A 227,543-nucleotide genomic window follows, 5' to 3' on the forward strand; every position below is an offset into this window, starting at 1 on the left:
AGGTGCGCTCCACGATGGACGTCCGGTTCGGCGCGCAGTACACACCCACCCGTGAGGGCACGTTCCGGATCAGCCTCAAGAGCCGCCGCCACGTCTCGTCGATCTACCACACGCCCATGCCGTACGCGATGTTCTTCAGCGGCGGCCAGGCCGTCCACTTCTCCCCGGACTTCGCCGCCCGCGGCTACCGCGGCGCCTCCCACGGCTGCGTGAACGTACGCGACAAGAACAAGATCGCCGCCCTGTTCCAGCAGGTCAGACTGGGCGACAAGGTGGTCATCTACAAGTAGCGGGCCCGATCAACCAACCCACCACGGCCCCAGCCATCAATGGAGCACCCCCCCCACCCACAGCAACCAGGTCCGCGAAAGCGGCGCCGGCTCAGGCGCAGGGGGGAGAGCGCGGGCAGGGCCGGGGGAACGTGCCCCGCCCGCGCCGGTGCGACGAGCCGTTGGTACGGGGGGAACCCCGGCTCGTGCGCGAGCCGATGACCAGTCGGCTTCACCACGTACTGCGCCGGGGGCCCGGAAAACGTCACACCCGCGTGACGCGGGGCGCTCCGGGGATGCGCAGTTCGCCGGGCGCGCCGGGGGTGGTGGTGACGGTGGCGGCGGGGTCGGTGGCGGTCCGGTGGGCGCCGGGGAACGGGAAGCCGAAGGACGGGCCGCGGCCGTGGCGGTCGTCGTCCTCGTCGTTGCCCCGGCCGCCCTTGCCGTGGCCCTGTCCGTGGCCGCCCTGGCCGTGGTCGCCGCGGCCGTGGCCGTCCTTGCCGTCGCCGTCGTGGCGTCCGCCCTCGTATGCGCCGTTCTTGCCGTGGGACAGGAACTGGCGGCAGAAGGCCTGCACCTTGTCCGGGCCGCCGGCGGCGCGCTCCAGGCGGCGCAGGGTGTCCTGGCCGAGGCCGGAGCCCTGGCGGGAGAGGTACGTACGGCAGAACGCGGTGCCGAGCCGGCGCTTCTCCTTGGCGTCCGGCTTGCGGTCGCGGTCGTCGTCGGAGCGGTTTCCGTCGTCGCCGGTCGGGTCCTGGCCGGGGGTGCTCTGTCCGGTCCGTCCCGGGGCGGGGGACTGGGTGCCGCCGCTGTCGCCGGCGTCGGTGGCCGGCGGCTCGGGCCGGTCGGTGCCGGGGGTGGCGTCCGGGACCGGTGAGGTGCCGCCGGTGGTGGTGTCCGTGCCGTCGGTCGTGGCCCCGCCGGGTGTCTCGGCGGCCGAGACGCTGGTGGCGGGGCCGGGGCCGGTTCCGCCGTGGAAGGGCGTGGGCAGCACGCCCACGCCGGCGGCCACGGCGACGCCGCCGAGCGCGCAGCCCGCCAGCGCCACCATGAATCCGCGCCTCAGCGGGCGTCCGAAGCGGGGGCGCGTGGCGGGTCCGGCGCCGCGCGGTGCCCGTACGGTGCCCAGCTCGGCCGTGCCGGCGCCACCGGCCGGGGCCGCGACGGGCGCGGCGGCATCGGCGCGCGCCTGCTCGTGGGAAGTCTCTGCGCGCGCCTGCCGGAAGGCGGCGACGGCGGCTTCCTCGCCGGGCAGCGCCGTGTCCGGGGCCGTGTTCCGGCCGGCCGCGGCGGCGGCGTTCAGCAGAGCGGTGAGTTCCGCGGCGCCGACGCCGTCCGGGGAACCGGCGGGTTCGCCGCGCAGCAGTCGCTCCGCGGCCTCCTCGTCGAGCCAGTCGTACCGGTCGTCGGCCATCACATGTCCTTCTGCGTTCGTGCGGCCGTTTCCGTCACACCCGGTACGTACGATTCCGCCGCGCCCTCACCCCGTGCGATGCCCTGTGCGGGCACCTCGCCCAGGGAACCTCCCAGGGGTCCGCCGCCCTTGCCCCGGCCGCCGCCGCGGCCGGACGCGGTGTCGCCGCCGTCCTCGCCGCCGTCGCCGAGCAGGTCGGCCAGCCGCCGCAGTCCGCGGTGCGCGGCGGTGCGTACCGCGCCGGGCCGTTTGCCCAGCACCCCGGCCGCGCTCTTCGCGTCCAGGCCCACCACCACCCGTAGCACGACGGCTTCGGCCTGGTCCTGCGGGAGCCGGGAGATGAGACGGAAGGTGCGGCCGGTGCCGAGGGCTTCCATGGCCTCGTCGGCGGTATCCGATGCGCCCGGTTTGTCGGCGAGTTCGGTTTCGTCGCCGCCGACCGCGGGGCGGCGGCCGCGCATCCGCAGGTGGTCCAGGGCCCGGTTGCGGGCTATCCGCGCGGCCCAGCCGCGGAAGCGGTCGGCGTCGCCGCTGAAGCGGGACAGGTCGCGGGTGATCTGGAGCCAGGCCTCGGAGGCGACGTCCTCGGCGTCAGCGTCTCCCACCAAGGTCCGTACATATCCGACAATCCGGGGATGCACGGCGCGGTAGACGGTACGGAACGCCGCCTCGTCTCCGTCCTGTGCCGCCTGTACGGCGACCGTCAGCCGGCCGTCGTCCGGCTGAATGTCGTCCCCTCGCACGGGTCCATCCTGTCGCACGCGGAAAGTCCGCCGCCCGGTCCTCGCTGATTCACTGTTCTCGGGGACCGCGGGTACTCCTGGTAACCCGTGTGTCCCCGCTGACGGTATCCCGACCCGCCCGCTCCCCGGGCATCCGGGCTGTTCCGGACCGTTCCGGCCTGCCGCTCCGCACCACCGGACGGGTACGCCCGGTGACCGCGCCGGGCGGCGCGGACCCGCACGCTACGGGCAGGGCACACCCCGCGTCCAGAGCCCGCCCGGCCGGCCGGGGCCCGGGCGCGCGGTACGGCGGCGGACCACGTGCACGGCACGGCCGGGGCCCGGGCGCGCGGTACGAACGGCACCGCGCCGCGCGCCCCCTGTGACGCTTTCGCGGCGCGCGGCGCTGTAGGGAACAGGGGCCCCTCACCGGGCTCCACTGGAACGACGGCCGGGGCCTCTCCTGTGGGGGGTGGCGGCCCCGGTCGTCCCCTCCCGCCGCAGCCGGCCTTGGCCGCTCAGACCTGGTTGGCCAGCTTCTTGAAGTCCTGCCAGGACAGGGCCGGCTCGCGGCGATCCCAGACCTTCTGCGCCAGCGCGCGCAGCGGCATCCGGATGCCGTCGGCGACCTGCTGCGGCGTCTGCTCATCGGCCAGGTCGCACCACACCGCGAAGCGCGCCCCCAGTACCCGGTCGGGCCCGGACGACGACTCCGGTACGGGCTCGGTGCCGCGCAGCACCCCGGGGGTCCACTGCCTGTAGATCCGCTCGCCGGTCGGATACGGCATGTTGTTGGGCTCGCCGAGGACGTAATAGAGGTACTCGTCGTTGAGGTTGATCACCTTGCGGTTCTCGCGCAGGTAGGCGCCCGGCTCGCGGGCGCCGATCTCCTTGCCCGTCCAGTAGGCGACGGTGCGGCCGGGGTCGGGCTCGACGTCCGTGTCCGGGAAGTAGCCGTCGTTCCACGCCTCGACATGCCGGGCACCGGCCGCGCGCACGGTCTTGTCCCGGTCGTTGAGCCAGCCGGTGGCCAGGTCCTCGATGGTGCCGCCGTCCCCGTACTTCTCCCGGGCGGCGCGGGCCAGCTGCGGATAGGTCTCGGCGGGCGACCGGTCGGCCAGCGCCCGGTACTCATCACCGCCGAGGTGCCAGTGCTTCCCGGGAAAGAGCGGGGCGAACTCGCGCAGCAGGTCGTCCACGATCGCGGCGGCCCCCGGCTGCGAGATGTCCATGGCGCCGCGCTCGGCGCGCCCGGCGGCGGTGCGCAGCTGGAGGTCCGGGTGGGCGCGCAGCACCGCGCCCAGGTGGCCGGGCGAGTCGATCTCCGGGATGACGGTGACGTGCAGCCCGCGGGCCACCTCGACCAGGTGGCGGACCTGGTCCTTGGTCAGGTGGTCCGCGGAGACGATCTCGGGGTGCTTCTCGCTCTCGATGCGGAAGGCCTGGTCGTCGGAGAAGTGCAGCTGGAGCTGGTTGAGCTTGAGGCCCGCCAGGTCGCGGATGCGGTCCTCGATCCACCCGGCGTCGAAGTGCTTGCGCGCGATGTCCAGCATGAAGCCGCGCTGGGCGCGGTCGGGGCGGTCCTCGACGGTGCCTTCGGGGACGCCGCCGGAGGTCCGTACGGACTGCAGGACGGTACGGGTGCCGTTGAAGATCCCGGCGTCGGTGGGGGCGGTGAGGGTCAGGCGGGTGCCGCGGGCGGTCAGGGTGTAGGCCTCGTCGGCGGTGTCGTACACGGGGGCGTTGTCGGCGCGTCCGGCCCCGTCGCCGGGCGACAGCTTCAGCTCGACGTCGCCCGGCCGTACGGTCTGCTTCCCCCAGACCGTCCGCAGGCCGCCCAGCTCCTGGGCGAACCGCTTGGCCTCGTCGGCGACCGGGCTCTTCTCGCCCGCGGGCACCACGACGCGGGCCTGCTTGGTGGGCCGCCAGCCGCGCCCCTCAGCAGCGCTGAACTTCTGTACGGCGGGCACGGTGCGCGGCGGTCCCTGCACCGGGTCCCAGGTGGGGGTGGGCGCGGCGGAGGGGGTACGGCCGCCGCTCCCGCTTCCCCGCGGAGTGCCGCCGTCCGAGCAGCCCGCGGCGGCCAGGGCGATGAGGGCGGCCGTCACCCCCGCCGTGATCGTCGCGGCCAGTTTTCCGGTCCTCATATACGCAAAACCTCCCTTTCCGGGGCGAAGGTATTGCCTGGTGACAGACGTAGCCGTCCACTACGCGCGCGGAATCTCTCTCATTCGGGTGAAATTCGCGCATCCGTCGGACAGCGATCGACAGACGTCGTTACGGTGTCGTCTCACCCGTTCACCCCTCCCGGAGCCCACGGCCCCGCGCGATCCGTCGCGGCCGCTCACTCCGGCCGCCCTGATCCGGCGTTCTCCGCCCCGAGGAGACCATGCAGCCCAGCGATACCCCGGCCGCCCCGCCGACACCGCTGCGCGCTCCCCGGCCCGCCACGCCCTCCCGGACGATCCCGCCGGCGCCGTCACCGCCGTCCGGCGCCACCGCCCGGCCCCGTACAGCCGGCCTGGCACGGCTGAACGCCGCGGCCACCGACGTCGCCGAGGCCGCCCTGCTGCGCTGCTGCGCCAGCCGCCGCTGGGCCCGCCGCCTGGCCGCGCACCGACCGTACCCCGACCTGGACGCCCTGCTGGCCGCAGCCGACGAGGCCGGCTACGACCTGACGCCGGACGACCTGGACGAGGCGCTGGCCGGGGAGTCCGTCTCGCCGCGCCCGCTGGTCGGCGCGCGCGGGCCGGGCACGCTCGCGGCACACACCGCGCTGCGCGCGGCACAGGCCGAGTACGAGCGCCGGTTCCGGCACGCCTTCGTCATCTGCCTGGACGGCTTCCGCGACACCGAAGTGCTGAACGCGGTGCTCACCGCGATCCACGACCGGCTCGGGAACGAGCCCGAGGAAGAGCGGGCCGTCACCGCCGACGAGCTGCGCCGGATCGTCCGCGGTCGGCTGGCCCACCTCGCGGCGTCCCGGGCCTGAGAGGCCCGGCCCCACGGCCCGCGGGACAGGGCCACCCGCCCCGAGAGGCCCGCTCCCGGGAAGACCCGCCCCTTACCCCGCTCCCCGCCTCCCGTACAGGGCCGGACCGCCCTCGTGCGATAGTCCGTACGTGCCTGTTTGATCACACCTGAGGACCCCGGCGGGAGGAACCGACAGTCCGTCGCTACGATGGCCGGGGCCGGTGGACCGTACCCGGCCGGGCCAGACCGACAGAGAAGCCGGCAGGCCCCAATCCCCGCTCCCGGAGGGTTTTTCCGTGCCGGCTGGAACGCTGTACCGCGGCCGGGAAGGCATGTGGTCCTGGGTGGCTCACCGAGTCACCGGCGTCCTCATTTTCTTCTTCCTGTTCGTGCACGTCCTCGACACCGCACTCGTCCGCGTCTCCCCCGAGGCCTATGACGACGTCGTTGCCACGTACAAGACGCCCCTCGTCAACGTGATGGAGTACGGCCTCGTCGCCGCCATCCTCTTCCACGCGCTCAACGGCCTCCGTGTGATCGCCGTGGACTTCTGGTCCAAGGGACCGAAGTACCAGAAGCAGCTGCTGTGGACCGTTGTCGGTGTGTGGGCCGTCCTGATGGCCGGCGCTTTCTACCCGGTGCTGCAGCACACGCTGCGCACCCTGTTCGGGAGCTGATGACGCGCGATGTCTGCTGAAACGACTCCTGCTGTGAACGACTCCGTGTCCCTGTACGACGTGGACAACCCGGCTCCCGTCATCGAGCCGCCCCGCAAGCGTACGAAGAAGACGCCCAAGACGACCCGTACGAACTTCGAGATGTACGGCTGGCTGTTCATGCGCCTGTCCGGCATCGTGCTGGTCGTCCTGGTCCTCGGCCACCTGCTGCTCCAGCTCGTGCTGGACGGCGGTGTCTCCAAGATCGGCTTCGCCTTCGTGGCGGGCCGCTGGGCCTCGCCGTTCTGGCAGGTCTGGGACCTGGTGATGCTGTGGCTGGCGATGCTGCACGGCGCCAACGGCCTGCGCACGGTCATCAACGACTACGCGCAGCGGGACAACACCCGCTTCTGGCTGAAGATGCTGCTGTACACCGCGACGGTGTTCACCGTCCTTCTGGGCACGCTGGTGATCTTCACCTTCGACCCGAACATCCGCTAGGCCACGGGGCTGAGGTAACCGACTCATGAAGATCCACAAGTACGACACGGTCATCGTCGGCGCCGGTGGCGCGGGCATGCGCGCGGCCATCGAGGCCACCAAGCGCAGCCGCACCGCGGTCCTGACGAAGCTGTACCCCACCCGCTCCCACACCGGCGCGGCCCAGGGCGGCATGGCCGCCGCCCTCGCCAACGTCGAGGAGGACAACTGGGAGTGGCACACCTTCGACACGATCAAGGGCGGCGACTACCTGGTCGACCAGGACGCCGCCGAGATCCTGGCGAAGGAGGCCATCGACTCGGTCCTGGACCTGGAGCGGATGGGCCTGCCGTTCAACCGCACCCCGGACGGCACCATCGACCAGCGCCGCTTCGGCGGCCACTCCCGCAATCACGGTGAGGCCCCGGTCCGCCGGTCCTGCTACGCCTCGGACCGCACCGGCCACATGATCCTCCAGACGCTGTACCAGAACTGCGTCAAGGAGGGCGTGGAGTTCTTCAACGAGTTCTACGTCCTGGACCTGCTGCTCAACGAGGTCGACGGGGTCAAGAAGTCGGCCGGCGTCGTCGCCTACGAGCTGGCGACCGGCGAGATCCACGTCTTCCAGGCGAAGGCCGTGATCTTCGCGTCCGGCGGCACCGGCAAGTTCTTCAAGGTGACCTCCAACGCGCACACCCTGACCGGTGACGGCCAGGCCGCCGCGTACCGGCGCGGGCTGCCGCTGGAGGACATGGAGTTCTTCCAGTTCCACCCGACCGGCATCTGGCGGATGGGCATCCTGCTGACGGAGGGCGCCCGCGGTGAGGGCGGCATCCTCCGCAACAAGGACGGCGAGCGCTTCATGGAGAAGTACGCGCCCGTCATGAAGGACCTGGCCTCGCGTGACGTCGTCTCGCGCTCCATCTACACGGAGATCCGCGAGGGCCGCGGCTGCGGTCCCGAGGGCGACCACGTCTACCTGGACCTGACCCACCTGCCGCCGGAGCAGCTGGACGCCAAGCTGCCGGACATCACCGAGTTCGCGCGGACCTACCTCGGCATCGAGCCCTACACGGACCCGATCCCGATCCAGCCGACCGCGCACTACGCGATGGGCGGCATCCCGACCAACGTCGAGGGCGAGGTGCTGGCCGACAACACCACCGTCGTGCCGGGCCTGTACGCCGCCGGCGAGGTCGCCTGCGTGTCCGTGCACGGCGCCAACCGCCTGGGCACCAACTCGCTGCTGGACATCAACGTCTTCGGCCGCCGGGCCGGCATCGCGGCGGCGGAGTACGCGGCCACCGCCGACTTCGTCGAGCTGCCGGAGGACCCGGCGAAGATGGTCCAGGAGCAGGTCGAGCGGCTGCGCTCCGCCACGGGCAACGAGCGGGTCACCGAGATCCGCAAGGAGCTCCAGGAGACCATGGACGCCAACGTGATGGTGTTCCGCACCGAGCAGACGATCAAGACCGCGGTCGAGAAGATCGGCGAGCTGCGCGAGCGCTACCTGAACGTGTCCATCCAGGACAAGGGCAAGCGGTTCAACACCGACCTGCTGGAGGCCGTCGAGCTGGGCAACCTGCTCGACCTGGCCGAGGTCATGGCCGTGTCCGCGCTGGCCCGCAAGGAGTCCCGCGGCGGTCACTACCGCGAGGACTACCCCAACCGCGACGACGTCAACTTCATGCGGCACACCATGGCGTACCGCGAGGTGGCGGCAGACGGCTCGGAGTCGATCCGCCTCGACTACAAGCCGGTCGTCCAGACCCGCTACCAGCCGATGGAGCGTAAGTACTGATGAGCACCTCCACCCTCGAAAAGCACTCCAAGGCCCTGGACGCGGCCGAGGACGGCGCCTCGCACACCATCACGATCACGCTGCGGATCCGCCGGTTCAACCCGGAGGTCTCCGAGGACGCCACCTGGCAGGACTTCCAGCTGGAGATGGACCCGAAGGAGCGCGTCCTGGACGCCCTCCACAAGGTCAAGTGGGAGCAGGACGGCACGCTGACCTTCCGGCGTTCCTGCGCACACGGCATCTGCGGCTCGGACGCCATGCGGATCAACGGCAAGAACCGCCTGGCGTGCAAGACGCTGCTGAAGGACATCAACCCGGAGAAGCCCATCACGGTCGAGGCCATCAAGGGCCTGACGGTCCTCAAGGACCTCGTGGTGGACATGGAGCCGTTCTTCCAGGCGTACCGGGACGTGATGCCGTTCCTGATCACCACCGGCAACGAGCCGACGCGCGAGCGCCTGCAGTCCGCCGAGGACCGCGAGCGCTTCGACGACACCACCAAGTGCATCCTGTGCGCCGCGTGCACGTCCTCGTGCCCGGTGTTCTGGAACGACGGCCAGTACTTCGGCCCGGCGGCGATCGTCAACGCGCACCGCTTCATCTTCGACAGCCGTGACGAGGGCGGCGAGCAGCGGCTCGAAATCCTCAACGACAAGGACGGCGTCTGGCGCTGCCGTACGACCTTCAACTGCACGGACGCCTGCCCGCGCGGCATCGAGGTCACCAAGGCGATCCAGGAGGTCAAGCGCGCGCTGATCACGCGTCGCTTCTGATCCCGGGCTCAGTCCCCGGAAGGCGCAGTCCCTAGAACCTGGTTCCGGTCAGTGACCCGAACCTGGTCTGGAAGCCGCGAAGGGCTCCGCTCCCGTACGTACGGAGGCGGAGCCCTTCGGCGTGTCCGGCCCCGGCCCGGCCGGACGCCCCCGCCACCCGTTCCGGCGCGGCCTCGGCGAGCGGCGCCGCGGGATACACCAGGACCGGCGGCAGCTCCGTATCCACGAAGGAGACCGGATGGGAGCAGAAGTACGACGGCACGAGCAGCAGGCCGCGCCCCTCCAGGTGCAGGTCCCCGTCGCGCGGATAGCCGACCTCCAGGACGGGCCGCCGCCAGCGCATCTCCGGCCCGAAGGTCCGCAGCATGGCCTCGGTGCCGTCCTGGCGCAGCGCGTGCAGCCGCAGCGTGCGGTCGGCCTCGACGCGCTGCCCGACCAGCGGCCAGGCGGGGCCGAGGGCGGTGTGGTGGTAAGTGCGCAGACTGCGGGCGAGGGTGCGCAGCGCGGCGGGTTCGCCGTCCGCGAGGGAGCGCATCCAGGAGGTCGGGGCGGCGTGCTGGCCGTGCCCCGGCCGGTGCGCCTGCCCGGCCAGCATCCCGATGTCGGTGCGCAGCCGGCGCCGGGGCGTCGTCATCACCGCTTCGAGGCCCGGCTCCACACCGGCCGAACCGGCCGCCGGTGTGAGGAAGTCCGGGAAGTAACCGCGCGGCGGTACGAGCGGCAGGAGCAGCCGCAGGGGCCCGGGCCCGTGCCGCGCGGCGTGCTGCCGCCAGGCGGCCAGGGCCGGTTCGGTCCGGCTCTCGCGCAGGCGGTGCAGGCTCAGCACGGTCTCCCACAGGGGGTCGGCCCCCTCGGCGATCCGCGTACGGTTCAGATCCTCCGGCGTGAAGTGCACACGTAACACAACAATCCCCCGATGCTGTGGCCGTCCCACCGTTCCCCCGAACGGCGGTGCACCCGAGGATCCGACCCGCGGGCCGCTTTCGCAAGCCGTACACGCCGCAGAGCCCGATTCCGTTCAATGAGAAATGAATGAGAGGACATTCGCGCAGGTCAGCGCGGCGCAGCCGGGCCGTCCCGGCGGGACCGCATCACGCCGAGCGCAACGCCATCGCCGCCAACGCCCGGTCCTGGTCCCGCCGTTGCCGCATGACGTGCGCGTACGTCGCCAACGCCTCGCGCCTGCGGGCCAGTTCGGCGATCTCCGCGTCCAGCTGCGCCATCTGCCGCTCGACCGCGGAGCAGGAACGGTCGCAGAAGACGAGCCCGGGGCCGCCCTGGGCACACGGCAGCAGCTCCCGGATGGCGTCGGTGCTCAGCCCGGTGGCGAGCAGTTCGCGGATCCGGCCGACGGTGGTCGGCGCATCGGGACCGTAGCGGCGGTAGCCGTTGGCGTCGCGGTCAGCGCGCAGCAGCCCCTGCTGCTCGTAGTAGCGCAACGACCGGGGGCTGACCCCCGTACGCTCGGCCAGCTCACCGATCCGCAGCGATCCCTTCGCTCCCTGGCCTCCGGCTCCCTGGGCCCCGGCTCCCTGGGCCCCCGCCCCCGCCCCCTCCGCTCCCGCCCGGACCACGCGCTCCCCCACCGACCGTGCCATCGGTGCCATAGGTGCCATAGGTGCCATCGACTGCCTCCCCTGAACGACCGGTCCCTCTAACCGGCGACTTGACCTTTACACCGGTGTCAGACGTCAACCTGATCCACATGACGCAGATTCCCGCGGCCGCACCGCGCCTTCCCGCCCTGTTCACCACCGTCACGCCCGCCGACCCCGGCACCGTTCCCGCCGCCCACGGCGTCCTGCTCGCCCACGGCGCGACCGGCAGCATCGCCGACAACTACGCGGGACTCGTCCCCGCCCTGGCGGCCACCGGCCACACCGTCGTCGCGCCCGACTACCCCGGCTCCGGCCGCACCCCGCGCGCCGACGGCCCCCTGGACCTCGATGCCCTCGCCGACGCCCTCGTGGCGGAGGCCGTCGCGGCGGGCGTCGATACATTCACCCTGATCGGCTTCTCCCTGGGTACGGCGGTGTCCGTACGGGCCGCCGCGCGCCACCCGGAGCGGGTCCGCGGCCTCGTCCTGACCGCCGGACTCGCCAGGCCCGACCACCGCGCGAACATCTGGCTCGACCTGTGGCTGCGTCTGCTGGACCGCGGCGACTATGTCGGCTTCGCCCAGGCCCGCGCCCTCAGCGGCCTCTCCCCCGAGGCCCTGAACGCGCTGCCGCCCGCCGAGCTGGCCGCCGCCCTCGACCCGGACCCGGCCCTCCCGCCGGCCGGTTCGGCCGAGCAGGCCGCGCTGGTCAAGGAGGTCGACACCACCGGCGACCTGGCCGGGATCGCCGTACCGACCCTGGTGATCGCGACCACACTGGACCAGCTGATCCACCCCTCCCACTCCCGCCACCTGGCCGAGCACATACCGGGAGCCGAATACGCGGAGATCGCGACCGGCCACGTGCCGATGGCCGAGCGGCCGGAGGAGTGGCAGGCCCTGATCCTGAAGTTCCTGGCCGAGCAGGCGCTCTAGGCGCGGCGTCCGGGCCGGCTCACCGACACGGCGCGGGTGGGGTGGGGCCCCAGGGCGGGCCGGGGACCGCATTAGGGTCGGTGCCGTGGACGATGCGACAAGGGCGGATACGGACGGAGCGCGGGGCGTGGCGAGCGAGGGTACGGGGGACGCGGCGGGCGGCGGCGCGGCCCGGGAGGTGGCGGATGCCCGTACCACTCCCACGGCGGACGCAGCCCAGGACGCGACGGAAGCCCGTACCGCTCCCACGGCTGCCCCCGCCCCGAACGCGAAGGACGCCCGAACCACCCCCACGACGGACCCCGCCCCGGACGTAGCGGATGACGGCACCACCCCCACGACGGACCCCGCCCACGACCGAGGCTCCCCGGCCTCCCGCGAGCGCACCTCCCAGGGCTCCCGCACCCGCACCCTGATCCTCGAAACCGCCCTCCGCCTCTTCCAGGAGCGCGGCTACGACAAGACCACGATGCGGGCCATCGCCCAGGAGGCCGGGGTCTCGGTCGGCAACGCGTACTACTACTTCGCCTCCAAGGAACACCTGATCCAGGGCTTCTACGACCGGATCGCCGCCGAGCACGCGGCAGCGGTGACGGACGTACTGGCACGGGAGCGCGACCTGGCCGGCCGGCTCCGCGGCGTGCTGCTCACCTGGCTCGACATCGCCGCCCCGTACCACCGTTTCGCCGCCCAGTTCTTCAAGAACGCCGCCGATCCGGACAGCCCGCTCAGCCCCTTCTCCGACGCCTCCGAGGGGCCGCGCGAGGCCGCCATCGCGCTGCACCGGCAGGTACTGGCCGGCGCGGACACCAAGGCCGACCCGGAACTGGCGGCAGCACTCCCCCGCTTGCTGTGGCTCCAGCAGATGGGCCTGGTCCTGTACTGGGTGCACGACCGCTCGGAGAACTGCGAACGCAGCCGCCGCCTGGTCGAACGGACCTCCCCGCTGGTAGCGCGCGCGGTGGCCGCCTCCCGGTTCCGGGTGCTGCGCCCGCTGGTACGCGAAGTCACCGACGTACTCAGCGAATTCGTCCTCCCGGCGGCAGCAGGCGCCGCGGCCCGCCCGGCCTCACGCACCCGCTCCGACCGGCCGGCCCCCGACCACGACTGACCTCGCGGGAAGCGGCTCACTCCCCCTCGAAGACCTTGTCCAGGAACGCGTCGAGATTCGCGACCATGCGCGCGATGCGGTCCTCCAGCGGCAAGGACTCCTCATGCCGCCCGGCCAGCTCCGACTTCTTCTTCCCGCGTACATAAAGCGAACACGCCAGATCGGCACAGATATACGTCCCGACCGTATTCCCCTGCCGCCCCAGCGGCCCGGCTTTCCGCGCGGCAAGCAGACTCACCCCGGACCCGGGATGCCCCGTCACACACAACGAGCACACCGTCGTCTTCGTAAAACTCCGCCGCACCCCCTGCGGCACCCGCAACGTCACCCCGACGACCCCACCGTCCCGGGGCGCCACCAGATAACTCCGGTCCGGCGCACCGGGGTCCCGCCAGCCGAGAAAGTCCAGGTCTTCCCACGGCAGGGTGGAAAGGTTCGCGGGGAGGTTGATTCGGCTTGCTTCGCCCTTTGAGCAGTTTACGAAGGAGGTGCGGATGTCTTTTTCTACGAGGGGGTCCATGACCTGGGAAACTAACAGCAGGTGCGGCTGGTCGTCGCACGATTTTTCCCGGGCCGGATGTGGCAGGCGTCAGCGCCAGGCCTGCGGCCCGGAGTTGCCACGGCGGCGCACGAGGACGATGACCATCACGACGAGCCCGATCAGCAGGAGGCCGCCCACCGCCATGCCTCCGTACTGCAGCAGCTTCTTTCCGCCGATCGGCGGGTTCGGGTCCTGCCCCTTTTCGGCACCCGCGACCACAGGCTCCTGCGGCGCCTTGCCCTGCGGCATGGGCAGCGGGCCGGCGGCGGGACCGGCGGGGATGTCGCGGGTGAGCGCGGCCAGCGGCTGGATGAAGCCGTAACCGTAGTGCTCGTCGGGCAGCTTGAGGTTCTTCGCCTTCACCGACTTGGCCAGGCCCGCCGTCTTGACCATGCGATTGGCGATCTGGCCGGGAGTGAGGTCAGGGTATTTTTCGAGCAGCAGGGCTGCTGTGGCGGAGGCGTAGGCGGTGGCCGCCGAGGTGCCGTCACCGGTGGTGTAACCCGAGTCGCTCTGGCCGTTGGGGTACGGAATCTTCACGCCGGGCGCCAGGACGTCGACCGACTTGTTGTAGTTGCCGCCCTCCCACGCCTTGCCGAACTCGTCCACGGCCCCGACCCCGATGGCACCGGGGCAGGCGGCCGGGATGCGCTCATCCGGCAGGGCATCGTTGCCGACACCGGCGAGGACGACGACACCCTTCTCGACCGCGTAGTGAACAGCCGCACACATGTCGGGGGTGTTGGGGTCCGCGACGAACGACATGTTGATCACCTTGGCGCCGTGATCCGCCGCGTAGCGGGTCGCCTCCGGAGTGCTCTTGTCCGCCGACAGCGGCAGGATCTTCGCGCCCGGTGCCAGCCCCTTGACGCCCTGGCTGCCGTCCGGGCCATGGCCGCGGCCCGCGATGAGCCCGGCCATTCCGGTGCCGTGGTCGCGGATGTCCGTACCCTGCGGTGCGGTCTCCTTGTCGCCCGCGGAGGGATTGGGGAAGTCCTTGCCGGGCAGGAGGGCTCCGGCCAGGTCCTGGTGGGTCGTGCGGAAGCCGGAGTCGATGACGGCGACGGTGACACCCTTACCGGTGGCCTGCTTCCAGATGCTCTGTACGTCGTACGCCTGAAACGGCCACAGCGCGCTCCGCGCCTGGTCCGCCGAAGCCGTACCCGCTGTGGTGAGGAGCAGCGCTCCGGTCAGCGCGGCACCGGCGGCCGCGCGCAGGGTTCGGGTGACCTTCATGCCTTGTTCCTCACTACTTCCGTTCAGGGCGGACAGTGGCCGGGAGGCAGCCGCTGGGCGGGGCGCCCACGGCCGGGTGAACGCCCACGATTTGCAGAAGTGCCCCGCACTGCGCGCGCGGGGCACTTCTTCGTACCACTTCATACAGCCGACGCCGACGGCACGTGCATCCCTACTCGATCACGCGAGGGGACACCTTGCGCTGCGAGGTCCACGTCTCCTCGTCCTCGACAAGGTAGTCGGGGCGCTCCTTCTTGGTGCGCTCCTTGTCCTTGCCGCGCTTGTTCGCCGCCGCGCCGCCCGGAGCGCCCATCGCCTGCGTTCCACCACGGCTGCGGTGCAGCCCGGCACCGCCCTGCTTGCCACCGGCCCCCGGGGTGCCCGGGGCTCCGACGACTCCGCCGGGCTTACGGGCCTGGGCACCACCGCGGCCGGCCGCGCCACCACGCCCCGCGCCGCTGCCCACGGCACCGGCTCCGCCGCCGGGCATACCGGGGCGTCCGGTGGCCGGCCCGCCGGACCGGTTGCCGCCCAGGACGCCGCCACGGCCGATGGGGCCCGAACGTGCGCTCCCGCCACCGGTGCCGCCCGTCTTGCCGTACGGCAGGGGCGCGATGAACCCGCCCGTCGGGCCACCGCCGCCCGGGCCACCGCCCGAACCGCCGCCGGGCAGGTTGCCGCCGCCTCCGCCGCCGGTGATGCCGGGGCCGACCGGGGCGACAGTGCCACCCTGGAGGCCGTCCAGGCCGGTGTGCACCGGCGCGTGTGACGGCTGGATGTTCACGCCGCCCCCGATGCCGTTGTACCCGCTGCCTCCCTTCGACCCGTGCGGGGTCACGGAAGTGGGCTTGGGCCGGGTGCCGCCGGGCACCGGCATGTTGACCGGCGGGACCTGCGGGTAGTTACCCGGCTCGGTCGGCCAGTCGTGGCCCGGGCCGGGCGGGTGCCCCGGCGGATCCATGACCTTCCCGGACTGCAGCCGGTAGTGGTTGGCCAGCTCCTCCATCACGATGACCGCCTCGACCTGGCGCTCCTTGCTCAGGGAGAGCTTGTCGCGGTTGGCCTCCAGCGCCATCCTGGCGTCCATCTTCGGGTTGGCCATGTCCCGGTGGAACTGGGAGTCGTCGCCCGAGGAGTTGAAGGCGCTCTCCACCTTGCCCGGGTCCTTGATCCCGGACATGGTCTTCTTGGCCTGGCGCAGGTTGTGCGCGATGCCGGCCTCCGGGCCCGAGGACCGCGTGCCGATCAGCATCGACTCGACGTTGCGGGCGTGCCCGTAGGTCCGGTCGATCTTCTTGAGCACCTCTGCCGCCTCACGCCGGAACGCGTCGGCGGCCTTGCCCTGCCAGTGGGCCGAAGCGTGCTCGACAGCGTCCATGAACGCCTTGCGGATGCCGCCGTGGCCGTCCTGGCCGCCCAGCCGGTCGGCGGACGCCCGCCAGTGGTCGCCGGAAGTCTCCAGCGCCTCCGGGCTGGCGTTTTCGATCATCGCGCGCAGCGCGTCGATCCCGTGGTGGTGGAAGTCCGACTTCGATACCGGAATGGGCTTGTAGTGCTCGAACTGCTTGAGATTCTCTTTCCGGTGCTTCTCGTCGATCTGCTTGGCGTACGCCTTGTTGCCCTCGGTGTCCATCGAGCCACCGGCCATGACCTTCCCCCTCGGTCGTCGTTCTGTTCGTTCTCGTGCTGCCGGGACCTCAGCCGTTCATCGACGTACGGGCTTCCTGCTCCCGGTCCTCGTACGCCCCACGGCTGCGCTCGGCCTTCTCGCCGAACTCCCGGATGAGGTCCTGGAGCGCGTCGACGACCTGCGTCATGTAGTGCTGCATCTTGTCGTGCGCCTGACCGAGTTCCGAAGCTTCGTTGAAATTGGAGCCGAAGGCAGACTTCGGAATATTCGTGCCGTATTTAACTTTCTGCCCCGGTTCGTCCATGTCGCCCTGCAAGCCCTTGAGCTTGCGCACGACGCTGTCCAGCTCGTGCAGATCGACCCGGTACTGCTCGCCCATCGAAGTCCTCCCCGTTACCCGCGCCACCCGCCGCACGAACCCGTCACGGCCGCCGCGAGGCAGTCCGGCCTGGGCACACAGGCAACGCAAAGAGTGTAAAAAATAGAGGCTCCAGAGGGTGGACCGCAAGATCAGAAGTCATGATTTGCCCGAATCTGCACCGAAATGTTCCCCAACTTTGCAGATGCGTCGGCGCAACACCCCCGGCGCACCCTCTCGGCACACCACAACTCATCCGTACAGCATGCCCGTTCGCGCCTCCCCGAAGCCGCCCCGGTCCCACGAGTTCCGCCACACCCTGACCGCACCAAGCATTACGCGGGATGAACGGTCGTGGAATTCCATCGTTCCGTCCTACCGAAAGGATTTCCCGGGCATTTCTTTACCCCGCCTCGGTTTCAACCCGGGCGTGCTGGCGGGTAGAGGTGAAGCGGGTCCGAGTGGCGGTGTGTTCGGGGTGGTGGAGTTGGGGGGCTACTGAGTCGGTGTGAGATTCCGCACTGGTGGTGCGGGCTGCGGGTCTTGTGGGGCGGGGTCAGGGGGTCGGGGTGGTGGTGGAGCCGCGGAGGGCGCGTACGCCTCGGAACCCGATGATGCCGATTGCCGTCCCCAAGAGAAAGGACGTCACCGCGAGCGCGAGATGGACCCAGAAGTATGCGGTCGGGTCACCCGCGTCGTCGAAGGCGAGGCCGCTCCCGTCCTTCCACAGGTTTTTGGCGAAAGTGATCCAGATGAACCAGCTCCATACCCCGAAGGCGAGCAGGAACCAGGAGACGGGGCGAGAGAGCTTCATGGAATCCAGTATGGGCAGCGGCTCCATCCGGCGGTCGGCCGGGGCACTCTTCCGTGGGGCGGTGTCCGGTTCGGCCGCGTCGACGGGTACGTTCACCGACGTGCCGACCACTTCTGCCGATCATCCGACCGCCGCGGCCCCCGGGAACACCGGGACCGTACGCCGCGCGCTCACCCGTACGACCGCCGCGCTGGCCGGCACCGCCGTGCTGCTGCCGCCGCTGCTGCTCGCCGCCCCGGCGCACGCGGACGAGAAGAAGAAAGACGCCAAGCCGCAGGCTCCGGCGCCGCCCGCCGAGATGTCGAAGGTCGGCGGCGACCGGCTGGGGCAGGCCGGTACGCAGGTGCAGCTCAAGCCGGGGGCGCCCAAGCTGCCGTCGGACCTCACGGCGCGTTCCTGGATCGTCTCGGACGCCGAGAGCGGCAAGGTGCTGGCCGCGCACAACGCGCACTGGCAGCTGCCGCCGGCCAGCACGCTGAAGATGCTGTTCGCCGACACGGTGCTGCCGAAGTTCCCCAAGGACCAGAAGTACACCGTCAAGCCGGCCGACCTGGCGGGCATGGGCGCGGGCAGCAGCCTGGTGGGGATAAAGGAGAACCTGACTTATACGGTCCATGACCTTTGGCTGGGGGTCTTCCTGCGTTCGGGGAACGACGCGGTGCACACCCTGTCCGCGATGAACGGCGGTACGGCCAAGACCGTGCAGGAGATGCAGAAGCAGGCCGAGGAGCTGAACGCGACGGACACCCATGTCGTGACGCCGGACGGCTACGACGCCCCGGGGCAGGTCTCCAGCGCGTACGACCTGACCCTGTTCGCCCGCGCGGGGCTGCAGAACGCGGACTTCCGGGAGTACTGCTCCACGGTGAGCGCGCAGTTCCCGGGCGAGGTCAAGGACGGCAAGCGCGGGTCGTTCGGCATCCAGAACACGAACCGGCTGCTCAGCGGGGATTACGACGTCAAGCCGTACCCGGGGATCGCGGGCGTGAAGAACGGCTCGACCACCAACGCGGGCTCCACCTTCACCGGAGTCGCCCAGCGTGGCGAGCGCAAGCTCCTCGTCACGGTCATGAACCCGGAGAAGAAGGAACACAACGAGGCGTACAAGGAGACGGCCAAGCTCTTCGACTGGGGCTTCGCGGCGGCCGACAAGGTCGAGCCGGTCGGCAGGCTGGTCGGGCCCAAGAGCGAGGAGGGCGACGCGCGGGCGGGCGGCAAGCTGAGCGGCGACAAGGCGCGGGCCGCGCTGGAGGACTCGTCCGGCGGCGCCGGCGGCGCGTGGACCGCGGCGGCGATCGCGGGCGGGCTGCTGGTGGTGCTGGGCGGCGTCGCGTTCCTGGTGCACCGGCGCTGGCCGCGGCGTAGCGCGCGGCAGTAGGCGACTGTGGGCGGCAGCAGGAGGCAGTAGGAGGAGGCCGCGGTCAGGAGCGGGTGGAAGGGGGTGGATGTACGGGTACGGGACGTACGCCCCCCGGACACCCGCTCATTCGGCCCGTACGGCCACTCGCCCGCCCCGCACGGCCACTCGCCCGGCCCGCACGGCCACTCCCGCGCCCCGTCCACCCACTACGACGCCGTGTACCTACTACGACGCCGTGCACCCGCTACGACGCCGTCGCCCCCGAGCCCCCCTGCCCCTTGGACCCCGAGGCCCCCTCGGCCCCTTTGCCCCCCTCAGCCCCTTTAGCCCCAGCCTTGCCCTCGGACCGCTTCCCCTCGTCCTCCCCCGTCGCGTCGCAGTCCAGCGACTTCGCCTCCGCCTCCGGGTCGCACCGCTGTGTCGCCGTCCACGCCGCGCAGAAAACGACCAGCTTCGCGGTGAAGTTGATCCACAGGAGCAGGGCGATCGGGGTGCCGAAGGCGCCGTACATGCTCTTCGCGGCGACGCCCTTGAGGTAGCCGCTGAGGAGGAGCTTGAGGAGTTCGAAGCCGATGGCGCCGATGAAGCCCGCGGTGACGACGGCGCGGCGGGGCGGGTGGACGCCGGGCAGCTTGGTCAGGACGTAGGCGAAGAGCAGGAAGTCGGCGAGTACGGCGATGCAGAAGCCGGCGGCGGACAGGAGGACGCTGCCGACGCCGCCCTCCGCGAGGCCGAGCGCGTCGGCCGCCTTGCCGACCGCGGCGGTGGCGAAGCCGGAGCAGGCCAGTGAGATCAGGGCGGTGCCGCCGAGGCCGAGGAGGAGGGCGACGTCCTTGAGCTTGGCGACGAAGATGTTGGTGTCCTCGTCCTCCTTCTCCCAGACGGCGCGCAGGCAGTCGCGGATGGAGTCGACCCAGCCGGCGCCGGTGAAGAGCAGGGCCACCGCGGCGATGACGCCGACGGTGGCGGCGTTCTCGACGAGGCCGCCGAGGTCGAGCTGGCCGGAGATGCCGGGGATCTGCTCGGCGATCTTCTTCTGGAGATCGTGCAGCTGCCGCTCGCTGAGCAGCGCGGCGCCGATCGCGGCGGCCACCGTCAGCAGCGGGAAGAGCGCCACGAAGCTGGTGAACGTGATCGCGGCGGCCAGCCGGGTCCAGTGCACGTGCCCCATGCGTTCATAGGCCCGCCAGAGGTGGGTCTTCATCAGCCAGGACACCACCGGGCCGATGACCGGCAGTTTGCTCAGCCAATCCATGGTTTCCCGCCTACCCTTCGTCAGCCTTCGACACCATCTGCACAGGTATGTCGCCCGCGTGGCGGAACACTAGCGTCCGGGTACCCCAGAAACGCAGGCACGTGGCCAGCGCCATGCCGACGCCCGCGCCCGAGACGGTGTCGGCCGTCACGGAGGTCAGGCCGAGCAGGTGGTGCGAGACGCCGAGGCAGGCCAGCTGGACGAGGGCGCCGGCGAGGTTCACGGCGAGGAAGACGGCGTAGCGGCGGATGCGTACGGGGGCGGGGGTGCGGGCGGCGCGCCCGGTGTACGGGGATGGTGCGGGGCGGGTACGGGCGCGGTAGGTGCCGAGGGCGTTTCCGGCGTACGCGACGGTGCAGCCCGCCAGGAAGGACAGCGACTTGGCGGTGAACGGGTCCGTTCCGGCCGGGCCGCGCAGCCATACGAAGAGGGCCAGGTCGGCCGCGTACGCGAAGGAGCCGGCGACCGCGAAGCCGAGCAGTTCGGGGGCGAGGGCGCGCAGACGGCGGGGCGGCGGCCGGTGCGGGCCACCGGGCGGGACGGGGCCACCGGGCGGGACGAGGCCGCCAGGCGGGGCAGGGCCACCGGGCGGGACGGGTCCGGCGGTCATCCGACGGGTCCGGGTCCGGCGGTCATCCGACGGGTCCGGGACCGTCGGCGCGCATCCGGTGACCGTCGGCGCGCGTCCGGTGGCCGTCGGCGCGCGTCCGGTGGCCGTCGGCGCGCGTCCGGTGACCGTCGGCCCTCGTCCGGTGGCCGTCGGCGGCGGTGCTCGCCCCGGTCATACGTCCCACACGTCTCATACGTCTCATACGTCCGCGACGGCCATCGCGTACAGCCCGGTCCACGCCAGCCCGATGACGGCCAGCGGGCGGTCCCGCAGCACGACGTCCTCCGGTGCGCCCGCGGTCCCCCGGTCGGCGAAGACCGCGTAGCGCAGGACGGCGAGGATGAACGGGATCATGGACAGCTGGCGCCAGGGGAGGACGCCGGCCGGGGTGCCGCCGCTCTCCAGGGCCCACAGGCAGTACGCGAGGACGGCGCCGCCGGCCGCCAGCTGCCATACGAAGCGCAGGTAGCCGTCGCTGTACTCGCGCAGCAGGGCCCGCGTCTCGCCCTTGTCCGTACGCTGCTCACGCGCCACCTGGAGCGCTTCGGAGTAGCGCTTGGCGGCGACCATGAACAGCGCGCCGAAGCCCGCGGTGATCAGGAACCAGCGGGACAGCGGGATGCCGAGCGCGGGCCCGCCGATCATGGCGCGCAGCAGGAAACCGGCGGTGACCACGACGAGGTCGACGACCAGGACGTTCTTCCAGCTGACGCAGTAGGCGAGCTGCATGAGGAGGTACGTGCCGAGCAGGGCGGCGGTGGCGGGGTTGCACAGCACGACGGCGGTGGCGGGGACCAGGGCGGCGAGCAGGGCGCCGACGGCGTAGGCGGCGGGCACGGGGACCTCGCCCGCGGCGACCGGGCGGCGGCACTTGTCGGGGTGCGCGCGGTCGGCCGCGGCGTCCCGGGCGTCGTTGACCAGGTAGACGGCGGACGCGGCGGCGGTGAAGAGGAGGAAGAGGAGCGGGAGTTGGCGCAGGGTCTGGTGGTGGAAGAGGTCGCCTGCCGCGGCCGGAGCGGCGGCCACCAGTACGTTCTTGACCCACTGGCGGGGGCGGGCGGTGCGCAGCAGGCCACGGGGCAGCCCGAGCGCCCGGGCCCGCGGTCCGGGCGGCGGAACGGTGGCCACTCCGGGGCCGGACGGCGTCTCCTCCAGGAGGGCGGTGCGCTCGGTCACGGCCGCTCCCCGCGAGCAGCGGTGGCCGAGGCGGCCTGGGCGCCGGGGAAGGAGTGCGGGCTCGCGGTACGTACGAGGGGGGCGCGGCCGGGCAGCAGGGGGCGCCGGCGGCGTACGACGCGCTTGAGGGCGACGCTCAGCAGGTGGGCGCCGCTGCTCAGGACTGTGCCGAGGAGCCGGGCGGGGCGCCGTGGCCGGTCGGCCGCGGCGCCCGCCGGCCCGGCGGCGAGCCAGAGCGCTCCGTGCTCGCCGCCGTGCGGGAGGGTGCGGGCGACGGCGGCCACCCGCGCGTCGGAACCACGGGCGCGCAGCGCGACGAGCAGGCAGTGATCCATCTCTTCCGGGGACAGCGGGGTCACCTCGATCCGGTATCGGGCCGGCCCGCCGGGCGGACCGCCCGCTTCGTACGGTCCGCCCGGCGCCTATCCCTCAAGCCCTTCGGGGCTCCGCTTCCGACCCTCCGGGGCCGGGCGCGCCGTGTCGCCGCGATTAGCCCATCCACCGCATTAATCACTCTTTTCGTGCGGAGGACGTGCAGGACGGGCGAGATCTCGGGCAATCCGCATATCTGCCGCATTACGGTCACTCCATGGCGTCGCCCACCGGCCCGGCCGGCTCCCGCACCACCTCCATCACCGGCTGGGGCCGCACCTCCCCCACCACCGCGCGACTGCTCCGCCCCGGCTCGTACGGCGAGGCCGTGGCGGCGGTGCGGACGTGCGGGGCGCGCGGCGGGATCGCCCGGGGGCTCGGGCGCGCGTACGGGGACGCGGCGCAGAACGCGGGGGGTGCCGTCTGGGACATGACCGGCCTGGACCGCATCCGCCGCGTCGACGCCGAGGCGGGTGTCGTGGAGTGCGAGGCGGGGGTCAGCCTGCACCGGCTGATGGAGGTGCTGCTGCCGCTGGGCTGGTTCGTGCCGGTGTCGCCGGGCACGCGGTACGTGACGGTCGGCGGCGCGGTCGGCGCGGACATCCACGGCAAGAACCACCACGTGGCGGGCTCCTTCACCCGGCACGTGCGGTCCTTCGAACTCCTCACGGCGGACGGCGCGGTGCGTACCGTGCGGCCCGGCACCGACCTATTCGACGCGACCGCCGGGGGCATGGGGCTGACCGGGGTGGTGCTCGCGGCGGCGGTCCGACTCGTCCCCGTGCAGACGTCGCTGATGACGGTCGACACCGAGCGCGCGGCGGACCTGGACGACCTGCTGGCGCGGCTGTCCGCCACCGATCACCGCTACCGCTACTCCGTCGCCTGGATCGACCTGCTGGCGCGCGGCGCGGCGACCGGCCGCGCGGTGCTGACCCGCGGCGACCACGCGCCGCTGGACGCCCTGCCCGCGCGCGCCCGCCGGGCCCCGCTGGCCTTCCGCCCCGGGCACCTGCCGCCCGCGCCGCGCGGCCTGCCGGAGGGGCTGCTCGGGCGGCGGTCGGTGGGCCTGTTCAACGCGTTCTGGTACCGCAGGGCGCCCCGTCGCCGGACCGGCGAGCTGCAACGGCTCTCCGCGTTCTTCCATCCGCTGGACGGGGTGCCGCACTGGAACCGGATCTACGGGCGCGGCGGCTTCGTGCAGTACCAGTTCGTGGTGGGCCACGGGCAGGAGGAGACGCTGCGGCGCGTCGTGGAACGGATCGCGGCGCGGGGCTGCCCGTCGTTCCTGGCGGTGCTGAAGCGGTTCGGCGCGGGCGGTTCCGGGTGGCTGTCGTTCCCGGCCGCGGGCTGGACGCTGGCCCTGGACATCCCGGCCGGGCTGCCCGGCCTCGGCGCCTTCCTGGACGAGCTGGACGAGGCGGTGGCGGCGGCGGGCGGCCGGGTCTACCTGGCCAAGGACGCCCGGCTGCGGCCGGAGCTGGTCGATGTCATGTACCCGCGTGCGCCGGAGTTCCGGGAGCTGCGGGGGCGGCTGGACCCCCGCGGAGTCTTCACGTCCGACCTCTCGCGCCGCCTCGCCCTGTGACCGGGCCCCGGCACGGCCCGGCCTCTTCGGAAAGGACCTCATGAAAGACGCCTTCGGCTCCCCCCAGTCCCTCCTGGTCCTCGGCGGCACCTCTGAGATCGCCCTAGCGACCGCCCGCCGCCTGATCGCCCGCCGCACCCGTACCGTCTGGCTGGCGGGCCGCCCCTCCCCCGCCCTGGAGGACGCGGCCGGGCGACTGCGCTCACTGGGCGCCGAGGTGCGTACGGTGCCCTTCGACGCGCTGGACACCGGCGGCCACGAGGAAGCCCTCGGCAAGGTCTTCGCCGAGGGCGACATCGACGTGGTGCTGCTGGCCTTCGGCGTGCTGGGCGATCAGGAGCGCGCCGAGGCGGAGCCGGCGGAAGCCGTACGGATCGCGGGGACCAACTACACCGGCGCCGTCTCGGCGGGCCTGGTCTGCGCCCGGTCGCTGCGCGTCCAAGGGCACGGTTCGCTGGTGGTGCTCTCGTCGGTCGCGGGCGAGCGGGCGCGGCGCTCGAACTTCGTCTACGGCTCCAGCAAGGCCGGGCTGGACGCGTTCGCGCAGGGGCTGGGGGACGCGCTGTACGGGACGGGCGTGCACGTCATGGTCGTACGGCCCGGGTTCGTACGGACGAAGATGACCGCCGGGCTGGCGGCGGCGCCGCTGGCCACGACGGCGGAGGCGGTCGCGGAGGCGGTGGAGGCGGGGCTGCGGCGGCGGAGCGAGGTGGTGTGGGTGCCGGGGGTGCTGCGGCCGGTGATGGCCCTACTGCGGCATATGCCACAGGCGATTTTCCGGAAGCTGCCGGTGTGACGGCCGCCGGTGCGGGAGCCGGCCGGAGCCCGCCCGCCCGCTAGCAGGTGGGCGTAGGCGGCCGCGACAGATCCGCCTGGTGCGGCACCCCGGCGGCGGGCGTCCCGAACGGGTACTCCCGCTCCAGCCGCCACACGCCGTCGGCGCCCTGCTCGTACAGCGCGAACCCGTCGATCGTCCAGGCGGCCTCGAAGTCCTTCAGCGCCACGAACGCCTGGTCCATGGCCTCTTCGGAGATGCCGTGCGCGACGGTCACATGCGGGTGGTACGGGAACTGCAGCTCGCGCGCGCACGGCCCGGACGCCGCGCGCACCCGCTCCTGGAGGACGGTGCACTCCGCCTCGCCCTCGGCCAGCTTGACGAAAACCACCGGGGACAACGGCCGGAAGCTGTCCGTGCCCTCCAGGCGCAGCCGGAACGGCGCGAAGCCCGCGGCGACCTCGGCGAGGTGCTCCTCGATGGCGGGCAGGTCCTCCGCGCGGGCCTCGGTGGGCGGCAGGAGGGTGATGTGCGTGGGGATGCCGTGTGCGTGCGGGTCGCCGAAGCCCGCACGCTGCTCCTGGAGGAAGCTGCCGTACGGCTCCGGGACCGCGATCGAAACGCCGAGCGTTACGGTCCCCACTGCGTTCTCCCTCCTGAAGCTGTCGTTGTCCCCGGATGCCAGTGTGCCGGGTGGCCCGTCCCCGCGGCGACCGTCCTCGGTCCCGCCGCACCCGGGTCCGAAGACCCTGGCGCGGGGGCGGCCGGGGCGCCGGGCCCCGGCCCGGCCGGTCAGTGCTTGGCGGGCAGGAACCCGATCCGGTCGTACGCCGAGGCCAGCGTCTCGGCGGCCACCGCGCGGGCCTTCTCGGCGCCCTTGGCCAGGATCGAGTCCAGCGTCTCGGGGTCGTCCAGATATTCCTGGGTACGGTCCCGGAACGGTGTGACGAACTCGACCATGATCTCCGCGAGGTCGGTCTTGAGGGCGCCGTACATCTTGCCCTCGTACTTCTTCTCCAGGTCGGCGATGGACTCGCCGGTGAGGGTGGAGTAGATCGTCAGCAGGTTGGAGACGCCCGGCTTGGCCTCGGCGTCGTAGCGGATCACCGTGTCGGTGTCGGTGACCGCGCTCTTGATCTTCTTGGCGGAGGCCTTGGGCTCGTCGAGCAGGTTGATGATCCCCTTCACCGACGACGCCGACTTGCTCATCTTGACCGCCGGGTCCTGGAGGTCGTAGACCTTGCCGGTCTCCTTGAGGATGTACGGCGCCGGGACGGTGAAGGTGTCGCCGTAGCGGCCGTTGAAACGCTCGGCCAGGTCCCGGGTCAGCTCGATGTGCTGGCGCTGGTCCTCGCCCACCGGGACCTGGTTGGCCTGGTAGAGCAGGATGTCGGCGATCTGCAGGATCGGGTACGTGAACAGGCCGACGCTGGTGCGGTCGGCGCCCTGCTTGGCGGACTTGTCCTTGAACTGCGTCATCCGGCTGGCCTCGCCGAAGCCGGTCAGGCAGTTCATGACCCAGGCGAGCTGGGCGTGCTCGGGGACGTGGCTCTGGACGAAGAGCGTGCAGCGCTCCGGGTCGAGACCGGCGGCCAGCAGCTGAGCGGCGGCGAGCCGGGTGTTCGCGCGGAGCGCCGTCGGGTCCTGCGGGACGGTGATCGCGTGCAGGTCCACCACCATGTAGAAGGCGTCGTGGGACTCCTGCAAGGCCACCCACTGGCGGACGGCGCCCAGGTAGTTGCCGAGGTGGAAGGAGCCTGCCGTGGGCTGAATCCCGGAGAGTACACGCGGACGATCGAGAGCCATGGCGCTCATTCTCTCAGGTCCGCGGACGGGGGCGGCGCGCGGCCGGGCAGCGGCGGGGGCACGGGGCGTACGGACGGGGGCACGGGCAGGGGTACGGGGGTGGCGGGGCCGGCGGACCGGGGCCGGCCGGCAGACTCCCGGCCCAGCCCGCCTCCCCGGCGCCCGCTCAGGACGCGTCGCCCACCAGCCCCGGCGCCGGGTAGGCGCTCATCAGCTCGGCGACCTCGGCGCGGATCGTGGTGAGCGCGTCCTCGTCGCCCGCGCCCGCGGCCGTGACGCCCCGGGTGATCCAGTCCGCGATCTGCGGCATGTGCTCGGTGCCCAGGCCGCGCGAGGTCAGCGACGGGGTGCCGATGCGGATGCCGGACGGGTCGAACGGCTTGCGGGGGTCGTACGGGACGGTGTTGTAGTTGACCACGATCCCGGCCCGGTCCAAGGCCTTCGCGGCGACCTTGCCGGGCACCTCCTTGGGCGTGAGGTCCATCAGGACCAGGTGGTTGTCCGTACCGCCGGAGACCAGGTCGAAGCCGCGGGCCAGCAGCTGTTCGGCGAGGGCCTTGGCGTTGGCGACGACGGCGTGCGCGTAGTCGCGGAAGGACGGCTGCGCGGCCTCGTGGAGGGCGACCGCGATGGCGGCGGTGGTGTGGTTGTGCGGGCCGCCCTGGAGGCCCGGGAAGACCGCCTTGTCCAGCGGCTTCGCGTACTGCTCGCGGGACATCAGCATGGCGCCGCGCGGGCCGCGCAGCGTCTTGTGGGTGGTGGTGGAGATGACGTCGGCGTGCGGTACGGGCGAGGGGTGGGCGCCGCCCGCGATCAGCCCGGCGATGTGCGCGATGTCCGCGACCAGCACGGCGTCCACCTCGCGGGCGATCTCCGCGAAGGCGGCGAAGTCGATGGTGCGCGGCACGGCCGTACCGCCGCAGAAGATCAGCTTCGGGCGCTCCTTGAGGGCGAGGTCGCGCACCTCGTCGAAGTCGATACGGGCGGTGTCGGCCCGTACGCCGTACTGGACGCCGCGGAACCACGTACCGGTGGCCGAGACGCCCCAGCCGTGGGTGAGGTGGCCACCCATCGGCAGCGACATGCCCATGACCGTGTCGCCGGGTTCGGCGAAGGCCAGGTAGACGGCGAGGTTGGCGGGCGAGCCCGAATACGGCTGGACGTTGGCGTGCTCGGTGCCGAAGACGGCCTTGGCGCGGTCGATCGCCAGCCGCTCGACAAGATCGATGTTCTGCTGGCCTTCGTAGTAGCGACGGCCCGCGTACCCCTCGCTGTACTTGTTCTGGAGGACCGTGCCGGTGGCTTCGAGCACCGCGGCGGACACGTAGTTCTCGGAGGGGATCAGGCGCAGCGTCTCGCCCTGGAGGCGTTCTTCGGCACCGACCAGGGCGGCCAGTTCGGGGTCGGCGGCGGCGAGGGCGGGGTGGGACAGGGGACGGCTCATGGGGTCCTCCGGGGCGATCGGTTTCGTACGGCTTTCCGGTCGTGCTCCCCGGGTGCCCAGGCAGGGCGGCACCTCGTGGTGGGCCGCCTTGCGGCGGCCGCGCACCGTTCCCCCGAGGTCACTTCCCCGTACGCCAGTCGCGATGCGCGGGGCCAGTCTAACGGGGGGTGTGCGGCGCAACCTTTCTTCGCATACCGTCCGGCCAACGGGATTTCTTCTCCCGGGATCGCCCGCATACCGAACGGAGTCAATGGTGACCCCTACGACGTCCACGGAACGCAACATCGCCGCCGCCGAGGCCCACGGCGCGCACAACTACCACCCGCTCCCCGTCGTCGTGGCCTCCGCCGAGGGGGCCTGGATGACGGACGTGGAGGGCAACCGCTACCTGGACATGCTCGCCGGGTATTCGGCGCTCAACTTCGGCCACGGCAACCGCCGGCTGATCGAGGCGGCCAAGGCGCAGCTGGAGCGGGTGACCCTCACCTCGCGCGCCTTCCACCACGACCGGTTCGCCGACTTCTGCGCGCGGCTCGCCGAGTTCTGCGGCATGGAGATGGTGCTGCCGATGAACACCGGCGCGGAGGCGGTCGAGACGGCGGTCAAGACCGCCCGCAAGTGGGGCTACCGGGTCAAGGGCGTCCCGGACGGCCGGGCGAAGATCATCGTGGTGGACAACAACTTCCACGGCCGCACGACCACGATCATCTCCTTCTCCACCGACCCGGAGGCGCGCGCCGACTACGGCCCGTACACCCCGGGTTTCGAGATCGTCCCGTACGGCGACCTGGCGGCGCTGGCGGACGCGGTGGACGAGGACACGGTCGCGGTGCTGCTCGAACCCATCCAGGGCGAGGCGGGCGTGCTGATGCCGCCGCCCGGATACCTGCCGGGCGTACGGGAGCTGACCCGCGAGCGCGGCGTGCTGTTCATCGCGGACGAGATCCAGTCCGGCCTGGGCCGCACCGGCGCCGACTTCGCCTGTGAGCACGAGGGCGTGGTGCCGGACATGTACGTGCTCGGCAAGGCGCTGGGCGGCGGCATCGTGCCGGTGTCGGCGGTGGTCTCCTCACGCGAGGTGCTGGGCGTGTTCCGGCCGGGTGAGCACGGCTCGACGTTCGGCGGCAATCCGCTGGCCTGCGCGGTGGCGCTGGAGGTCCTGGCGATGCTGCGCACCGGCGAGTACCAGCAGCGCGCCCGGGAGCTGGGCGAGCACCTCCACCACGAGCTGGGGCTGCTGACCGGCGGCGGCGCGGTGGACGCGGTGCGCGGGCGCGGTCTGTGGGCCGGGATCGACATCAACCCGGACCTGGGCACCGGCCGGGAGATCTCCGAACGGCTCATGGGGCGCGGCGTGCTGGTCAAGGACACCCACGGCAGCACCATCCGGCTGGCGCCCCCGCTGGTCATCAGCAAGGAGGACCTGGACTGGGGCCTGGACCAGCTGCGGGCGGTGCTGGGCGGGTGACCGTGGGGCGCTGCCCCTGCCAGGGGGCGCGCCTCACAGGATCACATGCGGCAGGAAGCGCGCGTACTCGTCCGTGACCAGCCCCGCCGACTCCCGGATGCCGAGCCCCGCCGCCTCGTCCTCGACGACCCACGCGCCGAGCACCACACGGTTGCCGTCGAAGTCGGGCAGCGGGGCCAACTCCTGGTAGCAGCACGGTTCGTCGCGTACGACGGGGGCCGCGCCCGCCCGGTGGACGGTGACACCGGCGCCCTCGCGGCCGAGCAGCGGCTTGGCCACGTAGCCGGGTCCGTCCGGTCCGTCCGCCAGTTCGCGCGGCCCGTCGAGGTAGGCGGGCAGCAGGTTCGGGTGGCCGGGGTACAGCTCCCAAAGGACGGCCAGCAGCGCCTTGTTGGAGAGCAGCATCTTCCAGGCCGGTTCGATCCACAGGGTGGTGCCGGTGCCGCCGCCGTTGTCGAGGGTGTCCAGGACGTGCGGGCCGAACTCGTCGGTGGCCAGCCACTCCCACGGATACAGCTTGAAGCAGGCCCGTATGAAGCGCAGCCGCTGGTCCACGAAGCGGCCGGAAAGACCGTCCCAGCCGATCTCCTCGACCGGTATCGCCACGGTCTCCAGACCCGCCTGCCGTGCCGTCTCCTCCAGGTAGGCGACGGTCATCAGGTCCTCGCCCAGCTCGTCGCCGGCCGAGTGCGCGAAGTGCACGGGTGCGCCCGGCGGCAGCAGCCCGGCCTGCTTGCGCCAGGCGTCGACCAGCCGCTCGTGCAGCGAGTTCCACTGGTCGGCGCCGGGAAAACGTTCCTCCATCCAGAACCACTGCGGGCCCGCCGCCTCGACCAGCGAGGTCGGCGTGTCGGCGTTGTACTCCAGCATCTTGGCCGGGCCGGTGCCGTCGTAGCGCAGGTCGAACCGCCCATACAGCGTGGGCAGTTCGGCGCGCCGGTGCCAGGACTCGGCGACCAGGTCCGCCAGCCGCGGGTCGTCGATGCCGAGGTCGGCGAAGCGCCGGTGCTCGACGATGTGCGCGGCCGCGGCCAGGCACATGCCGTGCAGCTCCTCGACGACCTCCTCCAGCGCCTCGACCTCGGGCAGCGTGAAGGAGTAGTACGCGCTCTCGTCCCAGTACGGGCGCAGCGAGTCGTCCGGGTAACGGGTCAGCGGGTAGATCAGGCCCTGCGCCTCGACGGTCTGCTGCCAGCCGGGGCGGGGCCGGGTGGTGTGCCGCTTCACGTGGCCGCCCCTCGGTGCGGGACCGTTCCCGTACGCCCCGCCGCCACCCGGGCCTCTTTCGCGCGCACCGCCGTCACCCGCCGCTGGAACCGGAGCAGCCGAAGCCGCCGCGGTTGACGGCCGTGCTGTGGCTGAAGGTGCCGGAGTCGGCGTACCGGCCGCTCACGTCGGAGCCGTAGTACCACTGGCCGTCGACCTTCTTCTGCCCGCGGCCGGCGGTGCCCTTGTCCCTGCCCGGGCCGGACGACGATCCGGTGCCGCCCGTACTGCCGGTCCCGCCCGACCCGCTCCCGCTCTTGCACGCCTTGGAGTCGATGACCCGGTACCCCTTGACGGCGTCGTAGCTGTTCCGGTCGACGCAGCGCTTGTCGGGCTCGGAGCCGCAGGAGGTCAGGGCCGCCGCGAGCGCGCCCATACTGCCCAGGACCACCGTGCTCGACCGCAGCCGCCGCCGGGCCTTCGTCTGTTCCGCCATCCCTGTTTTCCCCCGTACATCCGTGGCAACGGTTTTCAGCCAGCTCAGCCTAAAGGCCACGCCCCCGTGGCCCGCAACAGGCCCGTGACGGGGCGCCCGCCTACAGTCGTTGTGTGCTGATTGGGATGTTCTGCGCGCTCGGCTCGGCGATCTGCTTCGGTACGGCATCGGTCCTCCAGGCGGTGGCGGCACGCGCCACCGCGCCCGGGACCGGCTCGGGGTCCGGCGTGGACCCCAGACTGCTGCTGCGCGTCCTGCGGCAGTGGCGCTATCTGCTCGGCCTGGCCCTGGACGGCTGCGGCTTCCTCCTCGAACTGGTCGCGCTGCGCTCGCTGCCGATCTACGCGGTGGGCGCGGCCCTCGCCGCCAGCCTGGCCGTGACCGCGGTCGTCGCCGTACCGCTGCTGCGCGTCCGGCTCAGCCGTGCCGAGTGGACGGCCGTGGCGGTGGTCTGCGGCGGACTGGCCATGCTGGGGCTCGCCTCGGGCGCGGAGGGCAAGGGCACGGGCTCGACCGCGCTGCGCTTCGGTGTGCTGGCCGTCGCCCTGGCGATCCTGGCGTGCGGCGCGGCGGCCGGACGGCTGCCCGACCGGGCGCGGGCGGCGGCGCTGGGGCTCGGCGCCGGTTTCGGCTTCGGCGTGGTGGAGGTCGCCGTACGCCTGATCCCCGACCTGTCCCCCGGGCCCCTCCTCTCCAACCCCGCCACCTACGCCCTGCTCATCGGCGGCGGCGCGGCCTTCCTCCTGCTGACCTCGGCCCTCCAGCGCGGCTCGGTGACGGCCGCGACGGCGGGCATGGTCATCGGCGAGACGCTGGGCCCCGCACTGGTCGGCATCATCTGGCTCGGCGACCGCACCCGCCCCGGGCTGGCGCCACTGGGCATCGCCGGGTTCGCGCTGGCGGTACTGGGCGCGCTGGCCCTGGCGCGTTTCGGAGAGGCACCGGAAGTGCCGGGGGCGGCGCCCGGGGCTCTCGACGCAGCGGCGCAACCTGCCGCCAGCGGCCTACGGCACGGGCGGGAGCACCCGTAGCAGCGCTTCCAGAGCTCCCGCGAACGCGTGCTCCGGCGGCCTTCCGTACGCCACGACCAAGGCGTCACGCAGCGGCGCGCCGTCCGCCGCCGCGGGGTACGCGAAACTGCTCAGCCCTTCCAGGGCGAGGCCCTGCCAGCGGGCGGCCTGAACGACGGACTGCTCGGTACCGGGCGGCAATTCGAGGACGACGTGCAGGCCGGCCGCGATGCCGCTGACCCGGATGTGCGGCGCCTGCCCGGCCAGCGCGGTGACCAGCTGATCACGCCGCCGCCGGTACCGCAGCCGCATCCCGCGCACATGCCGGTCGTACGCGCCCGAGGTGAGGAATTCGGCGAGGGTCAGCTGTTCCAGCGCTGCGGTTTGCCACTCGCCCGTGCTCTTGAGGGCGAGGACCGGCTCCACGAGGTGGTCCGGCAGCGCCATCCAGGCCAGCCGCAGCGCCGGAGCGAGGCTCTTGCTCGCGGTGCCGAGATAGGCGACACGGTCGGGATCGAGTCCCTGGACGGCTCCCACAGGCTGCCGGTCGTACCTGAACTCGCCGTCGTAGTCGTCCTCCAGCACCAGCCCCCCGCCGGCGCGCGCCCAGTCGATGACGGCGGCCCGCCGGTCGGGGTGCAGCGGTACGCCCGTGGGGAACTGGTGCGCCGGGGTGAGGAGGGCGGCCCGTACGCCCGCCTGCTCGGCCAACCGCCCCGTGTCCGCGCCGTATTGGTCGACCGGCAACGGGACGGGGCGCAGTCCGGCGCGGGTCAGCACATCGCGGTGGAAGTGCAGGCCGTACGCCTCGGTGCCGATCTCACGCACGCCCGCGCCCCGCAGGGCACGCGCCAGCAGGCCGAGGCCCTGCATGAACCCGGTGCAGATCAGGATCCGGTCCGGATCGGTCCGTACGCCGCGGGCGCGGGCCAGGTAGTCGGCGAGCACGGTACGCAGCTCAGGGCGGCCGAGCGACGGTCCGTAACCGAACGCCTCGCTGGGCGCCGCGGTGATCGCGCGGCGCGCCGCGGCCAGCCACGCCGCACGCGGGAACGCGGAGACGTCCGGGGTGCCGGGCCGCAGGTCGTAGCGCGGACGGTCGGGCGCCCGGGCAGGGACGGCGCGCCGGGCAGGCGGCGCGGGCCGCAGCGGCTCGGCGCGCCGGGCGACCCGGGTGCCGGATCCCTGCCGCGCGCCGAGCCACCCCTCGGCGACCAGTTCGGCGTAGGCGTCGGCGACGGTGTTGCGGGCGATGCCGAGGTCCACCGCGAGCGAGCGCGAGGAGGGCAGCCGGGTGCCGGGGGCGAGCCGCCCGGTACGGACGGCCTCGCGCAGGGCGCGCATCAGGGAGGCGCGGACGCCCCCGCCGCCGGCGAGGTCGAGATGCAGGTCGCGACCGAAAGTGGCCCACGAATCGTCCATACGAATGGACCATACCCGTGCGCCAATGCGGGCGTAGCGTCGCAGCCATGACCACGAACGAAAACCCCGAGCAGGGACACCACCACCCGCGGATCGCCATCGCGCCCAACGCGCCCGAGGTCTACCGGGCCATGGTCGCGCTCGACGCGGCGGCCAAGAAGGGGCTGGACCCGGCGCTGGTCCACCTGGTGAAGATCCGTGCCTCGCAGATCAACCACTGCGCCTTCTGCATCGACATGCACATCAAGGAGGCCCGCAAGGACGGGGAGACGGAGGAGCGCGTCTACCTCCTCAACGCCTGGGAGGAGGCCGCCGGGCACTACACCGCCAAGGAGCAGGCCGCCCTCGCCCTCACCGAGGCCGTCACCGTCCTCACGGACGGCTTCGTGCCGGACGCGGTGTACGAGCGGGCCGCCGGCCAGTTCGAGGAGGCCGAGCTCGCCCAGCTCATCGCCCTGATCACCACCATCAACGCGTGGAACCGCTTCGGCGTGACCACCCGTATGACGCCGGGGCAGGCGTGATGACGACCGCCACCGACTCCGCCCGGCTCGCCTTCTACAAGCTCGCTCCGGGGGTCTACCAGCCCCTGCTGAACGCGCACATCGCCGCGAAGAAGGGCCTGGGCGACCCCGTCCTGGCCGAGCTGGTCCTGATCCGCGCCTCGCAGATCAACCACTGCGCGTTCTGCCTCGACATGCACGTCAAGGACGCGCGGAAGGCCGGGGTGTCCGAGGAGCGCATCCACCTCCTCAACGCCTGGGAGGAGGCCACCGGGCACTACACCGCCAAGGAACAGGCCGCCCTCGCCCTCACCGAGGCCGTCACCGTCCTGACGTGGGGGTCCCCCCGGCCGGAGGCTGGGGGAGGCTTCGTGCCGGACGCGGTGTACGAGCGCGCCGCCGCGCACTTCGACGAGCGCGAACTCGCCCACCTCATCGCCCTGATCACCACCATCAACATGTGGAACCGCATCAACGTCACGATCCGGCAGCCCATCGGAGGCGGCGCGTGACCGCCGCGGCCCTGCGCGCCCTGCACCACGGCCGGGCGGCGGACGATCCGCTCGTCCTGCCCGGTCCGTGGGACGCGGAGAGCGCGCGGATCTTCGCGGCGGCCGGGTTTCCGGCCCTGGCCACGCCGAGCGCGGGGGTGTCGGCGGCACTCGGGTACGCGGACGGCGGCACACCGCCGGACGAGATGTTCGCGGCGGTCGCCCGGATCGTACGGGCCGTGGACGTGCCGGTGACGGCGGATCTGGAGGCGGGCTACGGTCTGCCCGCGAAGGAACTGGTGGAGCGCATCGCCGCCACCGGGGCGGTGGGCTGCAACATCGAGGACAGCGATCACCACAGCGGGGCGCTCACGGATGCCGGGCGGCAGGCGGACCGGCTGGCGGCGATCCGGGCCGCGGCCGGGGACGGGCTGGTGCTCAACGCTCGTATCGATGTGTTCCTGCCCGGCAGGGGCGGTTCCGGTGGTGTGGACGGTTCCGGTGGTACGGGCGGTTCCGGCGGTACGGACGATTCCGGCGGTGCGGGCCTGGCGGCGCAGGTGGAGGAAGCGGTACGGCGCGGGCTGCGGTACGCCGACGCCGGAGCCGACTGCGTCTACCCGATCCTCGCGCCGCCGCGGGTCCTGCGGGAACTGGCGGACCGGATCGGGCTGCCGGTCAACGCCATCGCCGTACCGGGCGGCCCGTCCCCGCGTGAACTGGGCGCGGCGGGCGCGTCCCGGGTCACCTTCGGCGGCGGGCTGCACCGGCGGGCGATGGGGGCGGTGCAGGCATTGGCGGAGGAACTGCGTACGGGGTGAGGAGTCGCGTACGGGCCGAGGAGTCGCGTACGGGCCGAGGAGTCGCGTACGGGCCGAGGAGTCGCGTACGGGCTGACGGCCGGGCCGTGACGGCCCGGCCGGAATCACTTCCCTTCTTCCCGATCCGCGACGATCTTGGCCAGCGTCGCGGTGATGTCGGCCTCGGACGCCTCCTTGGTGATGCCGAGGCCGCTCAGCAGTCCCTCGCCGTCCTCCAGCTCCAGCAGCGCGAGCAGGATGTGCTCGGTGCCGACGTAGTTGTGGCCCAGGCGCAGCGCCTCGCGGAACGTGAGCTCCAGCGCCTTCTTGGCCTGCGCGTCGAACGGGATCAGCGCGGGCATCTCCCCGGCCGCGGCCGGCAGCGACTCGGTCACCCGCTGCCGGACGGCATCCAGCGTCACGCCCTGCGCCACGATCGCCCGCGCCGCGAGGCCGTCCGGCTCGGCCAGCAGGCCGAGCACCAGGTGGGCGGTGCCGATCTGGTTGTTGCCCGCGGCGTGGGCCTCGTTCTGCGAGGTCACCACCACGTTGCGGGCGCGTTCCGTGTAGCGGCCGAAGCCCTGGCTGGGGTCGAGGTCGGACGCCTCGCCGGGCGCCTTGGGGACGAACCGCTTCTGGGCCGCCTGCTTGGTGACGCCCATGCTCTTGCCGATGTCCGTCCAGGAGGCGCCGGAGCGGCGGGCCTGATCCACGAAATGGCCGATCAGGTGGTCGGCGACCTCGCCGAGGTGCTCGGCGGCGAGCACCGCGTCGGTGAGCTGGTCCAGCGCGTCCGTGTGGACCTTCTTGATGGCCTCGATCAGCTCGTCGAGGCGGACGGGGTGGGTACTGCGGGTGGGTTCGGTCATGCGTCAACCGTAAGTTGACGCCCGGTCCACCGTCAACCCCGAGTTGACGATCTAGCCTTTACTGGAGCAGTCGCTCTACTATTGTGGTGATGCGTACCGTCAACCCCGAAGAGCACGCCCGCAAACGGGCCCACATCCTCAGCGCCGCGGCCGAGGAGTTCGCCGCGCACGGCGTGGATGGCACGTCCACCGCCCGTATCTGCCGGGCCGCCGGGATCGGCTCCGGCACCCTCTTCCACTACTTCGCGACCAAACGCGACATCTTCCACGCGCTGTTCGGCGACGATGTGCCGCGCAACGCCGAAGCGTGCGCCCGCGCGCTCGCCGCGGACCGGCCGGACGACGGCCTCGACCTCCTGCTCGACCACCTGCTCGCCGACCTCGCCGACCCGCTGGTCCCGGGCCTCGCCGCCGCGGCCGTCTTCCAGGCCAACCGCGACGAGGAGTTCGCCAGGATGATCCATACGGACAACACGCAGATACGAGCCGCCCTCGCCACCCTGACCGAACGGCTCGCCACGGCGGGACGCCGGCTCGCCTTCCCTCCCGAACGGGTCGCCGGCTGGATCCAGAGCCTGATCGACGGCGCCTATCTCACGGCCGACGAACCCGGCTTCGACCCCGCGGCGCACGCCGCCGAGCTACGGCGGATCGTCGCCTGGCTGACCGGCCGGGAACGGACCGGCGCGGCCCCGCACCGTACCGGCGGGCCCGCCCCGTCCCACCCCTGACCTCACCCACCCCGCACCCGAGGGAGAACCGCCCCGATGCCCACCGACAACCCGCCCCCCAAGGCATCGTCACCGTCCAAGGTTCCGTCTTCGCCCGACCGGACCTCCGTCGGCCCCACCACCGGCGACCGCGCCGTGCTGTGGGCCGGTTTCCCCGTACTGGGAGCGGTGGTGGTGTGGCTGCTCAGCCGGGCGGCGGGCTGGGTGGCTTCACTGCCCTGGGCGCCGCTGCAAGGGCCGTTCAAGCTGGTCGCGTCCCTGCCCGAACCACAGGTGTCGATCGGGGCCGCGGTCGTCGGCGCGCTGCTGGGCCTGGCGATCGCGTTCTTCGCCGAGCTGGAGTACGTGACCGGCGTCATCGGCCCCGAGCAGGCCGAACTGACCGTGGACCGCGTCTCCCGCACGGTGCCGCGCACGGCGACGGCCGCGGTCTTCAAGGACGGCAAGAGCCTGGTCGTACTCGGCCACGACACCACAGAACTGGTCCGGATGCGCGGCGACTTCGACACGGAGCGGTTCGCGGCGGCGTTCCGGCGGCACGGCTACCCGTGGCGGCCGGACGGCGACCCGTACGCCGCCGACTTCCGCCGCTGGGTGACGGCCCAGCCCGACCTGTCCGCCGCCGCCCACGCCCTCCTCAAGGCCCGTGAGCACGCCCTGAAGAAGGGCCACAAGGAGGACGCCGAGCAGCTGCGGACCGAGCTGGCCGCGCTGGGCATCGTCGTACGGGAAGGGAAGGACAAGGCGCAGCATTGGCGGCGGGTGCGGGCCGCCTCGGACGCCCCGGACCGCACTGACACCGACACCGGCAGCGCCACCGACACCAGTAGCGCCACCGACACCAGTAGCGGTACCGACACCGGTAGCGGTACCGACACCGGTAGCGGTAGCGGTACCTGACGCGGCCCGTACCGCCCCGCCCGGCCCCGCACCGCACCGCCCCACCCAGATCCCTCAGTCGCTGCCCGGCGTCTTGCCCGTGCTGACGGCGATCCGGTTCCAGGTGTTGATCGCGAACGTCAGGGTGAGCAGCCCGGCGAGCTCCGTGTCGTCGAAGTGCTCGGCGGCGCGGGCGTACTCCTCGTCCGGCACTCCCTGGTCGGCAAGTCGGGTGACCGCTTCCGTCAGGGCGAGCGCGGCCCGTTCCCGTTCCGTGAAGAACCCGCGCGCCTCGCGCCACGCGGCGACCATGTCCAGCCGCTCGTCGCTCTCCCCGCGCTTGCGGGCGTCGGTGGTGTGCATGTGGAGGCAGTACGCGCAGTGGTTGAGCTGCGAGGCGCGGATCTGCACCAGTTCGACGAGGGCCGGGTCCAGGTGCTCGCGGGCGGCGCTGTCGAAGGCGAGGAGGGCCTTGAACGCCTTGGGCGCGGTGCGGGCGAAGTCGAGGCGGCGGGTGGCGGACGTTTCGGTACCGGCGGTCTGTGTCGTGTTCGTCATGTCCTCGAACCTAGGCAGCCGGGCGACCCGCTGTAGGGTGCGCTTCCATGGGGGGATCATGGGTCAATTCCGCGGCGGTCCTGGGTACGGACCTGCATCTGGAGCTGGTCGGACCGGGCAGCCGGCGGGCCGCGCTCATACGGGCGCTGCGTGAGGCCGTACGTACGGGACGGCTCGCGCCCGGCACGAAGCTGCCGCCGTACCGCTCGCTCGCCGCGGACCTGGGCATTGCCCGCAACACCGTCGCCGACGCCTACGCGGAACTGGTCGCCGAGGGGTGGCTGAGCGCGCGGCAGGGCTCGGGCACCCGGGTCGCCCAGCGCGCGGAACCGCTGCGCCCCTCCCCTTCCCCCGCTCCCCGGCCCGTGGCCGCACGCCCCGTGCACAACCTGCTCCAGGGCCAGCCGGACGCCGCCTCGTTCCCCCGTAGCGCATGGCTCACATCGGCCCGCCGCGCGCTGACCGCAGCCCCGAATGACGCGTTCGGCCCCGGCGACCCGCGCGGCCGCCCCGAACTGCGGCGCGCGCTGACGGAGTATCTGGCGCGCGCGAGGGGTGTACGCACCGAGCCCGAACGCATCGTGATCTGCTCAGGCTTCGCGCACGCGCTGCGCCTGCTGTTCGCCAGTCCGGCGGTCGGCGGGCAGCCGGTCCTCGGCGGACCGCTGGCCGTCGAGGAGTACGGTCTGGAGTTCCACCGGTCGCTGCTGGCAGCTGCGGCGGTACGCACCGTACCCCTCCCGGTGGACGAACACGGCGTCGATATTGCCGAATTGCCGTCCTCACCCGCCTTACGGGCGGCCCTCCTCACCCCCGCGCACCAATTCCCCACCGGCGTACCGCTGCACCATGACCGCCGTGCCGCAGCCGTCAACTGGGCGCGCGGCACCGGAAGTCTGATCCTGGAAGACGACTACGACGGCGAGTTCAGGTACGACCGGCAGCCCGTAGGAAGCCTCCAGGGACTCGACCCCGACCACGTCGTCCACATCGGGTCGGTGAGCAAGAGCCTGTCGCCCGCGCTGCGGCTGGGCTGGATGGTGCTGCCCGAGCACCTGGTGGAACCGGTACTGGCCGCGAAGGGCGAGCGGGAGGCGTGGGCCGGCGTCACGGACCAGCTCACCCTCGCGGACTTCATCGAGCGCGGCGCGTACGACCGCCATGTGCGCAGCATGCGGTTGCGCTACCGGCGGCGGCGCGACCGGCTGGTGGACGCGGTGGCGGCGAGCGCGCCGCACATCACGGTCAGTGGCATCGCGGCCGGTCTGCACGCCGTACTCGAACTGCCCGCGCAGGACGGCGAACAGGGCGAAGAGGCCGCCCTGCGAGCGGCCCGCTGGCAGGGCCTGGCCCTCGACGGCCTGACCACATACCGCCACCCGGACGCCACCGGCCCCGCCCGCCACGGCCTGGTCGTCGGCTACGCCACCCCGCCGGAGCATGCCTTCGGCGCGGCACTGGAGGCGCTGTGCCGGGCGCTGCCGGATCGGCGGGGATAGCGCCGCCGCTATTGGCTGCGCTTCTTGACGGGCCTGGAGAAGATGCTGACGGGCTCCTCCGTCCGCTTCTCGAAGAGTTTGTGCCCGGTATCGGCCGCGTGTTCACGCATCCAAGTGTTCGTCTGCATGGGAGCGTCCCACACGGCAGAACGGGCGCCACACTCCGAACCGCCGATTTTGGTGACACATTCGGCGACGTGTTTGCGGATGCCGGTGATCTGGATTTCCAGACGGGTCGGCGCGGGAGCGGGAGCTGTCATGGGGTGACCTTCCGCTCGGCGGGTGTCGGAAGCGGTACCACCGCCATCACTGGTGCGCACAAGAAGCACGCCGTCATGTCCGCATGAGCACATCAGTCGGTTGAGGTGTTCGGACAAGGTCGACTCCTCTCTGTAGTGATTCCACTACCAGGGGGAGCCAGGGTGCTCTACAGTCGGGGTCAGTTCAACTTGCGCCTATTGAACGACGAGTTAGGTGGTGGCTGTTGAACCGGAAAGAGCTGGACCCCGACCGATCCCCCGCTGCACGCTTCGGCGTCCGTCTGCGTGCACTGCGGGACGAGCAGGGGTGGACGCAAGAAGAACTGGCGGAGCGCTTGGGCTACTCCGGTACGCACATTTCCGCCATCGAAAATGGCCGCCGTCCCCCAACTCCCCGCTTCGCGACAAGAGCGGACAAGGTACTGGGAACCGGTGATCGTCTTGAACGTCAGGGACGGTCCGTGCGCCAGCCGGCGCTGATAGAAGGGCTCCCTGAGTACGTAGGGCATGAGGCACGGGCAGCAGAAATCCGGCTCTACGATGTAGGCGTCATCCCCGGCCTCCTTCAGACACCGGAGTACGCAACGGTCATCGCCAAGAGCGCCGTAAAACGGGGAGCGATCACACCTGACCAGGCGGACGAGCGTGTGGCGCTAGTGGCAAAACGACAAGCCGCGCTCGCTCGAACGCCTTCACCGCAGGTCTTCGTGGTACTGGACGAAAGCTGCATCCGGCGGTCTATCGGTACACCCGATGTCATGGACGCCCAGTGGGATCGCCTAGTCGAGTTTGCGGAGATGCCGAACACCGTGTTCCAGATCGCCCCGTTCGCCTTGGGTGAGCGCCGTCCGCTCAGCCTGCCGCTTTACGTCCTCACCCTGCCGGACCGCAAGCTCATGTCGTACGCAGAATCCGCCCAACAGGGCTACCTTGAAAGGGACATGGTGTCGGTGCTGCCTCTGCTGGCGGCCTACCATCAGCTGCAAGCTGAAGCGCTCTCCCAAGCGTCGTCCCTGGCCTTGATCGAACAGCTACGAAAGGGCACCCCGTGACCACCGAGACCCCCCGTTGGTTCAAGTCCTCCTACAGCGAAAACGGCGGCGTCTGCATAGAGGTAGCCACCAACCTCACCACCACGCGCGGCGTGGTCCCCGTCAGGGACTCCAAGAACCCGCACGGGCCGGTCCTGACTCTCACCCTCGACGCGTGGGCCGAATTGGTCGAGTTCGCCCGGCAGGCCACCGTTTGACCTCTGGCGACCGGCCACGTCAGCTACGAAGGGACTCACCATGACCACCGACTCCCCCCGCTGGGTCAAGTCCTCTTACAGCAACAACGGAGGCCAATGCATCGAGATCGCCACCAACCTCGTCACCACACACGGCGTGATCCCCGTCCGCGACTCCAAGAACCCGGACGGTCCGGCCCTGGCGCTGACCCCCGGCGCCTGGGCCGAACTTGTCGACTTCGCCCGGGGGCTCGCCACCTGAGCCCGGCCGGCCTACCGGCGGGTCCTCCCCTCACGCGAACTTGCGGCTGATCCCGTCGAAGACCCGCTTCGCCTCCACCCCCAGATGCGGCCCCGCCAGCCACGTGTGGTCCAGGGAGCCTATGGAACTGTTGGAGACCAGGTAGGTGCGGCCGCCCCGGTTGGTGAACCAGCCGCCGCCGGACGTGCCGCCGGTCATGGTGCAGCCGATGCGGTGCATCGGGGGCGTGCCGGGGGACATGGTGAGGCGGCCGGGGCGGGAGGGGCAGTTCATCATGCGGGCGCCGTCGTAGGGGGGTGCGGCCGGGTAGCCGAAGGCCTGGAGGCCGTTGATGTGGTCGGCGGAGGGGGCGCCGAACCAGACCGGCAGTGCCGCGCCGACCGTTTCCTGGAGCGACTTGCCGCCGCCGCGTTCCGGACGGACGTGGAGCACGGCGAAGTCGTAGGCGGAACCGGCGTTGCCGGACTTCGTGCTGCCCATGTCGATCCACTCGCCGGACGTGGTGACCCAGTTGGCCCACCACACGCCGTACGGCGCGACTTCCTGCGCCGGGGCCCGGCCGACCTGGCTCATCGGCAGGCCCTCGTCGTTGTAGGACGGCACGAAGACGATATTGCGCATCCACCCGCCGCTCTTGCCGGTGTGCACGCAGTGGCCGGCGGTCCACACGAGGTTGGATTTGCCGGGGTGCGCCGGGTCCTCGACCACGGTGCCGGAGCAGACCATCGGGCCCTGCGGACTGTCGAACATGATCTTGCCGATGGGGGCCATGTGCTGGTGGTACGGGCGCGCCACCTGCTGCGCCTGTACCGGGCGCGGCTCGGGGTCGGTGCCGCCGTCGGCCGTGCCGGCGCTCTGGGCGGTGACGTCCGGGGTGGTCTTCGCCTCGGCCATCCGGGACGGGTTCCACAGGTCCTTGATGATCGGGTTGGCGAACTCGGAGGCCTTGCGGGACCACTGGTCCCAGTCCTTCCAGCCGTCCTTCTCCCACTTCTTGATGCCGTCCAGGTCGGACGGCAGCCCGTTGGGCAGGTCGGGCCCGCCGGCGTCCTGGCCCGCCGCGCCCTTCCTGTCCCCGGCCGCGGCCGAACTCCCTGGCCCGGCGGCGGCCTTGTCGTCGCCGGGGCCGCAGGCGGTGACGGCGGTGAGCAGCGTGACCACCGCGGCGGCGGCCGCGGCGGTACGGCGTATGGCAGGCATGGAGCGGGTTCCCCCTGGTGCGTCCGGTGAAGCGGCATCGAGCGGCCTGCCCCCGGCCGGGGGCGTGTCCACTATGCCTGTGGGGGACGCGGGAGCAGGGGTGAGGGGTTGCGGTCGGCGACGGCTGCTTCGATCACGCGCTTACGGACCGCCCGGTGCCGCCCGGCGGACCGTCCGACGCACCGCCCGGCGCACCACCCCGGCGGGCCGTCCGACGCACCGTCCGGCGCACCGCCCGCGCGCCTCAGCCCGCCAGCCCCGCCTGGTGCGCCAGCAGGGCCGCCTGTACGCGGCTCTCCGTGCCGGTCTTGTCGAGGATGCGCCCGACGTGGGTCTTGACCGTGCCCAGGCCGATCTCCAGCCGACGGCCGATCTCCAGGTTCGACAGGCCCTCGCCGAGCATCGCCAGCACCTCCCGTTCCCGGTCGGTCAGCGCGGCCAGCCGCTCGTCGGCACCCTCGGCGCCGACCCGGCCGCCGCCCTGGAGCATCCGCCGTACGACGTGCCCGGTGACGCCGGGCGAGAGGACCGCGTCCCCGGCGGCGGCCGCCCGTACGGCGCTGATCAGTTCCTGCGGCCCCTCGTCCTTGAGCAGGAAGCCGCTGGCGCCCGCCTGGAGGGCGCGGGTGACGTTCTCCTCGTCGCCGAACGTGGTGAGCATGACGACCTGCGGCTTGGGGTCGAGCCGGACGAGCTGTTCGATGGCGGCGAGACCGTCCAGGACCGGCATGCGGATGTCCACGAGGGCCACGTCCACCGGGTGCCGGGCGGCCAGCTCGATCGCCTCGGCGCCGTTGGCGGCCTCCGCGACGACGTCGATGTCCTCGGCGTGCCGCAGGATGAGCCGGACCCCGTGACGGATCATTTCCTCGTCGTCGGCGAGGAGGACGCGTACGGGCCCGCCGGGGCGCTCACCGTGCAGATCGCTCATGGGGCCACAGTATCCGGGCGGGGCGGCCGGGCTTCGTTCCGGCTCGGCGGACCGCCGGGGCTCGTTCCGGCTCGGCGGACCGCCGGGGCGCGTTCCCGCCCCGCGGGGCCGCCGGGTCCGCCTCGGCCTCACTCCGGCTTCATGGACACCCCGAAGCTGTACTCCCCGCCCGGCTCCTCACGCAGCGAGCCCGGCACCCCGCCGACGCCTGCCAGCAGCGCCTCGGCCATGCCCCGGGTCAGCCGCGCGTCCGGACGCGGCGCGGGCTCCGGGGGCGCGGCCGGTTCGCGTGCCCCGAGCCGTTCGCCGCCCCAGGCCGTGAAGCGGGGCAGCGCCACGTTGCCGGTGCCCGGGCCCATGAAGGCGGCGGTGCCCGCGGCGACGACGACGCGGGCCCAGGTCTCCGAGCGTTCGGGGACGTACTCGCTGAAGAGGGTCAGCCGTACCAGGCCGTTGCCGTCGTCCATCCCGAAGGGCAGGGTCCACTCCAGTGCTCCGGGCAGGGGCTGCCAGTGGGTGCCCGCGCGCAGTTCCCGCTGGTAGACCTCGCGGCACGCCACCAGCACCGGTGCCAGGTAGCGGTTCACGTACGCGTACCAGACTTCCACCGCCATGACGCTCCCCCTCGGGCTTCCTCGGGCTTCCTCGGGCTTCTTCGGGCTTCGCGGACTGGCCGCACGGTATACGAGGTGGGGGTCGGCGGACATCCGTACCGGGAAATCGTGTTCAGGGCGCGGCCGGCACCCAGAACGTCTTGATCTCGGCCAGTACGTCGTCGCGGAAGCAGTAACGGGTGATCTCCATGCGTCCGGCCACGGGATCGTCGCCCGTGTACGGGAAGATGCAGTCCGTGCCGCTCGGCCGGGGCGGCTCGCGGCCCGAGGCGGCGGCGCGGGCGAGGCCGCTGTCGAAGGCGGCCGAGAACTGGACCTCCTGGCGGGACATGCCGACGTGGATCTCGCGTGGGGGCGGCGGCTCCTGGGACGGCCGGGCCCCTTGCACCAGCAACAGGCCGAGCACCAGCATCGTGCCCACCCCGACCAGCCCGAGGATGCCGGTGGCCACGCCGGGCAGGTGACGCAGTATGCCGGGCAGCGCGGCGAGGTCCCGCCGCCCCTCGGCAGCCAGGGAGGCCGACGTGGCCTTCGGCTGTTCGGTGGGCGCCGCGGCCGAAGCCGGGTGCGCGGGCACCGCCGCCTCGACCAGGAAGCCGCCCGCCTCGGTCGGTCCGGTCCGCAGCTCGCCGCCGAGCAGGCCCACCCGCTCGCGCAGACCGGGCAGACCGCGTCCGGTGCCGAGCCCGGTGGTGGCCTCCGGGGGTTCCGGGGGCGCGCCGTTGCGGACGGTGACGCGTACCAGTTCGGCGGTGTGCTCCACGGTCAGCCCGACGGAGGCGCCGGGCGCGTACCGGTGGACGTTGGTCAGCGCCTCGCGGACGACGCGGTGCACGGCACGCCGCACCCGCGGCTCCAGTCCGTCCAGGTCGGCACCCTGCCAGCGGACGGTGACGGGGACGCCCGCGGCCCGGGACTCCTCGGCCAGCGCCGCGATGTCCGCGCGGGTGCCGGTGGCGTCGGTGAGCGCCTCCGTACCGGTGTCGCGGCTCAGCGGGCCGAGGACGCCGAGGACCGCGCGCAGCTCGTTCATGGCGTCCCGGGTGGCCACGCGGACCTGCGTGGCGTTCTCCTTCAGCTCGGGGGCCTCGGTGGCGAGCGCCATCTCCAGGCCGCCGCTGCGCAGCGAGATCAGGCTGAGCCGGTGGCCCAGCAGGTCGTGCATCTCGGCGGCGATACGGGTGCGCTCCTCGACCCGGGAGGCGCTGTCGATCACCCGGCGGGCCTCCTCCGCGGCGGCGGCCCGCTCCCGCAGGGCCACCACCAGGCGTTCCTGCTGTCCGCGCGAGCTGCCGACCAGACCGGGCACGAGAATGCCGACACTGCCGGCCACGACGCCCTGCGCGAGGTCGAAGACCCAGCTTTCGTAGTCGGTGGCGGCCGTGCCGACGACGGCGGCCAGTACGGGGATGGCGGTGGCGGTGAGCAGGACGGCGGTACGGCGGCGCGGGTCGTCCGTGCGGCGGATCGTGTCGTAGGCGACGAGGGCGGTCAGCATTCCGGCGACCGGCAGGGCACCCGCGAGCGCGGCGAGCACCATCAGGACGGTGACGGGGAAGCGCCGCCGGGCGGGCAGCAGCACCGCCGCCGCGGCGCATACGGCCACTTTCATCTGGGACGGCAGCAGCTCGAAACAGCCGGGCGAATGCATCGCCGGCCCGGCGAGACCGAGATATCCGAACGCCACGGCCATTTCGAAGAGGACGGCCATCAGGCGTCGTTTGCGCCGGCGCGGTGGAGAAGCGGCGTACGGCCGGGCCGTCGGCGGCGTGGAGGACATGCCCTCGATTATCCGGACGCGGGTGCCGTGTGCGGTGGAACCTGAGGAGGAAGAAAGGCCGGGCGGGTATGCCCGAAGGCATACCCGCCCGGCCCGTGGCGTCCCGCCCCGTCTACAGGGCGCTCCTACGGGGTGACCGCCCGGCTACTTCTTCGGCAGCCACTTCTTCCAGACCTCCGGGTGCTTCTCCACCCAGGCCTTGCCCGCCTCGTCGGCGGACATGCCCTTCGAGGCGATCATCTCGGAGACCTCGTTCTGGTTTTCCTTCGTCCAGTGGAAGTTCTTCAGGAAGGCCGCGGCGTCGGAGCCGCCCTTGGCGAATTCCGTGTTGAAGAACTTCTGCAGCGGTGTCGTCGGATAGGCGCAGTCGATGGAGTCGGGGTCCTTCTTGCCCTTTTCCGCGCAGGCGTCGGAGTACTCCGGCAGCTTCACCTCCACCATCGGCACCTGGTTGAACAGCCACTGCGGCTCGTACCAGTACGTCAGGAACGGTTTCTGCTGCTTGGCGAACTGCTGGATCTGGGTGATCTGCGCCGCCTCGGAACCCGCGAAGACGACCTCGTAGTCCAGCTTGAGGTTCTTCACCAGCGCCTTGTCGTTGGTGACGTAGGACGGCGAGCCGTCCATCAGCTGGCCCTTGCTGCCGCTCTCGGAGGTGCGGAGCTGGTCGGCGTACTTGTTGAGGTTCTTCCAGTCGGTCACGTCGGGGTGCTTGTCGGCCCAGTACTTGGGCACCCACCACCCGATGTGGCCGGTGACGCCGTTGCCGCCGCCCGCCGTGATCGTCTTCTTGTCCTTGACGTACCGCTGCTCCTGGTCCGGGTGGCCCCAGTCCTCCAGGATGGCGTCCACCCGGCCCTGGCTGAGCGCGTCCCACGCCGGGATCTCGTCCACCTGGACGGTGTCGACGTGGTACTTCAGCTCGTGTTCGAGCAGGTACTTGGCGACCGCGACGTTGGCCTGCGCGCCGACCCAGGTCTGTACGGACAGGGTCACGGAGCGCTGGCCGCCCGCCGCCTGGAAGGGCGAGCCCTGCTTGGTCATGTCGGCCTTGCCGCAGCCGGAGAGGGCGAGCAGCGTCGCCCCGGCCAGCGCGGCGGCCCCCGCCACGCGTATGCGGGTACGGGTACGGGTACGCGACATCGTCATGCTCCCTTCCCCGTCGTACGGCGCTGCGTCGGCTGCGTCACCCGGTCCAGCATCAGGCCGAGGCAGACGATGGCGACGCCGGCGACCAGGCCGAGTGCCAGGTCACCCTTGGCGAGGCCGGTGACCACGTCGTACCCGAGCGCGCCGCCGCCCACCAGGCCGCCGATGATGACGACGGCGAGGACGAGGACGACGCCCTGGTTGACGGCCAGCAGCAGCGCGGGCCGGGCCAGCGGGAGCTGCACCTGCCGCAGCGTCTGCCAGCGGGTGGCGCCGAGCGAACGGGCGGACTCCATGGCGCCGGGATCGACCTGGCGCAGGCCCTGCGTGGTGATGCGGATGACCGCGGGCAGCGCGTACACGACGGCGGCGGCAGCGGCCGGGGCGCGGCCCACGGCGAACAGCGCGACCACCGGGATGAGGTACACGAACTGCGGCATGGTCTGCATGACGTCCAGCACCGGGCGCAGGATCGCCTCCAGGCGCTTGCTGCCCGCGGCGAGGATGCCGATGCCGAAGCCCAGCACCAAGGTCACCGCGAGGGCGGCGAGGACCTGGGAGAGGGTGTTCATGGACGGCTTCCACACGCCGAGGACGCCGATGGCGGCCAGCGCGAGCGTCGCGGTCAGCGCGGTGCGCCAGGTGCCGATCAGCCAGGCCAGCGCGGCGACGATCAGCAGCGCGCCCCACCACGGCAGCGCCGTCAGGCCGTCGCGCAGCGGGTCCAGGACCCAGGAGGTGAAGTGCGCGGCCCAGTCGGCGGTACCGCCGACGACCGGGACGCCGGAGTAGAGGTGGTCGACCATCCACTCCTTGAAGTCGTTGACCGGGCGGGCGATGGCCACCGTCCAGCCCGAGGGCCAGATGGTGGAGCCGGCCAGCCGGCCCGCGACGGTGGCGAGCACGGTCAGGACGGCGACACCGGCCCAGGCGTACCAGCCGCGCAGCAGCTTGGGGCCGCGGGGGGCCGCGTCGGCGCCCATCCGCTCACCGGCGGCGGCGGTCGTACGGTCCATGACGATGGCCAGCAGCACGATGGGTACGGCGGCGGCGAGCGCGGCGCCGACGTCCACGGAGGCGAGCGCCTGGTAGACGCGGTCGCCGAGACCGGCGGCACCGATCATGGAGGCGATGACGGCCATGGACAGCGCCATCATGATCGTCTGGTTGAGGCCGAGCAGCAGCTCCTTGCGGGCCAGCGGCAGGCGGGCGGTCAGCAGCCGCTGCCGGCCGGTCGCGCCGAGCGAGGTGACGGCCTCCAGGACGCCGGGGTCGGCGCCGCGCAGGCCGAGCGCGGTGAGGCGGGCCATCGGCGGAGCCGCGTAGACGACGGTGGCCAGCAGCGCGGCGGGCACGCCGATGCCGAAGACCAGGACAACGGGCAGCAGGTACGCGAAGGCGGGCAGCACCTGCATGGTGTCCAGCACCGGCCGCAGGATCTTGAACAGCCGCTCGGAGAGGCCGCCCGCGAGGCCCAGCAGGGCGCCCACCACGACCGAGGCGACGACCGCCACGATCATCAGGGCGAGGGTCTGCATGGTCGGCAGCCACATGTCCAGGACGCCGCTGACGGCGAAGGAGACCAGCGCGGTCGCGGCGATGCGGACGCCCGCGACGCGCCAGGCGACGAGGGTGACGCCCGCGGTGACGCCGGTCCAGCCGAGCAGCAGCAGGAGCTGGTAGACGGCGCGTACGGAGATGACGACGGCGTTGCTGAGGTGGCCGAGGAAGTAGACGAACAGCGGGTGGCTGTCGCGGTTGTCGATGATCCAGTCGCTGGTGCGGCCGAGCGGGCCGTTGAGGTCGACGGTCAGGTCACTCGGCCAGGTGCCGCTGGACCACTTCGCGTGCGCGAGCGGTACGAGGACCGCGGCGGCGACGGCGAGGACGAGGATCTTGCGGAGGCCGCGGCTCTGGAGGGCGGCTTGGAGAGCGCTCTGCCGGGCGGGCGCGGCGGCGGTGCTCGCGGTGGTGGTGGCGGCCGTCATGCGCGCCCCCGCTTCACCGTGCCGGCCGGTACCTGCATCGCCGCGGCGCGCTGGGCCTCGTGCCAGCGGTGCTGTACGGCGGTGCGGAACCGGCCCAACAGGGAGTCGGCGCCGGGGACTTGCCGGATGCGGGCCGGGGTCCCGGCAGGGGCCTGGGGCCGTGTCCGGTCCCGGTTCCGGCTCGGCGGATCGAGGGTCCGTACCTGGGCGGGAGCGACCCGTACGGGCCGGCGCGTCGGGGGCCAGCCGGCCGCCGCGAGGGCGGCGTCGGCGGTACCGGTGTGCGCGGTCATCAGGCAGCCACCTCGCCCCGGCCGGCGTCGATCTTGGCGACGACGTTGAGCAGGCAGGTGCTGTCCACGATGCCCAGGCAGCGCTTGCCGTCCATCACGCGGGCCGCGCCGCCGGAGCGGGCGACGGCCTCGATGGCGTCGGCGACCAGGGTGTCCGGCGTGAGCGCGGCCCCCGTCTCGGCCTCGCCGTCCTCGGCCGGGCGCATGGCGCGCCGTACGGTCAGCACCTGCTCGCGCGGCACGTCCTGGACGAAGTCGCGTACGTAGTCGTCCGCCGGGGAGCCCACGATCTCCTCGGGGGTGCCCAGCTGAACGATTTCCCCGTCCCGCATCAGCGCGATGCGGTCGCCGATGCGCAGCGCCTCGGCGAGGTCGTGGGTGATGAAGACCATGGTGCGGCCCTCGTCCTCGTGCAGCCGTACGACCTCTTCCTGCATGTCGCGGCGGATCAGCGGGTCGAGGGCGCTGAACGGCTCGTCGAAGAGGAGGACTTCGGGGTCCACGGCGAGCGCGCGGGCGAGCCCGACGCGCTGCTGCTGGCCGCCGGACAGCTGCCCGGGGCGGCGGTTCTCCAGCCCCGCGAGGCCGACCTTCACCACCATCTCGGCGGCGCGCTCGCGGCGTTCGGCACGCGGCACGCCCTGGATCTCCAGGCCGTACGCGACGTTGTCGAGCACCGAGCGGTGCGGCAGCAGGCCGAAGTGCTGGAAGACCATGGCGGCGCGTCGGCGGCGCAGTTCGCGCAGCGTGGACTTGTCCATGGCGCGCACGTCCTCGCCGTCCATGTCCAGGCCGCCGCTGGTCGGCTCGATGAGCCGGGTCAGACAGCGCACCAGGGTGGACTTGCCGGAGCCCGACAGGCCCATGACGACGAAGACCTCGCCCTTGTGGACGTCGAAGCTGACGTCGCGGACGGCGGCCGTGCAGCCGGTCCGCTCGCGCAGTTCGCGCGCGGACAGACCGGTCAGCTCGGTGTCCTCCGGGATGCGTTCGGCCTTGGGGCCGAAGACCTTCCACAGGTTGCGGACGGAGAAGACGACGTCCCGGGGGTCTTCGGCCGGCGGCGTGTCGACGGCCTTGCGGGGCCGGGGTATACCGGCTTCGGAGGCGGTGGCGGTCATCGGGCATCACCTCCCCGGGTCGGGGAGTCGACGAGCAGTTCGGCGGCCTTCTCCCCCACCATCAGTACGCCGATCATCGGGTTCACGGCGGGCATCGTCGGGAAGACCGACGCGTCGGCGATCCGGATGCGGGACAGGCCGCGGATCTTCAGCTCGGGGTCGACGACCGCCATCTCGTCGTCCTTGGCGCCCATCTTGCAGGTTCCCGCCGGGTGGTAGACGGTGTGCGCCGCCTTGCGGACCAGCTCGCTGATCTCCTCGTCCTCGGTCACGTCCGGGCCGGGGAAGACCTCGCGCTTGAGCCACTTCTTGAACGGCTCGGCCTCGGCGACCTTGCGGGCCAGCTTGATGCCGTCGACAAGGGTCCTGCCGTCGTAGTCGTCCTCGTCCATGAAGTACTTGAAGTCGAGCGCGGGCTTGACCTCGGGGTCCTTGGACGTGAGGTAGAGACGCCCGCGCGAGCGCGACTTGGGGATGTTCGGCGTCATCGACACACCGTGCTCGGGGCGTTCGTACCCCAGCCGCTCCGGATTGTCGGTGAACGGAATCTGGTAGAAGTGGAACATCAGGTCCGGGCCCTTGTGGTCCGGGTCCCGCTTCACGAACAGGCCCGCGTCGGAGTCCATCGCGGAGTTGCCCGGGATCGGCCCGTTCGTCTCCCACACGATCACCGACTCCGGGTGGTCGATCAGGTTCTCGCCGACGCCCGGCAGGTCGAGCTTGCACTCGATGCCCAGCGCTTCGAGGTCCCGCTTCGGCCCGATGCCCGAGTGCATCAGCAGCCGCGGGGTGTCCACCGCGCCGGCGCACACCAGCACCTCGCGCGCGGCCTCGACGTACACCTCCTCGCCGTCCTTGGTCCGGACGTGGACGCCCTTGGCGGTGGTGCCGTCCAGCTCCAGCTTGGTCGCCCAGGTCTCCAGCATCAGCGTGAGGTTGGGGCGGTCACCGGCCTCCATGTGCGGGTGGAGGTAGGCGACCGAGGCGGAGGAGCGCTTGTTGTTCTCCGGGTGGTACGACAGGTCGAAGAACCCGACGCCCTCCTCGAACGGCTGGTCGTTGAAGCCGACGACCTCGGGCACGCCGAGCGCGCTCTTGGTGGCCTCGATCCAGTCGGTGGCGATCTGGTTCTGGTCCTTCTTCGCCACCCGCACGATGTTGTTGCGCAGCTTGCCGAAGTAGGGGTCCATGTCCTTGGCGCCCCAGCCGGTGGCGCCCGCCGCCTCCCACTCGTCCCAGTCGGACGGCAGCGGCTTGAAGGAGATCAGGGTGTTGTGCGACGAGCAGCCGCCCAGCACCTTGGCGCGGCTGTGCAGGATGTGCGAGTTGCCGCGGGGCTGCTCGGTGGTGGTGTACTCGTAGTCCAGCTCGCCGCCGAGCAGGCCGAGCCACTTGCGCAGCGTCAGCACGTCCTCGCGGTCGATGTCGGACGGGCCGCCCTCGATGACGGCGACACGGACGCTCGGGTCCTCGGTGAGCCGGGAGGCGATCACCGATCCGGCGGTGCCACCGCCGACGATCACGTAGTCGTACACGGGCATGAGGTGGTGCTCCTTCTGCAAAGTTCGTGCGTGCGTGGTGCGGTGAACAGACGGGCCCTCAGCCCGCGAACCAGCGAACCGGTTCCGGCCGGAGGTTCTCGTAAACGTGCTTGCTCTCGCGGTACTCGTCCAGACCCGCGGGACCCAGTTCCCGGCCGATACCGGACTTTCCGAAACCGCCCCACTCGGCCTGCGGGAGGTACGGGTGGTAGTCGTTGATCCAGATCGTGCCGTGCCGCAGCCGCGCGGCGACCCGCCGGGCGCGGGCGGTGTCGGCCGACCAGACGGCGCCGGCCAGGCCGTATTCGGTGTCGTTGGCCAGCGCGACGGCCTCGTCCTCGGTCGTGAACGTCTCCACCGTCAGGATCGGGCCGAAGGTCTCCTCACGGACCACCTTCATGTCGCGGTGGCAGCCGTCCAGGACGGTCGGGCTGTAGAAGTAGCCGGTGGCCGGGCGGACATCGCTGGGCTCGGGGCGGCGGCCGCCGCAGCGCAGCTGAGCGCCCTCCTGAAGGGCGGACGCCACGTACGCCTCGACCTTCTCCAGCTGCTGCTGCGAGACGAGCGGGCCGCACTCGACGCCCTCGGCGGTGCCGCGGCCCAGCTTGATCTTCTCGGCGCGGCGGGCCAGTTCGGCGACGAAACGGTCCCGCACCGACTCCTCGATGATCAGCCGGGCACCGGCCGAGCAGACCTGGCCGCTGTGCGCGAAGGCGGCGTTCAGCGCCTGGTCCACGGCGGTGTCGAAGCCCTCGTCGGTGGCGCAGGCGTCGGCGAACACCACGTTCGGGTTCTTGCCGCCCAGTTCCAGTGCGATCTTCTTGGCGCCCGCGACCGCCGCCGAACCGGCCTTCGTGCCGCTGACCAGGCCGCCCGTGAAGGAGAACAGGTCCACGTCCGGGTGCTCGGCCAGCCGCTGGCCCACCGGGACGCCCGCGCCGGTGACGATGTTCGCCACCCCGGCCGGCAGCCCGGCCTCGACCAGCAGCTTGATCAGGTGCACGGTCGAGAGCGGGGTGACCTCGCTCGGCTTGATCACGAAGGTGTTGCCCGCGGCCAGCGCCGGGGCCACCTTCCAACTGGCCTGGAGCAGCGGGTAGTTCCAGGGCGTGATCATCGCGCAGACGCCGACCGGCTCGTGCACGACGACGCTGTGCACGTCCGGGCTCCCGGCGTCCACGACACGCCCGCCGCTCTCGTTCATCACCAGATCGGCGAAGTACCGGAAGGCGTTGGTGACGTCGTCCACGTCGACCCGGCCCTCTTCGAGGGTCTTGCCGGTGTCCCGGCTCTCTATGAGGGCGATCTCCTCGCGGTCGCGCTGGAGCAGGTCGGCGACGCGGCGCAGCAGGGCGGCCCGCTCGGCGACCGGCGTACGGGGCCACTGCCCGGCTCCGCCGTCGAAGGCGCGGCGCGCGGCCTCGACCGCCGCGTCGGCGTCCTCCGCGCCGCCCTCGGCGACGACTTCGAGCGTCTTCGCATCGGCGGGGTCCAGGATCTCCCGCGTGGCGCCGGATACGGCGGAGCGCCACACCCCGTCTACGTGAATCGTCTCGCTTGCCGACACGTCTGTTCTGCCTTTCGACTTCCGGTTTGTTGCCACTGGTTCACACCAGCAACGGGGACCCCTCCCCGGAACCCCTTTACCTATGCCGAAACTTCCGAGGAAAGTGACCCGACTCACTCTTACGGCCCCCGGATTGCAGGTTTGCGGGGGCCGATGCGGGTCACAGGTCAGTCCTTATGGCCCCCTTCCGGTCCCCCGTACGGCCCTGGCGGGCGCCGCGCGGACGGGTGAGCGTCGCCGGGTCCCGGAACGCCGCGACCGCCGCCGGCAGTACGACGATCGGCCGCGCGGCCGAGGTGGACACGGAGGGGGCGAAGGAACTGCCGAGGCTGGTCGGCGCGTGCGCGATGACGATCGCGAACACGCTGCCGCCGGTGCTGTTGAAGATCCACACCGACAGCACCCGCTGAGGAACTGCACGCCGATGAGCTGCACCAGTACGTACGTCCTCACATGGGGCAGCGGGCCGAGCAGGGGCAGCGACTCGAAGAAGGACCATGGGCGGGCGATTTCCGCAGGTCAGCGGGGGCTGTACGAATACGAGACAGGTCGGTACGGGTCGGTGCAGGTCGGTACGGATGCGTACGGATGCGTACGGATGCGTACGAATCGGTGTGGAACGACGCAGACCGGCGCAGATCGTCATGTATCGGAACGTGGCTAACGTAAGTGCCGACGAACGTCACCGGCTGCAACCAATGTGACCTTTGCCGGCGGCAGCGCCGGGGGCCGCGCAGCAGGGCGGTGGCGCGCTCGAAGCGGAACAGTCCCGCAGCCCCACGCCCGGCACCGGCCACCGGCCACCGGCACCGGCCACCGGCCACCGGCCACCATGTCCTCCGCCGTCCCGCCCGCCCTCAGACCCCGGTGCGCGGCGCTGCGCCGCCCTGGCGGTGATCACGGGGGCTGACGCCCCGTACCCGCTTGAAGGCGGCACTCAGCGCGAACGGGCTGCCGTAGCCGACACGCCGGGCCACCGCGCCGAGGGTCGCGTCCGGATCGCGCAGGAGGTCGGCGGCGAGTGTGAGGCGCAGGTTCGTCAGGTACGTCATGGGCGGCTCGCCGACCAGCGCGGTGAAGCGGCGGCCCAGCGCGGCGCGCGAGACGCCGCTCGCGGCGGCGAGTCCGGCGACGGTCCAGGCCCGTGCCGGTTCGGCGTGCAGCAGCCGCAGCGCGCGGCCCACCACGGGGTCGCCCTGCGCGTCGTACCCGCCCGGCGCCTCGGCCTCCGGCCGGGCGAACCATGCCCGCAAGGCGGCGGTCAGCAGCAGATCCAGCAGCCGGTCGAGGACGACTTCCTGCCCCGGCGCGTCCCGGCCGATCTCCACTTCGAGGAGCGGCACCAGCGCGGAGTTCCAGGTGTCGGCGGCCAGCCGCACCAGCGGCGGCAGCGCGCGCAGCAGCCGCTGATTGACCTCGCCGCGCATCTGGTACGTACCGCTGAGCAGGACCACCGGCCCGTCCGGACCGTCCCCCCAGGTCCGTACGCCGAGGCCCATCGCCTCGCACAGTTCCTCCCCCTGCGGGGTCGCCGAAACCTGCCCGGGGTGGATGACGACGCGCGGCGGGGTGGCCGGGTCGCCGGCGACGGTGTACGGGTCGGGGCCGCGCAGAATCACCACGTCACCGGGGTGCAGCGGGGTCGCGGCGGCCCGCCGGTCCCGGGGCTCCCCCACCGCGTCCGTAACCACCCAGCCTTCGCCCCGGGCCATCGTCACGACGGTGAGCGGCGCCTCGTCCTGGACGCGCAGCGACCAGGGCGGGGTGAGGACCGAGCGCATGAGGAAGGCGCCGCGGGCGCGCGGCCCGTCCAGCAGGCCGGTCAGGGCGTCCATGGCGTGAGCGTAGGACACGGCTGGACGCACGGACATGCGAGCGAGCCGCCCGGCCATGGCCCGTACCGGCCCGCCCGGCCTTCACTGGTCGGCAGGGCACGGGAGCCGCCGGCCCGCCGGACACCACCGACAGAGGACCGCCACCGGATGTACGACACCGCCCGCACCGCCGCCCTGTTCACCGCCACACTGGCCACGGGCCTCGTCGCGGGCCTCTTCTTCGCGTTCTCCATCGCCGTGTTGCCAGGGCTGCGCCAGGCCGACGACGCGACGTTCGTCACCGCGATGCAGCGGATCAACTCCGCCATCCTGAACGGGTGGTTCGCCCTGGCCTTCGTCGGCGCCCCTGTCCTCATCACCGCCGCCACCGCCCTCCACCTGCGCACCGGCGCCCGCCCCGCCCTCCCCTGGCTGACGGCCGCGCTCGTCCTCTACGCGGCGATGCTCGCCATCACCTTCACCGTCAACGTCCCCCTGAACAACGCCCTCGACGCCGCGCACGCGCCGGGTGAACTTTCCACTTTGCGCGCCCACTTCGAGGACAAGTGGAACCGCTGGAATCTGGTCCGCACGCTCACCACGACAGCGGCGCTGGCCTGCCTGATCCGCGCGGTGCTGGGCTATTCGTCCCTGTCGTCCGCCGGTTCGTCCTGAGCTGTCATTCCGGCCACCCACAAGGGCATCAGCCAGTGCACGACGAACGCCGAGATCAGCACGGGGAGGACCGCCCCGCCGACCGTCAGGCCACCGAGTTTGCCGACCACGATGCCGCCCGCCACGGCACCCAGCAGTACGTATGTGGTCAGGCGGTGGGCCAGGGCGCGCACCCGGTCGCGCTCGGCCAGTTGGCGCTCGTCGAGGACACGGGTCCGCAGTTCGAGGAGGCCGCGGGTGGCCGCGTTGATCGCGCCGGTCGCGACGCACCAGGGGAATATCAGCAGCAGCGGCAGGAAGCTGAGCCAGACCGTGGCGGTCGCGAACGCACTGAACAGTGCGGCCAGGCTCGCCACGGTGAGCAGTACATGCACGACGACGACCGTGCGCCGTCGCCCCACCGTCGCGTACAGCCCAGGGACCTCACGGCGGTTCATGAGGGCGTACATGCGCTCGTCGTAGCGCGTCCGCGCCCGGCGGGCGGTGGGGGTGGTACCGGTGGTCGTCACTGTTTCCTCCCGTAAACCTCGTCCGTGAGCGGGCGGAACGGCCGGAGGGAGAACAGCGCCTCCACCGGCAGCTCGAAGAACTCGGCCATGCGCAGGGCCAGATCCAGGCTCGGGTTGTACTGCCCGCGCTCGATGTAACCGATGGTCTGGTAGTGGGCGCCGACCGCGTCGGCCAGTGCCTGCCGGGACACCTTGCGCTCGGCGCGCACCATCGCCAGCCTGTTGTGCACCTGCTCGCTCATGTATAAGAAGTACTACATCGGCGAGTAGGAGCACAACAGCTCGGACGATCCGGGCTCAGTAAGCGCTGGGGCTGAAGTGCTGCAACGCCGTCTGCTGGATGCGCGCCTGGGCCGGCCAGTCGGCGTCGGGGCCCAGGACCAGGACGGCGAACTGGCGGCCGTCGGGGACCGTGAAGGCGCGGTCGGTGACGCGGGCGCGGACGCCGAGTTTTTCGCTGTCGTAGGCGTAGACGAGTTCGGTGGCGCCGGTGCTGAGGCCGATGTCGGTGACCGGGCCCAGGCTCATCTGTACGTAACCGGGTTTGCCGGCCAGGTCGCGGGAGGTGGCCTGGAGGGCTTCGCGCGGGGTGATGTCGGGCTCGGTGATCTCGAAGACCTGGAGGAGGTAGCGCTCGTCGGGGGCGGTGTAGAAGACGCCGTCCTTGCGTTCGGTGCGCTGCCAGCCCTGCGGTACGGCTATGGAGAAACCGGCGCTGTCCCGCGCCAGCCGGTAGCCGGACGGGAGCGCGCCCGAGGGTGAGCCGGAGGCGGTGCTGCCGTAGGGCGGGGTGTCGGTGGCGCCGGACGGCACGCCGGGTGGAGCGGTCGCCCCGCCCCGGTCCGGGGTCGGGGCGGTCGGCGAGGCCGACGTACGGGCGTCGGAGCGGACCGTGGTGTCGTCGCCGCCCCACAGCAGCCAGCCCCCGCCGAACCCCGCGGCCACCACCGCGACCGCCGCGCCGACGGCGACCGGCGTCGACCAGGTGCGCGGGCGCGTGGCGGGAGGGCTGGCGGACGGCGGGGCGGTGGGCAGCGGGTAGGGCGGGGGGTTGGTGGCGGCGGCGGTTTCGTCGGTGTAGAAGTCGGCGCCGGGCGGCTGCGGGCTTCCCGGACCGGGAAGGAAACCGGGCTTCGTCGGCGGTGGGCTCGTGTACGGCGCGGGTACCGGGCTGCCGGACTCCCAGCGCTGTTCTTCGTCGTTCCAGCGCGCCCCGCCCGCGCCGCCCCCTTGTGCGCTCATGCTCAGCCTCCCAGCAGCCCGGCCACGGCCTGGCCGACGGCGGCGCCGGACGCCAGCATTCCGGTCACCGCGCCGGCGTCCGCCAGCGCGGTGCGCAGCCGCCCGAGGCGGCCCGGGGCGGTCCGGCCGGTGGTCTCGATCTCTTCCTGCGCGTCGGTCAGTTCGGCGCTCAGCAGCGTGACCTGCGGCGTCTCGATGACCCTGGCCAGATCCTCGCGCAACTGCCGTACCGCGGCGAGCAGTTCCTCGTGTGCGGCGTCGATGCCGGGCGCACCGGGCGCGTGCTCGTGGTGGGTGACCGTGTTGTGGTCGCCGATGGCGAAGGCGCCGCGCACCTCGCCGATGTGGATGCCGCGGTCGCGTTCGTCAGCCGCTGCCATGTCCGCCTCCCCGTTGGTCCGCTGTGGTGCCGTGCGCGTGCCGGCCGTGGTCACGATTGTGCCCGGCCGCGCGCGGGTCGAGCCCGTACGTGCCGTAGGTAGGGGATGGGCGGCACGTACGGCGGGTGCCGTTCACCGGCCGGGTCCGGCGGGCTTGGCCGGGCGGTCCGTTTTGCCCGCCTGCGGGGCGGCGCCCGCGGCCGCGCCCGCGCCGGGCCCGCCGCCGACGCCGCCCAGCCCGCCACTGGTGATCGTGTTGTGGTCGCCGATGCCGATGGCGCCCTGCGCGGACTCGATGAAGACGCCGCCGTTGGTGACGTTGACGATCCGCTGCTCGAATTCGTCGGTCTGCCAGCCCGCTTCGTACAGCGCCATCCGTACGCCGCTGGCCACCCGGTCCTGGATGCTCTTCAAGTAACGGGTGACGTCCATCTCCTGGAAGAGCGAGGCGTCACCGTCGGAACCCAGCTCACGGACCGAGACGGCGGGCCCGTCGGGCAGCGCGCCGCCGTGGCCGCCGGTGAGCAGGCTCCACGCGGAGACGACACCGCGCCCCAGGGACGCGACGGCGCGCCCGGCGGAGCGCGGGGTCTGGGCGAGCGCCCACACCGCCTTTCCGAACGGGTTGTTGTTGCGGTAGCGGTGCGCGATCCGGTCGGCTTCCCGGTACAGGGCGCGGACCGGCCACAGTACGTGCGGCGCGACCTCCAGCATGAGCATGCCGCCCTGCGTGTGGACCCGTACGAAGACCGTCGTGACGATGCCCTCGCCCCAGCCGCCAACCCGGACGCGCAGGAAGTGCCGCCGGGTCTCACCGCCCTCCTCGACGGCGCGGGCCCGGTGCGCGGCGAAGCCCTCGCGGCCGTACGGGGCGGCGTCCCGGGACGGCAGCCCGGCCACCGGCAGGAAGACGCACTCGTCGACCACCAGCTCGCGCAGCCGGTCCCGCACCGCGGCGGCGGCCTGCGGCGAACCGTGCGCGGAGGGCACCCGGAGCGCCGCGACCAGGGGGATGATCCGCTGGAGGACGGCGTCGTTGTCGAGGGGGGTGGGGCCACCACCGGCATTCTTGGTGAGGGCCGGCGCCCCGTCCTCGGCCGGGCCCGGCGTCCCGTCCTTGCGCGGCCGCAGTTCCACCGACAGCGACCAGGTCTCGTACGGGGTGCCCGCGCCGCAGAACGGGTCGGCCGCGCGGTACATGACCAGCGGCCCGTGCTGTTCGGTACGGATGCGGTGGCGCAGCCGCTGGAAGCGCCCGCCCTCGGCCCGCTCGGCGGGGTCGGCGGCGGCGTCCGGGAACCGGTCCCGGGACAGCTCGGTGGTCAGCACCCTGGCGATCTGGCCGTGCTGCGCGCCGACGGCCCAGGCCAGGACGAAGGGGAGCGCGAGGGCGACCCAGGCGTGGATCGGCTGTGCCAGGCTCGCGCTCTGCCCGAACAGCCCGTCCGGCAGGAAGGCCGGTGCGAGGGTGTCGGACAGTCCGGACGAACTGCCGGAGTAGGCGTACGGCGATCCTCCGTACCCGCCGGAGTCGTCACCGCCGAACACCGTCGCCAGCAGCAGCACGCCGACGAGCAGCGCGCTGAACCGTCCGTACCAGCGCAGCAGCCAGCCCGCGAACCGCCGGTACCAGGGCGGGTGCGCCGCGCGGCCCCGCGCGAAGGGCGCCAGTGAGAGCAGCACGACGGGCAGCAGGTAGAGCAGGGTCAGTCCGGAGGAGAGCGGGACGGACACGATCCACAGGAGCAGGACGGCTCCCGCCCAGGCCAGTTCGATGCGGCGGGCGCGCAGTGCGTGGGCCAGCACGCGGGCCGCGTCGAAGCCGAGCGACGGGGCCGCCAGGCGCTCTTCGTGGACGTACAGCTCGTCGATCACGGCGTCGCGGTACGCGGGGTCGAGATACGTGCCGGCGCACAGCAGCCGGGTGGCTTCGCTGGCGCTGGGGTGCCGGGGCGCCACCGCGCCGGGGCCGCCCTCCGGGCCCTTCTCCGGGCCTTCGCTCGGGCCGGGGCCGTCCCCCGGGCCGGGCTGCTGCGGCACGTACGGCGTATGAGTCACCTGATTCCCCCAAGGCGCGACCGGCGCGAAACGACCGCTGTGACAGGCGGGTTGCGAGTCGTGAACGCCGCAGCATAGAGGAGGCCGAAGAGCCGTGTCAGGCGCGCGCCCGGAAGATCACACAAAGGGGTGACTCAGCGACGGAGCCCGTACGGGAACGCGTGGTTCCGTACGGGCTCCGGTCGGGGCTCCCTGTGCCGGGCTTCCGGTGTCGGACCTCCGGTGTCGGGCTCCCCTGCGTCAGATGTGCGGGATGACGCTGAGGGCGTCGGGTGACGCCGGGGGTGTCAGATGAGGCCGAGGGCGCGGACCGCCTCGCGCTCCTCCGCCAGCTCCTTGACGGACGCGTCGATGCGCTCGCGCGAGAAGTCGTTGATCTCCAGGCCCTGGACGATCTCGTACTTGCCGTCCTTGGCGGTGACCGGGAAGGAGGAGATCAGGCCCTCCGGGACGCCGTAGGAGCCGTCCGAGGGGATGCCCATGGAGGTCCAGTCGCCGGCCGCGGTGCCGTTGACCCAGGTGTGGACGTGGTCGATGGCGGCGTTGGCGGCGGAGGCGGCCGAGGAGGCGCCCCGGGCCTCGATGATCGCGGCGCCGCGCTTGGCGACGGTCGGGATGAAGGTGTCGGCCAGCCACGCCTGGTCGCCCACGACCTCGGCGGCGTTCTTGCCGGCGATCTCGGCGTGGAAGATGTCCGGGTACTGGGTCGCGGAGTGGTTGCCCCAGATCGTCAGCTTCTTGATGTCCGAGACCTGCGCGCCGGTCTTCTGCGCGAGCTGCGACAGGGCGCGGTTGTGGTCCAGGCGGGTCATCGCGGTGAAGCGCTCGGCCGGCACGTCCGGGGCGGCGGCCTGGGCGATCAGGGCGTTGGTGTTGGCCGGGTTGCCGACGACCAGGACCTTGATGTCGTCCGCGGCGTGGTCGTTGATCGCCTTGCCCTGCGGCTTGAAGATGCCGCCGTTGGCCTCCAGCAGGTCGCCGCGCTCCATGCCCTTGGTACGGGGGCGGGCGCCGACCAGCAGGGCCACGTTCGCGCCTTCGAAGGCCACGTTCGGGTCGTCGGAGATGTCGATGCCGCGCAGCAGCGGGAAGGCGCAGTCGTCGAGCTCCATGGCGGTGCCCTCGGCGGCCTTCAGGCCCTGCGGGATCTCCAGCAGGCGCAGCTTGACCGGTACGTCCGCGCCGAGCAGCTGGCCGGAAGCGATGCGGAAGAGGAGTGCGTAGCCGATCTGGCCGGCCGCGCCGGTGACGGTGACATTGACGGGAGTGCGGGTCATGGCGATCTCCTGCGCGCTGAATTCCGGGGGCACAGCCCCCGTACCGCTTGGTGGCGGCGGGAACCCCTGCCCATTTACCGAGATCTCTTGGTATCGAGAGACCCGGCCGTCAGGCTATCGGACCGCCGCACCGCGACGCCGCCGGGCCGGTGTGGAACGCCTCACCGGCCCGCCGATGGACCCGGCGGGCCCCCGCGGGTGCGGGGCGGGCGGCCGTCCGCTCGAAGGAGGGGGAGCGCGGACGGCCGCCGAGTGGTGCGCACCCGTGGGGGGTCGTTCATGCGCCTGCCCAGGATTCGCGCGGGCAATCCCCCGCGGAGGTCACCCGCCGGTGGACCGGCCCGCGCCCGCCCCCGCACCCGCGCCCGACCCCGTCGGCACCGGCTTGGCGCAGCCCTTCAGGCCCGCCGCCGTCGTGCCGCACGCGGTGACCTTCTTCGGGTCGCCGGACACCGGCACCATCGCGGTGTACGCGTCGCCGTCCTGCCCGGCCTTGGCCTTCTCCGTACGGCCCGCCGAGCTGATCGCCGCCTCGTCGCCCGGCGCGGCCCCGGTGATACGCGCCCAGGCGGCGCCGCACACCTTGCTGTACCGCACCTCTATCAGCGAACCGCCCGCGAATCCCCGGGACGGGCTGTCGGCGTTCCGGCCGCCGCACCCCATCGTCTCGGGGTCCTTGCCCGCGCAGTCGGCTCCGGCGCACTTCACCCCGGCGGGCAGGGCGGGCTTCTTGCTCTGGCTCGCCGACGGCGTGGGTGCCGCCTGCTTCTCCTGCTTGCCGCCGATGTCCAGCAGGAGCACCGCGGCCGCGATCACGAGCAGCGCGCCGACGACGCCGGCCAGGAACATCGTGACGCGACGGCGGCGGAGCTGCCGGTCGGTGCCGTCCGGCGGCCCGGTGGGGGCGGGCTGTCCGGCGAGGTGGCCCGTGGCGGGTCCGGGCGGAGGTGCCTCGTACCGGGGTGGCGGGGCGGCGGGTTCGGCGTCCACGTAGGCGGTCACCCGGGGCCAGGTCACCTTTCCCGGCCGGTCGGCGTCGTCCGCCGTTCCGCTCGGCGCTTCGCCTGTCGCCCTGCCCGCAGTCCCTCGCGTCGTTCCGCTCGCCGTTCCGCCCGTAGTCCCTTCCGTGGTCCCGCCCTTCGTTCCGCTCGCCGTCCCGGCGGGGGGCGCCGCGGGCGGGCCGGCCATGCCGGGGAAGTCCGCGCTGGAGGGCAGGTCGTCGGTACGCCGCGGCGCCGCGGCGGGTGCCGGACCGGCGGATGCCGACGCGGCGTTCTGGGGCCGCGCACCTCCCGGTGCCTCCCCCGAAGCCTCCTCCGCCGCCTTCCCCTTGGTCTTTTCCCTGACCTTGTCCTTGAGCTTGGACTTCGCCTTGCCCGGCGCCGGGCCGAACTCCCCCAGCGCGGCCCGCGCCTGCGCCACCCGGATCGCCTCCATGGTGACGTCGTGCCGCATCTCCGAACGGCTCCAGGCACGCTCGGCCAGCTCCCACATCGTGGTGAGGTGGCCAGCGTGCGCACCGGTCGCCTCGGCCAGTGCCACCACGGCGCGCTGCGGCGGCAGCAGCCGCCCGTTGAGGTAGCGCTCCCACGAGGTCTTGCTGTAGCCGGTACGGTCCGCGACGGCGGCGAGACTCAGCCCGCTGCGCTCCACGAGCCGCCGCAGCTGACTCGCGAACTCCTTCACCTGCGGATCGAGTTCTTCCGGTAGCGCCCTCCAGCGAGGCATTGCCTCCCCCTAACCCCCCATATGCGCCTGCTTGCGCCTGTCAGTGCTCTTGCGTCGACTCCTCCGCCGGGGCGCGACCCCCGCAGCCCGCCCCAGTGGTTACCCAAAGGGATGCTCAGAGTCAGGATGCCAGTTCCCATCTCCGGGGCGCACGGGAGCATTCGGGCATGGGACACGTAGCCGTACACCCCCGTACACTTCCGCCCGCCGTAGCCGGACCAGCCCGAATCCCGCACTCAACTCGTACGGAAGCACTCGGCCGGGCCGCCGCCTGCCGGGCGCAGGCACACCCGCAGCTTCTCCGGGCCCGACGCTGCGGCCATCGGGGTGAAGACGTAACCGTCGGCGTCGAACCGGTCGGTGACCCGCGTGCTCTGCGAACGGCCACCGGGCGCGTCGATTCGGAGGCGGTCGCCGATCCTGCCGCCACGGAGGCGGCCCCACGCCGCGCCGCACGCCTTGCTGTACCGGATCTGGAGGTGGCGCCCGCCCGTGGCCCTGTGCCTGAGCACCGTGGTCACCAGGCCCTCCCCGCCGCACAGCATGACCAGCGGGTTCTGCCCGTCGCACGCCGCCCCGTGGCAGCCGGTGCGCGCGGAGGGCGCGGCGGAGACGGCGGTGTTGGCCTGCCGTCCGGCCCCGCCGGTACCGGCACGCCACTCCCCTACGACAACCAGTACGGCAGCCAGCACGACAGTCACGGCCAGCACCGCCGCCACACCCACCACCGGCGTCACACGGCGCACACCGGACGACGGTGCCGATCCCGGGACGTCTTCGGGACGTCGCGCCCCGTCGCCGCCCCCTTCCGGCGGGGGCGGCGCGCTCTCGCGTACGTCCGCCTCCGACGCGCGCTCCGCCGAACGCCCCCGCCCGCTCCACGCCGCGTCGGCCAGCTCCCACAGCGCCGCCACCCGGCCGCCACGCTCCCCGGCCAAGCGGCACAGCGCCTCGACCGCCTCCCTCGGCGGCAGCGACTTGCCGTTGAGGTAGCGCTCCCACGACGACTTGCTGTACGCGGTCTTCGTCGCCAGGGCCGCCAGCGACAGTCCCGTACGGCCGCGCAACTCCCGCAACGCCGCGGCCAGTCGTGCCCCCTCGACCGGCCCGGACGCTCGCGTGCCGCTCATCGGCGCAGCGCTTCCCAGGTGTCGGGGCCCACGATGCCGTCGGCCGGCAGGCCGGACCTGGTCTGGAAGCGCTTCACGGCGCGGATGGTGTTCTCGCCGACGATGCCGTCGACGCCTCCCGGGTCGTACCCCCGGTGCCGCAGCAGGCACTGCGCCTCCACGACACTCCAGCCGGAGGTGCCGTTGGCCAGGATCGCCTGGGTGGTGTCGCTGCGGTCCGCGGTGAGTACGCCGTGCGCGCGGTGCACGTGGCAGTCGAACACCGTGCCCGGTTCGTGGACGAATGCCCCCGGCGACGCGGACGGCCGGGCGACGGGCGCGTCGTTCTGCCACGGCCGGGCGATGAGCAGGCCCGCGGCCAGGGCGGCGATCAGGGCGGCGGCGGTGGCGAGGACGACCGTACGGGGCCGTGGGGTCCGTACGGCACGTCCATGCCGTACGTCTTCGGACCCCGCATCTTCAGCCCGTACGTCTTCGGACCCCGCATCCTCAGCCCGTACGCCCTCGGACCGCGCGCCCTCACTGCCCGCCTCCGCGCCCCCCACGGCCGTGCTCGCCTCCGCCGCCACCTCCCGAAGCGCCAGCAGCCGCGTCGGCTCGGTGCCGCAGACGTGGGCCAGGGCTTCGACCGCGCCTTTCGGCGGCAGCTTCTTGCCGTTGAGGTAGCGCTCCCAGGACGACTTGCTGTACGCGGTCTTCGCGGCCAGCGCCGCCAGGCTCAGGCCGCTGTGATCTTTCATACGACGCATCTGTACGACCAGTTGAACGGCCCGCTGGTCCAACGACGCGGGCAGTTCCCGCCAACGCGACATGTTCCACCCCACACGCGTTCGGTCTTCCCCCGAGGCGCTGTGCACCCCCTTGACCGCCGATGATGGCGGACAGGCCACCGCCGGTTCCCGTTCTTACACTTTCCGCACGAGGTCCAGACATGCGCCGCGTCCCGCCGCGCCGTCCGCCGCGCCGACGTCCCCGCAGGTCAGCGCATGGGACGTCCCACCGTGGACCAACTTCCGTGGTTCTTCTGGCCGGTGTGGCGGCGGGGGCCGCATCGTCGGTGGTGCACACCGGGCGGCGCGGTCCACCCCGCGCCGCCTCCACCACCCAAGGGGAGGAACACCTCATGAACCTGCGCAAGCGCATCGCCCTCGCCGCCGCGACGACGGCCCTCGGCACCGGCCTCGCCCTCGTTCCCGCGGCGGGCGCCACCGCGTCCGCCGTCCCGGCCGCGAAGCCCGCCGCCGTCACGGCCGGCACCGACGCCCGGCTGGCGGGCCCGTACGGCTGCAACTACACCAACAGCGAGCCGACGCTCTCGCTCGGCTCCCGCGGCAAGGCCGTCAAGGAGGCCCAGTGCCTGCTCAAGCACTGGAACGTCAACATCGGCCGGCACGGGGTCGACGGGAAGTTCGGCAAGGACACCCGCAAGGCGGTGCGTGAGTTCCAGCGCCGTATCCACCGCACCTGTCACATGCCGGTGGACGGCATCGTGGGCAAGAAGACGTGGCACGCGCTGAAGCACTCCGGCTGCTGAGGTGACGGCCGGCCCGGACCGCCGGGCCGGCCGGGCCCCGGGTGGCCCGCCCGCTTTCGGGGGAGCGGACGGGCCACCCGTCGGCGCGTCCGGCCACGGGCGTCCGGGACCACGAGCGTCCGAAGCCCGCATCCGGATACGTCTCCGTACCCGGCCCCGTATCCGAGGGCGCCGCCTCACGCATCCGCCATCTTCTTCTGCACCCCCACGTCCAGCGCGTCGAGGAACTGCTCCGTCGTCAGGTACGGCTGGTTCCTGGAGATGAGCAGGGCCAGGTCCTTGGTCATCTGGCCGCCTTCGACGGTCTCGACGCAGACCCGTTCCAGCATCCGGGCGAACCGGGTGACCTCGGGGGTGCCGTCCAGCTCGCCGCGGTGGGCAAGGCCGCGGGTCCAGGCGAAGACCGAGGCGATGGGGTTGGTCGAGGTGGGGACGCCCTGCTGATGGCGGCGGTAGTGCCGGGTCACCGTGCCGTGCGCGGCCTCCGCCGCCACGGTGCGGCCGTCGGCCGTCATCAGGACGGAGGTCATCAGGCCGAGCGAGCCGAAGCCCTGCGCCACCACGTCGGACTGCACGTCCCCGTCGTAGTTCTTGCAGGCCCAGACGTAGCCGCCGTCCCACTTGAGGGCCGCGGCCACCATGTCGTCGATCAGCCGGTGTTCGTACGTCAGGCCGCGCGCGTCGAAGGCGGCCTTGAACTCGGCGTCGAAGACCTCCTGGAAGAGGTCCTTGAACCGGCCGTCGTACTTCTTGAGGATCGTGTTCTTCGTGGACAGGTACACCGGGTACGAGCGGTCCAGGCCGTAGCGGAACACGGCGCGCGCGAAGTCGCGTACGGACTCGTCGTGGTTGTACATGGCGAGCGCGACGCCGGGGCCGGGGAAGTCGTGGACCTCCAGCTCGACCGGCTCGCCGCCGTCCCGCGGCGTGTAGGTCAGGGTGAGGGTGCCGGGTCCGGGGACCTTCAGGTCGGTGGCGCGGTACTGGTCGCCGAAGGCGTGCCGGCCGATCACGATGGGCCTGGTCCAGCCCGGTACGAGGCGGGGCACGTTCGCCATGATGATCGGCTCGCGGAAGATGACGCCGCCGAGGATGTTGCGGATGGTGCCGTTGGGCGAGCGGTACATCGCCTTGAGGCCGAACTCCTCGACCCGCGCCTCGTCCGGGGTGATGGTGGCGCACTTGACGCCGACCCCGTGCTTCCTGATCGCGTGGGCGGCGTCGACGGTGACCTGGTCGCCGGTGGCGTCGCGGTTCTCGATGCCCAGGTCGAAGCGGACCAGCTCGACGTCGAGGTAGGGCAGGATCAGCTTGTTCTTGATGGAGGACCAGATGATGCGGGCCATCTCGTCGCCGTCGACCTCGACGACGGGCTGGGCAACCTTGATCTTGGCCATGCGGTGGGGCGTCCCTCTCGCGCGACGACTGGGGCGGCGACCGGCGGTGTCCCCGGACACGTCGATGTGCCTCGGTCGTCAAGTTACTCGGCGCGGGGACGCGGTGGCCGTCCCTGAGGGCACGCGCGGGCGCGCGTCACGCGAATGGCGTGGGGGCCGTCGTACGGTCGGGCCGGTGCGGACCCACCGGCCGCACCGTGCGGGCGTACGGCCCCCCGTGCGGGCGTACGCCCCGCCTCACCACACCGTGAAGTGCACCAGATCGTCCAGGAACGGGATCTTCAGCCACGGCTTGGGCTGCGCCATCAGCGCCAGCAGGACGATGGCCACGCCCAGCCCGCCGTACGTCGCCATGTCGGTGAACCGGGACCGCACGGCCAGCATGCCCACCTTCGGCAGCACCCGCCGCAGCACCGCCCCGCCCAGCAGGGACAGGCCGATCAGGAGCGTCCCGATGCGGAAGCCGTCCAGCGCGACGATGAACAGCCCGAGGGCCACGCCGCCCATGACGGCCAGCAGCGGCCACTGCCGGGCGGGCGGCGAGGCGCTGCCGGGGGCGGTCCTGGCGCCGCCCTCCGGCCGTGCGGTGTCGGTGGTGATCCGCGGGAAGCGGCGGGAGGGCCGCTGCGGCTCGGAGGCGCCTTCCGCGTGCGCTTCGGCACTCATGGGTGGCGGTCCCTTTCCGTGTCCGTTCCGGTGCTGCGGGGAGGTGCGGTGACGCGGGCTACGGGGTCAGCCGGCGGCGCGCTCGGCGGCCTCGACGACGTTGACCAGCAGCTGGGCGCGGGTCATCGGGCCGACGCCGCCCGGGTTCGGGGAGAGCCAGCCGGCCACCTCGGCGACACCGGGGTGCACATCGCCGACGATCTTGCCGTTCTCGTCCCGGCTGACGCCGACGTCCAGCACCGCGGCGCCCGGCTTGACGTCCTCCGGCTTGATGATGTGCGGCACGCCCGCGGCGGCCACGATGATGTCCGCCTGCTTCAGCTGCGCGGACAGGTCACGGGTGCCGGTGTGGCACTGCGTGACGGTGGCGTTCTCCGACTTGCGGGTCAGCAGCAGCGGGATCGAGCGCCCGACGGTGATGCCGCGGCCGACCACGACCACATGCGCGCCGTTGATCTCCACGCCGTGGTGGCGCAGCAGCTGGATGATGCCGTACGGGGTGCACGGCAGCGGCCCCTCGACGCCCAGCACCAGCCGGCCCAGGCTCATCGGGTGCAGGCCGTCGGCGTCCTTGGCCGGGTCCATCAGCTCCAGGACGCGGTTGGTGTCGATGCCCTTCGGGAGCGGCAGTTGGACGATGTAGCCGGTGCAGGCCGGGTCCTCGTTCAGCTCCCGTACGACGGCCTCGATCTCCTCCTGCGTCGCGGTGTCCGGCAGCTCCTTCTGGATGGAGGCGATACCGACCTGGGCGCAGTCGCGGTGCTTGCCGTTGACGTACCAGCGGCTTCCCGGGTCGTCACCGACCAGGAGCGTGCCGAGACCGGGGGTGATGCCCCGGGCCTTCAGGGCCTCCACGCGAGAGGTCAGTTCGGACTTGATCGCGGCGGCGGTGGCCTTGCCATCGAGAATCTGGGCGCTCATACCCCCCATCCTCCCGGATGAGGCCACTTCCGTTCCAATCAGGGCCGTTCCACGAGGGCGCGCTATGGCCGCCGACAAGAGCGATGACCGGAGATGACCGAAATGCATTTACGGAATCGATCATTGCACTTGCACAACACATCAGCCTCTTGACTGGACAATGATATTGCGCAACTAGAAGGATTGCGGCTCAGTGCCGCAGGCATCATCGGGGGGCGGGCCACTGATCCCAAGTTTTCCTCCGAGCACGCCCTGCCGTCCCCCACTGAACAACAACGGAGGAAACCAGCCAATGAGCTTTGGCGACCCGAACAATCCCTACGGCCAGCCGCAGGGGCAGCCCGGTCCGTACGGCCAGCCCCCGCAGGCCCCGTACGGCCAGCAGCCGCCGGCGCCCCCGCAGGGCCAGCCGGGGTACGGCTACCCGCAGCAGGCACAGCCCCAGCCGGGCTACGGCTACCCGCAGCAGGCCCCGCCGCAGCAGCAGGCCCCCTACGGCCAGCCCCCGCAAGTGCCCCAGCAGCAGGCGTACGGCTACCCGCAGCAGGCTGCCTACGGCCAGCAGGGCGGAATGCCGGGTATGGGCATGCCGCAGGGGTATGCGAGCTGGGGGGCGCGGTTCTGCGCCCTGCTTCTCGACGGCCTGTACCTCATGCTGGTCCCGATGATTCTGCTCCTCATCGGCTACGTCATGATCATCAACAGCGCGGTGGACTCCATCGACGCCGCGAGCAGCTGTCTGCCGAGCGACTACCAGTGCCGCACCAACGCGCTGAACTCCATGTCCTCCGGCCCCTCGCCCCTGGCGCTGCTCCTGGTCTCCCTCGGTGGTCTGCTCGCCTTCGGGGCCGGCCTGTGGCTCGTCGCCAAGGAGGGCTCCACCGGCCAGACGCCGGGCAAGAAGGCCATGAACATCCGCGTCGTGAACGAGACGACCGGCCAGCCGATCGGCTTCGGCATGGCGTTCCTGCGCCGCATCTGCCATGTCCTCGACGCCCTGCCCTGCTACATCGGCTACCTGTGGCCGGCGTGGGACGAGAAGGCCCAGACCTTCGCCGACAAGATGGTCGGCACGGTGGTCGTCCGTACTCAGTAGCAATCCGTACAGCACCTCATTCGGTCCGAAGGCCCCCTCACGCAAAATGACGCGAGGGGGCCTTCGTCAGCCCGTAGGCTCTTACCGATCTTTTACAACCCCCGGAACGGCCGGCACCGTGCACCGCCGGCTGACATCCGGTCACACCGCTCGAAGGACACCGCTCAATGAGCTACCCGAACCAGAACCCCTACGGCCCGCCGCAGGGTCAGCCCCAGGGCCCTCCCCAGCCCCAGTACGGCTACCCGCAGCAGCAGCCGATGCAGTCGCAGCCCTACGCGCCGTTCCCCGCCGGCCCCACGGGGCCGGGCGGCATGCCCGGCATACCGGCCCCGAACCAGATGCCCAGCGGCGTCAAGGCCGCCCGCGTCATGCTCTTCATCCTCGCCGCGACAGGTATGCTCGGCATCGTCGGGGTGACGATCAGCCTGAACAGGCTCAGCAGCGCCTCGGCCAACTACAGCGGGTTCAGCGGGGACAGCGCGAGCATGTTCGCCCTGGGCAAGGGCGCGCTGATCTTCGTCATGATCCTCCAGGCGGCCTACGCGGCGATCGCGCTGGTGCTGGCGCTCCAGTACGCCAAGGGCGGCAACGGCATCCGCATCGGCAGCATCATCTTCGGGGCTGTGTCGGTGCTGTGCAGCATTCCGTTCGCCCTCGGCTTCTGGGGCATCCCCAACTTCGTGATGTCCATCCTCGTCATCGTCTTCGCGGCGAAGCAGGACGGCCAGGCGTGGTTCACCCGCCCCCGTTACTGAAGTCCCGCACGTCCGGGCACGCAAAGGGCCCGCCTCCCGCAGCTCGCGGAAGGCGGGCCTTTCGTCTCCGTACCCCTCAGTGGAAGAAGTGCCGCGTCCCCGTCAGGTACATCGTCACGCCCGCGGCCTTCGCCGCCTCGATGACCTGCTCGTCGCGGACCGAACCGCCGGGCTGCGCGACGGCCTTGACACCGGCCTCCAGCAGCACCTCCAGGCCGTCCGGGAACGGGAAGAACGCGTCGGAGGCGGCGTAGGAGCCGCGGGCCCGCTCCTCGCCGGCGCGCTGGACGGCCAGCTTCGCCGAGTCGACGCGGTTGACCTGGCCCATGCCGACGCCGACCGTGGCGCCGTCCTTGGCGAGCAGGATCGCGTTGGACTTCACGGCACGCGACGCGCGCCAGGCGAAGGCCAGTTCCGCCAGCTCGGCGTCGCTCAGCGGCTCACCCGCCGCCAGCGTCCAGTTGGCCGGGTCGTCGCCCTCGGCCTGGAGCACGTCCTTGACCTGGGCCAGGCCGCCGCCGTCGATCGGCTTGAACTCGGCCGGCGGCTGCGGGCCCTCGGGGCAGCGCAGCACCCGGATGTTCTTCTTGCGGGACAGCACCTCCACGGCGCCCTCTTCGTAGTCCGGGGCCACGATGACCTCGGTGAAGATCTCCGCTACCTGCTCGGCCATCGCCACGGACACCGGGCGGTTGACGGCGATGACGCCGCCGAAGGCGGACAGCGAGTCGCAGGCGTGCGCCTTGCGGTGCGCCTCGGCGACGTCCGAACCGATCGCGATGCCGCACGGGTTGGCGTGCTTGATGATGGCCACGCAGGGCTCGGTGTGGTCGTACGCGGCCCGGCGCGCGGCGTCGGTGTCCGTGTAGTTGTTGTACGACATCTCCTTGCCGTGCAGCTGCTCGGCCTCGGCCAGGCCGCCGCAGCCGCCCGTGTAGAGGGCGGCCGCCTGGTGCGGGTTCTCGCCGTACCGCAGTACGTTCTTGCGCTCGTACGTGACGCCGAGGAAGCCGGGGAACTCGCCGCCGTCGCCCGCGTAGTCACCCGCGAACCAGGAGGCCACCGCCACGTCGTACTCGGCGGTGTGCCGGAACGCTTCCGCGGCCAGCCGCCTGCGCTCCTGGAGGTCGAAGCCGCCGTCCGCGACCGCCTTCAGCACGTCCGCGTAGCGGTCCGGGTTGACGACCACCGCGACCGAGGGGTGGTTCTTGGCGGCGGCGCGCACCATCGAGGGGCCGCCGATGTCGATCTGCTCGACGCACTCGTCCGGCTCCGCGCCGGAGGCCACGGTCCGCGTGAACGGGTACAGGTTCACCACGACCAGGTCGAACGGTTCGACGCCCAGCTCGTCCAGCTGCCGCCGGTGGTCCTCCAGCCGCAGGTCGGCGAGGATGCCCGCGTGCACCTTCGGGTGCAGCGTCTTGACCCGGCCGTCCAGGCACTCGGGGAAGCCGGTCAGCTCCTCCACCTTGGTCACCGGAACGCCGGCCGCCGCGATCTTCGCGGCCGTCGAGCCCGTCGAGACGAGCCGGACGCCCGCCGCGTGCAGGCCCTGGGCCAGTTCTTCGAGTCCCGTCTTGTCGTAGACGCTGACCAGCGCCCGGCGGACGGGCCGCTTCCTTGCTTCGGCGGTCACGGGATCAGTACCTTTCGTCCCTCAATGCGGTAGCCGTGCCGGGCCAGACGCCCCACGACCTCGACGAGCAGCTTGCGCTCGACTTCCTTGATGCGCTCGTGCAGCGCGGATTCGTCGTCCTCGTCCCGGATCTCGACCACTCCCTGGGCGATCACCGGGCCGGTGTCGACGCCGTCGTCGACGAAGTGGACGGTGCACCCGGTGACCTTGGCGCCGTACGCGAGCGCGTCGCGCACGCCGTGGGCCCCGGGAAAACTCGGCAGCAGGGCCGGATGCGTATTGACGATCCGGTCGCCGTACCGGGCGAGGAACGCGGCGCCCAGGATCTTCATGAAGCCCGCCGAGACGACGAGGTCCGGCTCGTACGCGGCGGTGGCCTCGGTGAGCGCACGGTCCCAGGCGGCCCGGTCGGCGTGGTCCTTGACCCGGCACACGAAGGTGGGCAGGCCGGCCCGCTCGGCGCGCTCCAGGCCGGCGATGCCGTCGCGGTCGGCGCCGACGGCCACCACCTCGGCCCCGTACGCGGCGACGCCCTCGGCGGCGATGGCGTCGAGCAGCGCCTGAAGGTTCGTACCGGAACCGGAGACGAGCACGACGATGCGGGCCGGGGATGCGGCGGGAACGGCGTAGGACGGGGAAGCGGAGGCCACGGCGGGTCTCTTTCTCGCGCGGTGCTGCTGTACGGCGGTGTGCGATGTTGTGCGGTCGTACAAAACCATGGGTCGCCGGAAACCGGGGAACCCTACGAAGGCGCCGACCGTCAGCAACGATACCGGCACACCGCGCGGCCCCCACGGGACGGGGGCGCACGTGAGAGGTAGCGTCGGGCGTGAGAACGCACGCTGTTCGTGGTATCCGCCCGCCCGGCCCACCCGTCGGACGTACGGACGAGACAAGGGGAAGACACACTCCAGATGCCGGACCGACGCCGCCGCGCGGCCCTCCTCCTCCCTCCCCCAGCCACCGCTGGGAGGTGCCCCCAGCCCGCCGCCGCTCCCGGGGCGGTGCTGCTGCGCGAGCACAAGCCGTCCTCCGATTCCGCCGGCGCTCCAGGGGCGTCGGGTTCGTCCCCCTCGGGTGCGTCCGGTTCGTCGGACGGGTCGGGGGCGCCGGACACCGGGGGTACGGACGGCCCGGCCAGGGAGCGCGCCCGGACCCGGCCCGCGGGGGACCGCGACCGTGACAACCCCTTCGCGCCGCCGCCCGCAGACGCCCCCGACCAGCCGTGGCGGCCCCGCCACCACGGCCAGGACCAGGGCCAGGGCCATGATCACGGCGACGACCGGGGCCGCGACGGAGACCAGCAGCCGCCCGCGTGGGGCAGCCAGTGGAGCAGCCGCCAGCCGGGACGCCAGAGCGGCGGCTTCGGTACGCGGCCGGGCAACCGCGGCGGTCAGCAGGGCCCCGGCGGCCAGGGCGGGCCCGGCGGCGGCCTGCGCTGGGACCCGACCGACCCGGCCCAGCGCCGCGCGCGCTACGCGCTGCTCGCCGGCATGTGGGGCTTCTTCTTCGTCCTGTTCAACCTGCCGGAGATCGCTCTGCTCCTGGCGACGCTCGCCCTCTACTGGGGCATCAGCTCCCTGCGCGCCAAGCCCGCCCGTACGGCCGGCGGCGCGCGGGCCACGGCCGCCGATCTCACGGGCCAGGCCCCGCCCCGTACGGACTCGGGGGCCTCCGCCACGGGCCACCCGGCCTCCGCCTCCACCCGCCCGCAGACGACCGCGGCCGTGGCCGGGCTGGTCACCGCCTCGCTGGCGCTGGTCATGGTGGCCGCCACCTTCACGATCCAGCTCGTCTACCGCGACTACTTCACGTGTGTGGACGACGCCCTGACCCAGTCCGCCGCGCACTCCTGCGAGAAGAAGCTCCCCGAGCAGCTGCGGCCGCTGCTCAGCGCTCGGCAGGAGTAGGGAGCGGCCGGTATCCGACCGCACACCGCCGGCAGGCCGGGGAACCGTTCGTCTCAGCCGCCGCCCTTCGGGGTGGCGGCTGAGACGTTCCCGGGGACGGCGCGCCGCGGGGCTTCCTCGTGCGGGGGCGGGGATGGGGGCCCGGGCGGGGACGTGGTGGGTTCGAAGTCGGTCATCAGGCCGCCGGAGGAGGCACGCAGTTCCGACCAGCGGGCGCTGCGGGTGCTGGCGTCGTGCCAGGGGCGCCCGCCGTCCGGCCCGGCCTGGTCGCCGTCGGGTACGTGGTCGTACGGTCTCCGGCCGGCCGGGGTACGGCGGCGGGCGTGCCGGGCGTGGTGGCGAGGCCGGGGGCGGGGGCGGTGTCGCACCGAACGGGAGACCGTACGCGTCAGCACCCTCCAGCCGAAGCGGCAGGCGGCCCACGACCCTCGTCCGGCGGCACGGGTGAGGCGTTTCACAGCGCGCCCGGCCCGTACGCGGAGCTTCACGCGCGGCCGTGGCGCGGGCTTCGGGGGGCGGGGTACGCCGCGCAGCCACCAGAAGCGGGCGACGAGCGCACCCGGGACGCCGATGAGCAGGGCCCAGCCGAGCGCCGCCAGCCCCGTCTGCCACCAGCTGGGCCCGAAGCGGGCCAGCGCAGCGCTGCCCAGCGCGCCGCCCGCGAGCCCGGCGAGCACCGCCGAGACCACACCGCAGCCGAGCGCCGCGAGCCCGGCGGCGGCGGCCGTCTCGCGCCAGCCGGTCCACTCGGCCCCGGCCGGGGGCGCGGGGGGCGGGTGTGCGGCGTCCCGGCGCGCGGCGGCCGCGTACGACTTCGCGGGGAGCGCCGCGTAGCGGGCCAGCGCCAGCCCGGCGGCGAGCGGTACGGCCGCGGTCAGCCAGTAGAGCGGCCCGGTGACGTCCGGCTCCGGGAACATGCCGAACAGCGGGAAGTGCGGCAGGTCCGGATGCCCGCCGGCGCCGAGCGGCCCGACCGTGCTGCCCGCGCCGAGCGTGAAGCCGGGGCCGAGCCCGTACGCCAGCCCCCAGACGACGGTGTTCGGCAGCAGGACGAGGCTGAGCAGCGCCACGGTGCACCGGCCCGTCCAGTCGTGGGTGAGGCCGAGGAAACCGTCCCGGACCGCCGGCGCGTGCCAGCCCAGCGCGAGGAGCGCCAGCAGCGCGCCGCAGAGCAGCAGCACCAGGGTGCCCGCGGTGGCGGCGCGCAGCGCGGTGACGCCGCGCCACCCCTCCAGTGCGGCACACAGGCCGGGCGGCAGCCGGTCGTAAAGGCGCTGCACCCGGTCCGGCAGCGGCACGAAGGCGGCACGTCCGACGCTGTGCCAGGCCGCCACGGCGGCGGTCAGGAGCGCGACCACCGGTACGTACAGCAGGGCGCTGAGCGGTTCGACGTACAGCGGGCCTTCGGAGGCGTACAGCAGGGCGGCACCCGTGACGGACAGGTAGCCCGCCAGGAACCAGCCGAGGAGGAGGCGCGGGGTGGGCTCCGGGTCGAAGGCGTCGGGGTGGAGCAGGCCGGGAAGAGGGGCGGCCGGGGGGCTCGGCAGGGCCGGTGGGACCGTTTCGAGGATGTGGCGGCCCGTCCGGTACAGCAGCCATACGGGCAGGGCCATCAGGAGCAACGGCGTCACGGCGACGGGCGACTCGGCGCCGGACGCGGTCGCGGACCGTACGAGATCGCTGCCGTGGGCGAGGAACCACAGGTCGGCGGCGAGGTGCAGGGCCCGGGACGGGTTGGTGTCCGGGTACGGGGACGCCACCCACAGCAGCAGCACCACGACGGCGAACGCCCCGAGCCCGAGCCCGGCGGCCAGCACGCCGCCGACGAAGGCGGTACCGAGCGCGGAGGACCGCTGGGCGGAGGCGCGGCCGCGCGTCGACAACGTGGGTCCGCGGTCGGTCAATTGGCTCACACCGCCATGCTGCCAACAACACACGTTTCCGCCATGGAGCGGGCAATTGCCGGACGTGTCGCTCAATATATGTTTATGTACGTTTTCACGCCACTGAGCCATCCGTGCCCCACCGGCACGCGCGCCCGCACGGAGAGGCCGACATGACGGAGACGGAACAGACGAAGAGGGAATGGGCGGGGACGGAACGGGCGGGGGCGGAGCAGGCGAAGACGGAACGGACGGGGACGGAGCAGACGGCCTCGGAGCGGGCGGGGACGGGGCAGACGGCCACGAGGCAGACGGCCTCGGAGCAGGCGACGACGGTCGATGCAACACCCACCGTTTCTACTGATGGCACATCAGATGCCAAGCGCGGCAACGGCCCTGATTCTGCCTCAGTTGACGTCCTCCCCACCCCCGCGACCGCCTTCGACGCCCTCTACGCGCGGCACGCCCCCGACCTGACCCGCCAGGCCATCGTGCTCACCGGTCACGCCCGGCTCTCCCAGGAGGCCGTCGAACGGTCGTTCCAGATGGCTTGGCAGCGCTGGCCCGAAGTGGCCGTGGATCCGGACCCGGCGGGCCGGGTGCGTGCCATGGTGCACGAGTACGCGCTGTCGCCCTGGCACCGGATGCGCCCCGGTCTGCGGGCCGCCCAGCGGCCGAGCCCCCAGGCACCCGCACCACCGCCCGCCGCTCCCGCGGAGCGCGCGCTGCGGGATGCAGTGCTGGCGCTGCCCACCCCGTATCGGCGGGTGCTGCTGCTGCACGACGGCCTCGGCCTGGAACTGAGCGAGACGGCCGCCGAGGTGGAGGCCAGTACGCCCGCGACGGCCGGACGGCTGATGGGCGCGCGCCAGGCCCTCGCCGAACGGCTTCCGTGGCTCGGCCTGGCGGACGCACCGCCCGCACGACAAAGAGAGATCCTGCGGGAACGGCTGGCCGGGCTGGCCCGCGCGCTGCCGGTGGCACCGCCCGCCGCCGAGGCCGTACGCAGTGGGAGCGAGCGTACGGTCAGCCGGATGACGCAGGGCGCGTTCGGGCTCACCGCCCTCATCGCGGTGGCGACCACCTTCACGCTCGCCCAGGAAGCGGGCACCCTCCCCACCCGGCCGGAGGCCGGTCCCCCGGCCGCGTCCGCCTCCGCCGCGCCCGGGGCGGCCGCCAAGGCGGCCCGTGAGCGGCACGGAGGACACGCCCGCGCGCAGCAGGCCAAGGCGGGCGGAGCCGCGAAGCGGAAGGTCGTACGGGTCGGCCACCTCATCCCGGAAGCGCGTTAGCCGTGTTGTCCCGGGTCGTCGCATCCTTGCCGCGCGCCCCATGCAATCGCACCCCTGCCGCGCGCCCCGTGTAGTCGCATCCCCGCCGCGCGCCCCCTTGCACACGAACGGGCGCGGGCCCGTACCCCAAGCGGAGTACGGGCCCGCGCCCTGCGCGTGGTGCGATCAGCCGACGAGGATCTCGCGCGCCAGGCGCGCGGTCTCCGACGGGGTCTTGCCGACCTTGACGCCGGCGGCCTCCAGGGCCTCCTTCTTCGCCTGGGCGGTGCCGGAGGAGCCGGAGACGATGGCGCCGGCGTGGCCCATGGTCTTGCCCTCGGGCGCGGTGAAGCCCGCGACGTAGCCGACGACCGGCTTGGTGACGTTGGCCTTGATGAAGTCGGCCGCACGCTCCTCGGCGTCGCCGCCGATCTCACCGATCATGACGATCAGCTCGGTCTCCGGGTCGGCCTCGAAGGCCTCCAGGGCATCGATGTGGGTGGTGCCGATGATCGGGTCGCCACCGATGCCGACGGCCGAGGTGAAGCCGATGTCGCGCAGCTCGTACATCATCTGGTAGGTCAGCGTGCCGGACTTCGACACCAGACCGATCTTGCCGGGCTTGGTGATGTCGCCCGGGATGATGCCGGCGTTGGACTGGCCGGGGGTGATCAGGCCGGGGCAGTTCGGGCCGATGATGCGGGTCTTGTTGCCCTTGCTCGACGCGTACGCCCAGAAGGCGGCCGAGTCGTGCACGGCGATGCCCTCGGTGATCACGACGGCCAGGCCGATCTCGGCGTCGATCGCCTCGACGACGGCGGCCTTGGCGAACTTCGGCGGCACGAAGATGACGGACACGTCGGCGCCGGTCTTCTCCATCGCCTCGGCGACGGAGCCGAAGACGGGCACGGAGGTCCCGTCGAAGTCGACCTCGGTGCCGGCCTTGCGCGGGTTCACGCCGCCGACGATGTTGGTGCCGTCGCCCAGCATGAGCTTGGTGTGCTTCATGCCCGTGGCACCGGTCATGCCCTGGACGATGACCTTGCTGTCCTTGGTGAGGAAGATAGCCATGGTGGTCTGAGTCCCTCTATCCCTTACTTCGCGGCCGCGGCGAGCTCGGCGGCCTTGTCGGCCGCGCCATCCATGGTGTCCACACGCTGGACCAGCGGGTGGTTGGCGTCGCTCAGGATCTTGCGCCCAAGCTCCGCGTTGTTGCCGTCCAGGCGGACGACCAGCGGCTTGGTGACGTCCTCGCCCTTGGACTTGAGCAGCTCCAGGGCCTGCACGATGCCGTTGGCGACCTCGTCGCAGGCGGTGATGCCACCGAAGACGTTGACGAACACGGACTTGACGTCCGGGTCGCCGAGGATGATCTCCAGGCCGTTCGCCATGACCTCGGCGGAGGCGCCGCCGCCGATGTCGAGGAAGTTGGCGGGCTTGACGTTGTCGTGCTTCTCACCGGCGTACGCGACGACGTCGAGGGTGCTCATGACGAGACCCGCGCCGTTGCCGATGATGCCGACCTGGCCGTCGAGCTTGACGTAGTTCAGGCCCTTGGCCTTGGCGGCGGCCTCCAGCGGGTTGGCCGCGGCCTTGTCCTCCAGGGCCTCGTGCTCGGGCTGGCGGAAGTCGGCGTTCTCGTCGAGCGAGACCTTGCCGTCCAGGGCCAGGATGTCGCCGGAGGCGACCTTGGCCAGCGGGTTGACCTCGACCAGGAGCGCGTCCTCGGCGATGAAGGTCTTCCACAGCGTGACCAGCACGTCCGCGACCTTGTCGGCGACCTCGGCCGGGAACTTCGCGGCCTCGACGATCTCGCGCGCCTTCTCCGGGGTCACACCCTCGTTGGCGTCGATCGGGGTCTTGGCGACGGCCTCGGGGCGGGTGGCCGCGACCTCCTCGATCTCCATGCCGCCCTCGACGGACGCGATGGAGAGGAAGGTGCGGTTGGTGCGGTCCAGGAGGAAGGAGACGTAGTACTCCTCCACGATCTCCGGAGCCGTCTCGGCGATCATCACCTTGTGGACCGTGTGGCCCTTGATGTCCATGCCGAGGATGTTGGTCGCGTGCTCGACGGCCTCGTCCTCGGAGGCGGCCAGCTTCACGCCGCCGGCCTTGCCGCGGCCGCCGACCTTCACCTGCGCCTTGACGACGGACTTGCCGCCGAGGCGCTCGGTCGCCGCGCGTGCCGCCTCAGGCGTGTCGATGACTTCACCGGCCAGCACCGGTACACCGTGCTTGGCGAAGAGGTCCCTCGCCTGGTACTCGAACAGGTCCACGCGCGTCCGTCCCTTGTCTACTCAGAATCGCCGTAGTGATCGCGGTTCGTTGTCTGCATGGGCGTGCCGCGATGGGCAACGTGACTGCTCTGTCACTGAGGGAGGCGTACACGGTGGCCGGTACGCGGCATGTCCGTCTCGCAGGTTATCCCCGCAGGACCGGCCGCCCTAAATCGCAGATCACACTGCGGCGGTGATAACAGTCACAGAGAGAACGGTCACAGTTCACGGACAGGTACCGGCGGGTGGAGGCGGGCTTGCCGGGGCCCGCGTCCACCCGCCGCACAGCACGGAGCCGGGCGGCCCCTTCCCCACGAGGAGCCGCCCGGCGATCCGCTCACCATCCGCCGATGGGGAGCGGGGGAATGTGCGGTGTCAGAGCCCCTGTACCGGCAGGGCCTGGAGGGACGGGAGAGCCGGGAGGGACGGGACGGCCGGGATGTTGGCGGGGCTGGTCAGGTCTACGGGCGAGGTGGAGGTGGTGGGCAGGGCGGGCGTGGTGGGCAGAGCGGGCGTGGTGGGCAGGGTCCGGCTCGGGAGTACGTCCCGGAGGCCGGAGGCCGCGTTGCCCGCGAGGCCGGTGGCGTCCGTGCGCACCGTGCCGGCGACGGCCTGCGCGAAGGGGGTGGCGTCCGTGGCCACGCCCTGGACGAAGAACTGCGCACCGCCGGCGAAGCGCTGCGCGAACGGGGTCGCCTGGCCGGTCACGTCAGCGCCGAGCCGGCCGGCGCCGCCGACCGCGCCCTGGGCGACCGGCACGGTCTTGCCGACCGCGCGCTGGGCGGTGCCGGTGAGGTCGGCGTCCTTGACCACCTCGGTGACCTTGCCGAGTTCGGTGGCCTTGTCCAGCTTGGTGACCTTGCCCAGCTTGGTGGCCTGGTCCAGGTCGGCCGGCTTGGTGGCCTTGGCGACGTTGATGACCTTGGTGACCTTGGTGAGGTCGCCGGCCGCGGGGAGCTTCGGAGTGGCGGGCAGGTCCTGGCTGGGCAGGTCCTGGGCGTTCAGGTTCTGGGTGTTGAGGTTCTGGGTGTTGAGGTTCTGGGTGTGGACGTCGCCACCGGTGACCCTGGTGACCTGGCCGGTCACGCCGTGCACGGTCTTCTTCACGACACCGGCCGTGTCACCGGCCACGTCACCGGCCGGGAGCTTGCCCCGCACCGAGTCGGTGACCGTGTCGGTGACGTGGTGGGTGACCGCCCCGGCGGCCGGCAGGCCGGCGGTGCCGGGCAGGTCGGCCGCGTTGGCGGTGACGGAGCCCAGGGCCCACAGGCCGGAAGCGGCGGCGGCTACGGCGATGGAACGACGGATGTGCGTACGCATGATGAGCAGACTTCCTTCGAATTCAGGGGGTTCGACGGGCAGACCTGTCCCGCCCCCGCGCGGCAGGTCCTGCGCAGACGCGACGTCTGCGGACGGGGAACTCGGACGCCGGAGGTCCGAAGGTCTGCCCTAGCCCGGGAATTCGAGGATGTCCGCGGCACGCTGCCGCGTCGGCGGCTCCGCGGCCGCGCGGACGCCTCCGGGCACCAGCCCGAAGTGCGCGGGATGTGCCGGTACGGCGGCGAAGTGGTCACCGCCGCGCGGGCCGTGGCCGTCACCGGCGGTGTGCGAGGCCGCCGAGGCGGGCCCCTGCGGAAGCTGGCCGGGGAGGCCGCCGTGGCCCTGGCCCGGCTGCCGGTCGGAAACCGATCCGGCGCGCTGCGCGGTACGGGGCGACGCGTCACCGAGGCCGTGCACGCTCACCGAAGTGGGCGCGCAGCCAGCGGACTTGGCGCTCGCGGCTGCCTGCGCGTCGCCGGTGCCGGCGTGGTGCGGTCCGGTGCCGTGCCGCGGCCCGGATGCCTGGCCCGGCTGCTCGCCGTGCCCGTCACGTCCGTCATGCCCGTCACCGTGGCCGTTGTCGCCGTCGTGATCACCGTTGCCGTCGGCGCCGGGGAGCAGGTCGGGCAGCCGTACGGGCAGGTCTGCGGGGAGGTGTACGGGGCGCGAGGCCGCGTCCCCGGCGCGGTGCACCTCGCGCACCGCGTCCCGTACCGGTTCGGTGACCGGCCGGGTGGCCTGCTCGGTGACCGGCCGGGTGATGCGCTCGGTGACCGGTTCGGCCTGCTCGGCCTGCTCGGCGCCGGTTTCGACGGCCGTTCCGGTCCGCTCGGTGACGGGCCGCACGGCCGCGCCAGCCGGACGCACGGCCTGGTCTGCGGGAGTCCCGGCCGCCTTCGGCTCGTCCTGCACCGCCGGACCGAGCCGCGGGTCGGGGCCCGCCGTACGGTCCGCCGCCTGCGCACCGCCACCGAACGCGAACCCGAGCGCCACGAACCCCGCCAGGAAGAGCCCCGCCAGCAGCGCACGCCGCACCACCACACTGCGCGACAGGCGCGCGGCGGCGGGAAGAGCGGTCACGGCAGACACGAGGAGATCCTTTACGGCGGAACGTGGCGACGGGGAGGGTGACTTGAGCAGGGACGCAGCCGATACGGCTGACGCAGCGGATACGTCGGGTACGGCGGACGCCGCGAAGGCGGCGAACGCAGTGCACGCACGGCGCCGGAAGCCGTGCGGTCCCGGAGAACCGGCGGCACGCGCCTCGCGGTGGCCGAGCGGTGCCCTGATCCTTGCACGACGGACCAGGGGCCCCGCAAGCCCCGCGGGGCTCTCATCACCGTTACCCCGCCATGTCCGGTATCGGCAGCGGGCGCTTTTCGATCGCGGCCGCCATCACCTCGGGGAAGAGGTCCGGCGTGCAGGCGAACGCCGGTGCGCCGAGGGCCGCGAGGGCCGCCGCGTGCTCCCGGTCGTAGGCGGGCGCCCCCTCGTCGGACAGCGCGAGCAGTGCCACGAACTGCACCCCGGACGCCTTCATCGCCGCGACGCGTTTGAGCATCTCGTCGCGTATGCCGCCTTCGTAGAGGTCGCTGATCAGTACGACGACGGTGTCGGCGGGCCGGGTGATCTGCGACTGGCAGTACGCCAGCGCGCGGTTGATGTCCGTACCGCCGCCGAGCTGGGTGCCGAAGAGCACATCGACCGGGTCGTCCAGTTCGTCCGTCAGGTCGGCCACCGCGGTGTCGAAGACGACCAGCCGGGTCGCGATGGCGCGCATGGACGCCAGCACCGCCCCGAACACGGAGGCGTAGACGACGGAGGCCGCCATCGACCCGGACTGGTCGATGCAGAGCACCACGTCCTTCTTGACCGACTGCGCGGCCCGTCCGTATCCGATCAGCCGCTCGGGCACGACCGTGCGGTGCTCGGGCAGGTAGTTCTTGAGGTTCGCGCGGATGGTGCGGTCCCAGTCGATGTCCCGGTGCCGGGGGCGGCTGACACGCGCCGACCGGTCCAGGGCGCCGGTGAGCGTGGCGCGCGTACGGGACGAGAGCCGCTTCTCCAGCTGCTCGACGACCTTGCGCACCACGGCCCGCGCGGTCTCCTTCGTCGTCTCGGGCATGACTTTGTTGAGCGACAGCAGCGTCCCCACCAGGTGCACGTCCGCCTCCACGGCCTCCAGCATCTCCGGCTCCAGCAGCAGCGCGGACAGCCCGAGCCGGTCGATCGCGTCGCGCTGCATGACCTGGACGACGGAGGTGGGGAAGTACGTACGGATGTCGCCCAGCCAGCGGGCCACGTTCGGCGCCGAGGCGCCCAGGCCCGCCGTGCGCGAGCCCCCGTCGTCCGCCGCGCCCGGCCGTCGGCCCCCGTAGAGGGCGCTGAGCGCCCCGTCCATGGCGGCGTCCTGTCCGCGCAGCTCACAGCCGGTACCGTCGGCGCCGTCCCCGCCCAGTACCAGCCGCCACCGCCGCAGCCGCTCCTGTGTCCCGCTCATCCGGCCACCCCCGTACGCTCTCCCGGCCGTCCGCCGGTGCTTTCCCCGCCGTCTTCCGGGAGGCCCAGCAGGACGCGCAGGGTGGGCAGCACGGCTGCCGCCCGGTCGCGGTCCAGGCCGGGGCCGAAGCCCGCTATCGCGGCCTGCTGTTCGCCACGCGCGGTGGCGGTCCCGGTGGCACCGGCCGGTCCGCGGCGCACCAACTCGCCCAGCGTGCGCCGCACTCCGGCGTCGTACTCCGCGAACGTACGCCGCAGCAGCGGGAGTACGTCCGTGAACGCGTCCGCCGGCACGTCCGCCAGCCAGCCGTCCACCAGGGCGAGCAGCCGCTCGTCGTGCACCAGCAGCAGTCCGCCCGCGTCGCCGCCCGCGAACCCCTCGATCCAGCCCGCCGCTTCGGCCGGCGGGGTCCCCGTCGACAGGGCCAGCCCCATCAGGCGCTCCGCCTCCTCGGGGGCCAGCCGCCCGTCGTCGAGCAGCAGCCGGACCGCCCGCCCCCGCAGGAGGCCGGGCACCGGTTCCCGCTCGGCCAGCTTTTTCAGCACCCCCGCCCAGCGCTCCCGCAGTCCGCCGGGGCGGCCTGCCGGGCCCTCGTCCAGGAGGCCCACCGCGTGGTGTGTCGCGTCCAGGTGGTTGCGCATGTCCGCGGCGCCGTCCGCGTCCAGGCCCGTACAGGCCGGGGGCAGGCCGACGAAGACCCGCTCGGCCAGTCCGGTGGCCACCTCGCCGAGTGCGGCGGCGTCCGTGCCGCGCACGTCGCCGTAGCGGACGGAGCGCACCAGCGCGGGCAGCGCCTGGGCGAGGTGCCCGACGTCCGCGTCCAGCGCGGCGCGGTCCGTCAGGACCCGCATGACCACGGGGAGCGCGTCCGGGAGCGCGGCGAGCAGGCAGCGCTCGGCCAGCGCCGTCACGTCCGCGAGAGTCGAGGTCGCCACGGCGTCGGACTCCGCCTTGGCCGTCGCGGCGGCCGCCACGGTCGTGCCCCATATGCCGGCTTCGGCGGCCCGTACGGTCAGTTCCGGCTCCCACCGCAGCCGCCAGCTCTCCCGGAAGGTGCCGGTGCTCGCCCGGGTCCGGGCGGGCTCGCCCCACGGCACGCCGAGCAGCCGCAGCCGGTGCAGCAGCCGGCTGCGCCCGGCGTCCGTCTCCTTGCGCAGGTCGAGGTCCAGCTCCCGCTCCGCCGCCTCCGGTTTGAGGCGCAGTGACCGCTGGCTGCGGGCGATGTCGCGCTGGAGCGGTACCGCCGGAGCGCTGTCCGGCACCTCTCCGAGTACGTCGCCCACGACCAGGCGGTCGTGGATCAGGGCGGACGGCGCGTCGGACCCTTCGCCGAGCACCGCGCGCACCGCGTCGCCCGCCTCGGCCAGCCCGGGCAGCGGACGGCCGCGCAGCACGGCTAGCGCGTCGGCGAGGCGTACGGCCTCGATGACGTGCGCCGAGGAGACGGCGTAGTCCTCCTCGCGCAGCAGACCGGCGACCTTCGTCATCCAGCGCTCGATGGGGCGGTCCGGCGCGCTGAAGAGGTGGCCGTACCAGCCGGGGGAGGAGATGCCCGCGCCGTAGCCGCTGCGGCGCGACAGCCTGCGGTGGGTCCAGGGCACCCAGGTCACCTCGGGCTTCACCTTGGGGAGGCCCTTGAGGAGCTGCCGGTCGGCGGTCACCGTCGTCCGCCGGGCCAGCGCCGGGACGTGCCACGCCCCGCACACGACCGCGACGCCGTCCCCGAACTCCCGGCGCGCGTCGCGCAGCCGCAGCCGCATGTGGGCCTCGCGCACCAGGTCGCGGTCGTGGCCGCCGACGCCGTACACCTCCCGCAGCGCGGTCATCGCCTCGGCCAGCGCCTCGAACGGGGCGAGCGGGTCCGACCCCGCCGGTCCGCTCGCGGAGTCGCCCGCGCCCTCCCGCCGGTGTCCGGGGGCGCGGTGCTCGATCACGTCCTCCCACCAGCGCTCGGGGTCGTCGTACCCGGCGGCCTCGGCGAGCACCGCGACCGGATCGATCCGCGCCTCCTCCGCGCGGTCGGGGACTGCCGTACGGTCGGTGTCTGCCGCGCGGTCGGGGGCTACCGTACGGTCGGTGTCCGCCCCACGGTCAGGGGTGTCGGACTCCTCCCGGGCACGGCTCGCCGCGTCCCGGCCGCCCCCGCCTCCGGCTCCCTCCTCGCCCTCCCTCTCGTCGTCCCCTTCGCCCTCCCTCTCGTCATCCCCTTCGCCCTCCCCCAGCGCCAGGGAATGCGCCGCCGGCAGGTCGATGAAGCGCACCGGTACCTCGTGGGCCAGGGCCCACCGGATCGCCACCCACTCCGGGGAGAACTCGGCCAGCGGCCAGAACGCCGCCCGTCCCGGGTCGGTGGGCACATGGGCGAGCAGTGCGACCGGCGGGCGCATCGCCTCGTCGGCGGCCAGGGCCACCAGCGCGTCCGCCTCCGGCGGGCCCTCGATCAGCACCGCAGGGGGCTCGTAACGCTCCAGCACGGCCCGCACCGCACGGGCCGAGCCCGGGCCGTGGTGCCGCACTCCCAGCAGCAGCGGCTGCTCCCGGCCGGTCATGCGCCGGCCTCGCGGCAGGCGCGGTAGAAGTCCTTCCAGCCGTCGCGCTCGCGCACCACGGTTTCGAGGTACTCCTGCCAGACGACCCGGTCCGCGGACGGGTCGCGTATCACGGCACCCAGGATGCCCGCGGCCACGTCCCCGGACCGCAGCACGCCGTCACCGAAGTGGGTGGCCAGCGCCAGCCCGTTGGTGACCACGGAGATGGCCTCGGCCGTGGACAGCGTGCCCGAAGGGGACTTGAGCTTGGTCCGTCCGTCGGTGGTGACGCCGTCGCGCAGCTCCCGGAAGACCGTGACGACCCGGCGGATCTCGTCCGTCCCGGCGGGCGCCGGCGGCAGGTCCAGGGAGCGGCCGATCTGCTCGACGCGCCGGGAGACGATGTCCACCTCCTCCTCGGGCGTCGCGGGCAGCGGCAGGACGACCGTGTTGAAGCGGCGGCGCAGCGCGCTGGAGAGTTCGTTCACCCCCCGGTCGCGGTCGTTGGCCGTGGCGATCAGGTTGAAGCCGCGCACCGCCTGGACCTCCTGCCCCAACTCCGGGACGGGGAGGGTTTTCTCGGACAGGACCGTGATGAGCGTGTCCTGCACGTCGGCGGGGATGCGGGTCAGCTCTTCCACGCGCGCGGTCATGCCCTGCGCCATCGCCCGCATGACCGGGCTGGGCACCAGCGCGTCCCGGCTGGGGCCGTGGGCGAGCAGTTGCGCGTAGTTCCAGCCGTAGCGGATGGCTTCCTCCGGGGTGCCGGCGGTGCCCTGCACGAGCAGGGTCGAGTCGCCGCTGACGGCCGCCGCCAGGTGCTCGGACACCCAGGTCTTGGCCGTGCCGGGCACGCCGAGCAGCAGCAGCGCGCGGTCGGTCGCGAGGGTCGTCACCGCCACCTCCACGATCCGGCGCGGGCCCACGTACTTGGGCGTGATGAGTGTGCCGTCCGGCAGGGTGCCGCCCAGCAGATATGTCGCCACCGCCCACGGCGACAGCCGCCAGCGCTCCGGGCGCGGCCGGTCGTCGGCCGCCGCGAGCGCCTTCAGCTCCTCCGCGAACGCGTCCTCCGCATGCGGGCGCAGGGCCTGCGCGGAGTCGTCGGCCCCGGTGCCGCCGATGACGTCCCCGGTGTGGTTCTCGGACATGGTTCCCCCTCGTCGCACGGTCTGCGGCCGGCACCCCGCCACTCGCCGGCCGCTTGCGTGGACAACCCTGCACCACCCCACTGACAATCACCCCGCGCGGCGGTGTTTGCGCTGGTCAGGACGATTGTCAGTGGGGGCTCGTAACGTTCGGTGCATGAATCCGCAGGGGGAACGCTGGACGTCGGATCACGTGCTCGCGCTCGCGCCCGACGCACCGTCACGCAAGGCGGGGAGCAGGCTCGCGACGCCGGGCTCCTGGCCGGAGACCGGCACACGGGGCAGCGCGGTGTGGGGCCTGTGCAAGGGCAGCGGCAGCAAGCCGTACCAAACCGTCGTGGACACCGCCGGACCGGCTTTCAAGTGCAGTTGTCCGAGCCGCAAGTTCCCGTGCAAGCACGCACTGGGCCTGCTGCTCATGTGGGCGGGAGAGGACGGGGCCGTCGGCGGGGGCGAGCCTCCCGCGTGGGTGGCGGAATGGCTCACCGCCCGTCAGCAGCGGGCGGAGAAGAAATCGACTGGAGCGACCAACGGCGTTCCGGATGACGGCAGTTCGGGAGGGTCGGCGTCCGCCGCGCAGCAGGATGCCGCCCGGCGGCGGGCCGCGCTGCGCGTGCAGCGGATCGCCGCCGGGGCCACCGAGCTGGAACAGCGCCTGGAGGATCTGCTCCGCTCCGGCCTGGCCACCGCCGACCGCGCGGGGTACGGCACCTGGGACGAGACGGCGGCCCGCATGGTGGACGCCCAGGCGCCCGGCCTCGCCTCGCGCGTACGGGAGTTGGGGCCGATGGCGGCCTCCGGGCCGGACTGGCCGTCCCGGCTGCTCGCGGAGTGCTCCCTCATCCACCTCCTCGACCAGGCGTTCCTGGGCGTGGAACGCCTGTCGCCCGCCCTGGCCGCCACGGTCCGCACCCGCGTCGGGCTCACCACCGACGCGGCGGACGTGCTCGCCGCGCCGGACACCGCGACCGTCCGCGACCGCTGGCTGGTGCTCGCCCAGCAGGACACCGAGGAAGGGATGCTGACCAGCAGGCGCATATGGCTGCGCGGCGAGCGGACCGGGCGCATGGCACTGCACCTCTCCTTCGGCGGGCGGGACCGGCCGCTGGACCTCTCCCTGCCGAGAGGCCTCGTCCTGGACGCCGACCTCGCCTACTACCCGGGCGCCTGCCCGCTGCGCGTCGTCCTGGGCACCCGGCACACCGGCCCCGTCCCGGCCGGTGGGCCACCGCCCGGCGGCGGCACCGACGCCGCGCTCGCCGCGTACGGTCACGCGCTGCGCGACGACCCCTGGCTCGACGCCTGGCCGGTGGTTCTGACCGATGTCCTACCGATATCGGGAAGCGGCGGGGAGCCCTGGCAACTGGCCGACGCCGACGGGGAATCGGCCCTGCCCGTGGACCCGCGCTGTACGGGGCGGGCGGGCCTGTGGCGCCTGGCCGCGATATCCGGCGGCGAGCCGGTCACGGTCTTCGGCGAATGCGGCCACCGGGGTTTCGTACCACTGACCACCTGGGATCCGGAACCGGTCGCACTGTGAGGCGGCGGCCGCGACCGGCCCTCACCCACCGGCATCACCACCACCCGCCCACCCGTCCGATCACAGCCCGGGGGACAACCATGATCGACGAAACCACCGCCACCACCTGGGACGACCTGGTCAGCGCAGCACTGCTCGGTACGGAACGCCGTACGCCGCCGGTCACCGGCCGGACCGGCCAGAGCGCCGCGGGGGCGCTGCTGGACGCGGCCGCCGTGAGCACGGTCCGGCGCCGGGCCGCGCTGCGCCCCGCGCCCGCCCGTGAGCGCCCCGTGCCGGCCCCGTCCGACCCGCGTCCGCCGCTGCCGCCGGCCGCGCGGCGCAGACTCGGCCTGTTGCTCGCCGACCGCAACGGCACCGCCGGCGGCCACCGCCGCGGCACGGCCCCCGACCTGACCGAGCTGCTCCCGCAGTGGCTCACCGCCGCGACCGAGTACGGCTACCGCGCCCCCGAGGCGCTGCTGCCCGCGCTGCTCGATGCGGCCCGCGCGCGTACGGACCTGCGCGCCGCGGCCCTCGGCTTCGCCGGCCCGCGCGCGCTGTGGCTGGCCCGGCTGAACGACGAGTGGAAGTTCGCGCTGCGCGGCGTCGGGAGCACGGCCGCGCTGCCCGGCCCGGACGATCCGGAGGCCGTGCGCGCCCTGTGGGAGGAGGGCCTGTTCGCGGAGCGGGTCTCCCTGCTCGCGTCGCTGCGCCGTCGCGATCCGGCGGCCGGCCGCGCCCTGCTGGCCGGCACCTGGAGCAGCGAACGGGCCGAGGACCGGCTGATGTTCCTCGACTCGCTGCGCGAGGGCCTGACGGTGGCCGACGAGCCCTTCCTGGAGCAGGCGCTGTCCGACCGCAGCCGTAACGTCCGGGGCACCGCCGCCGAGCTGCTGTCGGCCCTGCCCGGCACCGCGCTCGCCGGGCGGATGGCGGACCGCGCCCGGGCCTGCGTCACCTTGGCGCGCGTCGAGGGCGGCGCGCGCGACCGCGCTGCCCGCACCGCCGACGCGAGCGCCTGGACCCTCGTCGTCGAAGCGCCGCACGAGTGCGACGCGGCGATGCAGCGGGACGGAGTGGTCCTCCGGCCGCCGACCGGGCGCGGGCGGCGTGCCTGGTGGCTGAGCCAGCTGCTGGAGGCCGCGCCGCTGGACTGCTGGCCCGCGTGGCTGGGCGGCCGGGAACCGGCGGCGATCGTGGCCCTGCCGGTGGCCGACGGCTGGCGTACCGAGCTGCACGACGCCTGGTGCCGCGCCGCCGTCCGCCAGCGGGACGCGGCCTGGGCCCGGGCCCTCCTCGGGCCTCCGGGCGCCGCCCAGCCCGGCACGGGAGCGGATTCGCACGCGTACGGAACGGGCCCGGTCGCGCCGGGCACCACCGGCCCGGCTGCCAACGCCACCCCGGCCGGCAGCACCCCGGCAAGTAGCGCCACCCCGGCCACCGCCCCGGCCGGCACCGCCCCGGCCGGCGGCGCCGCCCCGGACAGCCCGGGCGGTTCGTCGCGCGACCTGGCGCGGCTGCTGACGGTGCTGCCCGAGGACGAACGGGCGCGATGGGTCGCGGAATTCATAGCGGCCCACGGCCTGTCCGACGCGTTCCGGATGCTCGGGGTGTGCGCGGTGCCGTGGTCCGAGCCGCTGGGGCGGGCGGTGGTCGACGCGCTGGACATCGCCCGGGACGCGGGCAGTTATCCGTGGAGCTTCAGCGGCGTGATGGGCCTGGCCGAGAGGTGCCTGGACCCGGCGGCGGCGGACCGGCTCGACATGCTCACCGCGACCCCGGACGAGCCCGCCGACGGCTCGCCGGGAGCGGTCGGCTACTGGTCCGAGGCGTTCCAGCGGCTGGTGGGCACGCTACGGCTGCGCGCCACGATGCGGGCGGAGCTGGCCCCGTGAGCCGCGTGGCCGCCGCGCCGGCGGCGAGCCGCCCGGCCCGGGGCGGCCTGCCCGGCACCGCTCTCTCAGGCGGCCAGCTGCCGCACGTTGGCCCGCACCCACTCCACGATCGACGTGGTGGTGGCCCCGGGGGTGAAGATCTCCGCGACGCCCAGCTCCTTGAGGGGCGGGATGTCCGCTTCCGGGATGATGCCGCCGCCGAAGACCTTGATGTCCGCCGCGTCGCGCTCCTTCAGCAGCTCTATGACCTTCGCGAAGAGCGTGTTGTGCGCCCCGGAGAGGATGGACAGCCCGATCGCGTCGGCGTCCTCCTGGATCGCGGTGTCCACGACCTGTTCCGGTGTCTGGTGCAGCCCCGTGTAGATGACCTCCATGCCGGCGTCGCGCAGCGCCCGCGCGATGACCTTGGCCCCCCGGTCGTGACCGTCGAGCCCCGGCTTGGCCACCACCACGCGGATCGGACCCTGCACACCCATCACTGCCTCCCAGCCCTGCACGGCACGACACGGCACCTGTACGGAACAGGGCCGCCGGCCGACAACCGACGGGCGGCCGGCGCGGCCGCCCCAAGCGTGAACGAACGTTATCGCCAGCATCCCGTACCCGGCCGTTTCGTAACACTGAGGGAGGGGGAAATCACACATTGGGACACGTTCGCTACGCGTTGCGTTCCGCGCCTCTTCACGCGGCGGGACGGACGCACGGGGAGCCGCAGTGAGGTCGCCGTACCTCCGCGCCGTCAGCCGCGCGGCACGGAGGTCCGGCCCCTGAACGCTTCCGTCTTCGTATCCGTACGGTCAGGCAGCAGCTCGTTCGCATACTCGGCCGCAGCTCGTTCACGTACTTGTACGTTGCCGGAAACGGCTGCCCATGAGGGCATACGGGGGACAGAGTCGTTCTCCCGCGTGCCATTCGGGAGGTCGGCCATGAAGGCCCTGCCCTTTCTCTGCTGTCTGGCCCGCCCCTCGGCGCTGCTGCGCGCGACGGTAGTGGAGCTGGCGATCCTCGTCGGGCACCTGCTGCTGTACCCGACCGGCATCCACCAGGAACAGCCCAGAGCCCTCCCCGGCACGCCCGCCGGCCCGGGGCCGGAAGACGAAACCGACGGCGCGTACGGCACCGACGTGACCGATGACGGCACCGGCACCGCCGCCGATGCGTTCCCGGCCGCCCGGACGGCGCTGCTGCCCACCGAAGGCCGCGCCCGCCCCCCGGTGCTCCTGCTGCACGGCTTCATCGACAACCGTTCCGTCTTCGTGCTGCTGCGCCGCTCGCTGCTCCGGCACGGCTGGCGCCATGTGGAAGCGCTCAACTACTCGCCGCTCACCTGTGACCTGCGCAAGGCCGCCGAGCTTCTCGGCCGGCATGTCGAGCAGGTCTGCGAGCGCACCGGCCACAGCCGGGTCGACCTGGTGGGCCACAGCCTCGGCGGCCTGATCGCCCGCTACTACGCGCAGCGGCTGGGCGGCGATCTCCGTGTACGCACCCTGGTCACCCTCGGCACCCCGCACGGCGGCACCCGGGTCGCGCCTTTGATGTCGGCCCATCCGCTGGTCCGGCAGATGCGGCCGCATTCCGACGTGATCGTGGAGTTGGCGCGGCCCGCCCCGAATTGCCGTACGCATTTCGTCTGCTTCTGGAGCGACTTGGACCAGCTGATGGTCCCGGTGGAGACCGCGCGAATCGATCACCGGGATTTGATCACCCGCAGCGTGCGGGTATCCGGCGTAGGGCATCTCGCCCTCCCCGTCAACGGTGCGGTGGCAGCCGGAATACGGGAAGCGCTCGGCGCCGAGGAGGACGCGGAAGGCAGCGTGAGCGCCACGTCCGTGGCCTGACCCCGCCGCGCCCGTCCCGGCCCGGCCGCTGCCCGAGCGGTTTCCGCACGGCTCTGGCGTGGGCACTTTCCAAGGTCGCGTGCGCCCTTTCGACCGCCGCGCGCACACCGGCGCGCCCCGTGCCGCCTCGAACGCCCCTCGAACGCGGCGCCAAGAACTCGCATACTGTCCGCCGAAAGGCGGCCAAATGCCCGTTGTCGGGAAGCCCGAAACCTGCCGAAGATTGTCGCCGTCACGTACCGCCGGGTACAGTCGCCGCTAATTCTCCTGCTGCCGAGGCGAAAGAGAAGTGGTGGTGAACGACCGTCACTCGCCGGAGTCCCCCGCTCCGGCTGTCCCCTCTCCCGATGCCTCGTATGCGCATTACCCGGCCTACGAGTCCTACGGGCATCAGGACACCCAGGCCCGCCAAGCGGCATACGGCGACGGTGCCGCGTATTTCGGCGCGTTCCCCGGCCACCAGGCCACCGGCGCGCACGACGCTTCGCCGTACGACACCACCGCGTACGGCACCGACGCGTACGCCACCGCCGCGTACGCCACCGGTGCCTACGGTGGCGACTACGACGCGGGTACCCACCCCGCGGGCGTCTATGGCACCGGAACGGCCAACTCCGGCTCCCCCGCCACCGGCACACAGCCGGAGGCCGCCTACGACCCGTATTCCCACACGGCGTACGACGGCGGCTACGGCACCGGCGGCGCGGCCGCCCCCGACGGCTACGAGGCCACCGCGGTCTGGGGTGCCGTGGATCCGGACCTGATCGCCGGCATTCCGGCGCAGGCGGGCCCGCCGCAGGCCGGCCCGCCCCAGACCGGATACCCGTACGGCGGCGATGCCAGCTCCCAGTGGGAGACCATGACTTGGGCCGGACCGGGCCTGGGGCTGTACGGCGGCGAACCGCATGAAAACGGGCAGACGTACGGTTCCGGACCGTACGCGGACACAAACGATCAGTACGGGTCCGCTTACGGTACGTATGAGGCAGCTCCGGGTGCGGACGCTGCGGAGGACCGATTCGCCGACGAGCACGCCCGCGGCATAGGGGCCCCGCACACCGGCCCGCACGTGGCACCCCACGCCGACCCGCATGCCGCCCCGCACGCGGACCCGTTCGGTGCCACCGCCATCGCGGAAGCGCTCACCCAGACCACTCCGGCCATCACGCCCGACCTCGACGGCCTGGACGGATTCGACGGCCTCGGCCCCGAGGCCACCGGAGGCCCGGGAGCCCCCGGGACCGCCGAGGATCCTTCCGCCCCCGACATCACGCCCGACGGCGGCCCCGCCTCCGGCGGCGTGCCCGCCGCGCGGGGCTCCCGTTCGCGCCGTGCGGCGCAGGGCAGCAGCCCGGCCGGCCGCGGCCGCCGCCGTACCGCCAAGCGCTCCGCGCTGCTGACCGTCGCGGTGCCCTCGGTCGCCGCCATGGGCGTGTGCGCCGTCGCCGCCGCCTCCGTCACCAGTGGCGCCCAGAGCGGCACCAAGGACGGCACGAAGACCCAGGCCGCCGGGGACCCCGCGGCCGTGCAGCCGGCCGTGGCCAACAACAAGCTCGACACCCAGCTCGCCAGCCTCAGCGCGGGCGCCGACGACTTCGCCGACCGGGCCAGCCGTACGCAGGAGCGCATCGACCTCAAGGCCCGGCAGGCCGCCGAGAAGAAGCGCAAGGCCGAGGAGGCGGCGCGCAAGGAGGCGATGCGCCCCAAGTTCGCGCTGCCGGTCGCGCAGCACGGCCTGAGCGCGCTGTACGGGCAGGCGGGCGTGAACTGGATGTCCGTGCACACCGGCATCGACTTCCCGGTCGGCTACGGCACGCCGGTCGTGGCCGCCACCGACGGCACCGTACGCACCCAGTTCAACACCGCCTACGGGAACATGGCGATCGTGACCGCCCCGGACGGCACCGAAACCTGGTACTGCCACCTGAGCAGCACCAAGATCCGGTCGGGCAAGGTCAAGGCCGGTGACCAGATCGCCTACTCGGGCGACTCCGGCAACTCCACGGGACCGCACCTGCACTTCGAGGTGCGCCCGGGCGGCGGCTCGGCCGTCGACCCGCTGCCGTGGCTGCGCAGCCACGGCCTCAACCCGACCTGACCGGCCGCCACCGGACGGCCGGGAAGTACCGTCCGGCGCCCCCATGAGGCGCCGGACGGTTCCGTCAGAGCTTCCCCGCCGAGGTCAGGGCTTCCCGGCCGGCGTCAGGGCTTTCCGGCCGAGGTCAGAGCTTCTCCACCGGCGCGTACCGCAGCAGCAGCCGCTTCGGCTTCTCGCCGCCGAAGTCGATCGTCGCCTCCGCGTTGTCGCCGCTGCCCTTGACCGCGACGACCGTGCCCAGCCCGAAACTGTCGTGCGTGACGCGGTCGCCGACCGCCAGTGAGACGACCTCGCGGTCCTTGGCGCGCCGGGTCGCGAAGCCGCTCGGGCCCGCCTTCGTACGCGACGAGGACAGGCCGGAGCCGAAGCCCCCGCCGCCGGTGCCGGAGAGGCTGCCCATCGAGGCGGAGGGCGTCGCGGGGCCCGTGCGGCGCCAGTCCACGTACTTGTCCGGGATCTCCTCCAGGAAGCGGGACGGCGGGTTGTACGACGGCTGCCCCCAGGCGCTGCGCATGGTGGAGCGGGTCACGTAGAGCCGTTCGCGGGCGCGGGTGATGCCGACGTACGCCAGGCGGCGCTCCTCCTCCAGCTCCTTGGTCTGGCCGAGCGCGCGCATGTGCGGGAAGACGCCGTCCTCCATGCCGGTCAGGAAGACGGTGGGGAACTCCAGGCCCTTGGCGGTGTGCAGCGTCATGAGGGTGATGACGCCGGTGCCCTCCTCGTCCTCGTCCGGGATCTGGTCGGAGTCGGCGACCAGCGCGACCTGCTCCAGGAAGTCGGCGAGGGTGCCGGGATTGTCCTCACCGCGGTCCTGCTCGAATTCGAGGGCGACGGCGGCCAGTTCCTGGAGGTTCTCGATGCGGGTCTCGTCCTGCGGGTCGGTCGAGGACTGGAGCTCGGCCAGATAGCCCGTGCGCTCCAGGACCGCTTCCAGGACGGTGGCGGGGCCCGCGCCGGACTCGACGATGGTGCGCAGCTCCTCCATGAGCGTGTTGAAGCGCTTGACGGCGTTGGCGGAGCGCGCGGCCATGCCGTACGCCTCGTCGACGCGGCGCAGCGCCTGCGGGAAGGTGATCTTCTCGCGGGCGGACAGCGCGTCGATCATCGCCTCGGCGCGCTCGCCGATGCCGCGCTTGGGCACGTTCAGGATGCGGCGCAGCGGGACGGTGTCCTCCGGGTTGGCGAGGACGCGCAGGTACGCGAGGACGTCGCGGACCTCCTTGCGCTCGTAGAAGCGCACGCCGCCGACGACCTTGTAGGGCAGGCCGACCCGGATGAAGATCTCTTCGAAGACGCGGGACTGGGCGTTGGTGCGGTAGAAGACCGCCACGTCGCCCGCCCTGGCGTCGCCCGCGTCGGTCAGCCGGTCGATCTCGTCGGCGACGAACTGGGCCTCGTCGTGCTCGGTGTCGGCGACGTAGCCCGTGATGCGGGGGCCTTCGCCGGCGTCCGTCCACAGGTTCTTGGGGCGGCGGTTCTCGTTGCGCTCGATGACGGCGTTGGCGGCGCTGAGGATCGTCTGGGAGGAGCGGTAGTTCTGCTCCAGCATGATCGTCGTGGCGTCCGGATAGTCCTCCTCGAACTGGAGGATGTTACGGATGGTGGCGCCGCGGAACGCGTAGATCGACTGGTCGGCGTCACCGACCACGCACAGCTCGCCGGCCGTCTCGGCCGGTCCCACCAGCTCCCGTACGAGGGTGTACTGGGCGTGGTTGGTGTCCTGGTACTCGTCCACGAGGACGTGCCGGAAGCGGCGGCGGTAGTGGTCGGCGACATCGGGGAACGCCTGGAGGAGGTTGACCGTGGTCATGATGATGTCGTCGAAGTCCAGGGCGTTGGCCTCGCGCAGCCGGGCCTGGTACATCGCGTACGCCTCGGCGACGGACTTCTCAAAACCGTCGGCGGCCTGCTGGGCGAAGGTCTCCTCGTCGATGAGCTCGTTCTTGAGGTTGGAGACCTTGGCGCTGAAGGACTTGGGCGGGAACCGCTTGGGGTCGAGGTCCAGATCCCGGCAGACCAGGGCCATCAGGCGCTTGGAGTCGGCCGCGTCGTAGATCGAGAAGGAGGACGTGAAGCCCAGCTTCTTGGACTCGCGGCGCAGGATGCGCACGCACGCGCTGTGGAAGGTGGAGACCCACATGGCGTTCGCCCGGGGGCCGACCAGGTCCTCGACGCGCTCCTTCATCTCGCCCGCGGCCTTGTTGGTGAAGGTGATCGCGAGGATCTGGCCGGGGTGTACGCCGCGGGCGCCGAGCAGGTGCGCGATGCGGTGGGTCAGGACGCGGGTCTTGCCGGAGCCGGCGCCCGCGACGATGAGCAGCGGTCCGCCGCTGTGCACGACGGCGGCCTTCTGCTGGTCGTTCAGCCCCTCCAGGAGGGCGGCGGGGTCCACCGCGGGGCGGGGTGCGCCGTCGCGGTAGTACGGGTCGCGGCCCGGGCCCACGGCGTGCGGGATGCCGCCGGGCACGTCGAAGCGCCCGCCGAACAGGTCGGCCGGGATCTCCTCCGGTGCCGGACCGTCCCCGTCCTCGGGAGGCGGCGGGGGCTCCTCGCCGGTGGGTTCGAGGTCCGCCAGGAAGCTGTCGTCAAAGAGGCTGCTCATCGCCCATCGAGTGTAGGCCGCCGCACTGACAGCCCGGCCCGAACCGGGAAAACCGGCCGTGTGACCTGGCACGCCCCTGGCGGGTGGCCCGCGTCACAGGACACGACAGGACACGCCCCGGTCACGCAAAGAAGCAATCGTGAAAAGAAGCAGTCGCGAAAAGATCACGAAAAGGTTTCGGGCATAACGCACATCAGGCTTCACAGGCGCCTCACGGGTTGGCTACCGTGCTCGCTCGGGCAGCCCGCCGTCCCCGCGGTCGACAGCGTCCGCACGGGCCGCCCCCGCCGAGTCCGGCCCTGCCACCAGGCATCCGGAGCCGGGGACCCACACGTACCACCGGGGTGAATCGGCCGGTACGGCACACGGCGCGAGGCGCCTCGGGGCACCAGCCCCCGGGACCTCCCGCCGCCCGTACGGACCGTAGGGCAGCCTTCCGTAGTGACGCAGTGAACGCCCGAACCCGACAGCTAACCCGGTAGGCGGTCCACGGAAGGAGCGCCGATCTTGGCGTCGCACCGCAAGCCGCGCACCCGCATACTCACCTCGCCCGGGAGCCGCCGTACGGCCGCCGGGCTCACCACCGCAGCCCTCGCCTCGGTCACCCTGCTCTCGCAGACGGCCGAGGCGGCGCCGCGTCAGCCGCAGCAGTCGATCGAAGAGGTCAAGCAGAAGGTCGACGACCTCTACCGGCAGGCCGAGGTGGCGACCCAGAAGTACAACGCCGCCAAGGAGCAGGCCGACGAGCAGCGCGGCACCGTCGACCGCCTGCTGGACGACACCGCCCGGCGGACCCAGAAGATGAACGACGCCCGGCGCCGGCTGGGCACCTACGCCGCGGCCCAGTACCGCAGCGGTGGCATCAGCCCGACCGCGCAGCTGCTGCTGGCCCGCAACCCGCAGCAGTTCGCGGACCGCAGCCATCTGATGGACCAGCTGACCGGCGCGCAGAAGAAGGCCGTCAGCGACTACCAGGAGCAGCAGGCGAAGGCCGTACGGCAGCGGGCGGAGGCGTCCCGGAGTCTGGAGCGGCTCACCGAGACGCAGGCGTCCCTGAAGGAGTCCAAGAAGGACGTCCAGGAGAAGCTGGCCGAGGCCCGGCAGCTGCTGTCCCGGCTGACCGCCCAGGAGAAGGCGCGGCTCGCGGAGCTGGAGCGCAAGAAGGAGGCCGAGGCCAAGCGCAGGGCCGAGGAGCTGGCCCGTAAGCAGGCCGAGAAGGAGCGCAAGGAGCGGGAGGACCGCAAGCAGCACGACACTCCGGGCCAGGGCACCGGTTCCGGATCACCGGACGGCGGCTCCAGCGGTTCCGGTGGCTCCGGCGGCGGTACGTCCGACGACGGTTCGTACGCGACCAAGGCCGCCAAGGCGCTCGCGTTCGCCCGCGCCCAGATGGGCAAGCCGTACGTCTGGGGCGCGACGGGCCCGAATTCCTACGACTGCTCCGGCCTGACCCAGGCGGCCTGGAAGGCGGCGGGCGTCTCGCTGCCCCGTACGACCTGGGACCAGGTGAAGGCCGGCGACCGGGTGGCGACCAAGGATCTGAAACCCGGTGACCTGGTGTTCTTCTACAACGACATCAGCCATGTCGGCATGTACATCGGCGACGGCAAGATGATCCACGCGCCCAAGCCGGGGGCCAGTGTGCGGGTCGAGTCGATCTACTACATGCCGATCTACGGGAGCGTGCGCCCGGCATGAGAAGAGGGCCGTGGGGCGCACCCCACGGCCCTCAACCGCTCTTCGGCCGGCCTTCAAGCCGGCCCTCGACGGTCCCTCACCGGCCTCCGCTCACGTCCACAGCAGGGCGATGAAGATGTTGACCACCGTCAGCGCCCCCACCGCCAGGAAGAAGGGCTTCTCGACCTTCTCCTCGTCGCGCTTGACGTAGACCAGGCCCAGGATCACGACCAGTACGGCGAGCTTGACGCCCAGCTTGATGTTGTTGAGCGAGTGGTCCTGGGCCTGGTTGAGGCCGACCAGGATGACGCCGGTCACCAGCATCGTCAGCGCGCCGTGCAGCATGGCCGGCACGAAGCGGGCGTTGCCCGCGCTCATCGGCTTCAGCTGGGTCAGGAAGCCGCCGAGCAGCGACGCGATGCCGATGATGTGCAGACCCACGAAGACCTTGGTCACTACGTCCATAGTGGTGGATCGTAGCCCTCGCTTACCACGGCTTCGCACTCAGGTCCGCCTCTCTTCCGCTCCGGTCGGACTCCGCACCCGGCACGCCTTCGAGACGTGCGGCAGCGGGCAGGCGTACACACCGACAGGGCGAGAACGAGCAATACCCGTCAACCGGCTCCCTTTCGGGGGTGTCGAGGTTTAGCGTCCTCAATCAGGCGGCCGACTCCCCACCGCCGCCGGATTCCGCCCCGGCGGTCGTCGGTCGTCCCCGCCGAGAGGAACGGCGGCGGCCCGCTCCCCCTGTTACGGGCCGCCGCCGGACCCAGGAAGACGGGCGCCGGAGAGGCGCAGCCTCCGCCCGCACAACGGCCCGCCCTAAGATCGGGCCGTATGAACCTCCCTATAGACAACCCCCCTATAGATACGGCCGGTTCGCTCCCCTCCCCAACCCCCTCTGCCTCCCCCTCCCCCTCTGCCACCCCAACCCCCTCCGCTTCCCCGTCCTCCCAGCCCCTCGCCGATCACCCGGACCTCGTCCGGGCCTGGGTGCACGGCTTGGCGCGGTGCCGCGGTGCCGCGGCCCCCGTCGCGGCCCACGGCGGCTTCTACGTCGAGGTCCGCGTCCCCGTACGGTCGCCCCGTTACGTCTTCGCCGCAGCCGACCCGGACGTCCTCCGCGGTCTCGTCGCCTCGATCACCACCCCCAACCTGTGGATCAACGTCTGCGCCCCGCGCTCGGACATCGCCCCCGCCCTGCCTCCCACCTGGGAGATCGCCGAGCCGCAGTTTCTGATGTCGGCCGTCCTGCCCCCGGCGCCGACCCTCGTGGCCGCGCCGGCCGGCTACAGCGTCGAGACGGTGGACGAGGACGACACCGGCGTCCTCCAGTGCCGTGTCCTGGACGCCGCCACCGGCGCGCTCGCCGCCCGGGGACGGGCCGCTCTCGCCGATGCCGCCACACCCTCAACGGCGGTCTTCGACATGATCAACACCAGCGCGGGGCACCGCCGTCGCGGCCTGGGCACCCTCGTCATGAACGCGCTGTCGGCCCACGCGGTCCGGCTGGGTGCCGCCCGCGGCGTCCTCGTGGCCAGCCCCGCCGGGCGGGCCCTCTACCGGTCCCTGGGCTGGCGGCTCCACGCGCCGGTCACGGCCGTACGCATTCCGCCGCCGGAAGGCGGAACCACCGGCTAGCGGCGGTGCCCGGGGCCGGTGTGGCGCCGGGTCGCGTGGAGCGAGCCGAGCAGGTCGAGGGCCTGGGCGCTGGGACCGCCCGGTTCGGCGTGGTAGATGACGAGTTGTTGGCCTGGGGCGTCGCGTACGTCGAACGCCTGGTAGGTGAGGGTGAGCGGGCCGACGTCCGGGTGCCGGAGGCGCTTGGCGTCGCGGGTCTTGCCGCGCACGTCGTGGGCGTTCCAGAGGCGGGCGAATTCCGTGCTCCGCGCGGTGAGGGTGCGGACGAGTTCGCGCAGCCGTGGGTGGTCCGGGTCGTAGCCCGCAGCCTGGCGCAGGTTGGCGACGGTGGCCTGGGCGGCCCGGTCCCAGTCCATGAAGAAGTCCCGGGCCGCGGGGTCGGCGAAGGTCATACGGGCCAGGTTGTCCGCGGGCTCGAACGGGGCGTAGAGGGCGTCGGCCAGGGCGTTGGCGGCCAGGATGTCCAGGGCGGGGCCGAGGACGAGCGCCGGTGTGTTCGGGTATCCGTCCATCAGCTGACGCAGCGCTGGACTGACCTGCTCGGTGGCGTGCCCAGCGGCCTTGTCGTCGGGCGCGGTCCCGGCCAGCCGGTACAGGTGTGCGCGGGCGTCCGCGTCGAGGTGCAGCGCGCGGCTGAGGGCGTCGAGCACCTGCGCCGAGGGGTTGCGCTCGCGGCCCTGTTCCAGACGCGTGTAGTAGTCGGCGCTCACTCCGGTCAGGACGGCGACCTCCTCTCGGCGTAGTCCGGCGACCCTGCGGGCCCCGTAACTCGCCATCCCCACGTCCTCCGGTCGCAGCCCGGCACGGCGTGCGCGCAGGAAGTCCCCCAGGTGGTTGTCCAGGTGGTTGTCCAGGTGGTTGTCGTCCATGCGGCCAGGCTAGGCGGCGGTCCGGTGGGGTGCCTGGGTGTGCTGCACCCAGGCGGTACGCGTCCTGGTCGCTCGCTGCTGACCTGCGCAGACTCGGCGAAGCGGACCGGCCCCGACCGGAATCAACCGGAACCGACCGGCCCCGACCGGCCCCGGCAGTCAGCAGTCAGCAGTCAGCAGTCAGCAGTCAGCAGTCAGCAGTCAGCACTACGAGAGCAAGGACGGTTCCCATGGCAGGACTTCGACTCGACGGCAAGCTCGCATTGATCACCGGCGCGACCGGCGGCATCGGCGCGGCGACCGCCGAACGGTTCGCTCGCGAAGGGGCCCGGTTGGTGCTCACCGATATCGCCGAGGGGCCCCTGCGGAGCCTGGCCGACCGGATCGAGGCGTACGGCACGGACGTCGTCGCCGCCCGCCTCGATGTCTCCTCCGCGCAGCAGTGGGAGGAAGTGATCACCGTCGTACGCGACCGGTTCGGCGCCCTGGACGTCCTGGTGAACCTCGCTGGCATCGTGGACTGGCCGGGCATCGAGGACACCCGGGAGGAGGCCTGGGACCGCGTGATCGATGTGAACCAGAAGGGCACCTGGCTCGGCATGAAGGCGGCGATGCCGCTCCTGCGGGCGAGCGGCAACGCGTCGGTGATCAACACCTCGTCGGTGCTCGGGCTGGTGGGAAGCGGTTCGGCGGCGGCCTACCAGGCGTCCAAGGGGGCGGTACGCCTGCTGAGCAAGACCGCCGCGGTGGAGTACGCGCGGCAGGGCGTACGGGTCAACTCCGTACACCCCGGAGTGATCGCCACACCGATGATCCAGGAGATCCTGGACGAGCAGGGCGACCAGCAGCCGGACATCCGGCGCACCCCGATGCGCAGGGCCGGGCGCGCCGACGAGATCGCGTCCGCGATTCTCTTCCTGGCCTGTGACGACTCCTCGTTCGTCACCGGGTCGGAGCTGGTGGTGGACGGCGGGCTGACGGCGCACTGAGGGCCGTCTCCCTAGCCGTACGCCTATCCGTACGCCTAGCCGTATCCCTGTCCCCGTCCATATGTGCGGCTATGCGCGCCCGGGGCCCTGGGGGCGCTCCGGGCTCCGACCGTGCCCGGCACCGCGGCCGGGCTCCGCACCGTGGCCCGGCTCGGCACCATGGCCCGGCTCCGCGCCATGGCCCGGATCGGGCTTGTGGCCGCGCTCGGTGCCGCCGGCGGGCTGGGTGCCGATGACGCCGCTCAGCCAGCGGAAGACCTCCGGTATCTGGTTCTTCCATACGGCCGTGCCGTGGCCGCCGGCGCCCGGCGGGATCAGCTTGACCTTGACCGTCGTCGGGTTCTTGGCGAGCTGCTTGAGGGCGAGTCCGGCCTCGTAACCGTCACCGGCGGCCCCGGAGATGTAGAGGGCGCTGAGCGGCGGCTTGCCCGCCTGGTTGGCGGTCTTGAGGATGGTGAGCGGGTTGCTCTCGACGCGCAGCTTGGGGTCCTGGCCCGCGAGGGAGGCGGGCTCCATCTTCGGGTCGTTGAAGCCGGAGAGACTGATGGCGGCGCGGTAGCGGTCGGGGTGGGCGAGCGCCAGCTTGGCGGCGCAGTGCGCGCCGGCCGAGTAGCCCGCCACCGCCCAGGAGGCGGGCGCCTCCTCGGCCCGGAAGTTGTCGATCACCATCTGGCGTACGTCGACGCTCAGCCAGCTGTCCGCGTTGACCTTGCCCGGGATGTTGACGCAGCCGGTGTCCACCTTGCCCAGCAGGGTGGTGCGCGGTGAGACCAGGATGAAGGGCTTGACCTTGCCCTGCTCCATCAGCGGCTTGAGCTGCTCGGCGACCTTGAGCGTGCCCAGCCACGACTTGGCCGAGCCGGGGAACCCGGGCAGCAGCTCCACGACGGGGAACTTCTTGTCCTGGTAGGCGGGATCGTCGTACTGCGGCGGCAGCCATACGTACACCTCGCCGCTCACGCCCGAGATCCGCCCCTTGAACTCGCCCTCCTGGACGCCCGGTCCGACGACCGAGTCCTTGGGCGGGCCGAACTGCACCAGTTGCTTGGGCCCGTTCTTCGCCTTGAGTCCGCCCATGCCGTCCGGACCGAGGTCCTTGGCGGCCTCGACGTGGTCGGACGTGCCCAGCAGGTCGTCCCAGTTGTCGTAGAGGCTGTTGGCGTTGTTGACCATCACGAACACCAGCGTGATCGCGGTGACCTGTGCGAACAGCAGCATGCCCAGGCGCGCCACCGCCCGTACCACCTTCGGGCCACGGACGCGGCTCCACAGCGCGAACGGCAGCACGACCGCGATGACCAGCAGCGCAATCGCGGTCAGGAAGAAGGGCGTGCCCGTCAGACTCATCGGGGATCTACTCGCTTCCAGGGCGTGGTGCAGCGGTGGGCATGGTTCTGGCCCTGCCGACGGCAGCGAGCCTCTCCGCAAGATTAGATGGTCATCCGACACGCCGTGGTTGCGCCCTCTGAGGCCTTCTTTGCGAAGGTCCTCCGGAAAGAAGGGGGCTTGTGGTACGGGTCACAAGGCCGCGGTGACCGGCCCGGTGCGCCCCCGAGTGGCGGCCCAACTCGCCGGGTAAACCTGACATCCGTCATGCGAACCTGTGAGCGATGCCGTACCGCAGGTTGATGTCCGGGAGCGGCGTGGCCAGCAGAATCGCCGGTGAGCGAGAGAGATCGCAGGCCACCGACCGACCGCCGCCGGCTCCGCGGGAGCCCCCGGCCACGCACCGACGGAGACATGCCATGCCCCTGTCCCCACCGAGCCGCCGCCGCGTGCGGCTCGCCGCCACCGCCACGGCCGTCTTACTGGCCCTGCTCGCCCCGGCCCTCCCGGCCTCGGCCGCCGAGACGCCCGCCCCGCCCGCTCCCGTCGCTACGACCGCCGCAGACCGGCCGGCGCGGTCCGGCCTCGACCGCGAAGCCCTCGCGCGCTCCCTTCAGGATCTGCACAAGGAAGGCATGTACGGCGCCTACTCGGCCGTACGGAACGGCGACGCGGCCTGGCGGGGCGCCTCCGGTGTCGCCGACATCAAGACCGGCCGCCCGATGAGACCGGACTTCGAACACCGCATAGGCAGCATCACCAAGACCTTCACCGCCGTCGCCGTGCTCCGGGAAGTCGGCAGGGGCACCATCGAGCTGGACGCGCCGATCGGCCGCTACCTGCCGGGTCTCGTCCCCGGCGAGCGTGGCCGGGCGATCACGGTACGGATGCTGCTGAATCACACCAGCGGCATCGCCGACTACGGCTACGCCCTCTGGAGCAAGCCGGAGGACCTGGAGACCGGCCGCTTCCGCCACCACGACCCGCGGAAGCTGGCTCAGTTGGCCCTGGCGGCGGAGCCGACGGGCAAGCCCGGCGAGGCGCACCACTACGCCAACGCCAACTACGTGATAGCCGGATTGCTGCTGCGCAAGGTCACCGGGGAGACCCCCGAGACGTACATCACCGACCACGTCATACGGAAGGCCGGGCTGCGGCACACGTACTTCCCGCGCTCGCCCTACCTGACCGGGCCGCACGCCAAGATGTACGAGCGCCTGCACGGGATGTTCGACCCGCCGCACGAGTTCAGCGTCTACGACATGTCCTGGGCCGGTACGGCCGGCTCGCTGGTGTCGACCATGGACGACCTCAACACGTTCTTCCGCGCCCTGCTGACCGGCCGCCTGATCGGCAAGGCCGAACTGCGCGAGATGCAGACCACGGTCCCCGCCGGGAACGACCCGACCCTGCGGTACGGCCTGGGCCTGCTCTCGTGGGACCTGCCGTGCGGGCGGGTCTGGGGCCACAACGGTCTCGTCCCCGGCTCGGGGACCTGGTCCCTCTCCAGCCCGGACGGCAGCCGCCAGGTTTCACTCGGCACGAACCTGACGCGTTACTACGGCCTGAACCCGGACGGCACCGAGAAGTCGGGCCCCATCGACACCGCCATGGGCATACATCTGGTCCGGGCCCTGTGCAGTCGCTCCGCCGAGGGGGCAGGGTCACAGCCCCCGTCCACGGCTCCGCAGTCCTTGCCACAGTCCGTATCGCAGTCCGTATCGCAGTCCATACGGGTGCCGGCCTCGCCCCAGGCACCGGCCCGAGGCTGATCACCGCGGTTGCGCCGCGCTGCGGCTTCCGCTCGCCGTAGCGCTCACCGGGACCGGGCGCGGCGACAATGAGGATCATGCATGATGCCATTGAGGGCGACGGGCTGACCGTGGGTCAGGTGCAGGCGCGGCTCGGTGTGACGGTCCGCGCGCTGCACCACTGGGACGAGATCGGCCTCGCGCGGCCGTCGCTGCGCACGGCCGGCGGCTACCGGCTCTACACCGCCGCCGACCTGGAACGCCTGCACCGCATCGTCGTCTACCGCGAGCTGGGCCTCGGCCTGGACCGGATCCGGGCCGTCCTGGACGACTCGACCACGGACGTGGCCGACGCGTTGCGCGCGCAGCGCAAGCAGGTTGCCGAACGGATCGAGCGCCTCCAGCAGCTCGGCGCCGGGCTGGACCGCATGATCGACGCCCACGAGCGCGGCGTACTGCTGACCACCGAGCAGCAGGCCGCGATCTTCGGCCCCCGGTGGGACCCGGACTCGCCCGCCCGAGCCCGTCAGCACTACGGGGACACGACGCAATGGCGGCAGTTCGCCGAACGCTCGGCCTCACGCGGGCCGGAGGAATGGCAGGCCGTCGCCGACGCCGTGGCCGGACTCGACCGCGCCCTCGCGGACGCGATGGACGCCGGAGTCGCGCCCGGCAGCCCGGAAGCGGAGCGACTCGTCGAGCGGCACCGCGAGGTCTTCGCCTCGTACTTCCCTCTCACCCGGCAGATGCAGGTCTGCCTCGGCCGCATGTACGAGGCCGACCCGGGATTCGCCGCCCACTACGACGCCATCCGCCCCGGCCTGGCCACCTGGCTCCGCCACATCATCGACGCCAGCGCACGCGCCCACGGCATCGACCCCGACACCGCGGCCTGGGAGTAGGGCGCGGGCTGGGTGGGACCAGGGGGCAAAGGGCAAGGGTTGAGGAAGGGTCCTCTTCTTGCTGGCGGTTCAGTTGGGGTTTGGGTGGTGGTTGCTGCCGTTGCCTACGCGTTGTGTGCTGGACTCCGCCGAGCCCGGGCGGGAGCGGGAACCGGAGCGGCAGAGGTGGGCGAAGTGAGCGGTTCGCTGGGCGCGTAGGTGGTCGGCGGCCGGATCCGGGGGCGGGATGTCGCCTCGGCAGGGGCGACACAGACCGCCGGGGAGGGCTTCGGGGCGGCCCGGTACGCCGCATTCCGTGCACTCCATGATGCGGGTGGGGGCGCGTGGCGAGGTGGCCTCGGGTGGTGGGGCGGGCGGGAGTTTGGCCGTCAGGCGGGTGCGGGCGATGGCGCCCGGGGAGTGGACCTCGGGCGGCAAACCGGCGGTCAGGGCCGTGATCAGGTGGGTGGCCGACACGCCGTGGGCCAGCCATTGCGCCGCCAGGTCTTCCAGGGCGGCGCATTCGGCGGCGGAGAGCATCATGCGGGGGTCGGCGGTGCCGAGCGCGGCGAGGGCCGCGTAGGCGGCCGAGCGGGGTGGTGGGGCCGGGTGGGGGTTGGAGGCGGCCTCGGCACGCAGTGGCGCGGCGGATCGAGGCGGGGGTTCGGGGGCTGCGGATTCGGGGGCTGCGGGCTCGGGCGCTTCCGGTTCGGGCGCTTCCGGTTCGCGGACTGCGCGTTCGCTGATTGCGGGTTCCGGGGTCGGGGTCAACGGTTCGGAGGTTGGCGGTCGCTCGTCCGGAGGGAGTTGTGGGGGTGCGTTGCCGGTCAGGAAGTGGCGCCACCAGGTGTCGTCGCGGGCGGTACGGGTGAAGTACGTGCGGTAGACCCACTGGGAGCGGCCGTCGCCGACGGTTTCCTGGACCCGGCGCAGGTGACCAGCGGCGGAGAGGCGGGTGAGGGCCGAGCGTACGGCTTGCTGGCCGTAGCGGGGCTGGGCGGCCGCGAGGGTTTTGACGTCCATGGCGGCGCCGTCCGGAAGCCGGTCGACGAACGCGGCGATGAACGCTTCGCGTTCGGGGAGGTGCGAGAAGTCCCCTGGTCGGCGGCGCGCTTGGTCCGGGGCGGAGCGTTTGCCGTAGCCGGGGGCCGCGAGGCGGGGCCCGGGGACGGCGGGCGAGGCGGTGGGCGCGCAGGGCGCCGTAGTAGGTTTGGCGTCAGCCATTGAGATCGACCTTACCGATCTTGAAGGTTAGGCCCCGGTTCGGTGTTGGTAGCACCGGCCGGGGTCGTTTGTCGTGCGTGCGCTGCTTGCTGCGGCGAACGCTAGGGGGTGGCGACGGGCTGTGGCAAGCCGGTCGCGGAAAGTCATGTGCGCTGGTACGCGCGGGGGTTGGGAGGGCGGGTGGGTTGTGCCAACCCACCCGTTCCTTGGACAAGGGGCTCGGGGCTCGCCGCCCGGGGCCCGGCGCTCAAGCCCCGGGGGGAGGTACGCCACCCAGGCGCGGGCGGGGATGGTGAACCGCGCTCGTACCCGCCAGGCCGCCTACAACTCCCCCGCCACCTGGCGGATGTACTCGTCGCTGTCCTCCACCCCCAACGCCTGCATGCGGATCATGCCGAAGGCCCGGCTATGACGGCTCACATCGCTCGCATCGGATTGCAATGTGCTGACCCCCTGACCGGGCAAGTACGCGTACGTCTCGTGTTCTTCGGTTTCGACGAGGATGATGGGGCCGCCGAATGCGACATAGGGGGCCCGAGCGGCCGGGAGAACCTGAACGCAGACGTTACGCATGCGCTGAACTTCCAGCAGGCGCTCAAGTTGGCGCCTCATGATTCCGGCGCCACCCACCATCGTGCGCAACGCGGCTTCGTAGATGATGAAGTTGAACGCCGTTTCCGACTTACCGTTCAACAGCGCCTGCCGCCGGAGGCGTTTGGTGATGCGCTCTTCCACTGTTTCGTCGTCCAACGGCGGAAGGCCGTGGTTCATCAGCTCGTGCACATACTCCTCGGTCTGCAGCAGGCCCGGCATATAGAGGGTCTCGTACCAGTACAGCCCGATCGCGGTTTCTTCTAGCTCCATGAACTCGCCGATGGGCCGTTCGGACTTCTCGGGCTTCAGGTATTGGTCCGCCGCCTCCAGCAGCCCATGCGCACGGCACACCTGGTCGGCAATCCGGAGCATCCGCAACGTCGGCCTCCGGCGCCCCTGCTCCATGGACTTGACGTACTCCGCGTCGTAGTCCGCTTCCTTCGCGATCTCTTCGCGGGAGATCCCCGCGTACGTACGCCACAGCTTGAGTTGGTCACCGCAGTAGCGCCACGTCATAGGTAGCCGGGTTGGCTCTTTCGACACCGCGCCCCCATTTCGCCGGCACGACCGGTACACCCTGATGCGTACCCTCGTCGCGGCTGCCGACCGTACGCCCGCGTCGACATGCTCGGATTGTGAACGACGGAAATTCCCCTCTTACGAACGAATGGTGGCTGCCGCGCCATCCTCGGAGCGCGCGGCGGGCCCGTGCGTACCTGCGTGTCCTGGCGGACGTATGGCGATTGCAGGACGAGGTGACGGAGACGGCCGTGCTGATTCTCAGTGAGCTGACGGCCAACGCCTGTGTGCACGCGCGGGTTCCGCGTGGGCGGCATGTGCGGACGCGGTGCCTGCTGTTCGCGGGGCGGCTGCGGATCGAGGTGGCCGATGCGAGCGAGCTGATGCCCGAGCCCCGGGCGGCGGGGCCGGACGACGAGGGCGGGCGCGGGCTGGCGTTGGTGGCGGCGCTGGCCGACGACTGGGGTACGTACCCGCGCCCGTACGGGATCGGGAAGGTGGTGTGGTTCGAGTTGGCGCTGGAGTCGGTGTCCAGCCGTCACCGCATCGGGACGCGTTTTCTTGAACGATCGGTCACGTAACCCGTAGGGTGCCCGCATGGGCAGAACCAAGGAGTTCGACCCGGGCGCGACACTTCAGGCTGCCCTGGAGCTGTTCTGGCGCAAGGGGTACGAAGCCACGTCGATGCAGGACCTGGTCGATCACCTCGGCATCAACCGGGGCAGCATCTACGCGACGTACGGCAGCAAGCACGAGTTGTACCTGCGGGCGCTCGACCGGTACTGCGAGAACGAAGGGGTGGCGGCGCTGGAGCGGCTGAACCAGCCGGGGCCGGCGCTGCCCGCCGTACGGGAGTTCCTGCGCGCGTTCGCCGCCGAGGCGCTGGCGGACGCCGACCGCAAGGGGTGCCTGGTCACGAACACCGCCGTGGAGCTGCTGCCGGAGGACGCGAAGGCGCAGCGGCGGGTGGAGACGGCCTTCCACGAGGTGGAGTCGGCGGTCACGGGCGCCCTGATCAGGGCGAAGGCGCAGGGGGAGGTGGCGGAAGGGGCCGATGTGCGGGCGCAGGCCCGGTTCCTGGTCACCTTCATCCAAGGGCTGCGCGTCATGGGCAAGACGGGCGACGAGCGGCGGATCCATGACGCCGTGGAGCAGGCGATGACCGTTCTGCGCTGACGCGCCCATCACGTTTCACCCCCGCTGCGGCGGGGGTTTCTTTCGGGCAATTACTGGAACGATCGGTTAGGAAAAGAGGGGGATCATGCGCGTGCCACGCGCCGTGTACATCCTGGCCCTGGGCATCTTCGCCATGGTGACCAGCGAGTTCGCCGTCGCCGGACTGATGCCGCAGATGGCGGACGGGCTGGGCGCCACCGTGCCGGAGATCGGGTATCTGATCACCGCCTTCGCGGTGGCCATGGCCGTCGGCGGGCCTTTCCTGACGGTGGGGGTGATGCGGCTGCCGCAGAAGCGGGCGTTGGGGGTGTTGTTCGGGGTCTTCCTGGTGGGGAACGTGGTGGCGGCCGTCGCGCCGGACTACGGGACGATGGTGGTGGCGCGCGTCGTCACCGGCGTCGCCTCCCAGGCCTTCTTCGGCGTCGCGCTCTCCGTATGCGCCCAGCTGACCCGGCCGGAAGCGCGCGGCCGGGCGGTCGCGGTGGCCATGAACGGGCTGATGCTCGGCACGCTGCTCGGCCTGCCGCTGTCCACGCTGGTCGGTGAACACCTGGGCTGGCGGGCGGCGTTCTGGGCCGTGGCCGTGCTGACGGTGGGCGCGGCGGTGTGCACGGCCGTCGGCGTACCGCGGCTGGAGCGGGCGGACGCGGGCGGCGGCGTACGGGAGGAGCTGGGCGTTTTCCGTAAGCCGCGGCTGTGGCTGGCGCTGTCCACCAGCACGCTGATCATCGGGGCGACCTTCGCCGTCTTCAGCTACTTCAACCCGATCCTGACCGAGGTCACCGGGATCGGTACCGGGACCGTCCCCCTGCTGCTCATGGCGTACGGGGCCGCGACCGTCGTCGGGAACACCGTGGTCGGCCGGCTCGCCGACCGGCACACGATCGCCGTCCTGTGCTGCGGACTGGTGCTGAACCTGGGGTTCCTCGTCGGCTTCGCGCTGTTCGCGCAGCTGCCCGTGCCCGCTGTGGTGTTCATGATGGGGATCGGGCTGGCCGGGGTGACGATGAACCCGGCGATGGTCACCCGCGTCCAGCGGGCCGGGAACGCGCGGGCGCTGGTGAACACCGTGCACTCGTCGTTCATCACGCTCGGCGTGATCGTGGGGTCGCTGGTGGGCGGCCTGGCCATCGGCGCGTACGGGCTGCGGGCGACGATCTGGCTGGGGGCCGGACTGGCGGCGCTGGGGCTCGTGTCGCTGGTGCCGGAGCTCGGGGGGCAGGCGGGGCGCCGCCGTACGCGTCAGATCGTCGCGCGTGGGACTCTGGACCCCGCCCCCGCCACCCCCTGCGTCACACCAACCGCCGGGCCGTAGCCCACCGCGTCAGCTCGTGGCGGTTGGAGAGCTGGAGCTTGCGCAGCACCGCCGAGACGTGCGACTCGACCGTCTTCACCGAGATGAAGAGCTGCTTGGCGATCTCCTTGTAGGCGTAGCCGCGGGCGATCAGGCGGAGCACCTCGCGCTCGCGCTGGGTGAGGCGGTCCAGGTCCTCGTCCACGGGCGGCGCGTCGGTGGAGGCGAAGGCGTCCAGGACGAAGCCGGCCAGGCGCGGGGAGAAGACCGCGTCGCCCTCGGAGACCCGGAAGATCGCGTCGACCAGGTCCGCACCGGTGATCGTCTTGGTGACGTAGCCACGGGCGCCGCCGCGGATGACGCCGATGACGTCCTCGGCGGCGTCCGACACGGACAGCGCGAGGAAGCGGACCGGGCGTTCGGGGTCGGCCATCAGGGAGGCGGAGCGGCGCAGCACCTCGACACCGCCGCCGCCCGGCAGGTGCACGTCCAGCAGGACGACCTCCGGGCGGGTGGCGGTGATGACCGTGACGGCCTGGTCCACGTCGGCGGCCTCGCCGACGACCTCGACGCCCGTCTCGTCGGTGCGGCCGATCTCGGCCTGGACGCCCGTACGGAACATCCGGTGGTCGTCGACGAGGACGACCCGTACCGTGCGGGCCGGGCCGTCACCCGCCTGCCCGCCACCGGCCGTGCCGCCGGCCTGGGCGTGCTGTGCGGCGTCACTGTTCATCTCGTCCGTCCGTCCCTCGTTGACGTTGCCGGTTGCCTCCGGCGTGGTGCCGTGGTTCCTCATCATCCGTCATCCGTCGTCATCCGGTAGACGCTCCGCCTCCAGCTCGACCACGGTGCCGCCGTCCGGCGCGGAGCGCAGCCGCGCCGTGCCGCCGTTGCGCTGCATCCGGCCGATGATGGACTCGCGTACGCCCATCCGGTCGCCGGGGACCGCGTCCAGGTCGAAGCCGGGGCCCCGGTCGCGTACGGAGACGAAGACCGTACGGCCCTCGACCTCCGCGTACACCTGCACGGCTCCGCCCTCGCCACCGTACTTGGCGGCATTGACCATCGCCTCGCGCGCGGCCTGCATCTGGGCGCCCAGCCGTTCGTCCAGCGGACAGTCGCCGACGACCACGACCTCGATCGGTACGCCGTGGTGGTCCTCGACCTCGGCGGCGGCCTTGCGTACCGCCTCGGCGAGGGTGTCCGGCTCCTGCTCCTCGTCCTTGCCCCGGCCCTCCGGCTTGTAGAGCCAGGCCCGCAGCTCCCGCTCCTGGGCGCGCGCGAGGCGGGCCACCTCGCGCGGGTCCTCGGCGTTGCGCTGGATCAGGGTGAGGGTGTGCAGGACGGAGTCGTGGACGTGCGCGGCGACTTCGGCGCGTTCTTGCGCGCGGATGCGCATCAGGCGCTCCTCGGACAGGTCCTGCGTCATACGGACCAGGTAGGGGCCCGCGAGCAGCGCGATGCCGACCAGCACGGCAAGGGCGGCCTGGAGCACCGAGCCGAGGTGGCGGACCGAGCTCTGGAGGACGACGATGCCGGTGACGCCGACACCGACCAGCAGCACGCCCGCCGCGCCGCGCACGACCGGGAGCAGGCCCTTGCGGCGGCCCATCTCCCGCCACTGCGCGCGGCGCGCGTTGTCCGCCTGGCGCCAGACCAGGGCGACGCCCGCGCCGATCAGCAGGACCGGCCACACGTACGCGTTGGCGCGGCCCAGCTGGAACTTCGAGGCGACGACGGCCGCGCCGGCGAGCAGGGTGAGCAGGGCGAGGATCTGGCCCTTGTCGGCCTTGCGGCCCGTACGGCCGCGGGCCTTGCCGAGGAGACCGGGGGCGGCGGAGGCGTTCGCGCGCGCCGCGTCCACGCCGCCGACGCCCAGCGGGACGATGAACCAGAACGCCGCGTACAGCAGCGCGCCCATGCCCTCGGCCATGAACAGCGCGACGAACACCACCCGTACCCATGAGACCGGCAGCCCGAGATGCCCGGCCAGCCCCCGTGCGACACCGCCGAGCATCCGGCCGTCGGCACTGCGGTAGAGCCTGCGCAGGGGCGGATCGGCGGGGTCGGACGCCGGGGCGTAGCTCGCCTCGGGCCGGGGCGGTGCGGTGGTCATGGCACCGATCGTCACATGGGAGGTGGGGTCGGGGCATCAGGGTGGACCCTTAGGGCGCCCCCGGGGTATGCCGCGCACCCGTGTTAGCCGGGTGTTAGCAGGGCGGCAGCCGTGCGGTAGGGCCCCCGGACAGAGTGGATGACGTACCGAGGGAACAACGACACCAACGTCCCGGGGGGAACCGAAATGAGCTCCAGCACCGCCGTGCGCACCGCCCGCCGCCGTACGCTCCGAATCGCCGCCGCGGCCCTGACCGCGGCCGCCGGGCTGGCCCTGACCGCGTGCTCCGGCACGGAAGCCGGCGGCGGCAAGGCCGCGGCCCACCTGGACTCGGAGGCCGCCGCAGCGCAGTCGCCCGGCGACAAGGGTTCGTCCGCCGACGCGCAGGGCTCCGGCCCTCAGGCGGACTCCGGTACGAAGGCCGAGGGCAAGGCGGGTGCCAGGGCCGGTGCCGGTGCCGGGGCGGGCGCCACGGGCAAGCGGGCGGGCACTTCGCACGCCACCGGCAACGGCAGCGGCAGCGGCAGCGGCAGGAACGGCGCCTCCGGCACGCAGCGCTGCCACACCTCCGACCTCACAGCGGCCTTCGCCACCGGCGAGGACGCCACCCCCGACCCCAACGCCGGCGGCAGCACGACCACCAGCATCGTGCTGACCAACAAGAGCCACCGCACCTGCAAGATCGGCGGATTCGCGGGCGTCGACCTCCAGCCCGACGCCGGCGGTCCCAGCTGGTCGCTCGCCCGCTCCGCCGCCAAACACGGCACCACCACCCTCGCCCCCGGCGACAGCACCGACTTCACCGTCAACCTCGGCATGGCCAAGGAGAACGACGAAGGCTCCTGGAAGCCCGCGACCGTCGCCGTCACCCCGCCCAACGAGACCACCCCCCTGACCCTGAAGTGGCCCTGGGGCCCGCTCATCCACCAGGACGGCGCCACCCACCCCGCCACCTTCGTCAACCCCATCGGCTGACTTTCCGCGGTGGTTACTGCCCGTCCTGCCCGCGGTCCTCGGGCAGCCGGAGCCCGGCCAGGACGTTGTCGAAGACCTTCTTGTACCGGTCCCACTCGGAGGCCGGCGCGGAGAGGTAGATGGCGTACTCCTTCTCCCCGGGACGGCCGAAACCGAGGTCTATGGCACGGAACTCGCGTCTGCTGCCCGACCACTTCCACTCCCACAGGGCCGCGGGCCGGTCGCGGAAGCGCGTCTCCTGCATGCGCAGCTGCTGGTAGCCGGGGAACTTGCCCTCGCCGAGGGCGGCGCGCTCGTTGTCCTTCCAGCGCTGAAGGGGGTTCGCGCCCGCGAAATCGAGCGACTCGATGCGCAGGCCGACGAGCTGGTTCGGGTTCAGGTAGGTGTAACCGTTCGCCTGCTTCTGGCGGGTCCAGCCGTTCGGCAGCGGGAAGTCGACGTCGGCCGCCGGATCCGTCACCCGGTGGTAGCCCTCGGGGACCGGGCGCGGGGTGGGCTTGGCCTTGGGCTTCGACGGGGTGGGCGACGGGTTCTCCGGCTGCGGTGTACGGCTGTCGGACGCCTGCGCGCCCCCGTCCGGCCAGTAGCCGAGGGCGTACAGGGTGCTGCCCGCGAGAGCCAGCGCGGCGACCACGGAAACGGCGGTGAGCAGGATCGTACGGCCGCGTCCGCCGGGCTTGTTCCCGGAGGGGGGCGGGGCGGTGGCCGGGTGGTGCACCGGAGTTGTGGGCCCGGTGGCGGGGGTGGTCGCGGGGGTGTTGGCAGGGGTGTTGGCAGGGGTGGTTCCGCCGGTGTGGGGCAGGTTGCCGGTCGTGGCCGTACCGCCCGTACTGTCCGTACTGCCCGTACCGCCCGTACTGTCCGGAGCCGGAGGCGCCAAGTGGTACGAGCCGGTGGCCGAGGGCGACGGCGGAGCCGGGCTCGGGATTGCGGCCGGAGCCGGGCTCGGGGTCGGGGCCGATGCCGGGGCGTTCGTACGGTCGCCCTGGGCCGGGGATGTCGTACCGGCCGTGGTGGTGGCGGTGCCGCTCTCCGCCGTGCCGTACGCACTCGCACCGCTCAGCCATGCGGTGTCCGTGTGCGCGGCGGGGGCACGCAGGGCCTGTTCCACGGCCTGGGCCGAGGGGCGGTCGGCGGGCTCCTTCGCCAGCAGGGCTTCGATCAGGCCGGCCAGCGCGCCGGCGTTGCGCGGCGGATCCAGCGGGTCCATGGCGATGGAGTACGCCGTCTCGACCGCCGTGAGCTTGCGGAACGGGGGCCGCCCCTCCAGCGCCTGATAGAGCGTGGCGCCCAGCGCCCACAGGTCGGAGGCCGGGCCGGGGGTGCCGCCCCGGACCCGTTCGGGGGCGAGGTAGTCGATGGAGCCGATCAGTTCGCCGGTCTTGGTGAGGGTGGAGGTGCCGGTGGCGACCGCGATGCCGAAGTCCGTGAGGACGACCCGGCCGTCCTCGCCGAGCAGCACGTTGCCGGGCTTCACGTCCCGGTGCAGGACCCCGGCCGAGTGCGCCGCCCGCAGCGCGGCGACCATGCCGCGGCCGATCCGGGCCACCTCGCCCAGGGGCACCGCGCCGCCCGAGAGCGTGGCCTCCTTGATCAGGTCGCCGAGCGTCACCGACGGCACGTACTCCATGACGATGCACGGCAGACCGGCGTCGTCCACGACATCGTGGACGCTGACCACGTTGGGGTGGTTGATACGGGCGGCGGACTGGGCCTCGCGGCGGGTGCGCTCGTTGCGGCGGGCCAGCTCCTCGGGCTCCAGTTCCGGGGAGACGTGCAGCCGCTTGACCGCGACCTGGCGGCCGAGCAGTTCGTCGTAGGACCGCCAGACGGTTCCCATACCGCCCCGGCCTATCTCCTCGACCAGGCGGTACCGCCCGGCGACCAGCCGCCCGTCGTCCACCGCCGCCTCCGTCACCGCGCCGTGCCCCTTGCCCCTTCGGTTCCCCCGTACAGGTGTCCGGCGCAACGATAGTCGTCCGCCGGGCGCCGCCGGGGGACCGGGGCGCGGCCGCCCGGCGCGTGCCGGGCGCGTGCCAGGACTTTTCCACGATGTGGAGATGGTTGGTTGTGGATGTGGAGGGGTCGGTTGTGGGTGCTGTCGCGGGCCGGTGATCAGGCCGGTGACGCGGTGACGTGCGCGCGGTCGCTCTCGCCGTCCGAGAGGAACACCGCCAGCTCCTGCCCCTGCTCGGTCACGGCGGTGCGCTCGGCCCGGGAGAAACGGCGCAGCGGGGTGGCCGTCACCGTGCCGTCCTCGACGGTCCAGGTCGCGGCGACCCGGCCGTCCACCAGGACGACGCGGGCACCGGCGACCGAGAGACCGCGGTGGGCGTCGTCGATGATCCGGCCGCGGTCCTGGTAGCCGAGGATCGCGTTGTCGAACGCGGGCAGGAACCGTACCGGCGCGGGCGTATCGGGGTCGGGGCGCGGGGCGTCCGGGAGGTCGAGCAGTTCCCGGCCGCGCTCGTCGCGAAAGGTGATCAGCTCGTCGCGTACGGCGGCGACCGCGGCCGGGAGTCCGGCGAGGCCGCACCAGGCGCGCAGATCGGCGGAGGCGGCGGGGCCGTAGGCGGCGAGGTAGCGGTGTATCAGGGCCGCGCCCACCGGGTCGGGGGTGGTGGGGCCGAAAGCGGCGGAGTCGGGGGTGGCCGCACCGGTGGCGGTCGCGGTGGCCGGGCCGGGGCCGTTCGAGGCGGCCGGGCCGGGGCTGTTCAAGGTGGCCGGGCCGGGGCTGGTCAAGGTGGCCGGGCCGGGGCTGGTCAAGGTGGCCGGTGGGTCGATGTCGCGGCCGAGCCAGGTGGCGAGCGGCACGTACCGGGCGCCCGCCTTCGTACGCCACAGGCCGCGCGGCGGCAGCTGCACCATCGGGATGAGGGCGGCGACCAGCATCTCCCCCAGCGCCCGCGGCCCGGACTCGGGCCAGCGCCCGGCGACCGCACGGGCCAGCTCGGGCATCGAGCGGGGCTCACCGTCGGCCATGACCGCGCGGCCCGCGGCGGCGAGTTCGTCGAGGTCCACCCCGGCGAGTTCGCGGCGGTAGGCGCCTTGTGCGCGTTGGCGCAGCATGGCGTCGTGGCGGGCGCGCCAGGCCAGGACGTCGTCGGCGGTGACGAGGTGGACCGTGCGGCGCATGAGGTGCGTACGGACGACGTGCCGTCCGGTCAGCAGGTCCGACAGCGACGACGGGTCGAAGGCGCGCAGCCGCGACCAGAGGCCGGTGAACGGCTCCTGCGGTTCCTGCGCCTGGAGGCCGCACAGATGCCGGACGGCGTCGAGGACCGGCAGGTCGGCGCGTTCGAGGAGCAGTTGGCGGGCGAGGGTGGCGCGGTTGAGGGCCCGGTTGTCGAGAACGGTCATGTGCGTCCTTGCTGGTACTGGTTGCCGGTCGGCCGGCCCTGTGGCCTGGGGGGCGCGGTGGTGGCTCATCCTGCCGGGCCTAGCGGACAGGTTGTGTCCTCTATGGGAGGCAGCATGGGCCCATGCAGAAGACTTCAGCGCGGCTGCTGGCCCTGCTCTCCCTGCTCCAGACGCGCCGGGACTGGCCGGGGACACTGCTGGCCGAGCGGCTGGACGTCAGCGCGCGCACCGTACGCCGTGATGTCGACCGCCTACGGGAACTCGGCTACCCCATCGCCTCGACCAAGGGCCCCGACGGCGGTTACCGGCTCGGGGCCGGGTCGGAGCTACCCCCGTTGCTGTTCGACGACGAGCAGGCCATCGCCCTCGCCGTGGCGCTGCGGAACGCCACCACCACCGGGGTCGGTGTCGAGGAGGCCGCAGCGCGCGCTCTGCACACCGTCCGGCAGGTCATGCCCGCGCGCTTGCGGCACCGGATCGACACCCTTCAGGTCACCCCTGTCGAGCGGCCTACGGCGCGGCCGAATCCGCAGGTGGACAGTGGGGTGCTGATGGCGCTCAGCGCGGCGGTGCACGCCCGGGAAGTGCTGCGGTTCGATTACGCGCCGGTGTCGGGGAGCAGTGGCCTGGTGCCGGATAGCTATGGCCCGGTGCCGGAGAGCAATGGCCAGAGCGCGCCGGCCGGGGCCCCGCCGCGCCGCGTACAGCCCCATCACCTCGTCACCTGGGAAGGCCGCTGGTACCTCGTCGCCTGGGACCTCGACCGGGCGGACTGGCGCACGTTCCGGGCGGACCGGATCGCACCGCGTACTCCTACGGGGCCTCGCTTCACCCCGCGCGAGCTGCCGGGAGGAGATGTCGCCGCCTTCGTCGCCGGGCGCTTCCAGGGCTCGGACGGGCCGGACGGCGGGCCCTGCCGCGGCGAGGTGGTTCTCGGGCTGCCCGCCGCTGCCGTGTCCCCGTACATCCGTGACGGTGTCGTGGAGGAGCTGGGTCCCGACCGGTGCCGCCTGGTGTCGGCGGCCTGGTCGTGGGCCGCCCTGGCCGCCGACATCGGCAGATTCGACGCGGATGTCGAGGTGGTGGGGCCGGGTGAGCTGAGGGAGGCGTTCGGGCGGTTGGCCCGGCGGTACGCGGACGCCGCGGATGCCGCGGGCGACGCGGGCGACGCGGGCGACGCGGGCGACGCGTCGGGGGGCTGAGGCGAGCGGAGGCTCCTCCTCCCCCCTCCCCTCCCCTCCCCTCCCCTCCCCTCCCCTCCCCTCCCCTCCCTCCCCTCCCTCCCCTTTCTGCCTTGCCCCTGCCCCTGCCCCTGCTGATCTCAGGGGCCAACCAGGGTTCCCACGGATGCCGCCCGTCCGCGCGGCTTGCCACCATGGGCGCATGAACGATGCTGCCCCCGCCGACAACACGACGGGCCCCGCCGGGGACGCGTCCGGTCCCGCGGGCACCCCGCCGGCCCCCGACGCGTCCCGCCCGGCGCCGCGGACGCACCCGCGCCGCAGCCGGCGGCACAAGGTGATCGCCGGGGTGTGCGGGGGCCTGGGCCGGCACTGGGACCTGGATCCGGTGATCTTCCGGATCGTGCTGGCCGTGCTGGCGGCCTCCGGCGGCATCGGCCTGATCGTGTACGGCTTCGCCTGGCTGCTGATCCCGCAGGAGGGCGAGGACGAGAACGAGGGGCGCCGGCTGCTGTCCGGCCGGGTCGAGGGCACGGCGCTGACCGCCCTGCTGTTCGCCCTGGTCGGCTGCGGGTTCTTCCTGACCTCCCTCGCCAACCGCGGCGTGCTGGCCTTCACCGTCATGCTCGCGCTGGCGGTGGGCGGTTCGGCGTACTGGTCGCGGCAGCGCCGTACGGCCGGGGTGGACGGGCCCGGGGCGGCGGACCCGGCGGCCGCCCAGGCCGTCGCGGACGCGCCGCCCGAGACGATGGCGCCGCCCACCCGTAACAGCCCGTCCTGGTGGCGGGACCCGCTCTCCAAGGACGGGACGGCCGGCGCGGGCTATCTGTGGGGGCCGGACGACGCCCCGTACGGCCATGAGCAGGCGTACGGCGCGGGCGGCAGGGCGGGCGCACGGCCCTCGGGGGCCACGGCATGGGGCAGCCCCGGGGGGCCGCGTGGCACCGTCCCGGCCAAACGGCGGCGGGCGGGCCGGCCGATCGGCGGCTGGACGTTTCTGCTGGCGATGATCGCGGCAGTGGCGGCGGGCGGTGCCACGGCCGAGCACCACAAGGCCTCCACCGTCCTCATCGCCGGCCTCTCCGCCGCCCTCGTGGTCTTCGGGCTCGGGCTGGTGGTCAGCGCCTGGTGGGGGCGGACCGGCGGCGGCACGGTCTTCATGGTGATCCTGACGTCCCTGCTGCTGGCGGGCGCCGCGGTACTGCCCCCGAACGTGACCACCGACTGGCACAACCGCGTATGGGTGCCGATGGACGCCGCTTCCGTACGCCCGAGTTACGACGTCGGGGCCGGGCACGGCGAGCTGGACCTGACCAAGATCCCCTTCAAGAACGGGCAGACGGTACGGACGCGGGCCTCGGTCGGCGCCGGGCAGCTGGAGGTGACGGTGCCCGACGGCGTCACGGCGCGGCTGCACATCGACGTGGGGCTGGGCGACGTACGGCTGCCGGGTGAGACGACGGAGGACTTCCACTTCGGGACCGACCAGGAGCAGACCGTCACCCTGCCGGCCACGGGGCTGAAGGAGGGCGAGAAGCCGCGCGGCACGCTGGATCTCGACCTGAAGGTGGGGGCGGGGCAGGTGGCGGTGGAGCGGGAGGCTCCTGCGCAGGCTCCGCCGTCGTCGCCCCCGCCCCCGTCGTCAGCGTCGTCGCCGTCGCCGTCGCCGTCATCGGACGAGAAGGGAGAGACCCAGTGAAGCGCCATGCTTTCGAGCCCGCCCGGCTCATCACCGGCCTGACCGCGCTCGGCGTGGGAGGTGCCTACGCGTGCGAAGCGGGCGGGGTGGTGGACCTGCCGGGCGCGCTGCCCGTACTGGCCGTACCGGCGGGCCTGTGCCTGGCCGGTGCGACGGCGGCCGTCTGGAGCGTGGTCCGGCGGCAGCGTTCGGGGTCCTCCGCACCACGGGACTGACCACGGGACTGGCCATGGGCCCGGCCAAACGACCGACCACACCCCCGGTCAACGCCCTTACCCGAACAACTGCCGCCCCTGCCTACTGCGCCGTGCCGCCAGCATCGCGTCCACGGACAGCATCGGTGCACCGGCGAGCACCAGCGGCAGCCATGCCATCAGATACGCCAGATCGTTGCCGTAGTAGTACGGCTGGGTCGACCAGCTCACGGTGAGCCACAGGCTCAGCGAAATCAGCGCGCCGCCAAGCGCGGCGACGCGCGCGAACATCCCGGCCAGGGTGCCGATGCCGACCGCCAACTCCCCGGCCGCAATGGCGTACCCGAAACTCGCCGGGTCCTTGAGCGCCAGATCCACCAGTTGGGGCACAGCCGAGGTGTCCCTTATCTGCCGCATCAGTTCGCCGACCGACCCCGTGCCGCTCGCGGCGAAGAACGCCGGATCGGTCAGCTTGTCCAGGCCCGCGTAGACGAAGGTGACGCCGAGGAAGACCCGCAGCGGCAGCAGCGCATTGCGCGCCATCGCACCGCGCGGCCCACCGCCCCTGCCCGTTCCGGATCCGACCGGGCCGGCACCGACCACACGATCCGCGTGCGCCATGGCATCCGCCTCCCTGTCACCGCCGGACGCAGACGATTGTGCCCACGCCCGCGTGTTCCACAAGGGATACGGACGCCCTCGCGCGCGGCGTTCAGTCCTGTACGTCGATCGCGTAGCCGTTCGTCTCCACGCCCGCCGCCGTGACGACCCGCACCTCCACCCGGCCCGGCTCCACGTCCGCCGGTACGGGCACGGTCAGCAGGCCGTCCGTCGGGTTCCCGAAGCCGCCGGCGACCGGCACGAGCGGCACGTGCACATGCACCGGGCCGATCCGTACGACGGTGCGCGCCAGCAGGTCCGGGTCCTGCGCACCGGGCGGTACGAAGCCGGTGCCGCGGATCTCGATGTCGTCGCCGGTGCGGATGGGCGCGGCCAGCTCACCCGGCTCCCGGGCCCGTACGACGGACAGGACGACCGGACGGCCGCCCTCCGCGTACTTGCCCGCCACATACATGAGCGCCCCGATGACCACGATGACGCCGAACGTCCACGGCAGGTCCGGCAGCCGGGACGGGTCGCGGGCCAGGCGTACCAGGGCGAAGGAGACGGCCGCGACGTTCAGCAGCAGGTACTGGGTGTCGGTGAGGCTCGCGCGCCCCGCGTCGTCCGTGAGCAGGTCACCCGCGCGCGGCCGCTCCGCGCGCACCTTCTGGAGACGCCGCCCCTGGATGCGTACGGCGACGACCCGGCGGACGAGCACCGCCACCGCGCAGGTGATCGCCAGCACGGTCAGCAACCCGGCGCCGTACGGGAGCTGGAGCCCGTCGAGGTGTGCGACGCGGGCGTCCGCGTCCGTCACCACGGCCAGCTGGACGGCCTGTACGAGGACGGCGTACGCGACGAGCAGCAGCCAGCCCGCGGCCACCGTGCGCGAGGTCGAGAGCCGGTTGTCCTCGCCGATCAGCGGCGCGAGCAGGCCCCCGCGGGAGCGGTGGCGCCACGCCGCGCCGGTGAGGGCGAGCACGAGGACCGCCGCGGCGACCAGGCCCGCCGTACGCCGCACCGTCCAGCCGGTGCCGATCGCGGTCAGGGCCTGGACGAGCAGGAGCACGCCGAGGCCGCCCCACAACACCGGCAGCGTGCGCCGCCACACGGCCTCCCGCCAGGCCGTTCCTTCGGCGGCGGCACGCTCGGCGACCGTACGGGCCGAGAGGGCCAGTTCGTCCGAGACCCACTGCCGCGCGGCGCCTGCCGAATGCGCGAGCGCGGCCGGCACGCCGCGGCCGGCGGCGTACTCCTCGCGCAGCGCCACGAACGCGGCGACCGCCCGGCGGTGCCCCTCGCGCGCGCCACGCGGGCACCTCCCGCACGTGCAGTCGCCACCCCCACCGCCGCCGGGCTCCCCGGCCTCCGGCCCTCCGGCCGCCACTCCCCCTCCGGGCGTCCCAGGCGCTCCCGCCGCCCCGCCCGCCGTCTCCACCGACACGTCCGCTCCGCCCCGACCCACCAGTCGTTGTCAACTTCACCGTACTGTCAGGGAATTGTGCCGTACGGGGAGAGAGCGGGAAGCCGTGCGCCAGGGTTTACGGGCGGTGATGAGGGGGCGTCGTGTTGACGCCGGGGACGGGGGGCGGTGTCGGGAGCCGCAGGGAAGCCGGGCCCGAGGCCGAGGTGTCAGTCGAACAACTCCGGTTCACTGCGGGCGATCTGCTGGTACAGGGGCTGGTAGTTGATCCACGCGACCAGGTCGTTGCCCAGCTGTTCCCGGGTGTGCACGGCGTTCTCGTGGTCGATCAGTACGGGCTTGCCGGCGGCGCGCGCGGTCAGCTGCACCTGACAGGAACGTTCCATCGTGATGAACCACCAGGCCGCCGCGTCCACCGAGTCGCCGACCGTCAACAGGCCGTGGTTGCGCAGGATCACGGCCTTGTGCGGCCCGAGCGCGGCCGCGATGCGCCGCCCTTCCTCCTCGTCCACGACGACCCCGGTGTACGCGTCGTAGAGGGCGTGATCCTCGTAGAAGGCGCAGACGTCCTGGGTGATCGGGTCCAGCAGCTCGCCGAGTGCGGAGAGGGCGCGGCCGTACACGGAGTGGCTGTGCGCGGCGGCGATCACGTCCGGGCGGGCCCGGTGGACCTGTGAATGGATCGCGAACGCCGCCTGGTTGACGTGGTAGCGGCCCTCGACGACCTTGCCCTCGTGATTGACGAGGATCAGGTCGCCGACGGTGATGTGCTTGAACGACATCCCGAAAGGATTCACCCAGAAGCAGTCGGTGAACTCCGGGTCCCGCGCGGTGATGTGTCCCGCCACGCCCTCCTCGAACCCGAACCGTCCGAAGAGGCGCAGCGCGGCCGCGAGACGCTCCTTGCGATGGCGCCGCTCCTCCTCGACGGTCGCGTGCTGCGGCGGCATGGCGAAGCGGAGCTGATCGGTGGGTACGGGCGTGGGCGGCGGGCCCGGGGGCGGGACGGGCGGCGTGGGCTGGGGCATGGGCTTCCTCCTCGCGCGTGCGGCATTGCTCGGGCCGGAACGGCTCGGACCGGACCGGCTCGGACCGGACCGGCTCGGACCGGACCGGCTCGACCGAACCGGCTCGGACCGAACCGGGCCGGATCGGCGGTCCGACTCGGCTCGACTCGACTCGACCCGGCTCGACTCGAAGCGGCTCGACTCGAAGCGGAAGCTACCTGTGGGTAGCGGAGGTGACCAGAGGTGCGGCAGCGATTCCGGGTCGCCGACCGCGACGGGTCACTTCATGCCCTCGGCATCCCGTGCGGGCAGCACCCGGCCAGGCACGGACCAACACTCGCGCGGCTACGCCGGCTTGCCCTCCCCCGCCTCGCACCCGCTCAGCTGCCGCACGCCGCGCAGCAGCGCCGAGTGGTCCAGGCCGCCGTCGCCGCGTGCCACGGCCGAGGCGACGAGCTGAGCGGCGGCGGCGCCCACGGGGATCGTGGCGCCGACGGCGCGGGCGGCGTCGGTGACGATGCCCATGTCCTTGTGGTGCAGCTCCAGCTTGAAGCCCGGCTCGAAGTCCTGGGTGAGGAAGTTGGCCTTCTTACGGGTGAGCACGGCCGAACCCGCAAGGCCTCCGTTGAGGACGTCCAGGGCGTCGGCGAGATCGACGCCGGACTTCTCCAGGAAGACGACGGCCTCGGCGCAGGCCTGGATGTTCACGGCGACGATGAGCTGGTTGGCGGCCTTGACGGTCTGGCCGGCGCCGTGCGGCCCGCACCGCACGATGGTGGTGCCCAGGGCCTCGAAGACCGGCCGGGCGGCGTCGAAGTCCGCCTGCTCACCGCCCACCATGATCGACAGGGCGCCCTCGACGGCGCCCGCCTCGCCGCCGGAGACCGGCGCGTCCAGCACCCGGACGCCCTTCTCGGCCGCCGCGGCGGCCAGCTCCACGGAGGTCTGCGGGGTGATCGAGGACATGTCGATCAACAGGGTGCCGGGGCGGGCGTTCTCCAGGATGCCGTCGGGTCCGTACGCGACCGCCTCGACCTGCGCGGACGCGGGCACCATGGTGATGACGACCTCGGCGTCGCGGACGGCCCCGGCGATCGTCGCCGCTTCCGTGCCACCGGCCGCCACCAGCGCCTCCGCCCGCCCGGGGCTACGGTTCCAGCCGGTCACCGCGTGGCCGGCCTTGGCAAGGTTGACCGCCATCGGGCTGCCCATGATGCCGAGGCCGATGAAGGCGATGGTGCTCATTGCGCGACACTCCCATCTGTTTCCGCATGGCGGATTACCCGCACCGCCATGCGGAACCACTATGGAAGCCTCATAGGTACACGTCAACGCTCACAGGGTGTCGATCGCCGTCAGGTCGATGTCGATGTCGAAGGGCGCGCCGAGTTTCACCTGCTCCCGGAAGGTGTCGACGGGACGGTAGGCGCGCGTCTCCAAGGCCAGCTCGAAAGCGTGCACCACCGGGTGATCGTCGGCCCCCGCCATCTCGACCCGCCAGAAATACGGGATGCCCGCGTTCGCGTACTTGTACGGCTTGGTGTCGCGATCCCGGGCCTCGGACTCCGGGGACACCACCTCGACGGCGAGCAGCACGTCCCGGCCCTGGAAGTACGACTGCATCCGGCTGCGCGCCGCCGCGGCCCGCACCACCGTAATGTCCGGCTCCGGACCGTTACGCCTGTCGATCACTACGGTCATCTCGCGAGTGACCTTCAACTCCGACGGCGCGGTGCGACGCAGCCCGTTCACCAGCAAGTCGATCACGATGCTGTGGAAACACCGCTGTGGGCTCACGAAGACCAAGCTCCCGTCGAGCAACTCCGTATGCGGCGGGAGGTCGGGCAGGGTCAGCAGGTCGTCCACGGTGTAACCGTCCGGCGGGGGCACGGGCCAGTGATGCGCGGTCTCAGCGGTCATGAGTCCTCCCATGGACGGGATCCTGGGCCGTACGGCCAGCGTACCCACCAAGAACGCCACAGCCGCCGCTCAAACTGATGAGCGACGGCTGTGGCGTTGACCTGGGGAGGGCCCCACAGAGGGGCTACGGGGTCACTCCCACTCGATGGTGCCCGGGGGCTTGCTGGTGACGTCGAGGACGACGCGGTTGACCTCGGGGACCTCGTTGGTGATGCGGGTGGAGATGCGGGCCAGGACGTCGTACGGCATACGGGTCCAGTCCGCGGTCATCGCGTCCTCGGAGGAGACCGGGCGCAGCACGACCGGGTGGCCGTAGGAGCGGCCGTCGCCCTGGACGCCGACCGAGCGGACGTCCGCGAGCAGGACCACCGGGCACTGCCAGATCTCGCGGTCCAGGCCGGCCGCGGTCAGCTCCTCGCGGGCGATGGCGTCGGCCTCGCGAAGGAGGTCGAGGCGCTCGCGCGTGACCTCGCCGACGATGCGGATGCCCAGGCCGGGGCCGGGGAAGGGCTGGCGCTGGACGATCTCGTCCGGCAGGCCCAGCTCGGTGCCGACGCGGCGGACCTCGTCCTTGAAGAGCTGGCGCAGCGGCTCGATGAGCTCGAACTCCAGGTCCTCGGGGAGGCCGCCGACGTTGTGGTGGGACTTGATGTTCGCGGTGCCGGTGCCGCCGCCGGACTCCACGATGTCCGGGTAGAGCGTGCCCTGGACCAGGAACTTCACGGGCTCGCCCGCCGCGCCGGACTCGGCGATGATCTCCGCCTGGGCCTGCTCGAAGACCCGGATGAACTCGCGGCCGATGATCTTCCGCTTCTCTTCCGGGTCGGAGACGCCGGCCAGCGCCTTGAGGAAGCGCTCGGAGGCGTCCACGACCTTCAGCTGGACGCCGGTGGCGGCCACGAAGTCCTTCTCGACCTGCTCGGTCTCGCCCTTGCGCATCAGGCCGTGGTCGACGTACACGCAGGTCAGCTGGTCGCCGATGGCCTTCTGGACGAGGGCGGCGGCGACCGCGGAGTCCACGCCGCCGGACAGGCCGCAGATCGCCCGGGCGCTGCCGACCTGCTCGCGGATGGCCGCGATCTGGTCGTCCACGACGTTGGTCGTCGTCCAGGCGGGCTCGATGCCGGCGCCGCGGTACAGGAAGTGCTCCAGGACCTGCTGGCCGTGCGTCGAGTGCATCACCTCGGGGTGGTACTGGACGCCGTACAGCTTCTTCTCGTCGTTCTCGAAGGCGGCGACCGGGACCATGTCGGTGGAGGCCGTGACGGTGAAGCCCTCGGGCGCGGCGGAGCAGGCGTCGCCGTGCGACATCCACACCGGCTGCTCGGCCGGGGTGCCCTCGAAGAGGGTCGAGCCGTTCTTGGAGACGTGCAGGTCGGTACGGCCGTACTCGCGGGCGCCGGTGTTGTCGACCGTGCCGCCGAGGGTGGTGGCCATGAGCTGGAAGCCGTAGCACATGCCGAAGACCGGGACACCGGCCTCGAACAGGGAGCGGTCCAGGCTGGGGGCGCCCTCGGCGTAGACCGACGACGGGCCGCCGGAAAGGATGATCGCCTTGGGGTTCTTGGCGAGCATCTCGGCCACCGGCATGGTGGACGGGACGATCTCGCTGTAGACCCGGGCTTCGCGTACGCGGCGGGCGATGAGCTGGGCGTACTGCGCGCCGAAGTCGACTACCAGGACGACGTCGGGGGCGGCAGCAGGTGACGCTGATGGCACTTCGGCGGCCTTCCGGCGGTGGTGGTGCATGGGGTTGGACTTTCGATTCTAACGGGCTCATACTGAGCGGCATGTACAAGCAGCTGACCTTCGTCTTTACCTATGGCACCGGCCCGTCCGGCTGCCATGGTCGTGCTGCTTGATCAACTGACGAGCGACTTCCCAGGCGCCCCGGGCCGACAAGGCCCGGGGCGCTCTGCATTTCACGGGGGCGGGCGGGGCCGAGGCGGTACGGACGGCGGCTGCGGGGGTCCGGAACCCCAGGAGTGACGGACATGAGCGGTACGAGCGGCGTCCAGGCTGCGCACGGTGTCAAGGCTGTCCACGGCGTCCAGGCTGTGACGGATCTGACGAGCACCTCGGTGACGGCCGTCCCGGCGGCCAAGGCCCCGGCGGCCCCTGCCAAGGCCCCGGCGGCCCCCGATACCGGCGCCCGGACCGAGGCCGCGGCCGGTGTGATCACCGATGCCCGGGCGCGGATCGACGATCTCGACGGGCGGATCATCGGCCTCGTACAGGAACGCATGGCGGTCTCGGCGGTCATCCAGCGCGAGCGCATCGGTTCCGGCGGGCGCCGGGTGAACCTGTCCCGCGAGATGCAGATCCTGGAGCACTACAGGGGGCAGCTCGGCCGCCCCGGCACCGCGCTGGCCATGACGCTGCTGGAGCTGTGCCGCGGCCGCATCTGAGGGGCGCGCGGAGCGGCATAGGGCGCGCGTGGATCGACGTACGGGCGGGCGTGGACCGGCGTACGGGCGCATCCACACGCGGCGCACGGACCGGCGTACGGATGCGAACGTACGAGGCGCGCGGAGCGGCGTACGGGCGCGACCGCACGCGGCGCACGGGCGCGACCGGCCGCGCCCGGCCCACCGGCGACTCACCCGTACGGCGCCGTGACCGGCCCCCGCCGGGCTTCGTTGTTCCAGGTGCCACGCCAGCCAGGTGCGGTCTGCAGGACTACGCGTAGACGCCGCCCGTGGGCGGATCCGCCGGAGCGATGAGACGTCGGCCGACTTGGAGCGGCCCGCGTCGTGGGACCTCGCTGCGGTGTTGTGGCCGGTCAGCAGGGGACAGCAGCCCGGCCACATCCGATGGGGCGGCCGGTTCCGGGGACGCCTGGGGCCGGCCGCATCCGGTCGGAACGGCAGCGCCGGGGGCCACCGGCGCGAAGGCGGCGCACGCCGCACCCGCACGGGGCGCCCGCCCCCGGAGCACGGGGAGCCCACCCCGGACAACTTGAGAGCTTGCGGCGGCGCTTTCCCCGGTGCCGCCCCTCGGTGCCGACGCTGCCCTGCCGCCGGCGCCGGAAGCCAAGGGCCCCGCGGTCGCCCGCCCCTCGTGGACGGCGCCCGGGGCCCTTCGCCGCGCCCCGGCCCCTTCGCCGCGTCCCGCCCCCGTGGCGGGCGTCACTTCTGTGGCCCGGGGCAATGCCCGCGGTGAATGGTGCAACCTTTTCCCGCCATGGCCGGTCAGTATCTGCAATCGCCCGGCCATCCCGCGCCCCACCGCGACGGCCCGTCTCATGAACTCGTGCCGCGTCCACGGCACTTCGGTCCCGAGAGGTCTTCACGATGCAGCTCCGCCGCGCCCTGGCCGCCGTCTCCGCGACGGCCGCCATAGCCCCCGCCGCCCTGCTGGCGGCCCCCGCCGCGTACGCCGCCGAAACACCGGGCCGGAGCCCGGCGGCCACCGCGACCCCCGCCCCCACCGGCACACCGACGACCGGCACCAACCCGCCCACGCACACCCCGGCGCCCGCCGAGAGCAGCCCGCCGCCGGCCGGCGGCGACGGCAAGGACGCCGCCCCCGGCCCCGCCGCCGAAAGGACACCGCCCGCCGCGAAGACCCCGCCCGCCAAGAAGAACGAGACCTCCACGCCGACCGCCACGCCCACGGCCACCCCCACCGACGGGACCGAGTGCGCGGACTACTCCAGCGAGCGGGCCGTCCGTACCGAACTCCGCGGCCTGCCCAGCAAGATCGTGGCCGGTTCCGGGTGGGTGGACTTCACCTTCCGTGCCACCAACATCTCCAGCGGGCACATCAGGTCCGTGAGCGCCTTCGCGCTGGTCTACGCGCTGAAGGAACCGACCACCGACGACGTTTCGGACCATCTGGCCTTCCAGTGGCTCGACACGAAGACGGGCACCTGGAAGCGGGTGCCCGCCGCTGAGGAGAACGACGGTTTCTTCGCCACCCTCGGCGGCCGCGACGGGCTGCGCCCCGGTGAGTACGCGGAGGCCAGGCTGCGCCTGAAGGCCGACGCGAAGACCCCCGCCAGCTACGGCGGCGCGGTCAGTGTGGGCTGGTACGCGAACGCGGACCACGAGTGCGGCTTCTCGGAAGCCATGGACTACGACTTCACCATCCTGCCCGCCGGCAGCGGCAAGCCGGGCACCCACGTACCGGACGCGCAGGGCAAGCCCGGCAAGCCCGGCCACCGCCCCAACCGCCCGGCGCCGCAGGGCGGTACGAAGCAGCAGGTCCAGCTGCCGGTCACCGGGAAGCTGGCCGAGACCGGCGCGTCCTCCGGGCTGCCGACCCTGGCGCTGGCCGGCGGCGCGGCGGTCGTGCTCGGCGCGGGTGCGGTGTTCGCCGTACGCCGTCGGAAGGGCGCCGGCACGGCCTGAGGCGGGCGGGACCGGGCGGAGGGGAACAGGGCGGGACGGAACGGGGCGGGGCTACCGGCACCGCGGCGGTACGGCCGGTACCGGCAGCAGCGGCAGCCGCAGGGCCGCGAACGCGTCCTCCGGGACGGCCGGCCGGCGCGGCGCCACCGGGGACAGCCGCCGGTACGGCCGGCCCGGCGCGGGGCGGGTGTCCTCCTCGCCCTTGTTCGGCCAGAAGGACATGGCGCGTTCGGCCTGGGCGGTGATGGTCAGCGACGGGTTGACGCCGAGGTTCGCGGAGACCGCCGAGCCGTCCACGACCGAGATGCCGGGGTGCCCGTACAGGCGGTGGTACGGGTCGATCACCCCGTGGTCCGCGTCCGCGCCGATCGGGCAGCCGCCCAGGAAATGCGCGGTCAGCGGGGTGCCCATCAGCTCGCCGACGTTGCTGCCCGCGAAACCGTTGATCTCCCGGGCGAGCAGGGTGGCGGCCTCGGTGGCCTCCGGTATCTGCTGCGGGTTGGGCGCGCCGTGGCCCTGACGGGCGGTGAGCAGGCCCTTTCCGAGCCCGCCCGGTTTGCGGTACGTGGTCAGCGAGTTGTCCAGGGACTGCATGACCAGGCCGATGATGGTCCGCTCCGACCAGCGGCGGTTGGACAGTGAGCGCAGCAGCAGGAGCGGGTGGCGGGCGCAGTTGGCCGCCCAGGCGAGGGCGCGGGGCGCGCGCCTGGGGATCGGTACCTGGAGGACGGACAGGCTGCCCATCGCGTTGGAGCCCTTGCCGTACCGCACCGGCTCGATATGGGTGTCGGCGTTGGGGTGGACGGAGGAGGTGATGGCGACGCCGCGGGTGAAGTCGGCCTTCGGCGCGCCGTGCGCCTTGCGGTAGCGGCGGTCGTCGGTCTGCGCGCCGACCAGCGCCTCGGAGTTGGTGCGGGTCAGCTCGCCGAGCCGGTCGGAGATCAGCGGCAGCAGGCCGCTGTCCTTCATCCTGTGCAGCAGGGTCTGGGTGCCGTACGTGCCCGCGGCGACGACCACCCGCCGGGCCGTGAACGTACGGCCGCGGCCCTTGCGCTTGTCGTCGGTGGGCAGCGTGCCGACGGCGAAGCCGCCGCGGGAGTCCTCCGTGACGGTGACGACCGAGGTCATCGGGTGGATGACGGCGCCCGCCCGCTCGGCGAGGTGGAGGTAGTTCTCGGTGAGGGTGTTCTTGGCGCCGTGCCGGCAGCCGGTCATGCACTCGCCGCATTCGGTGCAGGCCCGGCGGGCGGGTCCGGCGCCGCCGAAGTACGGGTCGGCCACCTCGGCGCCGGGCGCGGCCTTCACCGTACCGTCGGAGTCCTCGCCGTCCCCGAAGAAGACGCCGACGGGGGCCAGGTGGAAGGTGTCGCCGACGCCCATCTTCTCGGCGGCGGCCTTCAGGTGGACGTCCGAGGGGGTCATGGTCGGGTTGAGGCGCACCCCGAGCATGCGCCGCGCCTGGTCGTAGTACGGCTTCAGCTCGTCCTGCCAGTCGGTGATGTGCCCCCACTGCCGGTCCTCGAAGAACCGCTTCGGCGGTTCGTAGAGGGTGTTGGCGTAGTTGAGCGAGCCGCCGCCGACTCCGGCGCCGGCCAGGACCATGACGTTGCCGAGCAGGTGGACGCGCTGGATGCCGTAGCAGCCGAGGGCCGGTGCCCACAGGTAGTTCTTCAGGTCCCAGGAGTTCTTCGGGAGGGTGGCGCGGGTGAAGCGGCGCCCGGCCTCCAGGACGCCGACGCGGTAGCCCTTCTCGGTCAGGCGGAGCGCGGAGACGGAGCCGCCGAAGCCGGAGCCGATGACGAGGACGTCGTAGTCGTACCCGTCCCGCTCGGACGGGTCGCGCTGCTTCCGGGCAGGGTTGTCCTGGGGCACTGGCACTCCCTCGGTCTCGGCGGGCCGCTCGGCCCGGGTCTCAGCGGATGCGGATCCGAGCGCGGACGGATCTCAGCGCGGGCGGATCTCAGCGCAGGCGGAACGCCTTCATCGCGCGCAGGCTGCGGGTCATGAACGCGGCGTACTTCTCGTCGTCCATGCCGAACGACGGGGCGAGCGGCATCAGGCGCTGGTGGGCGACGGTCTGCGCCTCGGTGTACTTGAGGATGCCCTCGGAGCCGTGGCGGCGGCCGAGGCCGGAGTCGCCCATGCCGCCCATCGGGGACTGGACGCTGCCGTAGCCCGCGGCGTACGCCTCGTTGACGTTGACCGTGCCGGTGCGCAGGCGGGCGGCGACGGCCCGGCCGCGGCGCCCGTCCCGGGTCCAGACGCTGGAGTTCAGGCCGTACGGAGTGGCGTTGGCGCGGGCGACCGCCTCGTCCTCGTCGCGGAAGCGGTAGACCGCGACGACCGGGCCGAAGGTTTCCTCCTCGCACACGGCCATGGGCGGCTCGACGCCGTCGAGGATGGTGGGCTCGTAGAACAGCGGGCCGATGTCGGGGCGGGGGCGGCCCCCGGCGACGAGCCTCGCGCCCTTGGCGACGGCCTCGTCCACGTGCCGGGTGACGGTTTCCAGCTGGCGTTCACCGACCAGCGAGCCCATGTCGGCCCCGTAGGCGAGGGCGTTGCCCAGGCGCAGCGCCTTCGTGCGGGCGGCGAAGCGCTCGATGAAGGCGTCGGCTATGGACTCGTGGACGTACAGCCGCTCTATGGAGATGCACAGCTGGCCCGCGGAGGAGAAGCAGCCGCGTACGGCGCCCGCCGCGGCCTTGTCCACGTCGGCGTCGTCCAGCACCAGCATGGCGTTCTTGCCGCCGAGTTCGAGGGAGACGCCGACCAGGCGGGCGGCGGCGCCCTGGGCGACCTCGCGGCCGGTGCGGGTGGAGCCGGTGAAGGAGACGTAGTCGGCGTGCTTGACGACCTCGGGGCCGATGACGGGGCCGTCCCCGAGGACCACCTGCCAGACCTCCGGCGGCAGCCCGGCCTCGATGAGCTGCTCCCGGGCCCACAGGGCGGTCAGCGCGGTCTCCGTGTCGGGCTTCATGACGACGGCGTTGCCGGCCGCGAAGGCGGGCAGCGCGTCGCCGACGGACAGCTCGAAGGGGTAGTTCCAGGGGGCGATCTGCCCGACGACGCCGCGGGGGTGGCGCAGTTCGGTGACCTTGGTCAGGGACGGTACGACGCCGGTGTGGCCGCGGGGGCGCAGATAGGCGGGGGCCTTGCGCCCGTAGTGGCGGGCGGCGACGGCGACGGCCTGGATCTCCTCGTGGGCGTGCAGCCGGGCCTTGCCGGTCTCCAGCTGGATCAGGTCCAGCACCTCGGCCTGGCGGCGCAGGACGAGGTCGTGGAAGCGCAGCAGGACGGCCGCGCGCCGCCGTACGGGGACCTCGGCCCAGGCGCGCTGGGCGGCGCGGGCGCGTTCGAAGGCGGTCGCCACGTCCTCGGGGGTGGACTCGGGCAGGTCGGCCAGCTTCTCGCCGGTGAAGGGCGTGTGGTTGGCGGTCCGGCCGCTGCCGACGACGCCGCGGGTGAGGCGGGCGGCCAGGTGCGGCGTGACCACGTCGGCGGCGGTACGGGTGCCGGTGGCGGCCCGGGCGACGGGGTTGCCGCCCGCGGGGGCGTCGGCGCAAGCGTCGCCGGCGGGAGCGGAGGTGCGGGTTCCGGTGTCCTGCGAGTCCGTCATGCGGGCGAGCGTATGCGGCGCCGGACGCTTTGGGTACCCACCGGTAACGAGTTTTCACGCGGTACGCACAATCGCGCCAGTGTTCGCTGGCCACGAGGGGGCTGTCCTGCGAGGTTGCGGGGTGGGGATGAGACCGGCGCCGGGCGGTGGCGCGTCCGGCACCGGCCGTCCTCGGACGTCCCGCCCCGTCATCACCAGCCGGGGGAGGACGGCCTCCACTCAGGTCCGGAGGGCGGTACGGCCCTGTGAAACTCCCCCGGCCCGACGCCCGCGCCGAACAGGACCAGCCGCCCGGACCGGCCGCCCTCAGGTGACGGGCGCGGCGCGGGAGTCGAGGTGGGGGAAGGGGACGGGGTGGGTGTACGGGACGTGCCCGAACGTTCCTGCGAGGGGCCGGACCGGGTGGGTCCGGGGTCGCCGTCCTTCCCGTCCCCGCCTCCCCCGAGGAGCAGCACCGCGGCCCCGAGGCCCGCTCCCGCCAGCACGCACACGGTCACGCCCACGATGAGCGCGGTGCGCCCGCGTCCGGTACGCGGACGGGCCGCGGCGGCGAGCGCGCGGTCCGCTATGGCGTCCGGTATCGGGACGCCGTGCGTACGGCCCGGTTCGTGGGCGGGCGCCGGGCGTTCCGGGGCGGGAGACGGAGGCGGCGGTGTCCCGGGGGCGCGGCCCGACTGGAGGTAGCCGCGCAACAGGCGCTCGGTGGCGGTGATGTCCAGGCGCCGGGCCGGGTCGCGTTCCAGGAGGCCGCGGACGACGGCCAGGAGGGGGCGGGCCGGTTCCGGTAGTTCGATCTCGTCGTCCACGACCGCGCTCAGCACACCGCCCAGCGAATCCCGGTGGAACGGCGTCTCCCCGCTGAGCGCCGCGCACAGCAGCACACCGACCGACCACAGGTCCGCGGCCGGCCCCGCGTGGCCGCCGGCCATCCGCTCGGGCGCGGTGTACTCGGGCGAGCCGACGAAGCCGCCGGACTCGGTCAGCGTCGTACTGCCGGGGACCTTGGCGACCCCGAAGTCGGTGAGGACCACCCGCCCGGTGCCCTCCTCCAGCAGGACGTTGGCGGGCTTGAGGTCGCGGTGCAGCACGCCGAGAGCGTGCGACGCCCTGAGCGCGCCCAGCAGGGCGAGGACGATGCGGGCCGCTTCGCGGGGCGCGAGCGGGCCGCCGCCGACGAGCCGGTCGGCGAGGGACTGCCCGTCGACCAGTTCCATGACGATCCAGGCGCGGCCGTCCTGTTCGACGACGTCGTGGACGACGATCACGTTCGGGTGTCTGAGGCGCGCGACGGTCCGGGCCTCGCGCATCGCCCGCGCCCGCTGGGCCGCGGCGGCGGGGCCGCCGCCCGTCCCGGCCGTGCCGGGCTGATCACCCGGGCCGCCGGTCCCCTCGGCCAAGTGCAGGACCTTCACCGCGACCTGACGGCCGAGCAGTTCGTCGGTGGCGCGCCAGACCGTGCCCATGCCGCCGCGGCCGAGCCGTTCGCCCAGGCGGTAGCGGCCGGCGATGAGCCGGCCCTCGCCCCCGAAGCTCCCCATGGAGTCATCTTGCCCCACCCGCCGTGCTCCGGAGCCGGTGCCGCGAGCGGCGCGCGGGGCACGCGGGGCGCACGGGGCGGGTGCACACGGTTGCGGCGCGCCCGTGTGGGCAGAGGGACAGCAGCCCGGCCGTACGGAGCGGCCGGCGCGGCGGCCCCGCACACCGTCCGTGTCCCACGACACACGGAAGGGAACCTCCGCCGCCTGTGTCGCCGTCCTTGAAACAGTGAGGCGGCAGCAGCACACGGCAGCGCGACCGGGCAGTGGGCAGTGGGCGGCCGGCAGCGCACAAGCCGGCGCGGGCGGGCACGGCGCGGCGGATCGGGGGTCGGACATGGTGATGCAGGACGGCGGTGCGGTGGACGTCCGGCCCGGCCCCGACCCCGGGCGGGCGGCGCCCGAGCACGCGCGCGCGTACCGCACGGCGGGGGCCGCCCTCGCCGCCTACGGGGGCGCGCTGACCGCCTGGACCGTCTACGGGATCATCCAGGGCGACGGCGGCGTGGGGGACTTCTTCGAAGGGCTCTTCAACCCGCGCGCCTCCTTCTTCATGTGGACGCTCGGGCCCGGCGAATGGGCGCTGGTCGTCGCGCTGCTGGCGGTCGCGGTCGGCGCGCTGGCGCTGCGGCGGGTGGCGCGGACGGGCGCGCTGCTGCTCGGCTGGGTGATCCTGGCCCAGTCCGCGCGCGAGATCGTCGGCCTGTGCCACGCCGGATACCGGCAGGTGTACGCCACCGAGGCGCTCGGCGGCTGGATGCTGGCGACCCGGGGCCTGGGCCTGGTGGCGGCGCTGGTCGTGGTCGTGTCGCTGCCGTACGCCGTCGAGCGGGCGGCCGGGGGCACGGAGACCGCGCGCGCGGAAGCGCGCGACGGCCTCCGGCCCGCCGTGACAAAACGGTCGTGCGCCGACACCGACTCCTGGTGGCGGCGCCGGCTCTCCCGCATCTGCGGAGTGCTCTTCCTGGGGATGGCCGCGCTGCGGATCGCCTGGACGGTGTGGGGCATGTCCAAGGAGCGCATCGACGTGGGCACCTACCTGCGCAGCGCGCTGGACGGCTCGACCGCCGGCTCCGTCCAGCTGTCCCACTCCAGCGAGTTCACCACGCTGTCGTCGGTGGTGGTCCTGCTGGTGCTGGGCGTGCTCGCGGTCCGCGGCGACCGTGACGTGCGCGGCGCGCTCCTGGTGTTCGCCGCCGTGGAGCTGTACCTGACCGTGCGGACCGTGGTGCTGCTGACCGTCACCGGCTTCTTCGGCGGCCCGTTCGTCACCGGTGAGAGCACGCTGTCCCTGGTGATGACGGCGTACGAGCTGGCCGCCACGACCTCCGTGGTGGTCCTGGCGACCGGCCGGTCGTTCAGTGCGTACGGTTCCTACGAGGAGCGGCTCAGCCCCCCGTGTGCCGGTGGAAGCCGTCGATCATGGCCTGACGGCCGGGCAGGTTGAACTCCCGGCCCAGCGTGCGCATGATCGAGTCGGCGGTGGGCCGGTAGAGGCCGCGCGGATAGTAGCCGCCGCCCTCAAACGCGCCGACCTTGCCGCCGTCCGGCGAGTTCTGGCCGAGGTAGCGGTACCACTTCGCCTTCTTGGCCTTCATCTCCGCGGCGCTCATCTTGGTGATGTTGGGCGCGCTCGGCTCGGCGCCCGTGTACGTGCCGTTGGTGTCGTAGACGTACTCGTCGGCCAGCTTGCCGAGGGAGTGCCCGGTCTCGTGCACCGCCACCTGCGCGGAGTCGGGGTGGTCGGAGGAGGCGGTGGCGATGCCGTCGTAGCCGACCGGCGACGTGATGTCGTTGTAGCCCGCGCCGCCGTACTTGCGGGAGTTGGAGAGCACGATGACGAGGTCGGCGTCCGGGGCCTTGCCCGCGTACGACTGGACCTTGCCGGTGTCCACGCACAGCAGCCGCTCGATGCCGTCACACCAGAAGTGCGAGTCCAGGGCGGTGTCCTTGACCACGTCCTTGCCCGGGTCGCCGGAGACGCCGGACTGGTTGGAGACGGCGTCCACCGTCCAGACGTTGAACAGCTTGCGGTTCGAGGCGTACGGCTCGACCTTGGAGATCTGCGCCCACTTCGCCTTGGCGTCGGCGTGGAAGTCCTTCTGCTGGGCGAGGGTGTAGCCGTCGCCGATGAAGACGACGTCGACCTTCTTGGCGGTGGCGCCGTTGCGGATGACCGAGGTGACGTCGCCGTCGGCGGCCAATCCGGCGGCGGAGGGGGCGCGGTGGGCGTCGGCCAGGCGCTTGGGGGTGGCCGCCGGGACGGTGGTGTGGCGGGGGTGGCCGTCGGGGGCGAAGTACTCGACCTGCTGGGTCCGGGAGGCCGCGGGCGGCGGGGACGCGGGCGCCGGGGAGTCCGCGGGGGACGCCGTGGCGGTGGCGGCGAGGCCGGTGACGAGCGCGAGGCCGGCCGCCGCCGCGGTCAGGCGCAGCCGCGTACGGCCGCGGCCGGCCGCCCGGGTGCGTATTCGGGCGCGGATGCCCGTGGGAGCCGGAGTGTCGGACGGGGTGGGGGAACGCCGGGGTCTGTGCTGCACGGAAAAGCCTCCGGTGGGATGCCGAGCCGTGCCCCGAAGGGCCGTGCTCCGAGGGGGGTTGGGGCCCGACGCGTGCCGTACGGACCGGCGCGCGGCGGACCGCGCACAACCTAGAGGCGGCGGTTACGGGAGGCAACGGGTGGGAGGCAAGTTGTCCCGGAGGTGAGCAAAGTCCCGTTGCGGACGGCGATTCGCCGGGCGGGGGGCCACGTGACCGCGGGCCCGGAGGCAGCCCCGGGGACATACGGCGACGGCCGCCGCGTGTGGGGGTCGCGGCGGCCGTCCGAGCCCGTGCCGAACGCCCGGGCCGGGATTCCGGCGCAGGCTCTCACTGTGAGCTGCGCCGCGTGGTCGGCTTGTGGCCCCCTCGGTGGTGCAGCATGAAAGGCACTCTGCCCGCGGGCGCCGCCTCACGGCATCCTCCGCAGGTCGTGCACCGACCCCCGCCGTCCGGCGGGGGTGCCGGCACGCGAGCGGCGGGCAGGCCCGAGGACGGCGAGGCAGGAAGGGGCGGCCGGTGATCCGTGTCGCGGTGGTGGACGACGAGCGGCTGGTCAGATCCGGGCTGCGGATGATTCTGGGCACCGCCCCGGACATCGAGCTGGTCGCGGACTGCGGCGGCGCCGAGGCCGTGGACGCGGTGCTGGACAGCGCGGCGGACGTCGTGCTGCTCGACATCCGGATGCCGGACGTGGACGGGCTGACCGTACTGCGCCGGCTGCGCGCCGCCCCCGAACCGCCCGCGGTGGCCATGCTCACGACGTTCGACGCGCAGGAGTACCTGACCGCGGCGCTGCGCGAAGGCGCGGCCGGATTCCTCCTCAAGGACTCCGACCCCGGGCAACTGGTCCGGGCCGTGCGGACGCTGGCCGAAGGCGGCAGCGTGCTGGACCCGGGCGTCACGCGGGCCGTGATCGGCGGCTACCTCACCGCCGAGGACCAGGCCGCGGCCGCCCGCGCCGTACGAGCGCTGACCCCGCGGGAGTCGGAGGTGCTGGCCCTGCTGGGCGAGGGCCTGGGCAACGCGCAGATCGCGGAGCGGATGGGGCTGGCGCCGAGCACGGTCAAGGACCACATACGGGCGCTGCTGGGCAAGCTGGGCGGGCTCAACCGCGTCCAGGCGGCGATCCTCGCGGACCGCGCCGGGCTGGTCTCGGGCGGGCGGCGGTGAAGGGGGCCGGCGGCTTCGCCGGGTTCGCCGGGGTCCCGGGGTCCTCGGGCAATCCCGGATCCACCGGTTCTCCCGGCCGTCCCGGCGGCCTGCGCCCGGCCGTGTCCCTCGCCGTGCCGGTGCTGCTGTCCATGGTGGACGCCTTCCTCGTCAACGGCCTCGACATGGGCCTGGAACTGGGCGTCTCCCTGGTCGCCGCCGCCGCGCTGCTGCTGCGGCGCCGACTGCCGCTCACCGTCTTCCTGATCACCCTCCCCGGCCTGTACATCGGCTACATCTGGTTCGCGCCGATGATCGCCCTGTTCACGCTCGCCGCGTTCCGCGCGGGCCGCGTCCGCCTCGGCGTCTGCGCCGTCCTGCTGATCGCCGCGCACTTCTTCCCGTACCCGCTCTCGGACCTCGACCCGGGCGCGCACCGCGAGAACATCCAGGTGCTGATCGACGCGACGGTCACCTCGGCCGCGCCCATCGCGCTGGGCCTGCTGGTGCGCACCCGCCGCGAACTCGCCGCGCGGGTCGCCGACCTGACCCACAGCCTGCGCCGCGAGGACCGGCTGATCGCGGAACGGGTCCTGGCGACCGAGCGGGCCCGGCTGGCCCGGGAGATGCACGACGTGGTCGCCCACCAGGTCAGCCTGATCAGCTTGCAGGCCGGTGCGGTGCAGGTGAGCACCGGGGAGGAGGCGGTGCGCGAGTCGGCCCGCACGATCCGCGAGCTGTCCGTGCGGACGCTGGAGGAGCTGCGGCACATGGTCGGCATCCTGCGGGCGGCCGGCGGCGGTACCGCGGACGCCCGGGAGCTGGCGCCGCAGCCGGACCTCGCCGAACTGCCGCGGCTGATCGAGATGAGCGCGCTGGACGTCGACTACGAGCACGAGGTGCCGGACGGCGCGTGCGGCACGAAGGCGGTGGAGCGGGCGGCGTTCCGTACGGTGCAGGAGGCGCTGACGAACGTACGCAAGCATGCGCCGGGGGCGCGGGTGCGGATACGGGTCGCGGCCGTACGCGACGGGCAGGCGGCCGACGGGGAGGGCGGGGACGGCGGGCCGGAGAAGCCGCGGGGCCTGCGGGTGGAGGTGCGCAACGGGCCGCCGGACGCCTCGGCGCCCGCCCCGGCGCTCCCGGGCGGCGGCCACGGCCTGGTCGGCCTGCGCGAACGCGCCCAGAGCCTGGGCGGACTGCTGGAAGCCGGGCACACGGCGGACGGAGGGTTTCTGGTGCGGGCGGAATTCCCGGGTGGAGCGGGTTGAGTCGAGTTCGGTTGAGGGGCTTGGGAAAGGTGCGGCATTGCGCCGTTTTATTGCTTTTGTCGCGGATGAGGCCACATAGGGCGACACCCCCTCGCGTCACATGCGTAACAAAAGGTAGCCGCCGCGCAACTCAACGCGACACGGAAGGGTAAGCCCGCCCCGATCTCACGGACCCCCGGCCAAGACCGGTGCGGAGCTACGCGGAAAGCGGCGCCGCCGCCTCGTCGACCGCCGTGCTGAGGTCCGGGTAGACCTCGAAGAGGCGGCGTACACCGAGGGCCGCGAGCACCCGGTTGACGTGCGAGCCGTCCACCGCGCCCTGCGCCGGGAGGATCAGCCGCAGCCGCCCCTGGCAGGACCGCATGAGCCGGCGGGCGGCGATCAGGACACCGACGCCACTGGAGTCGCAGAAGCGGACCTCGGAGAGATCGAGGACCAGGCTGCGGCGGCCGTCGGCGACCGCGTCGTGCACGTGCTGGCGCACCGCCGGCGATGTGACCAGGTCCATCTCGCCGGAGACCTGGAGGACGGCCCAGCGGCCCTGCTCACCTTCTGCCACCTTCAACGACACGCGCTCGAAGCCTTTCGCTCGCTTGCGGACGGACACCTCCCGGCCAACCGGAATATGCCCTTCCCGCCTCGACTGCCCGGCCGTTCTCCCCTGAAACTCATCAGAATTGTTTGCGCAACGGGCCGTTCCTCTTCCAAGGCTATGCCCAGTGGGCAAGGAACTTTCTCCTGGAACCGGTCACACACGCATAACACATCGGCAGATACAGAAGCGAACGGTCACGCTTCGCTGCGCGACGAGCGGGCATTACCACCAAAAGTGACCGTCTCCATACCATCCGTCAGCCGCCCGCAGTGTGGGTTTGCCGCAAAGGGGCATCAATGTCGGACCGGAGCACTACATTCGATGGCACGGTGGAGTGCGCCGCCGTGCCGGGGCACGGCGGTGGCGAAGGATGGGGGCCGAATGGGACATGACGCACCACCGCGCTGGGACAGGCGGATGCAGCAGCGGCTGGCGCGGGGCGAGGCGGCCGCGCTCGGCGAGCTGTACGACCGCTTCGCTTCGCTTGTGCACAGCCTTGCCCGCCGGGTGCTGGGGGACGAAACCGCCGCCGACCGCATCACCCGTGAAGTCTTCGGCTACATCTGGGAGAACCCCGACTCCTACGACCCCAAGCAGGGCTCCCTGCGCTCCTGGGTGGCCCAGCTCGCCCACCGCCAGTCCGTCCACCGGCTGCGCCAGGCCGAGGCCGCCGCGGCCCTGGACCGCGGCGCGGACGCCCCCGGACCCGCCGAGACGGAGCGCCAGATCCGCGAAGCGTCCACCGCCGCCCGCGCCGACTACATCGTCACGTCCATGCCCGCCCCGCTCCGCGCCGCGCTGGAGCTGGCCTACTTCCAGCGCCGCGACTACCGCCAGACCGCCGCCGACCTCGGCGTCACCGAGGACGAGGCCCGGCGCCGGCTGCGCCTGGGCCTGCAACTGCTGTCCACCGCGCACAACCACCGGACGCTGCCGCCCGCCCAGCCCGCCGAGCCCCCGCCGCGCGGCACCGGATACGGACGGCAGCTGTGAACGGCCCGGAGGAATGGGACCGCTACGACCCGCGGGAGCCGGACGGCCCGCGCGACGGACGGGGCCCGGGCGGCCCGCGGGGGCCGGGCGCCGGCGGCCCGTCCCGCTCCGGCGGCCGGCCGCGCATCCCGTCCCCGCGCACCGCCGCCGAGGACGACGGACCGCTGCCCGACGCGTCACCGCCCGCCACGCCGGGTGTCCGCACGGACATGGCGGGCACAGCCGACGAGCCCACGGCCGCCGCCCCGGACCGCACCGCCCCGGACGGCGCCGTGCCCGAGCCTCCCCCGCACCGGGTCCTGAAGTCGCTGCTCGGCGCGTGGGCCCTGGCCGCCTGCTCCGCCGAGGAGACGGCCGCCGTCGAAGCCCACCTCACGGACTGCGCGCCCTGCGCGGACGAGGCGCTGCGCCTGCGCGACGCGGTCGGCCTGCTGCACCCCGCCGACCCCCTGGACCTGGACCCGCTGCTGCGCTCGCGCGTCCTGGAGGGCTGCCTCGGGCGGCGCCCGGCCCGTATCCCGGTGCCCGAGTGGGCGGCGCCGTACGACGCCGAGACGGCGAAGCTGGACGCGCTGCTCAGCGACATGGGCGAGGCGGAGTGGCGGGCGCCGGTGCGGCTGCGCTGGTTCCGGGGCGAGCGGCCGGCCGAGCGGCACACGACCGTCGCCGGGGTCATCGGGCATCTGATGGCCGTGGACGGCCTGGTCGCCACCGCGCTCGGGCTGGCCGACCCGCTGGGCGCCGCGGCCCCGCACGGCCCGGCCGGGCCCGCCGACCGCACGGAAGCCTGCTGGCAGGCGATCGCCGACGGCCGCGTCCCGCACGCCGCCCGCGCCCCCTGGCGCGACCAGAGCCACACCCTGATCCGCACGGTGTCCTTCGCCGGCCGCGGCGTCGCCGAGCTGCCCGTGCCGTACGGCGGCGACGTCCGGCTGCCGATGCGCGACTCCTTGCTGGACCGCGCCTTCGAGTGCTGGGTGCACGCGGGCGACATCGCCGAGGCGGTGGACTATCCGTACGAACCCCCGGTGGCCGGGCATCTGCACCAGATGGTCGACCTGGCGGCCCGGCTGCTGCCCGCCGTGCTGGCCGGCCGGCGCCGGGCCGGGCTGGCGACGCCGCCGCAGCGCCTGGTCGAGGCGGGCGCGCCCGGCCGCACGCTGCACCTGGAGGTCGAGGGCACCGGCGGCGGCCACTGGTACATAGCCCTGGACTCACCGGCCGCGCTCGGCACCCCGGACCGCACGGTCGCGCACATCGCGCTGGACAGCATCGAGTTCTGCCAGCTGGCGGCCGGGCACGTACCGCCCCAGGAGGCGGCCGCCGGGCAGCACGGCGAGCCGGACGCGATCCGCGACGTCCTGTTCGCCACGGCTTCGCTCTCGCGGCTGTGAGGACGCCGGTGACCGCGGCCACCGGCGTACGGACTACGCGAAGACGACGGTGCGCGTGCCGTTGAGCAGGACGCGGCGCTCGCTGTGCCACTTCACGGCGCGCGCCAGGGCCTGGCACTCCACGTCCCGGCCGACGGCCACGAGCTGGTCCGGGGTGACGCCGTGCCCGACGCGCTCGACCTCCTGCTCGATGATCGGGCCCTCGTCGAGGTCCGCCGTCACGTAGTGCGCGGTGGCGCCGATGAGCTTGACGCCGCGGGCGTGCGCCTGGTGGTAGGGCTTGGCGCCCTTGAAGCTCGGCAGGAAGGAGTGGTGGATGTTGATGATCCGCCCGGACAGGGCCTTGCACAGGTCGTCGGAGAGCACCTGCATGTAGCGGGCCAGCACGACCAGCTCGACGTTCTCCTCGCGCACCAGCTCCAGCAGCCGCGCCTCGGCGGCGGCCTTGGTGTCCTTGGTCACCGGGATGTGGTGGAAGGGGATGTCGTACGAGCCGACCAGCTCGGCGAAGTCGGTGTGGTTGGAGACCACGGCCGCGATCTCGACCGGCAGCGCGCCGATCCGGGAGCGGAAGAGCAGGTCGTTCAGGCAGTGCCCGAACTTGGACACCATCAGGATGACGCGCATCTTCTCGTCGGCCCGGTGGATCTGCCAGTCCATCTGGAAGGAGTCGCCGACCGCGGCGAAGCTGGCGCGCAGCTTCTCCAGGCTGACCGTGGCGTCCGCGGTGAAGTGGACGCGCATGAAGAAGAGCCCGGTGTCGTGGTCCCCGAACTGCTGGCTGTCCTCGATGTTGCACCCGGTCATGAACAGGTAGCTGGACACCGCGTGCACGATGCCCTGTTTGTCCGGGCAGGAGAGGGTGAGGACATACTGGTCGGGGGTACCGGGCTGCGAGGCGCTCATGACCTCATAGGGTCGCACATTCCCGGCGGTGCTCCGTCCCGCCGCCCGGAACCGGGGCCCGGGAGCGGCGCCCGGCCGCACGGCTCAGACCGCCGCCTGCGTCATGATCGCCAGGACTTCCAGCGAGTGCGGCGGCACGTCCGGGTCCTCGCCGTCCGCCGTCGCCATCCGTACGTGCGCGTCGCGCGCGGCCCGTACGGCCTCGGCCCAGCCGTGGTGCTCCAGATAGGCGGCCACCGGGGCGTCCGGGCCGACCTGGTGCATGATCCGCAGCACCCGCAGCACGGCGACGTCCACCAGGGCCGCCTCCTGGGAGTCGCGGAAGATCGTGCCCACGTACTTCTCGGCGGACCAGTTGTCCAGCCAGGTGTCCTCGACGAGCCGGTAGACGGCGTCGGTGACGTCTCCGTACCCCGGGCGGCCGGCCAGCCAGGTCTCCCGCTGGAAGACGGGGTCGGAGAGCATGTGCAGCGCGGAGCGCACATTGCTGCGCCAGCGCCACCACGGCATGTCGTTGAGCGGCATGGCGCCCATGGTGGTCGAGCGACGGCCGCGACGGGAAGACTTCTCCGAACCTTGCACAGTATTCGATCGTACGTTCTCGGCCGGTGATCATCTCCGGACCCCCGGAGTTCACCCGGCCGTCACGATCCGGTCAACCGTCGTCACTCACACGTTCCGGGCGAACCGGAATGCTTCGGCCACATGACCGGACGGCGACGCCCCTCCCCCCGCCCCTTCCCCCGCGCCTCCGCAGCCGCCACGGCTGCCACGGCCTGTACGGCGGCCCTGGCGTCACTGCTCTCGGCCTGCGGCTCCCTCCCCGGGACCTCCGGAGAGCCCGGGGAGAAGGAGCCGATCACCGTCATGACCTGGGCGCCGGTGGACACCAAGGCGACCAACATGCCGGGGATGCCCGCCATGGCGCAGGCGTACGCACGCTGGGTAAACGCCCAGGGCGGGCTCGACGGCCACCACCTGAAGGTCCTGACCTGCAACGACCGCAACGATTCGGTGGGCGCCGCGCGGTGCGCGCAACGGGCGGTCGACGCGAAGGCGGTCGCGGTCGTCGGCTCGTACAGCCAGTTCGGCCGCTCGTTCATCTCCCCGCTGGAGATCCACGGCATCCCCTACATCGGCGGCTACGGCGTCTCCGACGAGGAGTTCGCCAGCCCCCTGTCCTACCCCGTCAACGGCGGGTCGGCGTCGCTCCTGGCGGGCAACGGGCGCCAGCTGGCGAGCGTCTGCGAGCGGGCCGCCCTGGTACGCCCGGACACCCTCCAGGGTGACCAGATGCCGGCGCTCCTGAACACCGGCCTCACCGACGGCAGCCGCCGCGCCGCCCAGGACGTCCGCGCGCCCGAGGACGGCACCGACTACGACGACGCGGCCCGGCGCGCCCTGGAGGCGGTGGGCGCCCCGCCGGACGGAACCGGAAACGGAACCGGAGGCGCGAAGGGCGCGGGCGGCTGTGTGACGGCCGCCCTCGGCGAGCGCACCGACACCTTCTTCGACTCCTTCCGCCGCCTGCAGCCCGCCGACTCCAAGGTGCGGATCGCCTCGGTGCTCGGCAGCGCGGGGCAAGCGCTGGTGGACCGTACGGGCGGCCGGTCCGGGCCGCTGGAGGGCGCGTACCTGACCGGCTGGTACCCGGTCGCGAGCGACCCGCGCTGGAACCCCATGCGCAAGGTGATCAACGACCACGCCTTCGGCGACAACCGCATCGACCCGGCCGACCCGGGCGTGCAGACCACCTGGATCGCCTACACGGTGCTCCGCTCGGTCATCGAGGAACTCGGCGAGCAGGGCGTCGACGAGATCACGGCGCAGGCCGTGCAGCAGACGCTGGACCGCGGCGACCGGGCCGTGGACACCGGCGGCCTGACGCCCAAGCTGCGCTGGCGCTCCAGCGACATGCTGGCGGTGCCGGACTTCCCGCGCATAGTGAACGGTCTGGTGACGTATCAGGCCGTACGGGACGGGCAGCTGGTGGCGGCGAAGCAGGGCTTCGTGGACGTCACGCGGACGCTGGAGCGGCCGCGGGGGGACGGCTGACCGCGCCGGCGTCCGGTTCACACCGCCTTCCGGTTCCCGGGGGCCCGGCGTACGGCCGGGCTCCCGGTTTCAGAGCTGTTCCGGGCGGCGTTCGGTCAGGCCGTACTTCTGCGCGATCGGGTTCCACAGCTTCGCCGCCTGCTGCTTGGCCTTCGTGGCCCGCCCGCTGGCCGCGTTGCCCTGGGCGGCCTCCTTGCCACCGCGCGCCTTGCCCTTGGGGCAGCCCTTCTCGCCCTTCACCCGGCCCGCCCAGGCCGCGTAGTGGTTGTCGGCCGCGGCGGAGGACTTCCACGCCTCGTTGAGCGACGCGGTCAGGTCGGCGCTGCCCGGCAGCTTGTCGACGGTGAGCTTGGACAGGCGGCTCACCAGCTCGTTGCGCTGCGCGGCGGCGCCCCGGAGGTCGTCGGCCGCGCCGTCGAGGTTGTCGCACGACTTGATGCTGTTGACCGCGCCGATCACGGCGGAGCGGCTGTTGTTGCTGTCCTTCAGGAGCGCGTCGAGTTCCTTGGCCTGCGCGGCCACCGGATCGGCGGACGGCGACTGCTCCTTGGCGCCCTGGTCGCCCCGGCCCGCCTTGTCGCCCTTTTCCGCGCCGGACGCCCCGCCACTCTCCTGCTTGCTCTTGGCGGAGCCGTCCTCGCCGCCTCCGCTGAGCGCCCAGCCGACGCCCAGCCCGGCGCCCGCCAGGGCGACCACGGAGACGCCGATGATCACGGCGGGCGCCAGGCGCCGGCGCTTGCCGCCGCCGTCCGCCCCGGGGCCCGGCTGGGGCGGGAACCGGTCGTACTGCTGCCGGTGCGGCCCCGGCTGTTCCGCGTCGTCGAAGCGCGGCAACGGCGCGGTCGCGTCCGGGATGTTGCCGGCGGCCGGGGCGGCCCCGGCGGGGCCGGAGCGGAACAGGCCGTCGAACTCGGCCGGTGTCGCGCGCTCGCCGGGCGCGCCGGGCCGGGCCGCGAAGGGTGCGCCGGGCGGTGGCGCGGGGGACCCGGCGCCGACCGGCGGTATGAACTGGGTGGCCTCGGAGTCCGGATCGGGCCGCGCGGACTGCGGGTGCTGCGGGCCGCCCGGCTTGACCGGCCGCAGCTTACGGGTGGACTCGGCGGGCGACTCGGGGCGGCCGGCCCCGGCTTCCGGCGGCAGCGGCGCGGCGCCGGGCATCGGGCCGGGTCGCCCGGGCTGCCCGGGCTGCCCGTTTCCACCCGTACGTCCGGACTGCCCGCCGACCGGGCGCAGCAGCGCCGTTGCTTCCGGGTCACCCGCCGCGGGCGGCATCGGCGCTCCGGCAGGGCCGTCCGTCCGCGCGTCGAACGGCGGGATCAGCGCGGTCGCTTCCATGTCCGGCGACGGCGCCCCGCCCACCGGCTGGGCCTGGTTCGGCACGGGCGGCGGCGCCTGGGGAGGCAGCGGCATGGCGGATGCGGGCTGCTGCTGGAGCGGCGGCTGCGGCTGCGGCTGCTGGAACGGCGGTTGCGGCTGCTGGAACGGCGGTTGCGGCTGCTGCGCAGCGGGGGCCGTCGGGGGCATGGGGGGCTGTTGGGCGGGGGGTTGTTGCGCAGGAGGCTGTTGGGCAGGGGGCTGTTGGGCGTACGGCTGCGGCTGCCCGTACGGCTGCGGCTGCGGCTGTGCCTGCCCGTACGGCTGCGGCTGACCGGCCACTTGCTGCCCCGGTACCTGCTGTCCGCCGTACGACTGGCCCTGAGACGGCTGCCCCTGAGGCGACTGCGCCTGAGACGGCTGCCCCTGCACCGACTGCCCCTGCGCCGACTGCCCCTGAATCTGCTGCGCCCCCGGCGCCGCCTGCTGGTCGGGGCCCCACGGCTGCCCCCAGGGCTGGCCCGCGGGCGGCGCGGGCTGCCGGCCGGGGACCCACGGATCACCGTGCGCGGGCAGCACAACGCCCTCTCGCGCGGGCCCGCCCGCGGAATCGTGCGGGTCGTTGCCCTGTCCGCTCTGCGTCACCGGGACTCCTACGAATTGCTGACTTACGGAAGCGTCGGCTCACGCTACCGGGTCGCCCTCGCGTTCGACCATGTCCCCTGGTCACCGCCCGTGCGGGGCGCGGAGCGAGGCGCCGGGCGGGCCGTGACGGCCCGCCCGGCCGGCAGGACGAGGCGGCCCGCGCGCCGACCAGCCCTCCCCCGGCTGCGACGGGCCGCGAGTCCGCTACGCGGCTGACCGCAATTCCAGCCGGGCACCGAACTCCCGCACCACCGGCTCGTCCCGGTACGGCTCCAGCCGCAGCTGGAAGTCCTCCAGGTACTCCGCGCCACGGTTCGAGCGCAGCCCGCTCAGCAACTCCACGGCCTGAGTGCCCGTATGGCACGCCTGCTCGATCTCGCGCTGCTGCACCTGCGCGCTGGCCAGCAGCACCAGACCGATGGCGCGGCGCCGCGCCCGCCCCTCGGGATGGCCGTCCACCGCTTCCTGCGCGCGCTGGCGAGCCGCGTTGGCCTGCCCCAAGTCGCGGTGGCAGTGCGCCAGTTCGTCGGCGAGGTAGGCCTCGTCGAAATGCGCGATCCACGCGGGGTCCTCGCCGGCACCGGAGGCGGCCCCGGCTCGTTCCATCGCGCTTACGGCACGGCCCGCCACGACCTGGAAAGCGCGCGCGTCCCCCATCAGGGCGTGCCCGCGCGCTTCGGCGGCGAAGAACATCGCCTCCGCGCGCGGCGTGACGTGCCCCCGCGCCCCTTCCTGCGCGGCCTTGGCGAGCTGCGAGATCTCCCGGGGGTTGCCCAGCGAGGCGGCCAGGTGACTCATGCTGGCGGCCAGTACGTAACCGCCGTAACCCCGGTCGCCCGCCGCCTGGGCCAGCCGCAGCGCCTGGATGTAGTAGCGCTGCGCCAGCCCGGGCTGGCCGGTGTCGACGGCCATGTAGCCGCCCAGTTCCGTCAGCCGGGCGACGGCCGCGAACAGTTCGCGGCCGACCGACTCCCGGTACGAGCCGGCCAGCAGCCCGGAGACGACACTGTTGAGGTAGTGCACGACGACCGGCCGGACGTGGCCGCTGCCGTAGCGGTGGTCCAGTTCGCTCAGGGCCGTGGTCATGGCCCGTACGGCCTCGACGTCCGAGATGCCCACCCGGGCGCCGGCGTTGCGCGCCACCTGCGGGTCGGCGCTGGTGATGAGCCAGTCGCGGCTCGGTTCGACCAGCGCGGACGCGGCCACGGTGGAGCCGCTGAGGAAATCGCGGCGGCCGACGTCGCTGCGCCACAGCTCACAGACCTGTTCGATCGCGCCGAGGACGGTGGGCGAGAACTGGAGCCCCACGCCGGACGCGAGGTTCTTGCCGTCGGCCATCCCGATCTCGTCGATGGTGACCGTGCGCCCCAGTTTGCGCCCCAGCGCCTCCGCGATGATGGCCGGGGCCCGGCCCCGCGGCTGCTGGCCGCGCAGCCAGCGGGCGACCGAGGTCTTGTCGTAGCGCAGGTCGAGGCCGTGTTCGGCGCCGCACATGTTGACGCGGCGGGCGAGTCCGGCGTTGGAACAGGCGGCTTCCTGGATGAGCGCCTGCAGCCGTTCGTTCGGCTGCCGCGCGACGAGTGGCCTGGCGGCCATGCTGCACCCCCTGATTACTGCTGCGCGTTCACCGTCGAACGCCGTACCCGTTGATCGATTCCCCGCGCATATGCCGGATATCCGGGGATATCTCAGATGTGCGTCATGTCCGCCAAAGCCTTGACATTGCCTGGAACGGAGTGGACGGACCGGCCGGCCGGCGGATCGCTCCGCCGGATTGCGGTGTCCGGTAGGCCCTGCCGCTCCGCGCTTCGGTGGGACGGTGATGCCGGAAATCGACGCTCCGGGACCCGGCGTGCGGTGCCCGCGTTCTGCTGGCGACGCCGCCGCCCCGGGCGGGCCCGGCGTTCGCTCCGGGACCGTCACGGCCGTGCCGCGGCCTTGCCGCCGGGCGGCCTCTCCGCCCGTCACGCAGGTGGCTACCCGTTCTCCGGACGCCACCCCGCACGCGCCCCCGGACATGCTTCCATGCGCCCCACGTGCGGGAACGATGCGCCGGGGTGGTGCACGTGTCGGCCGTAACCCTTGGTGACAGGGGAAGTTGTCCACCACGTGGAAGACACCATCGGAGTCACAGGAGCCTCTCAGGTCACCGAGCAGCGAGGCGAGCTGTTGATCGAAACTGCGGTGCGTTACGCGGAGGAGCGGCATTGGGACGTGCTGCCCGGCGCATGGCTCGAAGACGAGGGCGGGGTGCCGCGCTGCTCGTGCGGTGCGGCCGACTGCTCCGCGCCCGGCGCGCACCCCACGGCGCCCGGCTGGGCCGGCCACGCCACCGGCAGCGCGACGGCCGCCCGCCGCCTGTGGAGCAGGACTCCACGCGCCTCGATCCTGTTGCCGACGGGCCGTACGTTCGAAGTGCTCGACGTGCCCGAGGCCGCCGGCTGCCTGGCCCTGGCCCGGATGGAACGCATGGGCCTGCAGCTCGGCCCGGTCTCCAGCACCCCCGACCGGCGGATGCTGTTCTTCGTGCTGCCGGGCGCCTCGGTCAAGGTGCCCGAACTGGTACGGCACCTGGGCTGGGCGCCCGCGGCGCTGGACCTGATCACGCGGGGCGACGGCGATTACGTCGCCGCGCCGCCGACGCGCATGGGGGCGCACGGGGCGGTGCAGTGGGCGCGCAGGCCCACCGCCGCCAACCGCTGGCTGCCGGACGCGGAGGAACTGATCAGTCCGCTCGCGTACGCCTGTGCGCGGGAAGCCGTGGCGGCGCGGGGGCGGTAGGACCGTCGGCTCCGGCGGGACGGCACGGCCACCCGTCCCCCGGGCGGGGCCCCGGCCCCTCCCGTACGGCGGGCATGCGCCCTCCGCTGCCCCGGGCGTGTGCGCCGGGCTCCCCGGCCGTTCCGCGCGCCCCCGCGCACTCCTTGCCGCTCGTCCAACCTGCCGTACGGCCGCGTCGCACACCCGCCCGTATCGTGGACCGCGGACGGGGGTACGACCGGCCCCCGCGGGGACGTGGAAGGGCAGGCCAGGTGGCCAGAAAACCGGAACACATCGACCAGCCGGCCGCAGCCGGCGCGGCACCGGCCGGACCGGCCGCCGGGCAGGACGGGGCGGTGCCGCCAGCCGTCCGCGTACGGGGGCTGTGGAAGAAGTACGGCGAGCAGGTCGCCGTCGCGGGGATCGACCTGACGCTGCCCGCGGGCCGGTTCATCGGCCTGGTCGGCCCGAACGGCGCGGGCAAGACCACCACCCTGTCGATGGTGACCGGCCTGCTGCGCCCGGACGCCGGGCAGGTGGAGATCGGCGGCCACGACGTGTGGCAGGACCCGGTCACGGTGAAGTCCCGGATCGGCGTACTGCCCGAGGGACTGCGCCTGTTCGAGCGGCTGTCCGGCCGTGAGCTGCTGTCGTACATCGGGCGGCTGCGGGGGCTGCCCGGTGCCGAGGTCGACAAGCGCGCCGACCAGCTGCTCGAAGTCCTGGACCTGTCCGGCGCGCAGAACAAGCTCGTCGTGGACTACTCGACCGGCATGCGCAAGAAGATCGGTCTGGCGGCGGCGCTGCTGCACAATCCCGAGATCCTGTTCCTGGACGAGCCGTTCGAGGGCGTGGACCCGGTGTCCGCGCAGACCATCCGCGGCGTCCTGGAGCGCTACACCTCGTCCGGGGCCACCGTCGTCTTCTCCAGCCATGTGATGGAGCTGGTGGAGTCGCTGTGCGACTGGGTGGCGGTGATGGCCGGCGGGCGCATCCGGTCGGACGGGCCGCTCGCGGAGGTACGCGGCGACGCGCCGACCCTCCAGGACGCGTTCCTCGAACTGGTCGGCGCGGGCGGCCGCGCCGCCGGGCACGACCTGGACTGGCTGGGCGGCGGGGGCGCCCGATGACCGCCTCCACCTCCGCGGCGCTCACCCGTACGCCCGGCGGTTCCGCCGCGGCCCCGGGCCCGTCGCTCACCTCCGTCTTCGTCCGCCTCAAGCTGTCCCTGCTGCGCAACGGGCTGCGCCAGTCGTCCGGCCGGACCGTCGCGTATGTGGCGTCGCTGCTGGTGGCCCTGCTGTGTGCGGCGGGCGTGCTGGTCGGCCTGGTGGCCCTGCGCGGCGTCGCGCACGCGGGCGCGCTGGGCGTGCTGCTGGTGGCCCTGCTGACGCTGGGCTGGGCGGTGATGCCGCTGTTCTTCCCGGCCAGCGACGAGACCCTGGACCCGACGCGGCTGGTCATGCTGCCCCTGCGGCCCCGGCCGCTGATCGCCGCGCTGCTGACGGCGTCCCTGGTGGGCATCGGCCCGGTCTTCACCCTGGCGCTGGCCGCCGGCTCGGTGATCATGCTGGCGCACGGCGCGGCGGCCACGGTGACCGGTGTGCTCGCCGTGGTCCTGGTCATCCTGGTGTGCGTGGCGCTGGCGCGGGCCGTGGCCACCGCCAACGTACGGCTGCTGACCAGCCGCCGGGGCCGCGACCTGGCCGTGCTGAGCGGCCTGTTCATCGCGCTCGGCGGGCAGGCCGTGAACCTCGCCTCGCAGAAGCTGTTCGGGGCGGGGGCGGCCGGGCTGTCCGCCCTGGAGCCCGCGTCCGACATCGTGCGGTGGATCCCGCCCGCCTCGGCCGTGGACGCGGTACGCGCGGCGAGCGAGGGGGCGTACGGACGCGCCGTAGTGGGCCTGGCGCTGGCCGCGGTGGCACTCGTCCTGCTGCTGTGGTGGTGGCAGCGCACGCTGACGACGGTGATGACCTCGCCCGACTCGTCCACCCTCCAGGCCGTCGAGAAGGACAGCGGGCGCAAGCGGCGTTCCGCGGGCGGCGGGCTGCAACGGCTGCTGCCGGAAGGCCGTACGGGTCCGGTCATGCTGCGGATGCTGCGCTACGCCTGGCGCGACCCGAAGACCAAGATGGGCTGGGCGATGGCGTTCGGCGTCGGCCTGCTGATCCCGGTCATCTCCGTCGTCCAGGGCAACGGCAGCATCTACACGGCGTTCTCCGCCTCGGCCCTGCTGGGCATGCAGATGTACAACCAGTTCGGGCAGGACACCTCGGCGTTCTGGATGGTCGCCTCGACGATCTCCACACCGCGCGACGCCTACCTGGAGCTGCGCGGGCGGGCGTTGGGCCTGGCGCTGGCGGCGGTGCCGTTCGTGACGGTGGTCGTGGTCGGCGCGGCGGCCCTCCTCGGCCCGTGGTCCGCGTTCTGGGACGTCTACGGGCTGTCGCTGGCGCTGCTCGGCGCGCTGGTGGCGACGGGCGCGCTGGCCTCGGCGCTGTTCCCGTACTCGATCCCCTCGGAGGGCAACAAGAACATCGCCCCGGGGCAGGGCGCCATCGCCTGGTTCAGCCTGCTCGGCGGGATGCTGGTGAGCACCGTGTTCGCGGCCCCGATGGCCGGGCTGACGATCTGGCTGCACGTGGCGGGGCTGCACGGTCTGCTGTGGCTGCTGGTGCCGGTGGGGGCGGCGTACGGCGTCGGCGTCGCGCTCCTCGGGATGCGGATCGCCGCGCCCCGGGTGGTGGCGCGGCTGCCGGAGATCCTGGGGGCGGTCAGCAAGGGATGAGCGGAGCGACGGGGGAGGCCCGGGGGCACCCGCCCGCGGGCCTCACGGGCGGGGCCGGGCAGGGCCTCCGGCATCGGTGGGGCCGGCTGCCGGTGTGGGCGCGGTGGGTCACGGTGGTGTACGCGATCGGCTTCGCGCAGGGAGCGTGCGCCCACCTGCTCGACCTCGCACGCGGCGGCATCCACGTCTACGCCACCTACCCGCACGTGTCCTACGAGGTGTACTTCATCGGCCTGGTGGTCCTCGACCCGTTGGCCGCGCTGCTGGTGGTGCGGCTGCGGCGGGCGGGGGTGTGGCTGGCGTGCGGTGTGATGACCACGGACGTCACCGCGAACTGGACCGGCAACTGGCCGTCCCTACAGGCCGACTGGGCACAGTTGCTGCGCCCGGTCGGCCTGCTGCCCATCACGCTCTTCGGCCTGTTCGTCGTCGCGACGAGCGGTGCCCTGCACCGTGCGTTCGGCCGGACCGCCGCTACGTGAACGAGCCGGGCGCCTGGTTCGCGAGGACCGCGCTCTCCTCCTCGGGCGTGTAGCCGAGGCGGAGCGGCGGCTCGCCGCGGGCGCGGTCCCAGGCCAGGACGTCGGCCGCGGTGACCTCCAACGGCGTCGCGGGGAGGCCCGCCCGACGCGCGCGGGCCGCGCTGCGCTGCTGGGTCGGCCAGTTCGGGCGGACGAGCGGGAACATCGGCGGCGCGCCCTCGGAAGGGACCGGGACGATCTCGACCTCGGTGCCGGCGGCCCGCGCGCACGTCCCGATCAGCCCGCCGAGCGTCGTCGGCTCCGCCGGGCCCACCGCCTGGAAGGCACCGGGCCGGTCGTCGGTGATCAACCGCACCACCAAGCGGGCCAGATCCCGCGAGTCGACGACCTGCACCGGTTGCGCGGGGTCGCCCGGCAGCGCGACCCGGCCGCCGCGCGCGGCACGGCGTACCCAGTAGGTGAACGTGTCCATCGAGTCGTGCGGCCCGGCCACCTTGCCCGGCCGTACGATCGTCGCCCGGTCGCCGTACCGGGCCGTCACATCGTCCTCACAGGCCACTTTGAGCGGGCCGTACGTGGCCTCGCTCAGCTCCTCGGTGTCCCGGACGGGCGGGCGGCGCGGGGTGTCCTCGTCGCTGCCGGGGGCCAGGCCCGTACGTTCGTAGACCGCGTGGCTGGAGATGAACAGATACCGGCCGACGCGGTCGCCGAGGACGTCCATCGCCTGCCCGACATGGCGCGGGACATAGCCGCTGACGTCCACGACGGCGTCCCAGGCGCCCTCGCGCAGGGCCGCGTAGTCGCCGGTGTCGCGGTCGCCGATGAGGCGGGTCAGTTGGGGGAACAGGTCGGGATTGGTGCGGCCCCGGCCGAACAAGGTCACTTCGGCACCGGTCCGCAGGGCATCCTCGACGATGGCGCGCCCGACGAAGGACGTGCCGCCAAGTACTAGAAGGTGCATGGTTTTTGAGCCTAGTGGGGTTCCGGTGGCCGCGGCCCGGAATTCCGGGCGGGTCCGCGGCCCCGGGGCGTCGTGCGGTCGGGACGGGCGGTGGCGCGGGTGTGACTGGCGTTGCGGGTGGGCCGAGTGGTGCGGGCGGCGCTGTGGAGCCGTGTGTGTCAGGCCGGGAGCACGGATGCCAGGAACGGGCCGAGGACGGCCCGCCACTCCTCGGGGGCCTCCCAGGGGAGCCAGTGCCCGGCGTCCGGTATCTCGGCGTAGACGCCGCGCGGGAGGACGCGGACCATCTCCTGGGCCTCGGCGCGGCCCAGTTCGCCGTCCAGGCCGCGGACCACGAGCGTGGGGCACCGCACCTGGGCGAGATCCTCCCAGTGCGCGTCGTGGACCCAGGTCTCGCGGGCGCTGAGCATCTGGTGGCGGGAGAAGACCGGCCGCCAGCCGTCCGCGCGCTCGGCCATGACCTCGGCGAAGAACTCACCGCGGGCCGGCGCGGGACGCTCCAGGGTCGGGTCGTCCTCCCCGAACCACTTGCGTACGTCCGCGAGCGTGGCGAACGGGACCGGCCAGGAGCGGAACCAGTCCGCCCACTCCTGCTGCGAGGCCGAGCCCAGGGCCGAGGCCCGCATGTCGCAGACGACCAGCGCGCTGACCAGGTCGGGCCGGCGGGCGGCCACCTGCCAGGCCGTCAGGGCGCCCATGGAGTGGCCTATCAGGACGGCGGGGGCCAGGCCGAGCTGTTCGACGGCGGCGATGGCGTCGGCGACGTACGCCTCGCGGTCGTACGGGCCGTCCTGGGGTTTCTCGCTGCGGCCGTGGCCGCGCTGGTCCAGCCCGACGGGGCGGCACCGGGAGCCGAGCCAGCGGGCGGTCTCGGCCCAGTGCGACGCACGCCCCATGAGGCCGTGCAGGAGGAGCACCCCCGGGCGGTCCCGCTCGCCTTCCTCCCCTCCCCCGCCGGGCTTCGGCGGGTCGGTGAACTCCCAGGCGGCGAGCCGGACGCCGCCGGCACCCGTCACATCGATACGGCGCACCATGAGCCCTGGCACCCCCATTCGGTCTTCGAGCAGCCCCACACTATCGAACCTCTATTCGAGTAGGCCGTTCCTGCGCTCAATAACCCTCGTTCGGGTGACCACGCCCAAGGGTTGCCGGTCGTCGCCGAGGGGAGACACGTAGCGGGAGGCGGGCCCCACCGGGAAGGGGGCCCACGGGGAGAGACCCTGGGAGCTCGGGGCTCCGGGTCTTGGCGGGGGGACATGGGGAGGCGGGGCCCCGGCTGCTCGCAGCGCCGGGGCCCCGGATGTGCGCGGGCCGGCGGCCGCTGCCCCACCGGACGGGCCGGCAACCCCTCACGACTTGCCGAAGTCGCGGTGTGCGCGAAAGCCGCGCGATGCGTGCGATGCGCGAAAACCGCGGGCCGCGTGCAATGCCCGGAAGCCGCGGGACGCGTGCGACGCGCGCAACCAGCGGCGCGTACGAGCGCGAAACGCGGCGCGGGCACCGGACACCCCTGGCCCGGAAGCGGTGTTCGCGGTCGCCGGACCGGGGATTGCGGTGGACCGCCCCTCACCCGAGCCCCCTCCCCGGCCCGGGCCCACGGCGGCAGGGGGCATCCCGTCCCCGTCCGTCCTCGGCCGCCTCGCCCCAGGCCTCAGGCAACACACGTCATGAGCCGCCGTGCTCGCGCGCACGCACGCCGCGCGGCTCCCGGCCGCCCTCGCGCACATGCTCAGCGCCAGGGTGACACGCCACCGGCCGCTCCGCTCGCGGTTCGCCAACTCCGCCCGGCGAAGCGGCCGTCGAGCGCCGCACCGGACCGGCCGTCGTGCCAGGCCGGCCGGGGAAACGGGCGGCCGTACGAGGTCAGCGCTTGGCGACGAAAACGTGCGCGGCGATCTCCGACTCCAGCTCCGCGGCCTCACCGCTGCTGCCGATGAGCACACCGGTGGGCGACTCGGTCACGCTGACCACCGCGCCCGGCTGCACACCGGCCCGCCGCAGCGTGTACATGAGCTGGGCGTCCGCCTGGATGGGCTCGCCGATCCGGCGCACCACGACCGTCTTGCCGTCCGCGCCGGCCTCCAGGTCCATCAGGCTCACCATCCCGGCGTCCAGGAACGGGTCGGCCTCGGCCTTCTCGCCCAGCTCCTCCAGCCCCGGGATCGGATTGCCGTACGGCGACTCCGTCGGATGCCGCAGCAGCTCGACGACGCGGCGCTCGACCGCCTCGCTCATCACGTGCTCCCAGCGGCACGCCTCGGCGTGCACCTGCTCCCACTCCAGGCCGATGACGTCGACGAGCAGGCACTCGGCGAGGCGGTGCTTGCGCATGACACGGGTCGCCAGCCGGCGGCCCTCCTCGGTCAGCTCCAGATGGCGGTCACCGGCGACCGTGAGCAGGCCGTCGCGCTCCATGCGCGCCACGGTCTGGCTGACCGTCGGGCCGCTCTGTTCGAGCCGCTCCGCGATCCGGGCGCGCATCGGGACCACACCTTCCTCTTCCAGCTCAAGGATGGTGCGGAGATACATCTCCGTGGTGTCGATCAGTCCGGACATGCGTGCCCCTCGATGTGTCGTGCGGTGGCCCTGACCTCAATTCTGACGCATCCCACTGACAACGGTTCCGCGTCCGCTCCGCCCGCCGCCGCCGGGGACCCGGCGGAGCGGCCGCCGCCCTGCGGCGGGACGGCAACCGGGCGACGCCCGGGCGGCCGGAAGGTTGCCACCCGGTCGCGAGCGGCGGCGTACACCGTATTGACAGGGCACTGGTCCAGACCGCAACGTGATCCGCGCCACGGGCGAGGACCGACGGGGACCGCGGGGACTGGTGGGGGCGGCGTTTCCCGGCGCCGGCCGGGCGCCAGTACGTGCCGGAACGCGTCGGAACACGTCAGAACGTGGACAAACGTACGAGGACCAACGTACAAGACCGAGGAACACCGACGAGAGGGGCCCCGCGGCGATGGGCGAGAGCAACCGGTTGGCCGGGCAGTACTTCGACGCCGCGATCGACCTGCTGCGCCGGGTGCGCGACGAGGAGGACGAGCGGATCGGCGCGGCCGGCACGCTGATCGCCGACACCGTCGAGGCCGGCGGCCGGGTCTTCGCCTTCGGCGCCGGGCACTCCTCGCTCCCCGCCCAGGACACCGTCTACCGGGCCGGCGGGCTCGCGATCATGAACCTGCTGACCGTCCCGGGCGTCGTCGGCGTCGACGTACGGCCCGCCACGCTCGGCAGCGCGCTGGAGCGGGTGGACGGGCTGGCCGGGGCCGTCCTGGACACCAGCCCGCTGGAGGCCGGTGACGTGCTGATCATCATCTCGCTCTCCGGGCGCAACTCGCTGCCCGTCGAGATGGCGATGAACGCGCGGGCGCTCGGCCTGAAGGTCATCGGACTGACCTCGGTGGCGTACGCCGAGGAGACCAAGTCGCGGCACGTCTCCGGCACCCACCTCAGGGACCACTGCGACCTCGTCCTGGACAGCAAGATCCCGGTGGGCGACGCGGAGTTGACGGTGCCGGGCATCGAGGCGCCGTTCGCGCCCGCCTCCACGGTCGTCACCAGCGCGATCATGCAGGCGGTGGTCGCGACGGCCGCCGGGGTGCTGGCCGACCGCGGCATCGAGCCGCCGCTGCTGCGCTCCGGGAACGTCGACGGCGGGCACGACTGGAACGGCCGGGTGATGCGGGAGTACGCGGACCGGATCTACTACCGGCAGTAGGAACCGTTCGGGCGGCGGGACGCGTACGGGCGGTACGGCACGTACGGACGCCAGAGGCACGTGCAGGCGCCGGAGGCGGGTAAGGGCAGCAGGGGCCACCACCGGCCGGCACCCCCGCGGTCTACCGCTCCTGCCCGCCCGGCCCGCCCGCCAGGTCCAGCGCCGCCGCGATCCGGGACGCGACGTCTTCCGCGTACGACGCGTCCGCGCGGTCGAACGGGCGCCGGGAGGGGCCGCGCAGGAACGTCGCCACGCCCAGCGTCCGCCCCCGGCTGCGCAGCACCACGCACAGGCCGTGCACCGTGCCGTCCGGCCACTTGCGGGCCGCGGCCCAGCCCTCCGCGACCGCCGGGCCCGCGCCGGCCCGCACCGAGCCGCATCGTTCCAGCGCCTGGGCGGCCGGGTGGCCGGGGCCGTAGGCCACCGGGATGCCGGTCGGCGGCACGGCCTCGGAGGGGCCGGGCGCACCGGCGGGCGAGGCGATGGCCCGTACGAGAACGGGCGGGCCGTCCGCGGGCGCGCCGGCGTCGCCACCCCCCTCGTCACCGGTCCCTCGGTCGCCGCCCACCACATCGATCAGCCCGTGATCGGCGAACCCCGCCAGCGCGAAGTCGAGGTGGACCGCCGCCGCCTCCCTGGGGTCCTCGCACTCCCCCGCGGCCCGGCCCGCGCGGTGCAGCTGCTGGGCGCGGAAGCGCAGCAGCGAGGCTTCCTGCTCGGCGCGCTTGGCGTCCGTGACGTCCTGGAAGATCCAGCCCACGCCGAGCGGTACGGGCTCCTCCGCCAGCGGTGAGGCCAGCCGGACGAAGCCGCTGCGCCAGCACCGGCGGACCTGTTCGGCCTCGTCGGACCGGAGCGTCACCCACAGTTCGGCGGCGGCCGGCGGCGTGCCCTCCGCCAGGACGTGCGTCAGGGCGCTCTCCAGCTCCTCCACGCCCTGGCTCAGCAGATCGCCCAGCGGGCGCCCCAGGACGGCCGTGCGGCCCATTCCCAGGGCGCGCGCGGCGTGCGCGTTGACGACGGCGGGCCGCAGGTCGGCGTCGACCAGCACCACGCCCCAGGAGGCGTCCACGAACAGCGCCTCGCTCAGCGCGATGGAACGCTCCAGGTCGATCTGCGCGTGCACCTCGCTGAACGCGCAGTACACGCCCGCCGGGCGGCCGTCCGGCCCGAGCACCGCGGAGGACTGCGTACGCACCAGGACGCGCCGCCCGTCCTTCGTCAGCAGCGCGAACTCGTGGACCTGGCGTCCGGGCGAACGGGTCGCCGCCAGCAGGTCGGCCTCGACCTCGTCGGCGTCCTCCTTGCGGACCGCCCAGCCGGCCAGCCCCTGCCTGCCGACCGCCTCGGCCGCCGTCCAGCCGAGGAGCCGCTCGGCCTCGCGGTTCCAGTGGGTGACCGTGCCGTCGGCGCCGAAGGCGCACAGCGCGGCGTCCATGCCGTCCAGCAGGGCGGCGAGCAGGCCGGAGTCCTCGCTGTCCGGCTGCGGGTCGGGACCGTCGGCGGGCCGGCCGCCCGCGCACGTGTCCCGCGGCGGGTCGCCCCGGTCCGCGGCCCGGCCCGGCCCCCCGGGCGGTACGGGCTCGAAGCGGTGCGACGAGGACGACGAGGACGACGAAGACGAAGCAGCCACTGGCACCCCCTACGAACGCGGCCGCACGTGCTGCATGTCGGATCATTCAACTGGAACGTGACGCGGGCCACACCCCATTCGCCGAAATCGCCGCCACGGGAAATTCGGTTGTGCGGTCCCGGGACCGGTTCCTAGGGTGTGGGGCACACGAGAAGGGAGGTGGTTCGGCAGATGATTTCTCACCGGACGCGTGAGGTGACTGCGGGCTAGCGGCCCGTCGTCGCACTCAGTGTGCAGCGCCGGACCAGCGCGGGAGACAGCCGCGCAGCCGGCCCAATCCCAAGCAGTCACCCGACCCGCGGGCTGCCGGTTCGTCCGACCGGCCCTTCGCGCCTCAGGCGCGGGGAAGCAGCCCGCGGGTCGTCTGCGTTCCCGGGCGCGGACGCCTGCGCGGGCACCGGCGCGCAGCGGTGCCCGCCCGGCCCTCAGGGCGCCAGCCGTACGACGGACCAGCCGTCCCCGTCCCCCTGCCGCTCGTACCGCAGCCGGTCGTGCAGGCGGTTCTCCCGGCCCTGCCAGAACTCGACGGTCTCGGCGACGACCCGGATGCCGCCCCAGTGCGGGGGCGCCGGCACCTGCTCGCCCTCCGGGTAGCGGGCGGCCAGCTGGGCCCAGTCGCGCTCCAGTTCGGCGCGGGAGGCGACCGGCGCGGACTGGTCGCTGGCCCAGGCGCCCAGCTGCGAACCGTGCGGGCGGGTACGGAAGTACGCGGCGGTCTCATCGCGTCCGATGCGGGCGGCCGGTCCCGTGATGATCACCTGGCGGGCGAGCGGGTGCCACGGGAAGAGCAGCGAGGCGTACGGGTTCTCCGCCAGGTCGCGGCCCTTGCGGCTGGTGTAGTTGGTGAAGAACACGAAGCCGTGCTCGTCGAACCGCTTGAGCAGCACGGTCCTTGAGCTGGGGCGGCCGGCCGCGTCGGCGGTCGAGACGACCATCGCGTTCGGTTCGTGCAGTCCGCTCGCGGCCGCTTCCTTGAACCAGCGCGCGAACTGGTCGTAAGGGCTGGGGGCGAGGTCTGTCTCGTCGAGTCCCTCGGCGCGGTACTGCGCCCGCATGGCGGAAGGATCGAACGGATCGGGGAGCGGCGTGTCGGCGGAGTGCACGGCCACATCTTGCAGCATGAAGGGCTGTTGGGGCAGCCGGGTGGCAGGGAAGTCTGCCCTTGGACGGCCCGGTGTAACCCTCCCGTAAGCGAATCGCCCGGTGTGCCGGATCTCACGCTTCCCGGTAAGTGCCGGACCGGCCAAAATCGTGCCGCTGGGCACTGTGGCATCGGGACAACGCGGGATATCGTGTCCGCCCTGAAGTGATCGAAGTGACGTGCTCCGGGCGGGCTGCCACGGGTGCCGGTCGGGTGACCAACGCCCGCGCGGGGCATGACGGGAGTGACCGGTACGGACCGCGAGCCGCATGCCTGGCCGCGTACCCGGACCGGTGCCCGGCCGGCCGCGCGACGTCCGTGAACCGCCGAACCGCCCAGCCTGACCTGACAGATCTTGAACGCACGGCATCTTGGTCATGAGCCGCATGTCGTCCGAATCTTGAGGAGCCGCCTGATGTCCGACTTCGTACCCGGACTCGAAGGAGTCGTCGCGTTCGAAACGGAGATCGCCGAACCGGACAAGGAAGGCGGCGCGCTCCGGTACCGCGGTGTCGACATCGAGGACCTCGTCGGCAAGGTCTCCTTCGGGAACGTGTGGGGGCTGCTGGTCGACGGGTCGTTCAACCCCGGCCTGCCGCCTGCCGAGCCGTTCCCGATCCCCGTCCACTCGGGTGACATCCGGGTGGACGTGCAGTCGGCGCTGGCCATGCTCGCGCCGGTGTGGGGCCTGAAACCGCTGCTGGACACCGACGAGCAGACGGCCCGCGACGAGCTGGCGCGGGCCGCGGTCATGGCGCTGTCGTACGTCGCGCAGTCGGCGCGCGGACAGGGCCTGCCGATGGTGCCGCAGAAGGAGATCGACAAGGCCGGGACCGTCGTCGAGCGCTTCATGAAGCGGTGGCGGGGCGAGCCGGACCCGAAGCACGTCGCGGCCGTGGACGCGTACTGGACCTCGGCGGCCGAGCACGGCATGAACGCGTCCACCTTCACGGCCCGGGTCATCGCCTCCACCGGCGCCGACGTGGCGGCGGCGCTGTCCGGCGCGGTGGGCGCGATGTCCGGGCCGCTGCACGGCGGGGCGCCGTCCCGGGTCCTCGGCATGATCGAGGAGATCGAGCGGACGGGTGACGCGACGGCGTACGTGAAGCGGGCGCTGGACCGCGGCGAGCGGCTGATGGGCTTCGGCCACCGGGTGTACCGCGCCGAGGACCCGCGGGCGCGGGTGCTGCGGCGCACGGCGCGCGAGCTGGGCGCGCCGCGCTTCGAGGTCGCGGAGGCGCTGGAGAAGGCCGCGCTGGAGGAGCTGCACAACCGGCGCCCGGACCGCGTTCTGGCGACGAACGTGGAGTTCTGGGCGGCGATCGTGCTGGACTTCGCGGAGGTCCCGGCGCACATGTTCACGTCGATGTTCACCTGTGCCCGTACGGCGGGCTGGAGCGCGCACATCCTGGAGCAGAAGCGGACCGGCCGCCTGGTCCGGCCGTCGGCCAAGTACGTGGGCCCGGGGCCACGCGGCCCCGAGTCGGTGGAGGGCTACACGCTGCCCGCGTAGGTGTCGGCTCCCCCGGCCGGGCGTTCCTGGCGCCGTACGGCGTCCTCGGTGACGGGCGTGAAGAGGTTGACCAGGTTGCCGTCGGGGTCCCGCAGCAGCAGGGAGCGGTTGCCCCACGGCATGGTCGTCGGGTGCTGGACGAAGGTGTGGCCGAGGGCGGACAGGCGGCGGTGTTCCGCGTCCACGTCCGGGACGCGGAACTCGATGATCACCGATCGGTTGGCGGCGGCCCGCGCGGTTCCCTCCCCGAACAGGGCGACCGTGCGGCTGCCGGCAATCGCCAGGGTGCAGGCGGGCGTGCGGAGTTCGGCGAATTCCGGGGTCGCCCATGCGGCCCGTACGCCGGTGACGCGCTCGTAGAACCCGACGAGGCGGGCGACGTCGTCGGTGATCACGCGGATGGAGACGAAGTTCATGGGTCCGGCTTTCTGGCGTGCGGAAGTGCGGGGGATACGCCCTGATCTGCGGGCTCGGCTCACGCTAGGCCCCATACCGGACAGGTTCCGCCCGGTATCCGCGGCAGACTTTCCGGGTGACCACTTCGACCACCGCCCGGGTGCTCGCCCTGCTGGAGATCCTCCAGGGCGGCGGCATCCGTACCGTTCCCGAGCTGGCCACCCGCCTCGGCGTCGACGAGCGCACCGTCCGCCGCTATGTCGGCCACCTGCTGGACCTGGACATCCCCGTCGACGCGGTGCGGGGCCGCTACGGCGGCTACCGGCTCGCCCCCGGCTACCGGATGCCCCCGCTGATGCTCACCGACGAGGAGGCATTGGCCGTACTGCTGGGCCTGCTCGCGGGACAGCGCGGCGGGCCGGGCGCCGTCTCGGCGGCGGCCGGTGAGAGCGCGGCGGCGAAGGTGCGGCGGGTGCTGCCGGTGGCCCTGCGGCGGCGGCTGGAAGCGCTGCTGGAGACGGCCGACTTCACCGACCGGCCCCGTCCCGCCGCCCCGCCGGAGGCGGCGGTGCTGCTCGAACTCGCCGAGGCCGTGCGCCGGCGGCGGCCGGTGGCGTTCGCGTACACCGACCGCGAGGGCCGCGGCAGTGCCCGTACGGTCCTGCCGTACGGGCTCGTGGCGCACTCCGGGCGGTGGTACCTGACCGGGGCCGGCCGGGACGGCGGGGAGATGCGGATCTTCCGGCTGGACCGGATCGCCTCGGTGCGCGTGCTGTCCGGTTCGTTCGACGTCCCGGACGGTTTCGACCCGGCGGCGACCGTCCTCGGCCATCTCGCGCGGACGCCGTGGAAACACGACGTGTCGCTGCGCGTCCGCGGCAGCGTCGAGCACCTGCGCGGGCACCTCCCGGCCGGGATCGCCGCCCTGTCCGACGACGGGCCCGACTGGGTCCGCGTCCGCATCCGGGCCGAGCGGCTGGAGTGGATCCCGCCCGTACTGGCGGCGCTGGACCGCCCGTTCGTCATCGAGCGCCCGGCGGCCCTGCGCGACCTTGTCCGCGCGCTGGCCGGCCGCCTCGGCTCGTACGCGGACACCGACGCCGACACCGACCCCGACACCGACGACCACCCCCGCTGACCCCCTTCACCCCCCGTTCAGCACGGTGTCCAGGATCCGCGCCCACTGCGTCACCACCCGCCGCCTGCGGGCCGTGTCGTCGGTGAGGAGCGTGGCGAGACCGAGGCCCCGGGACATGTCGAGCAGCCCCTGTACGGTCTCGCGGACGCCGGGGACCGACTCGTCGGCGCCCAGGAGGGCGACCGCCGTGCGGTGCGCCTCGCGGCCCACCCGGGCCTCCAGGGCGGTGACCCGGTCGCGCAGCGGCTCCTCGTCGGAGGCGGCCACCCACAGGTGGAGGGCGGCGCGGAAGAGGGGGCCCGTATAGAGGCCGACGATCTCCTCGACGACGATACGGGTGCGGGCCGGCGATCCGGTGGGCGGCAGGTCGTTCGCCACCGCCTTGAGCGCGCTCTGCCGCATTTCCGCGACGTGCTCGACGGCGGCCGTGAACAGGTCCTCGCGCGTGCGGAAGTGGTGCTGGGCGGCCCCCCGCGAGACGCCCGCGCGCTCCGCGACGACGGAGACCGTACTGCCGCTCCAGCCGTGCTCGGCGAGGCAGGAGACTGCCGCTTCCAGCAGGGCGCGGCGGGTGGCGCGGCTGCGTTCCTGCTGGGGTTCCTTGGCGGCGCGGGAGGAGGTCACCGTGCCCATGACGGTTCCCGGCGCTGGAGGAAGGCGGTCATGCCCTCGCGGGCCTCTTCGGAGGCGAAGAGGCGGGCGGAGGTCTCGGCGAGGGCCGCGGTGTCGCGGTCGAAGGTCCGCAGGACTTCGGCGGTGACCAGGGCCTTGGACTCCGCCAGGCCTTGCGGGGAGCCCTTGCGCAGCCCGGCCAGTACCGGTGCGAGGGCGGCGTCGGGGTCGTCGGCGGCCAGCGTCACCAGGCCGGTGCGGGCCGCTTCGGCGGCGTCGAAGCGTTCGCCGGTGAGGTAGTAGCGGGCGGCGGCCCGCGGGTCCATACGGGGCAGCAGCGGCATGGAGATGACGGCGGGGGCGAGGCCGAGGCGGGCCTCGGTGAAGGCGAAGGTGGCGCCGGGTCCCGCCACCGACACGTCACAGGCGCCGAGGAGGCCGAGGCCGCCCGCGCGGACGTGGCCGGTGACCTTGGCGACGACGGGCTTGGGCAGTTCGATGATCGTCCGCAGCAGACGGGCCAGACCGAGCGGGCCGGCGGCCGCGGTCCCGGCCCCGTCCGTCGCGTCCGTGGCCTCCGTGGCCTCCGTGGCCTCCGTGGCCTCCGTGGCCTCCGTGGCCTCCGTCAGGTCCGCTCCCGCGCAGAACGTCGTCCCGGTGTGGGTGAGCAGCACGGCGCGCGTCCCGGCGGACCCGGCCGCCGCCGCCAGCGCCGCGTGGAGCTCGCCCACCAGGCGCCGGGAGAGCGCGTTGCGGTTGTGCGGGGAGTCGAGGGTGAGGACGGTGACGCCCCGGTCGTGGGCGTGCCGTACCAGCGGTCCGTCCGGAGTGGCGTCCGGTGTGGCGTCGGTCATGGGGCCGTGGAACTCCTTTCCCTGGCGCGCAGTTCGCGCCGCAGGATCTTGCCGGTGGCGGCGCGGGGCACGAGGTCCGTGAACTCCACCCGCCGTACCTTCTTGTACGGGGCGACCTGCCCGGCAACGTACGCGATGACCTCCTCCTCGGTGAGCCGGGCCCCCGCCTCGCCGCGCCGCCGGACGACGTACGCCTTGGGGACCTCGTTGCCGTCCGCGTCGGTGACGCCGATCACCGCGGCGTCCGCGATGCCCTCGTGGGCGAGCAGCACCGCTTCGAGGTCGGCCGGGGCGACCTGGTAGCCCTTGTATTTGATCAGCTCTTTGACGCGGTCGACGACGTGCAGCCAGCCGTCCGCGTCCACCCGCCCGATGTCGCCGGTGTGCAGCCAGCCGTCCGCGTCGATCATCGCGTCGGTCTCGGCGGGGCGCCCCAGGTAGCCCTTCATGACCTGCGGGCCGCGGATCAGGATCTCGCCGCTCTCGCCGGTCCCGAGGTCCTTGTCGGTGTCCAGGCAGCGGATGCGCATCTCGGTGCCGGGCAGCAGCTTGCCGACGGTGCCGGGCGGCGCGTCGGTGGCGCCCAGCGGTACGACGTGGGAGCCGGGCGACAGTTCGGTCATGCCGTACGCCTGCATGACGGGCGGGATGCCCAGGCGCCGGGCGCAGGCGTCGGCGAGCCGGGCGTCGAGCGGGGCGGCGGCGCTGACGAGGTAGTCGAGCGAGGACAGGTCGTACTGGGTGACGGCCGGGTGCTTGGCGAGGGCCAGGACGATGGGCGGGGCCACGTACACCGCGTTGATCCGGTACTTCTCGATGGTGCGCAGGAAGTGTTCGAGGTCGAAGCGGGGCAGCACGACGACGGTGGAGCCGTTGCGCAGCGGGGAGTTCATCAGGGCGGTCAGGCCGTAGATGTGGAAGAAGGGCAGTACGGCCAGCACGCGGTCGCCGGGGCCGCTGCCGATCAGCCGGTTGAGCTGGGCGAGATTGGTGGCGATGTTGCGGTGGGTGAGCATCACGCCCTTGGGGCTGCCGGTGGTGCCGGAGGAGTACGGCAGCACGGCCACGTCCCGGGCTGGGTCGATGGTGACGGCCGGTTCGGGCGCGGTGGAGGCGATCATGTCGCGTACGGAGCGGTGGCCCATGGCGCCGTCGCAGACGAACACCTCGGTGATGCCGCCCGCCTGCTCGGCGGCGCTGCGCGCGGTCTCCAGCAGCGGGGCGACGGTGACGATCCAGTTGGCGCCGGAGTCCCGCAGCTGCTGGGCGAACTCCCCCGACGTGGCCAGGGGGTGCACGGTGGTGACGGCGGCGCCGCAGCGCGAGGCGGCGTAGCAGACGGCCGGGTAGGCGATGGTGTTGGGACTGTGCAGCGCGAGCACGTCGCCGGGGCGGACGCCCGCGTCGGCCAGGGCCGCGGCGATCCGGCGGCTGGCGCCGTCGAGTTCGGCGTAGCTGAGCGTGGTGCCGTCCTGGCCGTCGATCAGCGCGGGCAGGGCGGCGTGCTCGGTGGCCGACCGGCCCAGAACGGCTTCGTGGATCGGCAGGTCGACGGGCGCGACATCGGCGTACTGACTGTGAAAGACCATGGCCATCCCCTCAGCAGCGGCGCGCGCCCGGTGCCGGTACGGGCCGCGGGCGGGCGCCTGTCCGTGTGCGTGCAGCATCGCGGTTGCCGGTGCGGTTGTCAGCACGGCGACCGCGATGCCGCGCACGGCCGGACACGGGTCCTCAGTACGACTTGGGGAGCCCGAGGCTCTGGTGGGAGACGTAGTTGAGGATCATCTCCCGGCTGACCGGGGCGATCCGCGCGACGCGGGCCGCGGTGATCAGGGAGGCGAGGCCGTACTCGTGGGTCAGGCCGTTGCCGCCGAGGGTGTGCACCGCCTGGTCCACGGCCTTGACCGCCGCTTCGGCCGCCGCGTACTTGGCCATGTTGGCGGCCTCGCCCGCGCCCATGTCGTCGCCCGCGTCGTAGAGGTGGGCGGCCTTCTGCATCATCAGGCGGGCGAGTTCCAGCTCGATGTGCACCTGGGCGAGGGGGTGGGCGATGGCCTGGTGGGCGCCGATGGGCGCCTTCCAGACCTGGCGGGTCCGGGCGTAGTCGACGGCCCGCTCGACCGCGTACCGGCCCATGCCGAGGGCGAAGGCGGCGGTCATGATGCGTTCGGGGTTGAGCCCGGCGAAGAGCTGGAGCAGCCCGGCGTCCTCTCCCCCATGGCCTTCGGCCTGGGAGGCACCCCCGCCCACCAGCGCGTCCGCGGGCAGCCGTACATCGTCCAGCGTCAGCTCGAACTGCTTCTCCGGCGCGCCCAGCTCCATGGCTATCCGGCTGCGCCCGAACCCGGCGGCGTCGCGGGGCACGATGAACAGGCACGGCTTGAGCCTGCCGGTACGGGCGTCCTCCGTCCGGCCGACGATCAGCGTGGCCTCGGCGATGTCCACACCCGAGATGAAGACCTTGCGGCCGTTGAGGACCCACTCGCCGGTGGCCGGGTCGCGGCGGGCCGTGGTGGTGATGCGGTGGGAGTTGGAGCCGGCGTCCGGTTCGGTGATGCCGAAGGCCATCTTGCGGGTGCCGTCGGCGAGGCCGGGCAGCCAGGCGCGCTTCTGCTCCTCGGTGCCGAAGCGGGCGATGACGGTGCCGCAGATGGCGGGCGAGACGACGAGCATGAGCAGCGGGCAGCCTGCCGCGCCCAGTTCTTCCAGCACGATGGAGAGTTCGGCGATGCCGCCGCCTCCGCCGCCGTACTCCTCGGGGAGGTTCACGCCGAGGTAGCCCAGTTTGGCGGCCTCCGCCCACAGTTCGTCGGTGTGCTTGCCCTCGGCCACGACGCGGGCGAAGTACTCGCGTCCGTAGCGCTTGCCGAGCGCGGCGACGGACGCGCGGAGGGCGCGGTGTTCCTCGGTTTCGATCACGGGGGTGCTCACGGGGACTCCTTCGAGGGGGAGCGCCGTCATACGGTGACGACGGCCAGCGGCGTGCCGACCTCGACCTGCTGACCGGCCTTGACGTGCAGGGCGGTCAGCGTGCCGGAGGCGGGTGCGGTGATCTTGTGTTCCATCTTCATGGCTTCGAGCCAGAGCAGCGGGGCACCGGCCGCCACCCGGTCGCCCTCGGCCAGGCCGTCCGCCACGCGTACGACGGTGCCGGGCATGGGGGCGAGCAGCGAGCCGGGTTCGGTGCGCGCGGCGGGGTCGGGGAAGCGGGGCAGGGCGGTGAGGGTGCGGGACCCGGCGGCGGAGTCGACGTACACCTGGTCGCCGTGGCGGGCGACGGTGAACTCGCGTCGTACACCGTCCGCTTCGAGGACGACTCGGCCCGGGGCGGACTGAAGGAGCCGTACGCCGGGGAAGTCCTCGGCGCGCAGCCCGTCGCGGCCCAGCCGGTAGCGGATCGCGTGCTCGGTGCCGCCGCAGGCGTACGTCTTGGTCTGCGGCTGCGACGGCACGTTGCGGAAGCCGCCGAAGCGGGACCGGCCGTGCGCGTCGGCGAGGGCGGCGGCCAGCGCGCACAGGCCGGTGACCGTGGCGTCGGGGGCGGGCGCGAGGGCGTCCAGGTTGCGGTCGTAGAAGCCGGTGTCCAGGCCGGTGGCGGTGGCGAACTCGGGGTGGCGCAGGGACCGTACGAGCAGGTCGCGGTTGGTGACCGGGCCGTGCACGCGGGCCCGTTCCAGCGCGCCCGCCAGCTTGCGCACGGCCTCGGCGCGGCCCGGCGCCCAGGCGATGACCTTGGCGAGCATCGGGTCGTAGTGGACGCCGACGACCGTCCCGTCGGCCACGCCCGAGTCGAGCCGGACGCCGTCGGGCACGGACAGGTGGTGCAGCGTGCCGGTCTGCGGCTGCCAGCCCGCCGCCGGGTCCTCCGCGTACAGCCGGGCCTCTACGGCGTGGCCGCGCGGCGCGGGCGGTTCCTCCGCCAGCGCCTCCCCCTCGGCCACCCGCAATTGCAGGGCCACAAGATCGACGCCGTACACCGCCTCGGTGACCGGGTGCTCGACCTGGAGGCGGGTGTTCATCTCCAGGAAGTGGGCGTGGCCGGTGGCGGAGACGAGGAATTCGACGGTGCCCGCGCCGCGGTAGCCGATGGTGCGGGCGGCGTCGGCGGCGGCCGTGTGCAGGGTGGCGCGCAGTTCGTCGGGGAGTCCCGGCGCGGGTGCTTCCTCGATGACCTTCTGGTGGCGGCGCTGGAGGGAGCAGTCGCGGGTGCCGAGGGTCCAGACGGTGCCGTGTGCGTCGGCGAGGACCTGCACCTCGACGTGCCGGCCACCGATCACGTACGGCTCGGCGAAGACCTCGCCGTCCCCGAACGCCGCCGCGGCCTCGGCCCGCGCCGCCGCCAGCTCCCCCGGCAGGTCCGCCAGGTCCCGTACGACACGCATGCCGCGCCCGCCGCCGCCCGCCGCCGCCTTCACCAGCAGCGGCAGGTCGGCGGCGGTGGCGTGCGCCGGATCGACGGGGGCGAGCAGCGGCACCCCGGCCGCCGCCATCAGCTCCTTGGCGCGCGTCTTGGAGGCCATCGCCTCGATGGCGGCGGGCGGCGGGCCGACCCAGGCCAGGCCGGCGTCGGCGACGGCCGCGGCGAATCCGGCGTTCTCGGAGAGGAAGCCGTAACCGGGGTGGACGGCGTCGGCCCCGGCGGCGTGCGCGGCCTTCACGACCAGGTCGCCGCGCAGGTAGGTGTCGGCCGGGGCGCTGCCCGGGAGGCGTACGGCGGCGTCGGCCTCCCGGACGTGCGGCGCGTCGGCGTCCGCGTCGGAGTACACGGCCACCGTGGCGATGCCCAGCTCCCGGCAGGTGCGGAAGATCCGGCGGGCGATCTCGCCACGGTTGGCGACGAGGAGGGAAGAGATCACGGGTTCCTCACATCCGGAAGACGCCGAAGCCGCCGCGCGCGCCCTGGACGGGGGCGGTGTGGACGGCGGACAGGCACAGGCCGAGGACGGTTCGGGTGTCGCGCGGGTCGATGACGCCGTCGTCGTACAGGCGCCCGGACAGGAACATCGGCAGCGACTCGGACTCGATCTGCTGCTCGACCATGGCGCGCAGCCCGGCGTCGGCCTCTTCGTCGTACGGCTGCCCCTTGGCGGCGGCGGAAGCACGCGCCACGATCGACAGCACTCCGGCGAGCTGCTGCGGGCCCATCACGGCGGACTTGGCGCTGGGCCAGGCGAACAGGAAGCGAGGGTCGTAGGCGCGGCCGCACATGCCGTAGTGCCCGGCGCCGTACGAGGCGCCCATAAGGACGGACAGGTGCGGGACCGTGGAATTGGACACCGCGTTGATCATCTGCGCGCCGTGCTTGATGATGCCGCCCTGCTCGTACTCCTTGCCGACCATGTAGCCGGTGGTGTTGTGCAGGAAGAGCAGCGGGATGTCGCGCTGGTTGGCGAGCTGGATGAACTGGGCGGCCTTCTGCGACTCCTCGCTGAACAGCACGCCCTGGGCGTTGGCGAGGATGCCGACCGGGTAGCCGTGCAGCCGCGCCCAACCCGTCGTGAGCGATGGACCGTACAGCGGCTTGAACTCGTCGAAGTCCGAGCCGTCCACGATGCGGGCGATGACTTCGCGCGGGTCGAAGGGGGCCTTGAGGTCGCCGGGGACGATGCCGAGCAGCTCGTCCTCGTCGTACTTGGGCGGCTCGGCCGGGCCCGGATCCTCGTGCGCCTTCCGCCGGTTGAGCCGGGCGACGACCCGGCGGGCCTGGCGGAGCGCGTCCGGCTCGTCCACGGCGAAGTGGTCGGCGAGTCCGGAGGTACGGGCGTGCATCTCGGCGCCGCCCAGCGACTCGTCGTCGCTCTCCTCGCCGGTGGCCATCTTGACCAGCGGCGGCCCGCCGAGGAAGACCTTCGCCCGCTCCTTGACCATGATCACGTGGTCGGACATGCCGGGGACGTACGCGCCGCCGGCCGTCGAATTGCCGAAGACCACGGCCACGGTGGGGATGCCGGCGGCCGACAGCCGCGTGATGTCCTTGAACAGCGCGCCGCCCGGGATGAAGATCTCCTTCTGGCTGGGCAGGTCCGCGCCGCCGGACTCGACCAGGGAGACGACGGGCAGCCGGTTGGCGAAGGCGATCTCGTTGGCGCGCAGGGCCTTCTTCAGCGTCCAGGGGTTGGAGGCGCCGCCGCGCACGGTCGGGTCGTTGGCGGTGACCAGGCACTCCACGCCCTCGATGACACCGATGCCGGTGACCAGCGAGGCACCCACCGGGTAGTCGCTGCCCCAGGCGGCCAGCGGGGACAGTTCGAGGAACGGCGTGTCCGGGTCGAGGAGCAGCTCGATGCGCTCGCGGGCGAGCAGCTTGCCGCGCCCCCGGTGCCGTTCGACGTACTTCGCGCCGCCTCCGCCGAGGGCCTTGGCGTGTTCGGCCTCGATCTCGGTCAGCTTGGCGAGCATCGCCTCGCGGTTGGCCGCGTACTCGGGCCCTGCCGGGTCGAGTCGGCTGCCGAGCACGGTCACCGCAGTACCTCCGGTATGTCCAGGTGGCGGGCGCGCAGCCACTCCCCCACGGCCTTGGCCTGCGGGTCGAAGCGGGCCTGCGCGGCGACGCCCGCGCCGAGCAGGCCGTCGATCACGAAGTTGAGGGCGCGCAGATTGGGCAGGACGTGGCGGGTGACGGGCAGGTCCGCGGTCTCGGGGAGCAGTTCGCGCAGCCGGTCGGCGGTCAGTTCGTGGGCCAGCCAGCGCCAGGCCGCTTCCGTACGGGCCCAGACGCCGACGTTGGCCGAGCCGCCCTTGTCGCCGCTGCGGGCCCCGGCCACCAGGCCGAGCGGGGCGCGGCGGGTCCGGCCGTCGTGGGCGAGGGGTACGGGGAGAGGCGGCTCGGTGAGCGGTGCCGGTTCGCGGGTTTCCGCCGGTGGCGGCACCGGGCTGCGGCTGCCGTCCGGGAGTACGGCGGTGTGCGGTACGTCCGCCGCGGCCACGTACTCCGCCTCGAAGACCCCGTACGGCTCGCCCTTGCCCGGCGGCGCCGTCACGTGGAAGCCGGGGATGCTCCCCAGCGCCAGTTCGACGGCGGCCCCGCTCACCACCCGGCCCACCGCGTCCTGGTCGGCGTCCCGCACCACCAGCCGCAGCAGGGCGCTCGCCTCCTCCTGGACGGCGGCGTCCGGGTGGTCGGTGCGGGCCAGCGTCCATTCCACGGATGCCGGACGGCGTTCGGCCGCGTCGAAGGCCGCTTCCATCTGGTCCCGTACTAGGGCGGCCTTGGCCTCGATGTCGAGGCCGGTCAGCACGAACGTGACCGCGTTGCGCCAGCCGCCCAGGCGGGTCAGGCCCACCTTCAGCACCGGCGGCGGCGCCTCGCCGCGTACGCCGTCGACGCGCACCCGGTCGGCGCCGTCCTGGGTCAGCCGTACGGTGTCCAGGCGCGCCGTCACGTCCGGCCCCGGATACCGCGCGCCGGCCGTCTCGTACAGCAGCTGCGCGGTGACCGTGCCGACGGTCACCGCGCCGCCCGTGCCCGGGTGCTTGGTGATCACCGAGGAGCCGTCGGCGGCGATCTCGGCGAGCGGGAAGCCGGGACGGCGCAGGTCGTGGGCGGCGGGGAAGTCCCGGTCGGCGAAGAAGGAGTAGTTGCCGCCGGTCGCCTGGGTGCCGCACTCCAGGACATGGCCCGCGACGACCGCGCCCGCCAGCCGGTCGTGGTCCGTGGGCGCCCAGCCGAAGTGGGCCGCCGCGGCCCCGCTGACCAGCGCGGCGTCCGTGACCCGGCCGGTCACCACCACATCGGCGCCGGCGCGCAGGCAGGCGGCGATGCCCGCGCCGCCCAGGTAGGCGTTGGCGGTCAGCACGCCCTGGCGCCCGCCGTAGCGGGCCATGAGGTCGTCGCCCTCCACATACGCCACCCGCGCCGGGACGCCGACCCGGCCGGCCAGCTCTTCCACGGCCTCCGCGAGCCCGGCGGGGTTCAGTCCCCCCGCGTTGGCGACGATCCGCACCCCCCGCTCGACGGCCGTCCCCAGGCTCTCCTCCAGCTGCCGCAGGAACGTCTTCGCATAGCCGCGCGCGGGATCCTTCAGCCGGTCGCGGCCCAGGATCAACATGGTCAGCTCGGCCAGGTAATCGCCGGTCAGGACGTCGAGCGGGCCGCCGGTGAGCATCTCGCGCACGGCGTCGAAGCGGTCGCCGTAGAAGCCGGAGGCGTTGCCGACGCGCAGCACACCCCCGCCGCCGGTCACCGGGCGCCCTTCCGCGCGCCCCCGCCCGGCTTCCGGCCCGTGCCGGGCGGCCCGGCGAACGCCTGGGCGATGTCCAGCCAGCGGTCCGCGTCCGCGCCCTCGGCCCGTACGTCCACGTCGTCGCGGTGCGCGCGCTGCGTGACCAGCAGGCAGAAGCCGAGGGCGTCGCCGGTCACCCGCTGCGCCGCGTCCTCCGGCCCGTACGTCCAGGTGCCGCCGCCGGGGGCACGCAGCTCGACGTGGAACTCCTCGGCCGGGGCCGCCAGTCCGTTGGCCGCGAACGCGAAGTCCCGCGCGCGCACGCCGATACGGGCCACATGCCGCAACCGCGCCGTGGGCTCGCGCCGTACGCCCAGCGTGTCGGCGATGTCCTGGCCGTGCGCCCAGGTCTCCATCAGCCGCCCCGTGGCCATGGATGCGGTGCTCATCGAGGTCGCGAACCACGGCATCTTGTCCCGGGCGGTACGGGTGGCCAGGGCCTCGTGCAGCTCGGTCCGGACCGCCCGCCAGCGCGCGAGCAGCTCCTCGGGCGGCGCCTGTGCCTCGCGCCGCGCGCCCTCGTCGACGAAGGTTTCGGGAGAGGCCAGGGCCCGCTCCGCCGCTTCCCGGAAGGCGGCGGGGTCGGTGGCGGACAGCAGGGCCTGCCGGTCGGTCCAGGCCAGATGCCCGATCTGGTGGGCGATCGTCCAGCCCGCGGCCGGTGTCGGCTCCGCCCACCGGGCCGGCGCCAGCCCGCCGACCAGCGCGTCGAGCGCGTCCCCCTCGTCCCTCAGATCCGCCAGTACGGCCTCGGCGTCGGACACCCGGCACTCCCCTCGTCGGCCATCTGCCGTGCGGGCAGGGCGCGTTGACTCATGCGGTGCGGGTATCGAGCGTGACAGCGCCGGGAGAAACAATCAAGCACGCATGCATGATTTTCTACGGGGGCGGCGGGAAGCGACAGGGGGCGGCGAGGCGGCACACCGGGGTGCGAGGCCAGGGTGGACGGCGGGTCGGGCGGCAGGACATACGGCGGGACACGGAGCAGCCGCGGCACTGGCGCCGCCACGACACACGATGGCACCCACGTCGGCACCACACGGCGTCAACGTGGCACCACGACGGCACATCCGTACGCCACTCAAGCCTCACCACGGCGCCACGGAACAGCAATTTTCCAACAAAGCCGCAGGTCAGGCCCGTATACGCCATCACGCCGCCACCTTGGCTCGCCATGGCGCCATCAATGTGCCATGATGGCGTCATGGACCTCACGCCCTACGTCGACAACCTCCGGCAAGAGCTGGCCGTCGCCGCGGACGCGGGCGGCGACGACGCCCGCGCCCTCGCCGAGCGGCTCACCGCCCCCTTGGAGTCCGCCGCCCGGCTGACCCTCCTGAACGCACTGTCCGCCGCCATGGGCGAGGTCACGCGGGAACTGGCGCCGGGCTCGGTCGACGTACGGCTGCGCGGACTCGACCCGGAGTTCGTGGTGACGGCGCCGCCCGCCCCGGAGCCGCTCCGGGAGCAGCCGGAACCGGTCGCGGCGCCCGTGCCGCCCCCGCCGCCCGCGGACGCCGACGACGGCGCCATGGCGCGGATCAACTTCCGCCTCCCCGCCCACCTCAAGGCCCGCGCCGAGGACGCCGCGACGGCGGAGGGCCTGTCGGTCAACGCCTGGCTGGTGCGGGCCGTGTCCGCCGCCCTCGACGGCGGGCAGCGCGCGAACCCGCCGGGCCGCGGCGCCCCTTCGGGCGGCCGGAGCTTCACCGGCTGGGTCCGCTAGCACCGGCCCGCCCCACCCCCTTCCACCGGCGGATCGCCGATCCGGCCGACGTTCGTCATCACCCGCCTGACCAGCGGGAACACCCACACGAGCCAAGAGGACGGCACAGCCATGCCTGCTTACGAGACCCCCGAACCGATCACCGCCACCCTGGAGCTGGACTGCGGCACCGCCCGCATCACCGCCGGCAAGCGCGCCGACACGGTCGTCGAGGTGCTGCCGCGCAACGCGGCCGACGACAAGGACGTACACGCCGTACAGCAGACCCAGGTCACCTGCTCGGGCGGGCGCCTCGCGATCAGGACACCCAAGAAGCGGTCCCTGTTCGGCAAGCCGGGCGCCATCGAGGTGACCGTCGAACTCCCGGCGGGATCGGACGTCCGGGGCACGTCTGCACTCGGCGGCTTCTTCTGCGAAGGCCGCTTCGGGGACGTCACGCTCAAGACCTCGCTCGGCGACGTCCACGTGGACGAGGCGGCCGGCGCCGACCTCAGGACCGGCCACGGCGACATCCGGCTGTACCGCGCGGCCGGGGACGTCGAGGTCGTCGGCTCGGGCCGGATCGAGATCGGCACCGTCACCGGCGCGGCGACCGTCAAGAACAGCAACGGCGCCACCGAGATCGGCGAGGTCACCGGCGGCCTGACGACCAGTGCGGCCAACGGCGACATCTCCGTCGGCGTCGCGCACGGCGACGTCAGCACCAAGTGCGCCAATGGCCGCACCGACATCGGCACCGCCCACGCCGGAGTCGAGGCCTCCTCCTCCAGCGGCGGCATCCGCGTCGGCGACGTCGCCCGCGGCCGTATCGACCTGCGCACCTCCGTCGGCGACCTCGAAGTCGGCATCCGCCAGGGCACCGCCGCCTGGCTCGACACCCACACCAAGTACGGCGCCGTACGCAACTCGCTCGGCGCCGCCGACGGCCCCGCGGACTCCGACGAGACCGTCGAGGTGATCGCCCGGACCTCGACCGGCGACATCATCGTCCGCCGCGCCTGACCCCATCCATCCGCACGCTCCACCGCCGAAGGGAACACGGCATGACAGTCACCCAGGCCTCCGCGCCGATCGCCGCCCCCACGAGGGCACCGGCGATCACCGCCACCGGACTGCGCAAGTCCTACGGCGACAAGCTCGTGCTCGACGGCATCGACCTGAACATCGCCGAAGGCACCGTCTTCGCGCTGCTCGGGCCCAACGGCGCCGGCAAGACCACCACGGTGGAAATCCTCTCCACACTCATCGAGGCCGACGCGGGCGAGGCCTGGGTCGCGGGCCGCCATCTGACCCGCGCCGCCGACGCGGTGCGCTCCTCGATCGGCGTCACCGGCCAGTTCTCGGCCGTCGACAACCTCCTGACCGCCGAGGAGAACCTCCTCCTCATGGCGGACCTGCACCACCTCGACCGGCGCGAGGGCAAGCGGCGGGCCAGGGACCTGCTGCGCCGCTTCGACCTGTCGGAGGTGGCGGGCAAGACCGCCGTCACCTTCTCCGGCGGTATGCGGCGCAAGCTGGACCTGGCGATGACGCTGGTCGGCGATCCGCGGATCATCTTCCTCGACGAGCCCACCACCGGGCTCGACCCGCGCAGCCGGCGCACCATGTGGGAGATCATCCGCGGCCTCGTCGCCGACGACGGCGTGACCATCTTCCTGACCACCCAGTACCTCGAAGAGGCCGACCAGCTCGCCGACCGGATCGCCGTGCTGGACCACGGCAGGCTGATCGCCGAGGGCACCGCCGACGAGCTGAAGCAGCGCATCCCCGGCGGCCACATCCGGGTGCGGTTCGCCGACGCCCGGAGCCTGGACACCGCGGCGGGAGTCTTCGGCATCGCCACGCGCGACGAGGAGTCCTGCGCCCTCCAGATCCCCAGCGACGGCTCCATCCCCAACCTGCGGGCCGTCCTCGACACGCTGGAGAACACCGGCGTCCGGGCCGAGTCGCTCACCGTGCACACCCCCGACCTCGACGACGTCTTCCTGACCCTCACCGGTCAGCCCCACCCCGCCCACACCGGCGCCCCGACCAAGGAGAACGTCTGATGGCCACCCTGTCCTACGCCGCCAGGGACTCCAGAACGATGCTGCGGCGCAACCTCAAGAAGGCCCTGCGCTACCCGTCCCTGACGCTCACCGTCGTCATCATGCCCCTCGCGATGCTGCTGCTGTTCAACTACGTCTTCGGCAGCGCCCTGGGCACCGGCATCAGCGGCCTGCCCACCGGCAGCGGCGACTACATCGACTACCTCGCGCCCGGCATCATCCTGATGGCCGCCACGTCCGGCGCCCTGACCACCGCGATCAGCGTGTGCGCCGACAAGACCGAGGGCATCGTCAACCGCTTCCGCACGATGCCGATCTCCCGCGCCTCGTTCCTGACCGGCCATGTCGTCGGCAGCGTGATCCAGACGATGGTCAGCGTCGCGCTGGTCACCGGCGTCGCCCTCCTGATGGGCTTCCGCCCCAGCGCCACGCCCGTCGAATGGCTCGCCGCCATCGGTCTGCTCGCCCTGCTCACCCTGGCGCTGACCTGGGTCTGCGCGGGCATCGGGCTGGTCGCCAAGAACGTCGAGACCGCCAGCAACATCCCGATGCCGCTGACGTTCCTGCCGTTCCTCGGCAGCGCCATCGTGCCGACCGAGTCCATGCCCACCGGCCTGCGGTGGTTCGCCGAGTACCAGCCCTTCACGCCGATCATCGAGACCCTGCGCGGACTGTGGCTCGGCACCGGGATCGGCTCCAGCGCGGCCATCGCCCTCGCCTGGTGCGCGGGACTCTGCCTGGTCGGCTACCTGTGGGCGCGCCGCACCTTCAAGACCGGCGCGAAGCGGTAACCACCGCCCTCCGCACGCCACTTCACCGCACCACACCGTTCACATCCCGCACGGCGATCACAGGAGGACTCCATGTCGTACAACCCGACGGCCCCCGACACCACCGCCGACCGCACCACCGGAGAACCGGCCACCCTGCCCACCGACCGGCGCACCGGCTGCCCCTTCGACCCGCCCGCCGGACTCACCGCGCCGGACGACCGGCCGCTGCGCCGCATGCGCTACGCCGACGGGCACATAGGCTGGCTGGCCACCAGCCACGCGGCGGCCCGTGCGGTGCTGTCCGACCCGCGCTTCAGCGCGCGCTACGAACTCCTGCACCTGCCGGTACCGATGCCGGGCATGGAGGGGATGACGCAGGTGCCGCCCGCGTCGCCCGGCGACTTCCTCGGTCTCGACGCTCCCGAGCACACCCGCTTCCGGCGGCTGCTCACCGGCAAGTTCACGGTCCGCCGGATGCGTCAGCTCGCCGAGCGGGTGGAGGGGTTCACGCACGAGTGCCTGGACGCCATGGAGCAGGCCGGGCCCGTCGTCGACCTGGTGGAGGCGTTCGCGCGGCCGGTGCCCGCGCTCATGATCTGCGAACTGCTCGGCGTGCCGTACGCCGACCGGGACCGCTTCCAGGGACACGTGGCGACCGTCTTCGACCAGACGTCGGACGCGGAGGCGAGGGGCGCGGCGTTCGCCGCCGTCGGACAGTTCATCGGGGAACTCGTGGCCGCCAAGCGCGCCGAGCCCACCGACGACCTGCTCAGCGACCTGACCACCTCGGACCTCACCGAGGAGGAACTGATCGGGGTCGGCGGGGTGCTGCTGGCCGCCGGGCTCGACACCACCGCGAACATGCTCGGCCTCGGCACCTTCGCCCTGCTCAGCAACCCCGGCCAGCTGGACGCCCTGCGCGCCGACCCGGGCCTCGCCGAGCAGACCGTCGAGGAACTGCTGCGCTACCTCAGCGTGGCCGACCCCATCGCGCGGGCCGCCCTGGAGGACGTCGAGATCGAAGGTCAGTTGGTCAGGGCCGGTGAGACGGTGACCGTCTCGGTCCAGGCCGCCAACCGCGACCCGCTGAAGTTCCCCGAGCCCGACCGGCTCGACATCCACCGCAGGGCCACCGGGCACCTGTCGTTCGGCCACGGGCCCCACCAGTGCCTCGGCCAGCAGCTCGCCCGCGTCGAGATGACCGTCGCCTTCCCGGCGCTCTTCGCCCGCTTCCCCACCCTGCGCCTCGCGGTGCCGCCGCAGGAGGTCCCGCTGCGCGACCGCGCCAACATCTACGGCGTGATCAGCCTGCCCGTCACCTGGGACAAGGAGTAACGCGATGAGCGATCCGAACGAACGGCTGCGTCTCGGCGTCGACCGTGACCGCTGTGTCGGCGCCGGAATGTGCGCCCTGACCGCTCCCGAGGTCTTCGACCAGGACGACGACGAAGGCCTGGTGGTGCTCCTGCACCCCGAGCCGGCCCCCGGGCACCGGGCCGCCGCCCGGATGGCCGCCGGCCTCTGCCCCGCCCGGGCCATCATCCTCCACTCCCCGGACCCCACGGACCCGTAGCGACCGTGGCACTCCGGGCCGAGAACCCCGCACCGCACACCGGTGGGGGGCTCTCGCGCGTGCGGGCCCAGGCTCGCCCCCGCCCCTGCTTCGGCCCCGGCTCCGGCTCGGTCTGCCCCGCCCCGGGCTCAGCCCGTCCCGGCCCCGCCCGTGCTCCGTACGGCACCGACGCTCGCCAGCACCACCAGCCCGATCGCCACCACCTCGGCCCAGCCGAGCGCCTGGTGCAGCACCAGGAACCCGGCGAGCGCCGCGGCGGCCGGCTCCAGACTCATCATCACGGCGAAGCCGGAGGCCGGGAGCTTGCGCAGGGCGAGCAGTTCGAGGGTGTACGGCGTGACCGAGGACAGCAGCGCGACAGCGGCGCCCAGTCCGATCGTGACCGGGTCCAGCAGCGCCGTACCGGCGCTGGAGATGCCGACCGGCAGGCTCAGCAGCGCCGCCACCGACATCGCCAGGGCCAGGCCGTCCGCCTGCGGGAAGCGCTGCCCCGTACGGGACGAGAGCAGGATGTACGCGGCCCACAGCGCGCCCGCCGCCAGGGCGAGCCCGGCGCCGAGCGGGTCCAGCCCGTCGAAGCCCTCGCGGCCGAGCAGGGCGACACCGCCCAGCGCGAGCGCCGCCCACACCAGGCTCAGCGCCCGGCGCGAGGTGACCACCGAGAGGATCAGCGGCCCCATGAACTCCAGCGTGACGGCGGCGCCCAGCGGAATGCGGTCGATGGCCTCGTAGAAGAGCGAGTTCATGCCGCACAGGGCGACACCGAAGGCGACGATCGTGGCCCAGTCGCCCCGGCTGTAGCCGCGCATCCCGGGACGGCAGGCGATCATCAGGACGAGCGCGGCGACCACCAGGCGGAGCGTGACCACACCGAGCGCACCGGCCCGCGGGAAGAGCAGCACCGCGACCGAGGCGCCGAACTGGAGCGAGATGATGCCGCCGATCACCAGCGCCACGGACACCAGCCGCCCGCCCGCCGCCGCGTCCCGCTCGGCGGCGCGGACCTCCGGGGAGGCCGGGACCGGCTCGGGAACCGGAGCTACGGGCGGCGGACCGGAGGCGGTGCCTTCGGCCGTGGCACCGGCCCGGCCGGCGGACTGCGGGTTGCTGGACTCGTGGCGCGACTCGTTCACGGGGGCCACGCTACGGGCCGCCGCGCGCGCCGTGAAATGCGATTTCCACCTGCTGTTATGCTCCGGCCGCATGACCGTCGAACTGCGGCACCTCCGCTGTTTTCTGGCCATTGCCGACACGCTCAGCGTGACCCGCGCCGCCGAGCGGCTGCACCTCAGCCAGCCCGCCGTCTCCCGCGCCCTGCGGCAACTGGAGCAGGAGACCGGCGCCCGGCTCGCCGACCGGTCCACCCATCACCTGGAGCTGACGCCGGAGGGCCGCGCCTTCCGCGTACGGGCCGAGGCCGCCGTCACCGCCTTCGACGACGCCCTGGCCCACACCCGCCCGACACCCCGGCCGCTGCTCCTCGGCCACGCCTGGTCCGCCGCCGGCCCGTACACCACGCCCTTGCTGCGCCGCTGGCACGAGCGGCACCCCGGCACCCCGCTGGAGCTGCGCCGGATCGACGACCGCACGGCGGGCCTGCTGCGCGGCGACGTGGACGCGGCGCTGCTGCGCGGCGAGCTGCGGGACGAGGGTCTGGTCGCCGACCGGCTCGGCACCGAGCCGCGGGTGGCGGCCCTGCCCGCCGACGACCCGCTGGCCCGGCGCCGCTCACTGACTCTGGCGGACCTCGCCGGGCGCACCCTCGCGCTCAACACCGTCTCCGGCGTCACCACCCCGGACCTGTGGCCGGCGGACGCGCGGCCCGCCGCGACCGTTCCGATCACCAACACCGACGACTGGCTGGCCGCCATCGCCGCCGGGCGCTGCTTCGGTGTCACCTCCTCGGCCACCGCGGAGGTGCATCCGCACCACGGCGTGCGCTACGTGCCGCTGCGCGGCGCGCCGCCCGTCACCGTGCGCCTCGTCCGACGCGCCGGGCCGGGGCACCCGGCCGCACCCGACCTGGTGGCGCTGGCGCACGAGGTGTTCAGCGAGGCGCTGTGACCGCCCCCTCGCCCCCGCCCGCCAGCCCCTCCGCCAGCACCTCGGCCAGGTGGCGGGCGCGCCGGTCGGTGAGCTGACCGATCTGGGTGCGGCAGGAGAAGCCGTCGGCGAGCACTTCGGTGGTGGGGTCCGCTTGCCGTACGGAGGGCAGGAGCTGTTCTTCGGCGCAGGCGACGGACACGTCGTAGTGGCCGCGTTCGAAGCCGAAGTTTCCGGCCAGTCCGCAGCAGCCGCCGCTCAGACCGCCCGCCAGTCCGGCCCGTTCGCGCAGGCGCTGTTCGGCCGCCTCGCCCAGGACCGCGTGCTGGTGGCAGTGGGTCTGGCCGACGGCCGGACGGTCGAGGCGCGGGGGCTCCCAGGCGGGCGCCCGTTCCTCCAGGGTCTGCGCGAAGGTGCGTACGGAGGCGGCCAGCCGGGCCGCGCGCGGGTCGTCGGGCAGCAGCTCCGGCAGGTCGGTGCGCAAGGCCGCCGCGCAGCTCGGTTCGAGGACGGTCAGCGGGGTGCCGTCGGCGAGCAGCGGGTCGAGGGCGTCCACCGTACGGCGCATGACCGTGCGTGCCTGGTCGAGCTGGCCGGTCGAGACGTAGGTCAGCCCGCAGCACAGGGGCGGCCGGCGGCCGGCCACCGGCAGCCGGACGGTGAGGCCGGCGGCCTCCAGGACACGTACGGCGGCACGGCCGACCTCGGGCGCGAGGTAGTTGGTGAAGGTGTCCGGCCACAGCAGGAGCGCCGGTCCGGCCGTGGGCGGGGCGGGCGTGCGCCGCGCCCACCACCGTACGAACGGCTCGGTGGCCAGCTCCGGGATCGCCCGCTGCGGCGCGATGCCGCCGAGGCGCTTGGCCGCGCCCGCCAGCGGGGTCCGGGCCAGGGCGTTGAGCAGCGGCGCGACCGGGGCAGCGGCGCGCAGCCAGCGCGGCAGCCGGCCCATCGAGTAGTGCGCGGCGGGCCGCAGCCGCCCCGCGTAGTGGTGGTGCAGGAACTCGGCCTTGTACGTGGCCATGTCGACGCCCACGGGGCAGTCGCTGCGGCAGCCCTTGCAGGACAGGCACAGGTCCAGCGCATCCCGTACCTCCCCGGAGCGCCAGCCACCGGTGATCACTTCGCCGGCGAGCATCTCGTGCAGCAGGCGGGCGCGGCCGCGGGTGGAGTGCCGTTCCTCGCCGGTGGCGCGGTACGACGGGCACATGACGGCCGAGCCGCCCGGGGCGGCGTTGCGGCACTTGGCGACGCCGACGCAGCGCCGTACCGCCGCCGAGAAGTCGCCGCCGTCGTGCGGGTAGCCGAACTCCACGTCCACCGGGCGCTTCGGCAGCGGTGCGAAGCGCAGGTTGTCGTCCATCCGGTCCGGCCGGACGAGCATGCCGGGGTTCAGGCCGCCCGCCGGGTCCCACAGGTCCTTGAAGCGGCCGAAGAGGCCGACCAGGCCGGGTCCGTACATCCTGGGCAGCAGTTCGGCGCGGGCCTGCCCGTCGCCGTGCTCCCCGGAGAGCGAGCCGCCGTGCGCCACGACCAGCTCCGCGAGGTCGCCGGAGAACTCCCGGAACCGCCGGATGCCGGGCGCGGTCAGCAGGTCGAAGTCGATACGGACGTGGATGCAGCCGTCGCCGAAGTCCCCGTACGGCGTGCCGCGCAGGCCGTGCTGGGCCAGCAGGGCACGGAAGTCGCGCAGGTAGGCGCCGAGGCGCCGCGGCGGCACCGCGCAGTCCTCCCAGCCGGGCCACGCCTCCGAGCCGTCCGGCATCCGGGTCGCGGTGCCGGACGCGTCCTCGCGCACCCGCCACAGGGCGCGCTGCCGCGCCGGGTCGGTGACGACGGTGTGGTCGGTCGTGGCCGCCCCCGCGTCCCGGCACAGGCTCTCGGCGCGGGCCAGCGCTTCTCCCGGTTCGTCGCCGCCCATCTCGACGAACAGCCAGGCGCCGCCCTTGGGCAGGCCCGCCGCGCTGCCCACCAGGTCGGCGGCCATGCCCTCGACGGTCAGGGGCCGGTACGGCAGCAGGGTGTGCGCCGCTTCGGCCGCCGCGCTCTCGTCCTCGTAGCCGAGTACCGCCAGCACCTTGGCGGCGGGCGGCCGGACCAGCGCGACCGTGGCCTCGGTCAGCACGCCGAGCGTGCCCTCGCTGCCGGTGAGCGCCCGCGCCAGGTCGGTGCCCTGCTCGGGCAGCAGGGCGTCCAGCGCGTAACCGGAGATGCGGCGCGGGAGGCCCGGATACCCGGTGCGGAGCAGCGCCAAGTCGCCGTCCACCAGGCCCCGTACGCCGTCCCGCAGCCGTTGCGGCAGCGCGTCCAGGGCCGCGGTGCCGCGCCCGGCGCGCAGCCGCTCGCCCCCGTACGTCAGCACCTCCAGTTCGCGCACGCTGTCGGCGGTGGTGCCCCAGGCCACCGAGTGCGAGCCGCAGGAGTTGTTGCCGATCATGCCGCCGAGGGTGCAGCGGCTGTGCGTGGACGGATCCGGGCCGAAGGTCAGGCCGTGCGCGGCGGCGGCCGCCCGCAGGTCGTCGAGGACCACGCCCGGCTGGACGACCGCCGTGCCGGCCTCCGGGTCCAGCGACACGATCCGCCGCAGGTGGCGGGTGCAGTCCAGCACCACGCCGAGGCCGGTGGCCTGCCCCGCGATGCTCGTGCCGCCGCCGCGCGGCACCACCGGCACACCGCGCTCGCGGCACACGCGCAGGACGGCGGCGACATCCTCCGCGTCCCGTGGCGCGACCACCGCCCGCGGCACCCGGCGGTAGTTGGACGCGTCCATCGTCATCAGCGCCCGGTCCCCGGCGGCGGCCGACACCTCGCCGCGCACCGCGTCCGCCAGCTCCCGGGCCAGCTCCCGCGTCCCGCCCTGCGTCCCGTGTGTCTCCGTACGATCAGCCATGCCCCCAGCCTGCCCACTCGGCCGGGGCCGCTCCCCGCCCGACGCCCGACCGTTGCCCGCGCCTACGCCCGGAACACGTTCTCCGGGTCGTACGCGGCCTTGGCACCGGCCAGCCGCCGGCGCAGCGGCTCCTCGTACGCGTCGGCCACCGCGTCACCGTGATCACCGAACAGGAAGTTGACGGCGCGGCCGACCGCCCACGGCGCCAGCGCCTCCCGCACCTCCGCGTGCAGCGCGCGGACGGCCGCCACGTCCGTGCCGTCCAGCGGCGACAGCAGGCGCAGCAGGTAGCGCGCGTCCCGGTGGCCGACGGAACCGCCGCCCGCCGCGAGCGCGCCGCCGAGGTGGTTGAGCTGCACCACGGTCATCATCGGTGCGTCCGGGCCGGTCAGCGCGGCCACCGTGCGGAGCGCGTCCGCCTCCAGTCCGCTGAGCAGCACGCTGTCGCCGTCGTAGGCGTGCGGCGTGGCCGGGTCCTGGTGAATCGTGTGGGAGTCGGTGTACGGCATCTCGCGCAGCGTGTCGGCCACCCGGGGCCCGACCGCGCGCAGCGGGGCGGCCAGCCGGTCGCCCTCTTCCGCCGTGCCCGTGTACGCGATCCGGATCTGGGCGAGGTGGCGGCCGCGCAGGTGGGGCGGCACGGCAGGTGCGTCCGGGTACACGATCAGGCCGACCGACGAGGTCAGCGCGTCGGGCAGGTCCTCGGTCCAGGCCAGGTACGCGGCCAGCGCCTCGTCCAGCAGATCGGCGCCGAAGATCAGTTGGCCGCCGTACACCCGCTCGACCGGCACCAGCCCGGACTCCAGGCCGGTCACCACGCCCAGGCCGTGGCCACCGCCGAGCAGCGCCCGGAAGAGGTCCGGTTCGTGCGCCTCGGACACCCGCCGCACCTCCCCGTCGGCGGTGACCAGTTCCACCGTCCGGACGTGGTCCGACGCGTATCCGAACTCCCGGCCCAGGATGCCCAGTCCCCCGTACCCGACGACGCCCACCCCGGGCGACGACCCGTTCACCGGCGCCAGCCCGTACGGCGCGGCCTCCTCGATCAGCTGCCCGCAGAGCACGCCCGCCCCGGCCCACGCCGTCCGCGCTGCCGCGTCGATCCGTATCCCGTCCATCCGGCGGGTGCTGATCAGCAGGCCACCGTCGGTGGCCGCCGCCAGGCCGTGCCCGGTCGACTGCACGGACACCGGCAGGCCGTGGGCGCGGGCGTAGCGCACCGCCGCCACGGCGTCGGCTGCCGAGGCCGCCCCGACGATCACCGAAGGACGGTGGGAGTACCCGATCTGGTAGCCGGAGCGCTCCGCGTCGTACCCCTCGTCACCGGGGACGAGGACGACGCCGGTTACCTGGGCGGCCAGCTCGGCAAGGGTGGGGGAAGCTGCGGGAACGGTGGTGTCGTTGGTGAGGTTCATGGCCGGGACTCTCCTGCCATAACCTGACACCGGCCGTCATGTTTTCCGCCGGGCTTTCCGGAAGACTGGGCCGGGTGAAGTCCGACCGTCTGCTCTCGATCCTGCTGCTCCTCCAGACGCGCGGCCGGGTGCCGGCCGCCGAGCTGGCCGAGCGACTGGAAGTGTCCGTCCGGACGATCTACCGCGACATCGAGTCGCTGTCCGCCGCCGGGGTGCCGGTGTACGCCGAGCGCGGGCGGCACGGCGGTATCGCGCTGCTGCCGGGCTTCCGTACGGACGTGACGGGGCTGACCACCGACGAGGCGCGGGCGCTGTTCGTGCTGGCCGCCGAGGGCGCGCACCACGCGCTCGGACTGGACGACGCGCTCGGGTCCGCGCTGCGCAAGGTGATGGCCGCGCTGCCCGCGCCGCACCGTCCGGCGGCCGAACTGACCAGCCGCCGCATCCTGGTCGATCCCGGGCGCTGGCGGTCCGGCCCGCGGCCTTCGGTGGACCTGGACACGCTGCACACCGCGGTCTTCGCCGACCGGCGGCTGCGCATCCGCTACCGGCACAGCGGCGAGACCCGCACCCGGACGTACACCGTCGATCCGTACGGCCTCGTCTCCAAGGCCGGCATCTGGTACCTCGTCGCGGACCGGCGGCGGCGCGCCCGGCTGTTCCGGGCCGACCGGGTGGCGGCGGCCACCGTCCTCGACACGCCGGTGCGGCGCCGGGACGGGGTGGAGCTGGCGGACGCGTGGGAGGCGCTGCGGCGGCGGGTGGAGGACCGGCCGGCGGGGCTGCGGGTGACGGCCCGGGTGCTGCGGTCGCGGCTGGACCTGTTCGTACGGATCATGGGGCCCGCGCTGGTGGAGCCGCCGCACGACACCGGCGGCACGTGGGTGACGGCCGAACTGGCGCTGGAGGAACCGCGCGCGGTGCGCCAGTTGCTCCAGTTCGCGGCGACGGTCGAGGTGCTGGAACCGCCGGAGGCGCGGGCGGAGCTGGCGCGGGCGGCGGCTTCGGTCGGCGCGATGTACGCGGAGGACCGGCAGACGGAGAGCCGGCAGGCGGAAGACCGGCAGACGGAGGACCGGCAGGCGAGGACCGGAAAAGCGGAGGCCGGGCGGGCGGACGGCGGTCCCACGGCGGCGTCCGTTCCGTCTCACCCGGTGGACCCCGGTCCTGCGCCGGCCCCCTGACGGATTACGCTTCGCCCGTGGCTGATATCCAGATTCCCGCTGACATCAAGCCCGCCGACGGTCGCTTCGGCGCGGGCCCCTCCAAGGTGCGTACGGAGGCGCTCGACGCCCTCGCCGCCACCGGACGTTCCCTGCTCGGCACGTCCCACCGCCAGGCTCCGGTCAAGAACCTGGTCGGCTCGGTCCGCGACGGCGTGCGCGAGCTGTTCCGGCTGCCGGAGGGCTACGAGGTCGTCCTCGGCAACGGCGGCTCCACCGCCTTCTGGGACATCGCGACCCACGGCCTGATCGAGAACAAGTCCCAGCACCTCACCTTCGGCGAGTTCTCCTCGAAGTTCGCCAAGGCCGCCAAGCTGGCGCCGTGGCTGGCCGAGCCCACCCTGATCTCCGCCGACCCGGGCAGCCACCCGGAGCCGAAGGCGGAGGAGGGCGTGGACGTCTACGCCTTCACCCACAACGAGACCTCGACCGGTGTCGCCGCCCCCGTCAAGCGGGTGGCGGGCGCGGACGCCGGCTCGCTCGTCCTGGTGGACGCCACCTCCGGCGCGGGCGGCCTGCCCGTGGACATCGCGGAGACCGATGTCTACTACTTCGCGCCGCAGAAGTCCTTCGCCTCCGACGGCGGTCTGTGGATCGGCGTCTTCTCCCCCGCGGCCCTGGAGCGCGCCCGCACCGTGCACGCCTCCGGCCGGCACGTCCCGGAGTTCTTCTCGCTGCCGACCGCGATCGACAACTCGCTGAAGAACCAGACGTACAACACCCCGGCCCTGTCCACCCTCTTCCTGCTGGACGAGCAGCTGAAGTGGATCAACGGCCAGGGCGGTCTGGACTGGGCGGTGCGGCGCACCGCGACCTCCTCGCGCACGCTGTACGGCTGGGCCGAGGAGTCCAAGTACGCCACGCCGTTCGTCACCGACCCGGCCAAGCGCTCCCAGGTCATCGGCACCATCGACTTCGACGACGAGATCGACGCGGCGGCCGTCGCCAAGGCGCTGCGCGCCAACGGCATCGTGGACACCGAGCCGTACCGCAAGCTGGGCCGCAACCAGCTGCGGGTGGCGATGTTCCCGGCGATCGACCCGGCCGACGTCGAGGCGCTGACCGCCTGCGTCGACTACGTGATCGACAAGCTGTAGGGCCTCTCGCTCCACACGGCCGGGCCCCGGCGGGACACACCCGCCGGGGCCCGGCCGTCGCGCTGTCCCCAAACGCCCTTCCAGAAGGCCCCTTCCAAAGGCTCTCAGCGGCTCAGATGCTGGAAGCGGCGTACCGCCAGCGGCAGGAAGACCGCGGTGAGGACGAGCGGCCAGACGACCGCCATCAGCACGGCGTGCTGCTCGATCCAGCTGCCGCCGATCGTGCCGGGCCGGCCGAACAGTTCCCGGACGGCGTTCGCCGTCGAGGAGACCGGGTTCCACATCGCGATCGCCCCGAGCCAGTCCGGCATCATCGACGGCGGCGTGAAGACGCTGGAGATCATGCCGAACGGGAAGGCCAGCGCGAACAGCCCGCCCGCCGCCTCCTGGTTGGGCACCAGCAGGCCCAGCAGCACACCCACCCAGATGAGGGCGAAGCGCAGGTGCAGCAGCAGGGCGAAGGCGGCCAGCGTGGCGAGCGCGCCGCCGTCCGAACGCCAGCCGACGACGACGGCGATCAGCGCCAGCACCGCCAGGTCCAGCGCCGCGCCGAACACGTCCGAGACGCCGCGCCCGCTGACCACCGCCGACCGCGCCATCGGCATCGAGCGGAAGCGGTCGGTCACGCCCCGGTCCTTGTCGACCGCGACCAGCATCGCGGTGTTCATGAAGCCGAACGCCATCGTCATGGCGAACATCCCGGGCATCGCGTAGTCCCGGTAGGAGCCCTGGCCGCCGACGTCCATCGCGCTGCCGAAGACGTAGACGAAGAGCAGCACGGAGACGATCGGGAAGCCCAGCTGCCAGGCGATGTTGACGGGCTGCTTGACGAGGTGGGTCAGATCGCGGCGGACGATGGTCCAGCAGTCGGCGAAGGCCCAGTACAGGCGCCGCTCCGGAGGGGCGGGGGCGGTGGCGGGGGCGCTCATGCGGCGGCCTCCGTCCCGTACGTACGGCCGGCCGCGTCCGTACCGTTCCCGGCCCCGTCCGTCTCCCCCGCCGCCGTACGGTGTCCCGTCAGCCGCAGGAAGACCTCGTCCAGCGTCGGCCGCCGCAGCCCGATGTCCGCCACACCGACCCCCGCGTCCTGGAGCGCCCGCGCCGCCTCGGTCAGCGCCGCCACGCCGTCCGTCACCGGCACGCCGACCCGCCGCTCCGCCACGTCCGTGTCCGGCGCGGCGCCGTCCGCCGCCACCCGGGCCACGATCCGCGCCGCCCGCGGCAGTTCGGCGGCGTCGCGCAGCACCACCTGGACGCGGTCGCCGCCGACGCCGTGCTTGAGGCCGTCCGGGGTGTCCTCCGCGACGGTCCGGCCGTGGTCGATGACGGCGATCCGGTCGGCCAGCTGGTCGGCCTCGTCGAGGTACTGGGTGGTGAGCAGGACGGTCGTACCGCCCGCGACCAGGTCCCGTACGGTCTCCCAGACCTCGTTGCGGCTGCGCGGGTCGAGCCCGGTGGTCGGCTCGTCCAGGAACAGCACCTCGGGCGCGAGCAGGACGCTCGACGCCAGGTCCAGGCGCCGCCGCATGCCGCCGCTGTAGTGCTTGACCTGCCTGCCGGCGGCGTCGGCCAGCCCGAACCGCGTCAGCAGCTCGTCGGCGCGGGCCCGCGCCCGCCGTCCGTCCAGGTGGAACAGCCGCCCGAACATCTCCAGGTTCTGCCGCCCCGTCAGGATCTCGTCCACGGCGGCGTACTGCCCGGTCAGACCGATCCGCTTGCGTACGGCGTGCGGCTCGCGCGCCACGTCGTGCCCGGCGACGACCGCCCGCCCGCCGTCCAGCCGCAGCAGCGTCGCCAGGATCCGTACGGCGGTGGTCTTGCCCGCCCCGTTGGGCCCGAGCAGGCCCTGTACGGTGCCAGGCGGTACGGCCAGGTCGAAGCCGTCGAGCGCCCGCTTGTCCCCGTACCGCTTGGCCAGCCCCTCCGCCAGGACCGCCACGTCGGATGTCTTCATGCGCCTCCCCGTCCTCCTCGTTCGCGCCGGGCGCCGGGCACCGGGTACCGGTCGCCTCACAGCGAGCACCAAACCCCGGAACCGAGTACGGCGTACCCAGTAGCACCCCCACCGTACCCGACGACCGCGTACGCCGTACCCGGTTTTTTGCGCGGCGGCATAGACTGACCGCACCATGACGACAGAACACAGTGGCAGCGGCGACGCGGCCCGCAGCATGGAGCTGCTCTGGGGCACCGGCGAGCGCCCCACCCGCGGCCCCAAGCCCGGCCTGACCCTCGACCGGATCGTCACCGCCGCGGTGGCGGTCGCCGACGCCGAGGGGATCGGCGCGGTGTCGATGCGCCGGGTCGCCGCCGAACTGGGCGTCGGCACGATGTCGCTCTACCGCTACGTCCCCGGCAAGGGCGAGCTGCTGGACCTGATGCTCGACAAGATCGCCGCGTACGGCGCCGACGAGTTCCCCGGCCCCGAGGCCGGCTGGCGGGCCGTCCTGGAGAACGTCGCGCGCCGCGCCTGGCGGCTCCACCACCGCCACCCCTGGCTGCTCCAGGTCGACCAGACGCGCCCGCTGCTGGGCCCCAACTCGGTCAACGCGCTGGAGCACACCATCCGCGGACTGTCCGGCGTCGCCCTGCCCGACCCCGAGAAGATCCGGCTCCTGACGGTCGTGGAGGGCTACGTCGCCGGCGCGGCCCGCACCCGCCTCAACTCGGCCATGGCCGAGAAGCGCACCGGCATCACCGACGAGGAATGGTGGAAGATCCAGGGCCCGTTCCTGATCCAGGCCATGGAAAGCGGCCGCTACCCGTACCTCGCCGCACTCTCCGAGGACACGTTCGCGTTCGACGACGAGCGCGACGAAGGCGACGCCCTGTTCGAACTGGGCTTGGCGCGGCTGCTGGACGGGTTCGCGGCCTATATCGAGAAGCAGGGGGCCTGAGGGCGGACGAGGCCCTCGTCGCTCTCCCCGGCGCCCACGGCGGGAAGGTGCTCCTCGGCGAAGGCGACGGCGTCGGCGACCGCCTTGTCAGCAGCGGGGAGGTGCCCGGCGAGCAGATGCCACACGTGCCCCATCGCCGGCGCGACGTCCAGGCGTACGGGTACGGCGTCCTCGGCCAGCCTGGCGGCCAGCCCGACCGCGTCGCTGAGCATGACCTCGTGACCGCCGATCTGGATCAGGACCGGAGGCAGCCCGCGGGTGTCGGCGAAGACCGGTGAGGCCAGCGGACCGTTCCGCGGCGCGCCGCCCAGGACGAGGTCCGCGGCGCGGCACAGCCCCACACGGCTGACGGACGGGTCCACACCGTCCAGCGTGCACATCGTGGCCCCGGTGTGTTCGAGATTGGCCCAGGGCGAGATGGCGACCGAGGCGGCCGGCATCGGAAGACCCTGGTCACGGGCGGCGACCAGGGCACTGACCGCCATCGCTCCACCGGCGGAGTCGCCGGCGAACACCACGTTCTCCGGCTCGGCACCCTGTTCCAGCAGCCGGCGGTAGGCGGTGACGGCGTCCTCGACGGCGGCGGGAAAGACCGCCTCGGGTGCGAGCCGGTAGTCCGGTACCAGAGCGCGGGCGCGCAGGCGCCGGGCGAGACCGCCGACCAGGCCGCGGTAGCCCCGCGGATCCCCCACCAGGTAGGCACCGCCGTGCAGATAGAGCAGGTGCCGCCCGGGGACGGCGTTCGCGGGGGTCGCGCACTCGGCGGCCACCCCGTCCGCGTCCACGGAGTCGAAGGTCACCCCGTCCGGTGCCGGAAAAGTGTCCTGGAAGAACTTCCGGTAGGCGAGCCGGACATCCTCCAGGGTCCCGGGGCCCGCCCCGGTGGCAGCGTCCAAGACGTCGCCGCTGCGAGTCGCCCACTCACGGTAGAAGGCGGGAACATCGATCGAGACCATGGCAGGTCCTCCTCATCGCGGATGCAATGCGGCTGCGTCCCAGCCGCTCCGCGAGTCTCAGGCCCTCACATCTGTGTGAGGGTCAAACCGGAGGGCCGAAGGCGGCGCCGTAGGCTCGGCGGCATGAGGATCGGAGAGCTGGCGGAACGCACCGGCACCTCCCGGCGGCTGCTGCGCTACTACGAGGAACAGCAGCTGATCACGCCCGGACGTTCCTCCAACGGCTACCGTGAGTACGAGGAATCCCACGTGGGCCGCGTGCTGCAGATCAAGGGCCTGCTCGGCGCCGGCCTGCCGACCCGGATCATCCGGCAGCTCCTGCCCTGCCTGGACAAGCCCCGGAGCATCTACTTCGACGACCTGACACCAGAGATGCTCAGTGTTCTGGAACGCGAACACGATCAGCTGACGCAGCGCATCGACTGCCTGACCCGCAACCGGGACGCGATCGGCGGCTACCTGGAGACCGTACGCGGCATGCGAGCCGCCGCCGATGCCGCCGGCCGGGCGGACGCGGCCGGTCTCTCCGGCCGGACGGACGACGGCCCGTAGCCTCCTTCACTTCCGCCGGAACAGTCTCCGCAAACCCAGCACCACCACCGCCCCCACCCCGAACGTCACCGCCGCCAGCAGGACGTTGCGGTTCTTGCCGGGGGCGTCCTGGTTCCGGTCGTCGGTGCCGCCCGTGCCGCCGGTCTTCCCGCCGGAGTTCTTCGCCGCCGACTCCGGCAGCTGGTCACCGCTCAGACCCACCGGCTGTACGCGGCTGGACCTGCCCTCCGAGCCGAACAGCAGCGTCCGCCCGTCGGGAGTGAAGCTGACGGACTCGCCCTGCATCTGGAGCGGTACGCCCACGCTTCCGATGTCCTTCGGGCGGCCGCCTTCCCAGCGGTACATCTCCGCGCCGAAGTAGCCGCGCAGCAGCAGCCGTGTGCCGTCCGGGGAGAACGCGCCGTCGGTCACCCACTGGTCGACGGCCGCGATCCGCCGGAAGGTGTTGGTGCCGCGTGACGACAGGCGTTCCGGGCCCTCGTACAGGGCGGCGCCGCCGCTCTTCTTCTTGCTGGCGATGTAGACCCGGCCGGTCTTCGGGTGGACCATCATCGCCTCGGCGTCGCGCGGCCCCTCGTCGTACGTGACGGTGAGCTGCGCCGCGGTGACCGTCTGGTCGCGCAGCTGCCGCGGCTCCGGGAAGCGGTAGATCCAGACGTGGTTCCAGGTGCCGCCGAGGTTGTCCCCGATGTCGCCGACGTACACGTTGCCGTCCGGGCCGACCGAGATCGCCTCCACGTCGCGCGGGTCGCCGATGCCGCGCAGGGTGACGGTGGCGACCGTACGGCCGGTGCGCCCGTCCACGGCGTAGACGTACGGGCCGTCGTCGCTGTCGTTGTGGGTCCAGTAGACCCCCGGGTGCGCCCGGCTGGCCGCCAGGCCACTGGACTCCTTGATCCGCGGGTCGCTGATCGTGAACCCGTCACCGCCCCCCGCGTCGTCGGCCACCACCGGCCCGGCCGCCGCGAACAGCAGTATCCCCGCGGCCCCGGCCGCGCACAGTAGCGAACGCATGGGGTCAGCTTGCCACTTCGGGGCGGCCGGTCCGCGGTTCCGGCCGGGCCCGGAGGCCCGGCACCGCCCGCCCGCCACGCGGCTCCCTATGATCTCCGCATGAACACCCCGACCGCGCCCTCCGGCGCTCCCGGGCCGGCGGGCCGGGAGGCCGTATGCGCGTGATGTTCGTCGGCGACTCGATGACGATCGGCAGCGCCGGGGACTTCACCTGGCGTTACCGCATGTGGCAGCACCTGAACCGGACCTTCGGCGGGCCGTACCGCATCGTCGGGCCGCGCGGCGCGCTGTACGACACGGCCGCCGACGCGGCGGTCTCGTACGCCTACCGGGACCCGGACTTCCCCGAGAACGCGCGGCGGCACCTCGCCGGGTGGGGCGAGGGCTGGTGCCACATGGCACCGCTGATCGGCGAGGCCGTGCGGACGTCCAAGGCCGACACCCTGCTGGTCTCGCTCGGGCTGATAGACCTCGGCTTCTACACGAACGCGGAGCAGACCGCCGCGAACGTGCGCCGCTTCGTCGCCGAGGCGCGGGCCGCCCGCCCGTCCGTACGGGCCGTGCTGCTGCCCGTCATCCCGAACACCCGGGCCCTGTGCGACGCGCCCTTCGCCGCCGAGTGCGACCGCTTCAACGAGCTGCTGGCCAAGGCGGTCGCGGACCTGTCGACCCCCGCCTCGCCGCTGCTGCTGGCCTCCCACCCTGCGGGGTACGACCTGGACCGGGACACCTACGACGGAACGCACCCCTCCGCGTCCGGCGAGCACCTGCTCGCGGCGGCCTTCGCGGACGCCATGCACCAGGCGTGGGGCGTCGGCGGACCGTACGTGGCGGCCGGGAACTGAGGGACGCGGGGCGCGTCCCGCGTCTTGATTCGAGCGCGCTCCAAGGCGTTGGCTGGGGCCCATGGAGTATTCGCAGCTCGGACGCACCGGACTCAAGGTCAGCCGCATCGTTCTGGGGACCATGAACTTCGGGCCGCAGACGGACGAGGCCGACAGTCACGCCATCATGGACGCCGCGCTCGCCGCGGGCGTCAACTTCTTCGATACCGCCAATGTCTACGGCTGGGGCGACAACAAGGGCCGCACGGAGGAGATCATCGGCTCCTGGTTCGCCCAGGGCGGTGGCCGCCGCGACAAGACCGTGCTCGCCACCAAGGTCTACGGCAACATGGGCGGCGACGGGGAGCGGGTCTGGCCCAACCACGACCGGCTCTCCGCGCTGAACATCCGGCGCGCGGTGGACGCCAGCCTCAAGCGGCTGAACACCGATCACATCGACCTCTACCAGTTCCACCACGTGGACCGGCACACGCCGTGGGACGAGATCTGGCAGGCCGTCGACGTCCTGGTGCAGCAGGGCAAGATCCTGTACGCCGGGTCGTCCAACCACGCGGGCTGGCACATCGCGCAGGCCAACGAGGCCGCCGCGCGCCGCGGTTCGCTCGGGCTGGTCAGCGAGCAGTGCCTGTACAACCTCGCCGAGCGGCGCGCCGAGATGGAGGTGATACCGGCGGCCGAGTCCTACGGGCTCGGTGTCATCCCGTGGTCGCCGCTGCACGGCGGCCTGCTCGGCGGGGCCGTCCGTAAGGAGCGCGAGGGCGGCGGAGCCCGTACGAACGGGGGCCGCTCGGCCGGCGCGCTGGCGGACTCCGCGATCCGGGCGCAGATCGAGGCGTACGAGGACCTGGTCGACAAGCACGGGCTGCGGCCCGGCGAGGTCGCGCTGGCCTGGCTGCTCACCCGGCCCGGTGTGACGGGGCCGATCGTCGGGCCGCGCACCTCCGAACAGCTCGACTCCGCGCTGCGCGCCGTGGAGCTGAAGCTGTCGCAGGAGCTGCTGACCGCGCTCGACGAGATCTTCCCGGCCACCGGTCCGTCGCCGGAGGCGTTCGCCTGGTGAGCCGAGCCCGTCGGCGGGCCGGGCGGCCGTCCGGTGCTTCAGCGCAGGGCGGCCGCCACGATCACGACGACGAGCAGCACGGCGAACAGACCGGACATGATCCGGTTACGGGTTTTGGGATCCACCCTTCGAGCGTAACCGGCCCGGCCCGCGCGCCCGCGGCCAGGCTCAGCGGCCGAGCGGCCAGGCCGCCACCGTCTCGTACCGGGGCTGCTCGCCCGGCACCCCGCCGGCGGGCAGGTGGCTGCGGACGAGCGCAAGCTCCCGTACGGTCCAGGCGCCGCCCTCGAAGTCCGTCAGGGCCTCGACGAACGGGGCCAGGTCGAGGGCGCCGCCGCGGTTGCGCGCGACGGTCAGGTGCGGGGTGTACGCGCGGTGGCCGGACATCTCCACCCCGGCCCGGCGGGCGGCCGCGTTCGCCGAGTCCGCCAGCTTGCGCAGGGCCGGCAGGCCGCCGTCGGCCCCGGCCCACACCACCCGGTCCGCGAAGCGCCCGCCGCCCTTGAGGCGCAGCGGGATCGGCTCGTGCCGCCGGGCCGCCCGGGCCAGCCGCTCGCGCAGGTCGGGGAGGACGGTCTCGGGCACCTCTCCGTAGAACGCGAGCGTGAAGTGCCAGCCGGGCCGTCCGGTCCAGCGCAGCCGGTCCGCGCCGGGCAGCCGCCGCAGCCGGCGCACCCGGGCCGCGAGTTCCTCGGCGGCGGACTCGGGCGGGAGCGCTGCGGCGAAGAGTCTCATGCGGTCAGTGTCGCGCACGGGGCGGCGGCGGGACCGGGTTCGCGGGGACCGGCCGCCTTGCGCCTGGGGGCCCGGACCGGGGAGCGCACCGGCCGGGATCGCCGTACGCGCGCGGTCCCGGCCCCGTACGGACCTCTCAGGCCGCCGCCGTCAGCCGCTCCGGTTCGCCGTCCCGCTGCCGGGGCACGAACCGTACGTGCTGGTGGCCGCGCCGCAGGTCGATCCGTACGCGCAGCCCGCCCGCGCGGGTCAGCATCAGGCCGACGCCGGCCGCGGCCAGCGCGGAGATCACGCCGCCCGCGAGGAAGCCGAGGCGGGCGCCGTACGCGTCGGTGACCCAGCCCACGATGGGCGCGCCGAGCGGTGTGCCGCCCATGAAGACCATCATGAACAGGCTCATCACCCGCCCGCGCATCAGCGGGTCGGTCGCCAGCTGCACGCTGGAGTTGGCCGTGACGTTGATCGTCAGGCCGACCGTGCCGATGACGATCAGCAGCGCGCCGAAGACCCAGACGGCCGGGGAGAGGGCCGCGGCCATCTCCAGCACGCCGAACAGCAGCGCCGCGCCCACCAGCAGCCGCAGCCGGGAGGTGCTGCGCCGGGCCGCGAGCAGCGCGCCCGCCAGCGAACCGGCCGCCATCAGGCCGTTGAACCAGGCGTACAGGCCGGCGCCGCCGTGGAAGACCTTGTCGGCGAAGGCGGTCAGCCAGATCGGGAAGTTGAAGCCGAAGGTGCCGATGAAGCCGACCAGGACGATCGGCCAGATCAGTTCGGGGTGGCCCGCGACGTAGCGCACGCCCTCGCGCAGCTGGCCCTTGCCGCGCGGGGCGCGGTCGACCTTGTGCAGCTCACGGGTGCGCATCAGCAGCAGTCCGGCGAGCGGCGCGAGGAAGGACAGGCCGTTCAGGAGGAAGGCCCAGCCGCTGCCGAGGGAGGTGATCAGCGCGCCGGCCACGGCGGGGCCGATCAGCCGGGCGGACTGGAAGTTGGCCGAGTTCAGGCTGACGGCGTTGCGCAGGTCGTCCGGGCCGACCATCTCGACGACGAACGCCTGCCGCGCCGGGTTGTCGACGACGGTGATCAGTCCGAGCACGAAGGCCATCAGGTAGACGTGCCAGACCGCGACGTTGCCGCTGAGGGTCAGCACGGCCAGCACGAGACCGGTCAGGCCCATCGAGGACTGGGTGATCAGCAGCAGCTTGCGCTTGGAGACCCGGTCGGCGATCACGCCCCCGTACAGCCCGAACAGCAGCATGGGCAGGAACTGGAGGGCGGTGGTGATGCCGACGGCGGCGGAGGAGCCGGTGATGCTGACCACCAGCCAGTCCTGGGCGATGCGCTGCATCCAGGTGCCGGTGTTGGAGACGACCTGTCCGGTGGCGAACAGCCGGTAGTTGCGGACGCGCAGCGAACGGAACATGCCCGCGCGCGGCTCGGCGGCGGTGTCCCGGGAGCCCGCGCGGGGCGCGGTCGCGGCGTCGGTGGCGTTGGCGGTGGTGTCGTTGGATATCGGTGCGGGGGCGGAGTCTGCTCCGGATCCCGTACTCAAAGTGGGTTCGCCTCCTCGGCTTCTTCGGTTCTACAGCTGGGCGAGCTTCTCCAGTACGGGTGCGGCGGTCCGCAGGGCGGCCCACTCGTCCTCGTCCAGCCCGGAGGCCAGCTCGGCCAGCCACGCGTTGCGTTTGCGGCGGCTCTCTTCGAGCATCGCCTCGGCCTGTTCGGTCTGGGTGACGACCTTCTGGCGGCGGTCGTCGGGGTGCGGTTCGAGCCGGACCAGGCCCTTGGCCTCCAGCATCGCCACAATGCGGGTCATCGACGGCGGCTGGACGTGCTCCTTGCGCGCCAGCTCGCCGGGGGTGGCGTGGCCGCACCGGGCGAGGGTGCCGAGCACCGACATCTCGGTCGGGCTGAGCGACTCGTCGACCCGCTGGTGTTTGAGTCGGCGGGAGAGCCGCATCACGGCGGACCGCAATGCGTTCACGGCGTCGGCGTCGGCGGCAGCATCGTCGCCAGGGGACAGTTCCGGCATGGTCGTTAGCATAACTCATTACCCTTTCTAATGAAAGCCCGTTGACCCGAGCCCCTCCGCGTCACCCTTCCGAGTGAGGACGCAGCGGAAAGTGACCCACCTGACCAGGGAGTGAGAGGACCGTGGCGGTATGGGATCGGGAGTGCTCAGCCTGCGTATGGACGGGGAACTGCTGGAGCGCCTTCGGCAGCACGCCGCAAAACGCGGAATGAGCGTCCAGGACTATGTGACCCGGACGCTCATCCGCGAGGACTTCGACGAACGTTTCAAGTTGTCGGTGGACCGGACGGAGCGGTTCTACGCCGCCCCGCCGCTGTGAGCCGGTCCCGCCGTACGGACCGGCCGGGCGTCACCGGACGCCCAGCGCCTGCTCGATCGGGTTGAGCAGGAAGTAGACGAGGAAGGCCAGGCCCACGGCGTTCAGCAGCCAGGGGATCTCCTTGAAGCGGCCGGTCGCCGTCCGCAGCAGGATGAAGGCCAGCACGCCCATGCCGATGCCGTTGGTGATGCTGTAGGTGAACGGCATCGAGATGATCGTCAGGAACGCCGGGACGGCGACGGTGAAGTCGCTCCAGTCGATCTCCCGGACATTGGCCGACATGATCAGGAAGCCGACGACCAGCAGGGCGGGCGTCGCGGCCTGCGACGGGACGACCGTCGCCAGCGGCGTGAAGACCAGCGCCAGCAGGAAGAGCCCGCCGGTCACCACGTTCGCCAGCCCCGTACGGGCCCCCTCGCCGACGCCCGCGGTGGACTCCACGAAGCAGGTGTTGGCCGAGGCCGAGCCGACGCCGCCGGCCGCGACCGCGATGCCGTCCACCATCAGGATGCGGCCCATGCCGGGCAGGCTGCCGTTCTCGTCGGTCAGCCCGGCCTCCTCGCCGACGCCGATGATCGTGCCCATCGCGTCGAAGAAGCCGGACAGCAGCACGGTGAAGACGAACAGGCAGCCGGTCAGCAGACCGACCTCCTTGAAGCCGCCGAACAGGCTGATCTGCCCGATCAGGCCGAAGTCCGGGGCGCCGACGATGCTGTCCGGCACGTTCGGTACGGCCAGGCCCCAGCTCGCGTCGGGGATCTCGGCGACGGCGTTGATGATGATCGCGACGACCGCCATCACGACCATGCCGATCAGGATCGCGCCCTTGGTCTTCCGTACGGTCAGCAGGAACATCAGCGCCAGGCCGACCACGAAGACCAGCACCGGCCAGCCCTGGAGCTGACCGCCCTGGCCCAGCGCCAGCGGGACGGTGGTGTGCGCGGCGTCCGGGTTACGGGTGACGAAGCCGGCGTCGACCAGGCCGACCAGGGAGATGAACAGGCCGATGCCGATCGCGATGGCGCGCCGCAGCCCGTTCGGGATCGCGTCCATGACCCGCTGCCGCAGGCCGGAGGCGACCAGGATCATCAGCACCAGACCGGCGAGCACGACCATGCCCATCGCGTCCGGCCAGCTCATCTTGGGGGCGAGCTGGAGGGAGACGACGGCGTTGATGCCGAGGCCGGCGGCGACGGCGATCGGCACATTGCCGATGACGCCCATCAGGAGCGTGGACAGGCCCGCCATCAGGGCGGTGGCGGTGACCAGCTGGCCGTTGTCGAGGTGGTGCCCGAACTTGTCCTGGCCGGCACCGAGGATGATCGGGTTCAGCACGACGATGTACGCCATGGCAAAGAAGGTGGCGAGACCGCCGCGCAGCTCGCGGGAGACCGACGATCCCCGCTCGGAGATCTTGAAGAACCGGTCGAGACCGTTCTTCGGCGGCTGCGGGCCTGGGCTCTGGACGGCGTCGACCGGCGTGGTGGCCGAGGGGGACATGCGCGGACCTCAGTCGTACGGGCCTGAAGAGGCGTGGGGGCCCCGGATCGGGCCCAGAACACAAACAGACCGGATCAGATTGGATGATTCGACGAATCAAACCAGTCAGAACCGGATAGGTTCAGTATGAATAAACAAGTCGATGATCGCTATCTCCGCGCGTAGACCCATGGGGCAAACCGGCCGGACGCGTTTCGGCGAGGCCCCGCGCTCCGGCCGTGGCCGGGCCACGGCCCGGCCGCGGCTGCCCGGCGGCCGCGCCGCGCGACCCGGCCCGCCGGGACCGGCGCTGTCAGCGACTGCCCGTAAGCTGGGCCCCATGTGGAAGAAGTCCGAACTGCGCGAGGCCCCGGAGCCTCTTGAGGGTCCCGTCGTCGGCACGATCACCGGCGGCACCATCATCTGGTTCGTGCTCTTCCTGGCCCAGCTCCCCTTCTACGGCTGGTTCGCCGACCACGACCGCACCTGGTGGGTGTGGACCTGCCTGGCCGGCGGCGGCCTCGGCCTCCTCGGCATCTGGTACGTCCGCAAGCGCGACGCCGCGATCAAGCGCGCGGCCGCGGCGCGGGACGCCGAGCGGGCACCGGCGGACGCGGCCTGAGGCGGGCTCGGCCCGGGGCGGGCTCGGCCCGAGACGGACACGCCCCTGGACGGGCGGGCCACGCCGGGGCGCCGTTCGGCGCTTCGGACGGCCGTCTCACCCCCCGGACGATGTCACCCCATAGTGGACGCATCCCGGCCACCGACGGTTGACGCGCGCCCCTCCAACAACTCCCGCCACCTTCCTGTGCGTATCCAGCGGGTGAATCGTCCGTTCCGCCCGTAACGTCGAAGGCATGACTCAGCGGGCGAAGACCGAAGCCGGAGGCCGCGAGCAGGCCACCGATACGGCCCACCGCGGCCTGACCGCAGCGGAGGTCGCCGAGCGGGTGTCCAGAGGCGAGGTCAACGACGTCCCCGTGCGGTCCTCGCGCTCCACCGCCGACATCGTCCGCTCGAACGTCTTCACCCGCTTCAACGCCATCATCGGCGTGCTGTTCGTGATCATCCTGATCGTCGGGCCCATCCAGGACGGCCTGTTCGGCTTCGTCATCCTCGCCAACACCGGCATCGGCATCATCCAGGAGCTGCGCGCCAAGAAGACGCTGGACAGCCTGGCCGTCATAGGCGAGTCCAGGCCGACCGTCCGGCGCGACGGCACGGCCGCCGAGATCCCCACCTCCGAGGTGGTCCTCGGCGATGTCATCGAACTCGGCCCCGGCGACAAGGTGATCGTCGACGGCGAGGTCCTGGAGAGCGACGGTCTGGAGATCGACGAGTCGCTGCTGACCGGCGAGGCCGACCCGGTGGTCAAGAAGCCCGGCGAGAAGGTGATGTCCGGCAGCTTCGTGGTCGCCGGCGGCGGCGCGTTCACCGCCACGAAGGTCGGGCGCGAGGCGTACGCGGCGCAGCTCGCCGAGGAGGCGTCCCGCTTCACCCTCGTCCACTCCGAGCTGCGCAGCGGCATCAGCCAGATCCTCAAGTACGTGACGTGGATGATGGTGCCGACCGCCATCGGCCTGATCCTCAGCCATCTGTTCACCCTGAACATGGCGGGCGACGAAGCCGTACGCCGCATGGTCGCCGGCATCGTCCCCATGATCCCCGAGGGCCTGGTCCTCCTCACCTCGGTCGCCTTCGCGATCGGTGTCATCCGGCTCGGCCGCAAGAAGTGCCTGGTCCAGGAGTTGCCCGCGATCGAGGGCCTGGCCCGGGTCGACGTGGTCTGCCTGGACAAGACCGGCACGCTCACCGAAGGCGGCATGGACGTCAGCGAGCTGCGGCCGCTGGACGGGTCGGCCGAGGACCTGGCCAAGCAGGTCCTCGGCGCACTCGGCAAGTCCGATCCCCGCCCCAACGCGTCCCTCCAGGCGATCATCGACGCGTACCCGGCGGGGGACGGCTGGCACAGCACCGACGCGCTGCCGTTCTCCTCCGCCCGCAAGTACAGCGGCGCGGCCCTCCAGAGCCCGGACGGTGAACACTCCACCTGGCTGCTCGGCGCCCCCGACGTCCTCCTGCCCGCCGGCGACGACGCGCTCGCCGAGGTCGACGACCTGAACGCGCAGGGCCTGCGCGTCCTCCTGCTGGCCCGCGCCGACCGCGATCTGCACGACTCCTCCATCGCCGACCACGTCCGACCCACCGCCCTGGTCGTCCTCGAACAGCGGCTGCGCCCCGACGCGATGGACACCCTGCGGTACTTCGAGGAACAGGGCGTCCAGGCGAAGGTCATCTCCGGCGACAACGCGGTCTCCGTCGGCGCGGTGGCCGGGAAACTCGGCATGCCCGGCGCGGAGTCCCCCGTGGACGCGCGCAAACTCCCCGACGACCCGGAGGAGATGGGAAAGGTCCTGGAGGACGGCGCGGTGTTCGGCCGCGTCACGCCGCAGCAGAAGCGGGACATGGTCGGCGCGCTCCAGGCGCGCGGCCACAACGTCGCGATGACCGGCGACGGCGTCAACGACGTACTCGCCCTCAAGGACGCGGACATCGGCGTCTCGATGGGCGCGGGCAGCGAGGCCACCAAGGCCGTCGCGCAGATCGTGCTCCTCAACAACAGCTTCGCGACGCTGCCTTCGGTGGTCGCCGAGGGCCGCCGGGTGATCGGCAACATCACCCGCGTCGCCACCCTCTTCCTCACCAAGACCGTCTATTCGGTCCTGCTGGCGATCCTGGTGGCCTGCTGCCAGATCCCGTACCCCTACCTGCCGCGCCACCTCACCCTGCTGTCCACCCTCACCATCGGCGTACCGGCCTTCTTCCTGGCCCTCGCCCCCAACAAGGAGCGCGCGAAGCCGCACTTCGTCCGGCGGGTGATGCGGTACGCGGTCCCCTCCGGCCTGATCACCGGCCTCGCCGCGTTCGCCACCTACCTGCTGGCCCGCGGCCACTACGACGGCCCGGACGCCCTCCCCGCCGAGACCAGCGCCGCCACCCTGACCCTGTTCCTCAGCGCGATGTGGGTCCTGGCGATCATCGCCCGCCCCTACACGTGGTGGCGCATCGGCCTCGTCCTGGCCATGGCCCTCGGCTTCCTGATCGTCCTCGTCACCCCCTGGCTCCAGCACTTCTTCGACCTGAAGCTGGTCGGCACGACGATGCCGTGGGCGGCGGTGGCGATCGCCGTGGTGGCGGCGGTGCTGCTGGAGGTGGCGTGGCGGGTGATGGGGCGGCGGTTCCCGGCGTAGTCGTCTTCGACGACGGTTCACGACGGCCCCACCGCCCCGCCACGACGGCGAGCCGCCGCAACGGCGCGGCCGGGCGGCACATCAGGCGCCGGTCCCCCAGCCCCCTCCTCCCACCCAGCCGCACCATGCGTCGCTAGTCGAACCAGCGGGCCTCCGCCAGTTCCTCCGCTCGGTCCGGGTCCTCCAGGAGGGCGGCGGTTTCGAAGCGGCGGGGCCACTGGCCGGCGGCCCAAGCGAGGCCGGCGGCGACGCCCTCCAGGGTGGCGGCGTGGAGGGTGCCGTCGGGGGTCCAGCGCCAGTCGAGTTCGGTGCCGTCCTCGACGGTCAGTTCCTCGTGCTCGACGTACGAGCGCGGGGTGTCCGGGCCGAGCAGCGTACGGACCGGTTCCGGGACCTCGTGCCGGATGCCCTCCGACCGTACGGGCGCCGGGAAGACCTCGCTCAGCCGCCTTACCTGGAACAGCTCGGCCAGCTCCGCCGCGCGTGCCGGGCGGACCGGCAGCAGCGGCAGGCCGGCGGCCAGCGGCATCAGATCGGGCGCGTCCGCGACGACCGCCTCGGCCGCGTCCACGACCCGCACCTCACCGTTGACGACGGCCCGCAGCTCATCCGGCAGCGTCACCTGCTCGGGGTCCAGCTCCGCCAGCACCCCGTACAGCGCGTGCAGTTGAGCCGGACCCACCTCGCGCGCGGGGTCCGCGAGGCGGGCGAGCAGCTCGGCCGCGCCGCCCGGCTCCTCCAGCAGCGCGGCCACGGAGGTCCGCACACCGAGGGCGCGCAGCACCTGGGCGTCCACCTCGCCCGCGTCCGCCGACTCGTACAGCCCCGCCAGCAGCGGGTCACCGCCCGCGGCCCGCAGCCCCGCCGGGCGGCGGCCGTCCAGCACCGGGTGCCCGCGCAGCCACCACGCCGTGTAGGGGCGGACCAGTTCGGTCGTGCCGTCCGGCAGCAACACCCGTACGGGCGCGGTCAGCGCGTCCCGCAGCGGCGGCCGCGACAGCATCGCCAGCACCCGCGGCCACGCGTCGTCGTCGACCAGGTCCAGGTCCCGTACGGCCACGATCTCCGTCGCGACCGGCGGCACCGGCGTCTCCGGCAGCCCGTCGAGGACGTCCTCGCACCACACGTCCACGGCATCCAGCACACCGACGTCGTCCGGCTCGGTGAAGTCCCCGTCGCGCGGCTCCAGTTCGTCCGGATCCAGCACCACGTCGGGGGCCCGTACGAGAGCGAAGCCGGCCAGCACGCCGACGGCGGTCAGCGGCTGCTCACCCCAGCGCGCGGCGAACTCCGCCTCCACGCAAGCGAGTTCGCCCTCCCGGATGACACTCTCGAAGTCGCTGCCGGGCAGCACCAGTTCGCCCGCGGGGGCCGGTTCGCCGTCCTCGTCGGGCAGGGCGAGCGCGGCCAGCCAGGGCTCGTCGCCGGGCGCGAGGTGCGCGTCGCGCACGAGGCCGAGCACGGCCTCCGCCAGCTCCTCGCCGCCCAGCCCGCCGAGTTCGCCCGGCTCGCCGTCGAAACCGAAGGCGTAGTCGTCCTCCGCCGCGTCCAGCGAACCCGCCACGGCCGCCCGGACCTGCGGAGTCGTCAGCACCGCGCGCGGATTCGCCGGAGTGGCGCCCAGCTTCTCCAGCAGCGGGTGCACGGCGTCCGGGTGGGCCACCTTCAGGCCCAGGCGGGCCAGGGTGCGGTGGCGCTCGGCGTCGTCACCCGCACCGCCGCCGGGCAGCGGCAGCAGAACCTGACGCGGGCCGATCGTGGTGCGCGCCGCCCGGCCGTCCTCGGCCCCCGAACCGGCGAGCGGTACGGGCAGGCCGCTCAGCCGCTCCGGATCCGTACCGGCCAGCGAGTCGTACAGCCGCCACCACCACGCGGGCGTCCGGTCCACCCCGGCCAGCCGGTCGATGACCTCGCCCAGCGGCACCCGCGCCACCCCCAGCGCACGCAGCTCGGGCCGCCGCTCCAGCCCGGCGGGCAGCAGGCTCGGGAACAGCTCCGCCAGCACGCGGACCGTGTCGGCCCCCGCCCCCTCGACCAGCTCCGCGTCCACCGGACGCAGCACGTACGCGTCCTCCTCGCCGCGGGCGCCGCCCCAGCCGCCCCCCTCACCGGGAGCCAGCTCGTCCGGACCACCGGCGGCGGGCGACGCGTCGAGGTGCAGCCCCATGCCGCTCGCGGGCGCGGCCGCGCTCGGCAGGAACCGTACGCGCGGCAGCAGCTCCAGCACCTGCCGCCGCAGCTCGTTGTCCAGCTCGCCCTGCCCCAGCGGGCCCGGTACGAGATCGATCGTGCCCGTCGAGACCGGCTGCCAGGCGGCCAGCAGCGCCGCGTACGCCTCGGCGGCGCGCCGCACGAGATGATCGGCGAGCGCACCGGGCGCGACGCGGCGCCGGGTCGGCTCCAGCGGGAACGAGGCGATCAGCAGCGCCGGCAGGCCGTGCCGCTCGTCGGTGGGCGTCGGCGCGTGCACGACCGGCGCGGTCTCCGGGCGCACCGGAGCGCCTTCCTCGTCCACCGGAACCGCCCAGGTCACCGCCCAGTGCGGACGCAGACGCTCCTCCACCGGGCGGTCGGCCAGCAGCTCCGGGTCCAGCGCGCCGTTCTCGCTCCTGACCCGCCAGCGGGACGTGCCGCGCTCGCTGTCCTCGATGACGACGTACGCGCCCTCCTGGCGCCGCCTCAGCTCTCGTACGCCGTCCGGGGTCTCGATCACGACCTCGGCCAGCCCCGGCAGCGTCAGCAGCAACGCGGCGTCGATACCGGCCAGCAGGCGGACCGTCAGCTCGTGCGCGGCGCCGTCACGCAAGGGCAGCACGACGGACGTGTCGTAGCCCTGCGGCGCACTGCCCTCGGCCGGGAAAGGCAGCCGCAACAGCGGTACGTGGCCGTCGCGGCGCCGCAGTTCACCACCCAGGCCGGGGCTGTGCGCGGCGAACTGGCTCGCCAGCTCGCGGGCCTCCGTCAGCGACCAGCGGACACCGCCGGTACGGCCGATCAGCGCGGGCTCGTCACTGACCGCGAGCACCGCCGAGAAGCCGACGCCGAAGCGGCCGACGGCCACTGCGGCCTCGGTCTCGCGCTTGGCGGAGGCGCGCAGGGTGGACAGGGACTCGACGCCCGTGGCATCGATGGGGGTACCGGTGTTGGAGGCGACCAGTACGCCTGGACCTTGGCCTTCGGCCGGGTGCAGGGTCAGGCGCAGCCGTCCGGGGACGCCGGCGCGGGCGGCGGCGTCCGAGGCGTTCTGCGCCAGCTCGACGGCGAGACGGTCGCGGTAGCCGCCGAGAGCGAGATCCTCCTCGGCGTTCGCATCCTCCCGAAACCGGGCCGGCGAGGCCGCCCACGCATCGAGCACCCCCCTACGCAGCCGGGCCGTCCCAAACGGATCCGCCTCTGCCCCTGCCGCTTCGCTCACGTTGTCTCCCGTTGTCGGTGCCAGGGTCATTTTCTACCGGGTGGGGGGTCACGCTTGCGTGACGGGGTTGGGGTTGGGGTTGGGGTTGGGGTTGGGGTTGGGGGGCGGGGTTGGGGGCGGGGGCGTTGCCTTGCCCCGGTGGGGGTGCGGGTGCTGCGCGGTCGGTTCGGTGGGTGGGGGCGCGCGTCTCGCGCCTAGGGTTCGGTGGGTGGGGGCTCGGGGCCCCGCAGGGGTCACTCCTCGGCGCCGGGAGTCATCCTTGTGTTCATTCGTAACCGGGGTCTCGGTCGTCCTGCGGGGAGACCCCTACGTGTCCCCGAGCCCGCGCCGTTCGCGGCTTTCCCACCCCCGTGGCTGGGGTCTTCACAGACCCCCGGCACGGCTTACGCACGACGTGGAGACGCCCGGGGCCCTGCGCCTACGCCCCGCGCGCCTCACCACACGGTGGGCGCGCACCAAGGTCATCTTTTTCCTCCCCCACCGGCCCGCACCCGCCAAACCGGCGGGAGGGGGTGTGCAGGGGGACACTCCCCGCAGGACGACCGTAGCCCCGGTTACGAATGACCACCTGGTTCACTCCAGGCGCCGAGGAGATGGCCCCCTGCGCACCCCCGCCCCACAAACAAAGCAAACGCGTATCCGCGCGAAGCGCGGGCCCGGTACCCCCCACCCCACCACATCAGCGGCTAGCTGTGGCCGAACTCCTCACCCGGCCCCGCCGCCTCCACAGACCCTCCGGCCGGATCCGGCCGCAACGGCATCGGATCGACGACGGTCTCGTCGATGACCGGCGGAGCCGGACGCGGGGGCTTCGGCATGACGGCGGCCTCGGAGTGACCCCCGCAGCCGTAGCCGAGGGAGACGACGTGCCCGTCCGCGGGCCCGAACTCGTTGGCGCAGATGCCGAAGGCCTGGCGGAGGGAGCCGGCCAGCGGGACCAGGAAGCCGCAGGAGACGCAGTTGGCGGGGGCGGCCTGGGCCATGGCGGTCTTGGGGCCGTAGGCCTCTTCCCAGCGGTCGGCCGCGATGTGCAGGCCGTAGCGGGAGAGAACCCGGGGGCGCCCCATGCCCAGCTCGTCGGCCACGGCGGCGATGCTCCCGCGAGCGGTCGTGTCGGGCTGGACCGCGGGCGAACCGGGCTCGACGTCCGCGTCCTCGGCGTCGGCCAGCTCGGCGACCCCCGGCGCGACGGGCGTACTGTCCGGTGCCGTCGCGGGCCGAACCTCATCCGTCGCGGGCCAGCCCGCATCCGTCGCGGGCCGACCCGCATCCGTACCCGAGAAACCAGGCTCAAGGCGGAGATCCTCCGCCTCGGTGGGCAGCAGGTCACCGGGGCCCATGTCCCCGGGACGCAGCCGCTCGCTCCACGGCACCCACTCGGGGGCGAGCAGCGCGTCGGGGCCGGGGAGCAGGACGGACTCGTCGAGGGTGACGTGCTTGGCGCGGGACGCGCGGGCGACGGTCACGGCCCAGCGCCAGCCCCGGTAGCCGGGCTCCTTGCACTCGAACAGGTGTGTGACGACACGGTCCCCGTCGGCGACGGCGTCGACGTGCTCGCCGACCGTTCCCGGCGCCGCGGCCTCCTCGGCCGCCGCGCGGGCAAGGTCGACCGCCTCGGCGCACAGGCGGTCAGGGGTACGGCTTCGCATCGCAGCACTCACAAGAATCGATTCTCTCTTCCACGCCGTCTCACGAGTGCGCCAGCCGGAGCTGTCCTGTCCTGTCCGGACGACCGGCGTGCCGGGGCGGGCGGAGCGGACCTGGGGACCGCGTCGACGTCCGCGCCCGGTCATCTCGGTCGAGCGCACCTCTTACGAACCATTCTGCGGGATCGCGGCAAGGCGCGCGGCCAAGAACGACCGCCGGTGGCGCGCTACACACGCTACCCCTTCAACCGTGTGCGGCCCCTCGGCGGGAGCGGCAAATGTCACCGGCAGCGGCCACCAGCCGTGTGGCGCCGCGCAACAGGCCGTGGAAAGAGCCATGGCCCGGGCGAGTTGGGGGCACTATTGGCTGCGTGGCTGCCGGACGGGCGTCTAGGAGGACGGGGCTGCCGCGGATGCCACGGGCGTCGCGGGCCCCCAGGCCGGGGACCGCGAAATCCTCCCGGGCCCCGCGGATCGCCAAGGCTTCGCGGATTTCCACCGGGCCGCGTGTGCCTAAGGGGGCACGGGTCTCGACGGCGTCCACGAGATCCGGCGGGGCCGGCGGCCGGGCGTGCCGCGCGGCGGGCCGGGCGCTGCGCCGCCCGTTCGCGGCGGCCGGGCGCGGCATACGGCGGGCGACCCACGCGCACGGGGCGGGCGAGTCGGGCCTCGGCAAGCTGATCGAGCTGCACGCGGTGAACTCGGCCGGCGACATGATGATCACGATCGCGCTGGCCTCGACGGTGTTCTTCTCCGTGCCGACGGACCAGGCGCGGGGCCGGGTGGCGCTGTACCTCGCCGTCACGATGGCGCCGTTCGCGCTGCTGGCACCGGTCGTGGGGCCGCTGCTGGACCGGGTGCCGCACGGCCGCCGGGCCGCGATGGCCGGGGCCATGCTGGCCCGCGCGCTGCTCGCGCTGACCATGGCGGGCGCGGTCGCGGGCGGCGGGCTGGAGCTGTATCCGGCGGCACTGGGCGTATTGGTGTCCTCGAAGGCGTACGGGGTGGTGCGGAGCGCCGTCGTCCCGCGCCTGCTGCCGCCCCGCATCTCCTTGGTGAAGGCCAATTCCCGGGTGACGCTCGCCGGGCTGCTGGCGACCGGGGCCGCGGCGCCGGTGGGCGGCGCGCTGCATCTGGTGGGGACGAGCTGGCCGCTGTACGGGGCGTTCGCGGTGTTCGTGGCGGGCACCTTCCTGTCGTTCTCGCTGCCGCACAAGGTGGACTCGGCGAAGGGCGAGGGGCGCGCGCGGCTGGCGTCCGGGGAAGAAGGCGAGCGGGCCGGGAAGGCGTCGGGCGAACGGCCGGGGAAGGCGGCGGCCGGCGGCCGGCGGCCGGGGCTGCGGACGGTGGGCCCGTCCGTACTGCACGGGCTCCAGGGGAACTGCGCGCTGCGGTCGCTGTCCGGGCTGCTGACGTTCTTCCTGGCGTTCCTGCTGCGCGAGCACCCGCTGGGCGGGCTCGGGCCGCAGCTCTCGCTGGGGCTGGTGGCGGTGGCGGCGGGGGCGGGCAACGCGCTGGGGACGGCGGTCGGCGCGTGGCTGCGGTCCCGGGCCCCGGAGCTGATCATCGCGGTGGTGCTGGGGCTGGCGCTGGCCGTCACGGTCACCGCGGCGGTCTTCTACGCGGTGCTGGCCATCGTGGTGGTGACGGCCGCGGCGGCGACGGCGGGCCTGTGCCAGGCGCTGGCGAAGCTGTCGCTGGACGCGGTGATCCAGCGCGATGTGCCGGAGCCGGTGCGCACCTCGGCGTTCGCCCGCTCCGAGACCGCGCTCCAGCTGTCCTGGGTGGTCGGCGGCGCCGTCGGGATCGCGCTGCCGCTGAGCGGGACGCTGGGTCTGGCGGTGGCCGGGGCGCTGGTGGCGACGGGCGCGGTGCTGGCCGTACGGGGCCTGCTGGGTGCGGCGCGGCACGGCGCGCCCCACCCTCGTGTGGCGTGAGCGGAACCGACCGATAGCCTGCCCGCATGACCGCGTTCTCTTCTTGGGGCACAGGCCGCCGCGCCGCTGCCGCCCTCGGTGCCGTGTCCCTGGGGCTCGTCACCCTTTCCGCCTGTGAGAAGCCGACCCCGCTCGCCACGGTGACCGCCGGCAAGGACACCGTGACCGCCGAGGCGGCCTGCTACGACGACGGCAAGGTGCTCGGCGATCTGGCCTCCACCGACAAGAAGGCGCAGGCCGAGTTCACCAAGTGCCTGACCACCGACCCCAAGAAGATGATCACCCTGCACCCGGGTGAGAAGCTGCGGCTCGGCGTCGAGCCGGACGTGGCGGAGGACGGCTGGATCGCGCTGTCCAACAGCAGCCCGATCACCAACATGAGCAAGCAGACGTACCAGGTCGTGCCCAACGCCGACCAGCTCTTCGTCAACCAGCAGACCCGCAGCCTGGCCGACTCCACCGTGGTGTCCGTCGTCGCCTCCAAGGGCGGCAAGTACACCGGCGTGTGGAACGTCAAGCTCAAGCGCGCCGAGTCCTGAGCCCGCTGACATCCGCGCGAGGCCGGTGGTGATGAGGTGACCGAGATACGGGTCCTGGCCGTCACCGCCGTCCCGGCCGAGCGCGACGCGGTGGTCACGGGCGCGGCCGGGGACGGTGCCGCCGAGGTCGTCGCGCTGCCGGTGGGCGGCTACGCGCTGCACCGGGTACGGGCCGGTGAGCGGCCCGCCGTGGTCCTCGACGTGCTCGCCGCCGGTGTCGGCCCGGCCGCCGCTGCCGCCGGCACCGCCGCCGCGCTGACCGCCGCGGTGTGCGGCGGATCGGGCTACCACCTCGTGATCTCGGCCGGCATCGGCGGCGGCTTCGCGCCCGCCGCCCCGGTGGGCGCGACCGTCGTCGCGGACGAGATCGTCGCGGCCGACCTGGGCGCGGAGACTCCGGACGGCTTCGTTCCGGTGACCGAGCTGGGCTTCGGCACGGTCGTCCACACCCCGCCGCCGGACCTGGTGCGGGCCCTCGCCGCGGCCACCGGCGCGGCGTGCGGCGCGGTGCTCACCGCCTCGACCGTCACCGGCAGCGCCGGGCACGCCGCGCGGCTCGCCGCCCGCCATCCGCGCGCCCTCATCGAGGCGATGGAAGGTTTCGGCGTCGCCGAGGCCGCCGCCGCGCAGGGCCTGCCGGTGCTCGAAATCCGTACGGTCTCCAACCCTGTCGGCCCGCGCGACCGCGCCGCGTGGCGCATCGGGGACGCGCTCGGCGCGCTCTCCGCCGCCTGCGCCGCGCTCCCCCGCGTCCTGACGGCGGCCGGGACCCCGACCTCCTGGAGGACGCCATGAGCGACCCGCTCAAGATCGCCTACTCGCCGTGCCCGAACGACACCTTCGTCTTCCACGCGTGGGCGCACGGCAAGGTCCCGGGCGCGCCCGCGCTGGACGTCACCTTCGCCGACATCGACATCACCAACGGCATGGCCGAGCGCGGCGAGGGCGACATCCTGAAGGTGTCGTACGCGGTGCTGCCGTGGGTGCTGGAGGAGTACGCGCTGCTGCCCTGCGGCGGCGCGCTGGGGCGCGGCTGCGGCCCGCTGGTGCTCACCAAGGAGCCGGGCGAGGCCAGGGACCTGGCCGGGAAGACGGTCGCGGTGCCCAGCGAGCGGTCGACCGCGTACCTGCTGTTCCGGCTGTGGGCGGCCGACGAGGTGCCCGGCGGCGTCGGCGAGGTGAAGGTGCTGCCGTTCGACGAGATCATGCCGGCGGTACGGGACGGCCGGGTGGACGCCGGACTGGTCATCCACGAGGCCCGCTTCACGTACCGGAACTACGGGCTGAGCTGCCTCGCGGACATGGGCGAGCACTGGGAGCGCACCACCGGACTGCCGATCCCGCTGGGCGCGATCATCGCCAAGCGGTCGCTGGGCGCCGAGCGGTTGCGCGAGCTGGCCGCGGCGGCCCGCACGTCGGTGCGGATGGCCTGGGACGACACCGAGGCGTCGCGCGCGTACGTACTGGAGCACGCGCAGGAGATGGACCCGGCCGTCGCCGACCAGCACATCGGCCTGTACGTGAACGAGTTCACCGCCGACCTCGGCGAGGACGGCTACGCGGCGGTCCGCGGCCTGCTCACGCGCGCCGCGGCCGAGGGGCTCGTACCGCCCCTCGGCCGCGATGCGCTGAGCTTCGGCTAGCCGCCGGCCGTCACACGTCCAGCTGGTCGGCGACCGCGCGCAGCATGCCCGCGATCTTCCCGCCGTGTGCCTTGTCGGGGTAGCGGCCGCGCTCCAGCTGCTGGGCGACGTTCTCCAGGAGCGTGGTGAGGTCCTGCACGATCGACGCCAGCTCGTCCGGCTTGCGGCGCTGGGCCGCCGCCACCGACGGCGCCGGGTCGAGGATCGTCACCGAAAGCGCCTGGTCGCCGCGCTGCCCGGCCACCACGCCGAACTCGACGCGCTGGCCCGGCTTGAGTGCGTCCACGCCGTCGGGCAGCACCGACGAGTGCACGAAGACGTCACCGCCGTCGTCGCGGGAGAGAAAGCCGAAGCCCTTCTCGCTGTTGAACCACTTGACCTTGCCGGTAGGCACGTCTGTCCTCGTCCTCGTACTCGTCGGAAAACCACTGGGGTCTGGTTACGGTTTTTAGGGTGTTTCCTGCGGGAAAACAGCTCTGGATAGCAGTGCAGCGGGCCACCTGACCCGCCACCCCCCAAGGCTAATGGTCCGGTGCCCGGTGACAAGACGTCGCCGGGTGGTTCCACCGCGCTTCTGGCCCGGACTTACCCTGGTCGTGTGTCTGACGAAACTCCCCAGGCCGGGGATCTGCTGGTACGGATCGGCGCGATTGTTTTCCTGATTGGCGCGGTGGCCACACTCGCCACCGTCACCCCGCTGTTCATCGGGGCCGATCCGCTGCCGTCCGTCTTCTACTGGGTCTGCATGCTGATGGGCGTCGGCTTCGTCGTCGCCGCGGCCGGAGTGCTGCGTTCCGTCGCGGCCCAGCGACGGCAGGCGCGCTCCTCGGCGGCGTAACGGACTCAACGGTTCCGCCCGGCCGCGTACCCCTCCAGCCAGGCCGGGAAGCCGGTCAGGTCGTCGAGGAGGACCTGGGCGCCGGCCGCGCGCAGCTCGTCCGGGGCGCACGGCCCGGTGGCCACCGCCACGGACAGCGCGTCGGCGGTGTGCGCACCGCGTACGTCACCGGTGTGGTCGCCGACGTAGACGGAAGCGCCGTGCGCGCGCAGCGCCTCGGCCTTGGCCTCCGCCCACAGCGAGCCGATGACGGCGTCCGCCGGGATGTCCAGGTGCGCCAGGTGCAGCTTGGCGTTGGGCTCGTACTTCGCGGTGACGACGATCGCCCGCCCGCCGTGGCGCTGTACGGCGGCCACCGCCTCGCGGGCGCCCGGCATCGCGAGCGTCCCGGTGATCGCGTGCGTCGGGTACAGCGACCGGTACAGATCGCTGATCTCCGCGACCCGCTCCTCGGGGAACCACCGGCGGATCTCCTGCTCCAGCGGCGGCCCGAGCCGGGTGATCGCCGCGTCCGCGTCGATGTACGTCCCCGTCTCGGCCGACAGCGCCTCGTACGCCGCCTTGATGCCGGGGCGCGAGTCGATCAGCGTCATGTCCAGGTCGAAGCCGACGGTGAGCGTCTTCGAGGCGCGGGCGACCGTGGGATCGGGAACCGGGGTGTGCGAAGCCATGGTGGCCATTGTGGCTGATGTCCGCGGCGGGCGAGCCGTACACTTGCCCCTCCTGACCTGCCCGCCGCCCGCGCCGACGCCACCGCGGAACGGAGCCGATGCCAGTCGTCCGGTCCAGCAGCCCCAGAGCCTCCCCGACGAGACGCCGCGCCGGCTGGACCGCCGGGGCGGTGTTCGTGCTGCTGCTGGCGGTGCTGTTCTCGCTCGCGGTCGGCAGCCGCCCGTTCGCTCCGTCCGAGGTGCTGGACGCGCTGCTGTACGGCGGGGGCGGTGACGCCGCGCAGGTGGTGCGCTTCCTGCGGCTGCCGCGCACGCTGATCGGCCTGATGGTCGGCGCCGCGCTCGCCCTCGCGGGCACCGCCATGCAGGGCGTCACCCGCAACCCCATCGCCGACCCGGGCGTCCTCGGCATCAGCCAGGGCGCCTCGGTGGGCGTGGTCCTCGCGCTGTCCTTCCTCGGGGTGCACACCCTCGGCGGCTATGTGTGGTTCGCCTTCGCGGGCGCCGGGATGGCGGCGGTGTCCGTGTACGCGATCGCCTCCAGGGGGCGCGGCGGCGCGACACCGGTGAAGCTGGCGCTGTCCGGGGCCGCTGTCAACGCGCTGCTCGTCGCCGTGACCATGGCGGTGCTGACGACGAAGGCGGCGGCGCTGGACGAGTTCCGGTTCTGGCAGGTCGGCTCGCTGACCGGCCGGGACACCGAGGTCGCCGCGCGGATCTGGCCGTTCCTGCTGGCGGGCGCGGTGCTGGTGCTGGCCGTCGCGCGCGGTCTGGACGCGCTGGCGCTCGGCGAGGACGTGGCCAAGGGGCTCGGGCAGAACGTCGCGGCCGTACGCGTCGTGGCCGGGCTCGGGGCGACCGTGCTGACCGGCGCGGGCGTCGCGGCGGCCGGGCCGATCGCCTTCGTCGGGCTCGCCGTACCGCACCTCGCCCGCGCGGCCGTGGGCGGCGACCACCGCTGGCTGCTGCCGATGGCGGCGCTGCTCGGCCCGGTCGTGGTGCTGGTCTCGGACACCGTGGGACGTGTGCTGTTCCCGCCGTCCGAGGTGCCGGCGGGGGTGCTGACGGCGCTGCTCGGGGTGCCGTTCCTGGTGGCACTGGTACGGCGGAAGGCGGTGCCGGCGTGATCGCGGTACGGCGGGAGGCGGGTGCCGGCATGACCGCGGTACGGCGGGAGGCGGGTGCCGGCATGACCGCGGCAGGGCGGAAGGCGGTGCCGGCGTGACAGCGCCGGTCACCGGCCGTGGGGACGGGATACGGCCGGCGGGCGTGCGGCCCGCCGGGTACGCTCTCGCGCGCGCCGGGCGCGTCTCCTTCCTCGTGCACCGGCGGGCGGTGGCCGTCGCCACCGTGCTCGCCCTGCTGCTCGCGGCCGGCTGCCTGGCGTACCTGTGCGTCGGCGAGTCCTTCGTGGCGCCCGGCGAGGCGCTGAAAGCCGTCTTCGGGCAGCCCTCCCCGGCGGAACTGGTCGTCGGGACGCTGCGGCTGCCGCGCATGGTGGTCGGACTGCTCGTCGGCGCGGCCTTCGGGATCGCGGGCGCGCTGATCCAGACCGTCGCCCGCAACCCGCTCGCCAGCCCGGACGTCATCGGCGTCACCCAGGGCGCGAGCGCGCTGACGGTGGGCTCGATGACGTTCGGTGTGACCTCGTACACCGTCCTGCCGTACCTGTCCGTCGCGGGCGGCGTGCTCGCCGCCGCCCTCGGCTACGTCTTCGCCTGGCGCGGCGGCCTGCACGCCACCCGCTTCGTGCTGATCGGCATCGGCTTCGCCGTCGCGCTGCGCTCGGTCACCCACCTGTTCCTGACCAAGGGCGACCACCTCGTCGCCCAGCAGGCGCAGGTGTGGTTGACCGGCTCGCTCAACGGGCGCGGCTGGGCCGAGGCCGCGCCGCTGGGCTGGGCGCTGCCGGCCCTGCTGCCCGCCGTCCTGTGGGCGGCCCGCGCCCAGCGCACCGTCTCGCTGGACGACGCCACGGCGACCGCGCTCGGCGTACGGCTGAACCGCACCCGGTTCGGCCTGGTCGCGCTCGGCGTGGTGCTGGCGTCGATGGCCACCGGCGCGGCGGGGCCGGTCGACTTCGTGGCGCTGCTCGCCCCGCAGACCGCCCGCCGCCTGACCCGTACGGCACAGCTCCCGCTGCTGTGCTCGGCGCTGCTGGGCGCGGCCGTGGTCGTGGTCGGGGACCTGCTGGCCCGCAAGCTGCTGGCGCCGACGGAGCTGCCGGTGGGCGTGCTGACCGCGGCCGTCGGCGCCCCGTACCTGATCCGTCTGATCATCCGCAGCCGGGCCGTGGGAGGACGCGCGTGAGCGAGGGCACCGGGGGCGCGGGAGGCCCACGAGGAACGGAAGGCACGGAAGGCACGGGAGGCACGGGAGGCACGGGAGGTGCCGGGGATGCGGCACCGGCCGGCAGCCGGCTCGCGGCCCGGGACCTGACCCTGGCCTACGACGACCGCACGGTCGTCGAGGGGCTCGACCTCGATATCCCGCACGGCGCGGTGACGGTCGTCGTCGGCCCCAACGCCTGCGGCAAGTCCACGCTGCTGCGGGCGCTCGGCCGGCTGCTCGCACCGCGCCGCGGCGCCGTCCTGCTGGACGGCACGGACCTGGCCCGCATCCCCACCAAGAAGATCGCCCAGGCCGTGGGGCTGCTGCCGCAGACCCCGGTGGCCCCCGAGGCGATCACCGTCGCCGACCTGGTCTCCCGCGGCCGCCAGCCGCACCAGCGCTGGTGGCGGCAGTGGTCCGAGGCGGACGAGCGGGCCGTCGCCGAGGCCATGGCCCGTACGGACGTGACGCGGCTGGCGGACCGGCCGGTGGACGAACTGTCCGGCGGGCAGCGGCAGCGCGTGTGGATCGCGATGGCGCTCGCCCAGGAGACCGGCCTGCTGCTCCTGGACGAGCCGACGACGTACCTGGACATCGCGCACCAGGTCGAGGTGCTGGACCTGATACGGCAGCTCAACCACGACCGGGGGCGCACCGTCGTCGCCGTCCTGCACGACCTCAACCAGGCCGCCCGCTACGCCGACCACCTGGTGGCGATGAAACAGGGCCGGATCGTCGCACAGGGGCACCCGTCGGCGGTCGTCACGGCCGGGCTGGTGCGGGAGGTGTTCGGGCTGGAGTCGGTGGTCGTACCGGATCCGGTGACGGGCTCGCCCCTGGTGGTCCCGGGGCGGCCTTGGCAGGCTCCGGGCGGAGGGTCCACGGTCGTTCCCGAGCCGGGTTAGGACCTGTCGGCGACAGGGCCCGGCCGTCCCGTACGCCCATTCCTGCCGAAAGGGCCCGTCATGCCGCTCTCCGCAGTTCCCCGTACGGTTCCGTGGACCGGGCGCCGCCGCGCCGGGTGCCGCCGCGCCACCCGCGCCGCGGCCACCGCCGTGACCGGCGCCCTGGCCGCTTCCCTGACGCTGGCCGCGTGCGGCTCGGGCGGCTCCGGCGGCCCGTCCGGAACGGGGGGTTCCGGCGCCTCGGCCAAGCCCGCCGACTGCCCGGCGCAGCCGACCACGACCTGGGCGAAGCCCGTTCCGGGCAAGGGCACGCACCGGGTGCGTACGGCGCGGGGCGAGGTGACGGTGCCGAACCGGCCGCGGCGGGTGGTCGTCCTGGACACCGCGGAGCTGGACTCCGCGATCACGCTCGGGGTCACCCCGGTCGGCGCCACCCGCTCCGACGTGGCCGGCGGATTCCTCGGCTACCTGCCCAAGGAGAAGGTCGCCGGCATCAAGGACGTGGGAAAGATCGGCGCCCCGAACCTGGAGGCGGTCGCCGCACTGAAGCCGGACCTGATCCTGACCAGCGCGGTGCGCGACGGCAAGCGGTACGAGCAGCTGAAGGCCATCGCGCCCACGGTCATGACGGAGACCACCGGCTACCCGTGGAAGCAGAATTTCGCCACCCACGCCGACGCGCTCGGCAGGATCCCGCAGGCACGGCAGGCGGCCGCCGCGTACGAGGCGCACGCCGGGCGGGTCACCGCGGCACTCGGCGGGGCCGCGGCGGCGAAGCGGACCACGACGAACGTCGTCCGCTTCGTCGAGGGCGCCGACACCCGCGTCTACGGCTGCCGCAGCTACATCGGCACGATCCTGAACGACATCGGCACCGGCCCGACCAGCGTGGTGCAGAACGCGCGGGACGGCCTGATGATCGAAGTCAGCGCGGAACAGCTGAACGAGGCGGACGCGGACGCGCTCTTCTACACGGCCTACGGCAGCCCGGAGAAATCCCAGGAGAAGCAGGTCACCGGCGGGGCGCTGTGGAAGAACATGCGGGCGGTCAGGAACGGCCGGGCCTTCCGCGTCGACGACGAGCTGTGGATCCAGGGGATCGGCTATACGGCGGCGGGCAAGATCTTGGACCAGGTGCAGGAAAAGCTGGCGAAGGAGTAGGCGGCGTTGTGGAGGGGGCGGGGGCTGGACGGGGCGGTGGGCGGGAGAGGCGGGGTCCGGACGGGGCAGTGGGCGGGGGCCGGACGGGCCGGTGGGGCCACGCACGGGCCGGTGGGGGCGCGGGCGGGCCGGTGGGGCCACGCACAGGTCGGCGGGGCCCCACCACGGCTCAGCGCGGCTGCCGCCGCATCCGCCACACCAGGAACAGAGCCGAGGCGACAGCCGCGACACGGACCACCACCGGCAGCACCCCGGTCAGCTCGTGCCCCAGCTGCCCCTCGGCGATGGGCTCGCCCCACCGCCCGTCGACCCGGCCCCACAGCCACACCACCAGCCCGCCGACGATCACTCCCGGCACTCCCAGCGCCGCGAACTTCGCCTCGCCCCGGGGCAGCCGACGGGAGGTGTAGGCGAGCACCCATCCCCCGGCGAGCGCGAGCCAGACTCCGGTCACCGCGCCCGCCACCAGCAGGAGGACGGCCAGCAGCAGGACCGGGCTGAGCGGGGGCCGCGCGACCGGCGCGTACTCCACCGCTTCGGGCTCCTCGGCGTACGGCTCCGGAGCGGTGCCGGACCTCCGCCACCGCGCGAGCACGCGCGGCAGCACGCCGCGCGGCGCCTCGGCCGCCTCCTCGCCGTGCTCGCCGCCCTCCTCGCCGTCCTCGCCGTCCTCGCCCTCCGCGTCGTCGTCCCCGCCCCGCTCGCCCTTCTCCAGGGACAGCGGGCCGCCCTCCTCGCGCTCGCCCGGCGGGCGCTCCCGGATCTCGGGGATCTCGATGCCGCCGATGAACCCGGGCACCGTCTCGCCGGGTCCGTACGGCCCGTACGGGTCCTCCTGCACGCGCCACCAGTCGGGTTCGGCGCTGCCGTCACCGAGTTCGTCGAAGCCCGCGAGGTGCGGCGGGGACGCGGTGGGCGGCGGCTCCGGCTCCCGGGCGCGGCCGGAGCGGCGCTTGCCCTCGCGCGGGGCCCCGTCGCGCGGGGCTCCGTCGCGCGGGGACGGGATCTTTCCGGCGAGGCGTCCGCGCAACCCCTCACCCAGAGCGGAGAGGTTGGGAAGGGCGGGACGGGAGGGGCGGGAGGTGGGTTTGGCGGGACCATTGGCGGAGATGGTGTCCTGATCGCCGGCGCCGGGGCGCGGCCGTGGCTCCGCCGCACCCGACGGTCCCGGCGAGGCCGGTGGCCCGCTGCCGCCCGCCGCCTCCACCACCGCCTCGGGCGTGCCGAGCCGGGACAGCACACGTCTGACACCCGGCACCGTGTCCGGCTTCGCCGCGTCCACCTGGGCCCGCAGCTCGGCCACCAGGCGCATCCGCGCTCCGGAGGACAGCCCGCGCTGCTGGGCCAGATCACCGACCCGGCTCAGATAGTCAAAGACCAGCTGGTCGCTCTCGATCCCCACGAAATCCCCTGTGGCACAGCCCGGCTCCTCCGGAGACGGTACCGCCGATCGCCCCTCCGGCGGAGGCGGCACAACGCCGCCGTCGGCGTCGGCACGGCGCCGCGCGGCCGTCGGCACGGCACCGCACTTGTCGGCGGTACGGCGCTGCACTCGCCGTCGGCACGGCGGTGCGCCCACCGTCCGCACGGCGCTGCACCCGACAACGTCAGCGGCCCCCGCTACCGTGTAGCGGATGAGTGAAACACCCCGCACGCTCGCCGAAGAGCTCCGCACCCGCCCGGACAGCGGGCTCGCCGACCTGCTGCGGGCCCGTCCCGACCTCCTCAACCCGGTCCCCGGCGACCTGACCCAGCTCGCCACCCGTGCCGGTACCCGCGCCTCCGTCGTGCGGGCCGTGGAGCGCCTGAACCGTTTCGCGCTGCAGACCGCCGAGGCGCTGGCGGTGGCGCCGGACCCCTGTCCGTACGAGACGCTGCTCGGCCTGATGGCGGGGGACGTACCGGCGGATGCCCCGACGGCGGACGCGTCGGACTCGGGCGCGTCCGACACCGGCATGCCGGACCCGAGCACATCCGACACCGGCACGTCCGACAAGGGACCACACCTGCCCCCCGGCACCCGCTCCGCCATCGCCGCCGAGCTCCCCCGCGCCGTATCGACCCTGCGCGAACAGGCCCTGGTCTGGGGCGGTGACGACCGGCTGCGCCTGGTCCGTACGGCCCGCGAACTGCTCGCGCCCGGACCCGCGCACCCCTCCCCCACCGGCCTCGGGCCGACCGTCGCCGAGGCCACGTCCGGCATGTCGCCCGGCCGCCTCCAGGACATCCTGGCCGCCGCCGGGCTGCCCGCGACCCACGACCCGGTGACCGCCGTCGCCGCTCTGACCTCGCTGTTCGAGGACCGTAAGCGGATGGCCGCGCTGCTCGCCGAAGCCCCTGAGGAGGCGCACGGCGTCCTGGCCCGGCTGGTCTGGGGCCCGCCGTACGGCGCCGTCACCGACCGGCCCGCCGCGCACCTGCAATGGCTGCTCGACCGGGGCGTGCTGCTGCCCGCCGGGCCGCGCAACGTCGTCCTCCCCCGCGAGGCCGCCCTGCACCTGCGCGCGGGGCGCGCGCACCGCGTCCCCGAGCCGTTGCCGCCGGCCCTCGCGCCCACCACCGAACGCGATCCACAGCTTGTGGACAGCGCCGCCGCGGGCCAGGCGTTCACCGCCCTGGCCACCGTCGATGAACTGCTCAAGGAGTGGGACCTCGGCGGGCCGGGCGTACTGCGGGCGGGCGGGCTGAGCGTACGGGACCTCAAGCGGACCGCCGCCGCCCTGGACTGCACCGAGCACGTCGCCGCATTCTGGCTCGAACTCGCCTATGCCGCCGGACTGGTGGCGTCCGACGGCGAGGCCGACGAGCGGTACGCGCCCACGCCCGCCGCCGAGGACTGGCGGCAGCTGCCCGCCGAGGAACGCTGGGCGCGGCTGGCCACGGCCTGGCTCGCGGCGACCCGTACGGCCGGGCTGGTCGGCACCGCCGATCCCAAGGGCCGCACCCTGTCCGCGCTCGGCCCGAACCTCGACCGCTCCCCGGCTCCCGAGGTGCGCCACCGGGCGCTCACGCTGCTCGCGTCCCTGGCGCCCGGCACCTCCGTACCGGCCGACGCCGTCCTGGACCGGCTGCGCTGGGAGCGGCCGCTGCGCGGGGCGGGCGCCTCAGCCGGTGAGCCGGGCGGCGCGCAGACCAGCGGCCCGCAAACAGCTGCCCGCCGTCCGGCCGCCGCCGGCGCCTCCCCCTCCGACACCAACGCCGCCCGCAACACCGGCGCGGCGGGCACGGCGGGCACCGCGGGCGCTTCCAGTGCCACCGACGACCTGCGCTCCCGCCTCGCCCGCTGGACCCTCGCCGAGGCCGAACTCCTCGGCATCACCGGCCGCGGCGCCCTGGCCACCCACGCCCGCGCGCTCCTGGGCACGGAGCCCGCGGATACCAAGCCCACGCACACCAAGTCCACGGACACCAAGTCCCCAGCCACCAAGCCCGCGGACGCCCCCGCCCCCGCCTCCGACCCCGCGGCCGCACGGTCCGAACGAGCCGCCCGGGCCGCCGCCCTCCTCGCCCCCCTCCTCCCCGAACCCCTCGACCACGTCCTCCTCCAGGCCGACCTGACCGCCGTCGCCCCCGGCCCGCTGGAGCGCCCCCTGGCCGACGCGCTCGGCATCCTCGCCGACGTCGAGTCCAAGGGCGGCGCCACGGTCTACCGCTTCACCCCCGCCTCCGTACGCCGGGCCCTGGACGCCGGCCGGTCCGCGGCCGAACTGCAAAGCTTCCTCGCCACCCACTCCCGCACCCCGGTGCCGCAGCCGCTCGCCTACCTCATCGACGACGTGGCGCGGCGCCACGGCCGGCTCCGCGTCGGCGCGGCCTCGGCGTACGTACGCTGCGACGACGACGCGCTGCTCGCGGAGATCCTCGCCGACCGCCGCGCCGTCGCCCTGCGCCTGCGCCGGCTCGCCCCGACCGTACTGGCCTCGGCCGCCCCGCCCGACCAGCTCCTGGAGGTGCTGCGCGCGATGGGCTACGCCCCGGCCGCCGAATCCGCCGAGGGCGACGTCCTCATCGCCCGCCCGGACGCCTACCGCACCCCGCCGCGCACCGCGCCCGCCCCGGTCCCCGACGGCCCGCCCGAGCCCGCCGGCACCCTCCTCGAAGCGGCGGTCCGCGCCATCCGCGCCGGCGACCTGGCCGCCACCGCCGAACGCAAGCCGGTACGCGCTCCCGCGGCCCCGGCCCCCGGCGGCCTCCCCCGCACCACCTCGGCCGAGACCCTGGCCACCATGCAGGCCGCCGTCCTGACCAACGCCACCCTGTGGATCGGCTACGTCAACGCCGACGGCGCCGCCAGCCAGCGCGTGATCGCCCCGGTCCGCGTCGAGGGCGGCTTCGTCACCGCCTACGACCACACCGCCGACGAGGTCCGCACATTCCCCCTCCACCGCATCACCGGCGTCGCGGAACTGGCGGACGAAACGGCGTCCTGAGCGGGCCGGACCCGGTCACCCGGCTCCCGTACCGCCCCCGGCGCCGTACCGCAGACCGTCCACCAGCAGCGCCACCATCCGCCGCGTATGGCCGCCCTCGTCCTCCTGGGCGGGCAGGGTCAGATTGCGCGTGGCGGTCAGCAGGTCCTCGGGATCGATGCCGGGGCGGATCTCCCCGGCGCGCACCGCGGCGTCGATGAGCCCGCCGAGGACCGGCATGAAGCGCTGGTCGAAGTACGCGGGCAAGGTGTCGTAGGCCGGGTCCCCGGAGTGCAGGGCGGCGCTGAGCCCGCGCTTGGCGGCGATGAAGGCCGTGAACCGCTGAAGCCACTGGGAGAGCGCTTCGGCCGGCCCGTACTGCGCCGCGAGCGACTCCGCGGCATCGGCACAGGCGTCCACCTCGTGCCGGAAGACCGCCGCGATGAGATCCGACCGCTGCGGAAAGTGCCGGTAGAGCGTCCCGGCCCCCACCCCCGCCCGCGCGGTGATCTGCCGCACGGGCGCGTCCACCCCCGAGGTGGCGAAGATTTCCGCGGCCGCGCTGAGCAGCGCGTCGAGATTCCGCCGCACATCGGCACGCACGCGCTTGGAGCCCTGCCCTCCGACCGCGTCCGCACCGGCTTCCCGGGTCGTGTCGTCGCTCACGGGGGTCCCCTCTTACTGGAACGGGCAGGGGCCATCGTACGAGGAGAACCGCCCCGGCCCGCCACGCCGTCAGCGGCGCCGACGCACCAGGGCTCCCGGATCGACCTCGACCGGGAACGGCTTCTCGATCAGAGTCGTGCGCCCGGCCTCCGCCACGGCCCGCTCCACATAGCGGCCGTTCTCCAGCTCGCAGACGACCAGGGCCGGCGTCGGCTCCAGTTCGAGCCGCCACAGATGCTCGATACCGGCTTCCGCGTAGTACGGCGGCTTGAGCAGCCGGTCGGTGCGGCGGCCGGACGACGACGGCGAGACGATCTCGGCCACGAGCAGCACGGCCTCGGCGTCGAAATTGACCGGGTCCTGATCGGCAGCGGCGGCGTCCACCACAGCGATGTCCGGGATGAAGAGGCCGTCAGGCAGAATCACGTTGACCGCCCCCAGCACCTCGGCCGGAGCTCCCACTGAAGCGATGGCAGCATCCAGCAAAGAAGCCAGGCGGAACGACGCCCGCTGATGCTTGGTTCCCGGTGCCGGCGACAGCAGGAGCGCTTCCCCCACCAGTTCGCGACGCTGTCCCCGGTCCTCCCCCAGAGCCAGGACCTCCTCCACCGTCCATGGGCCGTAGTGATCTTCATGCGCCACGCTCATCAACTCACCCCCTCAGCCGGAACCATCACCATCAGTGTGGCGCCCGCCACCGACATCGCGCCGTTCGCTTCGTTCCCGGTCACTCGCCCGAGTGCGCGACACTGGAGGCTTGCCCAAGTCGGACCGTACGGAAGGGCCGCGCGTGAACGGACCTCTCATCGTCCAGAGCGACAAGACGCTGCTGCTGGAAGTCGACCACGAGCAGGCGGAGGCGTGCCGGCGGGCCATCGCGCCGTTCGCGGAGCTGGAGCGGGCGCCCGAGCACATGCACACGTACCGGGTGACGCCGCTCGGGCTGTGGAACGCGCGGGCCGCGGGGCACGACGCCGAGCAGGTCGTGGACGCGCTGGTGCAGTTCTCGCGGTACCCGGTGCCGCACGCGCTGCTGGTGGACATCGCCGAGACGATGTCGCGGTACGGGCGGCTGACGCTGTCCAAGCACCCGGCGCACGGGCTGGTGCTGACCACCACCGACCGGCCGGTGCTGGAGGAGGTCCTGCGGTCGAAGAAGGTGCAGCCGCTGGTGGGGGCGCGGCTGGATCCGGACACGGTGGTGGTGCATCCGTCCGAGCGCGGGCAGATCAAGCAGACGCTGCTGAAGCTGGGCTGGCCGGCGGAGGACCTGGCCGGGTATGTGGACGGTGAGGCGCATCCGATCGAGCTGGACGAGGACGGATGGGCCCTGCGGCCGTATCAGGAGCAGGCCGTGGAGGGGTTCTGGCACGGCGGGTCGGGTGTGGTCGTACTGCCCTGTGGTGCGGGGAAGACGCTGGTGGGGGCCGGGGCGATGGCGCGGGCCAAGGCGACCACGCTGATCCTGGTGACCAACACCGTCTCGGCGCGGCAGTGGAAGCACGAGCTGGTCAAGCGGACCTCGCTGACCGAGGACGAGGTCGGCGAGTACAGCGGTACGAAGAAGGAGATCCGGCCGGTCACCATCGCGACGTACCAGGTGCTGACGACCAAGCGGAAAGGCGTCTACCCGCACCTGGAGCTGTTCGATTCGCGGGACTGGGGGCTGATCGTCTATGACGAGGTGCACCTGCTGCCCGCGCCGGTCTTCAAGTTCACGGCCGATCTCCAGGCGCGGCGGCGGCTGGGGCTGACCGCGACCCTCGTACGGGAGGACGGGCGCGAGTCGGACGTCTTCTCGCTGATCGGGCCGAAGCGCTTCGACGCGCCGTGGAAGGAGATCGAGGCGCAGGGGTACATCGCGCCGGCGGACTGTGTCGAGGTGCGGGTCAACCTGACGGACTCGGAGCGGCTGGCGTACGCGACGGCCGAGGCCGAGGAGAAGTACCGGTACTGCGCGACGACGGCCAGCAAGCAGAGCGTGACCGAGGCGCTGGTGCGGCGGCACGAGGGCGAGCAGACCCTCGTCATCGGGCAGTACATCGACCAGCTCGACGAGCTGGGCGAGCACCTGGACGCCCCGGTGATCAAGGGGGAGACGACCAACGCGCAGCGCGAGAAGCTCTTCGACGCGTTCCGGGAGGGCGAGATCTCCGTGCTGGTCGTCTCCAAGGTCGCGAACTTCTCGATCGACCTGCCGGAGGCGACGGTCGCGATCCAGGTGTCGGGCACGTTCGGGTCCCGGCAGGAGGAGGCGCAGCGGCTGGGGCGGGTGCTGCGGCCGAAGGCGGACGGGCACGAGGCGCGGTTCTACTCGGTCGTCGCCCGGGACACCGTCGACCAGGACTTCGCGGCGCACCGGCAGCGGTTCCTGGCGGAGCAGGGGTACGCGTACCGGATCGTGGACGCCACGGAGTTGTTGGCGGAGGGGTGAGGGAGGAAGGCCCGTGACCGGCCGGCCCTGGTCGGGTGGTTGCGGGTCGGTGGTCGTCAGCGTTCGGGGATGCGGGTGCTCAGTTCGCGGGCCGGACCCACGGCGCGCGGCCTGCGCGGCAGCGGGAAGGGGCGGCGGGCCAGGGTGGTGGGCGGTCCGGCCGGGGTACGGCGTATCCACCAGGCGACCGCCGCCAGCAGCGCCAGCCCCAGGAGCGGGTAGGGGGCCGCGAGCGGCTGCTGCCACCAGGGCAGCTCCAGGTCGAGGTCGCCCTGGTGCGGCACCACCCACATCGTGCGGGCCGTGAAGGCGACCGCCACCGCCGCGACCAGGACGCGGCGCCACCGTACGCCGTGGGTGTGCGCCCCGAGGACGACCAGCAGCGGCACGCACCACACCCAGTGGTGGGACCAGCTGATCGGCGAGACGAGCAGCGCCGTCACGGCGGTGCACAGCACGCCCCAGGAGTCCAGGCCGCGCCGCAGGTACACCCGGCGGGCGACGAAAAGCCCGGCCATGCCGGCCGCCAGCGCCAGGGCCGCCCACAGCAGGCCCGGCTCCGGAGTGTGCAGGACCCGGGTCAGCAGGCCCTGGAGGGACTGGTTGTCGACGATCCACGCCTTGCCGACCCGGCCGGTCTCGAACATCCGTCGCGTCCAGAACTCCACGCTCGCGGCCGGCAGCACCAGCAGCCCGAGCAGGGCGGAGACCGCGAACCCGGCCAGGGCGGTGCAGGCGGCGCGCACCCGGCCGGTGATCAGCAGGTAGACGGCGAAGACCGCGGGGGTGAGCTTGACGCCGGTCGCGACGCCGATGGCGAAGCCCTTGAGGCGGGCGCCGTCCGGGCG

The 227,543-nt window shown here is 73.1% G+C and carries 203 protein-coding genes (2 of these 203 only partly in view); 88 read left to right on the forward strand and 115 right to left on the reverse strand.

Annotated elements, in window-relative coordinates:
* Window positions 1-290, forward strand: the end of a protein-coding gene (locus CP973_RS35275) for a L,D-transpeptidase family protein (RefSeq protein WP_244410197.1). It extends 583 nt beyond the left edge of the window; the window shows 290 of its 873 coding nt (coding positions 584-873); the start codon falls outside the window, past its left edge; its stop codon occupies window positions 288-290.
* Window positions 291-534: 244 nt separating this feature from the next.
* Here CP973_RS35275 and CP973_RS35280 read toward each other — a convergent pair whose 3' ends face one another.
* The 3 genes from CP973_RS35280 to CP973_RS35290 all read right to left on the reverse strand — a co-directional run bounded on the left by CP973_RS35280 (window position 535) and on the right by CP973_RS35290 (window position 4,552).
* Complete coding sequence (locus CP973_RS35280) at window positions 535-1,683, reverse strand: hypothetical protein (RefSeq protein ID WP_208853359.1); 1,149 nt, start codon at window positions 1,681-1,683, stop codon at window positions 535-537.
* A complete protein-coding gene (locus CP973_RS35285; RefSeq protein ID WP_150248099.1) occupies window positions 1,683-2,426 on the reverse strand; it encodes an RNA polymerase sigma factor in 744 nt (247 codons plus the stop codon). Before CP973_RS35285 ends, CP973_RS35280 begins: the two co-directional genes overlap by 1 nt.
* A gap of 497 nt (window positions 2,427-2,923) precedes the next feature.
* Window positions 2,924-4,552, reverse strand: a complete 1,629-nt coding sequence (locus CP973_RS35290) for a beta-N-acetylhexosaminidase (RefSeq protein WP_150248101.1) — start codon at window positions 4,550-4,552, stop codon at window positions 2,924-2,926.
* Between the two features lie 242 nt (window positions 4,553-4,794).
* Between CP973_RS35290 and CP973_RS35295 the strand changes: the two genes are divergently transcribed.
* The 5 genes from CP973_RS35295 (at window position 4,795) to CP973_RS35315 (ending at window position 9,088) form a co-directional block, all read left to right on the forward strand.
* Window positions 4,795-5,397 (forward strand): 2-oxo-4-hydroxy-4-carboxy-5-ureidoimidazoline decarboxylase, encoded by a 603-nt coding sequence (locus CP973_RS35295; protein WP_150248103.1) that lies wholly within the window; start codon window positions 4,795-4,797, stop codon window positions 5,395-5,397.
* 277 nt (window positions 5,398-5,674) lie between these two features.
* Window positions 5,675-6,055 carry a succinate dehydrogenase, cytochrome b556 subunit gene (gene sdhC, locus CP973_RS35300; RefSeq protein ID WP_003985924.1) on the forward strand — a complete coding sequence of 127 codons (381 nt, stop codon included), beginning with the start codon at window positions 5,675-5,677 and terminating at the stop codon, window positions 6,053-6,055.
* A 9-nt stretch (window positions 6,056-6,064) separates the two neighbouring features.
* Window positions 6,065-6,535, forward strand: coding sequence for a succinate dehydrogenase hydrophobic membrane anchor subunit (locus CP973_RS35305; RefSeq protein WP_030181769.1), 471 nt, complete (start codon window positions 6,065-6,067; stop codon window positions 6,533-6,535).
* A gap of 25 nt (window positions 6,536-6,560) precedes the next feature.
* On the forward strand, window positions 6,561-8,315 hold the full coding sequence (sdhA, locus tag CP973_RS35310; RefSeq protein ID WP_150248105.1) for a succinate dehydrogenase flavoprotein subunit: 1,755 nt from the start codon (window positions 6,561-6,563) through the stop codon (window positions 8,313-8,315).
* The gene (locus tag CP973_RS35315) at window positions 8,315-9,088 is read left to right on the forward strand and encodes a succinate dehydrogenase iron-sulfur subunit (RefSeq protein ID WP_030373203.1); all 774 of its coding nucleotides are present in this window, start codon (window positions 8,315-8,317) and stop codon (window positions 9,086-9,088) included. Before sdhA ends, CP973_RS35315 begins: the two co-directional genes overlap by 1 nt.
* Before the next feature lie 31 nt (window positions 9,089-9,119).
* On the opposite strand, the gene CP973_RS35320 is transcribed toward CP973_RS35315, so the two are convergent.
* Entirely contained in the window at window positions 9,120-9,983 is an 864-nt protein-coding gene (locus CP973_RS35320; RefSeq protein WP_150248107.1) for a hypothetical protein, read from the reverse strand.
* A gap of 196 nt (window positions 9,984-10,179) precedes the next feature.
* Window positions 10,180-10,695 (reverse strand): MerR family transcriptional regulator, encoded by a 516-nt coding sequence (locus CP973_RS35325; protein WP_341874872.1) that lies wholly within the window; start codon window positions 10,693-10,695, stop codon window positions 10,180-10,182.
* A gap of 98 nt (window positions 10,696-10,793) precedes the next feature.
* Between CP973_RS35325 and CP973_RS35330 the strand changes: the two genes are divergently transcribed.
* Together CP973_RS35330 and CP973_RS35335 are read left to right on the forward strand one after the other, a co-directional pair.
* Window positions 10,794-11,621: an alpha/beta fold hydrolase gene (locus tag CP973_RS35330; RefSeq protein ID WP_150248108.1), complete on the forward strand. Its 828-nt coding sequence runs from the start codon at window positions 10,794-10,796 to the stop codon at window positions 11,619-11,621.
* A 127-nt stretch (window positions 11,622-11,748) separates the two neighbouring features.
* Entirely contained in the window at window positions 11,749-12,732 is a 984-nt protein-coding gene (locus tag CP973_RS35335) for a TetR/AcrR family transcriptional regulator (protein ID WP_244410198.1), read from the forward strand.
* 16 nt (window positions 12,733-12,748) lie between these two features.
* On the opposite strand, the gene CP973_RS35340 is transcribed toward CP973_RS35335, so the two are convergent.
* The 5 genes from CP973_RS35340 to CP973_RS41235 form a co-directional block, all read right to left on the reverse strand.
* Complete coding sequence (locus tag CP973_RS35340) at window positions 12,749-13,252, reverse strand: FBP domain-containing protein (RefSeq protein WP_150248110.1); 504 nt, start codon at window positions 13,250-13,252, stop codon at window positions 12,749-12,751.
* A gap of 69 nt (window positions 13,253-13,321) precedes the next feature.
* Window positions 13,322-14,509, reverse strand: coding sequence for a S8 family serine peptidase (locus CP973_RS35345; protein WP_150248112.1), 1,188 nt, complete (start codon window positions 14,507-14,509; stop codon window positions 13,322-13,324).
* Window positions 14,510-14,681: 172 nt separating this feature from the next.
* A complete protein-coding gene (locus tag CP973_RS35350; RefSeq protein WP_150248114.1) occupies window positions 14,682-16,157 on the reverse strand; it encodes a WXG100 family type VII secretion target in 1,476 nt (491 codons plus the stop codon).
* 49 nt (window positions 16,158-16,206) lie between these two features.
* Window positions 16,207-16,518: a hypothetical protein gene (locus CP973_RS35355; RefSeq protein ID WP_150248116.1), complete on the reverse strand. Its 312-nt coding sequence runs from the start codon at window positions 16,516-16,518 to the stop codon at window positions 16,207-16,209.
* A gap of 535 nt (window positions 16,519-17,053) precedes the next feature.
* The gene (locus CP973_RS41235; RefSeq protein ID WP_150248118.1) at window positions 17,054-17,311 is read right to left on the reverse strand and encodes an SCO4848 family membrane protein; all 258 of its coding nucleotides are present in this window, start codon (window positions 17,309-17,311) and stop codon (window positions 17,054-17,056) included.
* A gap of 10 nt (window positions 17,312-17,321) precedes the next feature.
* Between CP973_RS41235 and CP973_RS35365 the strand changes: the two genes are divergently transcribed.
* Window positions 17,322-18,689 carry a D-alanyl-D-alanine carboxypeptidase family protein gene (locus tag CP973_RS35365; protein WP_483025205.1) on the forward strand — a complete coding sequence of 456 codons (1,368 nt, stop codon included), beginning with the start codon at window positions 17,322-17,324 and terminating at the stop codon, window positions 18,687-18,689.
* Window positions 18,690-18,915: 226 nt separating this feature from the next.
* Here the strand turns inward: CP973_RS35365 and CP973_RS35370 are convergent, their stop codons facing one another.
* The 4 genes from CP973_RS35370 to CP973_RS40270 all read right to left on the reverse strand — a co-directional run bounded on the left by CP973_RS35370 (window position 18,916) and on the right by CP973_RS40270 (window position 22,071).
* Window positions 18,916-19,926 (reverse strand): YihY/virulence factor BrkB family protein, encoded by a 1,011-nt coding sequence (locus CP973_RS35370; protein ID WP_150248122.1) that lies wholly within the window; start codon window positions 19,924-19,926, stop codon window positions 18,916-18,918.
* Window positions 19,927-19,936: 10 nt separating this feature from the next.
* Complete coding sequence (locus tag CP973_RS35375) at window positions 19,937-20,536, reverse strand: GtrA family protein (protein ID WP_150248124.1); 600 nt, start codon at window positions 20,534-20,536, stop codon at window positions 19,937-19,939.
* A gap of 198 nt (window positions 20,537-20,734) precedes the next feature.
* Window positions 20,735-21,712, reverse strand: coding sequence for a decaprenyl-phosphate phosphoribosyltransferase (locus CP973_RS35380; protein WP_150248126.1), 978 nt, complete (start codon window positions 21,710-21,712; stop codon window positions 20,735-20,737).
* Window positions 21,709-22,071 carry a hypothetical protein gene (locus CP973_RS40270; protein WP_167538574.1) on the reverse strand — a complete coding sequence of 121 codons (363 nt, stop codon included), beginning with the start codon at window positions 22,069-22,071 and terminating at the stop codon, window positions 21,709-21,711. The genes CP973_RS35380 and CP973_RS40270 overlap by 4 nt, the downstream gene beginning before the upstream one ends.
* 230 nt (window positions 22,072-22,301) lie before the next feature.
* On the opposite strand from CP973_RS40270, the gene dprE1 reads away from it, so the two are divergent.
* Window positions 22,302-23,672, forward strand: a complete 1,371-nt coding sequence (gene dprE1 / locus CP973_RS35390; RefSeq protein WP_150248128.1) for a decaprenylphosphoryl-beta-D-ribose oxidase — start codon at window positions 22,302-22,304, stop codon at window positions 23,670-23,672.
* Window positions 23,673-23,712: 40 nt separating this feature from the next.
* On the forward strand, window positions 23,713-24,468 hold the full coding sequence (dprE2, locus tag CP973_RS35395) for a decaprenylphospho-beta-D-erythro-pentofuranosid-2-ulose 2-reductase (protein ID WP_150248130.1): 756 nt from the start codon (window positions 23,713-23,715) through the stop codon (window positions 24,466-24,468).
* A 40-nt stretch (window positions 24,469-24,508) separates the two neighbouring features.
* Here the strand turns inward: dprE2 and CP973_RS35400 are convergent, their stop codons facing one another.
* The 3 genes from CP973_RS35400 to CP973_RS35410 form a co-directional block, all read right to left on the reverse strand.
* Window positions 24,509-25,090, reverse strand: a complete 582-nt coding sequence (locus CP973_RS35400; RefSeq protein ID WP_150248132.1) for a 2'-5' RNA ligase family protein — start codon at window positions 25,088-25,090, stop codon at window positions 24,509-24,511.
* 149 nt (window positions 25,091-25,239) lie between these two features.
* Complete coding sequence (trpS, locus tag CP973_RS35405; RefSeq protein ID WP_150248134.1) at window positions 25,240-26,253, reverse strand: tryptophan--tRNA ligase; 1,014 nt, start codon at window positions 26,251-26,253, stop codon at window positions 25,240-25,242.
* A 166-nt stretch (window positions 26,254-26,419) separates the two neighbouring features.
* Window positions 26,420-27,697 (reverse strand): serine hydroxymethyltransferase, encoded by a 1,278-nt coding sequence (locus CP973_RS35410; protein ID WP_150248136.1) that lies wholly within the window; start codon window positions 27,695-27,697, stop codon window positions 26,420-26,422.
* 250 nt (window positions 27,698-27,947) lie between these two features.
* On the opposite strand from CP973_RS35410, the gene rocD reads away from it, so the two are divergent.
* The gene (rocD, locus tag CP973_RS35415) at window positions 27,948-29,165 is read left to right on the forward strand and encodes an ornithine--oxo-acid transaminase (protein WP_150248138.1); all 1,218 of its coding nucleotides are present in this window, start codon (window positions 27,948-27,950) and stop codon (window positions 29,163-29,165) included.
* 33 nt (window positions 29,166-29,198) lie between these two features.
* Here rocD and CP973_RS35420 read toward each other — a convergent pair whose 3' ends face one another.
* Both CP973_RS35420 and CP973_RS35425 read right to left on the reverse strand, forming a co-directional pair.
* Window positions 29,199-30,392, reverse strand: a complete 1,194-nt coding sequence (locus CP973_RS35420; RefSeq protein WP_150248140.1) for a glutathionylspermidine synthase family protein — start codon at window positions 30,390-30,392, stop codon at window positions 29,199-29,201.
* Window positions 30,393-30,465: 73 nt separating this feature from the next.
* Window positions 30,466-30,867, reverse strand: coding sequence for a hypothetical protein (locus CP973_RS35425; RefSeq protein WP_150248142.1), 402 nt, complete (start codon window positions 30,865-30,867; stop codon window positions 30,466-30,468).
* Window positions 30,868-30,992: 125 nt separating this feature from the next.
* Between CP973_RS35425 and CP973_RS35430 the strand changes: the two genes are divergently transcribed.
* On the forward strand, window positions 30,993-31,898 hold the full coding sequence (locus CP973_RS35430) for a hypothetical protein (RefSeq protein WP_150250731.1): 906 nt from the start codon (window positions 30,993-30,995) through the stop codon (window positions 31,896-31,898).
* Here the strand turns inward: CP973_RS35430 and pdxR (CP973_RS35435) are convergent.
* Window positions 31,872-33,299 carry a MocR-like pyridoxine biosynthesis transcription factor PdxR gene (pdxR, locus tag CP973_RS35435; protein WP_150248144.1) on the reverse strand — a complete coding sequence of 476 codons (1,428 nt, stop codon included), beginning with the start codon at window positions 33,297-33,299 and terminating at the stop codon, window positions 31,872-31,874. The genes CP973_RS35430 and pdxR (CP973_RS35435) overlap by 27 nt on opposite strands.
* A 47-nt stretch (window positions 33,300-33,346) precedes the next feature.
* Between pdxR (CP973_RS35435) and CP973_RS35440 the strand changes: the two genes are divergently transcribed.
* The 3 genes from CP973_RS35440 to CP973_RS35450 are packed head-to-tail and all read left to right on the forward strand — an operon-like array spanning window position 33,347 to window position 35,114.
* On the forward strand, window positions 33,347-33,823 hold the full coding sequence (locus CP973_RS35440) for a carboxymuconolactone decarboxylase family protein (protein ID WP_150248146.1): 477 nt from the start codon (window positions 33,347-33,349) through the stop codon (window positions 33,821-33,823).
* Window positions 33,823-34,314: a carboxymuconolactone decarboxylase family protein gene (locus tag CP973_RS35445; RefSeq protein WP_150248147.1), complete on the forward strand. Its 492-nt coding sequence runs from the start codon at window positions 33,823-33,825 to the stop codon at window positions 34,312-34,314. The genes CP973_RS35440 and CP973_RS35445 overlap by 1 nt, the downstream gene beginning before the upstream one ends.
* Entirely contained in the window at window positions 34,311-35,114 is an 804-nt protein-coding gene (locus CP973_RS35450) for an isocitrate lyase/PEP mutase family protein (protein ID WP_150248149.1), read from the forward strand. Before CP973_RS35445 ends, CP973_RS35450 begins: the two co-directional genes overlap by 4 nt.
* Before the next feature lie 104 nt (window positions 35,115-35,218).
* Here the strand turns inward: CP973_RS35450 and CP973_RS35455 are convergent, their stop codons facing one another.
* The gene (locus CP973_RS35455; RefSeq protein ID WP_150248151.1) at window positions 35,219-35,962 is read right to left on the reverse strand and encodes a Clp protease N-terminal domain-containing protein; all 744 of its coding nucleotides are present in this window, start codon (window positions 35,960-35,962) and stop codon (window positions 35,219-35,221) included.
* 89 nt (window positions 35,963-36,051) lie between these two features.
* Between CP973_RS35455 and CP973_RS35460 the strand changes: the two genes are divergently transcribed.
* A complete protein-coding gene (locus tag CP973_RS35460) occupies window positions 36,052-36,693 on the forward strand; it encodes a TetR/AcrR family transcriptional regulator (RefSeq protein WP_150248153.1) in 642 nt (213 codons plus the stop codon).
* Window positions 36,694-36,729: 36 nt separating this feature from the next.
* Window positions 36,730-37,593, forward strand: a complete 864-nt coding sequence (locus CP973_RS35465; RefSeq protein ID WP_208853361.1) for a YqeB family protein — start codon at window positions 36,730-36,732, stop codon at window positions 37,591-37,593.
* A gap of 54 nt (window positions 37,594-37,647) precedes the next feature.
* On the opposite strand, the gene CP973_RS35470 is transcribed toward CP973_RS35465, so the two are convergent.
* Window positions 37,648-38,130 carry a carboxymuconolactone decarboxylase family protein gene (locus CP973_RS35470; RefSeq protein WP_150248155.1) on the reverse strand — a complete coding sequence of 161 codons (483 nt, stop codon included), beginning with the start codon at window positions 38,128-38,130 and terminating at the stop codon, window positions 37,648-37,650.
* 47 nt (window positions 38,131-38,177) lie between these two features.
* Between CP973_RS35470 and pdxR (CP973_RS35475) the strand changes: the two genes are divergently transcribed.
* Window positions 38,178-39,629: a MocR-like pyridoxine biosynthesis transcription factor PdxR gene (gene pdxR, locus CP973_RS35475; protein WP_150248157.1), complete on the forward strand. Its 1,452-nt coding sequence runs from the start codon at window positions 38,178-38,180 to the stop codon at window positions 39,627-39,629.
* 8 nt (window positions 39,630-39,637) lie between these two features.
* Here the strand turns inward: pdxR (CP973_RS35475) and CP973_RS35480 are convergent, their stop codons facing one another.
* The gene (locus CP973_RS35480) at window positions 39,638-40,006 is read right to left on the reverse strand and encodes a DUF7848 domain-containing protein (protein ID WP_244410201.1); all 369 of its coding nucleotides are present in this window, start codon (window positions 40,004-40,006) and stop codon (window positions 39,638-39,640) included.
* 107 nt (window positions 40,007-40,113) lie between these two features.
* Between CP973_RS35480 and CP973_RS35485 the strand changes: the two genes are divergently transcribed.
* Genes CP973_RS35485 through CP973_RS35495 form a run of 3 tightly spaced genes read left to right on the forward strand, consistent with a single transcriptional unit; the run spans window position 40,114 to window position 41,379 of the window.
* On the forward strand, window positions 40,114-40,941 hold the full coding sequence (locus CP973_RS35485; RefSeq protein WP_150248159.1) for a helix-turn-helix domain-containing protein: 828 nt from the start codon (window positions 40,114-40,116) through the stop codon (window positions 40,939-40,941).
* Window positions 40,938-41,138 (forward strand): DUF397 domain-containing protein, encoded by a 201-nt coding sequence (locus tag CP973_RS35490; RefSeq protein ID WP_150248161.1) that lies wholly within the window; start codon window positions 40,938-40,940, stop codon window positions 41,136-41,138. Before CP973_RS35485 ends, CP973_RS35490 begins: the two co-directional genes overlap by 4 nt.
* 40 nt (window positions 41,139-41,178) lie before the next feature.
* Window positions 41,179-41,379, forward strand: a complete 201-nt coding sequence (locus CP973_RS35495) for a DUF397 domain-containing protein (protein ID WP_150248163.1) — start codon at window positions 41,179-41,181, stop codon at window positions 41,377-41,379.
* A 30-nt stretch (window positions 41,380-41,409) separates the two neighbouring features.
* Here CP973_RS35495 and CP973_RS35500 read toward each other — a convergent pair whose 3' ends face one another.
* The 10 genes from CP973_RS35500 to CP973_RS35545 form a co-directional block, all read right to left on the reverse strand.
* Window positions 41,410-42,579, reverse strand: a complete 1,170-nt coding sequence (locus tag CP973_RS35500; RefSeq protein ID WP_150248165.1) for a trypsin-like serine peptidase — start codon at window positions 42,577-42,579, stop codon at window positions 41,410-41,412.
* A gap of 244 nt (window positions 42,580-42,823) precedes the next feature.
* Window positions 42,824-43,510 (reverse strand): response regulator, encoded by a 687-nt coding sequence (locus tag CP973_RS35505; RefSeq protein WP_150248167.1) that lies wholly within the window; start codon window positions 43,508-43,510, stop codon window positions 42,824-42,826.
* A gap of 128 nt (window positions 43,511-43,638) precedes the next feature.
* Window positions 43,639-44,124 (reverse strand): hypothetical protein, encoded by a 486-nt coding sequence (locus CP973_RS35510; protein WP_150248169.1) that lies wholly within the window; start codon window positions 44,122-44,124, stop codon window positions 43,639-43,641.
* A gap of 112 nt (window positions 44,125-44,236) precedes the next feature.
* Complete coding sequence (locus CP973_RS35515) at window positions 44,237-45,904, reverse strand: sensor histidine kinase (protein WP_150248171.1); 1,668 nt, start codon at window positions 45,902-45,904, stop codon at window positions 44,237-44,239.
* A 144-nt stretch (window positions 45,905-46,048) separates the two neighbouring features.
* Window positions 46,049-47,047 (reverse strand): ABC transporter substrate-binding protein, encoded by a 999-nt coding sequence (locus CP973_RS35520; RefSeq protein WP_150250735.1) that lies wholly within the window; start codon window positions 47,045-47,047, stop codon window positions 46,049-46,051.
* A 2-nt stretch (window positions 47,048-47,049) separates the two neighbouring features.
* On the reverse strand, window positions 47,050-49,041 hold the full coding sequence (locus CP973_RS35525; RefSeq protein ID WP_150248173.1) for an ABC transporter permease: 1,992 nt from the start codon (window positions 49,039-49,041) through the stop codon (window positions 47,050-47,052).
* Window positions 49,038-49,334 carry a hypothetical protein gene (locus CP973_RS35530; protein WP_150248175.1) on the reverse strand — a complete coding sequence of 99 codons (297 nt, stop codon included), beginning with the start codon at window positions 49,332-49,334 and terminating at the stop codon, window positions 49,038-49,040. The genes CP973_RS35525 and CP973_RS35530 overlap by 4 nt, the downstream gene beginning before the upstream one ends.
* Window positions 49,334-50,455, reverse strand: coding sequence for a quaternary amine ABC transporter ATP-binding protein (locus CP973_RS35535; RefSeq protein ID WP_150248177.1), 1,122 nt, complete (start codon window positions 50,453-50,455; stop codon window positions 49,334-49,336). The genes CP973_RS35530 and CP973_RS35535 overlap by 1 nt, the downstream gene beginning before the upstream one ends.
* On the reverse strand, window positions 50,452-51,996 hold the full coding sequence (locus CP973_RS35540) for a GMC family oxidoreductase (RefSeq protein ID WP_150248179.1): 1,545 nt from the start codon (window positions 51,994-51,996) through the stop codon (window positions 50,452-50,454). Before CP973_RS35540 ends, CP973_RS35535 begins: the two co-directional genes overlap by 4 nt.
* A gap of 58 nt (window positions 51,997-52,054) precedes the next feature.
* The gene (locus CP973_RS35545; RefSeq protein WP_150248181.1) at window positions 52,055-53,563 is read right to left on the reverse strand and encodes an aldehyde dehydrogenase family protein; all 1,509 of its coding nucleotides are present in this window, start codon (window positions 53,561-53,563) and stop codon (window positions 52,055-52,057) included.
* Between the two features lie 176 nt (window positions 53,564-53,739).
* On the opposite strand from CP973_RS35545, the gene CP973_RS35550 reads away from it, so the two are divergent.
* Window positions 53,740-53,973, forward strand: a complete 234-nt coding sequence (locus CP973_RS35550) for a hypothetical protein (RefSeq protein WP_150248185.1) — start codon at window positions 53,740-53,742, stop codon at window positions 53,971-53,973.
* A gap of 447 nt (window positions 53,974-54,420) precedes the next feature.
* Here CP973_RS35550 and CP973_RS35555 read toward each other — a convergent pair whose 3' ends face one another.
* Window positions 54,421-55,398 (reverse strand): AraC family transcriptional regulator, encoded by a 978-nt coding sequence (locus CP973_RS35555; protein ID WP_150248187.1) that lies wholly within the window; start codon window positions 55,396-55,398, stop codon window positions 54,421-54,423.
* A gap of 147 nt (window positions 55,399-55,545) precedes the next feature.
* Between CP973_RS35555 and CP973_RS35560 the strand changes: the two genes are divergently transcribed.
* A complete protein-coding gene (locus CP973_RS35560) occupies window positions 55,546-56,052 on the forward strand; it encodes an anthrone oxygenase family protein (protein ID WP_150248189.1) in 507 nt (168 codons plus the stop codon).
* Here the strand turns inward: CP973_RS35560 and CP973_RS35565 are convergent.
* The 9 genes from CP973_RS35565 to CP973_RS41525 all read right to left on the reverse strand — a co-directional run bounded on the left by CP973_RS35565 (window position 56,019) and on the right by CP973_RS41525 (window position 65,188).
* Complete coding sequence (locus CP973_RS35565) at window positions 56,019-56,561, reverse strand: hypothetical protein (protein ID WP_150248191.1); 543 nt, start codon at window positions 56,559-56,561, stop codon at window positions 56,019-56,021. The genes CP973_RS35560 and CP973_RS35565 overlap by 34 nt on opposite strands.
* Window positions 56,558-56,803: a helix-turn-helix transcriptional regulator gene (locus tag CP973_RS35570; protein ID WP_003983188.1), complete on the reverse strand. Its 246-nt coding sequence runs from the start codon at window positions 56,801-56,803 to the stop codon at window positions 56,558-56,560. Before CP973_RS35570 ends, CP973_RS35565 begins: the two co-directional genes overlap by 4 nt.
* A 55-nt stretch (window positions 56,804-56,858) precedes the next feature.
* The gene (locus tag CP973_RS35575; protein ID WP_150248193.1) at window positions 56,859-57,803 is read right to left on the reverse strand and encodes a hypothetical protein; all 945 of its coding nucleotides are present in this window, start codon (window positions 57,801-57,803) and stop codon (window positions 56,859-56,861) included.
* Window positions 57,804-57,805: 2 nt separating this feature from the next.
* Window positions 57,806-58,183 carry a hypothetical protein gene (locus CP973_RS35580; protein ID WP_150248195.1) on the reverse strand — a complete coding sequence of 126 codons (378 nt, stop codon included), beginning with the start codon at window positions 58,181-58,183 and terminating at the stop codon, window positions 57,806-57,808.
* A gap of 132 nt (window positions 58,184-58,315) precedes the next feature.
* Window positions 58,316-60,223 carry a hypothetical protein gene (locus CP973_RS35585; protein ID WP_425282052.1) on the reverse strand — a complete coding sequence of 636 codons (1,908 nt, stop codon included), beginning with the start codon at window positions 60,221-60,223 and terminating at the stop codon, window positions 58,316-58,318.
* Between the two features lie 305 nt (window positions 60,224-60,528).
* Window positions 60,529-61,518 (reverse strand): malate dehydrogenase, encoded by a 990-nt coding sequence (locus CP973_RS35590; protein WP_150248197.1) that lies wholly within the window; start codon window positions 61,516-61,518, stop codon window positions 60,529-60,531.
* Window positions 61,519-61,839: 321 nt separating this feature from the next.
* Window positions 61,840-63,246 carry a helix-turn-helix domain-containing protein gene (locus CP973_RS35595; RefSeq protein ID WP_150248199.1) on the reverse strand — a complete coding sequence of 469 codons (1,407 nt, stop codon included), beginning with the start codon at window positions 63,244-63,246 and terminating at the stop codon, window positions 61,840-61,842.
* 236 nt (window positions 63,247-63,482) lie between these two features.
* Window positions 63,483-64,376 carry a helix-turn-helix domain-containing protein gene (locus tag CP973_RS35600; protein WP_150248201.1) on the reverse strand — a complete coding sequence of 298 codons (894 nt, stop codon included), beginning with the start codon at window positions 64,374-64,376 and terminating at the stop codon, window positions 63,483-63,485.
* Window positions 64,373-65,188 (reverse strand): peptidoglycan-binding protein, encoded by an 816-nt coding sequence (locus CP973_RS41525; RefSeq protein WP_150248203.1) that lies wholly within the window; start codon window positions 65,186-65,188, stop codon window positions 64,373-64,375. Before CP973_RS41525 ends, CP973_RS35600 begins: the two co-directional genes overlap by 4 nt.
* Before the next feature lie 311 nt (window positions 65,189-65,499).
* Here CP973_RS41525 and CP973_RS40275 point away from each other — a divergent pair, with 311 nt between their 5' ends.
* A complete protein-coding gene (locus CP973_RS40275) occupies window positions 65,500-65,910 on the forward strand; it encodes a peptidoglycan-binding domain-containing protein (RefSeq protein WP_167538575.1) in 411 nt (136 codons plus the stop codon).
* A 176-nt stretch (window positions 65,911-66,086) separates the two neighbouring features.
* On the opposite strand, the gene CP973_RS35620 is transcribed toward CP973_RS40275, so the two are convergent.
* The 3 genes from CP973_RS35620 to CP973_RS35630 form a co-directional block, all read right to left on the reverse strand.
* Window positions 66,087-67,307 carry an NADP-dependent isocitrate dehydrogenase gene (locus tag CP973_RS35620; RefSeq protein WP_150248208.1) on the reverse strand — a complete coding sequence of 407 codons (1,221 nt, stop codon included), beginning with the start codon at window positions 67,305-67,307 and terminating at the stop codon, window positions 66,087-66,089.
* A gap of 237 nt (window positions 67,308-67,544) precedes the next feature.
* The gene (locus tag CP973_RS35625; RefSeq protein WP_030586354.1) at window positions 67,545-67,973 is read right to left on the reverse strand and encodes a DUF3017 domain-containing protein; all 429 of its coding nucleotides are present in this window, start codon (window positions 67,971-67,973) and stop codon (window positions 67,545-67,547) included.
* Window positions 67,974-68,039: 66 nt separating this feature from the next.
* The gene (locus CP973_RS35630) at window positions 68,040-68,894 is read right to left on the reverse strand and encodes a bifunctional methylenetetrahydrofolate dehydrogenase/methenyltetrahydrofolate cyclohydrolase (RefSeq protein ID WP_150248210.1); all 855 of its coding nucleotides are present in this window, start codon (window positions 68,892-68,894) and stop codon (window positions 68,040-68,042) included.
* A gap of 292 nt (window positions 68,895-69,186) precedes the next feature.
* Between CP973_RS35630 and CP973_RS35635 the strand changes: the two genes are divergently transcribed.
* Window positions 69,187-69,990: an RDD family protein gene (locus CP973_RS35635; RefSeq protein ID WP_150248212.1), complete on the forward strand. Its 804-nt coding sequence runs from the start codon at window positions 69,187-69,189 to the stop codon at window positions 69,988-69,990.
* A 167-nt stretch (window positions 69,991-70,157) separates the two neighbouring features.
* Window positions 70,158-70,748 (forward strand): hypothetical protein, encoded by a 591-nt coding sequence (locus CP973_RS35640; protein ID WP_150248214.1) that lies wholly within the window; start codon window positions 70,158-70,160, stop codon window positions 70,746-70,748.
* Window positions 70,749-70,824: 76 nt separating this feature from the next.
* Here the strand turns inward: CP973_RS35640 and purH are convergent, their stop codons facing one another.
* Window positions 70,825-72,384 (reverse strand): bifunctional phosphoribosylaminoimidazolecarboxamide formyltransferase/IMP cyclohydrolase, encoded by a 1,560-nt coding sequence (purH, locus tag CP973_RS35645; protein WP_150248216.1) that lies wholly within the window; start codon window positions 72,382-72,384, stop codon window positions 70,825-70,827.
* Window positions 72,381-73,034 (reverse strand): phosphoribosylglycinamide formyltransferase, encoded by a 654-nt coding sequence (gene purN, locus CP973_RS35650; protein WP_150250737.1) that lies wholly within the window; start codon window positions 73,032-73,034, stop codon window positions 72,381-72,383. The genes purH and purN overlap by 4 nt, the downstream gene beginning before the upstream one ends.
* Window positions 73,035-73,298: 264 nt before the next feature.
* On the opposite strand from purN, the gene CP973_RS35655 reads away from it, so the two are divergent.
* Window positions 73,299-74,294, forward strand: coding sequence for a hypothetical protein (locus CP973_RS35655; RefSeq protein ID WP_167538576.1), 996 nt, complete (start codon window positions 73,299-73,301; stop codon window positions 74,292-74,294).
* A gap of 53 nt (window positions 74,295-74,347) precedes the next feature.
* On the opposite strand, the gene CP973_RS35660 is transcribed toward CP973_RS35655, so the two are convergent.
* Entirely contained in the window at window positions 74,348-76,207 is a 1,860-nt protein-coding gene (locus CP973_RS35660; protein ID WP_150248218.1) for a cell division protein PerM, read from the reverse strand.
* Window positions 76,208-76,350: 143 nt separating this feature from the next.
* On the opposite strand from CP973_RS35660, the gene CP973_RS35665 reads away from it, so the two are divergent.
* Complete coding sequence (locus tag CP973_RS35665) at window positions 76,351-77,469, forward strand: SigE family RNA polymerase sigma factor (RefSeq protein ID WP_150248220.1); 1,119 nt, start codon at window positions 76,351-76,353, stop codon at window positions 77,467-77,469.
* Window positions 77,470-77,634: 165 nt separating this feature from the next.
* Here the strand turns inward: CP973_RS35665 and sucD are convergent, their stop codons facing one another.
* The 7 genes from sucD to CP973_RS35700 all read right to left on the reverse strand — a co-directional run bounded on the left by sucD (window position 77,635) and on the right by CP973_RS35700 (window position 87,223).
* Window positions 77,635-78,519, reverse strand: coding sequence for a succinate--CoA ligase subunit alpha (sucD, locus tag CP973_RS35670; protein ID WP_060732467.1), 885 nt, complete (start codon window positions 78,517-78,519; stop codon window positions 77,635-77,637).
* 23 nt (window positions 78,520-78,542) lie between these two features.
* Window positions 78,543-79,724: an ADP-forming succinate--CoA ligase subunit beta gene (gene sucC / locus CP973_RS35675; protein ID WP_030674676.1), complete on the reverse strand. Its 1,182-nt coding sequence runs from the start codon at window positions 79,722-79,724 to the stop codon at window positions 78,543-78,545.
* Between the two features lie 375 nt (window positions 79,725-80,099).
* Window positions 80,100-81,044 (reverse strand): hypothetical protein, encoded by a 945-nt coding sequence (locus CP973_RS35680; protein ID WP_150248222.1) that lies wholly within the window; start codon window positions 81,042-81,044, stop codon window positions 80,100-80,102.
* A gap of 129 nt (window positions 81,045-81,173) precedes the next feature.
* Window positions 81,174-82,133, reverse strand: a complete 960-nt coding sequence (locus CP973_RS35685; protein WP_150248224.1) for a hypothetical protein — start codon at window positions 82,131-82,133, stop codon at window positions 81,174-81,176.
* Window positions 82,134-82,386: 253 nt separating this feature from the next.
* Window positions 82,387-83,544, reverse strand: a complete 1,158-nt coding sequence (locus CP973_RS35690; RefSeq protein WP_150248226.1) for a VWA domain-containing protein — start codon at window positions 83,542-83,544, stop codon at window positions 82,387-82,389.
* A complete protein-coding gene (locus CP973_RS35695) occupies window positions 83,541-86,093 on the reverse strand; it encodes a DUF5682 family protein (protein ID WP_150248228.1) in 2,553 nt (850 codons plus the stop codon). Before CP973_RS35695 ends, CP973_RS35690 begins: the two co-directional genes overlap by 4 nt.
* Window positions 86,090-87,223 (reverse strand): ATP-binding protein, encoded by a 1,134-nt coding sequence (locus CP973_RS35700; protein WP_150248230.1) that lies wholly within the window; start codon window positions 87,221-87,223, stop codon window positions 86,090-86,092. The genes CP973_RS35695 and CP973_RS35700 overlap by 4 nt, the downstream gene beginning before the upstream one ends.
* Before the next feature lie 154 nt (window positions 87,224-87,377).
* On the opposite strand from CP973_RS35700, the gene CP973_RS35705 reads away from it, so the two are divergent.
* Window positions 87,378-88,760 (forward strand): SWIM zinc finger family protein, encoded by a 1,383-nt coding sequence (locus CP973_RS35705; RefSeq protein WP_167538577.1) that lies wholly within the window; start codon window positions 87,378-87,380, stop codon window positions 88,758-88,760.
* Window positions 88,761-88,840: 80 nt separating this feature from the next.
* Entirely contained in the window at window positions 88,841-90,637 is a 1,797-nt protein-coding gene (locus CP973_RS35710; RefSeq protein WP_150248232.1) for a DUF5691 domain-containing protein, read from the forward strand.
* A 65-nt stretch (window positions 90,638-90,702) separates the two neighbouring features.
* On the opposite strand, the gene icmB is transcribed toward CP973_RS35710, so the two are convergent.
* The gene (gene icmB / locus CP973_RS35715; protein ID WP_003985249.1) at window positions 90,703-91,113 is read right to left on the reverse strand and encodes a coenzyme B12-dependent isobutyryl CoA mutase small subunit; all 411 of its coding nucleotides are present in this window, start codon (window positions 91,111-91,113) and stop codon (window positions 90,703-90,705) included.
* A gap of 450 nt (window positions 91,114-91,563) precedes the next feature.
* Here icmB and CP973_RS35720 point away from each other — a divergent pair, with 450 nt between their 5' ends.
* Complete coding sequence (locus CP973_RS35720; protein ID WP_150248234.1) at window positions 91,564-92,475, forward strand: esterase/lipase family protein; 912 nt, start codon at window positions 91,564-91,566, stop codon at window positions 92,473-92,475.
* 292 nt (window positions 92,476-92,767) lie between these two features.
* Window positions 92,768-94,573, forward strand: a complete 1,806-nt coding sequence (locus CP973_RS35725) for a M23 family metallopeptidase (protein ID WP_425282053.1) — start codon at window positions 92,768-92,770, stop codon at window positions 94,571-94,573.
* Window positions 94,574-94,697: 124 nt separating this feature from the next.
* On the opposite strand, the gene pcrA is transcribed toward CP973_RS35725, so the two are convergent.
* A complete protein-coding gene (gene pcrA, locus CP973_RS35730; RefSeq protein ID WP_150248236.1) occupies window positions 94,698-97,175 on the reverse strand; it encodes a DNA helicase PcrA in 2,478 nt (825 codons plus the stop codon).
* Window positions 97,176-97,682: 507 nt separating this feature from the next.
* On the opposite strand from pcrA, the gene CP973_RS35735 reads away from it, so the two are divergent.
* The gene (locus CP973_RS35735) at window positions 97,683-98,873 is read left to right on the forward strand and encodes a C40 family peptidase (RefSeq protein ID WP_150248239.1); all 1,191 of its coding nucleotides are present in this window, start codon (window positions 97,683-97,685) and stop codon (window positions 98,871-98,873) included.
* A 90-nt stretch (window positions 98,874-98,963) separates the two neighbouring features.
* On the opposite strand, the gene CP973_RS35740 is transcribed toward CP973_RS35735, so the two are convergent.
* On the reverse strand, window positions 98,964-99,317 hold the full coding sequence (locus CP973_RS35740; RefSeq protein ID WP_150248241.1) for a hypothetical protein: 354 nt from the start codon (window positions 99,315-99,317) through the stop codon (window positions 98,964-98,966).
* Window positions 99,318-99,854: 537 nt separating this feature from the next.
* On the opposite strand from CP973_RS35740, the gene CP973_RS35750 reads away from it, so the two are divergent.
* On the forward strand, window positions 99,855-100,493 hold the full coding sequence (locus CP973_RS35750) for a GNAT family N-acetyltransferase (RefSeq protein WP_150248243.1): 639 nt from the start codon (window positions 99,855-99,857) through the stop codon (window positions 100,491-100,493).
* Here the strand turns inward: CP973_RS35750 and CP973_RS35755 are convergent.
* Window positions 100,490-101,362, reverse strand: coding sequence for a helix-turn-helix domain-containing protein (locus tag CP973_RS35755; protein ID WP_150248245.1), 873 nt, complete (start codon window positions 101,360-101,362; stop codon window positions 100,490-100,492). The genes CP973_RS35750 and CP973_RS35755 overlap by 4 nt on opposite strands.
* A 230-nt stretch (window positions 101,363-101,592) precedes the next feature.
* Here CP973_RS35755 and CP973_RS35760 point away from each other — a divergent pair, with 230 nt between their 5' ends.
* Complete coding sequence (locus CP973_RS35760) at window positions 101,593-102,351, forward strand: SDR family NAD(P)-dependent oxidoreductase (RefSeq protein ID WP_150248247.1); 759 nt, start codon at window positions 101,593-101,595, stop codon at window positions 102,349-102,351.
* Between the two features lie 69 nt (window positions 102,352-102,420).
* Here CP973_RS35760 and CP973_RS35765 read toward each other — a convergent pair whose 3' ends face one another.
* Window positions 102,421-103,698, reverse strand: coding sequence for an alpha/beta hydrolase (locus CP973_RS35765; protein ID WP_150248249.1), 1,278 nt, complete (start codon window positions 103,696-103,698; stop codon window positions 102,421-102,423).
* Between the two features lie 398 nt (window positions 103,699-104,096).
* Between CP973_RS35765 and CP973_RS35770 the strand changes: the two genes are divergently transcribed.
* Both CP973_RS35770 and CP973_RS35775 read left to right on the forward strand, forming a co-directional pair.
* Window positions 104,097-105,449: a serine hydrolase domain-containing protein gene (locus CP973_RS35770; RefSeq protein ID WP_150248251.1), complete on the forward strand. Its 1,353-nt coding sequence runs from the start codon at window positions 104,097-104,099 to the stop codon at window positions 105,447-105,449.
* A gap of 77 nt (window positions 105,450-105,526) precedes the next feature.
* Window positions 105,527-106,330 carry a MerR family transcriptional regulator gene (locus CP973_RS35775; RefSeq protein ID WP_150248253.1) on the forward strand — a complete coding sequence of 268 codons (804 nt, stop codon included), beginning with the start codon at window positions 105,527-105,529 and terminating at the stop codon, window positions 106,328-106,330.
* Between the two features lie 69 nt (window positions 106,331-106,399).
* Here the strand turns inward: CP973_RS35775 and CP973_RS35780 are convergent, their stop codons facing one another.
* Window positions 106,400-107,533: a MarR family transcriptional regulator gene (locus tag CP973_RS35780; protein ID WP_150248255.1), complete on the reverse strand. Its 1,134-nt coding sequence runs from the start codon at window positions 107,531-107,533 to the stop codon at window positions 106,400-106,402.
* 321 nt (window positions 107,534-107,854) lie between these two features.
* On the reverse strand, window positions 107,855-108,643 hold the full coding sequence (locus CP973_RS35785; protein ID WP_150248257.1) for a helix-turn-helix domain-containing protein: 789 nt from the start codon (window positions 108,641-108,643) through the stop codon (window positions 107,855-107,857).
* A 119-nt stretch (window positions 108,644-108,762) separates the two neighbouring features.
* Here CP973_RS35785 and CP973_RS35790 point away from each other — a divergent pair, with 119 nt between their 5' ends.
* The 3 genes from CP973_RS35790 (at window position 108,763) to CP973_RS35800 (ending at window position 111,137) form a co-directional block, all read left to right on the forward strand.
* Entirely contained in the window at window positions 108,763-109,227 is a 465-nt protein-coding gene (locus tag CP973_RS35790) for an ATP-binding protein (protein WP_150248259.1), read from the forward strand.
* A 16-nt stretch (window positions 109,228-109,243) separates the two neighbouring features.
* Window positions 109,244-109,822 (forward strand): TetR/AcrR family transcriptional regulator, encoded by a 579-nt coding sequence (locus CP973_RS35795; protein ID WP_150248261.1) that lies wholly within the window; start codon window positions 109,244-109,246, stop codon window positions 109,820-109,822.
* Between the two features lie 91 nt (window positions 109,823-109,913).
* Window positions 109,914-111,137, forward strand: a complete 1,224-nt coding sequence (locus CP973_RS35800; RefSeq protein WP_244410306.1) for an MFS transporter — start codon at window positions 109,914-109,916, stop codon at window positions 111,135-111,137.
* On the opposite strand, the gene CP973_RS35805 is transcribed toward CP973_RS35800, so the two are convergent.
* Both CP973_RS35805 and CP973_RS35810 read right to left on the reverse strand, forming a co-directional pair.
* Window positions 111,115-111,849 carry a LuxR C-terminal-related transcriptional regulator gene (locus CP973_RS35805; RefSeq protein ID WP_150250743.1) on the reverse strand — a complete coding sequence of 245 codons (735 nt, stop codon included), beginning with the start codon at window positions 111,847-111,849 and terminating at the stop codon, window positions 111,115-111,117. The genes CP973_RS35800 and CP973_RS35805 overlap by 23 nt on opposite strands.
* A gap of 69 nt (window positions 111,850-111,918) precedes the next feature.
* Entirely contained in the window at window positions 111,919-113,232 is a 1,314-nt protein-coding gene (locus tag CP973_RS35810; protein ID WP_150248265.1) for an ATP-binding protein, read from the reverse strand.
* A gap of 186 nt (window positions 113,233-113,418) precedes the next feature.
* Here CP973_RS35810 and CP973_RS35815 point away from each other — a divergent pair, with 186 nt between their 5' ends.
* Entirely contained in the window at window positions 113,419-114,207 is a 789-nt protein-coding gene (locus CP973_RS35815; protein ID WP_150248267.1) for a DUF4232 domain-containing protein, read from the forward strand.
* 13 nt (window positions 114,208-114,220) lie between these two features.
* On the opposite strand, the gene CP973_RS35820 is transcribed toward CP973_RS35815, so the two are convergent.
* Together CP973_RS35820 and CP973_RS35825 are read right to left on the reverse strand one after the other, a co-directional pair.
* Window positions 114,221-116,125, reverse strand: a complete 1,905-nt coding sequence (locus CP973_RS35820) for a serine/threonine-protein kinase (RefSeq protein WP_150248269.1) — start codon at window positions 116,123-116,125, stop codon at window positions 114,221-114,223.
* Window positions 116,126-116,322: 197 nt separating this feature from the next.
* Window positions 116,323-117,567 (reverse strand): winged helix DNA-binding domain-containing protein, encoded by a 1,245-nt coding sequence (locus CP973_RS35825; protein ID WP_150248271.1) that lies wholly within the window; start codon window positions 117,565-117,567, stop codon window positions 116,323-116,325.
* Window positions 117,568-117,689: 122 nt separating this feature from the next.
* On the opposite strand from CP973_RS35825, the gene CP973_RS35830 reads away from it, so the two are divergent.
* The 3 genes from CP973_RS35830 to CP973_RS35840 all read left to right on the forward strand — a co-directional run bounded on the left by CP973_RS35830 (window position 117,690) and on the right by CP973_RS35840 (window position 120,662).
* Window positions 117,690-118,769 carry a helix-turn-helix transcriptional regulator gene (locus tag CP973_RS35830; protein WP_150248273.1) on the forward strand — a complete coding sequence of 360 codons (1,080 nt, stop codon included), beginning with the start codon at window positions 117,690-117,692 and terminating at the stop codon, window positions 118,767-118,769.
* Window positions 118,770-118,950: 181 nt separating this feature from the next.
* A complete protein-coding gene (locus CP973_RS35835) occupies window positions 118,951-120,447 on the forward strand; it encodes a PspC domain-containing protein (RefSeq protein WP_150248274.1) in 1,497 nt (498 codons plus the stop codon).
* Complete coding sequence (locus CP973_RS35840) at window positions 120,444-120,662, forward strand: hypothetical protein (protein ID WP_150248276.1); 219 nt, start codon at window positions 120,444-120,446, stop codon at window positions 120,660-120,662. The genes CP973_RS35835 and CP973_RS35840 overlap by 4 nt, the downstream gene beginning before the upstream one ends.
* Window positions 120,663-120,719: 57 nt before the next feature.
* Here the strand turns inward: CP973_RS35840 and CP973_RS35845 are convergent, their stop codons facing one another.
* The 6 genes from CP973_RS35845 to guaA form a co-directional block, all read right to left on the reverse strand.
* Window positions 120,720-121,262: a DoxX family protein gene (locus CP973_RS35845; RefSeq protein ID WP_208853363.1), complete on the reverse strand. Its 543-nt coding sequence runs from the start codon at window positions 121,260-121,262 to the stop codon at window positions 120,720-120,722.
* A gap of 91 nt (window positions 121,263-121,353) precedes the next feature.
* Window positions 121,354-122,631: a hypothetical protein gene (locus tag CP973_RS35850; RefSeq protein ID WP_150248278.1), complete on the reverse strand. Its 1,278-nt coding sequence runs from the start codon at window positions 122,629-122,631 to the stop codon at window positions 121,354-121,356.
* A gap of 245 nt (window positions 122,632-122,876) precedes the next feature.
* Entirely contained in the window at window positions 122,877-123,695 is an 819-nt protein-coding gene (locus CP973_RS35855) for a class II aldolase/adducin family protein (protein ID WP_150248280.1), read from the reverse strand.
* A gap of 324 nt (window positions 123,696-124,019) precedes the next feature.
* On the reverse strand, window positions 124,020-124,919 hold the full coding sequence (locus CP973_RS35860) for a 2-hydroxy-3-oxopropionate reductase (RefSeq protein ID WP_150248282.1): 900 nt from the start codon (window positions 124,917-124,919) through the stop codon (window positions 124,020-124,022).
* Window positions 124,920-125,009: 90 nt separating this feature from the next.
* Window positions 125,010-125,594: a Uma2 family endonuclease gene (locus CP973_RS35865; protein ID WP_150248283.1), complete on the reverse strand. Its 585-nt coding sequence runs from the start codon at window positions 125,592-125,594 to the stop codon at window positions 125,010-125,012.
* 132 nt (window positions 125,595-125,726) lie between these two features.
* Window positions 125,727-127,313: a glutamine-hydrolyzing GMP synthase gene (gene guaA / locus CP973_RS35870; protein ID WP_150250747.1), complete on the reverse strand. Its 1,587-nt coding sequence runs from the start codon at window positions 127,311-127,313 to the stop codon at window positions 125,727-125,729.
* Between the two features lie 275 nt (window positions 127,314-127,588).
* Between guaA and CP973_RS35875 the strand changes: the two genes are divergently transcribed.
* On the forward strand, window positions 127,589-128,002 hold the full coding sequence (locus tag CP973_RS35875; protein WP_150248284.1) for a chorismate mutase: 414 nt from the start codon (window positions 127,589-127,591) through the stop codon (window positions 128,000-128,002).
* Window positions 128,003-128,887: 885 nt separating this feature from the next.
* Window positions 128,888-129,946: an LPXTG cell wall anchor domain-containing protein gene (locus CP973_RS35880; protein ID WP_150248286.1), complete on the forward strand. Its 1,059-nt coding sequence runs from the start codon at window positions 128,888-128,890 to the stop codon at window positions 129,944-129,946.
* A gap of 51 nt (window positions 129,947-129,997) precedes the next feature.
* Here the strand turns inward: CP973_RS35880 and CP973_RS35885 are convergent, their stop codons facing one another.
* The 3 genes from CP973_RS35885 to CP973_RS35895 all read right to left on the reverse strand — a co-directional run bounded on the left by CP973_RS35885 (window position 129,998) and on the right by CP973_RS35895 (window position 135,100).
* A complete protein-coding gene (locus CP973_RS35885; RefSeq protein WP_150248288.1) occupies window positions 129,998-131,818 on the reverse strand; it encodes a GMC family oxidoreductase in 1,821 nt (606 codons plus the stop codon).
* 88 nt (window positions 131,819-131,906) lie between these two features.
* Complete coding sequence (locus CP973_RS35890) at window positions 131,907-133,562, reverse strand: succinic semialdehyde dehydrogenase (RefSeq protein ID WP_150248290.1); 1,656 nt, start codon at window positions 133,560-133,562, stop codon at window positions 131,907-131,909.
* Between the two features lie 191 nt (window positions 133,563-133,753).
* Entirely contained in the window at window positions 133,754-135,100 is a 1,347-nt protein-coding gene (locus CP973_RS35895; RefSeq protein WP_150248292.1) for a serine/threonine-protein kinase, read from the reverse strand.
* Between the two features lie 334 nt (window positions 135,101-135,434).
* On the opposite strand from CP973_RS35895, the gene CP973_RS35900 reads away from it, so the two are divergent.
* Complete coding sequence (locus CP973_RS35900) at window positions 135,435-136,544, forward strand: hypothetical protein (RefSeq protein WP_150248295.1); 1,110 nt, start codon at window positions 135,435-135,437, stop codon at window positions 136,542-136,544.
* Here the strand turns inward: CP973_RS35900 and CP973_RS35905 are convergent.
* Window positions 136,486-137,634, reverse strand: a complete 1,149-nt coding sequence (locus tag CP973_RS35905; RefSeq protein ID WP_150248297.1) for a M64 family metallopeptidase — start codon at window positions 137,632-137,634, stop codon at window positions 136,486-136,488. The genes CP973_RS35900 and CP973_RS35905 overlap by 59 nt on opposite strands.
* Window positions 137,635-138,151: 517 nt before the next feature.
* On the opposite strand from CP973_RS35905, the gene CP973_RS35910 reads away from it, so the two are divergent.
* Both CP973_RS35910 and CP973_RS35915 read left to right on the forward strand, forming a co-directional pair.
* On the forward strand, window positions 138,152-138,805 hold the full coding sequence (locus CP973_RS35910) for a response regulator (protein WP_150248299.1): 654 nt from the start codon (window positions 138,152-138,154) through the stop codon (window positions 138,803-138,805).
* Window positions 138,802-140,055, forward strand: coding sequence for a sensor histidine kinase (locus CP973_RS35915; RefSeq protein WP_150248301.1), 1,254 nt, complete (start codon window positions 138,802-138,804; stop codon window positions 140,053-140,055). The genes CP973_RS35910 and CP973_RS35915 overlap by 4 nt, the downstream gene beginning before the upstream one ends.
* A gap of 196 nt (window positions 140,056-140,251) precedes the next feature.
* Here CP973_RS35915 and CP973_RS35920 read toward each other — a convergent pair whose 3' ends face one another.
* Window positions 140,252-140,626, reverse strand: coding sequence for an STAS domain-containing protein (locus CP973_RS35920; RefSeq protein ID WP_150248303.1), 375 nt, complete (start codon window positions 140,624-140,626; stop codon window positions 140,252-140,254).
* A gap of 405 nt (window positions 140,627-141,031) precedes the next feature.
* On the opposite strand from CP973_RS35920, the gene CP973_RS35925 reads away from it, so the two are divergent.
* The gene (locus tag CP973_RS35925; protein ID WP_150248305.1) at window positions 141,032-141,643 is read left to right on the forward strand and encodes a sigma-70 family RNA polymerase sigma factor; all 612 of its coding nucleotides are present in this window, start codon (window positions 141,032-141,034) and stop codon (window positions 141,641-141,643) included.
* A complete protein-coding gene (locus CP973_RS35930) occupies window positions 141,640-143,037 on the forward strand; it encodes a zf-HC2 domain-containing protein (RefSeq protein WP_150248307.1) in 1,398 nt (465 codons plus the stop codon). Before CP973_RS35925 ends, CP973_RS35930 begins: the two co-directional genes overlap by 4 nt.
* A gap of 33 nt (window positions 143,038-143,070) precedes the next feature.
* Here the strand turns inward: CP973_RS35930 and purU are convergent, their stop codons facing one another.
* Entirely contained in the window at window positions 143,071-143,943 is an 873-nt protein-coding gene (gene purU, locus CP973_RS35935; protein WP_150248309.1) for a formyltetrahydrofolate deformylase, read from the reverse strand.
* A gap of 84 nt (window positions 143,944-144,027) precedes the next feature.
* Complete coding sequence (locus tag CP973_RS35940) at window positions 144,028-144,468, reverse strand: SCO4402 family protein (RefSeq protein ID WP_244410202.1); 441 nt, start codon at window positions 144,466-144,468, stop codon at window positions 144,028-144,030.
* A 180-nt stretch (window positions 144,469-144,648) separates the two neighbouring features.
* Here CP973_RS35940 and CP973_RS35945 point away from each other — a divergent pair, with 180 nt between their 5' ends.
* Window positions 144,649-145,998, forward strand: a complete 1,350-nt coding sequence (locus tag CP973_RS35945) for an ABC transporter substrate-binding protein (RefSeq protein ID WP_150248313.1) — start codon at window positions 144,649-144,651, stop codon at window positions 145,996-145,998.
* A 69-nt stretch (window positions 145,999-146,067) separates the two neighbouring features.
* Here the strand turns inward: CP973_RS35945 and CP973_RS35950 are convergent, their stop codons facing one another.
* Window positions 146,068-147,522, reverse strand: coding sequence for a hypothetical protein (locus CP973_RS35950; protein WP_244410203.1), 1,455 nt, complete (start codon window positions 147,520-147,522; stop codon window positions 146,068-146,070).
* A 39-nt stretch (window positions 147,523-147,561) separates the two neighbouring features.
* On the opposite strand from CP973_RS35950, the gene CP973_RS41250 reads away from it, so the two are divergent.
* Window positions 147,562-148,173: a hypothetical protein gene (locus tag CP973_RS41250; protein WP_244410204.1), complete on the forward strand. Its 612-nt coding sequence runs from the start codon at window positions 147,562-147,564 to the stop codon at window positions 148,171-148,173.
* Here CP973_RS41250 and CP973_RS35955 read toward each other — a convergent pair.
* Window positions 148,162-149,553, reverse strand: a complete 1,392-nt coding sequence (locus CP973_RS35955; RefSeq protein WP_150248317.1) for an NsdA family TPR-like regulatory protein — start codon at window positions 149,551-149,553, stop codon at window positions 148,162-148,164. The two genes, CP973_RS41250 and CP973_RS35955, sit on opposite strands and share 12 nt — an antisense overlap.
* A gap of 513 nt (window positions 149,554-150,066) precedes the next feature.
* Here CP973_RS35955 and CP973_RS35960 point away from each other — a divergent pair.
* The 4 genes from CP973_RS35960 to CP973_RS35975 all read left to right on the forward strand — a co-directional run bounded on the left by CP973_RS35960 (window position 150,067) and on the right by CP973_RS35975 (window position 153,987).
* Window positions 150,067-150,738 carry a bifunctional DNA primase/polymerase gene (locus CP973_RS35960; protein WP_150248319.1) on the forward strand — a complete coding sequence of 224 codons (672 nt, stop codon included), beginning with the start codon at window positions 150,067-150,069 and terminating at the stop codon, window positions 150,736-150,738.
* Window positions 150,739-150,989: 251 nt separating this feature from the next.
* Window positions 150,990-151,847 carry an ABC transporter ATP-binding protein gene (locus CP973_RS35965; protein WP_425282054.1) on the forward strand — a complete coding sequence of 286 codons (858 nt, stop codon included), beginning with the start codon at window positions 150,990-150,992 and terminating at the stop codon, window positions 151,845-151,847.
* Window positions 151,844-153,505 (forward strand): transporter, encoded by a 1,662-nt coding sequence (locus CP973_RS35970; protein ID WP_150248321.1) that lies wholly within the window; start codon window positions 151,844-151,846, stop codon window positions 153,503-153,505. Before CP973_RS35965 ends, CP973_RS35970 begins: the two co-directional genes overlap by 4 nt.
* Window positions 153,502-153,987, forward strand: a complete 486-nt coding sequence (locus CP973_RS35975) for a hypothetical protein (RefSeq protein ID WP_244410205.1) — start codon at window positions 153,502-153,504, stop codon at window positions 153,985-153,987. The genes CP973_RS35970 and CP973_RS35975 overlap by 4 nt, the downstream gene beginning before the upstream one ends.
* Here CP973_RS35975 and CP973_RS35980 read toward each other — a convergent pair.
* From CP973_RS35980 to CP973_RS35990, 3 genes are all read right to left on the reverse strand, one after another.
* Window positions 153,980-154,948: an NAD-dependent epimerase/dehydratase family protein gene (locus CP973_RS35980; protein ID WP_150248323.1), complete on the reverse strand. Its 969-nt coding sequence runs from the start codon at window positions 154,946-154,948 to the stop codon at window positions 153,980-153,982. The two genes, CP973_RS35975 and CP973_RS35980, sit on opposite strands and share 8 nt — an antisense overlap.
* A gap of 158 nt (window positions 154,949-155,106) precedes the next feature.
* Window positions 155,107-155,982 (reverse strand): alpha/beta fold hydrolase, encoded by an 876-nt coding sequence (locus tag CP973_RS35985; protein WP_150248324.1) that lies wholly within the window; start codon window positions 155,980-155,982, stop codon window positions 155,107-155,109.
* A gap of 829 nt (window positions 155,983-156,811) precedes the next feature.
* Complete coding sequence (locus CP973_RS35990) at window positions 156,812-157,504, reverse strand: iron-dependent transcriptional repressor DtxR (RefSeq protein WP_150248326.1); 693 nt, start codon at window positions 157,502-157,504, stop codon at window positions 156,812-156,814.
* A gap of 406 nt (window positions 157,505-157,910) precedes the next feature.
* On the opposite strand from CP973_RS35990, the gene CP973_RS35995 reads away from it, so the two are divergent.
* On the forward strand, window positions 157,911-158,669 hold the full coding sequence (locus tag CP973_RS35995) for an SIS domain-containing protein (RefSeq protein ID WP_150248328.1): 759 nt from the start codon (window positions 157,911-157,913) through the stop codon (window positions 158,667-158,669).
* A 121-nt stretch (window positions 158,670-158,790) separates the two neighbouring features.
* Here CP973_RS35995 and CP973_RS36000 read toward each other — a convergent pair whose 3' ends face one another.
* Complete coding sequence (locus CP973_RS36000) at window positions 158,791-160,107, reverse strand: PAS domain-containing protein (protein WP_425282080.1); 1,317 nt, start codon at window positions 160,105-160,107, stop codon at window positions 158,791-158,793.
* Window positions 160,108-160,727: 620 nt separating this feature from the next.
* Window positions 160,728-161,423, reverse strand: a complete 696-nt coding sequence (pdxH, locus tag CP973_RS36005) for a pyridoxamine 5'-phosphate oxidase (RefSeq protein ID WP_244410206.1) — start codon at window positions 161,421-161,423, stop codon at window positions 160,728-160,730.
* Between the two features lie 435 nt (window positions 161,424-161,858).
* Here pdxH and CP973_RS36010 point away from each other — a divergent pair, with 435 nt between their 5' ends.
* Window positions 161,859-162,956 carry a citrate synthase 2 gene (locus tag CP973_RS36010; protein ID WP_150248330.1) on the forward strand — a complete coding sequence of 366 codons (1,098 nt, stop codon included), beginning with the start codon at window positions 161,859-161,861 and terminating at the stop codon, window positions 162,954-162,956.
* On the opposite strand, the gene CP973_RS36015 is transcribed toward CP973_RS36010, so the two are convergent.
* Window positions 162,938-163,372 (reverse strand): VOC family protein, encoded by a 435-nt coding sequence (locus CP973_RS36015; protein WP_150248332.1) that lies wholly within the window; start codon window positions 163,370-163,372, stop codon window positions 162,938-162,940. The two genes, CP973_RS36010 and CP973_RS36015, sit on opposite strands and share 19 nt — an antisense overlap.
* Window positions 163,373-163,488: 116 nt before the next feature.
* Here CP973_RS36015 and CP973_RS36020 point away from each other — a divergent pair, with 116 nt between their 5' ends.
* On the forward strand, window positions 163,489-164,490 hold the full coding sequence (locus CP973_RS36020; RefSeq protein WP_244410207.1) for a helix-turn-helix transcriptional regulator: 1,002 nt from the start codon (window positions 163,489-163,491) through the stop codon (window positions 164,488-164,490).
* Window positions 164,491-164,496: 6 nt separating this feature from the next.
* On the opposite strand, the gene CP973_RS36025 is transcribed toward CP973_RS36020, so the two are convergent.
* The 8 genes from CP973_RS36025 to CP973_RS36060 form a co-directional block, all read right to left on the reverse strand.
* Window positions 164,497-165,123 carry a TetR/AcrR family transcriptional regulator gene (locus CP973_RS36025; protein ID WP_150248334.1) on the reverse strand — a complete coding sequence of 209 codons (627 nt, stop codon included), beginning with the start codon at window positions 165,121-165,123 and terminating at the stop codon, window positions 164,497-164,499.
* Window positions 165,111-165,956, reverse strand: a complete 846-nt coding sequence (locus tag CP973_RS36030; protein WP_150248336.1) for an enoyl-CoA hydratase family protein — start codon at window positions 165,954-165,956, stop codon at window positions 165,111-165,113. Before CP973_RS36030 ends, CP973_RS36025 begins: the two co-directional genes overlap by 13 nt.
* On the reverse strand, window positions 165,953-167,545 hold the full coding sequence (locus tag CP973_RS36035; protein ID WP_150248338.1) for a 4-coumarate--CoA ligase family protein: 1,593 nt from the start codon (window positions 167,543-167,545) through the stop codon (window positions 165,953-165,955). The genes CP973_RS36030 and CP973_RS36035 overlap by 4 nt, the downstream gene beginning before the upstream one ends.
* A 142-nt stretch (window positions 167,546-167,687) precedes the next feature.
* Entirely contained in the window at window positions 167,688-168,887 is a 1,200-nt protein-coding gene (locus tag CP973_RS36040) for an acyl-CoA dehydrogenase family protein (RefSeq protein ID WP_150248340.1), read from the reverse strand.
* Between the two features lie 26 nt (window positions 168,888-168,913).
* Complete coding sequence (locus tag CP973_RS36045; RefSeq protein WP_150248342.1) at window positions 168,914-170,812, reverse strand: acetyl/propionyl/methylcrotonyl-CoA carboxylase subunit alpha; 1,899 nt, start codon at window positions 170,810-170,812, stop codon at window positions 168,914-168,916.
* A 7-nt stretch (window positions 170,813-170,819) separates the two neighbouring features.
* Window positions 170,820-172,418: an acyl-CoA carboxylase subunit beta gene (locus CP973_RS36050; RefSeq protein WP_150248344.1), complete on the reverse strand. Its 1,599-nt coding sequence runs from the start codon at window positions 172,416-172,418 to the stop codon at window positions 170,820-170,822.
* Window positions 172,415-174,139: an acyclic terpene utilization AtuA family protein gene (locus tag CP973_RS36055; protein WP_150248346.1), complete on the reverse strand. Its 1,725-nt coding sequence runs from the start codon at window positions 174,137-174,139 to the stop codon at window positions 172,415-172,417. Before CP973_RS36055 ends, CP973_RS36050 begins: the two co-directional genes overlap by 4 nt.
* A complete protein-coding gene (locus CP973_RS36060; RefSeq protein ID WP_150248348.1) occupies window positions 174,136-174,942 on the reverse strand; it encodes a TIGR03084 family metal-binding protein in 807 nt (268 codons plus the stop codon). Before CP973_RS36060 ends, CP973_RS36055 begins: the two co-directional genes overlap by 4 nt.
* Before the next feature lie 440 nt (window positions 174,943-175,382).
* Here CP973_RS36060 and CP973_RS36065 point away from each other — a divergent pair, with 440 nt between their 5' ends.
* From CP973_RS36065 to CP973_RS36090, 6 genes are all read left to right on the forward strand, one after another.
* Window positions 175,383-175,904: a type II toxin-antitoxin system HicB family antitoxin gene (locus CP973_RS36065; protein ID WP_150248350.1), complete on the forward strand. Its 522-nt coding sequence runs from the start codon at window positions 175,383-175,385 to the stop codon at window positions 175,902-175,904.
* 111 nt (window positions 175,905-176,015) lie between these two features.
* Window positions 176,016-176,906, forward strand: a complete 891-nt coding sequence (locus CP973_RS36070) for a DUF4097 family beta strand repeat-containing protein (RefSeq protein ID WP_150248352.1) — start codon at window positions 176,016-176,018, stop codon at window positions 176,904-176,906.
* Between the two features lie 41 nt (window positions 176,907-176,947).
* Window positions 176,948-177,952, forward strand: coding sequence for an ATP-binding cassette domain-containing protein (locus CP973_RS36075; RefSeq protein ID WP_150248354.1), 1,005 nt, complete (start codon window positions 176,948-176,950; stop codon window positions 177,950-177,952).
* Complete coding sequence (locus CP973_RS36080) at window positions 177,952-178,743, forward strand: ABC transporter permease (RefSeq protein WP_150248356.1); 792 nt, start codon at window positions 177,952-177,954, stop codon at window positions 178,741-178,743. The genes CP973_RS36075 and CP973_RS36080 overlap by 1 nt, the downstream gene beginning before the upstream one ends.
* A 72-nt stretch (window positions 178,744-178,815) precedes the next feature.
* On the forward strand, window positions 178,816-180,060 hold the full coding sequence (locus CP973_RS36085) for a cytochrome P450 (protein ID WP_150248358.1): 1,245 nt from the start codon (window positions 178,816-178,818) through the stop codon (window positions 180,058-180,060).
* Window positions 180,061-180,064: 4 nt separating this feature from the next.
* Window positions 180,065-180,298, forward strand: coding sequence for a ferredoxin (locus tag CP973_RS36090; protein WP_208853366.1), 234 nt, complete (start codon window positions 180,065-180,067; stop codon window positions 180,296-180,298).
* 128 nt (window positions 180,299-180,426) lie between these two features.
* Here the strand turns inward: CP973_RS36090 and CP973_RS36095 are convergent, their stop codons facing one another.
* The gene (locus CP973_RS36095) at window positions 180,427-181,431 is read right to left on the reverse strand and encodes an EamA family transporter (RefSeq protein ID WP_150248360.1); all 1,005 of its coding nucleotides are present in this window, start codon (window positions 181,429-181,431) and stop codon (window positions 180,427-180,429) included.
* Window positions 181,432-181,501: 70 nt separating this feature from the next.
* Here CP973_RS36095 and CP973_RS36100 point away from each other — a divergent pair, with 70 nt between their 5' ends.
* On the forward strand, window positions 181,502-182,362 hold the full coding sequence (locus CP973_RS36100) for a LysR family transcriptional regulator (RefSeq protein ID WP_150248362.1): 861 nt from the start codon (window positions 181,502-181,504) through the stop codon (window positions 182,360-182,362).
* Here the strand turns inward: CP973_RS36100 and CP973_RS36105 are convergent.
* Together CP973_RS36105 and CP973_RS36110 are read right to left on the reverse strand one after the other, a co-directional pair.
* Window positions 182,346-185,228 (reverse strand): FAD-binding and (Fe-S)-binding domain-containing protein, encoded by a 2,883-nt coding sequence (locus tag CP973_RS36105; protein ID WP_150248365.1) that lies wholly within the window; start codon window positions 185,226-185,228, stop codon window positions 182,346-182,348. The two genes, CP973_RS36100 and CP973_RS36105, sit on opposite strands and share 17 nt — an antisense overlap.
* Window positions 185,229-185,290: 62 nt before the next feature.
* A complete protein-coding gene (locus CP973_RS36110) occupies window positions 185,291-186,643 on the reverse strand; it encodes an FAD-binding oxidoreductase (RefSeq protein ID WP_150248367.1) in 1,353 nt (450 codons plus the stop codon).
* A gap of 74 nt (window positions 186,644-186,717) precedes the next feature.
* Here CP973_RS36110 and CP973_RS36115 point away from each other — a divergent pair, with 74 nt between their 5' ends.
* Window positions 186,718-187,827 (forward strand): helix-turn-helix transcriptional regulator, encoded by a 1,110-nt coding sequence (locus CP973_RS36115; protein ID WP_150248369.1) that lies wholly within the window; start codon window positions 186,718-186,720, stop codon window positions 187,825-187,827.
* Between the two features lie 17 nt (window positions 187,828-187,844).
* Window positions 187,845-188,963: a phosphoserine transaminase gene (serC, locus tag CP973_RS36120; RefSeq protein WP_150248371.1), complete on the forward strand. Its 1,119-nt coding sequence runs from the start codon at window positions 187,845-187,847 to the stop codon at window positions 188,961-188,963.
* A gap of 104 nt (window positions 188,964-189,067) precedes the next feature.
* Here the strand turns inward: serC and CP973_RS36125 are convergent, their stop codons facing one another.
* Window positions 189,068-189,892 carry an ABC transporter permease gene (locus CP973_RS36125; RefSeq protein WP_150248373.1) on the reverse strand — a complete coding sequence of 275 codons (825 nt, stop codon included), beginning with the start codon at window positions 189,890-189,892 and terminating at the stop codon, window positions 189,068-189,070.
* Window positions 189,889-190,917 carry an ATP-binding cassette domain-containing protein gene (locus CP973_RS36130; RefSeq protein WP_150248375.1) on the reverse strand — a complete coding sequence of 343 codons (1,029 nt, stop codon included), beginning with the start codon at window positions 190,915-190,917 and terminating at the stop codon, window positions 189,889-189,891. Before CP973_RS36130 ends, CP973_RS36125 begins: the two co-directional genes overlap by 4 nt.
* Window positions 190,918-191,092: 175 nt before the next feature.
* Between CP973_RS36130 and CP973_RS36135 the strand changes: the two genes are divergently transcribed.
* A complete protein-coding gene (locus tag CP973_RS36135) occupies window positions 191,093-191,860 on the forward strand; it encodes a TetR/AcrR family transcriptional regulator (protein WP_244410208.1) in 768 nt (255 codons plus the stop codon).
* Here the strand turns inward: CP973_RS36135 and CP973_RS36140 are convergent.
* Window positions 191,836-192,816, reverse strand: a complete 981-nt coding sequence (locus tag CP973_RS36140; protein ID WP_150248377.1) for an alpha/beta hydrolase — start codon at window positions 192,814-192,816, stop codon at window positions 191,836-191,838. The genes CP973_RS36135 and CP973_RS36140 overlap by 25 nt on opposite strands.
* Window positions 192,817-192,939: 123 nt before the next feature.
* On the opposite strand from CP973_RS36140, the gene CP973_RS36145 reads away from it, so the two are divergent.
* Window positions 192,940-193,368 (forward strand): MerR family transcriptional regulator, encoded by a 429-nt coding sequence (locus CP973_RS36145; protein WP_150248379.1) that lies wholly within the window; start codon window positions 192,940-192,942, stop codon window positions 193,366-193,368.
* Window positions 193,369-193,374: 6 nt separating this feature from the next.
* Here CP973_RS36145 and CP973_RS36150 read toward each other — a convergent pair whose 3' ends face one another.
* On the reverse strand, window positions 193,375-194,382 hold the full coding sequence (locus CP973_RS36150) for an esterase-like activity of phytase family protein (RefSeq protein WP_150248381.1): 1,008 nt from the start codon (window positions 194,380-194,382) through the stop codon (window positions 193,375-193,377).
* Between the two features lie 155 nt (window positions 194,383-194,537).
* On the opposite strand from CP973_RS36150, the gene CP973_RS36155 reads away from it, so the two are divergent.
* A complete protein-coding gene (locus tag CP973_RS36155; RefSeq protein ID WP_150248383.1) occupies window positions 194,538-195,227 on the forward strand; it encodes a GDSL-type esterase/lipase family protein in 690 nt (229 codons plus the stop codon).
* 61 nt (window positions 195,228-195,288) lie between these two features.
* Window positions 195,289-196,287 (forward strand): aldo/keto reductase, encoded by a 999-nt coding sequence (locus tag CP973_RS36160; RefSeq protein WP_150248385.1) that lies wholly within the window; start codon window positions 195,289-195,291, stop codon window positions 196,285-196,287.
* A 168-nt stretch (window positions 196,288-196,455) separates the two neighbouring features.
* On the opposite strand, the gene thpR is transcribed toward CP973_RS36160, so the two are convergent.
* The 3 genes from thpR to CP973_RS36180 form a co-directional block, all read right to left on the reverse strand.
* Entirely contained in the window at window positions 196,456-197,022 is a 567-nt protein-coding gene (gene thpR / locus CP973_RS36170; RefSeq protein WP_150248389.1) for an RNA 2',3'-cyclic phosphodiesterase, read from the reverse strand.
* Between the two features lie 136 nt (window positions 197,023-197,158).
* Window positions 197,159-198,571: an MFS transporter gene (locus CP973_RS36175; protein WP_150248391.1), complete on the reverse strand. Its 1,413-nt coding sequence runs from the start codon at window positions 198,569-198,571 to the stop codon at window positions 197,159-197,161.
* A gap of 30 nt (window positions 198,572-198,601) precedes the next feature.
* On the reverse strand, window positions 198,602-199,051 hold the full coding sequence (locus CP973_RS36180; protein ID WP_150248393.1) for a MarR family winged helix-turn-helix transcriptional regulator: 450 nt from the start codon (window positions 199,049-199,051) through the stop codon (window positions 198,602-198,604).
* A 130-nt stretch (window positions 199,052-199,181) separates the two neighbouring features.
* Here CP973_RS36180 and CP973_RS36185 point away from each other — a divergent pair, with 130 nt between their 5' ends.
* Entirely contained in the window at window positions 199,182-199,370 is a 189-nt protein-coding gene (locus CP973_RS36185) for a ribbon-helix-helix protein, CopG family (protein ID WP_078897657.1), read from the forward strand.
* Between the two features lie 30 nt (window positions 199,371-199,400).
* On the opposite strand, the gene CP973_RS36190 is transcribed toward CP973_RS36185, so the two are convergent.
* A complete protein-coding gene (locus CP973_RS36190; RefSeq protein ID WP_150248394.1) occupies window positions 199,401-200,870 on the reverse strand; it encodes an NCS2 family permease in 1,470 nt (489 codons plus the stop codon).
* 319 nt (window positions 200,871-201,189) lie between these two features.
* Here CP973_RS36190 and CP973_RS36195 point away from each other — a divergent pair, with 319 nt between their 5' ends.
* Both CP973_RS36195 and CP973_RS36200 read left to right on the forward strand, forming a co-directional pair.
* The gene (locus CP973_RS36195; RefSeq protein WP_150248396.1) at window positions 201,190-201,471 is read left to right on the forward strand and encodes a DUF2530 domain-containing protein; all 282 of its coding nucleotides are present in this window, start codon (window positions 201,190-201,192) and stop codon (window positions 201,469-201,471) included.
* A 235-nt stretch (window positions 201,472-201,706) separates the two neighbouring features.
* Entirely contained in the window at window positions 201,707-204,100 is a 2,394-nt protein-coding gene (locus CP973_RS36200; RefSeq protein ID WP_150248398.1) for an HAD-IC family P-type ATPase, read from the forward strand.
* Window positions 204,101-204,233: 133 nt separating this feature from the next.
* On the opposite strand, the gene CP973_RS36205 is transcribed toward CP973_RS36200, so the two are convergent.
* Window positions 204,234-207,545, reverse strand: a complete 3,312-nt coding sequence (locus CP973_RS36205) for a sacsin N-terminal ATP-binding-like domain-containing protein (protein WP_150248400.1) — start codon at window positions 207,543-207,545, stop codon at window positions 204,234-204,236.
* Window positions 207,546-208,201: 656 nt separating this feature from the next.
* Window positions 208,202-209,164 carry a DUF3027 domain-containing protein gene (locus CP973_RS36215; RefSeq protein ID WP_150248402.1) on the reverse strand — a complete coding sequence of 321 codons (963 nt, stop codon included), beginning with the start codon at window positions 209,162-209,164 and terminating at the stop codon, window positions 208,202-208,204.
* A gap of 506 nt (window positions 209,165-209,670) precedes the next feature.
* Here CP973_RS36215 and CP973_RS36220 point away from each other — a divergent pair.
* Genes CP973_RS36220 through CP973_RS36235 form a run of 4 tightly spaced genes read left to right on the forward strand, consistent with a single transcriptional unit; the run spans window position 209,671 to window position 213,280 of the window.
* On the forward strand, window positions 209,671-211,098 hold the full coding sequence (locus CP973_RS36220; protein WP_425282055.1) for an MFS transporter: 1,428 nt from the start codon (window positions 209,671-209,673) through the stop codon (window positions 211,096-211,098).
* Window positions 211,099-211,124: 26 nt separating this feature from the next.
* Window positions 211,125-211,637, forward strand: coding sequence for an RING finger protein (locus CP973_RS36225; RefSeq protein ID WP_150248406.1), 513 nt, complete (start codon window positions 211,125-211,127; stop codon window positions 211,635-211,637).
* Window positions 211,638-211,682: 45 nt separating this feature from the next.
* The gene (locus tag CP973_RS36230; RefSeq protein ID WP_150250764.1) at window positions 211,683-212,432 is read left to right on the forward strand and encodes a futalosine hydrolase; all 750 of its coding nucleotides are present in this window, start codon (window positions 211,683-211,685) and stop codon (window positions 212,430-212,432) included.
* Window positions 212,429-213,280, forward strand: coding sequence for a 1,4-dihydroxy-6-naphtoate synthase (locus CP973_RS36235; protein WP_150248407.1), 852 nt, complete (start codon window positions 212,429-212,431; stop codon window positions 213,278-213,280). Before CP973_RS36230 ends, CP973_RS36235 begins: the two co-directional genes overlap by 4 nt.
* Window positions 213,281-213,290: 10 nt before the next feature.
* Here the strand turns inward: CP973_RS36235 and CP973_RS41530 are convergent, their stop codons facing one another.
* Entirely contained in the window at window positions 213,291-213,674 is a 384-nt protein-coding gene (locus tag CP973_RS41530) for a cold-shock protein (protein ID WP_030604011.1), read from the reverse strand.
* Between the two features lie 204 nt (window positions 213,675-213,878).
* On the opposite strand from CP973_RS41530, the gene CP973_RS36245 reads away from it, so the two are divergent.
* Entirely contained in the window at window positions 213,879-214,118 is a 240-nt protein-coding gene (locus CP973_RS36245; protein ID WP_030185749.1) for a hypothetical protein, read from the forward strand.
* Between the two features lie 5 nt (window positions 214,119-214,123).
* Here the strand turns inward: CP973_RS36245 and CP973_RS36250 are convergent, their stop codons facing one another.
* On the reverse strand, window positions 214,124-214,798 hold the full coding sequence (locus CP973_RS36250; RefSeq protein ID WP_425282056.1) for an HAD family hydrolase: 675 nt from the start codon (window positions 214,796-214,798) through the stop codon (window positions 214,124-214,126).
* Window positions 214,799-214,887: 89 nt separating this feature from the next.
* On the opposite strand from CP973_RS36250, the gene CP973_RS36255 reads away from it, so the two are divergent.
* The 4 genes from CP973_RS36255 to CP973_RS36275 all read left to right on the forward strand — a co-directional run bounded on the left by CP973_RS36255 (window position 214,888) and on the right by CP973_RS36275 (window position 219,186).
* Window positions 214,888-215,916: a FecCD family ABC transporter permease gene (locus CP973_RS36255; RefSeq protein ID WP_150248411.1), complete on the forward strand. Its 1,029-nt coding sequence runs from the start codon at window positions 214,888-214,890 to the stop codon at window positions 215,914-215,916.
* A 94-nt stretch (window positions 215,917-216,010) separates the two neighbouring features.
* Window positions 216,011-217,099, forward strand: a complete 1,089-nt coding sequence (locus CP973_RS36260) for a FecCD family ABC transporter permease (RefSeq protein ID WP_208853367.1) — start codon at window positions 216,011-216,013, stop codon at window positions 217,097-217,099.
* Between the two features lie 125 nt (window positions 217,100-217,224).
* Window positions 217,225-218,025: an ABC transporter ATP-binding protein gene (locus tag CP973_RS36270; RefSeq protein ID WP_150250767.1), complete on the forward strand. Its 801-nt coding sequence runs from the start codon at window positions 217,225-217,227 to the stop codon at window positions 218,023-218,025.
* A gap of 60 nt (window positions 218,026-218,085) precedes the next feature.
* Complete coding sequence (locus CP973_RS36275) at window positions 218,086-219,186, forward strand: ABC transporter substrate-binding protein (RefSeq protein ID WP_150248414.1); 1,101 nt, start codon at window positions 218,086-218,088, stop codon at window positions 219,184-219,186.
* Window positions 219,187-219,355: 169 nt separating this feature from the next.
* Here the strand turns inward: CP973_RS36275 and CP973_RS36280 are convergent, their stop codons facing one another.
* Window positions 219,356-220,588, reverse strand: a complete 1,233-nt coding sequence (locus CP973_RS36280; protein WP_150248416.1) for a hypothetical protein — start codon at window positions 220,586-220,588, stop codon at window positions 219,356-219,358.
* Between the two features lie 232 nt (window positions 220,589-220,820).
* On the opposite strand from CP973_RS36280, the gene CP973_RS36285 reads away from it, so the two are divergent.
* Complete coding sequence (locus tag CP973_RS36285) at window positions 220,821-223,616, forward strand: helicase C-terminal domain-containing protein (RefSeq protein ID WP_150248418.1); 2,796 nt, start codon at window positions 220,821-220,823, stop codon at window positions 223,614-223,616.
* Between the two features lie 15 nt (window positions 223,617-223,631).
* Here CP973_RS36285 and CP973_RS36290 read toward each other — a convergent pair whose 3' ends face one another.
* Both CP973_RS36290 and CP973_RS36295 read right to left on the reverse strand, forming a co-directional pair.
* A complete protein-coding gene (locus CP973_RS36290; RefSeq protein ID WP_150248420.1) occupies window positions 223,632-224,261 on the reverse strand; it encodes a TetR/AcrR family transcriptional regulator in 630 nt (209 codons plus the stop codon).
* 69 nt (window positions 224,262-224,330) lie between these two features.
* Window positions 224,331-224,909 (reverse strand): Uma2 family endonuclease, encoded by a 579-nt coding sequence (locus CP973_RS36295; protein ID WP_150248423.1) that lies wholly within the window; start codon window positions 224,907-224,909, stop codon window positions 224,331-224,333.
* Between the two features lie 142 nt (window positions 224,910-225,051).
* Between CP973_RS36295 and CP973_RS36300 the strand changes: the two genes are divergently transcribed.
* The gene (locus CP973_RS36300; RefSeq protein WP_150248425.1) at window positions 225,052-226,695 is read left to right on the forward strand and encodes a DNA repair helicase XPB; all 1,644 of its coding nucleotides are present in this window, start codon (window positions 225,052-225,054) and stop codon (window positions 226,693-226,695) included.
* 56 nt (window positions 226,696-226,751) lie between these two features.
* On the opposite strand, the gene CP973_RS36305 is transcribed toward CP973_RS36300, so the two are convergent.
* A protein-coding gene (locus CP973_RS36305; protein ID WP_150248427.1) for a glycosyltransferase 87 family protein crosses the window boundary here: on the reverse strand, window positions 226,752-227,543 show its 3' portion. 510 nt of this gene lie beyond the right edge of the window; the window shows 792 of its 1,302 coding nt (coding positions 511-1,302); its start codon lies beyond the right edge, outside the window — the gene reads right to left on this strand; its stop codon occupies window positions 226,752-226,754.

Origin of the sequence: Streptomyces albofaciens JCM 4342, from assembly GCF_008634025.1 — a bacterium.
Taxonomy (GTDB): Bacteria; Actinomycetota; Actinomycetes; order Streptomycetales; family Streptomycetaceae; genus Streptomyces; species Streptomyces albofaciens.

Coding starts and splice junctions, on each gene's coding strand:
- CP973_RS36145 (WP_150248379.1), top strand. CDS start 192,940: ATGAGGATCGGAGAGCTGGCGGAACGCACCGGCACCTCCCGGCGGCTG.
- CP973_RS35655 (WP_167538576.1), top strand. CDS start 73,299: ATGCCGGACCGACGCCGCCGCGCGGCCCTCCTCCTCCCTCCCCCAGCC.
- CP973_RS35550 (WP_150248185.1), top strand. CDS start 53,740: ATGGCCCCCTTCCGGTCCCCCGTACGGCCCTGGCGGGCGCCGCGCGGA.
- CP973_RS35860 (WP_150248282.1), bottom strand. CDS start 124,919: ATGAGCACCATCGCCTTCATCGGCCTCGGCATCATGGGCAGCCCGATG.
- CP973_RS35770 (WP_150248251.1), top strand. CDS start 104,097: ATGCCCCTGTCCCCACCGAGCCGCCGCCGCGTGCGGCTCGCCGCCACC.
- CP973_RS35795 (WP_150248261.1), top strand. CDS start 109,244: ATGGGCAGAACCAAGGAGTTCGACCCGGGCGCGACACTTCAGGCTGCC.
- CP973_RS35520 (WP_150250735.1), bottom strand. CDS start 47,047: ATGTCGCGTACCCGTACCCGTACCCGCATACGCGTGGCGGGGGCCGCC.
- CP973_RS35515 (WP_150248171.1), bottom strand. CDS start 45,904: ATGTCCTCCACGCCGCCGACGGCCCGGCCGTACGCCGCTTCTCCACCG.
- CP973_RS35510 (WP_150248169.1), bottom strand. CDS start 44,124: ATGGCGGTGGAAGTCTGGTACGCGTACGTGAACCGCTACCTGGCACCG.
- CP973_RS35470 (WP_150248155.1), bottom strand. CDS start 38,130: ATGACGAACACGACACAGACCGCCGGTACCGAAACGTCCGCCACCCGC.
- trpS (WP_150248134.1), bottom strand. CDS start 26,253: ATGGCTCTCGATCGTCCGCGTGTACTCTCCGGGATTCAGCCCACGGCA.
- CP973_RS36195 (WP_150248396.1), top strand. CDS start 201,190: ATGTGGAAGAAGTCCGAACTGCGCGAGGCCCCGGAGCCTCTTGAGGGT.
- CP973_RS41525 (WP_150248203.1), bottom strand. CDS start 65,188: ATGTCGCGTTGGCGGGAACTGCCCGCGTCGTTGGACCAGCGGGCCGTT.
- CP973_RS35720 (WP_150248234.1), top strand. CDS start 91,564: ATGAAGGCCCTGCCCTTTCTCTGCTGTCTGGCCCGCCCCTCGGCGCTG.
- CP973_RS35590 (WP_150248197.1), bottom strand. CDS start 61,518: ATGACCCGCACTCCCGTCAATGTCACCGTCACCGGCGCGGCCGGCCAG.
- dprE2 (WP_150248130.1), top strand. CDS start 23,713: ATGAAAGACGCCTTCGGCTCCCCCCAGTCCCTCCTGGTCCTCGGCGGC.
- CP973_RS36155 (WP_150248383.1), top strand. CDS start 194,538: ATGCGCGTGATGTTCGTCGGCGACTCGATGACGATCGGCAGCGCCGGG.
- CP973_RS36190 (WP_150248394.1), bottom strand. CDS start 200,870: ATGTCCCCCTCGGCCACCACGCCGGTCGACGCCGTCCAGAGCCCAGGC.
- CP973_RS35445 (WP_150248147.1), top strand. CDS start 33,823: ATGACGACCGCCACCGACTCCGCCCGGCTCGCCTTCTACAAGCTCGCT.
- CP973_RS40275 (WP_167538575.1), top strand. CDS start 65,500: ATGAACCTGCGCAAGCGCATCGCCCTCGCCGCCGCGACGACGGCCCTC.
- CP973_RS35980 (WP_150248323.1), bottom strand. CDS start 154,948: ATGCACCTTCTAGTACTTGGCGGCACGTCCTTCGTCGGGCGCGCCATC.
- CP973_RS35440 (WP_150248146.1), top strand. CDS start 33,347: ATGACCACGAACGAAAACCCCGAGCAGGGACACCACCACCCGCGGATC.
- CP973_RS35665 (WP_150248220.1), top strand. CDS start 76,351: ATGACGGAGACGGAACAGACGAAGAGGGAATGGGCGGGGACGGAACGG.
- CP973_RS35940 (WP_244410202.1), bottom strand. CDS start 144,468: ATGCCGCTCAACGACATGCCGTGGTGGCGCTGGCGCAGCAATGTGCGC.
- CP973_RS35455 (WP_150248151.1), bottom strand. CDS start 35,962: ATGACCGAACCCACCCGCAGTACCCACCCCGTCCGCCTCGACGAGCTG.
- pdxH (WP_244410206.1), bottom strand. CDS start 161,423: ATGCTGCAAGATGTGGCCGTGCACTCCGCCGACACGCCGCTCCCCGAT.
- CP973_RS35290 (WP_150248101.1), bottom strand. CDS start 4,552: ATGAGGACCGGAAAACTGGCCGCGACGATCACGGCGGGGGTGACGGCC.
- CP973_RS35690 (WP_150248226.1), bottom strand. CDS start 83,544: ATGAGCGGGACACAGGAGCGGCTGCGGCGGTGGCGGCTGGTACTGGGC.
- CP973_RS35880 (WP_150248286.1), top strand. CDS start 128,888: ATGCAGCTCCGCCGCGCCCTGGCCGCCGTCTCCGCGACGGCCGCCATA.
- CP973_RS36130 (WP_150248375.1), bottom strand. CDS start 190,917: ATGAAGACATCCGACGTGGCGGTCCTGGCGGAGGGGCTGGCCAAGCGG.
- CP973_RS35710 (WP_150248232.1), top strand. CDS start 88,841: ATGATCGACGAAACCACCGCCACCACCTGGGACGACCTGGTCAGCGCA.
- CP973_RS35900 (WP_150248295.1), top strand. CDS start 135,435: ATGGTGATGCAGGACGGCGGTGCGGTGGACGTCCGGCCCGGCCCCGAC.
- CP973_RS35580 (WP_150248195.1), bottom strand. CDS start 58,183: ATGGCAGCGGCTGACGAACGCGACCGCGGCATCCACATCGGCGAGGTG.
- CP973_RS35340 (WP_150248110.1), bottom strand. CDS start 13,252: ATGGACCCCCTCGTAGAAAAAGACATCCGCACCTCCTTCGTAAACTGC.
- CP973_RS36225 (WP_150248406.1), top strand. CDS start 211,125: ATGACCGCGTTCTCTTCTTGGGGCACAGGCCGCCGCGCCGCTGCCGCC.
- CP973_RS35345 (WP_150248112.1), bottom strand. CDS start 14,509: ATGAAGGTCACCCGAACCCTGCGCGCGGCCGCCGGTGCCGCGCTGACC.
- thpR (WP_150248389.1), bottom strand. CDS start 197,022: ATGAGACTCTTCGCCGCAGCGCTCCCGCCCGAGTCCGCCGCCGAGGAA.
- CP973_RS36100 (WP_150248362.1), top strand. CDS start 181,502: ATGACCGTCGAACTGCGGCACCTCCGCTGTTTTCTGGCCATTGCCGAC.
- CP973_RS35700 (WP_150248230.1), bottom strand. CDS start 87,223: ATGTCCGAGAACCACACCGGGGACGTCATCGGCGGCACCGGGGCCGAC.
- CP973_RS35970 (WP_150248321.1), top strand. CDS start 151,844: ATGACCGCCTCCACCTCCGCGGCGCTCACCCGTACGCCCGGCGGTTCC.
- CP973_RS35950 (WP_244410203.1), bottom strand. CDS start 147,522: ATGCCCCCGACGGCCCCCGCTGCGCAGCAGCCGCAACCGCCGTTCCAG.
- CP973_RS36180 (WP_150248393.1), bottom strand. CDS start 199,051: ATGCCGGAACTGTCCCCTGGCGACGATGCTGCCGCCGACGCCGACGCC.
- CP973_RS36065 (WP_150248350.1), top strand. CDS start 175,383: ATGGACCTCACGCCCTACGTCGACAACCTCCGGCAAGAGCTGGCCGTC.
- CP973_RS35765 (WP_150248249.1), bottom strand. CDS start 103,698: ATGAGTCTGACGGGCACGCCCTTCTTCCTGACCGCGATTGCGCTGCTG.
- CP973_RS35325 (WP_341874872.1), bottom strand. CDS start 10,695: ATGGCACCGATGGCACGGTCGGTGGGGGAGCGCGTGGTCCGGGCGGGA.
- pdxR (WP_150248157.1), top strand. CDS start 38,178: ATGGGGGGATCATGGGTCAATTCCGCGGCGGTCCTGGGTACGGACCTG.
- CP973_RS35575 (WP_150248193.1), bottom strand. CDS start 57,803: ATGAGCGCACAAGGGGGCGGCGCGGGCGGGGCGCGCTGGAACGACGAA.
- CP973_RS35625 (WP_030586354.1), bottom strand. CDS start 67,973: ATGAGTGCCGAAGCGCACGCGGAAGGCGCCTCCGAGCCGCAGCGGCCC.
- CP973_RS35525 (WP_150248173.1), bottom strand. CDS start 49,041: ATGACGGCCGCCACCACCACCGCGAGCACCGCCGCCGCGCCCGCCCGG.
- CP973_RS35410 (WP_150248136.1), bottom strand. CDS start 27,697: ATGAGCCGTCCCCTGTCCCACCCCGCCCTCGCCGCCGCCGACCCCGAA.
- purU (WP_150248309.1), bottom strand. CDS start 143,943: ATGAGCGCCTCGCAGCCCGGTACCCCCGACCAGTATGTCCTCACCCTC.
- CP973_RS35630 (WP_150248210.1), bottom strand. CDS start 68,894: ATGAGCGCCCAGATTCTCGATGGCAAGGCCACCGCCGCCGCGATCAAG.
- CP973_RS35705 (WP_167538577.1), top strand. CDS start 87,378: ATGAATCCGCAGGGGGAACGCTGGACGTCGGATCACGTGCTCGCGCTC.
- CP973_RS35975 (WP_244410205.1), top strand. CDS start 153,502: ATGAGCGGAGCGACGGGGGAGGCCCGGGGGCACCCGCCCGCGGGCCTC.
- rocD (WP_150248138.1), top strand. CDS start 27,948: ATGGTGACCCCTACGACGTCCACGGAACGCAACATCGCCGCCGCCGAG.
- CP973_RS36215 (WP_150248402.1), bottom strand. CDS start 209,164: ATGCGAAGCCGTACCCCTGACCGCCTGTGCGCCGAGGCGGTCGACCTT.
- CP973_RS36010 (WP_150248330.1), top strand. CDS start 161,859: ATGTCCGACTTCGTACCCGGACTCGAAGGAGTCGTCGCGTTCGAAACG.
- CP973_RS35350 (WP_150248114.1), bottom strand. CDS start 16,157: ATGGCCGGTGGCTCGATGGACACCGAGGGCAACAAGGCGTACGCCAAG.
- CP973_RS35365 (WP_483025205.1), top strand. CDS start 17,322: ATGGGCAGCGGCTCCATCCGGCGGTCGGCCGGGGCACTCTTCCGTGGG.
- CP973_RS36125 (WP_150248373.1), bottom strand. CDS start 189,892: ATGAGCGCCCCCGCCACCGCCCCCGCCCCTCCGGAGCGGCGCCTGTAC.
- CP973_RS36285 (WP_150248418.1), top strand. CDS start 220,821: ATGAGTGAAACACCCCGCACGCTCGCCGAAGAGCTCCGCACCCGCCCG.
- CP973_RS35600 (WP_150248201.1), bottom strand. CDS start 64,376: ATGAGCGGCACGCGAGCGTCCGGGCCGGTCGAGGGGGCACGACTGGCC.
- CP973_RS35775 (WP_150248253.1), top strand. CDS start 105,527: ATGCATGATGCCATTGAGGGCGACGGGCTGACCGTGGGTCAGGTGCAG.
- CP973_RS35830 (WP_150248273.1), top strand. CDS start 117,690: ATGCAGAAGACTTCAGCGCGGCTGCTGGCCCTGCTCTCCCTGCTCCAG.
- CP973_RS35955 (WP_150248317.1), bottom strand. CDS start 149,553: ATGGCCGCCAGGCCACTCGTCGCGCGGCAGCCGAACGAACGGCTGCAG.
- CP973_RS36150 (WP_150248381.1), bottom strand. CDS start 194,382: ATGCGTTCGCTACTGTGCGCGGCCGGGGCCGCGGGGATACTGCTGTTC.
- sdhA (WP_150248105.1), top strand. CDS start 6,561: ATGAAGATCCACAAGTACGACACGGTCATCGTCGGCGCCGGTGGCGCG.
- CP973_RS35895 (WP_150248292.1), bottom strand. CDS start 135,100: ATGGGGAGCTTCGGGGGCGAGGGCCGGCTCATCGCCGGCCGCTACCGC.
- CP973_RS36030 (WP_150248336.1), bottom strand. CDS start 165,956: ATGACCGACGCCACACCGGACGCCACTCCGGACGGACCGCTGGTACGG.
- CP973_RS35540 (WP_150248179.1), bottom strand. CDS start 51,996: ATGCCCGTGTACGACTACGTGATCGTCGGCGGTGGCACCGCCGGATCG.
- sucD (WP_060732467.1), bottom strand. CDS start 78,519: ATGGCTATCTTCCTCACCAAGGACAGCAAGGTCATCGTCCAGGGCATG.
- CP973_RS35495 (WP_150248163.1), top strand. CDS start 41,179: ATGACCACCGACTCCCCCCGCTGGGTCAAGTCCTCTTACAGCAACAAC.
- CP973_RS35680 (WP_150248222.1), bottom strand. CDS start 81,044: ATGCGTACGCACATCCGTCGTTCCATCGCCGTAGCCGCCGCCGCTTCC.
- CP973_RS36070 (WP_150248352.1), top strand. CDS start 176,016: ATGCCTGCTTACGAGACCCCCGAACCGATCACCGCCACCCTGGAGCTG.
- CP973_RS35425 (WP_150248142.1), bottom strand. CDS start 30,867: ATGGCGGAACAGACGAAGGCCCGGCGGCGGCTGCGGTCGAGCACGGTG.
- CP973_RS35375 (WP_150248124.1), bottom strand. CDS start 20,536: ATGACCGCCGGACCCGTCCCGCCCGGTGGCCCTGCCCCGCCTGGCGGC.
- CP973_RS35465 (WP_208853361.1), top strand. CDS start 36,730: ATGCCCACCGACAACCCGCCCCCCAAGGCATCGTCACCGTCCAAGGTT.
- CP973_RS35500 (WP_150248165.1), bottom strand. CDS start 42,579: ATGCCTGCCATACGCCGTACCGCCGCGGCCGCCGCCGCGGTGGTCACG.
- CP973_RS35535 (WP_150248177.1), bottom strand. CDS start 50,455: ATGACCGCCACCGCCTCCGAAGCCGGTATACCCCGGCCCCGCAAGGCC.
- CP973_RS36205 (WP_150248400.1), bottom strand. CDS start 207,545: ATGACCCTGGCACCGACAACGGGAGACAACGTGAGCGAAGCGGCAGGG.
- CP973_RS35305 (WP_030181769.1), top strand. CDS start 6,065: ATGTCTGCTGAAACGACTCCTGCTGTGAACGACTCCGTGTCCCTGTAC.
- CP973_RS35925 (WP_150248305.1), top strand. CDS start 141,032: ATGGGACATGACGCACCACCGCGCTGGGACAGGCGGATGCAGCAGCGG.
- CP973_RS35785 (WP_150248257.1), bottom strand. CDS start 108,643: ATGACGTGGCGCTACTGCGGTGACCAACTCAAGCTGTGGCGTACGTAC.
- CP973_RS35875 (WP_150248284.1), top strand. CDS start 127,589: ATGAGCGGTACGAGCGGCGTCCAGGCTGCGCACGGTGTCAAGGCTGTC.
- CP973_RS35280 (WP_208853359.1), bottom strand. CDS start 1,683: ATGGCCGACGACCGGTACGACTGGCTCGACGAGGAGGCCGCGGAGCGA.
- CP973_RS36085 (WP_150248358.1), top strand. CDS start 178,816: ATGTCGTACAACCCGACGGCCCCCGACACCACCGCCGACCGCACCACC.
- CP973_RS36295 (WP_150248423.1), bottom strand. CDS start 224,909: ATGAGCGTGGCGCATGAAGATCACTACGGCCCATGGACGGTGGAGGAG.
- dprE1 (WP_150248128.1), top strand. CDS start 22,302: ATGGCGTCGCCCACCGGCCCGGCCGGCTCCCGCACCACCTCCATCACC.
- CP973_RS36000 (WP_425282080.1), bottom strand. CDS start 160,107: ATGGACGCCGCGCTGTGCGCCTTCGGCGCCGACGGCACGGTCACCCAC.
- pcrA (WP_150248236.1), bottom strand. CDS start 97,175: ATGAGCAGCCTCTTTGACGACAGCTTCCTGGCGGACCTCGAACCCACC.
- CP973_RS35835 (WP_150248274.1), top strand. CDS start 118,951: ATGAACGATGCTGCCCCCGCCGACAACACGACGGGCCCCGCCGGGGAC.
- CP973_RS36235 (WP_150248407.1), top strand. CDS start 212,429: ATGAGCGACCCGCTCAAGATCGCCTACTCGCCGTGCCCGAACGACACC.
- CP973_RS36275 (WP_150248414.1), top strand. CDS start 218,086: ATGCCGCTCTCCGCAGTTCCCCGTACGGTTCCGTGGACCGGGCGCCGC.
- CP973_RS35780 (WP_150248255.1), bottom strand. CDS start 107,533: ATGGCTGACGCCAAACCTACTACGGCGCCCTGCGCGCCCACCGCCTCG.
- CP973_RS35755 (WP_150248245.1), bottom strand. CDS start 101,362: ATGGACGACAACCACCTGGACAACCACCTGGACAACCACCTGGGGGAC.
- CP973_RS35825 (WP_150248271.1), bottom strand. CDS start 117,567: ATGACCGTTCTCGACAACCGGGCCCTCAACCGCGCCACCCTCGCCCGC.
- CP973_RS36160 (WP_150248385.1), top strand. CDS start 195,289: ATGGAGTATTCGCAGCTCGGACGCACCGGACTCAAGGTCAGCCGCATC.
- CP973_RS35460 (WP_150248153.1), top strand. CDS start 36,052: ATGCGTACCGTCAACCCCGAAGAGCACGCCCGCAAACGGGCCCACATC.
- CP973_RS35760 (WP_150248247.1), top strand. CDS start 101,593: ATGGCAGGACTTCGACTCGACGGCAAGCTCGCATTGATCACCGGCGCG.
- CP973_RS35995 (WP_150248328.1), top strand. CDS start 157,911: ATGGGCGAGAGCAACCGGTTGGCCGGGCAGTACTTCGACGCCGCGATC.
- CP973_RS36025 (WP_150248334.1), bottom strand. CDS start 165,123: ATGGGCACGGTGACCTCCTCCCGCGCCGCCAAGGAACCCCAGCAGGAA.
- CP973_RS35370 (WP_150248122.1), bottom strand. CDS start 19,926: ATGGATTGGCTGAGCAAACTGCCGGTCATCGGCCCGGTGGTGTCCTGG.
- CP973_RS35865 (WP_150248283.1), bottom strand. CDS start 125,594: ATGACCGCTGAGACCGCGCATCACTGGCCCGTGCCCCCGCCGGACGGT.
- CP973_RS35640 (WP_150248214.1), top strand. CDS start 70,158: ATGAGCTACCCGAACCAGAACCCCTACGGCCCGCCGCAGGGTCAGCCC.
- CP973_RS36075 (WP_150248354.1), top strand. CDS start 176,948: ATGACAGTCACCCAGGCCTCCGCGCCGATCGCCGCCCCCACGAGGGCA.
- CP973_RS35620 (WP_150248208.1), bottom strand. CDS start 67,307: ATGGCCAAGATCAAGGTTGCCCAGCCCGTCGTCGAGGTCGACGGCGAC.
- CP973_RS35530 (WP_150248175.1), bottom strand. CDS start 49,334: ATGACCGCGCACACCGGTACCGCCGACGCCGCCCTCGCGGCGGCCGGC.
- CP973_RS35805 (WP_150250743.1), bottom strand. CDS start 111,849: ATGAACAGTGACGCCGCACAGCACGCCCAGGCCGGCGGCACGGCCGGT.
- CP973_RS35595 (WP_150248199.1), bottom strand. CDS start 63,246: ATGCCTCGCTGGAGGGCGCTACCGGAAGAACTCGATCCGCAGGTGAAG.
- CP973_RS36185 (WP_078897657.1), top strand. CDS start 199,182: ATGGGATCGGGAGTGCTCAGCCTGCGTATGGACGGGGAACTGCTGGAG.
- CP973_RS35810 (WP_150248265.1), bottom strand. CDS start 113,232: ATGACCACCGCACCGCCCCGGCCCGAGGCGAGCTACGCCCCGGCGTCC.
- CP973_RS35815 (WP_150248267.1), top strand. CDS start 113,419: ATGAGCTCCAGCACCGCCGTGCGCACCGCCCGCCGCCGTACGCTCCGA.
- CP973_RS35505 (WP_150248167.1), bottom strand. CDS start 43,510: ATGAGCGATCTGCACGGTGAGCGCCCCGGCGGGCCCGTACGCGTCCTC.
- CP973_RS35295 (WP_150248103.1), top strand. CDS start 4,795: ATGCAGCCCAGCGATACCCCGGCCGCCCCGCCGACACCGCTGCGCGCT.
- CP973_RS35570 (WP_003983188.1), bottom strand. CDS start 56,803: ATGAGCGAGCAGGTGCACAACAGGCTGGCGATGGTGCGCGCCGAGCGC.
- CP973_RS35855 (WP_150248280.1), bottom strand. CDS start 123,695: ATGCCCCAGCCCACGCCGCCCGTCCCGCCCCCGGGCCCGCCGCCCACG.
- CP973_RS36200 (WP_150248398.1), top strand. CDS start 201,707: ATGACTCAGCGGGCGAAGACCGAAGCCGGAGGCCGCGAGCAGGCCACC.
- CP973_RS36080 (WP_150248356.1), top strand. CDS start 177,952: ATGGCCACCCTGTCCTACGCCGCCAGGGACTCCAGAACGATGCTGCGG.
- CP973_RS36135 (WP_244410208.1), top strand. CDS start 191,093: ATGACGACAGAACACAGTGGCAGCGGCGACGCGGCCCGCAGCATGGAG.
- CP973_RS35315 (WP_030373203.1), top strand. CDS start 8,315: ATGAGCACCTCCACCCTCGAAAAGCACTCCAAGGCCCTGGACGCGGCC.
- CP973_RS35330 (WP_150248108.1), top strand. CDS start 10,794: ATGACGCAGATTCCCGCGGCCGCACCGCGCCTTCCCGCCCTGTTCACC.
- CP973_RS35635 (WP_150248212.1), top strand. CDS start 69,187: ATGAGCTTTGGCGACCCGAACAATCCCTACGGCCAGCCGCAGGGGCAG.
- CP973_RS36140 (WP_150248377.1), bottom strand. CDS start 192,816: ATGGTCTCGATCGATGTTCCCGCCTTCTACCGTGAGTGGGCGACTCGC.
- CP973_RS35430 (WP_150250731.1), top strand. CDS start 30,993: ATGTTCTGCGCGCTCGGCTCGGCGATCTGCTTCGGTACGGCATCGGTC.
- CP973_RS35740 (WP_150248241.1), bottom strand. CDS start 99,317: ATGGACGTAGTGACCAAGGTCTTCGTGGGTCTGCACATCATCGGCATC.
- CP973_RS35990 (WP_150248326.1), bottom strand. CDS start 157,504: ATGTCCGGACTGATCGACACCACGGAGATGTATCTCCGCACCATCCTT.
- CP973_RS35560 (WP_150248189.1), top strand. CDS start 55,546: ATGTACGACACCGCCCGCACCGCCGCCCTGTTCACCGCCACACTGGCC.
- CP973_RS35945 (WP_150248313.1), top strand. CDS start 144,649: ATGACCGGACGGCGACGCCCCTCCCCCCGCCCCTTCCCCCGCGCCTCC.
- pdxR (WP_150248144.1), bottom strand. CDS start 33,299: ATGGACGATTCGTGGGCCACTTTCGGTCGCGACCTGCATCTCGACCTC.
- CP973_RS36250 (WP_425282056.1), bottom strand. CDS start 214,798: ATGGCCACCATGGCTTCGCACACCCCGGTTCCCGATCCCACGGTCGCC.
- CP973_RS35355 (WP_150248116.1), bottom strand. CDS start 16,518: ATGGGCGAGCAGTACCGGGTCGATCTGCACGAGCTGGACAGCGTCGTG.
- CP973_RS41235 (WP_150248118.1), bottom strand. CDS start 17,311: ATGAAGCTCTCTCGCCCCGTCTCCTGGTTCCTGCTCGCCTTCGGGGTA.
- CP973_RS35845 (WP_208853363.1), bottom strand. CDS start 121,262: ATGGCGCACGCGGATCGTGTGGTCGGTGCCGGCCCGGTCGGATCCGGA.
- CP973_RS35555 (WP_150248187.1), bottom strand. CDS start 55,398: ATGGACGCCCTGACCGGCCTGCTGGACGGGCCGCGCGCCCGCGGCGCC.
- CP973_RS36255 (WP_150248411.1), top strand. CDS start 214,888: ATGCCAGTCGTCCGGTCCAGCAGCCCCAGAGCCTCCCCGACGAGACGC.
- CP973_RS36090 (WP_208853366.1), top strand. CDS start 180,065: ATGAGCGATCCGAACGAACGGCTGCGTCTCGGCGTCGACCGTGACCGC.
- icmB (WP_003985249.1), bottom strand. CDS start 91,113: ATGGGTGTGCAGGGTCCGATCCGCGTGGTGGTGGCCAAGCCGGGGCTC.
- CP973_RS36110 (WP_150248367.1), bottom strand. CDS start 186,643: ATGAACCTCACCAACGACACCACCGTTCCCGCAGCTTCCCCCACCCTT.
- CP973_RS35890 (WP_150248290.1), bottom strand. CDS start 133,562: ATGACGGACTCGCAGGACACCGGAACCCGCACCTCCGCTCCCGCCGGC.
- CP973_RS36105 (WP_150248365.1), bottom strand. CDS start 185,228: ATGGCTGATCGTACGGAGACACACGGGACGCAGGGCGGGACGCGGGAG.
- CP973_RS36015 (WP_150248332.1), bottom strand. CDS start 163,372: ATGAACTTCGTCTCCATCCGCGTGATCACCGACGACGTCGCCCGCCTC.
- CP973_RS36035 (WP_150248338.1), bottom strand. CDS start 167,545: ATGGTCTTTCACAGTCAGTACGCCGATGTCGCGCCCGTCGACCTGCCG.
- CP973_RS35695 (WP_150248228.1), bottom strand. CDS start 86,093: ATGACCGGCCGGGAGCAGCCGCTGCTGCTGGGAGTGCGGCACCACGGC.
- CP973_RS35985 (WP_150248324.1), bottom strand. CDS start 155,982: ATGGTGCGCCGTATCGATGTGACGGGTGCCGGCGGCGTCCGGCTCGCC.